This window comes from Achromobacter sp. HZ34 (genome assembly GCF_002209485.1).
In the GTDB taxonomy this organism is placed as follows: Bacteria; Pseudomonadota; Gammaproteobacteria; order Burkholderiales; family Burkholderiaceae_B; genus Bordetella_C.
Map to the genome: position 1 here is coordinate 402050 of NZ_NJIX01000001.1, position 230686 is coordinate 632735.

Consider the following 230686-nt stretch of genomic DNA (forward strand, 5'->3'; position numbering starts at 1 on the left):
GGGTGGCGCGGGCGCCACCCAGCGGACCGACGCCGACTACACCAGCACGGGCATCATCTCCGGCGCCGGCGGCCTGACCAAGACCGGCGCGGCCACGCTGACGCTCAGCGGCGCCAACACCTACACCGGCGGCACCACCATCACGGCCGGCACGGTGGCGATCAGCGCCAACGAGAACCTGGGCGCCGCGCAAAGCAGCGTCGTCCTGAATGGCGGCACCTTGCAGACCACGGCGGCCATGTCCATCAGCCGCGATATCGTGCTGGGCGCCGCCGGCGGCACGCTGCGCACCGATGCGGACTTGAGCAATGGCGGTGAAATCTCCGGCGTGGGCGGCCTGACCAAGACCGGTGCCGGCACCTTGACCCTGACCGGTCCCATCACTTACCTGGGGACCACCACCATCCAGGAAGGCACGCTGCTGTCGCCCGCTGTCAATCTGGGCAGCAACGACATCGCCAACAACGGCACGCTGGCCGTGCAGCAAGATAACGCGGGCCAGCTGGATGGCGCCATCGACGGCACGGGCAACCTGGTCAAGCTGGGCGCGGGGCGCCTGAACCTGACCGGCGGCGGCGACATGTCGGGCACCACCTACGTCCAGGCCGGCACCTTGTCCATCAACAGCAGCCTGGCCAATTCCACGGTGGAAGTCGACACCGGCGCCACGCTGGGCGGCAACGGCACGGTGGGCGCGACCACGGTACGCGGCGGCGGCACTATCGCGCCGGGTAATTCCATTGGCACGCTGCACGTGAACGGCAACTTCGTCCAGGAAGCAGGGTCGACCTACGTCGTCGAACTCGATGGCGCGTCGTCCGACCAGGTCGTGGTCAATGGCACGGCTACCGTACAGACGGGCGCCGGTCTCACGGCCGTGAAGCATGGTGGCAACGACGGCGGCGGCTCCCTGTTCAAGGCCGGCACCCGATACACGGTGCTGAGCACCACGGGTGGCCTGGCCGGCACCTACACTTTGAACCAGACGCCGCTGACGGCTTTCCTGGGCGTGACCGACAGCTACGACGCCAACAACGCCTACCTGACCGTGGTGCGGACGCGCGATCCCGCCGATGCCGCCACGACGCCGAACCAGAGCGCCACCGCGGGCGGCTCCGCGGGCAGCGTGGTGTCGGATGTCCTGCTGAACTCACCTAACGACGCTGATGCGCGCGCCGTGCTGGACCAGCTGTCCGGCGCGGCGCTGGCCTCGGCCAAGGGCGCCATGGTGTATGACAGCCGCTATTCGCGCGACCTGGCCATCGACCGCCTGCGCAATGCGTTCTGCACGGTGGGCGCGGAGGAGGCGCGCAGCGACGGCACGCGCGCCGCTGCCGGCAACAGGGCAGCCAACGGAGCGAACAGCGGGGCAAGCCAGCCCGGCAGCCGCGGCGGCGGCTGCGGCAACGGCGACGCCGCGGGCCGCGTTGCCTGGGGCCAGGCCTGGGGCGGCTGGGGCCACACCAACGGTAATGGCAACGCCAGCGGCATCGAGCGCGATTCGGCCGGCTTTGTCGTGGGCATGGACGTGCCGGTGGGATCGTGGCGCGTGGGCGGCCTGACCGGCTACAGCCATGGCCGCTACAAGGTGGACGAGCAGAACGCGCGGACCCAGAGCGACGACTTCCATCTGGGTGTCTACGGCGGCACGCAGTGGGGCGCATTGGTCTTGCGGCTGGGCGGCGTCTACACGTTCCACGATGTCAATTCGGGCCGCGATGTCGACGTGGCCGGCGTCGGTGGCCGCATGGATGCTGACTACCAGGGCAACACCACCCAGGCTTTTGGGGAGCTGGGCTACCAGTTTAAGGCGGGGCCGGTGGCGCTGGAGCCTTTCGTCAATCTTGCCTACGTCAATCTGCACACGAATGCGTTCAATGAACGTGGCGGCGACGCGGCCTTGAGCAGCCGTTCCAGCGATACGTCGACGTCGTTCTCCACGCTGGGGTTGCGCGCCTCGTCCGACCTGCAACTGGGCAAGGTCGATGCGACCGTGCGGGGCCTGGTGGGCTGGCGCCGTGCCTATGGCGACGTCACGCCCAAGTCCAGGGTGTCGTTCAATGGCGGCGACACGTTCACGGTGAGCGGCGTACCCATCGGCAAGGATGCCGCGGTGATCGGCGCCGGCCTGGACCTGCACATCACGCCACGCGTCACCGCCGGCGTGGCCTTCGATGGCCAGTTCGGCAGCGGCGCCAGCGACCGCACGGTGAGCGGCACGCTGAGAGTAGTGTTCTAGAGCGCTGCGTGCGCAGGCCCCGCAGGCAATCCTGCGCCTGCGGGGCCTGTCCGTTCGGGCGAGCTTTACAGCACGGCGATGCGCTTGCGTTCGATCAGCTCGAAGTCGATATTCGCGCCCAGCCCGGGCGCATCCGGCGCGCGGACATAGCCGTCGGCATCGGGCTCGATGTCTTCCACCATCCCGTACTTCTGCGCGCCGCCCGGCAACAGCACCTCGAAGTACTCGGTGTTCTTCAAGGCCATGGCGACGTGCAACTGCGCCAGGTTGTTGAGCGAATTGCCACCATGGTGAATTTCGTAGTTCATGCGGAATGCTTCGGCCAGATGCGCGGTCTTCAGCATATTGGTGATGCCGCCCTTGTTCGGCACATCGCCGCGCAGAAAGTCGGTGGCGCTTTGCTGGATCCACGGCACGTAGGAATCCAGGCCGGCCGCCGGCGCTTCCGTGGCCATGATGGGAATATGCAGCTGCTGCTTGAGCTTGACGTAGTTGTACAGATCCGAATCGTGCAAGGGATCTTCGTACCAGTAGTAGTCGAGCTCCTCGATGGCGCGGCCCACGCGCACCGCTTCCGGATATTGATAGGCCCAGGCCGCGTCCAGCATCAGCGGGTAGTCGTCGCCGACGGCACGGCGCACGGCCTGGCACACGCGGATGTCTTCCTGCCAGGGATGCGGGGGATGGATCTTGTACGCCGCCCAGTTGCGCGACTGGTACAGCAGGGCTTCCTCCGCGTATTCCTCGGCCGAGTCCAGGATCATCGAGCTGGCGTAGGCCTTGATCTTGTCGCGGAACCCGCCGATCAGGCGGTGGACAGGCAGGCCGGCCGCCTTGCCGGCGATGTCCCACAGGGCGACATCGCAAGCGCCGATGGTGCGCACATTGGACGTGCGCACGCGGCGCCACATGGCCTGGAACAGACGTTCGCGATCGAGCGGGTCCTGGCCCATGAGGATGGGCTTCAGGTACTTGATGACGTTGGCGCCGTCCATGTCGGCGGGCCAGTAGGCCGAGCCCAGGAAGGCGTGGCCGGTGATGCCGTCGTCGGTCTGGATCGCCAGCAGGCCCAGCTTGCTGGAGCCGGCGAACTTGCCGGTATGCGCGGCGTAGCTGGTGGGCGGGATGTCATCCCAGGAGAACAGGGTGAGCGAGACGTTATCGATTTTCATGGTCGGCATTCGGCATGGTTCGGACCTAGGTGCAGCCTGTGTTCGAGGCTGTTTGCGTGGCGTTTGGCAGCCTGCTTTCCGGCTATCTCTCGGTGTAGAGACGCATGCCTTCCTGCACGCCGGCACGGGCGGCCATGCGGTCGCCCCAGGCGGCGAGGGCAGGGAAGTCGCTGGCCGGCAGGGCGTTGCGGCGCAGGGCGTAATTGGGATACAGCATGAAATCGGCGAAGCTGGCCGATCCCGCCAGATAATCACGGCCTTGCAACTGCTTTTCGGCGATGCCGAAGTAGCGCAGGAAGCGCTTGTGGAACAGTTCGATGGTGCTCGGCACTTTTTCGGGCGCGACGTTTTCCACCTGGTTCATGGCGGCGCCGGTGCCGGCAATGTCGCTGGCGGCCTGCATGCACCATTGCATGGCGCAAAAGTAGTCGGCGGAGTCGGACGGGATATGGCGGCCTGATTTCTGGCAGGCATACAGCACGATGGCGCCGGATTGCGCCAGCACCAGGGGCTGGCCGCCGGGGCCGTCGGGGTCGACGATGGCGGGGATCTGGGCCGAGGGATTCACGCGCAGGTAATCCGCGGCTCTATTCGCGCCGGCGCCCACGTCTATCGGGATCACGCGATGCGGCAGGCCGCATTCGGCCATGGCGATGGTGGCGCGCAAGCCGTTGGTGGTGCGCCAGGCGTAGACATCTATCATCGATCGAAACTCCTTTCTTGCAGCGACTGCCGAGGTAATTCGCCCTGGCCTGGCGGCCAGGGCGCGTGTTGCTTGGGGAGCGCTGAGGGCTTGCGGGGAATGCCGCCAGCTTCACGCCCCGGATGGCCGGGTTGCGGATCAAGGACCGGGACGCGCCATCCCACCTTTTATTCCACATGCACCTTTGCGGTCTTGATGAGGGCGGCCCAGTCCGTGGACTCCTTGTCCAGCCACTGTTTGTAGGCATCGGCCGATTGATCCACCGGCGCGACCATCATCTTGCGCAGGGTGGCCTGGGTGTCCGGCTGGCGCATGAAGGCAACGACGGCGGCGTTGATGGCGGCGACGGTCTTGGGCGGCGTGTTGGGCGGCGCGAACAGGCCTTGCGAGATCATCGACGTAAAGCCAGGCACACCCGATTCGCTGATGGTGGGAACGTCAGGCGCATCGGGCGACCGTTCGGGCGTGGCGATGGCCAGGGCACGCAGCTTGCCCGCATGCAACAACTCCAGCACCGAAGGCAGCCCCGTGAACACCATGTCCAGGTGTCCGCCCGCGGTATCGGTGATCGCCGGGCCGCTGCCCTTGTAGGGCACGTGCACCAGCTTGATCTTGGCGTCCTCCATCAGCTTTTCGGCGGTCAGGTGGGTGATGCTGCCCGTCCCGGCCGAACCGATGGTCAAGGTGCCGGGCGACTTGCGCGCGGCCGTGAGCACGTCCTGGAAAGTCTTGAAACGCGAATTGGCCGCCACCACCAGCACGTTGCCGAACATCGCCAGATTGGCCACGGGCACCAGGTCGCTGCGCTTGTATTGCAGATTGGGGTAGAGCGCCGGCACGATGGTGTAGACGGCGGAGTCGGCCACCAGCAGCATTTTGTCCTCGGGCCGCGAACGGATCACCGTTTCCGTGCCGATGATGCCGCCCGCGCCCGCGCGGTTTTCCACGATGACGTTTTCGTTGAGCGCCTTGCCCAGGCCGGGCGCCATCAGGCGCGCGAACAGATCCGAGCCGCCGCCGGGATTGAAAGGGACGACCACTCGAATGGGATTGCCAACCTGGGCCTGGGCTTGCGTGGCGGGCAGGGCGAGGGCGGAAATACCCAGCGCCGCGCAAAAGGTTGCTCGCGTCAATTTATTCAACATCGCTTGTCTCCGTGGTTTTTATAGGCACTGCGAAATGTCACTGCTTGAAGCGAGCTGCCTGGCACAAGGCCGCCGTACGTACAGCTACCGTTGGTAACTGGCGGCGGGACCGACCCGTTTGCAACGGTCGGTTTTTGTCTCCATAGGCATCGTTTTTTGGCTAAATTACATCATTGTTAAGTTGTAAGGCAACTAGTGTTTTCGCCGTCCCGTGCAGCGCACGGCAGGCGATATACTGGCCCCCAAAAAATCACGCCCATGAAGAAAGCTCGCAACGAAATCCCCCGGCCAAGCACCGAACGCGGCACGCCCGCGGCGGCGGATGCCACGCGGCCCGCCGATCCGCCCCGTAACGCCGACGGCTTCCGCATTCCTGAACGGCCGCCGCGCCTGGCCGACCAGCTATACGATCAACTGCTGCAGCAGATCATCCAGGGCAAGTACCCGGAGGAAAGCCGGCTGCCGTCGGAGTTCGATCTATGCGCGGCCTTCGGCGTATCCCGGCCCGTGGTACGGGAAGCGCTATTCCGTTTGCAGACCGACGGCGTCGTCGTGTCGCAGCGGGGCGCCGGTTCCTACGTAAGGCGCCGTCCCAGCCCGGAACTGGTGCGCCTGGCGCCCATCGGCGGCCTGGCAGAGCTGGTGCGATGCATGGAACTGCGCCGTGCCATCGAAGGCGATGCCGCCTATATGGCTGCCTTGCGCCGCAATGATGACGACCTGGCCGCGATGGAAGCGGCGCTCAACGACATGCAGCGCGCGCTGGACAATCGCCAGGTGGGCAACGAAGCGGACTTCCGCTTCCACCAGGCCATTGCCCTGGCATGCCGCAACGATCTGTTCGTGACCGCGCTGCAGTCGCTGGCCACGCAGATCTTCGACTACATGCGCGTGATGCGCAGCCTGGCCCTGGCCAGCGCGGCAAGCCGGGGCCGCCAGGTGCAGCGCGAGCATGAACGGATCTTCCTGGCGATCAAGAATGAAAAGCCGGACGAGGCGCGCGATGCCATGCGCGAACACATCAACAATTCGCGCATGCGCACGCTGGACGAGACATTCGCGCCCTGAACGGGATAATGGGGCGCGTTTTCATTACTGAAAATCGTTCTGAATAAGCGGTCCTATTTATTGGCTTAATACACGCCGAATAGGGCCGTTTGTATTTTCCAAAAAACAAACGGGTGCGCGAGGCGCGCGGAGACCAGTTCTTTCTCTCTCAGGGGAACCAAACTCGTAAAATTTCCACGAGCAATTACGCATCGTTACTCAGCTAAAAGTCAGCGAAACTTTTGTGTAGGAATTTTCCAGTTTCATTAGAAAAGGGTTAACATTCGGTCGCGATCGATTAATGAATTGCCGATTGCTTCGTAGTGCTTTACTCGTTTTGCTGTATAGCGACCAACCCTGTTGGGTCGCTCACTGAGCTGTCATCTGTGCAGTTTTTAGCAAGGCATGGCCGCGGTGCAGGGTGGGGACATGGACTTCGTCCATGTGCAATTCCGGAAGCGATCTCGCGTTTTTTCTCAAATCATCAGGGTACTGATGCGAGGCGATACCGAGTGCGACTCGCGTCAGTGTCCTGGACACTAGCGAAGACATCCATGTCCAATGACGATCAAGAGCCGCGGCGCAAGTTTTTGCGCCAGGTGATATCCATCGTTCCAGCGTCGACGCTGGCAACGGGCGCGGCGCTCACGCAGACGGCCTGTAGCAGCGGCACGTCGACCCCGACGGCCGCCACCGGCAGCACCACTCCCTACGACCCTCGCTATTTCACCGCGGACGAATGGAAATTCCTCCAGGCCGCGGTCGATCGTCTGATCCCCGCGGACGAACTGGGTCCGGGCGCGGTGGCCGCGCAGGTTCCGGTCTTCCTCGACAAGCAGATGGAACTGCCTTACGGCCACGGCAAGCTGTGGTACATGCAAGGGCCTTTCCACACCGACCAGACGCCCGAAATGGGCTACCAGCTGAGCCTGGCGCCGCGCGACATCTATCGCCTGGGCATCGCCGCCTGTGACGCGTATTGCAAGAAGCAATACAACAACAAGATCTTCGCCGAGCTGGATCACGCCACGCAGGAAACGGTGCTGAGCGATATGGAGCACAACAAGGTCAAGTTCGACCAGGTGCCCGCCAACACTTTCTTCGGCTATCTGTTGAAGAACACCAAGGAAGGCTTCCTGTCCGATCCCATCCACGGCGGTAACGCCGACATGGTGGGTTGGAAGCTGATGGGCTTCCCTGGTGCCCGTGCCGACTTCGCCGACTGGGCCGACCGCCCCGGTGAAAAGTACCCGTACGGGCCTGTTTCGATCTCCGGACGCCGAGGATAATTCATGGCAATCAAGAAAGACAAAGTCGACGTCGTCATCATCGGCCTCGGCTGGACCGGGTCCATCCTGGCGCAGGAGCTGACCAGCGAAGGCCTGAACGTGGTGGCGCTGGAACGTGGCGCGATGCGCGACACGCCCACCGACGCGCAATACCCCAAGGTCATCGACGAACTGGACTATGCCGTGCGCGGCAAGCTGTTCCAGGAACTGAGCAAGGAAACCGTCACCATCCGCCACAACCCGAACGACCTGGCGGTGCCTTATCGCCAGAACGGTTCGTTCCTGCTGGGTAATGGCGTGGGCGGCGCGGGTTTCCACTGGAACGGTATGCACTACCGCATGCTGCCGGAAGAACTGCAACTGCGTTCGCACTATGAAGAGCGCTACGGCAAGAAGTTCATCCCCGAGAACATGACCATCCAGGACTTCGGCGTCACGTACGACGAACTGGAAGAGCATTTCGACAAGGGCGAATACCTGATGGGTACGTCCGGCAAGGCCGGCAACCTGAACGGCAAGATCGTCGAGGGCGGCAATCCCCTGGAAGGCGCGCGCAAACGCGAATTCCCCAACCCGCCGCTGGTCAACACGCTGGGCGCGCAGATCTTCGAGAAGGCTGCCAAGGAAGTGGGTTTCCACCCGTATCCGGCCCCCGCGGCCAATGCGTCCAAGCCGTACACCAACATCTACGGCGTGCGTCTCGGCCCCTGTAATTTCTGCGGTTTCTGCGAAGACTTCGGCTGCTATATGTACTCGAAGGCCTCGCCGCAGACGACCATCCTGCCGGTGCTGCTGAAGAAGGAAAACTTCGAAGTGCGCCCGTTGTCGTATGTGACGCGCATCAACCTGGATTCCGACAAGAAGAAGGCCACCGGCGTGACCTATGTCGACGCCCAGGGCCGCGAAACGGAACAGCCCGCGGATCTGGTGATCTCGGCCGCATACCAGATGCACAACGTGCGCCTGCTGCTGCTGTCAGGTATCGGCAAGCCTTACGATCCCAAGACCGGTGACGGCGTGGTCGGCAAGAACTACGCCTACCAGATGAACGGTTCGATCAGCGCGCTGCTGCCCAAGGGCACGCAGCTGAACCCCTTCATCGGCACGGGCGCCGGCGGCGTCGGCATGGACGACCTGAACGGCGGCCAGTTTGACCACGGCAAGCTCGGCTTCCTGGGCGGCGCCAGCATCCGCCACATACGTTACGGCGGCCGTCCCATCAGCCAGACGCCGACGCCTCCGGGCACGCCGTCGTGGGGCAGCAAGTGGAAGGCCGGCGTGGCCGATGCCTACCAGCGCCATATGTCGATCGGTATTTCCGGTTCTGTGATGTCGTATCGCGACGCCTACCTGGACCTGGATCCCACGTACAAGGACTCGCATGGCCTGCCGCTGTTGCGCATGACCTTCGACTGGCATGACAACGAATACGACATGCTGGGCTACCTGGGCGATCGCATGGAAGAAGTGGGCAAGGCGATGAAGCCGGAGAAGGTGATACGCGCCATTCGCAAGAAGGGCCAGCATTACGACACCCGGGTGTATCAATCCACCCACACGACCGGCGGCGCCATCATGGGCACGAATCCGACCAATAGCGTGGTCAACAAGTACCTGCAAAGCTGGGATGTCTCCAACCTGTTCGTGCTGGGCGCTTCGGCCTTCCCGCAGAACATGGGCTACAACCCCACGGGCGCGGTGGTCGCGCTGGCTTACCATGCGGTGAAAGCGATCAAGGAGCAATACCTGAAATCGCCCGGTCCGCTGGTGCAGGCTTGAGGGGGGAATCGACATGCTGAATCGTTACGCTATCGCGACCCTCATCCTGGCAAGCGCCACGGCCTCCAGCATTGCCTGGAGCCAGTCGTCGACGCAGTCCGACGCCTCGACCACGCCGGCCACGGCGCCCAAGGCCTCCACCGCTCCGGCGGCGGGCCAGGCGCAGGCCCCGGCCGGTTCGGAAGATCAACAACTCATCGCCCGCGGCGGCTATCTGGCCAAGCTGGGTGATTGCGTTGCCTGCCACACGGCGGAGAAGGGCAAGCCCTTCGCCGGCGGCCTGGGTTTCGACACCCCGGTGGGCAAGATCTATTCGACCAACATCACGCCGGACAAGGACACCGGCATCGGCAACTTCACGCTGGAAGACTTCGACAATGCCGTGCGTCATGGCATAGGCAAGGATGGCTCCACGCTGTATCCCGCCATGCCGTACCCGAACTACGCCAAGATCCGCCCGTCGGACATCAAGGCGTTGTACGCGTACTTCATGCACGGCGTGCAGCCGGTGGCGCAAGCCAACAAGGACTCCGACATCACGTGGCCGCTGTCCATGCGTTGGCCGCTGTCGATCTGGCGCCATGTGTATGCGCCTGACGTGGTGACCGACGATGCGGCGGCCGACAAGGATGCCGTATTGCGCGGCAAGTACCTGGTCGACGGCCTGGGCCATTGCTCGGCGTGCCATACGCCGCGCGGCATGGGTTATCAGGAAAAGACGCTGTCGGATGGCGACACCGAGTTCCTGTCGGGTGGGGTCATCGACAACTACCTTGCCAAGAACCTGCGCGGTGACATCACCGACGGCCTGGGCAAGTGGACGGAAGCCGATATCGTCGCGTTCCTCAAGAGCGGCCGCAACGACCATACCGCTGCCTTCGGCGGCATGGCCGACGTGGTCGAGAACAGCTTGCAGCACGCGAGCGACGAGGACCTGACGGCCATCGCCAAGTACCTGAAGACGCTCAAGCCCGTCGATTCCAACGCCAAGGCCCTGGCTTACGACGACACGGCGTACAAGGCACTGATCTCCGGTGCGGACCGCAGCAACGGCGCGCTGACCTTCGTGGACAACTGCATGGCCTGCCACCGCGCGTCGGGCAAGGGCTACGAGCAGACCTTCCCGGTGCTGGCGCAGAATTCGGCGGTCAACTCGGCCGATCCGACCTCGCTGATCTCCATCGTGTTGCGCGGTGGCGAGATGCCCTGGACCAAGGCGGGTCCGACGCACTATGGCATGCCGGCTTTCGACGATCGCCTGACCAATCAGGACATCGCCGACGTGCTGACCTTCGTGCGCACGAGCTGGGGCAACAAGGCATCGGCGGTCACCGCCGACCAGGTCGCCAAGATCCGCAAGGATTCGGGCGCCGTGGCGGAGCCGAAGCGTTAAGTCTGCCGCTGTCGCGACAAAAGGAACGGCCATCTTCGGATGGCCGTTTTTTTGTTTTAGCGCTGTGGCTGGCAGGTATTTTTCAGATTCTATTCAGCGGGAAGTTGTTAGATTTTGTCTCATCTTAGAATAATGAGATGAAATTGTGGTGGATGTGGAGGTGCGCGTCCGAGCATGAGGACGGTGCCCTTGCGCCTGCCACCAGGGGACAAGGTGGACATGAGCTGGTGGAGAGAACTACTTGGGTTGAAAGGGCGGCGCCGGCGCGGCGCGGTTGACGCGTCCGCGGTAGCCAGGGGCGCGGATCACGGCGTGACGCCGGCTCCGGTGCGCAGGGTCGCGGATCACGGCGTAGCGCCGACGCCGACGCCAACATCAACATCGTTACCGACGTTGCCGCTACGAGAAATGGCGGCTGAGCCCGCGCGTTTGGACTGCGATACCTTGGCGGATTTCGAAGCCGCCGCGGCGGCGCGCGACGCGTGCTACGCCTTGCTGGGCGAGGTAGAACCGGACGTGCTGGCGCCGCTGGTCAACCCCGCCCTTGTCGGCGGACCGGCCTGGCCGGCGATGCGCCAAGCGTGGAATGTGATTCACCGGCCCGACTCGACCTTGCTCGTCAGCAATGGCCTGAGCGACCCTTTCGAACCGGCGCGTGCCGATCCGCAAGCGGACCGGCTGGGGTTCGGTGTCGAAGTCTATGCGGAGATGCGTGGACAGCGGCTGCAGGACCTGGCCCGGTCCTGGTTCTTCGATCTGGTTTACCAGGTCAGCCAGAACGTGGCCCATCATGGCCAGTTCCAGCGCCTGATCGAGCGGCATGGGGTGCTGTCGATGTTGCTGGAGGTGAAGGGACTGCCGCAACACTGGGTGTCGCCCGAAGGCATGGCCGGCATGCTGATTGGCCTGGACGCGGGATCGGTACCGGCCAGCTTCGATACGGCCAAGGGACCCGTGCGCCTGCTGGCGGTGACGCTGCTGCATCCGCGCGAGGTGGCCTTCATGGAGCGCAGCGCGGACATCCTGGGCAATCGGCGCACCCTGGCCGAACGGCTGTCGGCCTTGCCGGGCGGCCACATCAACGACCTGGCACGCGAGCCGGTCGTCGATTGACTGAAGTAATCGAAGCACTGCGCCGCAGCGCTGCGTCGAAGTATTGCGTGCAAGCCTGCGCCCGCGGGGCAGGGCCGGCGTGGTGCGGCCCGCCGAGCGCCGTTCAAGCTGTCTTGATCAAAGCCTGGTACGTGTTCTTCACCATGGCATCCAGGGTCGGCAGCAGCTTCGCCGCCAGGTCTTCCCGATACCCGTAGGGTTCGGTCTCGTCCATGTAGACGCATTGGGCCATTTCCAGCTGCACGGCGTGCACACCGTCTTGCGGGCGGCCGTAATGGCGGGTGATGTGGCCCCCCTTGAAACGATCGTCGATCACCCACGTGTACGGGCCGGTGGCAGCCGCTGCCATGGCGGCTTCGCGCAAGGCCGGGGCACACGCCGCGCCGCTGAACGTGCCGATGTTCAGATCGGGCAGGCGGCCATCGAACAGATAGGGCAGTTCGCTGGCGATCGAATGCGCTTCCCACATCAGCACGTGGCCATGCTGCTGGCGCACGCGCTGCAGCTCGGCGTTCAAGGTGTCGTGATAAGGCTGCCAGTAGTCGCGCACCCGTTGCGCGGTCTCGGCCGTGTCAGGCACGTCAGCGGCGTCCAGGTACACGGGCTCGCCATGAAAGGTCGCCACCGGGCACAGGGTAGTGGTGGTCTGGCCGGGATACAGCGCGGCGCCGTCGCTGGGCCGGTTGACGTCGATCACGTAGCGCGAGTAGTTGGCGCGCACCATCGATGCGCCCATCTTCCGCGCGAAGTCATAGAGGCGCGACAGATGCCAGTCGGTATCGGCCAGCTTGCGCGCGGCCGGGGTCATGCGACGGGCATAGTCCTCGGGCAAGTATTCGCCGCCGTGCGGAATGGAGATCAGCAGCGGAATGCTGCCTTGTTCAAGACTGACGATGGGCAGGGTCATGATGGTCGCTCAGTGATATCGATGTTCAACGAAGGGGCCGGCACGGGTTTCAGCCGGAAACCTGGCCAGGAAGCTGGACCAGGGCCTGACGCGGGTGGCGGCGTCGCTCCCAGACTTCGGGCCGCACCATATGCGCTGGCCGCCGGCCGGACAGCACGGCGATGATCTGGTCGGCGCACTGACTGGCCGTGGCCTGCAGCGCCTCCTGGGCGGAGCCCGCCACATGCGGCGTCAACACGACATTGGGCAGGCCGGCCACGATGGCGCCGGCGGGCAAGGGTTCGGTCTCGAAGACGTCCAGGCCCGCGCCGAACAGATGGCCCTCGCGCAAGGCATCGGCCAGCGCGGTTTCGTCGATGAGGCCACCGCGCGACGTGTTGATGACGATGGCGCTGCGCTTCATGCGGCGCAGCGCGGCGGCGTCCAGCGTGTGGCGCGTGTCCGGACGCAGCGGACGATGCAGCGACACCACGTCCGCCACGGCCAGCAGCTCGTCCAGGCTGGCGGCGCGGCGCGCGCCCGGCGGCAGTGCTTCGTCGGCGGGCAGGCTGGGCGACCACACCACCACCTGCATGCCCAGCGCTTGTGTCACCATGCCGCACAGCAGGCGGCCGGTGCGGCCCAAGCCGATGATGCCCAGTGTCTTGCCGCACAGCGACACCATCGGCTGCTCATACTTGAAACGCCAGTGGCCCTTGCGGGTCGCGGCGTCCGCCTGCACGGCCTGGCGCGCGGTGGCCAGCATCAGCATCAGCGCGTGCTCCGCCACCGCCTGCACATTGGCCGACGGGGTGTACACCACGGGAATGCCTAGGTCGGTGGCATGGGCCACGGCGATCTTGTCGGTGCCGGTGCCGTGATTGGCGATTACGCACAGATGCGCCGCCATGTCGATCAGATCGGCGGGCAGGCTGTCGCGCACCAGCACGGCATCCGCTTGCGCGATGACCTGGCGCAAGGCATCCAGCGTGGTGCCGGGCGGCTCGATGACTTCCATGCCGGCGTCCCGCATGCGTTGCGGGCCGCTGGGATGGACGGGTTGGGCGATGACGCAGGTGGGCATCGAAAATTTCCTTTCTTGCTTTGCTGAAATACTGGGTTTTGCTGTCGTGCTTTGCTTTAGTTCGATGCTTTGCGGGGGTAGGGCCTCGTTGTGGATCGCGCAGTTCGGTCCGCGCATCTGGTCCGTGCATTCTGGTCCGCCCAATTCGGCCTGCTCACTCCGGCCCGCTCAGTCCGGCCCTTTGTCCCAGCACCTGTCCCAGCGTACGTACGCCCGCCGCGAAATCCGCCATCGCCATGGCTTCGTCCGGGTTATGGCTGCCGTTGGCATTGCGCACGAACAGCATCGCGCTGGGCACGCCCTGGTTGGCGAACGTGGCGCTATCGTGGCCCGCGCCGCTGGGCATGTCGCGCACGCTGGCGTCGGCAGCGGCTGCCGCGTCGTGCAAGGCCTGGCGCAGCGCGTCATCCATGAGCGCCGGCTGGCTGCCCGACACCGGCCCCCACTCGAAGCTTACGCCTTGCGCAACGGCGATGGCGTTGGCGGTTTCGTGCAGCCGCTCATCCATCAGGCGCAGGGTATCGGTATCGCGTGAACGGATGTCGACCGTGAAGGACGCCAGGCCGGGAACCTTGCTGAAGTCCGCCTGCTTGGGATCCGTGTAGACCTGGCCAAAGGTCAGCGTCAATTCGTGGCCGTCCGCTTCCAGTTCGGCCCACGCGTCCTGCAGCCGGTCGATCAAGGCCGCCAGGGCCACCACGGCGTCGGCGCGATGGCCGCGTGGCGTGGCGCCCGAATGCGCATAGCGTCCGCGCACGCGGGCGTCGCGGTAGCGGTGGCTGCCGCAGATGCCGCTCACCACCCCCAGGGCCTGGCCGCCGCCGATCAGCACGGGCCCTTGCTCGATGTGCAATTCGACGAAGCAATCCAGCTCGGCGGCGCGCAGCGTGGGCACGCCGGCGGCCACCAGTTCCGGTTGGCCGCCGCAGTCGCGCATGTGATCGCCCAGGGAGCGTCGGGTATCGGCGCGCGCGCTTTGCAAGGCCGCTGCATCGAGCAGGCCGAAGGCGGCTTTGCTGCCGACGTAGGACACGGGAAACCAGGCGCTTTCCTCGGCGCGTATGCCCATGACGACGACGTCGCGTTGGGGCGTCAGGCCGGCGCGTACCCAACCGGCCAGGACCGCCAGACCCGCCACCACGCCTGCCGCGCCATCGAAGTTGCCGCCGCGCGGCACGGAGTCCAGATGCGAGCCGGTCACCACGGCGGGCAGGTCACGTTGCCGCCCGGGCAGGGTCAGGTAAAGATTCAGCGCGGCGTCCTTGCGCACTTCCAGGCCCAGTTGGCGCGCGCAGGCCTCCATGATGTCGTGGCCCGCCTGTTCCCCTGGGCCGTAGGTGTCGCGCGTGATGCCCACGCCGTCGTGGCTCCGCGCGCGCAGCTGGTCGAAGAGGCGTTCGGCGAGGGCGATGTCGGGTTCAGTCATGGTTGAAAACGTCGTCGGCATCAAGTCGCCGGATGATTGAATGGCAGGCCGGCCGCTGCCGCCATGCCCGCCAGGGCCGGCGTGGCGGATGCGGTGGCGATGGTCGCCGCCGCGTTCACATCGGTGGTAATGGCCGCCGTCGGATCCCAGTCGCGTCCCGGCATGGCCGCGATGAGTTGGCGCGTATAGGGATCTTGCGGGTTGTCGAAGATCTGCGCGGGCGGCCCTTGTTCCACCACGCGGCCGCGATGCATCACCAGCAGGTGATCGCAGATCTGCGCCGCCACGCGCAGGTCGTGCGTGATGAAGATCAAGGCCAGCTGCAGGCGCTGCTGCACGTCCTGCAACAGCTTCAGCACCTGGGCCTGCACGGATACGTCCAGTGCCGACACGGATTCATCGGCCACGATCAATTGCGGCTCCATGGCCAGGGCGCGCGCGATGCCGATGCGCTGGCGCTGGCCGCCGGAGAACTCCACCGGATAACGGTCGAAGGCGGAGGGATCCAGTTCCACCAGCTTGAGCAGCTCGCGCGCACGTTCCTCCGCGTGCTGGCGCGACACGCCGTTGGCCAGCGGCCCGTCGCAGAGTATGCGGCCCACGGTCTGGCGCGGGTTCAAGGACGCGAACGGGTCCTGGAAGATCATCTGGATCTTGCAACGCTGCGCGCGGAACTGGGCCTCCGGCAGCGGCGCGATGTCCTGGCCGTCGAACAGCATCTGGCCGCCGTCGATGTCCAGCAGCTTGAGCAGGCACTTGCCTATGGTCGACTTGCCCGAGCCGGACTCGCCGACGATGCCCAGGGTCTGGCCACGGCCGACGCTGAAGCTGACGTCGTTGACGGCATGCACCACGCGCTTCTTGTGGAACAGGCCGCCGCCGGTGGCGTAGACCTTGTTCAGGTTCTTCACCTGCAGCACGGGACGCGGGCCGGCCGCGCGGCGCTCGCCGGCGCTGGCCTGCTGGCTGGGGACGGCGGCGATCAGGCGGCGGGTGTACGGGTGGCGCGGACGGTTCAGCACTTGTTCGGCCGGACCTTCCTCCACCAGGATGCCTTTCTCCATCACCGCCACGCGGTCGGCGATTTCCGCGACCACGCCGAAGTCGTGCGTGACGAACATCACACCCATGCCTTTTTCCCGCTGGATGCGGGCGATGAGCGCAAGAATCTGGGCCTGCGTCGTCACGTCCAGCGCGGTAGTGGGCTCGTCGGCGATCAGCAGGCGCGGTTCCAGCGCCAGCGCCATGGCGATCATCACGCGCTGGCGCTGGCCGCCGGACAGACGGAAAGGCCAGGCTTGGCGTAGGGTGGCCGGTTCCGGCAGGCCGACGAATTCCAGCAGGTCGAGGACGCGCTTTTCGCGCGACTCGGCGTTGCCGACGTTGTGCACGCGCATGACTTCGTCGATCTGGTCGCCGACCGTCTGCAGCGGGTTGAGCGCCGACAGGGGTTCCTGGAAGATCATGGCCATCTCGCGGCCACGCATGCCGCGCAGGGTGTCTTCGTCCAGCTGCAGCAGGTCGCGGCCGTCGAACATGATCTGGCCGCCCTGCGGGCGCAGATAGTCGGGCAACAGGCCCATGATGGCATTGGCGCTCATCGACTTGCCCGAGCCGGACTCGCCGACGATGCACAGGATTTCGCCGGCGCGGATGTCGAAGCTGATGTCCTTGACGGCATGCGGGCGATCGCCGCCGCGCGGCAGGGCGATGGTGAGGTCGCGGATGGACAGCAGCGGCGCCGCGGGTATGTTGTGGGTGGAGTCTGTCATGGCATCACGCTCCACGTTTGCGCAGTTGCGGATTGAGGGCGTCGTTCAAGCCTTCGCCGATCAGGTTGATGGCCAGCACGGTCAGCATGATGGCCAGGCCCGGCCACAGGCTCATCATCGGTGCTTCGCGCAACATGGTGCGGGCCGCGCCTATCATGAAACCCCAGCTCATCAGGTTGCGGTCGCCCAGGCCCATGAAGGACAGCGCCGATTCGGTAAGGATGGACGTGGCCGTCATCAGCGAAGCCGTGACGATGATGGGCGACGCGGCATTGGGCAGGATCTGCGTCATGATGATGCGCAGCGGGCGCTGCCCGATCACCACCGCCGCCTGCACGAATTCACGCGTGCGCAGGGTCATGAATTCCGATCGCACCAGGCGCGCCACCGGTGGCCACGACACGATGGCGATGGCGCCGACGATGGATACCAGATTGGGCTTGAAGATCGCCACCAGCACCATGGCCATGGCCAACTGCGGAATGGTCTGGAAGAACTCGGTCAGGCGCATCAGGAAATCGTCCAGCCGGCCGCCGAAGTAGCCGGCCAGCGCGCCCACCAGGATGCCGATCAATACGGCGACGGCGGTGGAAATGACGCCGATCAGCAATGACACGCGGGCGCCGTAGGCCAAGCCCGAGGCGATGTCGCGGCCCAGCATGTCGGTACCCAGGGGATAGGACGGGTCGCTGAAGGGCGCCAGCAGCGGCGACGCCACCATCATCCACGGCGATTCATCGAACCAGAGGGGAGCCAGCAGGCCGACCAGGATCACGGCCAGCAGGATGACGACACCCGCGGTGGCGCCGCGATGGGCGCAGAAACGTTTGACAAAGGCTTTCATGAATCAGCTTCCCTGGATGCGGGGATCGACGAAGCGGTAGATCAGGTCGGTGATCAGGTTGAAGACCACCACCATGGTCGAGGTGACCAGGAACACGCCCAGCAGCAACTGATAGTCGCGCGCGACCAGGGCGTCGAACATCAGGCGGCCGATGCCGGGCCAGCCGAACACGGTCTCGGTCAGCACCGCGCCGCCGGCCATCTGGCCCAGCTGGATGCCGGCGAAGGTGATCACCGGCAGCAGGGCGTTGCGCAGGGCGTGGCGGCGGATGATCTGCTGCACGGGCACGCCCTTGGCGCGGGCGGTCTTGATGAAGTCCATGCCCAGCACTTCCAGCATGGAGGCGCGGGTCAGGCGGGCGTAGATGGCCATGAAGAAGCAGCCCAGCGAGACGGTGGGCAGCACCAGGTGTTGCGCGATATCGCCGACGCGGGCCCAGCCTGTCAGGGTCGATGCCACGGTCTCCATGCCGAAGGGCGGCAGCCAGCCCAGGGTCAGGGAAAAGAAAATCACGGCCAGCAGCGCCAGCCAGAATTGCGGCGTGGCGTAGATCAGCAGGGCGCCGCTCATGATGGTGCTGTCCAGCCAGCGCCGGCGCCCTTCGTAGCGGGCGCGCGCGGCGATGACGCCCGCCAGCATGCCCAGCGCGACCGAGAATATGAAAGCGCAGCCCATCAGCAGGAGCGTGGCGGGCAGGCGGTCCATGATCAGGTTCAGCACCGGCACCCGTTCACGGTAGGAATAGCCCAGGTCGAGACGGACGATGCCTTTGAGATAGGTGCCCAGCTGCACATAGACCGGCTGGTCCAGGCCGAACTCCTTGCGCAGCTGCTGCACATAGGCGGGGTCGGAAGCACCGGCCTCGCCGGCCAGCACCGCGGCGGGGTCGCCGGGTGCCATGCGGATCAACAGGAAATTCAGGATCACCACGCCGAGTACGACGATGACGGCTTTCCCAAGCCGGGAGGCGAAATACGACAGGGTCTTCAAGGCGTGGGCTCCCGGCTTACTTGTCGATGTAGACGTCGGCGAAGGTGTCGTTCAGGCCGATGGCCGTCTTCACCAGGTTATGCACCTTGGCGCGGTACAGCGTGGGGTTCTCGATCTCGAACAGGTAGCCGTTGGCGACGTCGTCGACGAGCATCTTCTGCACCTGCTGGTAGGCCTGCGCGCGGTCGGCGTCCGAGGTGGCCGTTGCGGCCTTGTCCCACAAGGCGTCCGCTTCGGCGTTCTTGTAGCCCACGTTGTTGACGAAGGCCGAACCCTTGACGATGTTGCGCGTGAGGAACAGGCGCGACACGCCCAGGGCGGGATCGCCGTACTGCGAGGTGAAGCTGAAGGTCAAGTCGAAGTCGAAATCGGCGACGCGCTTGGACCAGGTGCCGGCGTCGGCCGCTTCCATGTCCACGTTGAAACCGATCTGCTGCAGGGCCTGGCGGGTGTATTCGCCCAGGCGGTCCCAGGCCGCGCCGTAGGGATACGACAGGATCTTGATGGGCTTGGACACGTCCACGCCCGATTCCTTGACCAGGGCGCGCGCCTTCTTGATGTCGTACGGATACTGCGTCACGTCGGCGCTGTAGAAAGGCGTCTTCGACGAGATCGGGCCGGTGGACACCTTGCCCAGGCCGAAGAAGATGTTGTCGACGATGAACTTGCGGTTCAGCGCGTACATCACCGCCTGGCGCACCTTGACGTTGTCGAAGGGCGGCTTGCGCTGGTTCATCTGGATGTAGGCCTGCTGCGCGAACATTTCCCAGCCATTGGTGGTGTAGTCCACGCCGGGCAGGGCCTTCAGCCGCTTGATGTCGACGTTGTCGACGTCGCCGCTGCGCAGCACGTCCACGTCGCCCCGTTCGAACGCCACGGCGCGCGAAGCGGAATCCGGGATCACGCTGAACACGATGCCGTCCAGGTAGGGCTTGCCCTTTTGCCAGTAATACGGGTTACGTGCCAGCTCGATGACCGAACCCTTGTTCCAGTTCTTGAACATGAAGGGGCCGGTGCCGATGGGGTGCTGGTTGTTGGGATTGTTCAGGTAGTCGGTGCCGTCGTACAGATGCTTGGGGACGATAGGCATGTTGTCGCTGACGAAGGCCTTGAGGAAAGGCGCGAAGGGCGTCTTCAGCTTTATCTCGACCTTGTCCGGCGCCAGCGCGGTGACCGAGTCGACGAACTGGTTGATGATGACGCGGGCGCGCGGATGCACGGCGCGCAGGAATTTGTCGATGCTGAAGACCACGTCGTCGGCGCTGAAGGGCTTGCCGTCGTGCCAGGTCACGCCCTGCTGCAGGTCGAAGGTGTAGGTCTTGCCGTCGTCCGAGATGTGCCAGGCGCGCGCCAGGCCGGGTTGCGGCTTCAGGTCCGGCGACCAGGTCAGCAGGCTTTCATAGATCTTGCCGGCCACGTATTGCGTGGGAATCTGCTGGTTCAGGCCCAGCATCAGCATGGGCGGCTCCGGCTGCACGATGGCGCGCAGCGTGCCGCCCTGGGTCTGGGCCTGGGCGCCCGTGGTGCTGGCGAGGGCGAGCACGGCGGCGAAGGCGGCCGACAGAAGGGGGCCTTTCAGCAGCGGGCTGTTGATGCGGCGCAAGGCCGCGGGTTTGTTGTGTGAGGTGGAAGACATGCAGGTCACTCCTGGGCTGGGCGGTGGCGGTGTGGCGACACTGAGGGCGGCTGTTACGGTGTCGGCACCGGATCGGAAAAAAGCTCCCCTCCGACCACGTGGCTACGTGGTCTTGGCGGGGTGGTCTTGCTACGTGTGGACGGCGGCCGGGTCTCCCCTTGAGTACGCGGCCGCTATCCGCATGAACGGCTTGCTATACCGTCCGTACTTCGATTCCTTCGGCTTGCAGCGCGGCGCGGATGTCGCGGGCGAACACCGCGGCGCCGGGCTGGTCGCCGTGTATGCACAAGGTGTCGGCCTTGATCGGCACGTCCTTGCCGGACAAGGCGCGCACCACGCCTTCCTTGACCATGCGTTTGACCTGGGCGATGGCCTGGGCTACATCCTCGATCATGGCGTGCGGCTGCGAGCGCGGCGTCAGCGTGCCGTCGTCCTGGTACGTGCGGTCGGCATAGACTTCGTAGATGGCGGTCAGGCCGCGGTCCAGCGTGGCCTTGGCGATGGGCGCGTTGGCGACGTAGATGGGCAGGGCGGGATCGACATCGGCCACCGCGCGGGCGACGGCATCGGCCAGGGCGGGATCGCGCGCGGTCATGTTGTAGAGCGCGCCGTGGGTCTTCACGTGATGCAGCCGGCCGCCTTGCGAACGGGCCATGGCCTGCAGGGCGCCTACCTGGTACACCACGAGGGCATAGACTTCGTCGGCCGTCATCGCCATGACGCGGCGGCCGAAGCCCTGCAGGTCGGGCAAACCGGGGTGGGCGCCGATGGCAACGTTGTGCTCGATGGCAGCGCGCACGGTCGCCAGCATGACGTCCGGATCGCCGGCATGAAAGCCGCAGGCGATGTTGGCGGCGGTGATGTGGGGCATCAGCTCGCTGTCCTGGCCCATGACCCAGGCGCCGAAGCTCTCGCCCATGTCACAGTTGATGTCGATGGAAGGCATGGGGATTACTCCTGTAGTTGAGCGTGTGCTTGCACTTGCTCTGTCTGTTGTCCGCGGTCCTCGGCTATGTGCTTCGGGGATGCGGCGAAGGCCGGTCGCAGTACCCGGGCGGCGGCCTGCCGGATGCCGCACAGGCGATCTTCATTGTCGCGCCAGGCCAGTTCGGCCTGCGCTTGCGTCACCACGGTGAAGCGCAAGGCATCGCCCGGCATGGCCTGTGCCAGCAGCGGCAGGTCGGCACTGGCGACGTAGGCGATCTTGGGATAGCCGCCGGCGCTCTGGCGGTCAGCCATCAGGACGATGGGCTGGCCGTCGGGCGGCACCTGGATGGTGCCGAAGGCGGTGGCTTCGGAGATCAATTCCAGCGGGGCCTGCAGTTCCAGCGCTGCGCCCTGCAGACGCGCGCCCATGCGGTCGGACTGCTGGGTGACCGTATAGGAAAGAGTGGCCAGCCGTTCGTGGGCGGCGTTTTTGAAGGCGGCCCAATGGGGGCCGGGGATGACACGGATGGCCGGTATCGCGCGGCTGGCGTCGGCATCGGCGTCCGCGCTGGCGCTGGCGTCGCTGCCCGCGCTGGCGTTGTCGTTTTCGCTTGGCGCGTCCTGGCCGCGCTCGCGGCCAGGCGCGGCCACATCCACATGCTCCGCGCTGAGGACGGGCATCCCGCTCTGTACCATCAGCTTCTCGATGGGCAGGACAGGCTGGTCGCGCGCCGCGCGCCCGACCAGCACGCGATCGCCGCGCTTCAATGCCCGGCCTTCATGGCCGCCGAAACCCGCGCGTATATTGGTGCTGCGGCTGCCCAGCACCGGCTCGGGCGCGAAGCCGCCGCGCACGGCCAGGTAAAGCCGCACGCCTTGCAGGCGCTCACCCACATCCAGCACGGTGCCCCGGCGCAGCAGCACCGCGGTGTCTTGCGGCACAGGCTGGCCGTTGGCGGTGATGCGCATGCGGGCACCGCACAGCGCCACCAGCGTGTTTTCCGCGAAGGCCACGCGCGGCCCGGTCAGGGTGCATTCGAGTACGGCCGCGTCTTCATCGTTGCCCACCAGGGCATTGGCCAGGCGATGCGACCATTCATCCATCGGGCCGTTCACGGACACGCCATATTGCTGATGGCCGAAGCGGCCGGTGTCCTGCAGCGTGCTGAGCATGCCGGGGCGTTCGACGGTCATCACGTTCATGGCCGCGGCTCCAGCAAGTCGCGGAACTCATCCGGCGAAATCGGCTTGAAGCGCAGCTGGTCGCCCAGGCGCAGGCGGGTGGGCGGCTGCTGGTCCACGCGAAACAGATTCCAGGGCGTGCGGGCGATGACGTTCCAGCCGCCCGGCGACGCGCTTTGGTAGATGGAGGAAATGCCGTTGGCGATGGCCACCGATCCCGCTTCCACCCGGGTGCGCGGCGACGCGCGCCGCTTCACGTTCAGGCGAGGATCGAGCGGGCCGGCGAAGGGATTGCCCGGCGAGAAAAAGAATGCGTAGAGCGTCAAGGGCGCACCGCTATGCAGGGCGATCACTTCTTCCGGTTCCAGGCCGCATCGCCGCGCCACGTCCTCCAGATCCGGGCCATAGTCGCCGCCATAACAGGCGGGGATTTCGATCGTACGGCCAGCGTCGGCCAGCGCTGGCAGATCCTGGCGCAGCAAGGCTTCGATCCGGCGCGTCATATGGACGCTGGGCAGGTCGCCGTCGCGTGGGCAACGCGATGGCTGGTAGTGCACGGCGACGGTGGTGAAGGCCGGCACCACTTCGACGATGGGCCCGTCGGCGTCGATATGGGCATTGATGAGTGCCGTCACCGCATGCACCGTGCGGTTGGTGGCCAAGTCCACGGTATCGCCCAGGCGTATCAGCAGGCAGCGGTCGCCCACCGCTTCGATGCGCGCGTGGGCCAGGCTGGCGCCGCGTTCCGCGACGGATGGGGCGCCGGGGTCCAGCGTGGCGGCATTATCGACATCAACCTCGGCAGGGTGGTTCAAGATACGGCTCGTTCAGCGGGTCAGCTTGGCGCAGGCGGCGACGATCCGTTCGCAAGCGAGCTGCAGGCGCTCGTCGGCGATGCAGAAGGTCAGGCGCAGATACGGCGCCAGGCCGAAAGCGCTGCCGGGTACCACCGCCACGCCGGCTTCCTCGATCAGGTAGCGGGCCAGGTCGGCGTCGGTGGCGATGGTTTCGCCCTTGGGGGTGCGCATGCCGATGGCCTGCCGGCAGTCCGCGAACAAATAGAAAGCGGCGGGCGGACGGCGCACGGTCAGCACGGGCGCGGCCTTGTGCAGGATGCCCAGCGCCATGTCGCGGCGCGTGCGCAGGCGCTCGCGCCAGCCATCCAGGAACGCGTGCGACCCGTTGAGCGCGGCCACGGCGGCGGCCTGGCTGACCGAACTGGGGTTGCTGGTGCTTTGCGACTGCAGCAGGTTCATGGCCTTGATCAGCCAGGCGGGGCCGCCGGCGTAGCCCAGGCGCCAGCCCGTCATGGCGTGCGACTTGGACACGCCGTTGATGGTCAGCGTGCGGGCGTGCATGTCGGGCGCGGCCTCGGCGAAGGACACGAACTCACCTTCGTAGACCAGCTTTTCGTAGATATCGTCCGACATCACCAGCAGGCGCGGGTGCTTGCGGATCACGGCGGCGAGGGCGGCGAATTCTTCCCGCGAGTACAGGGCGCCCGACGGGTTGCACGGCGCGTTGAGGATCAGCCAGCGGGTGTTCGGCGTCAGGTGCTGTTCCAGCAGGGCGGGCGTCAGCTTGAAATCGTTGCCCGCGTCCGGGGTGATGACCACGGCCGTGCCGCCGGCGAGGCGCGCCATTTCCGTATAGGACACCCAGTAGGGCGCCACCACGATGGCTTCGTCGCCGGGATTCAGCGTGGCAAGCAGGGCGTTGAAGAGGATCTGCTTGGCGCCGGTGGCGGCGATGATCTCCGCCGGCGTATAGGTCAGGTGGTTGTCGCGCGCGAACTTGGCGGCCACCGCCGCTTTCAGGGCGGGGGTGCCGCCGACGTCGGTATAGCGGGTCTGGCCCTCGGCGATGCCCTGGATCGCGGCCTCGCGCACGTGTTCAGGCGTGTCGAAATCCAGTTCGCCCTCGCTCAGGCTGATGACGGACCGGCCTTCGGCGCCCAGGCGGCGGGCCAGTTCGCTGATGGCACCCGTCGCGGACGGGCGGGCGGCCGCGACGCGGTCGGACAGGCGTGTGTCGAGCGTAGGGACGGCGGATTCGGCTGGGGACATGGCTTCGATTCTGGGCGTTGGCTCTGGGTTCTGGCCTGGGGTCGCGGCGCTGGAGGACCTTGGGTATGGACGCATTCTGGCCCTGGTCCGGATTTGAGTACATTAGGTATACCACTTATATACAATGTATGGACCAGAGCGCGAGGATGCGCCTGTTCGAGTGATAAGTGGCCCTCGGGGATGCCCTGATGAGCACTGAACAGGCCGTGACCTGTGCCACACTCGCTATCTTTGGCCTATCTCACAAACAGAATTCAATGAATCCGGGACAAGAGGAATTGGCGGAAAGCCAGGATCTGGACGTCAACACCAGAGGGTTGGCGAACCACGCCTATGACGCCTTGGTGGACCTGATCCTTTCGCGCGAGCTGAAGCAGGGCGAGCAGGTCCAGGAACGGGCGCTGGCAGCGCGGCTGGGGGTGTCGCGCACGCCCCTGCGGGAAGCCATGCACAGGCTGGAAGGCGAGCAGATGCTGGAACGCAAGTCCAACAATCGGCTGTTCGTGCGCCAGGTCACCCTGCAGGACTTGATGGAGACCTTGCACATCCGCCGCCTGCTGGAGGGGGATGCGGCGGGGCGTGCGGCCGGCAAGGTGCCGCCGGAGGTGCTGGCGGACCTGCGCGAGCGCGTCCAGGCCCTGATGGAAGAAGGGCAGCCGGGCGATCCTTTGCATCAGCAACTGGACGCCGAGCTGCATGGGCTGATCTCCGAATACTGCGGCAACGAGCTGATGGCCGGCATGATCGCCAAGCTGCGCCAGAAAACCCGCATGTTCTCGCTCAAGCGGCTGGAGAATCGCATGGTGCCGGTCTGTGGCGAGCACCTGGCGATGCTCGATGCGCTGGCGCGCGGCGACGGCCAGGCGGCGGCGTCCGAGACCATGCGCCATATCGAGAACATCCGGCAATCGATCATCGACAAGTTGTCCGGAACGTATTGACCTCCAGCCGCGCGATCAGCCGGCCCAGTTCTTCGTGGTCGGTGGCATCCAGCGCGGGGCCGGGCTTGCGGACATAGGCGCTGCGGATGGCGCCGCGGCGGCGCAGCGTTTCCTTGCGCAGGGCCAGGCCCAGGCCGCCATTGCCCACCATGATGCTGATGCGGCGGCGGCCGTCGGTTTCGCTTTGCTTGCGGATCTGGCTGAGCTTGCGCATCCCGGGGAAGTCTTCGTGCTTGAGCATGACGATCTGCGGGTAGGCATCGACCAGGCGATGGATCACGGCCACGGAGGTATGCACGCCGGTGGATTGGGGGAAGTCTTGCAGGCAGATGGGCGTAGCGTCGCCCAGCAGTTCGGCGACGTTGGCGTAGTAGTTATGGACCTGCTCGTCGGTCTTCAGGTTGGGGGCGGGCGCCACCATGACGCCGGCGGCGCCCAGGCCCATGGCTTCCCGGGACAGGCGTTGCAGATGCTGGTTCGAAGGGCTGCTCACGCCCACCACGACCGGGACACGGCTGTCCACGCGTTGCAGGATGCGCCGCATCACGGTTGTCGTTTCGGCTTCGGTCAGCTTGCTGGCCTCGCCCATTCGGGCAGGCCTGCCTGCCGGTTGCCAAGGATTTCCTGCGATTCCAGGAACGGACGTTCGACACGCTGCTCAGGTTGGTCAACAACGAATTCGGTTCGATCACCTTGGCATGCGTTCCCACCGCCGCGACCCATCTGATCCCCGAGGTCCTGCCCCAGTTCATCGACATTTATCCCGGCGTCGACCTGAGGTTGCTGGACGATAATTCGCGCAGTATCGAACGGATGGTCCTGGCGGAGGAGGCGGACTTCGGCATTTGCAGCCACTTCGTCGAGGACGGCAGATTGACTGCCGATCTGATCATGGAAGATGAATACGGCCTGGTGGTGAATGCCACCCACCCGCTTGCGCGGCGGCGCAGCCTGCGTTGGAACGAGGTGATGACGCTGCCGCTGCTTGGGTCCGCGGCGCATCAGCAGTTGGCGTATTACGCCGACGCCCCGTCGCTGCCGACACCGCATGTGTTCATCTCGAACATGATCAGCCTGCTGTCCTTGCTGGAGCGTGGCATGGGCGCGGCGGTCTTGGCCAGGCTGGCGATTCCACCGCATTACGAAGGCCAGCTCCGTTTCGTGCCTATCGTGGCGCCGAGGATCCAACGCAAGCTGGTGCTTTTGAAGCTGGCGAAACGATCCTTATCGGTGCCGGCGCGACACCTTGTCGACCTGATCAGGGCGCGCGCCAACAGCTTGCGTTCCAAGTGAATTCATTCGGGCTGGATATTGTTGGCCTTGATCAGCCGTTGCCACTTTGCCGCGTCGGCAGCCGCGATGCCGGCCATCTCCTTGCCGTTATTGGCCTGGGGCTCGACACCCAGTTCGCGCAGCTTGGCATCGATCTGGGGGTCGGCCAGGGTTTCCCGTAGCGCCCGGTTCAACTCGGCGATTTTCTCCGGGGATACTTTCGCGGAAACATAGACGGCGCTCCAGTTGTTCACGTCCAGGCCCGGGATACCCTGTTCCGCGAACGTGGGGATATTGGGGAAAATCGTGCTGCGCCGGCCCGCTGCCACGGCCAGTCCTTTGAGCGTGCCCGAACGGACTTGGGCCGCTATGCCTGGAATGTCCGCCAGAAATGCGTCCACGTGGCCGCCCATCAAATCGGATATCGCCGGCGCCGCGCCTTTCTCGGGCACGTGCAGGAACGAGACCTTGGTGGCCTCCGTCAGCAGGGCAATGGCCATATGGGGCATGCTGCCGATGCCGGAGGAGGCGAAGTTCACCTGGGTTTTTTTCGCGTTCTCAATGAAGCTCTTGGCATCGCTTGCCTGGTTCTTCGGATTGACGACCAGCATTTCGGGCGTGTTCACCACCAGTGACACCGGCGCGAAATCCTTCACGTCATAGGCGAGTTTGGGATACAGGGAGGGATTGATGGTGATGGCGCCCGACGTCGTCAGCCATAATGTCTTGCCGTCGGCTGGCTGCTGCAAGACATGCTGCGCGGCGATCGCGCCGTTACCGCCGGGCCGGTTCTCGACCACAACGTTGTCATGGAGCGCTTTACCGAGCCGTTCGCTGATGACGCGCGCCATGATGTCGGACGGGCCGCCTGGCGGGAATGCCACGACGAGACGAATATAGCTGCCCTGTGCGAGGGCCACGGCGGGCAAGGCCAGGCCCAAGGTAATCAGCAGGGGGGCGATGGCTTTCTTAGAGAGTATGCCTGTGGCGGTTTTCATTGTTGTCTCCTGGTTTTATTTTGCGTTGTGCGTTGTGCGTTGTGCGTTTTGCGTGTTGCGATGGCCTTGCCGTCAGTCGATGCGAAAGCGCGCGAGCAAGTCCGGATCGGGGTCGCGGCCCAGCCCGGGGCCGTCGGGTAAGGCGATTTCGCCATGCCTGGCAAGAACGGCGTCGCCCAGGGGGTGATCGGCGATGGTGCAATAGCAATATTCCAGCGCGATGTCCTCGGGCAGGGCCGCCAGGATCTGCATGGTGGCCAGCAAACCCGGTCCCACATAAGGTGAATGCGGCGCCAGGTTGACGTTACGCGCGCGCGCCAGCGCCGCGATGCGCATCACTTCCGAAATGCCGCCGACCTTGGTCACGCTGGGCTGGGCGTAGTCCACTGCCTGCGCATCGAACATCGCCTTGAACTCCAGGTAGGTGCCGGTATTCTCGCCGGCGGCGATCGGTAATCCGCCCGCTTTTCGTACTTGTGCCAGGTTCGCATAGTCCTCTGGCGGATAGACAGGTTCTTCGAACCAGTGCAGCGAGTAGGGCGCAAGGCGGTGGGCCATGGCCGTGGCTTCCTCGGCGGACCAGGGACAATTCGTATCCACGGTCAGGAGCACGTCGGGCCCTATGGCTTCGCGCGCGCGCCGAACCGGCTCTTCTTCGATTTCATGGAGCTTGATCATGCGATATCCCTCGGCTACCGCAAGCGCGGCATTGCGGGCAACCAGATCGGGATTGGTATAGCGCAACAGGCTGGCGTAGGCCTTCAATCGATTGCGCTGCTTGCCGCCGAGCAGATCCGCGATGGATTTTCCCGCTGCCTTTCCGGCCAGGTCCCAGAGGGCGATATCCAGGCCGGAGAGGGCATACATGACGGGACCGGAGCGGCCCAACAGGTGAAACTTGCGCATCAGGTCGGTCATCAGCGCTGGAATGTCTGATTCGTCCCGTCCTGTCGCGATGGGCGCGACGATCCGCTCGATAGCGGCAAGGGTCGCTGGCCACACGGCGAAGCCGAACGCTTCTCCCCAGCCCACCAAGCCCTGATCGGTTTCAACGCGGATCAGGAGCATCTCCATCTCCCGAGGTTTCCCCGCAAGCATGGGCTTGGGCCCGCCCATCTCGAAGGGCATGGAAAGCGGGATTGCGGATATGGAGCGTATGGTCATAATCGGCGGATGAGGTTCAGATCACCCAAAGTCTAGATTTCCGACCAAGATAAGGAAAATTTATTGTTTTTATTGATGCATTTGTTGGATAAATGGCCCGTTGATCGAGGAGAAACGGGAGTCGAGCGTGTTCCCACTGACATTTGAAGGAGTAAGAATGCTTCGAGGAAGCTGCCTATGCCAGGGCGTGGCGTTCGAAATTGCAGGGGCCGTGACGGATCTGTTGTACTGTCACTGCGCCATGTGCCGCAAGGCGCACGGATCGGCCTTCCGGGCGCGCGGACGTGTCAATGCGGCGGAATTCCGCTGGACCCGGGGGGAAGACCTGGTCCGCTTCTATGAATCATCACCTGGGCAGCACCGCGGCTTCTGCTCTGTTTGTGGCTCCAACTTGTTGACCAAGTTCGACGCCGATTCAACATCGCTCGGCCTGGCCTTGGGTGCGCTCGACGACGACCCCGTGGCACGCCCGCAGCGGCATGTCCACGTTGAGTCCAAGGCCCCATGGCATCAAATCACGGATGATCTGCCGCAGCTTGGCACGAGCTAGGCGTATTCGGCTTGCCTGAGTCCCAAGGTATCGGTATCTTCTTTGCATGAGTGAACCGACGCCCCTCCCAGAGCCTTCAGCACCCGCCCCATTGTCCGGCCAGGAACCGCTGTTCATCGTCTTCAATGGCGGTTCCGGTAATGACGATTCCTCCCGCACCTTGCAGAAAATCCAGGAGCTGCTGGACGGTGCCGGCCGGACGTTTACGGTGCTGGCGGTCGAGGACCCATCGACCTTGCCGCAAGTGGCCGAGCGCGCAGTCAAGTTGGCCAGCGACGCGGGCGGGGTGGTGGTCGCCGCCGGCGGCGATGGCACATTGAATGCCGTGGCCGCGGCGGTGCTGCCCAGTGGCCTGCCATTCGGCATCCTGCCGCGCGGTACCTTCAATTATTTTGGCCGCACCTACGGTATCTCCCGCGAAACGGAGGAATCCGTCGCCAGCCTGCTGGACGCGCGCATCGAGCCGGTGCAGGTCGGCTTGCTGGACGGCCGCCCCTTTCTCGTCAACGCCAGCCTGGGACTCTATCCCCAACTGCTCGAAGACCGCGAAGCATACAAACAGAAACTGGGACGCCGGCGCTGGGTGGCGCTGATTTCGGCTGTCGCGACGCTGATGCGTGCCCCCGCGCAACTGAACCTTGAATTGTCATCGCACGGCCAGCGGCAACTGCTGCGCACGCCAACGCTGGTGGTCGGCAATAACGCACTTCAATTGGAACAACTGGGCCTGCCCGACGTCGCGCATCTGGACGAGAACCGTCTGGTCGCCATGGCCGCGAAGCCGGTGGGAACGCTGGCGCTTTACTGGTTGATGGTCATGGGCGCGCTGAGCCGCCTGGGCGAGGCCGCCAATGTCATCAGCTTCGGCTTCGATACCTTGACTGTTCGCGTGCGCGGCGGCCGGCGCCGCATCAAGGTGGCAATGGACGGCGAGATATCCTGGACGCGCGCGCCCCTGGTGTTTGCGGTATCGCCACGGCGCCTGCAATTACTGGTGCCGCGCGACAACAGCAAGCTGGATCGCGCATGACCCGCGTGCTGCATATTTCCGATACGCATTTCGGCACCGAGCAAGCGCCTGTCGTCCAGGCGCTGCTGGACCTGGCACCGCGCCTGGCGCCCGACCTCGTGGTGTTGTCCGGCGACATCACGCAGCGTGCCAGGGCGCGCCAGTTCGCCGCCGCGCGCCAATTCGTGGCGGATCTCGGTTTTCCGGTACTGGCGATACCCGGCAATCACGACATCCCGCTATTCAATATCGCCGCGCGCATGTTCAATCCTTATGGCGGCTACAAGCGTGCGATGGGCGTGACCCTGGAGCCCGTGTTCAGCAGCGACGGCTTATTGGTGGTCGGCGTCAACACCACGCGTCCTTCCCGTCACAAGAATGGCGTAGTGTCGCGCGCCCAGGTCGAACGGGTAGGCGCCCGGCTGCGGCAGGCGCGCCCCGGCCAGCTGCGCGTGGTCGTGGTGCATCAACCCCTGCGCGCCATCGTCGAGGAAGACGTGTCCAATCTGTTGATCGGGCGGCAGTTGGCGATACCCGCGTGGGTGGAGGCGGGCGCGGACCTGGTGCTGGGCGGGCATATTCATCTTCCCTATGTCGTCCCCTTGGGCGAAACTGCGGGCCGCCAGGCCTGGGTGGTCCAGGCAGGCACCGCCACTTCGCATCGCGTACGCGGAGGCATCCCCAATTCCGTGAACGTGATCGAACATCACGCCGCCCCGACGGCCGGCGATGTGGCCAGCTGCGTGGTGGAGCGCTGGGATTTCGATGCCAGCCTGGGCGCTTTCGCTGCCGTGGACCGCAAGACCCTGCTTCTCGCGCGCGCCGGTTAGTGTTGCGGCATGCCCAGGAGTTGCGATCCGCCGCTCCTGTGCTGCCCATGCGACAGCCGTCTCGCCATTCCCCCGCTCCCGGCCCACCTGGGTTATAAAGCCCCTAAATAGTTTCAAAATGTATAGGCGGAGCGACAGTTTCCGCTACACAAGGGGTGGGCGTCCTCGGTCGTCCGCATTACGCAGCATGAAACGTAACGTCTTCTTCCAGTTGCTGGCGCGATTGCGCGTCGGCCGCAAGCTGTTGCTGATTTACCTGCTGGATCTGAGCGCCGTGGTGTTCATCAGCGGGATCCTCATCCATGAAAAGTATCTGTCCATTGACTTTTCCGATAAGGAAATCCTCGGCAACGCTTATATAACGACCGTCCGCGACGCCCTGGTGGATGTCTCGCTGGCGGCCGCTGGCAAGGACATGCCGGCAGACCACTGGGCAAGGGCGTCCGACGCCCTGCGCGAGTCCGAGTCGCGCTACGGCGCCAAGATGCAGAGCGGCGCCGTGAACGTGCATCTCATCGTTGCCCTGCAGCGCCTGGCGCACGCAACCGAGCCCACGCCCGCCCAGGTCGACGAGGCGCTGGACGCCAGCCGTGCGCTGATTACCCGCGTCGGCAACCAGTCCAACCTGATCCTGGATCCGGACCTGGACAGCTATTACGCCATGTCCTTGTCCATCCTGCGCTATCCCGCGTTACTGGACTCGGTACATGGCATCGGGAATCTGCTGCGCGGCGTCGATGCCGCGCCACGCTCGAAAAATGAGATGCGAGCACGCTATCTCGTTCTGGAAGGGCAGATGGACGCCGTGTTGCAAGGCATGCGCTCCGATTTTTCCGAAGCGCGCGCCGCCAACGCCGCCTTGGGAGAATCCCTGCAGGAAGGCGTCGAAGCGTTCCTGCAGTCGGTCGAACGTTACCGGGATGCCGCGCACGGCGTGCTGGATGGTGAAGGCGGGGCCGGCAGCGGCGCGCTGGCAGCCGTCGATGCGACGCAGCAGGATCTGGTGCTGGCCGTGCGCAACGTCTGGTCGACCACGGACGTAGCGCTGGACAAGCTGCTGCATGTGCGCGTGAGCGGCCTGTACTCGCGCATGTGGCTGCATCTGGGTACGGCCTTGTTCCTGCTGTTTTGCATCCTTTTCATGGTCTATTTCGTCGCGCAGCAGATCTCGCGGCCGCTGCGCCATCTGGCGCAGGTGATGGACAAGGTCCGCCGTACCGGCGATCACAGCCAGCGCGCCAGTTGGGACAGCCAGGACGAGATCGGACAGCTGGTGCATGGCTTCAACGAGATGCTGGAGCAACTGGACCATGAACGCGACAAGCAGAAAGAGCTGGCCGCGCGCGCCCGTGCCGCCGCGGCGCAGCAGTCGCTGGTCGAAGCCACGCCGGTGCCCATGATGGTCACCGCCGTCCCGGGCCACGAGGTGCTGCATGCCAACCAGCCGGCCCTGGCCTGGCTGGGCGGGCGTAACACGGACCCCTGGATCTCCGGCCTGGATTCTTCGGTGCGCGCGCGCTTCTTCCAGCAGTTGTCGGATCACGACGCGGTGGATGAGTTCGAGGTGCTCTGGAAGGCGGGTGGCGAGCCGACCTGGGCCATGCTGTCCGCCCGCCGCCTGGACTTCCAGGGCCGCGACGCCATTCTGACGGCGTTCACACCCATCAACCAGATCAAGCTGATGGAGCAAAGGCTGGAGCTGTGGGCCAAGGTGTTCGAGGCTTCCTCCGAAGCCATCCTGATACTCGACCAGGAATGCCGGCTCCTGAGCGCCAACGCGGCCTTCTACCGGGCCACCGGCTACGCCCCCGGGGACGCGGCCGGCCAGCCGCCGTCGTTCATCACCATGGATGCCGGCGCGAATACGCAGCTGTCCTCGATGGCGGCCATCACCGCGCACGTCGAGCGCCGCGGTACATGGAGCGGAGAAGGATCGGTGCGGCGCCGCCGTGGCGGCGAGTTTCCTGCCTGGTTGATGGTCAACGCGGTGCGCAACAAGCAGGGCAATGTTTCCCACTTCATCTGCACGGTCATCGATATCACGGACCGCAAGAAGAGCGAGGCACGCATACGCTTCCTGGCCGAACATGACGTCCTGACCGAGCTGCCCAATCGCGCGCTGTTCACCAAGCAGTTGCACACCGCGCTGAGTACAGGACCACAGGTGGCGAAGCGCTGCGCTGTACTCTTCATCGACCTGGATCGCTTCAAGGACATCAACGATTCCTTGGGCCATCATGTGGGCGACGGCTTGCTCAAGTCGATCTCGCGGCGCCTGCTTCAAGCCGTGCGCGGGGACGATACCGTCAGCCGACTGGGTGGCGATGAGTTCACCATCATCCTTACGGACGTAAGCGGCCGGGCCGACGTCGAACATCTGATCGCGGAACGGCTGCTGCCGCTGGTGCGACAGCCGCACGAGATTGCCGGCGTGACCTTGCAAGTGTCGTGCAGCGTGGGCGTCGCGATGTACCCGGAGGATGGGGCGGACATCGATACGCTGATGCAGAACGCCGATGCGGCGATGTACCAGGCCAAGGCTGCCGGTCGCAATCTGGTCAGGTTCTTTTCGCTGGAAATGGCGGAGCGCGCGCGCCAGCGGCTGGCGATCGAGGCAGGGCTGCGGGAAGCCATCGAGCGCAATGAGCTGTCGCTGGTTTTCCAGCCCTGCATCGATGCGCTGACGGGCCGGCTGGTGTCGACCGAGGCCTTGCTGCGTTGGACCAGCCCGCTGCTGGGCAAGGTGGAGCCGTCGCGCTTCATCCCCATCGCGGAAGAAACGCGGCAGATCATCCCCATCGGCGCCTGGGTCATCGAACAGGCATGCGGGCAGCTGAATGCGTGGCGGCGTGAAGGCCTGGTGGGCTTGCACATGTCGATCAATCTGTCCGCGATACAACTGCGCGAACCGGATTTGATCGATACCTTGAAGGTGAGCTTGGCCAGGCATGGGATTGCGCCTGAAGCGCTGGAGCTGGAAATCACCGAGACTGTCCTGATGGGGGATGTCGAGGATTATCTGGAGCGGATCCGGGCGATACGCGCCTTGGGCGTCAAACTTTCGCTGGATGATTTCGGGACGGGGTATTCGAGCCTCAGCTACCTGAACCGGTTTCCGCTGGACCGCCTGAAGATCGATCGCGCATTTGTGCGTGACATGATCGATGCGCCGGCTGACCTGGCCGTGGTCAAGGCCATCGTCGAGTTGGGGCATGAACTGGGATTGCGGGTGGTGGCAGAGGGCGTGGAGATCGAGCCCGAGGCGCAGCTTCTGAGAGAGATAGGCTGCGATGAGCTGCAGGGTTATCTGTATGGAGAACCGATGCCCGGGGCGCGGCTGCAGGAATGGGCACGCGGCCGCGCCTTGGCCGATGCCGCGTAGGCGCGGGTTTGGGGGTGCTGGGTCAAGCCAGCCGCCAGCCAAACCAGGGCTAAGCCGGGGCTAAGCCGGGGCTAAACCAGCGCCAAACCAGGGCTAAACCGCGCGCGAAACCGCAGGCTAAACCACGGGCGGCCGGGCCTGCCCTCAGCGTACGGCTAAGGGAAGCTGGTCGAGGAGGGGACGCGCCAGGTGCAGCACTTCATACGTCACCGCGTCCTTGGCGGCGCGTTCGTTGGCTTCGCGCACGACGACGCGGGTGATACGCCAGGCAGCGGTGTCCACGCCCACGGTGGCGGCGATGACGCCGTTCTCGGCCGCCACGGCCCGGTTGCGCGCGACTTCCAGGGCGTAGGCCGCGCCCAGGTCCTGGTCAAGCGGGATGTCCACTTCCTCTTTTTGCACATAGCGCGCTTGCTGGCCGGTGCCGCGCCGCGCGTCCAGGACGATGCGGGTGTCGATGTTGGCGCGGCCGAAGCTGTCGGTGACGGTCTTGTAGCGATTCTCCAGCAGGAAATCGCGCAGGCCCTGGTCGTCCTGCCACAGATATAGCGAGGAGTAGCTGTGGCTGATGGCGCCCAGTTGGCCTGCCTCGCGCAGCAGGAAACCCTTGAAGTACAGCCTTGGCGTGGCGTCCCACAATGTGCCGCGCTCCGCGGCCCGGCGGCGGATGATGCCCAGGTCGTAGTCGGCGGGCAGGCGGTGGGTGTAGTGAGCGATAAGCATGGTCGAACTCCAGGAAATGGGATTTGTCCTGTGCCTGAATGGGACGCTGCCCACTTGTGAAGAGAAAACGGGAGGGCACAGAACACGGTTGCCACAGGTATGGACGACAGCGTATCGCCAGGACTATGATTTAAAAATACGATCTACACGTATTTCAATGATTTAAAAATTAAATCATTGGGAGCGAGGCGCGGCCTCTGCTGGAGATGAACGATGAAAACCCTGGATATCGAAGCCGTCCGAGCGTTCGTCCTGACCGCCGACATGAAAAGCTTCACCCGCGCCGCGGAGGTGATGGACACGACCCAGTCCACCATCAGCCTGAAGATCCGTCGCCTGGAATCCATGCTGGGTCGCCGCCTGCTGGACCGCACGCCGCGCCTGGTGCGGCTGTCGGCCGACGGCGGGGCATTCCTGCCGGCGGCGCGCACCCTGGTAGCGGCGCACCAGGGCGCGTTCAATGCTTTCTCGGATGCCCAGCCGCGCCGTCTGGTGGTGGGCGTGAGCCACCATGTGGTCGGCGCTGAATTGCCTCGCATGCTGCAAGGGCTGAACCGCGCCGATCCCACGCTGATCCTGGAAATGCGCATCGCGTCATCGCGCGACGTGCTGGATGAATTTGACGCGGGCCGCCTCGATGCCGGCGTAGTACTACGCCACGACAGCCGACGCCTGGATGGTGAGTTGCTGCTGGAGGAGGGCTTCGGCTGGATGGGCGCGCCGGATTTCGAATGGACACCTGGCCAGCCGCTGCGGCTGGCGACCCAGGCCGAACCTTGCAGCGTGCGCGCGATGGCACTGGACGCGCTGGCGCAGGCCGCAGTGCCCTGGATGGAAGTGTTCGTCGGCGGCGGTGTTTCGACCATCGGGGCCGCGGTGTCCGCGGGGCTTGCGGTGGCCGCCCTGGGCCGCCGAGTGGCGCCAGCAGGGACGATGGATCTGGGGCCACGCCTGGGGCTGCCCCCGCTACCGACGCGTGATGTAGTCCTGCACACCGGCCCGACGGACGCCCAGGCCCGCGGCGCACTACGCGCGCTGGGCGCGGCGATCCGTGCTACGGCGGTAGGGGGATAAGAGCCAGCCTTCGATTCAAGCAGCCAACAGATAACGCTGCAGCAGATCGCCGAAGCGGTCATAAGCCGCATTGGCACCGGCCAGCACGGCGTCGTGTTCCTCGGCGGAGATGGCGTCGCTGTCCAGGGCGGCCACGAAGCGGCGCCACACGAGGGCGCGGCCTTCAGGATACGCGGCAAGATTGCGCGCTCCGAAATTGGCGTCCAGGCCCAGGGTCTGTTGCACCTGCTTGAGCAGGAAGGCGGCGCCCAACGTCGAGCCTTCCGACACATACAGCCAGCCCAGTGCTTGTGGCATGGCGACGCGGCCGGTGGCCAGGGGCTCCTGCGGAATGTCCTTGTCCAGGTCTTGCATGTCCGCAACGGCGGCTTCGACGCGCCCACGCACGGCCAGGTCGGGAACGGCTGCCTGGATGCGGGCATCGTCGAACAGGTGCTCGACATCGCGCTGGAAGATGTACTGCGCGGCGACGAAACCGGCATAGCGCTCACGTGACTCGAAGGGCTTGCCTTGCTCCATCAGGGCGTGCATGCGTTCGTGCTGGTCGTTGGTCCCGTGCTTGAGCCGGAACGAAAGCGTGGCGGGCAGGTCGAGGACGGTGTTCATGGCTGGGAGGATCCGAAGCGGATGTGGGCGATGAAGAATCAGGGGCGGCAGAACCAAGCCAACAGGGTAGCAGTTTTGGTCTGGGCGCACCGGCCGCGCTATTTCCCCGCAGCGCGGCGCGGCGCTGCCCGGTCTCAGGGCGCTGAGCGTGCGGCGTCGTCGTAAAGCGAAGCGTCGTGTTCCAGCCACCAGGTCGGGAAGAAGGGCACGCGGGTGTCGACCATGCTGGTCCATGAGCCCGACATCCGGCGATCGAGCATGGCGATATGGGCATGCGCGCGTGACAGCACGAAATGCTTGTGGCCGGGGAACAGGACATCCACCTTCAGTGCAGCCAGGCGGCGCACGGACGCGCGGTAGGCGCGGAAGTCCGTATCCGCGTTGACGGTGCCGTGGCCACCCTCGGCGAAGCAGGTGTCGCCGCCGAACAGCACGCTGCGGCCGTCCAGTGTGGCCAGTAGCGAGATGGAGTCGTCGCTATGGCCCGGCGTGTGTATCACCTGCAGGGTAATGGCACCTACCTCGATCGCATCGCCATCCTCCAGCGGACGATCCACCCGCGCGCGGCGCGATCCCACGCCATGCCGTTCGACGTGCGAGGCCGGCCACAATTGCTCCTCAAGCGTGCGCACGCCCAGGCGATGCACGGCCAGGCGGGCGCCCGTCGCCGCTACCCACCAGACGGCACCGCGTCCATGGTCCCAGTGGGCGTGCGTAAGGATGATGTTCTTAATGGCGGCCATCTCGATGCCGTCTTCGATCATTCGGTCGCGGATCTCTTCGGGCGCGATGCCGCTGCCGGCATCGATCATCGCGGCTACGCCCTGGTTCTCGATGACGTAGACATGGGAATCGCAGGGATGAGAAAGGCCCACGCCACCGCCGCCCACCATGTGGACGGAAGTCTGGCCCGATTGGAAAATCTTCATGTGTTTGCTCCTGCTGGAAGGTTGCTCGCGCTGTCGTGCCGGGCGGGTGCGGGCCCGAGCCCCTGCGCACGGGCTATCTATTGCGCCTGGGCCAGGCGCAGGACTTCCTGCATCAATTGGTAGATCGCCTGATTCGCCGCGCGCGAAGTGCCGTCCACGGTGTCCAGCGCCAGTCCGCTATAGCCGTCGAAGGCGCCTTCGGCCAGCGGCGCGCTGATGCTGGCGGCGACTTCCGGCCAGTCGGGCAACAGGCCGGGGCGTTCATGCACCAGGGCCAGGGCGGCCGCGATGGCATAGGCGCCCCAATTGGACACGGCCGCGGGCAGCAGCAGGCCGACTTCGGTGGCGTCCAGCAGCCCGCCATCGCAAGGGCATGCGCAAGCGCCGCCGCCGCGCAGTTGCGGCGCCAGTCTGGCGCGTATGCGGCCGAAGCCGATCTCATTACCGCCGTCGCCCACGGCCACGGTCGGCAACCCGCGCGCGTGCAAGGCGGGCACGAGCAAGTGCGCGTGCGCCACCCATTCACTGTCCTTGGGCTTGCCGCTGCTGTTGTGAAACACGCCCAGTGCGTTCGGTCCGGGCTTTTCAATAAAGAAGCCGGCGGCAAGGCTGGGCAGGCGCTCCATCAGGCCGTCGATGAACGGTCCTGCCGCCGCCGCCCCGGTGGGAAAGGGCAACACGAGGGCGGCGTTGTCGCGGCGACGCCAGGCAGCTTCGTCCAGTAGCGGCGTGCCGCCGGCCCGCACGGACGCCGCGATGCCGGGCAGGAAACGCGCTTCGGACAGGATGCAGCTGCGCACGCCCAACGCGCCGAAGACCCGCGCCAGGATCGCCACACCGGATGGGCCATCGGTCTCGCCGCGCGGCAGCCATTCGGGATTGCCGGTCCCGGTGGCCAGGATGACCGTTGCGCCGGCTTGCACGGATTGCAGAACGTGGGCGACCTGTGTGCAGATGGGGCCGCCGCCCTGGGCGGCTCGGGCCTCCCGATAGCGGATCGCCGTACCGCCTTGCTGCGCCGGCTTGTTCTTCAGTTCCAGGTTGGCGATCTGGTCCAGGTACTCGAAGTACCAAGGATTGGATGCGCTCGAAGCAAGGCTGGCATGGCTTGCCGCTGCGGAGGCGTCATTGCTCATGGACGCGCTCTCCGAATGCGACATCGGTCCACTGTTCCCACAATTTGGAGATGGAGGCGTAGTCCAGGCGATCCAGTCCCGCGCCATGGGCAATTTCGTAGACCGTGTGTGAGGCCTGCATCGTGAACAGCGGCACGCCCAGTTCGCGCGCCAGTTCCAGCGCCAGGGCCGAATCCTTGCGGGCGTTGGCGGTCGGCATGCCACCTTCGAAATCCTGCTGGCGGATGCGTTCGCCGAAGCGATGGGTCAGCGGGCGCGACAAGCCCGAGTCGCGGCGCATCAGAGTATAGAACACATCCGGCGGCACGCCTGCCCTGGCGGCCAGGGCGGCGCCCTCCAGCAGCATCACCATGGTGGTATGGGCCACCGCGTTGTTCACCAGCTTGGCCCGCATGCCGCTGCCCGTCTCGCCCAGGTGGAAGATTTCCTCGGCGGCGGCATCCAGGATGGGTTTGGCCCGGGCGTAGTCCTCGGCGGACGCGCCAACCAGGAACGTCGTCTTGCCTTCAGCCAGTTTGTGTACGCCGCCGATGATGGCGGCGTCCATGACCCGTGCGCCATGAGGCGCCACGCGGGCTTGCAGTGCCGCCACATCCTGCGGGCTGACGGTGCTGGTCTCGATGACCAGGCGGTCGCGCAGGTTACCCTGCGCCAGCGCGTCGGCGGCGGCCAGGGATGCCGCGGGCGTGGGTAGCGACAAAAGAATGATGTCGCATTCCCCTGCCACCTGGGCGGCGTCCGCGGCGGCGCGCACGCCAATGCCACGCGCCACCGCGCTGCGCCCGGCGTCCCGGTCATGGCCCAGGACGTCGAAGTGGCGCAGCAGGGGAGTGGCCAAAGCCATGCCGGCGTTACCCAGCCCGATGACGCCGACGGTCGGCTTTCGTTCGTTCATGATTGATGTGTCCATAAGAGAAAAAAGTGAAATGCTGGCGACCCGACCCGACCCGACCCGACCCGACCCGACCAGACCCGACCAGACCAGACCCGACTCGGCTCGGCTAAGCCTGGGCTCAGCCGGGCCGATTCACCGGCCGGTTAATCCACACGGGCGCCGGATTCCTGTACGACAGGCCGCCACTTCTTGATCTCACCGGCGATGTGCGTGGCGAACTCCGCGGGCGTGCTGCCCACGGCGGTCGCGCCCTGGGCCTGCAGCTTCTGCTTGATATCAGGCCGGCGCACCAATTCCGCCACCAGCTTGCTGACCTTGTCGACGATCTCGGGCGGGGTGCCCGCCGGCGCCAGCAGGCCGTACCAGGATCCGACTTCGTAGCCGGGCAGGCCCGCTTCGGCCAGCGTGGGCAGGTCGGGCAGGGCGGGGTCGCGCTGTGCGCTGGTGACGGCCAGGGCACGTAGTTGTCCCGACTTCACGAACGGCATGGCCGAGGGCAGGGTGTCGAAGATCACCTGCACTTGTCCACCCATCGTGTCGGTAACCGCCGCCGCCGTGCCGCGATAGGGCACATGCGTCATCTTCACCCCTGCCATCGAATCGAACAATTCACCAGCCAGATGGTGGGAACTGCCATTGCCCGCCGAGCCGAAATACAGCTTGCCGGGATGCGCCTTGGCATAGGCGATGAGTTCGGCCACGGACTTGACCGGCAGCGCGGGGTTCACCTCCAGCACGCTGGGGGTCGAGGCCACCAGGCTGACGGGAGCGAAGTCCTTGACCGGATCGAAGGGCATGCTTTTGTACAGGCTGGCATTGATGCCATGGGTCGCCACCGTTCCCATCAGCAGCGTGTAGCCATCCGGCGCTGCGCGCGCCACCAGCTCGGAACCGATGTTGCCGCCCGCGCCGGGACGGTTGTCGACAATGACGGCCACTTTCAATTCGGTGCCCATGGCCTGCGCCAGGATGCGGGTCACAAGATCGCTGGTGCCGCCCGCGGCGAATGGCACGATGATGCGGATGGGGTTGTTCGGGTAGCCGGCGGCAGTGGCGGCGGTCGCCGTCAAGGTCAGGCCCAGTGTGCCGGCCGTGATCAGCGCCGCGCGGGCGTGGCGGGCGTAGTGGGCAATGCAGTTTGCAATGCAGCGGGCAATGCCTGCAATAGGGGTGACGCAGGCGACGCGGGAAGCCAAAGTGGCTCGGACGCTCCGATTCATGGTGTGGTCTCCTTGATTCTTGTGTGGGCTCCAGCCCTGTTTTTCGATCTCACGCTTCATATCCTGGATGCCTCTGTCTGTGATTTCATAATCACATTGTGATCGACATCGTTTTGTGATCTCATCCTCAGCGGAACCCAAAAATAGCGAAGCCGCGGCGCAAAGTTATCGGAATATCGCCTGGCGGCATAGATGCCTGCTTCATCTTGCGATCACAATATGACCGACTTTCCCCAGTCTCTATCCACTGTTGCCGGCGCCACCGCCGCCACCGCCGCCACCGCCGGCGGCACGCAAAGCATCCGCCGCACGGTCAGTCTGCTGCGCACCCTCGTCGCCGCTCAGCGGCGCGGCGCCACCGCCGCGGAGCTGGCGGCGCGCACCGGCCTCGATCGCAGCACTGCCCGGCGCATGCTGCAGTGTCTGGTCGAGGAAGACGTCCTGGTATTCGACAACAGCACCCGGCGCTATCACTTCGGCCACCTGGCCTACGACATGGGGCTGGCCGCCTCCGAGCGCCTGGACCTGCCGCAACTGTGCAAGCCGGCCTTGGCCCGCATCGCCGACGACACCGGCGACACCGTGTTCCTGATGATCCGTAGCGGCGACGATGCCGTGTGCGCGGATCGCGCGGTGGGGTCCTATCCGATCAAGACCTTCATTGTCGATGTCGGCACGCGGCGGCCGTTGGGCATAGGTGCCGGCAGCCTGGCCATGCTCAGTGCCTTGCCGCAGGAGGTGGCCGAACTGGTCCTGGCCAATAACGTGCCCCGTCTCGGCGCCTACACGGGCATGAACGAAAAGCGCCTGCGCGCGATGATGCGGGAGGCCCGCAAGCAGGGCCATGTGGCGATGGACGTCGTGGACGTGCCAGGCGCGCGCACCGTGTCCGTGCCCATCGTGACGGGAACCGGGCGGCCGGTAGCCGCGCTCAGCGTGGCGGCCATCGCGATGCGCATGACGCCTGAACGCGAGGCAATGGTGCTGGCCGTCCTGCGGCGGGAAGCGGCAGGCATAGGCCGGGCGCTGACCGCGCGGTCGCAGCGCGATGGGCAGGACGCTTGAGACGGCGTCCAGGCGATGCGCGTGAAGCTGAGTCGGATGAGGTCGCTTCAAATGAAGCAGCATCTTGTCGACGGCGCCTGAAGTTACGTCAAATCAGCGGCACCGGCACATGACGTAGTCCCATAGCCAGCGCTGCGGCGATCCAGTACAGTCAGCGGTCGGCGTGCCGTCTTTATCGCGTATCGGCAGGTGAGGAATGATACGTTCGGCTTCATTTTTCAAAAGGGGGGCCTCGCATGCAGGCATCCACCACGGACCCGGCCCTGGCCCTTGCCAGCACCGTCGTCGACGCAGCGATCCAGGACGTATCGCGGCGTCCTGAGATCCATTCCTTCTTCGACGAGAGCACGTTCACGGTCAGCCATATCGTCGTCGACCCGGGCACCAGCACCTGCGCCGTCATCGACAGCGTGCTGGATTACGACGCGGCCAGCGGCCGCACGGCTACCCGCAGCGTGCAACGATTGATCGACTTCATCCAGGAGCGCGCGTTGCGTGTGGAGTGGGTGCTGGAAACGCATGTCCACGCCGATCATCTTTCCGCCGCGCCCTTGCTGAACCAGCGATTGGGCGGCCGCCTGGCGATCGGGGCCCACATCGACATCGTGCAGGACGTATTCGGCAAGGTGTTCAATGCGGGCACAGACTTCGCGCGCGATGGCAGCCAGTTCGATCATCTGTTCACCGATGGCGAAGCGTTTTCACTGGGCCACCTGCACGCGGTGGCCTTGCACGTGCCGGGGCATACGCCCGCGTGCATGGCATACGTGATCGGTAATGCGGTTTTCGTCGGCGACACGCTGTTCATGCCGGATTACGGCACCGCGCGCTGCGACTTTCCAGGCGGCGATGCCGCGGCGCTCTATCGCTCCATCCGACGCCTGATGGGCTTGCCCGATGCCACGCGAGTGTTCCTGTGCCATGACTACAAGGCGCCCGGACGCGGTCGCTATGTGTGGGAAACCACCATCGCGGCGCAGCGCCAAGACAATCTGCACGTGCATGACGGCGTGTCCGAACAGGACTTCGTGGCCTTGCGCGAACAGCGCGATGCTGGCCTGGCCATGCCGCGCCTGATCCTGCCGTCGGTGCAGGTCAATATGCGCGCCGGCAAGCTGCCGGAGCCGGAAAGCAATGGCGTGCGCTATCTGAAGATTCCCTTGGACAGTATGTGAGGTGGTCGGATTCCTGCTCGGGTTTGCTGGCCGGGTCGGGCCAGGCCTCGGCCCGGATGAGCAGACCGGGCGCGATAGTTGCGAACAAAACCGCGACTATCGGGAGATCATCATGAGCAAGAGCAAGGACGCCAAGAAAGCGGGCAAGAAGAAAGATCAGCACAAGCAGGCCGAGCAGCAAGTCGAGGCCACCGCCGACAAGCAGCGCGCCATCCAGCAGGAGCAGGATCAGCGCGACCAGGCCAGCGCGGCGCAGTCTTCGCCGAAGGAAAAGCACGCGATGCAGGCAGGGCAGCGCAAGTACGCCGAACCGCCATTACCGGACCAGCGCATCGGCAAGCCCGGGCTGGAAGCCGACATGGAAGTGCGCCCGGCGTTCTCCGCGCCAGGCTATCGCGGCAGCGGCAAGCTGGACGGCTTTGGCACCATCGTCACCGGCGGTGATTCGGGTATCGGGCGTGCCGTGGCCATACTCTTCGCGCGGGAAGGGGCCGACGTGGCCATCGTGTATCTCAACGAACATGAAGATGCCGAGGAAACCAAGCGCTGCGTGGAAGCCGAGGGCAAGCGCTGCGTACTGATCTCCGGTGACGTGAAGGATCCGGCGTTCTGCCGCAACGCGGTCGATACCACCTTGCGCGAGTTCGGCAAGCTGGACGTCCTGGTGAACAACGCCGCGTTCCAGGAGCATGCGTCGTCCATCGTCGATCTCAGCGAGGAACGCTTCGACGAGACGATGCGCACCAATGTCTATGGCTACTTCCACATGGCCAAGGCAGCCGTGCCGCATCTGAAGGAGGGCGGCAGCATCGTCAACAGCGGGTCGGTGACGGGCCTGCGCGGCAGTGGCGACCTGATCGACTATTCCACGACCAAGGGCGCGATCCACGCATTCACGATGTCCCTGGCAAGCAATCTGGCGCCCAAGGGAGTCCGCGTCAACGCGGTGGCGCCCGGCCCTGTGTGGACGCCGTTCAATCCGGGCGACAAGCCGCCCGAGGCGCTGAAGGAATTCGGCGCCAAGACGCTGATGGGCCGTCCCGCGCAGCCGGAAGAACTGGCGCCGGCCTATGTGTTCCTGGCCGCGCCCGCCTGCGCCAGCTACATCACCGGCATGATTTTGCCCGTGACCGGCAGCCCGGGGTGAGGGCGCGCGCGCGGGACACGTCGCAACGAATGGCACAGGTCTTCGACCAAGCCGCGCTCAGCGCGTCTTTCACTTCGAGCGCGAGACCTGATCGGCGAGCGTGAGTTCGCCGTCGTGATACAGCACCTGCCGTCCCATCCAGGCCGGATCGACCGCCGGCAGCACGGCGGATGGTTTGCGTAGTTCGCGCAGCAGCGTCGCCCCGTGCGAAAGGCGGCCGCCCATGCGGGCGATGACGGCGCGCGCGGCCTGGTAGTGCGCGTACAGGCCGGGTTCCAGTGTATCCACCAGCAGGATGTCCACGCCCAGCGTACCTTCGACCCGGCCCGGGTAGATCATGAAGCCATCGGCTTGCTCGCTGCTGTCGCGGCCGTCCTGCCAGAAGCTGCCATGGCGGTCGCGGCTGTCCTCGTGCGGTGTGAACCAGTACTCACGGTCCGTCGATGGCATGGCATGGTGCAGACGAAAGTTCATCCGCATCAGGTTGTCGCGATACCACTCGCGTACTTGCAGGTAATAGCCCCGCATGCCGGGCAAGCCCAGGGCATGGGCCCATCTTATCGGCGCCGGCCAGCGGGGGAAGGGCTGCAGGGGCAATTCCTCGAACACCGGGCGCGGCGATGCGGGATCGGCTTCGTAAGGCACCCGATGCGGACTATGCGCAAGATCGCCATAGGCCGTACCGGGACGCCCCAGCAGGTCGCCGCCGCTGCTGGCCAGTGCCGTGGCGATGCACAGGTTTCCCTGCACCACGAAGACATAGAAGCGTGTGAACCAGTCGGCCAGTTGCTGGCCGTCCGCGCCTTGCGCGATCAGCGCGCGCAGCGCGGCGTCGTGGCGGTGCAGGCCCGCTTCCAGGGTGAACAGGTGCGCGCGGGCGCGGCGCTGCATGCGCGCGAACAGCGGCAGGGAACGCAGCAACCGCAGCGGGCGCCAGGGCAGGCGGGGCGCCGAACCGCCAATTTCCGCCACATAGCCGCGCGAGGAAGTGCCCCAATCGGCCATGCGTGCCAGGAACAGATCGCTGTTGATGTAGGACGCGCCGCCGAAGGTCGCCGTGAAGGGTTCGTTGTCCATCAGCACGCGGGTGTCCCACCTTGCCATGATGGCCGGAATGCTGGCCGCCGCGCGCCGTTGCGCGTACTCGGTCAGGCGACTGGGCCGCGCCGGCAGGATCTCGCCGATATTGGCCGAGGTCAGGTTGCGGCGCCAGGGGTAGGCGGTGATGGGTCGGTATTGCAGCAGCCACAGCTGCTTGCCGTCCCAGGCCCATTCGACATCGCCGTGGACGTAGTGGAAGGTGCGGAGCACGGACTGCAGGAAGCGCCACAGGGCGTCCGCCGTCAGGCCGTGAGAGGTCGCATGGCCCCGGACCTGGCCTTGACCTTGACCCTCGCCCTGGGCCTGGACCCTACCTTGACCAAGACCTGGGCCCTGATGTTGTTCCTGGCCGTACGCCGGGAATGTTCCCACGCGCCAGGCTTCGCCCAGTGGCGATAGCACCGCGCGGTGGGGGGCAGTCGTGCCGTCGGCGAGGCCTTCCAGATGACCTTCCACCCATTCCAGTTCGATGGCCACGTGGCGCACGAAGGCAATGCCGGACAAGACCGGGGCCACGTAGCGCTGTACCACCGCTTCCTGTACACCGCTGGCGTGCAGGTCGGTGATGCGTGCGTGCACGTCGGCGGCGGCCACGCGTAGGTAGGTGGTATGCAGGCCGGCATTGGCGGCATCGGCCTGGTCTTCGGTATAGCTGGACGAACGGACGGCCCAGGTGGCGTCGGGGTGGTCCGCAAACAGGCGCGGCAGGCGGTCATCCGCCGCATCCGTGACGGTGAGCGCCGGCGGCACCGGTTGTCCGGCCAACGTCGCCAGCCGCAGCCGTCCGCCCTTGGTGTGGGCGACAAAACCGCGTGATTGTTCTGCCGATGCGGACTGGGCTGAGATCGGTGCCGGCCGTGCCGGGACCGGGACCGGGCCCGAGGCCAATGCCGGTGCCGGTGCCGATGCCGGCCGTGCCGAGCACGATACCGATGTTCGGGATGCCGCGGATCCCGCAGCGTCCTCCTGTGCTGCACCCGCTTCCAGCCACGTGGCGAAGGCGGCGGGAGTGTCGATCCAGGGATAGTGCCCCCAGCCGGGCTGCAGGCTGATGTTCAGGTCCGCACGCGCCAGGATGGCGGACCAGGCGGCCGCCTGCGAGATTCCCAGCATCCGGTCCTGGTCACCCCATACGAGTTCTATGGGATCGCGCACCCATTCGAGCAAGGTCAACGCGGTGTCCGCGCGCACCAGGTCCCAGTGCGGGATGAAGGCACGGCAGCGGGCATAGCCTCGTCCCATCCGCCGATATTGCGCGGCGGTCCAGCGCTGCCCCGAAAACTTGCGTGCGAACAGTGTCGGCCGGTGCGACAACAGCCAGTGGATGGTCTTGCGCAATATCAACGGCGCCATCAAGGCCGGCAGGCGCCGTTGCCACAGGAATGCGCCTACGGGGGCCAGCAGCACGGTCCTGGAAAAGTGCCCGGGTCGCAGCTGCAAGGCGTGCAGCACCAGCAAGGCATTGACGCCGATCGCCACGATGGCGTGCCCGCGTTCGGTCATGCCCAGCAAGGCATGGGCATAGGCGGCGAGGTCGACGCAGGGCGGCAGCGGGTTGTCGCCGAAACCCGGCAACTCCAGCGGGCGTACGTCGTAGTGCCGGAAGCAGGGCAGCACGTCGTCCCACCAGTCGGCGGCGCTGCCGTTACCGGCCAGCAGGTACAGCACGGGCTTGCTCATGCCCTGGTCCCCGGTGTAGTTGCCGGAGCCCGGCTCCGATCATGGCGATAGAGCCAAACGACGGGCACCAGCAGGACCAGCAGGGCGGCGGCGTCGATCCAGGCATTCACCGTCATCCCGGAGGACAAGGAGAAATACATGTCCTGGGGCGCCCACAGCAGCACCCCGGCCATCATGCCCAGCCATGCCCCGGGCGCCCGCAGCGTGTTGCCCAGGTGCACCAGGACCAGCATGAACACGGAATAGCTTTGCAAGGTGGCGCCGAACAGGGACATCCACCACTGCTGCAATTCGCGCGTGTGCGCGGGCACGGCGCCGGGCCAGAAGACCGCTTCGATGCGCGCCAGGTACGCAGCCGCCGGGGCGGTGTGCCCGCCCCAGGTCAGAAAAAGACTGACGACCAGATGGCCCAGCGCGACGGCATACAGCCAACAGATCATGGCGCGCCGGAGGCGGGACGAGGATTGCAACATGGACGGCGTGATCGGCATCTTCAGTGAGGAAGATCTGAAGTTTACCTTTCAGGGATCCGCTGCCATTCGATTGAAGTTGGTCCAGTCAACGACGCGGTGCGCTGGGCGACCTCAAGCGGCGAACCCACCGTCTATGGTCAGGTGCGCGCCCGTGACGAAGCCGGCATCGGGGCCCGCCAGGTAGGCCACCATGCCCGCGATCTCGCTCGGCTGGGCGTGGCGTTGCAAAGCCATCAGGCCATGCAGCATCTTGGCGAAGTCGCCGGACTCGGGGTTCATGTCCGTGTCGGTAGGACCGGGCTGCACGTTGTTCACGGTGATGCCGCGGGGACCCAGGTCCCGCGCCATGCCTTGCACGAGACCCTTCAGGGCAGACTTGCTCATGGCATAAGCCGCGCCGCCGGGGAAGGGCATGCGGTCGGCGTTCACGCTGCCGATATTGATGATGCGGCCACCGTCATTCATTCGCGCCAGGGCTGCCTGCGACGCGATGAACACCGCGCGCACGTTCAGGTCCAGCGTCCGGTCGAACTCTTCCAGGGTCAGGGTTTCGATGGAGCCCAGCACCAGCACGCCGGCGTTGTTGACCAGGATGTCCAGCGCACCGAAGGCGTCGGTCGTCTGCGCGATGGCGCGGACCACGGCGGCGGAGTCGGCGGCATCGGCCTGCAGTGCCAGCGCGCGGCCGCCCGCGGCCTTGATTTCCTCGACCAGCGCCTTGGCCTGGTCGGCCGAGCCGCGGTAGGTGAACGCTACGGCAGCGCCGTCGCGGGCCAGGCGCTTGACGATGGCGGCGCCGATGCCGCGCGCGCCGCCGGTGACGAAGGCCGTCTTGCCGGCCAGGGGCTTGGTGGTGCCAACGGACGCGGCGGAGGTAGTGGCGGAAGTAGTGGTAGCGGTAGTCATGATGTGGACCTTTGGATATGAGAATCGGTGTCAGGGGAGATGCTGATTGGTATTTGGAACTCGGAATCAACCTTCAGGACTGCGGTGACTTCAGGACTGCGGTGACGACGGATGAAGTATTCCTCGTCCTGGGTATTCCAGATAGTCCTCAATCGGTTGTATGATCTTCAACTATTGGTTGAAAATATCCCGCTCTGAACGACCCGAACGTGGAATCCCTGAATCTCCTGGATGCCTTTATCCGCGCCGCCCAACTGGGCAGCTTCTCGGCGGCCGCCCGCAGCCTGGGACTGACGCCCGCGGCGGTGAGCAAGAACGTGGCGCGGCTGGAATCGGACCTGGGCCTGCGGTTGTTCCACCGCAGCACCCGCAAGCTGGCGCTGACAGAAGAGGGTGAGCAGTTTCTGGAAAATGCCGCCGGCCCCTACGCCAGCCTGCAGGACGCCTTCGCCCATGCGGCGCAACGCGAAGGCAAGCCGTCAGGCGTGTTGCGGGTGAGCGTGGGGCTGGGTTTCGGCAACGAGTACATCGTGCCTTTGCTGGGCGATTTCCTGGCGCGTTATCCGGCCATCATCCCTGACTGGCATTTCGAGAATCGCGCGGTCGACCTGGTCGGCGAAGGCTACGACGCGGCGATAGCCGGCGGCATCGAACTGACCGAAGGGGTGATCGCGCGCAAGCTGGCGACCGCCTACATCATCGCGGTGGCGTCGCCGGCCTATATGGCCGATCGGCCCATGCCCACACATCCGTCCGAGTTATCCGGACTGGACGGCATCGTGCGCCGGTCCGGTCCCACCGGCCGCCTGCGCGCCTGGACCATGCGCAATGGCGCGGGGCAGGAGGCGCCGGCGGAGTCCAGCGTGCGCATGATCTTCGACGATCCGGAAGCCATGGCGCGCGCTGCCGTGCTGGGGTACGGCGTGGCCCTGCTGCCCACGCCGCATGCAGCCCGCTGGATCGCCAGCGGCGCGTTGGTCCGCCTGCTGCCGGACTGGTCCGCCGAACTGGGAGCCCTGTCGATCTACTACCCGAACAAGAAGCTGGTGCCTTTGAAAACGCGCGCCTTCATCGATTTCGTGGTGGAGGCCTTCCGGAAAAAACGCCTGGCCGCCTTGTTCGATCCTCGTTGAGGTCAGCAGGCCCTGGCCTGCTTGCGCAGCGTGATCGGAATTGATTTGGCGGCGGGCACCTTGCTCTCCTTGGCGTGATGCCACAGGGGAATCAGCGGATTGCACTCCGGGTAGTACCCCCAGGCGCAACCGGCCGGAATGTCGAACGCGCGGATCTCCAGGCCCGCAACCTCGCGCGCATAGCCGTCATGCGCCACCGTGCAGGCGGTCACCACATCCTTTTCCGCCAGGCCCAGCCGCAGCATGTCGTCAGCATTGAGCATGATCACCTTGCGGGTGCCCTTGATGCCGCGGAAGCGGTCGTCCAGGGAATAGATCGTGGTATTGAACTGGCTGTCGCCCCTCGTGGTCATCAAACGCAGGACATCGCCGCCGTGTTCCGGCATGTCGGCGTCTTCGTCGTAGGTCTCCGGCACGATGAAGTTGGCCTTGCCCGTCTCCGTTTTCCACTTGCGCTCGCTGGCGGCCAGGGGGCGGTGGAAACCACCCGGGTTCCACATGCGCGCATTGAAATCCTTGAAGATGTCCGGATAGGTCGCCTCGATGGCGTCGCGCACCCGTGCGTAGTCGGCGATCCATCCATCCCAATCGACACCCCCCCGTTCGCCCACGGTGGCCTTGGCCAATCCGGCCACGATCGCCGGCTCCGACAGCAGCCGATCGCTGGTGGGTTCGCTGCGGCCCCTGGAGCCGTGGAAACAGCCGGTGCTGTCTTCCACCGATACGGCCTGCTCGCCGCCCGCTTGCCTGTCGATCTCGATACGGCTGAGGCAGGGCAGCAGGTAGGAAACCCGGCCGTGCAGCAGGTGGCTGCGATTGAGCTTGGTCGCCACCGACACGGTCAGGTCCAGCGTCGACCAGGCCGGCTCCATGCGTGCATGATCCGGGGTGGCGCGGGCGAAATTGCCGCCCAGGCCGATGAACGCCTTCACCCGTCCATCCAGGATGCCTTCGCAGGCCTCCACGGTGTTCATACCCTTCTTGGTGGGGGAATCGAAGTGGTACAGCGCTTTCAGCTTGTCGGCGGGCACCTGCTGCGGTTTCTCCGTGATGCCGACGGTGCGTTGCCCCTGCACATTGGAATGGCCGCGGATCGGGCAGACCCCTGCGCCCGGCTTGCCGATATTGCCTTTCAGCAGCAACAGGTTGGAAACCATCTGCACGTTGAGCACGCCGTTGCGATGCTGGGTCAGGCCCATGCCATACAGCACCATCGCGGCCTTGGCCTGCGCGTACACACGGCCCGCCGACTCCAGCGCGGCGCGGGTCAGGCCGGCGTGGCGCTCGATCTGGTCCCATGAAGCGCTGCGCATGGCATCGGCAAAGTCTTCGTAGCCATGGGTGTGCTCCGCGATGAAGGCATGATCCAGCACGGCCGCGTTGCCTTGCGCCTGCGCCCGGTCATCTTCCTCGATCAGGTATTTGCAAAGGCCCACCAGCGCCGCCGTGTCGCCGCCCACCTTGATCTGGTGGTACTGCGTGCTGATCTGCGTCTTCTTGCCGGTCACCATCTCCATCGGCGCCTGCGGATTACGGAAGGCAACGAGGCCCGGCTCGCGCAGGGGATTGAAGGTAACGATGGGCACGTCGCGCTGCTCGCGCGCATCCTGCAACTGATGCAGCATGCGCGGCGCGTTGGTGCCCGTGTTGTGGCCGAAGAAGAACATGCAGTCGGTATGCTCGAAGTCCTCCAGCGTGACGGTGCCCACGGGCACGCCTATGGTCTTGGGCAGGCCGACGGAGGTGCTCTCATGGCACATATTGGAGCTGTCGGGCAGATTGTTGGTGCCGTACAGCCGCGCGAACAGCGCGTACATGTAGGAAGTCTCCAAGGATGCACGTCCGGAGGCATAGAACACCACCGAGTCGGGCTCCAATGACCGCAGGCGCCCGCCGATGTCATCGAAGGCCGCTTGCCAGGCGATCTCCTCGTATTTGTCGGTGCCGGCGTTCCAGCGCATGGGCGCGGTCAGGCGGCCGATCTTTTCGAGGTCGTGATCGCTCCATTGCAGGAGATCGGCACAGGTGTGCTCGGCGAAGAATTCCGGCGTGACGGTCTTGGTGGTGATGTCCCATGCCGTGGCCTTCGCGCCGTTCTCGCAGAACTCCAGCGGGTGCGGGTGCCCCGGCTTGGCCCACGAGCAGCTGACGCACATGAAGCCGTCCGGCTTGTTCTGATGAGTAAGCAGGGCGGAGCCATGCAAGAGCACATGCTCCCGGACCAGGATGCCGGCCACGGCCCTGGCTGAACCCCAGCCGCCGGCGGTGGCGCTGGGGGACTTCTCGATTGGTGCGCTCATTGTGACTCGCTTTCTTGTAAGGCCGCTTTAGCGCGGCTGTAATAGCGAGTCGGCAAAGCGCAAAACCTATGCCTGCGGCATGCCGTCGATGCCCCCGGCGCGAAGTCATGCCCGCACAGCTTCCCCCGCACGCGCCGCCAGGGCCTGCTTCAGGCGCTGGAAGGCGGTCAAGCCGAGCTGGACCGGCGCACAGCCCTGCGTGAACTCGACCTGGCGGTGATCGCCGCTGCTCACGCGGGCGACGTGATCCAGGTTGATGATGAGCGAGCGCGACGCCTGGAAGAAGGGCGGCATGGGCAACCGTGGCAGCAGGCCGGACATCGTGGCCAGCATCATCTCGCTGCTGCCGTCCGTGCAGCACAGCTGCACGTAATCGCCCTGGGCCAGCACCACGCTGAGGTCCTGCAGCCGGATGGGCCGCGTCGCCTGGCGCCCGCGCACCACCAGGTAAGCCGGTGCCGGCCGCGCGGCGGCCTGCTTGCGCAACCGCGATAGCGCCTGCTCCAGCCGCGGCGCGCCCACCGGCTTGAGCAGATAATCCAGTGCCTCGACATCGAAGGCGCGCGGTGCATGGTCGGTATGGGCGGTGACGAAGACCACCCCGATCTGCGGATCCAGTCCCTGCAGCAGATCGAACCCCGTGCCCTGGGTCAGTTCGACGTCGAGGAACAGGCCATGGGGCGACTCCTGCTCGATCAGCGCACGCGCTTGTTCAAGGTTCGCGGCTTCGCCGACGATCTGCACGTCCGCATAGGCTTCCAGCAGGCGCCGCAAATAGCGCCGCGCCGGCGTCTCGTCGTCGATGATGGCTACGCGAAGCACGATGTTCCTTGTATGTATAACGTTGCGACAGTGCGCTCGGCGCGCTGTTCCAGCGAGAAACGATGGCGGCCGGGGTAATGCAGCGCCAGCCGCTGGCTGAGGTTGCTCAAGCCGACGCCGCTATGCGGCGGATCGAAAGGCCGGTCCAGCTGGCCGGGGTTGTCCAGTTCTATGGTCAGGGCGTCGGCTTCGCGCCGGGCGCGGATATGGATGCGAAATGGCGTGTCCTCGTCCAACTTGCCATGCTTGATGGCGTTCTCCGCAAGCCCTTGCAGGGTCATGTGCGGGATCCCCATATCCAGCGCCGCGGGATCGATATCGAGGTGATATTTGAAGCGGTCATCGAAGCGCAGGGCCTGGATGCCCAGGTACGTCTCCACCGCGCCCAACTCGTCGCGCAGGGCGCAGATCGCGTTGTTGCGCTGGCTCAGCGAATAGCGCAGATAGGCGGCCAGGCGCCGGGTCATTTCCTCCGCGATAACGGGACGGTCATGGATTTCCGCGACGATGGTGTTGAGCGAATTGAACAGGAAATGCGGCTCGATCTGCAGATGCAGATGTTCCAGCTCCAGCTGCAGGGCGCGGGTCTGCGCCCGCAAGGCCCGCAGGCGCTCGGCGCGCGCTTTCATCTCCGCGCGAGCGGCGAAATAAACCAGGGTCCAGATGCAGAACACGCCCAGGAAATAGATGAAAGCCATCGGCACGCGGTTGCGCAGCGCGTAGGGCGCGTAATCGGGTACCAGGGCGTTCTGGGTCTCGACGCCCAGTTTCGCCATCAGGGCCGAGGCGCCCACGCACAGCAAGGCCGCGCAGACGGCGGTCTGCACGCGATTGGCGCCGGGGTGACGCGCATGCAGCAGGGCGGCCGTGCTTGTCAGCCCGAACCCCAGCGTATCCATCAGCAGGGTCAGCACCCAGGCCACCATGGCGCTGCCATAGGCGACATACCGGATGCAAAAGCCGAGCGCCGCCAGCATGAGCCACGCGGCGATCTGCACGCGCCAGAAGAGGATGGGGCCCTCGGCATCTTGCAGCGGAGTCGTTCCGCGGGGCGTGGTTCCCCTCATGTCCTTACAGCCAAAGCACGCTCCACCAAAGATCCTGCTCATCAGCAGGAAGATATAACTGCTTTTTTTTCAGATCGTAATACTCTGCGTCGGTTTCCTGATGATACAGTTTTCTCCCCGACCAGCCCCTGGCTGGCCAAGGCTGCCCATTACCTGCCGACGCATGCCAAGGATTGTGTATTAGATGGATCGAATCACGCCGCCGACCGCCGAGTCCCTGACCGATGCACCCTTTTTCCTGGCCGGTGGCGGCGAGATGGGCGCCTTGATACGTTCCCACGACTGGTCCTCCACTCGGCTAGGGCCGCCGGCCCAGTGGCCGCAGAGCCTGAAGACCGCCATCCGCATCATGCTGACCTCGCGCCAGCCCATCTGGATAGGCTGGGGCGCAGACCTGATCTTCTTCTACAACGATCCCTACAAGAGCATCATCGGCGGCAAGCATCCGGCGGCCCTGGGCCAGCCGACCATCGAGGTCTGGCAGGAAATCTGGGAGGACATCGGCCCGCTGCTGGACACGGCGATGTCCGGGACCGAAGGGACCTACGTCGAGAAGAAATTCCTGCTGATGGAGCGCAACGGCTATCCGGAGGAGACGTACTACACCTTTTCCTACAGCCCCATCCCGGCCGACGATTACGGCGCGGGCGGCATCATCTGTGCCAACAGCGACGATACGGCGGCCGTGGTGGGCGATCGGCAGGTCAGGCTGCTGCGCGAACTGGCCTCCGTGGCGACCCAGGCGCTGAGCTGGGACGAGGCGTGCCGGCTCAGCATGCGCGCCCTGTCCTTGAATCCGCACGACCTGCCGTTCGCCTTGCTCTACGTGGCCGCGCCGGAAAGCGGCAACGCGTCCCTGGTGGGCGGCTGCGGTTTCGAACGAGAGGGCCATCCCGCGGCGCCGCCGGTCCTGGGTGCCGATGAGACTGGCGTGTGGCCCATTGCCGACGTGCTGCGGCGCCAGGACGCCATCGTGCTGGAAAACCTGCCCGAGCGCTTTGCGACGGCAGCCGGCTCCGCGGAACTTCCGCGCGGCCCCTGGCGCCACACACCGACACGCGCCATCCTGATGCCGATCGCGCCGTCTGGCGACACGGGCCCGGCTGGCGTGCTCATCGTCGGCTTGAATCCCTATCGCCTGCTCGATGAAGGCTACCGCGGCTTCCTGAACCTGGCCGCCGGCCAGATCAGCGCCGCCATTGCCCACGCGCATGCGTACGAGGAAGAACGCCGCCGGGCGGAAGCGCTGGCCGAAATCGACCGCGCCAAGACGACGTTCTTCTCCAACATCAGCCACGAATTCCGCACGCCGTTGACCCTGATGCTGGGGCCGCTGGAAGAAATGCTGCAGCGCGCGGCCGACAACGACGGCCAGCGCCAACTGCTGGAGCTGACGTATCGCAACGGCCTGCGCCTGCTCAAGCTGGTCAACAGCCTGTTGGATTTTTCCCGCATAGAAGCAGGCCGGGTGCAGGCCCGCTACGAGCCCACCGACCTGGCGGCGCTGACCACGGAGTTGGCCTCGCTGTTCCGGTCCGCCACCGACAGGGCCGGCCTGGCGCTGATTGTCGATTGTCCATCCCTGCAGGAACCGGTCTACGTGGACCGGGAAATGTGGGAAAAGATCGTCCTGAACCTGCTGTCCAATGCGTTCAAGTTCACCTTCGAAGGCCAGATCCGCATCGCGCTGGAGCGGTCGGCGGACGGCCGTTCGGCGCGCATGTCCGTCACCGATACCGGCATCGGCATCGCCGAACACGAGTTGCCACACGTCTTCACCCGCTTTCGCCGCGTCAGCGGGGCGGTTGGCCGCAGCATCGAGGGCAGCGGCATCGGCCTGGCCCTGGTGCAGGAACTGGTACGCCTGCTGGGCGGCACCATCGCTGCCGAGAGCACTTTGGGCCTGGGCACGGCTTTCGTCGTCACGCTACCGCTGGGCAACGCGCATCTATCCTCTGATACGGTGATCAGCAGCCCCCCGCGCGCCGGTGCCAGTGTCGCTGCCCAGGCTTTCATCGCCGATGCCATGCGGTGGGTGCCCGGCCACGAGCAGGCCGGCGGCGCCGTTCCCGAGTTGTCTTCGGTGCTGGATACAGGCGCCGCCGGCAAAACCGTGCTGGCGGAAGAAGTGCTGGTGGTCGACGACAACGCCGATTTGCGCGAGTACGTCGGCCGCATCCTGACCAGCGCGGGCTATGGCGTCACGGTGGCCATGGACGGCTACGAGGCGCTGGCGGCCGCGCGCATGCACCCGCCGGGGCTAATCCTGTCGGACATCATGATGCCCGGCCTGGATGGCTTCGGCTTGCTCAACGCCGTACGCGCCGACGAGGGGCTGCGCGAGGTTCCGGTACTGCTGATGTCCGCCCGCGCCGGCGAAGAATCGCGGGTGGAGGGCTTGAGCGCAGGCGCCGACGACTACCTGACCAAGCCTTTTTCGGCGCGTGAGTTGCTGGCGCGGGTGGCCAGCAACCTGCAGATGTACCGCTTGCGCCAGGAAGCCGCGCGCAAGATCAGGGAAGATGCCCGGGTCCTGGAGACCCTGAACAAGGTCGGCATCACCATCGCGGCGGAACTTGATCTGAGCCGGGCCGTGCAGGTGATCACCGATGCGGCGACGGAGCTGACGGGCGCCGCCTTCGGGGCTTTCTTCTACAACGTTCTCGACAAGGAAGGCGGGCGCTACACGCTCTACACCCTGTCGGGCGCGCCACGCAGCGCCTTCGAAAAATTCCCCATGCCGCGCAACACGGCCGTGTTCGGTCCCACCTTCGCGGGTGAAGGCGTCGTGCGTTCGGATGACATCACCAAGGATCCGCGCTACGGCCTGAACGCGCCGCGGCGCGGCATGCCGGAAGGGCATCTGCCGGTCTGCAGCTATCTGGCGGTGCCGGTGGTGTCGCGCAGCGGCGAGGTGCTGGGCGGCCTGTTCCTGGGCCATCCCCAGCCAGCGGTCTTCACCGATGCCGCCGAACGCCTGGCGGTGGGTATCGCCGCGCAAGCCTCGATCGCCATCGACAACGCTCACCTGTATCAGGCAGCGCAGTCCGAGATCGCGCAGCGTACCGCGGCGCAGTCAGCCCTGCACGAACTGAACGAGAACCTGGAGCTGCGGGTGACCGAAGCCATGGCCGAACGGGACCGCTTGTGGGAACTGAGCGAAGACCTGTTGGCCGTGGGAGATTTCGACGGCAAGCTTCTGCGAGTCAGCCCATCATGGACCCGGGTCCTGGGCCATCCGCGCGGCGAGCTGATGGCCGGCCATTACGCGGCCTTGATCCACCCGGACGACCGCGCGGCGGCCTGGCGTGCGGTCCATGCCTTGCGCGAACATGGCCGCCCGGTGTCTTACGAAGGCCGCATGCTGACCGCGGCGGGCGCCTGGCGCTGGATCGCCTGGACCTTGTCCGCCGATCCCGAACGCAAGGGTGTGCATGGCGTGGGCCGCGACGTCACCGCGGACAAGGAAGCCGCCGAGGCGCTGCGCCAGGCGGAAGAGGCGCTGCGCATGGCGCAGAAAATGGAAGCGGTCGGCAAGCTGACGGGCGGCGTGGCGCATGACTTCAACAACCTGCTGCAGGTGGTGGGCGGCAATCTGCAATTGCTGGCGCGCGAGGTGCAGGGCAGCGAGCGGGCCGAGAAGCGGGTGCGCAATGCCCTCGATGGGGTTGCGCGGGGCGCCAAGCTGGCGTCCCAGTTGCTGGCATTCGGACGGCGCCAGCCGTTGGCGCCCAAGGTCGTCAACCTGGGCCGCTTCGTGCGCGGGCTGGACGACATGCTGCGGCGGGCGCTGGGCGATGCCATCGAAATCGAGACCATCGTGTCGGGTGGGTTGTGGAATACGCTGGTCGATCCTTTCCAGGTCGAAAACGCCTTGCTGAATCTGTCCATCAATGCGCGCGATGCCATGCTGGGGCATGGCAAGCTGACCATCGAGCTGGGCAATGCGGTGCTGGACGACGACTACGTCGCCCGCCACGGCGACGTCAAGGCGGGCCAGTACGTGATGGTGGCGGTGACCGACACAGGGGCCGGCATGAGCACCGAGATCCTGCAGCAGGTGTTCGAACCGTTCTTCACCACCAAGCCGGAAGGCCGGGGTACCGGCCTGGGGCTGAGCATGGTCTACGGCTTCGTCAAGCAGTCCAACGGCCATATCAAGATCTATAGCGAACCAGGGCACGGCACCACGGTGCGGCTGTATCTGCCGCGCGAGAAACAGGACGAGGATATCGTCGCCGAGGTGGACGCGGGGCCGATTGCAGGCGGCACCGAGACCATACTGGCGGTCGAGGACGACGAGGACGTGCGGGCCACGGTAGTCGACCTGCTGTCCGAACTGGGCTATCGCGTGTTGCGGGCCAAGGATGCGCAAAGCGCGCTGGCCATCGTCGAGAGCGGCATGGCCATCGACCTATTGTTCACCGACGTGGTCATGCCGGGCCCCTTGCGCAGCCCGGAGCTGGCGCGCAAGACGCGCGAGCGCCTGCCCGGTGTGGCGGTGCTGTTCACCTCGGGTTATACCGAGAACGCCATCATTCACGACGGCCGTCTGGACGACGGCATCGATCTTCTGAGCAAGCCCTACACGCGCGAGGCCATGGCGCGCAAGATCCGCCACGTGCTGCGCAACCAGCAGCAGCGCAATGCCGCGCAGGAAGCCCGGCAGGGGCGCCTGCCGTTGGCGGCGGGCGGGTTGGAGGGTTCTTCGGTGGACGGCCTGGGGGCCGGCTCGGCGGCTGGGCCAGAGCGCGGTTCCACGGCTGGGCCAGAACGCAGTTCAGCAGTCGGCGCAGGGCGCAGCGCAGCGCCCGGTTCAGCGGCCGGGCTGGCTGCCGGCCGTGCCACAGCGCAGCAGGCGGCGCGGTCATGGCGCATCCTGCTGGTGGAAGATGACGGCTTGATACTCATGACCACCACTGAAATGCTGGAGGCGCTGGGGCACCAGGTGGTTCCGGCCGCGGACGCGTCGGCTGCGCTAGCGGCGCTGGAAGCCAATCCTGTCGATGTGCTGATGACCGATATCGGTTTGCCGGAGGTGTCGGGCATCGAGCTGGCGGCCAGCGCGCGGACGCGCCAACCGGACTTGAAGGTGATTTTCGCGTCGGGGCATGACGCCGGCGCGGTGCCGGGCGAGGCGGCGGTAACCGGCGCCGTGCATCTGCTCAAGCCGTATAGCGCGGAAGACCTGGAGCGCGTGTTCGAGGCAATAGGCGAGGATCCCGCGCCGCCACAATGATGTGGTTTCCCACCACCTTGCCGGTCCTCGTTGCCGCGATGCTGCCAAATGCTACACCGGACGATTCCTGGGCATGACGCCGCGTCCGGCCTCCTGGCCGTTTCTTATTGGCCAGATTGCTGCCCGATCGCGTCGGCCCAGGGCGAGGTGATCTCGGTCGCGCCGAAATGCCGGCCCTGGCTGGCCATGACGGCCGAGGGGAAGGCATAGGCGTAGGGATAAAGGGTGGCCTGGGTCTGCACGGTGGGGAAGGCCGCAAGCAGCGCGTCGATCACGGCCGCCGGCAGCTTGCTGTTGGCGATCACCGTGCCGCTCCCGCTCATGTCGATGCGCGGCTGGCGGAAAGCATCTTCCAGCGTCATGCCGTATTCGCTGAGGAAGACGGACAACTGCATTACCGATCCCATGATCTTGCGGCCGCCCGACGCGCCCACGGCGAACCTGTTGCCCGCTGCGGTTTCGCCCACCACGGGGCAGACGTTCATCAGGCATTTCTTGCCGGGCGCCAGCGAGTTGGGGCGGCCCGGTTCCGGATCGAACCACATGATGCCGTTGTTCATCAGCAGCCCCGTCGACGGCGACACCACCTTCGAACCGAACGCGGACAGCAGCGTCTGCGTCACCGCGCACATATTGCCGTGGCGGTCGATCACGCAGAAATGGCTGGTGCAGGCGGGGGCCGTGGGCGAATCCAGGTCGCCCATCTGCGTCAGCCTTTGCTTGAACGCGTGATCCAGCGCGCGCGCCATCGCGACATAGGCTTCGGCGCCCGGCAGTGCGCCCCCGGTTGCCGGCTCCCGCAGGGCGGCCTGTAAATCGTCCAATGCCACTTTCAGGCTGGGACCCGCGGTGTATCCCGGCGGTGCGTGCAGACGGGCGCCGCGATAGGGAATGGTCAGGGGGTCTTCGATTCGGGTGCCCTGGGTGTGCAGATAGTTGCCCAGATCCTGTGCCGACAGGTAGCCGCCTTTGTCCTGGATATCGCGCGCCAAGGCCTGGGCGATATCGCCGGTATAGAACTCCGCCGCGCCCTTGTCGGCCAGCTGGGCCAGCGTCTGCGCCAGCTTGCCCTGGTCCAGCCGGCGCTCGGCCAAGGCCGTCCAGCCGCCCATGATGGGCCATTTGCCGTCATCGAGAAACAGCCCGGCCGCATGCGGATCCATGGCCAGTTCTCGCGTGCAGGACGCGATCAGCAAGCCCGCGTACCAGTCCACCAGCAGGCCCTGCCTGGCCATGCCTACGGCAGGCGCCAGCACGTCGCGCCACGGCAGGCGGCCGTAGCGGCTGTGCGCGAGGCCCATGCCGGCGACGGTACCCGGTACGGCGATGGCCTTGGGGCCGCGCACGTTGCGATCGTCCAGCACCGCCGGCCAGCCGAAGAACTCGCTGCGCGGGGCATCGGGCGCCAGGGGATAGGCGGCCGGGTCCAGCTCGGCGGGTGCATGCATGCCGAAGTTGATGGCGTAGGCGCGCTGTTCGTCCGCCCGCCAGATGACCATGGCGCCGCCACCGCCCGCGCCGCTCATCCAGGGTTCGGCCACCCCCAGGGCGAAGGAGGTTGCCACCGCGGCATCGACGGCGTCGCCGCCCGCGTCCAGCACCGCCACGCCAGCCAGTGCCGCGCGCCGGCTCTGCGACGCCACGATACCGCCGCGGCTCTCGACCATGGGCTTGTCGACCACCTGGGTGCGCGAAAGATTCTCCGTGCTGGCGGCGATGGAAGGGGCTTGTGGTTTATCCATGGTCTTCGCTCCGATTATCGGGCCGGCGCCGGCCCGCAGGATCCCCGCAGTGTGATGGCTTGCCGCGGCAATGCTTGTACCACTGCGGATTGCCTGCCGTGTTCAATCATATCCAACAAATAGGCCGCGGCGGCACGGCCCAGATCGATGAAAGGATAGCTGACCGCGGTCACGGGCGGTGTCAGCATGTCGGCGACAAAGGTGTCCAGCAGCGCCAGCACGGACATCTGCCGGGGCACGGCAATGCCGGCACGCGCCAATACTGAAAGTATGCCCGCCGCCACACTGACGTTGGCCGCGCACACCGCCGTCGGAATGGCTTGCTCCGGGCTCCTGGTGTTCAGCAGATGGGCCATGGCCGACTCGGCCTGGGCACGGCCGTAGTCGCATTCCACCACCAGCGACGGATCGAAGGGCAGGCCGGCTTGCGCCAGCCCCGCCTTGTAGCCTGCCAGCCGGGTGCGGCCCGTATAGTGTTCCAGGGGCCCGCTGACGTAGGCAATGCTGCGGTGGCCCAGGCCGGCGAGATGGCGCACCGCGTCCTGCGTGCCATGCTGGTAATCGACCATCACCTTGGGATCGTCGGCGCCGCGGTCGCGGTTGACCAGCACATAAGGGATGTTCCAGCGTCCCGGATCGAAGGCCGGTGCGGTTTGCAGGGTGGTGACCAGCAGGCCGTCGACCTGGTTGTCCTCCACCAGGCGGGCGTACAGATCCTGGTCCGGGAAGTCCTTGTCCGCGTAAGCGATCAGCAGGGAGTAGCCGCGTTCCAGCGCCACGCGCTGGGCGCCGCGTATGATGGCGCCGAACACCGGGTTGTCGATCTCCGGTATCACCAGCCCGACGGAAAAGGACTTGCGCGCCTGCAGGCTGCGGGCACGGGTATTGGGCCGGTAGGACAGCTCGCGCGCCAGTTCCAGCACGCGTTCGCGGGTCTCCGGCCGGATGGAAAGGGTTTTCTCGCCTATCAGGATGCGCGATACCGTCGACGTCGCCACGCCGGCGCGCGCGGCGATGTCGGCGAGCGTGGCGCGCCGCTGCGACGCATCCTGGTTCCGCTTCATGGGGCTTTTCCTGCGAGCTTGTCCACCGAGGGGACGGAGGACAGGAGTTTCTGTGTATAGGGGTGGCGCGGATTATCGATCACGCTGTCCGCGCTGCCTTCCTCCACGATCTTGCCCTTATACATGACGCAGATGCGATCCGCGATATGCGAGACGACGGCCAGGTCATGCGAGATGAAAAGATAGGCGACGCCCAACTGATCGCGCAGGTCGCACAGCAGATTGAGGATCGATGCCTGCACCGACACATCCAGCGCGGACACCGCCTCGTCGCACACGATGAAGCGCGGCCTGGTCGCCAGGGCACGGGCGATGCCGATGCGCTGCTTTTCGCCGCCGCTCATCTGGTGCGGGTATCGGTCCGCGTAGTGCGGGCCCAGGCGCACCAGGTCCAGCAGGGCCATGACCTGGCGTTGCGTCTCGGCCGTCGTCGTCGTCAGGCCGAACAGCTGCATGGGGCGCGCGAGTATCTCACGCACGGTCTTGCGTGGGTTGAGCGATGAGTCCGGGTTCTGGAACACCATCTGCGCGTCCTTCAGGATGGATCGCCGCATCCTGGCATCCGCGGTCACCAGGTTCCTGCCGTCGATGCGGATCTGGCCGGCCGTGGGATGGATCAGGTCGATCAGACAGCGGCCCAGGGTGGTCTTGCCGCAGCCGCTTTCGCCCACCAGGCCGACCACTTCGCCTGCGCCGACGCTTAGCGATACCCCATCGACTGCCTTGAACACCTTGGCCTCATCGGATGCGCCGCCAGAGCGGCCGCCCAACAGGCGTGGCAAGCGCAGGCGCCAGCCGCCCGTTTGGAACGCGCGTTCCAGGCCCTGCACCGTGACCATGGGCCTGGCTTGCGACCTGGTGCCCGTTGCATTCGCGTTTGCGTTCGCGACGGTGTTCGCGGCAGGGGCAGGAGCACGGGCAGTGCCATCGGCATGGTTTTCACCGGTGACTTCCGGCTGTGCGGCAGGCCACGACCGTCCGGCCAGGTCTTGCGCACGCCAGCAGCGGGCGGCATGCCCAGGTCCCTGTGTTTCCATGATCTGCAACGTCGCGCAATGCTCACCCTGCACGAACGCGCAGCGGTCGGCAAAAACGCAGCCTTGCGGACGCGCCGTCGGATGCGGCAGGCGGCCAGGGATCGGCACCAGCCGCTTACGCCGCTCGCCTAGATGGGGCAGGGCGGCCAGCAGCCCCTTCGTATAAGGGTGGCGCGGATCCGCCAGCACCTGGGCAGTGGCGCCATGCTCCAGGACTTCCCCCGCGTACAGCACGCAGACCTCATCGCATATCCTGGCGATGACGCCCAGGTTGTGGCTGATGAACAGCATGGACAGCTTGCGGGTGACCCGCAATTGCGCCAGCAGGTCCAGGATCTGCGACTCGACGGTGACGTCCAGGGCGGTGGTCGGTTCGTCCAGGATCAACAGTTCCGGGTCGCACGCCAGCGCCGCCGCGATCAGGGCGCGTTGCTTCATGCCCCCGGACAGCTGGTGCGGATAGCTGCGCATCATCTTGTCGGGATCGGCGATGCCGACCTCGCGCAGCAGGCGCAGGCATTCGGCATCCGCATCCGCCGTGCTGAAGCCGCGATGCACCACCAGCGCCTCGCGAATCTGGTGCCCCACCAGCAAGGAAGGATTGAGGCTGGTGAAGGGATCCTGGAAGACGATGCTGATCACGCTGGCGCGCAGCTTGCGTCTTTCCTCTTCCGACATCGCGTAGATGTCCCGGCCCTTGAACAGGATGGCGCCATCGCGGATGCGTGCTTCCTTGTCGGGCAGCCCCAAGGCAGCCAGGGCCACGGTGCTTTTGCCGGAACCCGATTCGCCCACCAGGCCTACCGCGCGGCCGGGCGCGATATCCACACTGACGTTGCGCAGCGCCTGGATGGGCGTCGCCCCACCCACGAAGTCGATGCAGAGATTGCGTATCGACAGCAAGGGATCGCTCATGCCCGGCTCCGGTGCAGGCGAGGATCCAGCCGCTCGCGCAAGCCGTCGCCGATCAGGTTGATGGCCATCACCGTGATGCACAGGGCGATGCCCGGGGCACAGGCGATCCACGGCGCGGAGCCGATGAAGGGGCGGGCCTCGGCGATCATCAAGCCCCAGTCCGACGCGGGCGGTTGCACGCCCAGGCCCAGGAAACTGAGCGCGGCGCCAAGCAGGATGGCGAAGGTCACGCGCAACGATGACTCGACGATGATGGCGGGCCAGGCATTGGGCAGGATCTCTGAAAACAGGATGTAGGAATTGCGCTCGGCGCGCGCCCGCGCCGACTGCACGTATTCCTCGCCACAGACTTCCAGCGTCACGCTGCGGGTCAGCCGCACCATGATGGGCACATAGACCAGGCCGACGGCGAGCGTGGTCTTCCACAGGCTGGGGCTGGTGATGGACAGGATCAGCAAGCCCAGGATGACCGGCGGCACGGAGATCATCACGTCCACGGCGCGCATGATGACGTCGTCCACACGGCCTTTGAAATAGCCCGCCGACAGCCCCAGCGGTACGCCCACCAGGATGCTGAACAGCGTTGCCCCAAAACCCATGGCCAGCGAAGAGCGCGCACCGTTGAGCACGCGGCTCAGCACGTCGCGGCCGAACTCGTCGGTGCCCAGCCAATGGACGGCGTTGGGCGCGGCCAGGCGTTGTTCCAGGGAGGTGGCGTCCATGGGGAAGGGCGACAGGCTGGGGCCGATCACAGCCACCAGGATGACCAGCAGCAGCAGTCCCAGGCCGAAATTCAGTCCGAAACCCAGGCCGCTGATCTTGCGGGTTCCGCGCGGCTTACGCATGGCTGGCGCCGCCGTAGCGGATCTTGGGATTGAGGAAGGCATAGAGCAGGTCCGCCGCCACATTGGCCAGGGCATAGACAAAGGTCACCACCATCATGGACGCCTGCAGCAGGGGCAGGTCCATATGCTGGATGGCGTACATCAGGGTGCGGCCCAGGCCGGGATACGAGAAGATGGTCTCCGCCACGACGACGCCGCCCATCAGGACACCGACGTCGATCGCCAGCACCGTGATGGCCGGCAGCAGGGCGTTGCGCAAGGCATGATGCCGTACCACCCGCCGCTCGGAAAACCCGCGCGCCCGCGCCACGCGGATGTACTGGCTGTTCATCACGTCGATCACGCTGGAGCGGGTAAGGCGGGACACGTGCGCGATCAAGCCGGCCACCAGGGTGAAGACGGGCAGGATGAGATGGCGCAGCCAGTTCCAGACGCCGTCGTCCAGGCTGGCATAGCCGGTAGCGGGCAGGATGCGCAGATAGCCGGCGAACAGCATGATCACCACGATGGCCCAGAAGAACTCGGGTATCGCGATGTTCACGTAGGTGACCATGGAAATCGCCTGGTCCGACCGGGAGCCCCGGCGGATGCCGGTATACACGCCCAGGCCGATGCCGATGATGGCCACCAGCACGATTGAGATACCGGCCAGCAGCGCCGACCGGCCCACGGCACCCCGGATCACTTCGGCCACCGGCTGGTTCATGGACAGGGAATTACCCATGTCTCCGTGCAGCATGGCCGATGCCCACCGCAGATACTGCACGTACCAGGGGTCGTTCAGGCCCATCTGGTTTTCCAGCGTGGCGATGTCCTCCGGCGAGGCAAAGTCGCCCAGGATCAGGTGGGCGATATTGCCCGGCATGATCTGGGTGATGAGGAATATCAGCAGCGACATGACTGCCACGATGGCGACCACATGCAGCAGCCGCTTGATGACGTATTCCAGCATCGGCGTTCCCTTGTTCGGCTTGCCGCGTCACTCGAAGTGGGCGGAGCGCAAATCCATCCAGGAGTAGGGATGGGTATGGTAGCCCTTCAAGGAAGACGGATAGGCCGTGACGAAGTTGATCGTGTACATCACCACGCCCGGCACGTCCTCGACGGCATACTGCTGGAAGGTCTTGTACAGCGCGTCCTGCTTCCCGGGGTCGGTTTCCATGCGCGCCTTGTCCAGCACATCATCGATGCGCTGGCTCTTGAAGTGCCACATCTGCCGGTTCCACGAACCCGAGCTGTGATACCAGGGATAGGTTGCGGTATCCAGAGTGGGGCGGGCCAGGTAGCCATCCATGTAGAACGGCGACTTGCCGGCGATGGTGGCGCCCCAGCGGCTGTAGGGCACCCGTTCCAGCTTCACGTTGACGCCAATTTCCTTCAGCATCTGCTGCAGCGCCACCGCGGCGCGTTCGCGCGTGGGCCGGCCGACGGGCACGTTGAGGGTGATGGAGAAGCCCTTGGGATAGCCGGCTTCGGCCAGCAGCTTGCGGGCGCCATCGAGGTCGGGCTTGAAGGAAATGTCCTTGTTGAAGGCGGCGCTGTTGGGCGGCACGGGCGTATGGGTGGGCGCCCCCGAGCCGAACAGGGCGAACTGCACCAGCTGCGGCTTGTCGACGGCCAGTTCGAAAGCGCGCCGTACCCGCACGTCGCTGAAGGGCTTGACCTCATTGTTCAAGACGAAGCCATCCCAAGTGGAGGTCGCGGCCTCGTCCACCACGATATTGGACAGGCCCTTCAATTCCTTGATGGACTCCAGCGGCACGTTCCACAGGATATCGACATCGCCCGCGGACAAGGCAGCCACCTTGGCGGCGTCCTCGGGAATGATGCGCAAGGTGACCTTGTCGAGCTTCGGCAGCCCCGGTTCCCAATAGTTCGGGTTCTTCTTCACCACCAGGCGGTCGCCCGGCGTGTAGCTATCCAGCATGAAGGGGCCCGTGCCCACCGGCTTTTTCATCAGGTCCTCGGCGCTATGGCCGTCGGGCACGATTTTCAGCTGCCGTTCGATCAGCATATTGGGCCAGGCCCCGTAGGGTTCCTTCAGCACGAACTTGACCGTATGGTCGTCGGGCGTCTCGATGTGGTCCACCATCTCCGCGGTGGAGCGGGCGCGCGATGCCAGCGCCGGGTCGGCCAGCAGGGCGAAGGTGTGGGTGACATCGGCGGCGACGAAAGGCTTGCCGTCGGAGAACTTCACGCCGGGGCGCAGCTTGAAGGTCCATTGCTTCGCGCTGGCGTCCGAACTCCAGCTTTCCGCCAGTTCGGGCACCAGCTGCAGCTTCTCGTCGATGCCGACCAGGCCGTTGTAGACCAGCATCCCGAAGTTGTAGTCCTCCGCCGCGACGCCGCGGCCGGGATAGAGGAAGTTGACGTTCGAATTGATCGTGGCGACCAGTTCGGTCTTGGGCGCGGCATGCGCCGTCAGTGCAACGGCGAAGGGCAGGCACACGGCCGCGCACACGCTCGCGATACGAAGAACGACTTTCATGGTGGCGGTTCCTCTTATCCCTTTATTGAGCCTTGGTTCGTTCCGTGGCGAAGCGCGCGATGACCTTGGCCAGCTCGCCCAGGTGCTGCCTGACCGTGCCGAAGTCCTTGCTGCGCTCGAAGGTGTCTTCGTTCATGTACAGCCCGCGCTTGATTTCGATCTGCACGCTGTGGATGCCGGCCGCGGGCTGGGCATGCTTGCGCACGGACTCGGCGCCGGCATAGTGGAAGTTCTTGGTGACCCGGTAGCCGAAGCCGCCCAGCGTGGCCACGATCAGTTCGCTCAGGGCCGGGTCGCAGGTGCTGCCGTTGCGATCGCCGATATCGAAATCGGAACGGGGCTTGCCGCGGTCCAGCGTGGACGGGCCGCCGACGGAGGCCATGCTGTGGCAGCTGATGTGGTAAGCACCGCCGAACAGCTTCTTGCGTTCGGCCAGCATGGCGGCCAGTTCGTTGTGGTACGGCCAGTAGTACTGGTCCAGCCGCCGTTGGACGTCCGCCACGCTAAGGGGTTTGTCGTAGATCGGCACGCCGCGCTTGCCGCACTTGGAGTGGATCAGGCCGATGCCCAGGCGCGATTTCTCGGTGGTTTCCAGCGTGCCCGGCCAGGGGCCGTCCAGCAGGTCGGGATCGATGTCGCCCTCGTGGCGGTTGGCATCGATATACATATTGGGGAAGGTGGCCGCCAGCCAGCCGGCGCCGCTATCCACGACATCCGTGTAGAGATCGGGCACGTGCATGGACACGGATTGGTGCAGGTCCAGGAAAGGCGCGGCGGGCGCGAATTCGCAGGGGTACCAGGTGCCGCTGCGTGGGATGTCGAAAACCACGGGGACGCCGGCGCCGTTCGGGTCGCGTCGCAAGAATACGCCAGGGTTGACTTTCATGGCTGCTGAAACTCCGTAGGGCAAGTGTCCAGGAAAACGTTTTCCTGCCGCAGATTCTGCGCGCAGTGCCCGCCAGGGTCAATACATTGGCCAGTTCGGATAAACCCTAGTCGCTGCGGCGCTTCAGCGCTGCCGCGCGTCACGGAAGCCCACTAGAATGGCAGTGGATGTTTGACGAGGATGATCCGTGTACGCCACGACGATGGGCAGTGTTCGCCACGTATTCGACGGACTGAAGGAAGTGATGGCCAGGGCCACGCCGCTGCGCAGCGGCGACGTCCTGGCGGGGGTTGCGGCCCGTTCCAGCGAGGAACGCGTGGCCGCGCAGTATGTATTGGCGGATCTGCCGCTGAGCGAGTTCCTGAATGTGGCCCTGGTGCCGTATGAAACGGATGAAGTCACCCGGCTGATCGTCGATACGCACGATGCGCGGGCTTTCGCCCCCGTGTCGCACATGACGGTCGGTGAGTTTCGCAACTGGCTGCTGGCAGACACCACGGACACCGCGGCGCTGACCCAGGTTGGGCCCGGCCTGACGCCGGAGATGGTGGCGGCCGTCAGCAAGCTGATGCGCTTGCAGGACCTGATGCTGGTCACGGCGAAGTGCAGCGTGGTCACCCGCTTTCGTAATACGGTAGGCCTGCCGGGCCGGCTGTCGGTGCGCCTGCAGCCCAACCATCCCACCGACAGCGCGGCGGGCATCGCGGCGAGCATCCTGGACGGCTTGTTGCTGGGGGCGGGAGACGCGGTCATCGGCATCAATCCCGCCACGGACAGTCCGGCCATGGCCAGGGACCTGCTTTGCCGGCTGGACGAGGTGCGCGAACGCCTGGAGATACCCACCCAGAGTTGCGTGCTGACCCACGTGACGACGGGCATCGCCCTGATCGAACGGGGCACGCCCGTGGACCTGGTGTTCCAGTCTGTCGCCGGCACCGAAGGCGCCAATCGGGGCTTCGGCATCGACCTGGCGCTGCTGGCCGAAGCCCGCGACGCCGCCTTGTCGCTGGCGCGCGGCACGGTGGGATCCAACGTGATGTATTTCGAGACGGGGCAGGGCAGCGCGCTGTCGGCCGGCCAGCATCACGGGGTCGACCAGCAGACGCTGGAGGCGCGCGCCTATGCGGTGGCGCGAGCGTATGCGCCGTTCCTGGTCAATAGCGTGGTGGGCTTCATCGGGCCGGAGTATCTGTACGACGGCAAGCAGATCATGCGGGCCGCGCTGGAAGACCAGTTCTGCGGCAAGCTGCTGGGCGTGCCCATGGGCTGCGACGTCTGCTATACGAATCACGCGGAAGCGGACCAGGACGATATGGACGCCTTGCTGACGCTGCTGGTGGCGTCAGGGGTGAACTTCGTCATGGGCGTGCCGGGTGCGGATGACATCATGCTGGGCTACCAGAGCACGTCGTTCCACGACGCCCTGGCCATGCGCGAGCTGTTGGGCAAGCGGCCCGCGCCGGAGTTCGAGGCGTGGCTGGTCAAGCAGGGCCTGTGCGATGGCAACGGCCGGATAAGGCCGGTGACCTTGCCACCGGCGTTCGCCACCTTGCTCCCGGCAGCGTGAAGGGAGGCTTGCGATGAAAACCGAAGACAGGGTTCAGCACCTTGCTCCCGGCAGCATGAAGGGAGACCTGCGATGAAGATCGAAGATAGGGATGGCGCGGGAGAAGACGGCCAAAAGGGCAATGCCGCCGAGCTGCCCGACACCGCCACCACGGCGCCCTTGTGGCGGCGGCTGCGCCAATTGACGGCAGCGCGCATCGGCTTGCCGCGTTCTGGCGCGTCCCTGGCTACGGAGTCGCTGCTCGACTTCCGGCTGTCGCATGCGCGGGCGCGCGACGCCGTGCATGCCGCGCTGGACGTCGATGCCTTGCGCGCCGACCTGCTGCCGCTTGGGCTGCCGGTGCTGCAGTGCCGTAGCGAGGCCGCCGAGCGGCAACGCTATCTGCTGCGTCCCGACCTGGGCCGGCGGCTGGATGCCGATTCGCGCGAGCGATTGCTGTCTTGCGGACAACGGGGTCTTGATCTTTGCATCACCGTGGCCGATGGCTTGTCCGCCACGGCGGGACAGCAGCATGCCACGGCCTTGCTGGGCCATCTGGTACCGTTGTTGCGGGAGCAGGGGTGGTTGCTGGCGCCGCTGGTCCTGCTGGAACAAGGCCGCGTTGCCGCGGGCGACGACATCGGCGAGGCGCTGGACGTGAAGTGCATGGTCATCCTGGTGGGCGAACGCCCAGGGCTGTCATCGCCCGATTCGCTGGGTGCCTACATGACATGGATGCCCAAGGTGGGCCGCACGGACGCCGAGCGCAATTGCGTTTCCAACATCCGCCCGGAAGGCTTCCCCTTGGCCGAAGCCGCCCGCAAGATCGCCTGGCTGGCCGACCGCATGCGCACGGAAGGAGCCTCAGGCGTTCGCCTCAAGGACGAAGGCAGCTAAGGGGGCCCGATGGGGGTTCCCCCCATCATCAAAAAACTCTCTTCACAAGATCGCGATTAGGGTTTCTACGTATTTGCATACGTATGCAAGAATCCAAAACTGCCTCCCATTGCATGTCCACATAATCACTGTTGCAGGGCAGGAGACCCCCCATGATCCGCTACTTGAAGCGCGGCCGTACCGCCGCCGTGAAAACCGAAGACGATGCCAAGGTGCGCGCCACCGTCGAAGGCATCATCCGCGACATCGAAACCCGAGGCGATGACGCCGTCCGCGAATACAGCCGCAAGTTCGACCAGTGGGATCCCGCCGATTTCCGCCTGTCCCGCGCCGAAATCGAACAAGCCCGCAAGGCATTGTCGGCACGCGAAATCGAGGACATCGCCTTTGCCCAGGCCCAGATCCGCAACTTCGCCACCATCCAGCGCGAATCGATGCGCGACGTCGAAGTGGAAACCTACCCCGGCGTCGTTCTGGGCCATAAGCACGTGCCCGTGAACGCGGTGGGCTGCTATATCCCCGGCGGCAAATATCCCATGATCGCGTCAGCGCACATGAGCGTGCTGACGGCCAAGGTGGCGGGCGTCAACCGCGTCGTGTCCACGGCCCCGCCTTATCAAGGCAAGCCGCATCCCGCCATCGTCACGGCCATGGACATGGCCGGCGCTGACGAAATCCTGGTCCTGGGCGGCGTGCAGGCCGTGGTGGCAATGGCCGTGGGCACGCCCAGCGTGGCGCCCGTCGACATGCTGGTGGGGCCCGGCAATATGTTCGTGGCCGAAGCCAAGCGCCAGTTGTACGGCCGGGTGGGCATAGACCTGTTCGCCGGCCCGACGGAAACGCTGGTCATCGCCGACGACAGCGTGGATGGCGAATTGTGCGCCGTCGATCTGCTCGGGCAGGCCGAACACGGCCCCACTTCGCCGGCGATACTGCTGACCAATAGCGAAAAGCTGGCCTACGACACCATGGGCCAGATCGACCGCCAACTGGCGAAGTTGCCCACCGCCGCCATCGCTTCCAAGAGCTGGGCGGACTGTGGCGAAGTCATCGTCTGCGACACGCAGGAAGAAATGCTGAAGGTGGCCGATGAGCTGGCTTACGAGCACGTGCAGGTCATGACGCGCGACCCCGATTACTTCCTGAAGAACATGACCAACTACGGCGCGCTGTTCCTGGGCCCGCGCACCAACGTCAGCTTCGGCGACAAGGTGATCGGCACCAATCACACGCTGCCGACCAATCGCAATGCGCGCTACACGGGCGGGCTGTGGGTGGGCAAGTTCCTCAAGACCTGCACGTACCAGCGCGTGCTGACCGACAGTGCCAGTGCCGCCATCGGCGAATACTGCTCGCGCCTGTGCCATATGGAAAACTTCGCCGGCCATGGCGAGCAGGCCAATATCCGCGTGCGCCGCTATGGCAATCGGCCCGATCTGCCGTGGTACGAGCCGGTGGCCGCGGGAGCCAAGGCATGATCGCGCTGCCGCAGGGGCCGGACTTCGGCCTGCGGGGCCGCCGCGCCTTGGTGACGGGCGGCAGTGGCGGCATCGGCCTGGCCGCGGCTGCCGCGCTGGGCCGCGCGGGCGCGCATGTGACGGTGGCGGCGCGCCGGGGCGCCGAGCTGGAACAAGTGTGCGCGGCACTGCGGGCGGAGGATATCGCCTGTGCCGCGCAAGTGCTGGACGTCACTGATGCGGCCGCGGTCGACCGCGTCATCATGCAAGGCGAGGCCTACGACATCCTGGTCAACAATGCCGGCATGAACCGTCCCAAGCCGCTGGTGGAACTGGCCGACGAGGACATCGACGCGGTGTTCGACCTGAATGTGAAGGCGACGTTCTACACCAGCCGCGCGGTGGCGCGCCGTCTTCTGGCGGACGGGCGCCGCGGCTCCATCATCAACGTGTCCTCGCAGATGGGGCATGTGGGCAGTCCGCGCCGCACCGTGTATTGCGCCAGCAAGCATGCCCTGGAAGGCATGACACGGGCGCTGGCCTGGGAGGTGGGCGCGGCGGGTATCCGCGTCAATACCATTTGCCCCACCTTCATCGAGACCCCGATGACCGAACCCATGCTGGCGCAGCCGGGGTTTCGCGACTGGATCTGCGCGCGCAACGCGCTGGGCCGCGTGGGCCGGCTCGACGAGGTCATGGGCGCCATCGTGTTTCTTGCCAGCGACGCGTCCAGCCTGATGACGGGCAGCGCCTTGATGCTGGACGCGGGGTGGACGGCCGCATGAGAACCTCCCCGCGCGCCCAGGATGTGGCGGATCTGGCGGAGGTGTCGCAATCCGCCGTCAGCCGCACCTTCACACCTGGCGCCAGCGTGTCCGAGGAAACGCGGCGCAAGGTGCTGGCCGCCGCGCAGAAGCTGGGCTACCGGCCCAACGCGCTGGCACGCAGCCTGATCACGCGCCGCAGCCGCATCGTCGCCCTCGTGATGAGCTATCTGGAAAACCAGTTCTATCCGCTGGTCATCGAGAAGCTGTCGCAGAAGCTGCAGAAAGAGGGCTACCACGTGCTGATGTTCATCGCCGAGGTGGACGAGGCGGCCGATGGCGTGCTGGCGGAAATCCTGCAATACCAGGTGGACGGCATCGTCATGGCCTCGGCCATGTTGTCGCCGAACATCGCGCGCAGCTGTGCCGAGGTGGGCGTACCGGTGGTGCAGTTCAACCGGATCTCCATGCTGGGCGGCCTGGCGCGCCACGCCAGCAGCTCCGTCACGTCGGACAACCATGCCGGCGGGGCGTTGGCGGCGCAACTGCTGGTGCAGCGGGGCTACCGCCGCTTCGGCTTCCTGGCGGGGCTGCGGGATTCGTCCACCAGTATCGAGCGCGAGCGCGGCTTCCGTGATGCCCTGCGCCAGCTTGGCCACGAGGTACATCGCAGGGAGGCCGGCGATTACAACTTCGACCAGGCGCAGGCTGCCACCCGGCGCCTGTTCCAGCAGGACGCGGTAGATGCCTTGTTCGTCGCCAACGACCATATGGCCATCGCCGCGCTGGATGTATTGCGCCTGGAACTGAAGCTGCGCGTGCCGGAGGACGTGGGCGTGGTCGGCTTCGATGACGTACCACAGGCCGCGTGGGGGGCGTACCGGTTGACGACGGTGCGGCAGCCCCTCGAACTCATGGTCGATGCCACCGTCGGGCTGCTGCGCGAACAGATGCAGGCCGAGTTGCGGCCGCGTGACATCGTCGTGCCTTGCGTGATGGTCGAACGCGCCACGGTGAGGCCCGGGCAGGATCTTTCATAACCATAGCAGGGCGCCATATCCGCCCGCATTCAATCAAGCAGGAGACATATCCATGTATAGCAAGTTTCTACGCGCCCTGGCCATGACGGCCAAGGGCGGATTCAACTCGGCCGCGGTCGTCGTGTCTGCCGTCGCCATGTCCGCTGTCGTCATGTCTGCCGCGGTTACCCCCGCCCACGCCGCCGACGCGTTCCCGACTCGCACCATCCGCTACATCGTGCCGTTCTCGCCTGGCGGCGTGTCCGACGGCGTGGCGCGGCTGATGGCCGAACAGTTGACCCAGCGGCTGGGACAGTCCGTCATCGTGGAGAACAAGCCGGGCGTGTCTGGCATCGTCGGCACCCAGCTGGTGGCGCGGGCCGACGCGGATGGCTACACCATCGTCGGCGGCACCATCACCACGCATGCGGTCAATCCCTTCTTCGTCAAGAAGCTGGGCTATGACCCCGTCAAGGATTTCACGCCCGTGGCGCTGGTGGGCATGGTCAGCAATGCCCTGGTGGTGCGCGCCGACAGCCCTTACAAGTCGGTGCAGGACGTCATCGACGCCGCCCGCGCCAAGCCGGATACCCTGACCTACGGCACCGCGGGGCCAGGCACGTCCCAGCATCTGTCGGGGCAGTTGTTCCAGTCCATCTCCGGCACGCGGCTGCGCCAGATCGTCTACAAGGGCGGCTCGCAGTCCATGATCGACCTGATCGGCGGCCAGATCGACATGGTATTCGACACGGTGGCGGCGGCGCGCCCCATGATCGACTCGGGCAAGGTCAGGGTGCTGGGCGTGACGTCGGCCAAGCCGCTGGCGGATCTGCCGCAGGCAAAACCTTTGGCCGAGTTGGGTTTGCCGGGCTTTGAAATGCAGTCGTGGCAGGGTATCTTCGCCCCGGCCGGGACGCCGGCGCCGGTGGTGGATCGCCTTGCCAAGGCCATTGCCGATGCGGTCGCCGCGCCCGAGGTGCGCGCCAAATTGCTGATGTTGGGCGTGGCGCCGGACGGCCGGGGTTCGGCGCAATTCACCGCGTTCCAGGCCAGTGAAATCGAAAAATGGGGCAAGGTGATCAAGGACGCCGGCATCCAGGCGGATTGATACGCGATCCGCGCCGTTCGATGCCACCCCGCCCATCCAGGAGACAAACATGACCGATCCCCGCTATCCCATCGATGGCCGCTTGCCGGCAATGTTCCGCAGCGGCCAGCCTTTGCGCGGGCTGTTCAATGGCCTGCCCAGTCCGGCCATCATCGAAATGTGCGCCTATGCCGGCTTCGACTTCGTCATCATCGACAACGAGCACGGCAGCGCCGACCTTGGCGTGACCGAGCACATGTTGCGCGCGGCGCGGGCGTCAGGCATCGCACCGGTGGTGCGTTGCTTCGAGCACGATCTTCCGCGCATTCTGGACATGGGCGCCAGTGCCGTGCAGGTGCCCATGGTGCAGACCGTGGAGCAGGCACGGCGCCTGGCGGGCATGACGCGCTATCCGCCCCTGGGCAACCGCGGCAGCGCCTTCAGCACGCGCGCGGCGGGCTACGGCGCCTATGGCGGCGCGGGCCACACGCAACGCAGCAATGACGGCATCGCCTTCATCGCCATGATCGAGACGCCGGAGGCCGTGGACGTGGCGGCCGGCATTGCCGGAGTGGAGGGCGTGGATGCCGTCTTCATCGGGCCCAATGACCTGGCGCATGCCATGGGCCATGGCAGCGACTGGAACGCCGAGCCCGTGCAGCGCGCCATCGAACGTGGCCTCAAGGCCATCGCCGATGCCGGCAAATGCCCGGGCATCATCACCCTGACGCCCGCCGACGAAGAAAAATACGGCGCATGGGGCGCGCGCTATTTCTGCAATGTCTCGACCAGCATCATCACCCGCGCCCTGGCGCAGGCAGCGTCGGCTGGCAAGGATGCGAAATTACGTTATTGATACGCGGTATACCCATATACTGGATCGTTTGTTTGACTGCTCACGTGTATCGATAGAATCCTTCGCACGGCGGCGCCCAGCCTCCATGCGACGATTTGGAACCCCATGAGCGAACATCTGGATTATTGGCATTGCTTTGGCGAGGACTACGCGTCCTCGCGCGCGCTTTTCCTCGACGCTGCCGCCCGCGCCGGTGCCGCGGTGACGAGCTATCCGCATCCCGAGTGGCGCGGCCCCGCCGGCGAACCGCTGGCGATCGACGTGGCCACCGTGGGTTCGCGCGATGCGCCGCGCCAGCTGCTGGTCATCAGCGGAACGCACGGTCTGGAGGGCAGGGCAGGATCGGCCATGCAGGTCGCCTGGCTGATAGCGGGCGACGCCAGGAAGCTGCCCGCTGATGTCGGCGTGGTGCTGGTGCATGCACTGAATCCCTATGGCTTCGCCTACGCGTCCCGGACCACGGAAAACAATGTCGACCTGAATCGCAACTTCGTCGACCATCGAGCGGCCTACCCGGCCAATCCCGGCTATGCCGAACTGCACGACGCGCTGATACCCGCGGCGTGGTCCGAGGCGACGCTGGCGGCGACCGAAGCCGCGACCGCGCGCTTCCGCGAACGGCATGGCGCGGATGCCTTGTTCGATGTCACCGCCCGTGGGCAGTACACGCACCCCGACGGCGTCATGTACGGCGGTTCGCAGCGGGAATGGTCCAACGTGACGCTGGAACGCATCGTCCAGGCACATCTGCCCGGTGCGCGGCAGGTCGGCCTGATCGACTGGCACACCGGCATCGGTGATTACGGCCAGCCGTTCTTCCTGTGCTTCAATCCGGACGGCAGCGACCTGCAGGCCGAGGCAGCCCGTTGGTGGGGCCAGGACCTGGTCGTGGGACAACGCCCCAACGGGCTGGCGCGACCGGATTATCAAGGGCTGGTCTTCAACGGCGTGCGGCAGTTCCTGGGCGACCGGCCCATGGTGGGCGCGGTGATCGAGTACGGCACCGCCGCCGGGCCCGCGCGCGCGGCCTCGCGGCTGGACCAGTGGTTGCGCTTCAAGGCGCCGGCCCAGCCGGACGCGCGCCGCGATGCCGTCTTGCGCGCCGACGTCATCGATGCCATGGTGCCCACTTCCAGCCTGTGGCGCCGAGCGGTGATCAAGCATGGCTTGCGTATCACCCGGCAGGCGGTAGACGGCATGGCTACGTGGCATCTGGCTGGCGCGAAGCATGGCGTTGAATGAGTGAGAGACGAGCATGGCCATCGACAACAGCCAGGAAGCCCTCGTGCGCGCGCTGACGTATGCCAGCCTGCGCGAACAGGCGCAGGCGCTCGCGCAAGGCCGCGTGCGAGCGATTGAACTGCTGGAACAAAGCCTGGCGCGCATCGACCGTTATGACGGCGCCATCAATGCGGTGGCGGTGCGCGATGACACGCGGGCGCGTCAGGCCGCGCTGGCCGCCGACAAGCTGCTTGCCGACGGTGTGCGCAAGCCGCTGTTGGGCGTGCCGATCACGGTCAAGGAATCCTTCGACGTCCAGGGGCTGTACACCACCAGTGGCAATCCCGCCTTCGCGGACAATCTGGCCGAGCGCGATGCGCACGCCGTGGCTGCCTTGCGCGCGGCGGGGGCCGTCATCCTGGGCAAGACCAATGTGCCCCTGGCCCTGGCCGATTTGCAGAGCTACAACGCGCTGCACGGTATCTGCCGCAATCCCTGGGACCTGGCGCGCACGCCGGGAGGCTCGTCGGGCGGTTCGGCCGCGGCGCTGGCTGCTGGCTATACCGCACTGGAACTGGGCTCCGACATCGGCGGCTCCATCCGTATCCCCGCGCATTTCACCGGGGTGTTCGGCCACAAGAGCAGCTATGGCCTGATCTCCATGCGCGGGACCAGCGTTCCCCCGGGCCGGGTCGCGGATCGCGACCTGGGCGTCGCCGGGCCACTTGCTCGCAGCGCGGCGGATCTGGATCTGGCGCTGGACCTGCTGTTGAACCTGGACCCGCTGGCCCGCAAGGCCTGGCGCGTCAGCCTGCCCCCCAGCCGGCAGCGGGACCTGGCGGGGCTTCGCGTGTTGTTGCTGGACCAATGGCCGGGGGCGCCGCGCAGCCTGTCTGAACGGCTGGTGGTGGCGCGCGTGGCGCAGCGGCTGCATGCCGGCGGCGCCAAGGTGTTGTGGGCCGCCGACCTGCAGGCCGGCGTATTGCCCGACCTGCAATTGGCGCACCGGGTCTATCGCAGCCTCATCGGTTCGTCGCTGGCGACGCCGCCGCGGCTGAGCGAGGCCGCCCAGCGCATGCTGGAGGCGCTGGCGCCCAGCGACGAGAGCGCGGACGCCGCGTGGTTGCGCGCGCCGACGCTGTCGCACAGGGACTGGCTGGCCAACAATGAATTGCGCCACCGCATGCGCGAACAGTGGGAGCGCTTGTTTGAATCCGTCGATATCGTCGTTACGCCCGTGGCGCCGACGCCGGCGTTCCAGCACAACCACACCGAACCCAAGGACCAGCGTACCTATCCGGTGGCGTTCGAGGATGGCATCCGCCCGGTGCGCTTCATGGACCTGTTCCACTGGGCCGGTTTGCCGGTGATGCCGGGATTGCCGGCCACGTCCTTCCCGGTCGGCCTGGATGACGATGGCTTGCCGGTCAGTGCGCAGGCCATGGGGGCGTACCTGGAAGACCGTGGCACCATCGCTTTCGCGGGCTTGATGGAAGCGGCATTCGGCGGTTTCCAGGTGCCGCCGGGCTACGAACCCTGAGGGGCACGTACCGCTACCGCAGCTTCTGGTCCAGCGCGTCGCGCAGGCCATCGCCCAGCACATTGAAGGCCAATGACGTCACGAAGATGGCGAGGCCCGGGAAAAACGCCACGTGGTCGGCCATCCCCAGATAGGAGCGGCCGTCGGCCAGCATCGCGCCCCACTCGGGCGAAGGCGGCTGGGCGCCCAGGCCCAGGAAGCTGAGGCCGGCCGCCACCAGGATGGCGGTGCCCATGCGCATCGACGTCGTCACGATGATGGCCGGCAGCGCGCCGGGAAAAATGTGGCGCATGATGATGACGCCAGGCCGCACGCCGATGCTGCGCGCGGCCTGCACATACAGCGATCGGCGCAGGCCGAGGGTGGCGCTGCGCACCACGCGTGCGTACACCGGGATGCTGAAGACGCCCACCGCGTAGATCACATTCGATACCCCGGGCCCCAGCAAGGCGACCACCGCGATGGCCAGCAGGATGCCGGGGAAGGCCAGCATCACATCGCAGGCGCGCATCAGCAAGGTGTCCGTGCGGCCGCCCGCGTAGCCGCTGACCAGGCCGATGGCGATCCCTATCACGCCGCCCAGTAACACCGACAGGGCGCTGACGGCCAGCGAGATGCGGCCGCCCCAGATGATGCGGCTGAAGATGTCGCGGCCATAGGAGTCGGTGCCGGCCCAGTGTGCGGGCGATGGTCCCGCCAACACGTTCTGGTAGTCGGGCGCGGTGGGATCGTAAGGCGCCACCCAGGGTGCGGCGACGGCGCCCAGCACCAGCAGCAGGACCATGGCCAAGGCGACCTGGGTCGTGCGTTGCCGCAGCAGGCGCCTGGCGTGAACGCGCCAGGGCGAAGACCTGACGCTGTCGCCGCCGTTGCCATTGCTGCCGCTGTCAGCGGGCAACGGCTTGGTGTCCTCAAGGGATTGCGTCATGACAGGCGCACCTCCGGATTGGCGAAGCCGTACAGCAAGTCGACGACGAAGCTGATCAGCGAAAACTCCAGCGCGAACAGCAGGATCAGCGCCTGGATGACGGGGTAGTCCCGATAGGCCACGCTGTCGACCAGCAGGCGTCCCAGCCCCGGCCAGGCGAACACGGTTTCCGTGATGATCGCGCCGCCCAGCAGGGCGCCGAACTCCAGTCCGGCCATGGTGATGATGGGCAGCAGGGCGTTGCGCAAGGCGTGACGCCAGACGATGCGCCATTCCGGCAGGCCTTTCATGCGGGCGGTGCGCACGTAGTCCTCGCTGGCGGCTTCGATATAGCCGGAGCGCGTGAAGCGGGCAAGGATGGCGGCCACCGCCGCCCCCAGGGTCAGCGACGGCATGATAAGCGAGCGCCAGTCATCGAAACCGCCCGTTGGCAGCCAGCCCAGGCGCACGGAGAACAGGTTGATCAGCAGCAGCCCCATCCAGAACGTCGGGAAGGAAATACCCGATACCGCCAGGACCATGCCGGTCTTGTCCTGCCACCGGTTGTGGCGGATGCCGGCCAATACGCCCAGGCCTACGCCGACCACGGTGGCCCAGGCCATGGAGACCGCTGCCAGCAGCAGGCTGGGCCAGAAACGCTGTGCGATTTCGCTGGCAACGGGCTGATTGGTGGTGATCGAGCGCCCCAGATCACCCTGCAGGATACGGCGCATGTAGCGGGCATATTGCGTCCAGATGGGCTGGTCCAAGCCCAGTTGCGTGCGGACCACGACCACTTCAGGCTCGGTCGCCTCGGGTCCGGCGATCAGGCGGGCAGGGTCACCGGGCAACAGTCGCACGAACGCGAATACCAGGATGGAGACGGCAATCAGGACAGGGATGGCGCCCAGCAGGCGGCGGACGGCGAACTGGAGCATGGCCTTATCCCGCCTCCGCCGCAACGTAATGATCAGGTCCCACCTGGACCAGCTGCTTGCGCACGGGGTGTTGCCCGGGTGGCAGCCAGGCGCTGGGGATTTCGCTGTCGTCCAGGCCCCGCGCATGGTCGCGGCGGGTCGGGTCGGGCACGGGCACCGCGGCAAGCAGGCGGCGGGTGTAGGCATGCCGCGGCGCGCTGAAGACCGCCTGGCGCGGACCGATCTCGACGATCTGGCCCAGGTACATGACGGCCACGCGATGGCTGATGCGTTCGACGATGGCCATGTCATGGGAAATGAACAGGCACGCCAGGCCGTTTTCGCGCTGCAGCCGCATCATCAGGTTGACGATGCGGGCGCGGGTGCGCACATCCAGGGCGGCGACGGCTTCGTCGGCGATGAGCAGGTCCGGGCAGCTGGCCAAGGCGCGCGCCAGGCAGACTCTTTGCCGTTGGCCGCCGGAGAGGGCGTGGGGATAGCGGTCGACGTAGGCGGCCGGCAGGCCCACCTGGTCCAGCAGGGCCAGCACGCGCTGGCGTATCGCGCCGCCGCTGGCCAGCTTGTGGGTGACGATGGGCTCGGCAATCGAAGCCGCTATGGTCAGCCGCGGATTCAGGGAGGCCTGCGGATCCTGGAACACATACTGGATGCCACGGTGCAGCAGCGCTGCGCTGGCCGTGTCACGGTGATGGATATCCTGGCCCTTGAAACGCAAGACGCCCGCGGCGGGCTGTTCGAGCCGGATGATGGAGCGCCCGGTGGTGGATTTTCCGCAGCCTGACTCGCCGACCAGCGCCAGGGTCTCGCCGGGACGGATATCGAAACTGATGTGCTCGACCGCGTGGATGCGGCCGCGCGAGCGGCCCAGCAACCCTCGGGCAAGGTCGAAGCCGGTACTGAGTCCGCGCACTTCCAGCAGCGGCGCTGCCGTCGTATCGACGCGGTCCTCGGGCAACGGTTCGGTTTCGTCCGCCAGCGCAATAGGCTGCGGCGTCGAAGTGTGCGCCAGGCTGCCCAGGACAGGTAGCGCGGCCAGCAATTGCTGCGTATAAGCATGCGCCGGTGCCGCGAAAATCTGCTCGACCTCGCCCTGTTCGACGATGCGGCCGTCCTGCATCACCGCCACCCGATCCGCGACTTCCGCGACCACGCCCATGTCGTGCGTGACGAAGAGAATGGCCAGGTCCTGTTCGCGCTGCAACTCGCGGATCAAGCGCAGGACCTGTGCCTGCACGGTCACGTCCAGGGCCGTGGTGGGTTCGTCGGCGATCAGCAGGCGTGGGTGGCAGCTCAAGGCCATGGCGATCATGACGCGCTGGCGCATGCCGCCGGACAGCTGGAAGGGATAGCGGTCCAGTTGCTGCGCGGCATTCGGCAGGCGTACCAGATCCAGCAGGCGGCGCGCTTCGGCACGCGCCGCGCTGCGCGCGCTGCCCTGGTGCAACATGATGGCGTCGGTGATCTGGTCGCCGACGCGCAGCACCGGGTTCAGGCTGCTCATGGGCTCCTGGAAGATCATCGCAATCTCCGGGCCGCGCAGCGCGCGCATGCGGTCCGCGGATGCCTGGGCCAGGTCTATCGTGCTGCCGTCGCGGGAATGGTAGTGCAGGCTGCCGGCGCGGATGCGTCCACCGGCATGATCCAGCAAGCGTGTGATGGCCAGGCAACTGACTGATTTGCCGGAGCCACTCTCGCCGATCAGGGCAACGATCTTGCCGGGAGCGATGTCCAGGTCCAGCCCGCGCACGGCCGGGAAGCCGCCAATCTCGACGTCCAGGCCGCTTATCCGCAACAACGGTGCAGCGCTTGCGGCGGGGCGTGCGCCGCCCGGTTCCATCATTGAAGATCCGCGCTTTCGTAGCTCAGCGACGTGTCTGCCTGCTGGCGCAGTCCAACCAGGTTCTTGCTGCGGCCGGCCAGCAGTGTGTCGACCGACAGGAAGATCCAGGGCGCGTTGTCCCAGACGGTCTTCTGCACTTCGTCATAGGAGCGCTTGCGCACGGCGGGGTCGGCCGTGGACAGGCCTTGGGTCAGGGCGCGCTCGACCGCTTCATTGTGGAAGTACGAGATGTTGAACATCGCCGGCGGATAGCTCTTGACCGACAGCAGGGGCCGCAGGGCCCAGTCGGCATCGCCGGTGGAGGGCGCCCAACTGCCATAGAACATGCGCACCTGAGCTTCCTCCGGCGTCTTGGCGCCCCACAGTTTGTCGGTCGCGACGCCAGCCTCGATGGGCTTGACGGCAAGGCGCACGCCGACGGCGGCCAGTTGCTGCTGCAGAAACTGCACCGCGCGCGAATTCAGCGTGTTGCTGAAGGTCCAGATCTCGGATTCGAAACCGTTCGGATAGCCCGCTTCAGCCAACAGTTGCTTGGCCTTGGCGGGGTCATAGGGCCAGACGTTCTGCTTCGTGTAGTAGGCGATGCCGGGCGCGACGGGGGCATCCATCGGCGTCGCATAGCCGTTGTAGACGATACGGATGAAGGCGTTCTTGTCGATCGCGTAGTTCAAGGCCTGACGCACGCGCACATCGTCGAACGGCTTCTTCAAGGTGTTGAGCGCCGCGTAGTGAATGACGATGGAAGGCGTCTTCACGGTGGCCAGCTTGGGATCCTTGGCCACCAGTTCCGCCGCTTCCGGTGGCAGGGGGAAGATGAACTGGGCCTCGCCGGCGCGCAGCATGGCGATGCGGCTGCCATTTTCCGGGGTGCTGCGGATGGTGACGCTATCGAGCTTGGGCAGGCCCGGCTTCCAGTAATGCGGGTTGCGGCTCGCCTTCAGGCGATCGGCCTGCTTGTCGACGAACACGAACGGTCCGGTGCCATCCGCATGGCGGCCGATGTCCTTGCCATATTGTTCCAGCGCCTTGGGGCTGATGATGGAGGCGCCCGTGTGGGCCAGGTAATTAGGCAGCACCGCGGAAGGGTACTTGGTGGTGATACGCACGGTGGCGTCGTCCACGACGTCGACCTTGTCGACCGCTTCGAGCAGGCTCTGGCGCTTCAAGTGCAGGGCAGGGTCGCGCAGGCGGTCGTAGTTGATTTTCACTGCCGCGGCGTTGAATGGCGTGCCGTCATGAAACAGCACATTCTTGCGCAGATGCACCGTGTAGACCGTGGCGTTGTCATTGACGTCGTAGCTTTCCGCCAGGACGGGGACGACCTTGAAGTTCTCGTCGAAGCCGAAGAGCCCCTGGTAGAACAAACGGGTGGCCGACAGGGAGACCGAGTCGTTCAGGTCGGTGGGATCCAGGCCCAGGATATTGTCCGAGACGCCTACCGTAAGATCCTTGGCACTATGAGCGGGAAAGGCATAGGCTAGCGTCGAGGCGAGCGTGGCGCCGAGGACGAGGGAGCGAATCGGGCGTGGCATGGTCTCAGGTGTCCGGTAGATTCAGAGATCCGCAGCATAAAGAGGGACTGGATGCGACAGAAATAACTTTTATGTCGATCCATATAGCGATGCAAGCCCTATTCGTGCCGATGTCGTGTGTTTTCCCTTGGGGGAATCCCGTAGAATCCGCTGCACACGAACCTCTCGGAGCGAACCATGGGCAAGGCGCTTTATCGGAACAGGTTGTCCCAGTACAAGTTTGCCGGCGCCTTGCTGGCGTCCGTGACGGGGTTGGTTGGCGTATCTGGCGTGGCACACGCACAGGATGACCTGAAGATTTTGACGGCGGGTGCGATCAAGTCCGTCGTCACCGGGATGGCCGGCACTTATCAGAAAGACGCCGGCCGTAAGGTCGCCGTCGAAAACGATACGGCGGGTGCATTGGTGCAGCGCATAGAGGCGGGCGACGCCTGCGATGTCACGCTTCTGCCGGGCGGCGCGCTCGAGGCCCTGGCCGGCAAGGGCCTGGTGGAGAAGGGCTCCATCAAGCCTGTCGCGCGCGTAGGCATCGGCGTCGTCGTGGCGGCCGGCGCCGCGCGTCCGGATATCTCGACTGTGGATGCGTTCAAGGCCGCGGTGTTGGCGGCACCTTCGGTTGCTTACCTGGATCCGGCGGCCGGCGGTTCGAGCGGGGTTTACCTGACGGGCTTGTTCAAGAAACTGGGAATAGAGCAGCAAGTGGCGGCAAAGGCGGTGCTGGTGCCTGGCGGATTGGTCGCCCAAAAAATCGTCGACGGGCAGGCCGCCCTTGGCATCCACCAGATCAGCGAAATACTGGCCGTGTCCGGCGCCACCTTGGTCGGCCCCTTGCCGGCCGACATCCAGAACTACACCAACTACGCCGCCGCGGTATGCACAAAGTCCACCGCCAAGCCCGCCGCGCAAGCATTCATCGAGCAACTCCATAGTGCTGCCGCACGGGAGTTGCTGAAGTCCAAGGGAATGGAGGCGGCGCAATAGCCGCGTCAGTTGGCTGGATAGAACTGCCCGAACCACGACCTGAACTGCATGACGGGTCCGTCGGCGTCGCAGAGTAGCGGATGCTCGCGATGGACTTTATTTTCCCAGATGGGAATATCGGCATACACGCCGCTTGCGTCCGCCGGCTTGCCGATTTTCTCGTTGATGAATTGCTCGATCAGCAAATCGATACACGGGTCGCTATCCACCTCGCCGTAGTAGAAAACGAAGCGCAATACGCTTCTGGTGCTTGAAATGGGTGTCGCGAGAAAAAGCATCGCGATCTCCACCATCCGCCGGTAATACACCAAGCCCTGTCCTGGCCCGGTCTGCGAAACGGTGATCAGATAAGGAAAGGCTATTTTCTTGCCGTCGTCGTCCAGATAGCTCACCGTGTCGGCCATTTCGCTTTTGCGGTGCAAGCCATTGAACTCATTCTTTATGGCGAACCTGGCCTCGTTCCCGTGCACACAGAACAGGTGGGGATAATCGACTGCATTTTCGAGTATCTCCTGTATATGGCAGTTGATCTCGAAAGCAAAGGCCTGCCTGGGTGTCGTGCCTTGCCATTTCGGTGGCAACTGGCTGTTTATGGGCCACGCAGGTTCGGTATTCCCGGGGTGAAACCATGCCCAGATGATCCCATCTAATTCCTTGACCGGAAGACGGCCGACATGGGCCCGTTTCTTCAGCGTTTCGCCATTCTTTATGGCATAGGGGATGTCGGTGCAGCGGCCGTCGGTGTCGAAGGCCCAGTCATGAAAAGGACAGCGTATCGAGTTTCCATCGACGGTTCCACCCATGCCGAGGTGCGCACCCAGATGCGGGCAGTGGGCTTCGATAAGGCCAAGGGTGCCCTCCTGATTGCGGAACAGCACCCACTCCTGCTCGAACATTTTCACCGTCGAAACAGTCCCTGCCGTGACTTGCGATGATTGCGCGACAAAAAACCATCCAAATGGCAGCGGTAAACCAGCTTTCGTGATTTTCATTGAGTTTCCTGCGTTCGTGACTCGTCGGACCCGTCGACCGCCTTGTAAGCGGTACGACATCGTCTGAGTGTCCGAGGCATACCGATTGTTCCCGCAGAGCAAGGCCGGGCCGCTTGCGAAAATGAAAGGAAACTGAAGGGAGTGTCTCCGGAATTAATGAGGGACGCGTGAAAGTGGCATGAATAGGGCCCTTAGTTCCCCGATTTCTGCAAAAAACTTCCAATACGCTTACTATTCGCTCCGCAGCCCCTACGCAGCTAACACGACTGATGACGACGAACGTGCGGGCGTTCTCGTCGGACGAAAAAGAGTGGAAATCAAAAGGGGGCGATACATCAATTAATAGGTATCTGGAGAAAAGCCTTGAACATTACCCGTCGCCGTTTCAATACGGCAGCCTTCGGCCTGGCGTCGATCGGCATCGCCCCGAAAATCGCTTTCGCGGACGACAAGTGGCCGTCCAAGCCCATCCGCATCGTGGTTCCCTTTGCCCCCGGCGGCGCCAATGACCTGCTGGGCCGCGCGGCCGCGGAAGGCATCTCGAAAGCGCTGGGTGTCAGCGTCATCGTCGAAAACAAGCCCGGTGCCGGCGCCGTCATCGGTACCGACTACGTCGCGCGTGCCGAGCCCGATGGCTACACGTTCCTGATCAGCGCCGCCGGCGTGATCTCGAACAGCATGATCCGCAAGGTCCACTACAAGGACAGCGACCTGGTGCCGGTGGCCATGGTTGGCTTGGCCCCGTCCGTCGTGGTCGCCCCGGCGAACTCGCCGTACAACACCCTGAAGGAATTCGTCGAAGGGTCGAAGAAGGGCCACGGCCTGCACTTCTCGACCGCCGGCACGGGCAGCACGCCGCACTTCGTCGAAGGCATCCTGACCACCAACTACGGCGCCAAACTGGATCTGGTGCCTTACAAGAGCGGCGGCGAATCGGTGTCTGCCGTCATCGGTGGCCAAGTCGACGCAACGTCGGAAGCCAGCATCGTGGTGCTGCCGATGGTCAAGGGTGGCAAGCTGAAGGCGCTGGCCTGCACGTGGTCGGAACGCATCAAGGCCTATCCGGAACTGTCGACCGCGGCCGAGCAGGGCTTCCCCGAGATCAAGATCGCCCACTGGGCCGGCCTGCATGCGCCCAAGGGTGTGCCGGACGCCATCCTGGACCGCGTCGCCGCCGGCGTTGACGCGGCCATGAAGGATCCCGCCAACGTCAAGCGCTTCACCGACCAGGGCATCGAGCCCGTCGGTGGCACGCGTGCCGACTTCATCAAGTTCTGCGATGAAGAACGCGCGCGCCTGGGCGCCGTGGTGAAAGCCACCGGCATGCATCAGGACGACTGAAGCGCGCCAGGGTTGCAGTCCGGACGACAGCAAGGTGCCGGGCTGTAGCCACGGTCCTCGTCCAGGGGTAAGTACCAATGTAGATACATTTAATGTATCCGTACCATGCGTACATTCGCTGGATACTGAATACGGGCCTCCAAGGGGAAGTCGCCAAGTATTCATTGGACCGTCATAAAAGCAGAGGGGCCGCTTATCGCGGCCCCTTTGTCATTTTCCCGAACCGGGTCCGGAGGAGGGAGGCTGACCAGATAGCCCCCCACATAGAGCGATGATGCTCCCTCCGGTTTCTTGCTTTTACTTCCAGGCGTCCCGCGTACGGCCGCCTCGCGTGGCGGCGAAGGTCGAAGAGAAGGCGCCGATCAGCATCGAGATGAAGGCCCACAGGGCAAAGCCCGCAGCCGCCTTACGCGCCGCATCCGCGGCTTCCAGCGCCTTCTGCTTGGCCTGGTCCGCCGCCTGCTTGGCCTTGTTGATGGTGTCATCGATGCGCTTTTCAGCAGTGGCCTGGTCCACGCCCGTCTGGTTCGAGATCACGCGGGCAACGTAGGTCTTGTCTTCCGGCGTGACATTGCCCCGCGCGATGCTGGTCGCGACGATGCGGCCCACTTCAGCCTTGGCGGCATCGCCTTGCGAGGCATCGGGACGATCCGAGCGGAACAGCGTGTCGGTGAAGTATTGGGTCGAAGGCAGCATGCCGCTACCGCCACCGGCGTTGCCGTTGCCCGCGGCGCTGGCCGCACCGGCGGTCGCCGCCGACGTCGCCGCCGTACCGGCCCCCGACGCGGCACTGGCGCCGACGTTGGCCACGCCGCTGATGGCGGACGACACGCCAGCCGTCATCAGGAACGCGCTGACGGTGGCGCCAAGGGCCCACACCAGGAAACCGTGGGCGGTATCGCGGAAGTACACCTCATCGGAATGGACGTCGACCCACTTGGTGCGCAGACGGCCGGCGATATAGCCACCCAGTCCCGCCGAGATGATCTGAATCACCACCAGCCAGACGATGGCGCCGACGCCGATGGCCTTGGCCGATGCGCCATCGCCGCTCCAGGGCGAGGAGGAAGCGAGTCCCAGGCCAGCGCCCGCGACCAGCAACATCAGATAGGTGGCTGTCGCCACGAAAGCGCCGGCAAGAACGGCGCCCCAGGATACCGCCGACCCGAAGGATTCGCGATTGCCCAGGGAGGCAGGCGATCCTGCAGGATATGCACGACTCGTTTCCATTTTGATTACCTCGGTTCTAGTGTTTGGTGATGCAGGCTTTAGCAACCGGCGTACCCGCCCACGAACAGGCCTTGCACGAGGTGCCGTACGGAACATCGAGGCGCGCCTGAATGAAAGCGCCAGGGTGAGGACAGGGGCGGCTTTGCCATGCCCCTCTGCTGTTGCCGCTGTGGCTGGCTTCTATTGCGCCGGCTTCTCGGCGTTGGCTGGCGCGTTGCGGTCCTGCGGCTGGGTCTGCGGCGGGGTATACAGCCGCTGCACGTCCTTGTTGGTCACCGCATCGTTGTCAGTGCCTTTCTGGGTATCGGGCGACGTACCGGACTTGGTGGCGGGATCCGTGCCGGCGGGGGCATGCGAGTCTCCCTGTGCGCCGCTGCCTTGCGGCCCGCTGCCGGAGGCGCCCACGCCGCCACCGCCTTGACCCGTCTGGTTGTGCTGGCCTTCGCCTTCCTTGCCGGAACCCAGGCCCTGGGACTGGGCGGGCGCCGCAAGCATCAGTCCGGCCGCGCCGACCCCGGCGGCAGGCAAGGAAATGCTGCCCAGCCAGGGCGCGGCGGCGGTCGCCACCGCGGCGATGGTGACGGCAATACTGCTACGGCGTGTCTTCCTGTTCATGGCGGTCTCCTGGTGTAAGCCCGCTGTTGCAAGCCCGCTGTTGCAAGCCTGTTGTTGCAAGCCCACTGTTGCAAGCCCGTTGTTGCAAGCTGTCTGTCAGCAAGCCGCAGGTTCCATGCCCGGCGCGCGCTACGCGTTCGTCACCGCCCCGTGCCAGGCCGGCACCGACCGAATCACCAGCTTCTCCGCCTCCACCACCAGGAAGAACAGCACCGCGCCGGCGAACAGCTTGGCCCACACCACCAACGGCAGGCTTTCCGACGAGAAGATCGCCTGAAAGGGCGGGGCGTAGGTAAACAGCAACTGCAGCACCACCACGGCCCCGATGCCGTACCACAGCAAGGGATTGCCTCGATGCGCCCGCAAGGTCAGCGACGAGTGGATCAAATGCCGGCTGTTGAGCAGATAGAAGACCTGGCCCAGCGTGATGGCGTTGACCGCGGCAGTGCGGGCCATCGCCTCGGACGCGCCCTGTGCCTGCATCACGAAGAACGTCATCAGCGTGTAGGCCACCAAGGCTGCCCCGACGAACAGCACCCGCCAGACACCGAAACGGCTGAGGATGGGCCGCTCCACTGCACGGGGCGGCTGCTGCATCACATCGGGTTCATGCGGTTCGAAGGAGATCACCAGGCCCAAGGCGACCGAGGTGATCATGTTCACCCACAACACCTGCGGCGCGGTGATGGGCAGGGCGAAGCCGAAAATGATCGCCGCCGCGATCACGGCGCCCTGGGCGACATTGGTCGGCAGCATGAAGAGCATGGCCTTCTCGATATTGTTGTAGACGGTGCGGCCTTCCTTCACCGCCGCCGAGATCGAGGCGAAGTTGTCGTCGGCCAGGATCATGCCGGCCGCTTCCTTGGTGACTTCCGTGCCCTTGATGCCCATCGCTACACCGATGTCCGCCTTCTTCAGCGCGGGCGCATCGTTGACCCCATCGCCCGTCATGGCCACCACCTGGCCATTGGCCTGGATGGCCTTGACCAGGCGCAGCTTGTGTTCCGGGCTGGCACGGGCGAATACATCGACGTCGCGCACGCATTCCTGCAGCGCCGCGTCGTTCATGGCCTCGATCTCCACGCCGGCGACGGCGGTGCGGCCGTCGCCTATTCCCAGCATGCGGGCAATGGCCGCGGCGGTGATCTTGTGGTCCCCGGTGATCATCGTCACGCGTATGCCGCCCTCATGGCATTCGCGCACGGCCTCGATGGCCTCCTTGCGGGGCGGGTCCATCAGGCCCACCAGCCCCAGCAGCACCAGGTTATGCGGCAGGTCCTGGGGCAGGAGGCCGCCGCCATGTTCACCATCGCGTCCGCCCAGGCCCGGATTCGGCAGCCAGGCCAGGCCCAGCACCCGTTCTCCCTGTGCTGCCAGCCGTTCGCCCTCGCTGTCGAAATACGCCCGGTCCATGCGCCCGACGCCTTGCGTTGTCTGCTGCCGATCGCTGTGCGCCATGATGACTTCGGGCGCGCCCTTGACCAGCAGCATCTCGCCGTCGCTCGACCGGTGCAGGGTCGCCATGAACTTGTGTTCGGATTCGAAGGGAATGGCGTCGATGCGCGGCGCGGCGGCGGCAACCGCGGCGCGGTCCATGCCCAGCTTGGCGGCAAAGGGGTACAAGGCGCCCTCGGTGGGGTCGCCTTCGACTTTCCACTTGCCCTCGGCCTGGAACAGTTCGGCGTCATTACAAAGACAAGACACCAATCCCATCATCTGCAAGGCGTCGGGCACGGCGCCGGTCACCGGGCGCCCATCCGCGCTGACCTCGCCTGCGGAGGCGTAGCCGTCGCCGGTAACGCCATAGGCGCGGTCGGCGGTGACGACGGAGGTCACCATCATTTCCATCAGGGTCAGCGTGCCGGTCTTGTCGGAACAGATGCGCGAAACGGATCCCAGCGTTTCCACCGCGGGCAAGCGGCGGATGATGGCATTGCGTTGCGCCATGCGCTGCACGCCGATCGCCAGCGTGATGGTGATCAGCGCCGGCAGGCCTTCCGGGATCACCGATACCGCGATGCCGACGATGGCCTGGAACAGCTGCACGAAAGTCATGTGGCCCAGCCAGTGGCCCCAGGCGAACAGCAGCACGCTGACGGCGCCGATGACGGCGGTGATGGTGTAGCCGAATTTCTTGATCTGGCGCAGCAGCGGGGTCTCCAGGACACTGACTTCGGCCAGCATCTGGTTGATGCGGCCCAGTTCCGTCGCGCTGCCGGTGGCCACGACGACGCCCGTGGCGCGACCCGAGACCACCAGGGTGCCGGAGAAGGCCATATTGGCGCGGTCGCCCACGGTGGCCTTGGCGGAAACAGGGGCGGCGGTTTTTTCGGCGGGGACCGATTCGCCCGTGAGCGCGGCCTCTTCGGTACGCAGGTTCTTGACGTCGACCAGGCGCAGGTCCGCCGGAATCTTGTCGCCGGACTCCAGCAGCACGATGTCTCCGGGCACCAGGTCTTCCGCCGCCACCAGGCGGGTCGCGCCCCCGCGCAGCACGCGCGCCTCCGCCGATAACATGTTGCGGATGGAGTCGAGCGCCTTTTCCGCACGGCCTTCCTGCACGAAGCCCAGCAGCGAGTTCAGGATGACCACCGCGAAGATGATGGACGCGTCCAGCCACAGGCTCAGCATCAGCTTGATGAAGCCGGAGACCAGCAGGACGTAGATAAGGATGTTGTTGAACTGGGCGAGGAAGCGGGCGAAAGGGCCTTTCTTCTTGCCCTGTGGCAGGCGGTTGGGCCCGTGGGTGGCGAGCAGGCTGGCGGCTTGCGCGCTATCGAGTCCCACGGCGGGGTCGACGTTCAGTTGGCGTGCCACGTCGCTGGCGGGCAGTGCATGACTGGGTAGTGCGTCGGCCTCACGCCCATGGCCGGTGCCTCCCGTCCCCTCGGTGCCACCCCTCTCGTCCGAGCCTACGGCAACTTGCTGAGCTGAGTTCATACCCGTCTCTCCCGGTTGCGGCGCATTCAGGGGCATGGGTACCGGAACTCGCGCGTGGTGGCCTATCCCCGGGTACTAGTCGTTGGATCATAGCGGCGCGGCGCAAGCGCGACAAGACGGGCCATTACAACGCCAGATGCAGGGGCACATCGTGCGCCGCCGGCACCGCGCAGCAGATCAGGGCTTCATCCGCGCCCACGGCTGCCTGTGGCGCTTTGGTGTAAGCGACGGCGCCTTGCAGGATGCGCGTGCGGCAGCTGCCGCAGTTGCCTTCGCGGCAGCCGTATTCCGGGCTCAGGCCCCGCTGTTCGGCCAGTTCAAGCAGCGAACCATCGCCCGGGTTCCAGCGGGCTTCCTTGACGGAGTCCATGAACATCACCGGCACCGACTTGGTGGCGGGTGCAGCGGCGGGGGCGGCCGCGCCGGGCGTTGCCTTCCCGGCTGTCGCACCGGCGCCAGCGTCCGCATTCCCCTGGCGGGTAAGCGAAGACGCCCCGAAGGCCTCTGCGTGGATCCGATCGTCCGCGACGTTCAGTGCCCGCAAGCCGTCGTAGATCGCCTGCATGAAGGGGCCGGGGCCACATAGATAGAAGTCGTAGTCGTCGAAGGGCAGGCGGGCGCGCAGGACGTCCATGTCGATGCGGCCGCTTTCGTCATAATCCCGGGACCGCTGCGCATCCGTGAGGTCGCTGAGCAAGCGTACGACGTGCACCGCCCCCTGGCCTTGCTCCTGCAACAAGGCCAATTCGTCCGCGAAAGCCCGTTCCTGCAGCGAGCGCGCCGAATGGAAGAACCACACGGGCCGCGTGCGCTGCCTGCGCTTGCCTTCGTAGACCACGTGGCGCAGCATCGCCAGCATCGGTGTCACGCCTATGCCGGCGGCCAGCAGCACGGCAGGGCGCTTCTCCGTCGCATCGATGGTGAATGCTCCGCCCGGCGCCCGGGTATCCAGAAGATCGCCAACCTTCACGTGGTCGTGCAGATACCGGGACACCGCGCCGTCGCGCTTCACGCTGATGCGGTAATTGGCGTCGGACGGCGCGACCGACAAGGTGTAGGTACGGATCGCAGGCTTGTCCTGGCCGGGCAGCGTCACCCGGATCGGCAGGAATTGCCCCGCCTGGTGCACGAGACGGCCGGCGCCGTCGGCGGGTTCCAGGTGGAAGGACCGCACCACGCTGCTCTCATCGACGATGCGCGTCACCTTGAAAGGACGCCACTTGGTGGCGAGTTCCGCGGCACGCAGCCGATTGGCGGCGTCGTCCCAGCTGCCGGTGAGCAGAGCGGCGGGAGACGCGCCCTGGTCGTCGCGCGCCCATTGCAAGGGCAAGGCCTGGCGCCGGCGCACGATGCGTTGCGGAAAGAAACGCCACAGCCGCTCCGCGCCCTGGAAGGCGGCGATCTCCGGCGAGTCGACGATGACCTCCGCGCGTCCGGTCATTTGCAGCAGCTCGCCGGTCTCGAAGTCGGCGAAGGTGACGCCAGCCTTCGGGTTCACCAGGAAGTTGCCCAATGTGTTGAAGAACAGGTTGCCATTGAAGTCGGGGATGGTCATGCCGCCATCGTCGTCCAGGCGCACGAAGCCTGGCTTGCCGCCGCGGTGAGACACGTCGACCTGGCGGTCCTGGTCCGGCAGATCCACATAGGACGCCACGAAGAACGCATCGGACCTGCCGATCAAGGCCTTGGCTTCGTCATCCAGCGCATCCAGCGTCTGGGCGGGGATGGCCGTCTGCACCGCCGGGTCGCGGGTATAGGTGACGGCGCGCTGGTGGATATAGCGCGGGCAGTTGCCGTAGCTATGCACCACATCGATATGGGACAGCGAGCCGCCCGTGTGGCGCAGCACGCCGTTCATGCGATTGCGCCGGCGGGTGGCCAGGTCGATGCCCAGCATGCCCACGGCGTCGCCATCCGCCAGGCCCTCATCGGCGGGATCGGCGCTTTCCCGGGCGATGGCCACGTCCAGGCGCCGCGCATCGGGAGACGCCAGGAAGCCAGGCAGACCCGCCCGCAAGGTAGCCCAGGCCGTCCCGTCACGCGCTACCGTCCCCAGCACGACGAACGGCAACTGCTCGAAAAACTCCCGATGCTGGTCGGGCATGTAATCGCGTACGAAGCGCCGGCCGACGTCGTCCATCTTGGCCAGTACGCCCACGCGGGTCTGCATCGCCAGTTCACCGGCGTGCCAGGGAAGGGAAGTGGACATGGTGGTTCCTTGGAAGAGAGTGGACGGTCGCGGCCGACGATGCCGGTGTTGAGTGGTACGGGCCGTTCAGGCGGTCAAGCCGACCGGCGTGCGCTGGAATTCGACGAAACCGGGCAGTGCTTCCACCCGTGCCAGCCAGGCCCGCACGTTGGGGTAGTCCTTCAGGTCCACGAAGCCTTCGGGCGCACGGGCCGTATAGCTGTACAAGGCCACGTCGGCGATGGTCGGTTGCGACCCCGCGATCCACGCGCTGTCCGCCAGCGTGTCGTCTATCCGCTTGAGCAGGACATGGGCACGAGCGATCGCCGCTTCGCCGTCGATGGGGGCAGCGAATACCGTGACCAGGCGCGCGGCGGCCGGACCGAAGGCGAGGTCGCCGGCGGCAACCGACAGCCAGCGCTGTACGGCGGCCGCTTCCTTGGGCGTCTCCGGCAGCCAATCGGTCTTGCCGTACTTCTTGCTCAGGTAGACCAGGATGGCGTTGGAGTCGGCGATGACGGTGTCGCCATCGACCAGCACCGGCACCTGGCCGAAGGGATTGAGCTTGAGGAATTCGGGCTGCTTGTGGGCGCGGGCAGCCAGGTCGACGTCGATCAGTTCGAAGGGTTGCCCGATCAGGGACAGGAACAGGTGGGCGCGGTGGGAGTGGCCGGAGAGGGCGTGGCGATAGAGTTTCATGGCAGCAGTCCTTATAGTTTCGGTTTCCGCACGTAATGTCGTGCTGGAATGAATCTTAGGAGGACTGCTCGCCCAGAAAAACGGGGTACAGGAGAAGGTATTCTTCTTGGAAGAAGAATAATCCCTGCGGACTACCTAGCCATTCAAGGACTTGTCGGCCCGTAGCGTATCGATGGCCAGGTCCAGGAACGCGCGCACCTTCTGCATGGCATGCCGGCCTTCGCGATGGATCACGTGTATGGGCGCGGGGGCCGGCTCGTAATCCGCCAGCACGACACGCAACTTGTCGTCCCACAGCTCGCCCGCGATCTGGTACGACAGCACGCGCGTCAGGCCTAGCCCGGCCACGGCCGCGGCGATGGCTGAATCGTTGGTGGTGGTGGCAAGCCGGGGCGTCAGGCGGTACGTGATGGCCGCGCCTTCATGCATGAAGCGCCATTCGGCCAGCGAGTTGATGCTGGTGGTCTGGATCAGGGTGTGGCGCGCCAGGTCCTCCGGCGTGCGGGGCAGGCCATGTTCCTTCAGATAGGAGGGCGAGGCGCACACCACCCGGCGCACGCGGCCGACCGGAATGGCCTGCAGGCTGGAGCTGGGCAGCTCGCCGATACGCACGCCGACATCGACCCCTTCTTCGATCAGGTTGACGTTGCGGTCCAGCAGCAGGCAGTTCACTGCCACTTCGGGATAACGGCGCAGGTAGTCCACCACGATAGGCGTGACGTGCAGGGCGCCGAACAACACCGGGGCTGTCACCACCAGATGGCCGCGCGGCGAAGCATGGGTGCCGGCGGCAGCCAGTTCGGCTTCCTCGATATCGCCCAGGATGCGCTTGCAGTTGTCGAAATAAGCGGCGCCGGTGTCCGTCGGCCGTACCACGCGGGTGGTACGGGTGAGCAGGCGCACGCCCAGATGGGCTTCGAGTTCGGTGACGACCCGGCTGACGACCGACAGCGAGATGTCGAGCTTGCGGGCTGCCGCGGTAAAACCGCCGCTTTCGACCACGGTGACGTAGGTCTTCATGGCCTGCATCAGGTCCACGGCGCTGCTCCGGTAATGAGGTGCCAGGAGTATAGCCAGCCAGACCGCCGGCGGGCGGCGCGCGGCCGGCGGGACGAGAAGGGCGCCCATGAATGGAGCGCCCATGAAAAAGCGCCCGACCGAAGTGGGCGCCCTAAAAAAAAGCCCTCTGACGAGGGCTTTTTCTAGCGATCGATGCGATCAGTCCGAAGACTTACAGCGGAACGATCTTGGTGGCTTGCGGGCCTTTTTGACCCATGGCCGACACGTAGCTGACGCGTTGGTTTTCTTGCAGCGACTTGTAGCCTTCACCTTGGATTTCGGAGAAGTGGGCGAACAGATCGTTGCCGCCTTTTTCCGGGGTGATGAAGCCAAAACCCTTTTCCGAATTAAACCACTTGACGATTCCGGTTTCCATGAATTGAGATACCTTGATAAGTTGTGGACGCTAGTCCAGGATGGAGATGATCAAGGCAAGAACATGGACAGAAGTGTGTACAACTTGCTTGTACACGGAAGAACATTATCGGCGCACTTGAAAATCTGTGCTAACTATGCGGGCGCGTCAGCACAGAGTCAAGTTTTATTCGCAAATTGTTTTGCTGTCCGTGAAAAAACAGTCAAAAAATTCAGTGAAACCGCTCAAAAGGCTTCTCATCAATCCAAAGAAGGGATTTGCGCAATTTTGTAACGAGGTCTTGGACCTGCTCATGACTCAGCAGGAATACCTCGCTGGACTCGTCGATGGCTTCCATGCCAGGCTCGGACCGGCTGATGCGCAAGAGGACCGTGTCGCTGGGTCCGGCAAGGGCGCCGACCTCGATAGTAGTGACGTGGGTAGGGCCTTCAAGTTCGATCGTCTCCATGGATGAGTTGCCTTCTGTTACGCGTCCCGGCATCCGCTTCTGTTCACACCTGATGGAGCAGGGTCGCTGGCTAAGGGGAGGCTCATCAGAGCCCATGAGGGTCGAGGGGTAGCGCTATTTGCCGTCTGTGAAACCGTCTCCGAAAAACCACACAGTGCCTTAAGCCTATCACGGCAGAGCGCCTCCGGGGAGCAACCCTCCCAAACGGCCGGCGATCCTCCACAATCTGACGCTTCCCTTATCGGGATGCCCGTATTCCGCTGCCCCGATCAGGCTTCCTGGATCAGGCTTCCATGACCAGCGTGCGGCGCACCTCGACAAAAGCCGCGGCGGCGGTCTCGGCCAAGGCATGCCGGCCGTTCTGCACACGGGGCTGGCCCGCCACCCAGGCATTGGCAATGGCCGATGTGCGGTGGCTGCCAAACACATGGGCAGACAGCATGTCGCGGGCGGGCAACCCGGCCAGGGCCACGTGGGCGGGATCCAGCTCAAGGAAATCGGCCTGGGCGCCCGGCACCAATCCGTCCACCGGCCGGCCACTGGCCTGGGCGCCACCGGCCACGGCCGCCAGGGTCAGGGCGGTGGCGACGTGAGGCTGGCCCGGATCGGCCATGACATTGCGCTGGCGCGTGGTCAGGCGCAAGCCGTATTCCAGCCACTGCAGTTCCTCGGCCGCATTGACGGTGGCATGGCTATCGGACCCCACCCCCCAGCGGCCGCCGCCTTCGCGCCAGTGCGCCATATCGAAGAATCCATCGCCCAGATTGGCCTCCGTCGTGGGGCAGAGACCCGCAACCGCGCCGCTGCGGGCGGCGTCAAAGGTTTCGGCGGGTGTCATGTGGGTGGCGTGGACCAGGCACCAGCGCGGTCCCACGGGCGCGTGTTCCAGCAGCCAGCGCACGGGCGGCAGGCCACTCCAGGCGATGCAGTCCTCGACTTCCTTGGTCTGTTCCGCGATGTGGATATGGATGGGGGCGGTGGGGTCCAGGGCGTCCAGGCCGGCCAGGGCTTCTTTCAGCGTGTCGGGCGGCACGGCGCGCAGGGAGTGCGGCGCCAGGCCCAGGCGGGCGCCCTGCGCATCGCACAGCGGTTTCAGCGTGCCGAGCAAGCGCAGCATGGCGTCGGTGCCGTGCAGGAAGCGGCGCTGGCCCGCATGCGGCGCGGCGCCGCCGAAGCCGCCGGTCTGGTACAGCACGGGCAATAACGTCAAGCCCATGCCGGTGCGCTGGGCGGCGCGCAGGATGGCCATGGCCATGTCGGGCTGGGGCGCGTAGGGCTGGCCCTGGGGATCGTGATGCAGGTAATGGAATTCGCAGACGCTGGTGTAGCCGGCTTCCAGCATTTCGACATAGAGCCAGGTGGCGATCGCCTCCACCTGGGCGGGATCGATGCGGCTGGCGCAGCGGTACATCAGGTCGCGCCAGCTCCAGAAGCTGTCCGCCGCCTGCGCGCGATATTCGGTCAGGCCGCAGAAGCCGCGCTGGAATGCGTGGGAGTGCAGATTCGGCATGCCGGGGATCAGCGGGCCGGCGGCGCGGGCTTGCCCCGTAGCGGGGGCGACACCGGCGCTGACATCGGTGAGGCGGCCTTGCGGGTCCCAGGTCAGGGCGACATCGCGCGCCCAGCCGGTGGGCAGCAGGGCATCGGCGGCCCAGATCGAGGACGATGCCGCTGATGCGGTGTCGGCGGAAGGCAGGGAGCTTGCAGGCTTCATAGTGCTTCTCGGGCTTCAGGCGGATTTCGGTTGGGGCGCATGGCCGTCGCCGCCTGTCGGGTGGGGCACGGCGGAGATATCGAAGGAAACGGCGATCAGTCCCGAGCCGTTGTCAGCGGCAGGCTTCACGCGCCACGCCTGCGAGGTTTGGGCCCACCACAGGCCTGCATCCGGGGCCAGGGAGTGGCAGGCGCCATCGCCGCCCGGGTCGGCGTGTATTCCAGACGCTTGCGTGGCGGCATGTATTCCGGCGACTTGCGTGCCGGCGTCGTGCACTTCCCAGCCTCCGCCCACGGCCAGCAACAAGCCGTGGGACGCGGCGGGCAACTCGCCGGCCTGCCAGATGACGGTCACGCGTGCACGGACGGCGCCGCGCCGGCTCATCACATTGAAATCTTCCGACGCGCCGCCCTGCAGGACGCAGTCGACGTCCACGTCGCCGGGGAATGCGAAGGGCAGCAACGTTTCGGTCAGCGCGTGCGTTTGCGCCGGGAAGCCCCCGCGCAGCATCACGCCGGCTCCGCTCAGCAAGGTGATGACGCGGTCCACATCGGCGAAGCGGGAAAACGGCCCGGCGGCGTCGATACGGGCGACGCTGATGCGCCACAGGAAATCCTGCACGCTCGCGCCGGGCGGCCAGCAGGCGATTTCGCGCGTGGTGCCGCCGCCGTTCTTCCAGGGCTGGGCGGGAACGTCGGCCAGGCGGAAGGGCGTGACGGCGCCGGTCATGGCTGCCTGGCTGCCAGCCTTGTTGCTCGAAGGGAGATCAGCCACGTTCAGCACCGCCTAATGCTTGAAATTGAATCGCTTGAAGATGAATCAGCCACGTTTCAGCACCGCCTGCAGGAATTCGCGCGTCCTGGCCTGGGTCGGCGCGGTGAAGATCCGCGACGGCGGACCGGCTTCGATGATGCCCCCATGGTCCATCACCACCACCACGTCCGCCACTTCCTGCGCGAACGCCATTTCGTGGGTCACCACCATCATGGTCATGCCTTCCGCGGCCAGCAGCTTCATGACCTTCAGTACTTCGCCGACCAATTCGGGATCCAGCGCCGACGTGGGCTCGTCGAACAGCATGACACGCGGCTGCATGGCCAGGGCGCGAGCAATGGCGACGCGCTGCTTCTGGCCCCCCGACAGGCTGGCGGGCATGGCGTCGGCCTTGTGGGCCAGGCCCACTTTCTCCAGCAGCGCGCGGGCCTCGTGCTCCGCCTGCTTGCGCGAGATGCCGCGCAGCTTGCGCGGGCCCAGCGTGACGTTGTGCAGCACGTTCAGGTGGGCGAACAGGTTGAAGGACTGGAACACCATGCCCACTTCTTCGCGCAGCTTGTTGAGCTGGCTGTCGGGCAGCATGACGCCGTCGGTCAACAGCGGCCGGCCGCAGATGTCGATGTCACCTTCCTGGGCCAATTCCAGCCCGTTGCAGCAACGCAGCAGCGTGCTCTTGCCCGAACCGCTGGGCCCGATCACCACGACGACCTGCGAAGGCATGATATCGAGATCGATGCCCTGCAGCACGACGTTGTCGCCGTAGGCCTTGACCAATTGGCGGATGCTGATCATGGGTTGCATGGCGTGGTCTACCTGGCCTGCTTGATCGTGCATGGTCATTGCACCATCCCTCCGGCGCGCAGGCGCAATTCGATACGCCGCAACGCAAACGTGGTCACGCCCGTCAAGACGAAATAGATCACCGCGATGGCCAGATACACCTCCAGCGAACGGTAGGACACGGAAATGATCTTCTGTCCTTCGTGCATCACGTCGTGGATGGTCAGCAGGGACACCAGCGCGGAATTCTTGATCAGGGCGATGAACTCGTTGCCCAGCGGCGGAATCATGCGCACGAATGCTTGCGGCAGTACCACGCTGGTCATGGCCATATGCCCCGGCATGCCCAGCGACCGGGCCGCCTCGACCTGGCCGCGGTCGATGGACTGGATGGATCCCCGGACGATCTCCGAGACATAAGCGCCGCTGTAGATGGCCAGCCCGATCATGCCGCAGACGAAGGCCGGCAGCGTGATGCCGAACTGCGGCAAGCCAAAGAACAGGATGAACAGCTGCACCAGCAGGGGCGTGCCGCGGATCGCCGCCACATACGTGGAGCACAGGCCGTAGATCACCCAGCGGCGCGGATCCAGGCGGCCGATGCCCACCAGCAGACCGATCAGACTGCCAAGCAGCAGCGACACGGAGACGATTTCTATCGTCACCGCGGCGCCTCGGAGCAGGTCGGGCCAACCGGCCCAGACCGGGGAGAAATCAAGATCCATTCAGTACCTCAGGACTAACACGGTTGCGAGCGCAGGGGGCGCGGTGGTCGACCCCTGCGTTGCGGAACCTTCAATTGCTGAACCACTTCTTGACGATCGCGTCGTAGGTGCCATCCGCCTTCAACTGCACCAGCGCCTTGTTCAACGCGGCGGTCAGTTCAGGCATGTCCTTGCGCACCGCCATGCCGTAGGCTTCGGTGGTCAGTTGTTCAGGCAGGACCTTCAGGCCACCGCGGGTGCGCACGTATTGATAGGCGGCGGGCAGGCCCGTGACCGCGGCGTCGGCGCGGCCGATGGCGACCAGGTTGAACATCTGGTCGTTCTTCTCCACTTCCACCAGCTTGACGCCGGGGTAGGCTTCCTTCACGAAGCTCACCGACTTCGTACCGACCTGCACGCTGACCTGCTTGCCGTCCAGGTCCTTGGGCGACTTGATGCTGCTGTTGTCAGCCTTGACCATGGCGACCAGGCCGCCGGCATAGTAGGAATCGCCGAAGTCGACGACCTTGCGGCGTTCGTCGGTGATGTAGATGGCCGAGACCGCCATGTCGAAGCGCTTGGACACCAGGCCCGGGATCAGGCCTTTGAAGTCGATCTGGGTCCATTCGACTTTCTTGCCCATGGCCTTGGCCAGGGCTTCAGTCAGTTCCACGTCGAAGCCGGTCATCTTGCCGTTCTCGACGAATTCCATGGGCGGGAAGGTGGCATCGGTGACCACGCGAATCACGTCCTGATCGGCCAGGGCGGACGCGGGCGTGACGGCCCAGGCCAGGGGACACAAGGCAAGCGCGGCCTGCAGGACACGGCGACGGAGGGTTTTCATGAGAGGCTCCTGGGAAGTTGAAAGGACATCGATCGGCAACGCGGGCCGGGTTAATGCAAAAAGGACATCGGCCTCCGGCCTGAGCCGGGGAAAGCAGAATCACGTGCTAGGGCAATGCACGTCAGGCAGAATCAGGTGATGCTCAACAAACGGGATACGCGGGCGGCGGCGACCACCACCATCTGTGTCAGTTCTTCCGCGCGCGGCAGGCCACGCGAAGTCGGCGCCATCAGAGTCATGCAGCCGGCCAGGCGCTGGCCCGGGCCGAACAGGGGCGCACTGGCTCCCCATACCCCGTCATCGATTTCGTTCTGGCTGCGGGCGTAACCGGCCTCGCGAATGGCGGCCAGCGCCGCGCGGTCGGGCAAGGCCGGATCGGCGGGCTCGTCCTGCCAGGCATCCAGCACGGCATCGCGGCGCGCGGGCGGCAGATGGGCGAGCAGGCACTTGGCGGTGGCGCCTTTGCGCAACGGCACGCTGCGGCCTTTGATGAAGGAGCAGCGCAGGGCTTGCGGGCTTTCCAGCATGTCCAGGCAGATGGCGCGGTCGTTCACCGCCACGATCAAACCCACGCTTTCGTGGGACTGATGCACCAGGCGTTGCATATCCATGCGGGCCATATGCACCAGGCTGGAACTGGCGTCGAAGCCTTGCGCCAGCTGCAACCCCATGGGGCCGGGCGCGTAATTGCCATCTTCCTCCTGCACGAAGCCCCAGTGCTTGAGCCGGGCCAGTTGCCGGTAGAGCGAGCTGCGCGGCATGCCGGTGGCATCGGCCAGCTGTTGCGCGGTCACCGGCCCATTCCATTGGGCGAGCGTAGCCAGCACCAGCAGGACGCGGTCTTGGGCAGCGGGGGCAAGGTTGGTTGACGACATGATGTCCGCAGTATGGGACGAAAGCCCATCCGAGGCCAAGGCTCTATTCCCATGAGATGGGAATGGAAGGCGGCTTTTGGTCGGCCCGAACTAGTCGCAAAACTTGGACTAAGTCCATGATATGAGGGCTTATTCCAAGATTTAAGGGAAAACCCTAGGCGAACATAAATTGTGAGATGTCCCATCAAATGGGAATAGTGGCACATCCTGCCCCGATGCAGGGCGGGATGTGCTTCAACTTGGTGCAAATTGCAGGGCGTACGTGTCAGGCGGCGATTCCATTCAGAGGCCACGCGACCGGCGTGGGTGTGTCGCGCCGGCGATACGGTTCCCTTATTAGACTGCAGATAAGAATAATTCTTGGTATCATCGCCGTCTGATTCTTGACCGGCTTTGCTGATTCGCGCGCGCTGCCTTCTTCCTTGTCAGCCGCAAGCCGCCGGATCGCTGCCATCATGTCCATCGCCTTCCTGGAAAACCTGTACGTAGAGAACCACGCCTGGCTCTGCCTATGGCTGCGGCGCCGGCTCGACTGCGGCGAGGAGGCGGCCGATCTGGCGCACGATACGTTTCTACGAGTCCTGCGCAAGCCCGATGACCTGCCCGCCGTGCGCGAGCCGCGCGCCTACCTGACCACCATCGCGCGCGGCCTGGTCAATGACCACTGGCGGCGCCGTTCGCTGGAAAAGGCCTGGCTGGAAACCCTGGCCGCGCTGCCGGAGGACTTCGACGCAGCGCCGGAACGGCTGCTGGTGATGCAGCAGACGCTGCAGCAACTGGACCTCATGCTGGCCGGACTGGCTGCCAAGGCGCGCGAGGTGTTCGTGCTGTCGCAGCTGGAAGGATTGACCTATGCGGAGATCGCGGCGCGCCTGAAGCTGAGCGACCGCACGGTCAAGCGCTATATGGCCCAGGGCTTCGAGCTTTGCCTGGCCTTGATCGACTGAAGCAATGTCCGCCACCAGCAACGCGCCCTCGGGCACCAGCGCCGCAGCCGCCCTCGACCACGCTGTCATCCGTGAAGCGGCGCGCTGGCTGGTGCGCCTGCATTCCGGCGAGGCGGGCCCGGAAGACCACGCCGCCTTGCAGCGCTGGCGCCAGGAGCGAGCCGAGCACGAACTGGCCTGGCAGCGCGCGGAACGGCTGAGCGAACGTTTCGGCGCCTTGCCGCCGATGCTGGGCGTGCCGGTGCTCACGCGCGCCACGGGCCTGAACCGCCGCGCCCTGATGAAGACCCTGGCTGCCCTTGGCGTGACAGTGCCGGTGGCTTGGCTGGCCTATCGATACGGCCCCGTGCTGGCGGCAGGGGCGGGGGACTATCGCAGCGCCGTGGGGGAACATCGGGAAGTCATCCTCGCGGATGGCAGCCAGGTGCAGCTCAATACCGCCACCACGCTGGATGTGCGCTACAGCGACGACAGCAGGCTGATGCGCCTGCGTGACGGCGAAATCTATGTAAGCACGGCGCCGGACACGGCCACGCGCGCGCGGCCGTTCCTGATCGATACCGCGGCGGGACGCATGCGCGCCTTGGGCACGCGCTTCGTCGTCAGGCAGTTCGATGACAGCGAAGGCACCACGTCCCTGGACGTGCTGGAGCACAGGGTCGAAGTGACCTTGCGATCCGGTGGCGCCCGCCGCATCGTCGACGCGGGGCAGTCCATCCGGTTCAGCGCCGACGGGTTCAAGGCCACGCCGGCGGGCCAGCGCACGGCGGGTGCGGTGGTTGGACCTCCTGCCTGGACGCATGGGGCGCTGGAAGCCGACAACATGCGGCTGGACGCATTCCTGGCGGAGTTGTCGCGCTACCGGCCTGGCATCGTGCGTTGCGACCCGGCGGTGGCGGGCCTGCGCGTGTCGGGTGTGTTCCAGCTGGCGGATACCGACCATGTGCTGGCGGTGGTGGGGCAGACGCTGCCGGTGCGTATCGTGCGGCGGACCGGGTATTGGGTGACGGTCACCGCGGCGGCTTCTTGAGAGATCCGGTGGCCTGTTGATCCGTTGGTCTAATGGACTGGCGGTCCGTCGGTACGGCGTGCCGGCAGCGCAGCCCTGGTTCATACCATTGTTTCATTTGCTTTCAATTCAAACTGTCCTGGCGTGTCCTTTTCCGGATCGCTCGTCCGGCATAGGTCGCATCAACGAAGCACATGCGACAGGAGAGTGGAAAGTGGGATCGCTGGAACACCCGGCGCGCCAGGCCAATGCGCGCGCCGCAGGGAAGGGGAACAGGAAGGGCCAGGGCAGGGCGCACATCGCCATCACCGCGCTGACGGCACTGTCGGCGGCGTTGGCCGGTGGCGCCGTGTACGCGCCCGCAGCCATGGCACAGAGCGCGCCGCAGGCCGCTGTTCGCGCGTTCGACATCCCCGGCGGATCCCTGGCACAGGTACTCAGCGCGTATGGCAAGGCCGGCGGCATCACGGTGTCGTTCAGGCCGGAAGATGTGGCCGGCTTGAATAGCGCGGGCCTGCACGGCAGCTATACCGTCGCGGAAGGACTGGAACGCCTGCTGGCCGGGACGTCCCTGCGGGCGCTGCCACAGCCCGGCGAAGGCTACGTAGTCCGTGGGCCTGAATCTACGGGCGGCGCGCCGGGTGCGGCAGGCGGAGGCATCACGGGTGCTTCGGCGGCTGGTGGCGTAGCAGGCGCAGGCCCGGCAAATGGGTCGACGAGCAGCGCGTCAGCGGGTTCGGCCACGGCGGCCGAAGGCGGCACCGGTTCGACCATGGAAGCGATCCAGGTCAGCGGCAGCTGGCTGGGCACCGGCTTGCAGAACAGCGTGCAAAGCTTCGGCGGCGCCCGCACCTTGTTGCGCCGCGAGGATATCGCCGACAGCGGCGCGGCCAGCGTCGGTGACGTGTTGCGCCGGGTGCCGGGCGTGCAAATCAGCGGCAGCACCAGCGCGACGGGCAGCGCGGTGGGCCTGCACGTGGGGATACGCGGCCTGAACCCGCGCAATTCCTTCCGTACCACCATGCTGATCGACGGCATCCCCATGGCCATGGCGCCGTATGGACAGCCCAATCTGGTGATGTCGCCCGTCAGCCTGGGCAATATCGAATCGATCGACGTGGTGCGCGGTGGCGGCGCCGTGCGTTACGGGCCGCAGAACGTGGGCGGCATCATCAACTTCAAGACGCGCGCCATTCCGACGGAAAGCGGCCTGACCGCGGACGCCTCCGCCCGCTACAACGTCTTCAGCAAGGGCGGCACCAACACGCAGTACACCACCTTCCTGGGCACGCAGATGGACAACGGCCTGGGCGTGGCGCTGTTGTACTCCGGCATGGACGGCCAGGAGTGGCGCGACGGCAGCCACGACCGCTACAACGACGTGGCATTGAAGTGGCGCTATGAGATCACGCCGTCCTCGGAGATCTACGGCAAATTCGCCCATTACGACGTGAAATCCGTGACGCCGGGCGGCCTGACGCCGGCGCAGTACCGCGACGACCCGTTCCAGAACACGCGTCCGACGGACTATTGGAAGGGCCAGCGCGACCAGGTCGACGTGGGCTACCTGAACACCATCTCGGACACCCAGGAGTTCGAAGTGAGGGTGTATCACTACGACAGTTCGCGCGAAAGCCGGCTGATCAACGTGGCGCAGAAGCGCAATGATTTCCAGCCGCGCAACAACCAGGTGCTGGGTATCGAACCGCGCTACACGCAGCGGATCGAGTGGGGCCCGACCACCCATGACGTCACCGTGGGCTACCGCTACATCCACGAGACGGGCCAGGACAAGCGCTATAGCGAATCGCTGGCGACGGGCGCGCAGACGGGCCGGACGGTGTTCGACAACAGCACCAGCGCGAATTCCGTCTATATCGACGACCGCATTGCGTATGGCAACTGGCGCGTCACCCCCGGCGTGCGCTACGAGAAAATCGACACCGACCGCGAGCCCAGCGGCACCACCGACAGCACGGCCTTCAAGGTGAAGAACAGCAAGGGCCTGCCTTCGCTGAACATCGCCTATCTGGTCAGTCCGGACCTGACGCTGTACACCAACTACAGCACGTCGTTCGGCGCGGTGCAGTACACACAGCTGAACTCGATGTCGGATTCCAATCCGCTGAAGCCGGAGATCGCCAAGACGGTCGAAGCGGGCATGCGCTATAGCGGCGAGCAGGTGCACAGCGAGTTGACGGTGTTCAACCTGCGTTTCGACAACCAGATCCTGTCGATTCCCGGCACCAATCCCGCGGTGTTCCGCAACCTGGGCGCGACGACGCACAACGGCGTGGAATTCGCGGCGGATTATGACTTCGACCGCGCCGGGCCGCTGGCGGGTTTGAACCTGTATGCCAATTACACCTATGTGCGCGCCATCCAGAAATCCGGCGACGACAGCGGCAAGGACGTGCCGTTCTATTCGCGCCAGACGGGCACGCTGGGCGGCCGGTACAGCGTGAAGCAGTGGGCCTTCAACGTGTTCACCACGGCGCAGAGCAGCCAGTATTCCGACACGGCCAATACGGTGCAGGAGTCGGCGGACGGCATCAACGGCCGGGTGCCGGGTTTCAGCGTGTGGAATGCACAGGTCAGCTACAAGCTGCAGAGCCGTCCTGGCAGCGAGATCCAGGTGGGGGTGAACAATCTGTTCGACCGGCGCTACTACACGCGCAATACCGACAGCGATGGCGGCCGCATGGTGGGCGCGCCGCGCATGGTGTACGTGCAGGCCCGCATCGCGTATTGATGGCTTATGCATCGACGGCTGATGTAGTGGATTGATGGCGGATCGAGACATGCGCAAGCTTTGGCTGCAGGCTCACCGGTGGATGGCCTTGAGCCTGGGCTGGGTATTGATCCTGTCCGGGCTGACCGGCGCGACGCTGGTGGTGTTGCGGCCGCTGGATCAGTGGCTGCATCCGGAACTATTCGTTGCAACAGGATCTGGTGTAGCGGATGGCGCCGGCGACGCAGCCGGAAATGCCGCGCGAAGTCCGGTAACGGGGCGCAGCCTGGCTGGGGGCGGAACGCCAGGCACGGGCGTCACGCTTGAATCGCTGCGTGCGACGCTGGCGCGGGAGTTTGGCGGCCAAGGCAATTTCTCGTTCCGCCCGCCGCGCGAGCCTGGCGAGACTCTGCAGGTGCTGGTGCGGGCAGGCTGGCGCGGCACCGTGTACATCGATCCCGTATCAGGCAGGGAGCAGGGCAGGCGCGGCGAGAACGAGGGGATGGTGGCGCTGCTGTATGGCCTGCATAGCGCTTTGTGGCTGCAGCAGACCGGCAAGGCCATCCTTGCCTGCGTCGCCGGCATCTATGTCCTGCTCATGATCACGGGACTCGTGCTGTGGTGGCCACGCAAATGGCCGCCGACGCTGCGGATCGAGTTACGCAAGGGCTTGTTGCGCGGTTTGTTCGACGTCCACCGGACTGTCGGCGCCTTGCTGGCCCTGGCACTTTGCGTGTCCATTGCCACGGGCGCGTACCTGGCGTGGCGGCCGATCGGCGGCTGGATCACGGCGGCCAGCGGCGCCAGCAAAGTGCTTGCGCCGAAGCTGCCCAAGTTGCCGATGCCGATGCCTTTGCCGATGCCCAGTCAGTCGGCAGGCGCGCCGGCATCTCCAGAGCAATCCAGTGCGGCTGACCGGGGCGCGTCGCCGCGCCAGCCGCTGGATGCGCTGGCCGCCAGTGCCCAGGCTGCCTTCCCGGATGGCCGGATCGACCTGTTCCTTTACACGCCGCATCTCGATCGGCCGCTGGTGGTGCGCATGCACGTACCGGACGATCCGCACCCCAACGGGCGTTCCACCGTCTGGCTCGACCCCCGCACTGGCGCGGTCCTGGGCAAGGTGCGCTGGAACGACCTTGACCCCGGCACCCGCATCAATTCGATCGTCTATCCGCTGCACACGGGCGAACTGGGCGGCGTGCCGCTGCAGGCGGCCATCGCCACCCTGGGCCTGGCCCTGGCCACGCTGGGCATCAGCGGCCTCTGGTTATGGCTACGCCGCCGCAGCGCGCGGCGGCGTAGCGTCGTGTAGTGGGGGCGCGGCGCGGCATGGCGTGGCGCCGTGTAGCGCGAGGCGTCGCGCCAAAAACTCTTTCTCGAAAAAACGTGGGGATCGCGCGAAGCCGCGCGATCCCTAGGCTGCTTTCAGGCGAAAATCCACTTTTACCGCGCGGCGACGACCGGGAACTTCACGCCGATCAACGCTTCGCTGACGATCCACAGCCGCGTGGCTGCCACCGGGTCGACGGCGTGTTCGGCGACGCCGCGGCCGCCGCCGCCGACATCGGTGGCGCTCAATTCGGCGTCCGCCAGGCCGGCCACATCGACATCCTCGCAATACAGCCCGCCCAGTCCGTCCAGGCGAGGATGAACCGCGCACCACACCTGCGTGGCCGCGCCTTGCGCGACAGACTTCTTGCCCCGGTACGGATCGATCACCGGTTGTCCCGCCGCATCCAGGGCGCCGAAGGTCTGCAATTCCTCGGCGCTCAGGTGCTGCGCCAGATTGGTGACGATGCCGCCCGGATGCACCGAGAACGCCCGTACGCCCGCTTCGCGGCCACGGCGATCCAGTTCCAGGGCGAACAGCGCATTGGCCGTCTTGGACTGTCCATACGCGGCCCACCGGTCATAGGCGCAGCGCGCGAACGCCAGATCATCGAAGCGCACCGGCGAAAACCGGTGCCCGCGTGAAGACAGCGCCACCACCCGCGCATTGCCGGCGGCGGACAGGGCCGGCCACAGCCGCCCGGTCAAGGCGAAATGGCCGATGTGATTGACGGCGAACTGCAGCTCCAGGCCGCGTTCGTCGCGTTGCAGTTCGGGCAGGGCCATGATGCCCGCGCTTAGCATCAGGATGTCCAGCGCCCGGCGTTCGGCCAGGAAGCGTTCGGCGAAGCGGTCGATGGTGCGCTTGTCGCCAAGATCCATCGCCCAGACTTCAACGTTAGGGATGGCGGCCAGCCGCTCGCGCGCCCTGGCTTCGTCGCGGGCCGGCACGATCACCCGTGCGCCGGCTTGCGCCATGACACGCACGGCTTCCTGCCCCAGGCCGGAATAGCCGCCGGTGACGATGGCCGTGCGGCCGGTCAGGTCGATGCCCGCCATGACTTCAGCGGCTGTGGTGGCGGCATCGAAGCCGGAAAGCAGGGGAGTTTGAATAGGGGTCACTTGCTGCAGCATGGTTGGACTCCTGAGAGGGAATTGCTGGAATGCCACGAGAGTTTGCGCTAAAGTCCTCGAACGATTAATGCTGTCCAGTTCGATATTCATGCTCGATCGTTCAGAAATACCCGGTGATCCGCTATCCGACCTGATTCGCCTCGCCGCCGCGCGCCCGACCTACTCGGGCGAAATGCGGGGCGGCGGCAGCTGGGCCATCCGCATGCCGCGACCGGAAGGTCTCAAGTTCTTCGCCATCCTGCGCGGCCGCGTGTGGCTGCAACTGCGCCGCGACGAGCCCGCCGTGGAGTTGAATGCGGGCGACGTGGCGATCATGTATCTGCAGCACGACTTCCTGCTGGCCAGCGACCTGGCCGCGCCGGAACGTGACGCGCACGAGATCTACGTGCCGCCCAAGCCGCGGCATTCCAGCGTGACGCTGGGCGATGGATCGGAATTCCATATGCTGGGCGGCCATGCCTTGCTCGACGCGGAATGCGGCCAGCTGCTGGCCGCCGCGCTGCCGCCGCTGATCCACGTGGGCCAGGATTGCAGCGAGGCGCGCATGTTGCGCTGGCTGGTGGAACGCCTGATCGAAGAACGCGCCACTTGTGCCAGCGGCCATGCCCTGATGACGCAGCAGCTGACGCAGATGCTTTTCCTGCAAGCGCTGCGTCTGCATCTGTCCCGTGCCAGCAGCCTGCTGCCCGGCTGGCTGCGCGCGATGACGGACGAACGCCTGCAGCCGGCCCTGCGCTGCATCCACGACGAACCCGGCCGGCCCTGGGCGCTGGAGGAGCTGGCGCGGGCCTCCGCCATGTCGCGCACCACCTTCGCGGTGCGCTTCAAGGCCGTGGCCGGCGTCTCGCCCATGGCCTACCTGACCAACTGGCGCATGCAACTGGCGCGGCACGCCTTGAAGAACGACCCACGGCCCTTCAGCAGCTGGATGGAAGAACTGGGCTACGCCAGCGAAAGCGCGTTCAGCCATGCGTTCAAACGGACCACCGGACTTTCTCCGGCGCAGTACCGGCGCGGCGGCGTGTAAGCCGGCCGCCGCAGCACAGGATTCAGGACACTACATGACCGTATCACCCCGCGAGCTGTTGCATCGTTTGTTCGTGTACATCGAAGAGCAGCTCAAGACCGTGGACCCGCGCGGGTTCCAGATCACCAAATCCTCGACACCCAACAACGGCCGGCTGTTCTTCCCCACGGACCTGGCCAACCTGCCTGGTGTGCATTTCGACGTGCAGGAGCCGGGCGACCACGTCTGGCTCAAGGTCGACCGGCTGGAGGAAATCGGCCCGCCCCCGGTCGGCACCGGCCCCTTCGCGCAAACGCTGCGCCTGGATGTCGATCCCAACGGCAAACCGCCGCGGCTGGACGACGTCGCGCTGCTTGCCATGCTGCAGGACGTACCTGAGCCGCGGCGCGCCGCCGCCGTTGCGGAGCTGCGCGAACAGGCCCAGGCCGCCCTGGCGGGGTACACCGCGCAATGGCTGGCCTGGGCCGCGGCCGAGAAGCCGCGCCGCAAGTCGATTTCCTTGTATGGCGATCTGTTTGCGCTGCGCCACCAGCTGCTGGCCGAGCAGACCGCCAATCCCGTGGAGTTCGTCTGGGGCATAGGCATCGCGGCGTGGAAGCTGCGCTTCGACGCCGAGGACTTCGATTTCCAATACCCCTTGCTGACCCAGCCGCTGGAGATCGCGCTGGACGTGGACTCGATGGCGCTGGAAGTGAGAGCCCGCGCGACGGATCCCAATTGCGAGATGGACGCGCTGGTGACCTGCGGCGTCATGGGCGCGGCCGAGTGCGAGAAAACCGTGCTGGCCCAGCTGACGGAGTGCAAGGATGCCGCGCTGACGCCATTCGCGCCATCCAGCTACGCCGACATCCTGAAGCTGGCCGCGCGCAGCCTGGACAGCCGCGGCAGCTACGTGGAAGTGCTGGCACAAGGCGGTGAACCGCCGGTCGCCGGTGAGCATCTGGTGGTCAGTGACGCCTGGGTGCTGTTCACCCGGCCGAAGTCGAACAACTTCCTGGTGGCGGACCTGAAGAATATCCGCGCGCGCCTGGAAGCCGGCTGCGAGATCCCCGCCGGTCCGCTGGCCCTGGTGACACCGCCATCGGACCAGCCCATAGGCTATGACGCCGTCAACTTTCGTGGCTTGTCGGGCCGTGGCGCCGGCGGCCAGGGCGATACGCAGGAGTTGTATTTCCCGCTGCCCTATAACCAGGAGCAGGTCACCATCATCCAGCGCCTGGAGCGCGCGGCCGGGGTGACCGTGCAAGGCCCGCCGGGTACCGGCAAGACGCATACCATCGCCAACATCATCTGCCATTACCTGGCCAGCGGCCGGCGCGTGCTGGTGACCTCGCGCGGCGAACCGGCGCTGAAGGTGTTGCAGTCCAAGATTCCGGAATCGGTGCGCCCGCTCACCGTCGCCTTGCTGGCCGGCGACCGCGATGGCGTGCGGCAGTTCCAGGCCTCCATCGAAGCCATCCAGCACCAGGTATCGCAGCTGAATCCCGAAGCGGTGCGCGACGACATCGCCGGCCTGCACCAGGCCATCGATCGCGCGCATGCGGAGCTGGTCGTCATCGATCGCCGCATCGACGAAATCGCGCTGCAGCAGCTGGGCGAAATCCAGATCGAGGGCAGCGCTCATCGTGCCGAGCAGTTGGCCGAGATGGTGGTGCAGGGCGCGACGCGCTTCGCCTGGTTCGATGACACGCTGACGCTGGATGAAGAACACGCCCCTCCGCTGTCGGACGAAGAGGCGGCCGAACTGCGCGCAGCGAGGCGCCAATTGGGACCGGACCTCGTCTACGCCAGCGCGACCATTCCCCAGCCGGACGAATTGCCGCAGGCGGCGGACATCGGCCAACTGCATCAGAGCCTTTGCAAGTTGCGGTCCCTCGACGAGGCAACGTCGGCGGGGGAGCTGCTGGCGCTGCGCGCCATCACGCCGGAGGTGCTGGAGGCGGCGCGCGCGCTGCTGGCCCAGGTCGAGGGCGCGCGCGACCTTCTACAGGCGCTGCGGGACGTCGAAGGCGACTGGCCCGAGGTACTGCGCCGTAAATGCGCGCAGGCATCCTATGCCACGGAGATCGATGCCCTGGCTGCATTGTTCGATGACGCCCATACCCTGGGCCTGGCACGCGCGGCATTCATGAAGCGTCCCGTCGATTTCCCCCCGGAGGGCTTGGGCGATGCCCGGACCAGGGAGGCGGTGGAACGCGCCGCGGCCACGGGCAAGCCTTTCGGCCTGTTCGCACTGGGCGCCGGCGAAGCCAAGGCGCATATCGCCAAGGTCAGGGTAAGCGGCCTGGAACCCGCCAACGCGGACGACTGGTCGCACGTGCACGCTTACCTGCGTCTGCACGAACAAGTGTTGTCTTTCGAAAGCCGCTGGAATCCCGTGGCCGGCGAACTCGGCCTGCCCAGGATGGAGGGCGGCGTGGCCAGGCTGCGTGCGCTGGAACTGGTCACCATCGGCGCCCGCAAGACGGTGGAACTGGCCCGCGACTACGACCGGGTCTTGCCTAAGGCCGCGCAGTCCGTGTTCGCCGAACCTCCGTCCGGACTGGACTGCGCCGACGCAACCGAGCTTGAACGCTTGCGCACCCATCTGCTCAAGCACCTGACGCGCGCGGAACTGGCGCAGGCATCGCTGGCCCTGAGCCAGTTGCAGGAACGGGTCGCGGGCAAGTCCGGGCCGGCCGCCCAGGTCTTGCGTGATTTCATCGACCAGCAGCTGGGCAACGACGAGGAAGACAGCGCCCGCGTGGCGGGGCGCTACACCGATATCGTCGCCGAGTTGCGGCGCGTTGCCGGTCTGGCGGCCGTGTTGAACCGCGTCAAGGAATATGCCGACAGGCTGGCGCAAGCAGGCGCCGTCAAGCTGGCCCGGCGGCTGCGTTCGGTGCCGGTCGAACAGAGTGGCGACGATGCCACGTTCCCGCTGGCCTGGCGCGACGCCTGGGCCTGGGCGCGCGTGCGCACGCATCTGGAACGGATCGAGGCGCGAGGCGAACTGTTGGACCTGAACGCGCGCCGGGCCACGTTGGAAGGCGGCCTGGCCCATATGTACCGGGACGTCGTGGGCAAGGCCGCGTGGCTGGCCACCAAGCGCAACGCCAGCCCCAAGGTGTTGCAGGCCCTGGCCGGCTATTCCACCGCCATACGCCGCATCGGCCAGGGCACCGGCCCCAACGCGATGCGCTATCGCCGTGACGCCCAGGCGGCCATGCAGGATGCCGCCGATGCGGTGCCGTGCTGGATCATGTCGCATGCGCGCATTTCGGAAAGCATGCCGGCCGACATCGGCGCCTTCGACCTGGTCATCGTCGACGAAGCATCGCAAAGCGATCTCTGGGCACTGCCGGCCATCGTCCGGGCCAGGAAGATCCTGGTGGTGGGCGATGACAAGCAGGTGTCGCCGGATGGCGGTTTCCGCGCCAGCGCGCGTATCGATGAGTTGCGCACACGCTTTCTGGGCGAACAGCCTTATGGCGCGGACATGACGCCGGAGAAATCGCTGTATGACCTGGCCGCGCGGGTATTCGCCGCCGAGCAGGTGATGCTGCGCGAGCATTTCCGCTGCGTGCCGCCCATCGTGGCCTATTCCAATCGCTTCTTCTACAAGGGCGCCATCCAGCCCCTGCGCATTCCGCGCCCCTCCGAACGCCTGGATCCGCCCCTGGTCGATATCCATGTGCCCCACGGCGTGCGCGACAGCAAGGACTGCAACCAGGCCGAGGCGCAGGCCATCGTCGCCGAGATCGAAGCCATCCTGGCTGATGAGCGCTACGCCGACCGCAGCATAGGCGTGGTGTCGCTGCTGGGCATGGAGCAGGCCAAGTATATCGACACCCTGGTGCGCGAACGCCTGCCCGCCGCCGAACTGCTGCGCCGCGAATTCGATTGCGGCGATGCGCGCACCTTCCAGGGCAGCGAACGCGACATCATCTTCCTGTCCATGGTGGCCGACCCGGAACGCAGCCATGCCTTGTCCGGCAACGCCTATGACCAACGTTTCAACGTCGCGGCCAGCCGCGCGCGGGACCGCATGTACCTGGTGCGCTCCGTGACGGCGGAGCAGTTGTCCGAGCGCGATATCCGGCGTTCGTTGCTGGAGCATTTCGACAAGCCGCGCGTCGCGGACGGCGCGGAGGAAACGCCGGACGCGGAGCGCCTGGCGGCTTTGTGCGAATCGGGTTTCGAGCGCGAAGTGTTCGGCATGCTGGTGCAGCAGGGGTATCGCGTCACGCCCCAGGTGAGGAGCGGCGCCTATCGGCTGGACATGGTGGTGGAGGGCGCCAACGACGCGCGCCTGGCCATCGAGTGCGACGGCGACGCCTTCCATGGCCCGGACCGTTGGGCCGACGACATGAGCCGGCAACGCATCCTCGAACGGGCAGGGTGGACGTTCTGGCGCTGCTTCGCGTCAACGTGGCGCCTGCGCAAGGACGAAGTGTTCGCGGAACTGGTGGAGCGGCTGACCGCCATGGGTATTGCGCCGCAAGGGGCGCTCGCGCGGCTGCCGGCGCTGGTCGAGTCCCGCGTCTGGCAAGCCGCCCCGGCCGTGTAACCGTAACTTCTTGCCGGCACCAGCGTAACGCCGCGGCGGTGGACATGCCTTGTCGCATTCCGCCGCCCCATCACAAGGCCTAGGGCCTACGCCCGTACTTCTACGCACGATCTAGACCGTACGCCCTGACGACGGTCTGAAGCCCGCCACGAGTGCACCGCAGCACACGGGCGCGGCTTGCTCTCGCGTTTTTTTCGATACGCCTTCTCTCCACCGCCACGCCTGGCCCGCGCCTCAGCCGCCTGGACGACGCCTGTTCGTCTTAGGCCGAGTTGTCAATTGGTCCAGTCGCCGTTCAGACGAATCATGGAGCCCTCCTCCTGGCGTGGATTGCTTACGACCAAGGGGGACCCTGAGACCGCTTGAAACCGTAGGCCAGCTTATGAACAAGTTTCACAAGATTGTCTGGAGTGTTTCCCGGCAGCAATACATCGTTGCCTCCGAACTTGCGCAAGGTAAGACAAAATCAAAATCTGCCTCGCCGCGATCACGCTCACGCACGAGATCCGATGCTGCCGCATTGCAGCGTGGTGCGATCGCTGCCACCTTGCTGGCAGGCATCGTCGGCATTGCATGGCCCGGCCTGGCCACGGCGTCGAGCTGCAAGACAGGTACCGCCAGCCAGTCGGGGCCAGCGGGCGGGCAGTGCGCCGTCGCTGACTACAACCCGCCCGTCAGCCAGGACGGTGCCGGCGGCGCGGTAGTGAACCATGGGCAGACGGTCACGCTGCACGGCACGTCGGTGGTCGGCACCGGCTATAGCGGCAACACCACCGTGCCGGCCGACTCCGTCAATGTCATTGCGGGCACGTTCAATTCCAGCGGGTTGGTGACCGGCGCGCAGAACGTCGCGGTCAGCGCGATCAATCCCGCTACGGGCACCAATATGGTGTACCGCACCTACGATTCCGCGGCGTTCACGGACCAGTCCAACCTGGCCACGCCGGTGAACCAGTTCGAAGACGTCAGCGGCGACATGTACTACAAGGCGTCGCTGGGCCGTGTGGACGCTACCGGCGGCACCTTGAACGTGAAGCTGGGGGCGACGCCAACGGGCGCGCCGTCGTCCAACAGCATCTTCATGGTGTCCAAGCAGACCTATCTGACTTCCGCCGATGGCAGCGGCAATGCCGCCAGCCGGGTCGTCTGGCAATCACGCAATGCCATCGACATGGGGATAGATCCGGGCCTGCCCACGCCGGACGTCAATACCGGCCAGCTGACCGTGCAGGTACCGGTCACCACCTATGCCGGCACGGTCAACTTCAATGGCGTCGCGTACACGGTCACCAATGCCACGCAACTGGCAGCCTATAACGACGTGCTGGTGGCGGCGCTGAGGGATGGCACGTTGAGCTCGCAGCAGGCCTACGACGCGGCTTTCGCCCAGGCCTATACCACCGTCGATACGCCCGTGACGTACACGACCAACACGACGGCGGGGGATCTGGCGCGTGCACCGAATGGCGACCGCTACGCCATCCTGGCCACGGGCCGCAATGGGTCCGCGGTGATCGCCGCCGGCGGCCAGATCGACATCACGCGCGCGTCCGGCGCGGTGAAGGTGAGCGATGGCGCGACCGCGACCAACCACGGCACGCTGTCCGGCAATGTGATCGAGCAGGTCGTGCGCGTGGACAGCGGGGGGCATTTCATCAACGCGGCCAATGGGGTGGTTGCCAGCGGCTATTTGGCAGGCGACAAGCTGGACACCGCCACGGCCGACACCTTCTACTACACCGGTTCCGGCGTCATCGCCACGGGTCGCGGCACCACGGTACAGAACGATGGCGTGATCAACGTCTCGGGCTTCGACTACACGGGCAACACGTCGACAGGCATAGGGCTGGGCCGCGGCGCCAGCGGCACCAACGCCGGCACCATCAACGTCGGCGTCAATCCCGGCTACGTGACCACGGTGGTGGGCGTGAACGTCAGCGGCGGCAGCAGCTTCACCAATGGCGCCGACGGCACCATCTATATCGGCCGCGCCGCGCAATACGGGCTGACCGATGCGGTGGCCGACGTCGCCATTGCCGGGCCGACCTATGGCGTGCGCATCATGGACACCGGCGACAGCGCCACCAATGATGGCCGCATCGTCATCGGCAGCCAGGCCCAGGGCGCGGTGGCCATGTACTCCACCGCACCGGTGCGTTCGCTGCTGCTGAACAATGGTGTCATCGACGTCACCGGTCGGGCCGACGGTATGCCCCTGGCCAATATCGGCATGATGGCGGACGACAACGGCGCCGCCGGCTCCAATGCCATCGTGCGTAATGCCGGCACCATCAACCTGACCGGCGTCAACGGTGTGGGCCTGGTGGTCAATGCGGATCCGGGCATCGCCGCCAATGCGGAATCGACCGGGACCATCAATGTCGACGGCGGCACCGACATCGCATCCGGCACGCGCAACTTCGGTGTCTGGGTGAACGGGGCCCAGGGCGTGGCGCAGATCAGCGGCGCCATCAACCTGACAGGCACGGGCGCCATCGGCGTCTTCGCGCAGAACGGCGGCACCATCAACATCGATGCCGGGGCCGTGCCCGCCTTCCTGGCGGGTACCGACCAGATCGGCTTCTATGCGGCTGGCGCGGGATCCAGCATCAACGTCAATGCCAGCGTCCTGTCGGTGGCCACGGATGGCTCCACGCTGTTCCGTGTCGCCGATGGCGCGGCCTTTACCGGCGCGTCGGCCGCCGGCGCACTGGATATCACCGTGGCCGGCAAGGACGCCCGCGGTGTCGTCGCCACCGGCATGGGTACGACCCTGTCCACCGGTTCCTCGACCTACCGTGTCACCGGCGCGGCGGGTGCAGCCGGCGGGGCGGCAGCCGTGGTGACCGAGGGGGGCGCGGTCGGCAGCATCGACGCCGGCACCACCATCATCCTGTCGAACGTGGGCGCCACGGCCGGCATCGTCGACGGCCAGGCCTATGACCTGAGCGGGGCGGCGATCGGCTGGCCGGTGAATACCGTGCTGACCAATAATGCGGCGATCCAGTCGGACACCGCCGGTGCCGTGGGCTTTGTCGCGCGCAATCTGGGCACCCTGGTCAACAACGCCGACATTACGCTGACCGGCGCCGGTTCCACCGGCGTGATCGTGGGCCCCCAGGGCACGGTCAACAACACCGCCACCATACGGGTGGCAAACGGCAACGGCGCCGTGGTGCAGGGCGCCCAGGCCAGCCTGGTCAACAACGGCACGATACGCGCGGACGACGGCGTGGCCGCCGTGCATCTGACGGGCGCGGGCGCGTCGGTGGTGCTGTCCGGCACCGGGCTGATCCAGGCCGGGGGCACGGCCGACGGCATACTCATCGACGGCAGTGCCGTAAATGGCAGTGTCACGGGCATGGCAGGCAGCATCGTCATCGAAGGCAGCGGTATCGCCCTGAACAATATGGCGGCGGGCGGCCGCATCGCCTTGACCAACACGTCCATCACTACCAGCGGCGCTGGAGCCGCGGGCATCGGTTCGTCCGGCGCCAACGGCGACATCGTGCTGTCCGGCGGCAACGTGAGCACGAGCGGCGCCAATGCGGTGGGCATCGCCGTCAGCAGCGCGGGACGGCTGCAGATGATGGACGCCACGGTCACCACGCAAGGCGATGGGGCGCATGGCATCACGCTGAACAGCGGCGCCACGGCGGTATTGTCGGGCAGCAGCGTGTCGACCCAAGGCGCGGGTGCGGCGGCGCTCTACGTGGGCAGCAGCCAGCCATCCACCATCACGGTGGCCGGTGGATCGCTGAGCGCCCTGGGGGGCAATGCCATCGAGATCAACGGCGCCAACGCCACCATCGTGCTGAGCGATGCGGTCAATGTCACCGCGGGGTCCGGCATCCTGATGAACGTGCGCAATGGCAGTGCCGTCAACCTGTCCGCGCAAGGCGTGCGGCTCGATGGCGACCTGATTGCCGATGCCAGTAGCAGTGGCGTCGTCAACCTGGCGCAGGGTTCCGTCCTGACAGGGCGCATCGATCCCTTGAACGTCAATATCGACGCCACCAGCACCTGGAACGTCACGGGCAATTCGGTGGTCGATACCTTGTCGAACGCCGGCACGGTCGCCTTCGTCGCCCCGGTGGGGGATCCCCGCCAGGCGGGCAGCTACAAGACGCTGACGGCATCCAATTACGTGGGCGCCAATGGCACCGTGGCCTTGAACACCTGGCTTGGCGGCGATGGCTCGCCGTCGGACCGGCTGGTCATCAACGGCGGCACGGCTTCCGGCACCACCGCGCTGCGCATCGTCAATACCGGTGGCGCCGGGGCACTGACCACCGCCGACGGCATCAATGTGGTGGCGGTGAGCGGCGGCGGCACTACCGCGCCCGGCGCTTTCCGGCTGGCCGGGCCCGTGCAGTCGGGTGCCTATGAATATCTGCTGTATCGCGGCGGCAGCGCCGATCCGAATGACTACTTCCTGCGCTCCACGCTGGTGGATCCCGCCACCGGCGGCGGTGGCCCCGGCGGCAGCGGCGGCGGCACGGCGCCGGTAGCCTATCGCCCCGGCGTGGTCGGCTACACCCTGACGCCGGCCCTGAACCTGGACTATGGCTTCACCAATCTGGGCCGGCTGCACGAGCGGGTAGGGGACGTCTACAGCACCGAACAGAACCAGAAAAGCAATCAAAGCGGCGTATGGGGCCGCATGGGCGGCTATGGCGTGCAGGCCGATTCCGGCGACCGCTTCTCGGCCAAGCAGCAGACCTTCTTCATGCAGTTCGGCAAGGACTGGACGCTGCAGCGGGAGCCCGAGGGCGGCAGCACGCACGCCGGCGTCACGGCCAGCCTGGGCGTCACGGATGCCAAGTTCAAGGACAGTGCGCGCGACCTCAGCGACATGCTGTCGGACCGCACCGGCAAGACCACCACGCAGGCCCAGAGCGTGGGGGGCTACTACACCAAGTACCTGGGCGATGGTTCGTACTGGGATTCGGTGGCGCAGGTCTCGCACTACCGCAACAAGTACGACGACGTGTACGGCACTGGCGGCAACCAGAACGGCTTCGGCATCGCTTTGTCGCAGGAAGTGGGCAAGCCCTTCATGCTGATGCCGAAACTGGCCATCGAACCGCAGGCGCAGCTGGTCTACCAGTACTTGAAGCTGAATCGCTTCGACGATGGGATATCCAGCGTGTCAGGTGTCAGCGACAACGCAGTGCGGGGGCGCATCGGCGTGCGCATCTTTGCGCCGAACATCGGCACGGAGGACGGCAGCGGCGCCGGCACGCCTTATATGACGGTGGATGTCTTGCACGACTTCGTGCCGGCCAAGGCGGTGTCGGTGGACGGCACGTCGCTACGGCCGAACATGAGCCGCACCTGGGGTGAATTGGGCTTCGGCCTGAGCCAGAGCATAGGCAAGGGCAGCCAGCTGTACGCGGCGATCAAGTTCACCAAGAGTCTCGACGGGGAGGATAAGAAAGGCGTGTTCGGACAGGTGGGGTACCGCTACAGCTGGTAAGGCGCAACCGATAGGGGCAGCTGCGACGGCCCGACCGCCAGGGTGAAGGGCACGCCAATGACAAAGGGGCCCGGCATTGCAAGCCGGGCCCCTTTGCATCCAGGCGCCTGATCGTGGGTCTGGTCAGGCCTGTTCTTCGTAATGCACCACCGAGCGGATCGACTTGCCTTCATGCATCAGGTCGAAGGCTTCGTTGATGCCCGTGAGCGGCATGGTGTGCGTGACGAAAGGTTCAAGCTGGATGCGGCCGGACATGGCGTCTTCGACCATGCCGGGCAACTGGCTGCGGCCCTTGACGCCACCGAAGGCCGTGCCCAGCCAACGACGGCCCGTGACCAGCTGGAACGGACGGGTGGAGATTTCCTGGCCGGCGCCGGCCACGCCGATGATCACCGACTGGCCCCAGCCGCGGTGCGCCGCTTCCAGGGCCGCGCGCATCACGTTGACATTGCCGATGCACTCGAAGCTGTGGTCCACGCCCCAGCCCGTCATCTCCACGATCACCTGCTGGATGGGCTTGTCGAAATCCTTGGGGTTGATGCAGTCGGTCGCGCCGAAGGTCTTGGCCAGCTCGAATTTGGCGGGGTTGGTATCGACGGCGATGATGCGGCCGGCGTTGGCCAGCTTGGCGCCCTGGATCACGGCCAGGCCGATGCCGCCCAGGCCGAATACCGCGACGCTGTCGCCTTCCTGCACCTTGGCCGTGTTCTTCACCGCGCCCAGGCCGGTGGTGACGCCGCAGCCCAGCAGGCAGACGTGTTCCGGATTGGCTTGCGGGTTGATCTTGGCCAGCGAGACCTCGGCCACGACCGTGTATTCGCTGAAGGTGGAGCAGCCCATGTAGTGATAGATGGGTTGGCCGTTGTAGCTGAAGCGCGTGGTGCCGTCGGGCATCACACCCTTGCCCTGGGTGGCGCGCACCGACACGCACAAATTGGTCTTGCCGCTCTTGCAGAACAGGCATTCGCCGCATTCGGCGGTATAGAGCGGAATGACGTGATCGCCGGGCCGCACGCTGGTCACGCCTTCACCCACTTCGACCACCACGCCGGCGCCTTCATGGCCCAGCACGGCAGGGAACAGGCCTTCGGGATCGTCGCCCGACAGGGTGAACGCATCGGTGTGGCAGACGCCCGTATGGGTGATCTTCACCAGCACTTCGCCTTTCTTCGGCGGGGCGACGTCGATTTCGACGATCTGCAGGGGTTTACCGGCTTCGAAGGCAACGGCGGCACGGGATTTCATGGAGGTGCTCCAGCAAATGGATGGAAGGCGGCGGCCAAGGGGCCCACCGTATTTAAGCGCAAAGGAAAGCCAGGACCAAGGCGCCTAGCGCAGGTAGGCGCGCACCAGCGTGGTCATGTCGCGCACACGCTGGGCATGGCGCGGGTCCTTGTCGGAGTACTCATCGAACTCTTCGCGGATATGCGACTCCAGCACCTCTGACATCAGGGAATTGGCCGCTCCGCGTATCGCGGCGATCTGTTGCAGGACGAGCGCGCACTCGGCGCCGGATTCGAGCGCGCGTTCCAGCGCCTCGGTCTGGCCGCGTATGCTGCGTACGCGTCGAAGCGCTTTTTTCTTCTCGTCAGGGGTATGTGGCATGGGCCGAATACTACACCCCCGGGGGGTGTCATGTAAATGCCGCGCTTGACAGTGGACGTTTTCCGGCAGTAGAACGGCATATCCCGCATGTACCTTCCAACCGCATGACGGCCGCATCGAGCAAGACGGCCGCGCAGTAGGTAGCAGGCAGTAACGCATCCAAGTGTCGTTGCAGCAGGGAGCCGGAAATGAGCCCGCCATACAAGGTCAAGCGATTTGCCGGCCGCGCCTGGAGCGTCGTCGCAGTGTTGGCGGCGCCGATGCTGACGACGCTTTCGCTGACGGGATGCGACAACAAAGGCAATGCCGTCTCCGCCGGCCTGCCTCCCGCGGTTGCCGTCACGGTGCAGACCGTGTCCACGCAGGCGGCCGATGCGGAGATCGATCTCTCCGGACGCGTCGAACCCATACGAACCGCCGAAGTCCGCGCGCGCGTGGACGGCATCGTGCAGAAACTGCTGTACACCGAAGGCACCGACGTCGAGGCGGGTGCCGCGCTGTTCGCCATCGATGACAGCGACTACCGGGCCCAGCTGGAGCAGGCCAATGCCATGCTGCAACGCGCACTGGCGATACAGAAGAACGCCCAGGCTGTCGTCGCCCGCTTCCGGCCCCTGGTACAGCGCCAGGCCGTCAGCGCCCAGGAATACGAGGCCGCCATCTCGGCCCAGGGCCAGGCGCAGGCCAGCGTCTCCGACGCGCGTGCCGCCGTCACACTGGCCAAGCTGAGGCTGGAACGCTGCACGGTACGGGCGCCCATCGGCGGGCGCGTGGGCCGCGCGCTGGTTACCGAAGGCGCCCTGGTCAGCGCCGCATCGGCGACCCTGCTGGCGCAGATCAACCAGCTGTCGCCCATCTTCGCGACGTTTCCCAAGTCCAATACCGCCATCCTGGACCTGATGGACGAAGCCCGCAAAGGTGGCCTGCAGCTGAACCAGGACACCCGCTTTCCGGTGCAGCTGACCCTGGCCAACGGTCGGCCCTACGACGAAGTGGGGCAGGTGGATTTCGCCGACCTGAGCATCGATCCCACGTCAGGCGCGCAAAGCGTGCGGGCCCGTTTCCAGAACGCGGACCGGACGCTGTTGCCGGGCCAGTTCGTCACCGGGCGCTTTCGCATCGGCGTGCGCAAGGATACCGTCATGGTGCCGGCGCGGGCGATCGCGCTGAACGCGGAGAACGCCACGCTCTACGTGGTGGATGCCGACGATATCGCGCATCTACGCCGTGTCGTCATCGGCGACCAGCAGCAGGGCTTGTGGGAAATCCGTTCCGGCCTGGCCAATGGCGAGCGCATCATCGTCGATGGCTGGCAGAAGATCGCGCCGGAGCAGCGCGTGAAACCCATGGAGGAACAACCCGCGATGGGATCCACCCGATGAACGCCTTCTTCGTGAATCGGCCCGTGGCGGCCTGGGTGGTGGCGCTGTTCTTCCTGCTGTTCGGGGTGATCGCGCTGTTGCTGTTGCCCATCGAGCAGTACCCGAATATCGCGCCGCCGTCGATCACCGTGAACGCCAGCTATCGCGGGGCCGATACGGGAACGATAGATCGCACCGTGACGTCGGTCATCGATGCGGAAATGAACGGCGTCGACAACTTCCTGTACATGGCGTCGGTCAGCCGCGCCAACGGCACGGCGCAGATCACCGTCACATTCACGCCCGGCACGGACCTGGATGTGGCGCGCGGGCAGGTGCAGGACAGGCTTAGCCGGGTGGAACCCCGGTTGCCAGCCGAAGTGCGGCAGCTGGGCATCACCGTCACCAAGGCGTCCAGCGGCTTCCTGATGCTGCTGGCCTTGCAGTCGGGCAGCCCCGACGTCACCGCCGTGCAGATGGGCAACTTCGCGTCGAACAATATCCTGGATGAACTGCGCCGTATTCCCGGAGTGGGCGACGTGCAGCTGTTCGGCTCGCCGTATGCCATGCGGGTGTGGCTGGATCAACGCAAGCTGGAAAGCTTCCAGATGTCGGCGGCGGACGTGATGCGCGCCGTGCAGGAGCAGAATGCACAGACCGCGGGCGGCGCGCTGGGCGACCAGCCGCTGGGTGAAGGGGCCGAGTTCAACGTGCCCATCGTCACGCAGGGCCGCCTGTCCACGCCTGAACAGTTTCGCCAGATCATCCTGCGGGTGGGGCAGGACGGGTCCACCGTGACGTTGGGGGACGTGGCGCGGGTGGAATTGGGCAATGAAAACTATGGCTTCCGCATCCGCGTGAACGGCAAGGAGTCCGCCGGTATCGCCATCCAGCTGGCCAACGATGCCAATGCCCTGGCCGTGGCGCGGGGCATACGCGAACGCATGACGCAACTGCAGGCCATCTTCCCGGCCAACGTCACCTGGAGCGTGCCCTTCGATTCCACGCCATTCATCACGACGTCGATCCGCTCGGTGTTGGGCACCATGATAGAGGCGCTATTGCTGGTCACCGTCATGGTGTACGTGTTCCTGCAAAGCTGGCGCACGACGCTGGTTCCCACCTTGATCGTTCCGATTGCATTGATCGGCACATGCGTGGGCCTGTTGCTGTTCGGCGCGTCCTTGAACCTGTTGTCGCTATTCGGCATGGTGGTCGCCATCGGCATCCTGAACGACGATGCCATCGTCGTGTCGGAAAACGTCGCGCGCATCATGAAGGACGAGCAGATCGATGCGCGCCAGGCGACCGCCAAAGCGGTGGGCCAGGTGTGGGGGCCTATCGTGGCCAGTACGCTGGTGCTGGTGGCGGTCTTCGTGCCCATGGCCATGTTTCCCGGCTCCAGCGGCGCCATCTATCGGCAGTTTTCCATCACGCTGTCGGTGTCCATCGTCATCTCCACGGTGCTGGCGCTGTCCCTGGGGCCGGCGCTGTGCGCGGCCCTGTTCCTGCCAGAGAAGCAGGATCCTGGCGCCGGGCGCGTCACCCGGCTGAAACTGCGGGCGTTCAACGGCTTCAACAGGATGTTCGACGGCTTGACCGCCCGCTATGCCGGCGCGGTCGGCCAGATGTTGAAGCAGCCCAAGCGCTGGCTGCTGTTCTTCGTGGTTCTTACCGGGTCGACCCTCTTCCTGCTCTCGCGCATACCCGGCGGTTATCTGCCCTCGGAGGACCAGGGCTATTTCTTCGTGTCCTACACCGGTGCGCCGGGTGGCACGGCGGAGCGGACGCAAGTCGCCGTGGACCAGGCGGAAAGCATCCTGCGCAAGTTTCCCGGGGTGCGCAACGTCACCTCCGTGACGGGCTTCAGTTTCTTCGGCCAGGGCCAGACGGCGGCATTATCCTTCGTCGACCTGTATGACTGGTCGGACCGCAAGGACGGCGTCGACGCCCTGGTGGCGCGCGGCAACGGGGCGTTCAGGGATATTCCGCAGGCCATCATCTTTGCCTTGAACCCGCCGCCGATTCCGTCGCTGGGCAATGCGGCGGGATTTTCGATGAAGGTGCAGGATCGTACGGGGCAGGGCGGTGCCGGCCTGACCGCGGCGGCGATGGCGGTGCTCGGCGCCGCCAACCGCGATCCCGCCATTGCAGGCGCGCGCCTGGACGGCATGCCGCCGGCCCCGCAGTTGTACGTGGAGATAGACCGTGTCCACGCGCGCGCGCTCGGCCTGCAGGTCGGACAGGTGAACCAGGCGTTGTCCCTGGCCTTCGGATCCAACTACGCCAACGATTTTCTCCACGACGGCAACGTCCTGCGGGTGTTCCTGCAGGGCGATGCCGACCAGCGCATGAGCGCGGGCGACATCCTCGGCCTGCAGTTACCGAACAACCGCGGGCAACTGGTGCCGTTTTCGGCGTTCACGCGCACCCGCTGGATCAATGGACCGCAGCAACTGGAGCGCTATAACGGCTTTCCCGCCGTCACGATATCCGGGCAGGCCGCCGCCGGGCAGTCCAGTGGCGCGGCGCTGGTGGCGATGGAGAACATCGCGCACGCCAACCTGCCGCCGGGCATGACCTTCGAGTGGACGGGCACCGCCTACGAGGAACGCCAGGCGGGCAACCAGGTGGCCTTGCTGCTGCTGATTTCCCTGATCGTGGTGTTCCTGCTGCTGTCGGCATTGTACGAAAGCTGGTCGGTGCCCATCTCGGTGTTGCTGATCCTGCCCTTCGGCATCCTGGGGGCGGCTGCGTTCACGCTGCTGCGGGGCATGGCGGCGGACATTTATTTCAATATCGGGCTGGTGACCATCATCGGGCTGGCCGCCAAGAACGGCATACTCATCGTCGAATTCGCCCTGAAGGAAGAAGAGGCCGGCCGCGATCGGGCAGAAGCCGTGCTGGATGCCGCGCGCCAGCGGCTGCGGCCCATCATCATGACCAGCCTGACTTTCGTGCTGGGCATGATGCCCCTGGTGTTGGCGACCGGCGCGGGGGCGGCCAGCCGCCAGGCCGTGGGCACCAGCGTGATGGGCAGCATGCTCACGGCGACATTGTTCGGGGTGTTCTTCACTCCCTTGTTCTACGTCGTGGTGCGTAACTGGCTGGGGCGTTCCAAGCCCTTGGCGCGGTCGAGCGAGGATGCGCGATGATGCCGCGGTCACCTTGCCTTCTGTTGTTCGGAATCCTGGCCGCATGCAATTTTGCGCCACAGCAGCCGCCGCCCACGGTGGATCTGCCGGCGCGCTTCACCGGCAGCGCGGATCGTGACACGGCGACGGCCGAACAGGTGTCGTGGCAGCAGTTCTTTGGCGATCCGCAGTTACGCCTGTTGATCGGCTACGCCTTGCAGCACAACCAGGACCTGGCCGCGGCCTTCGCGCGCATAGACCAGGCGCGCGCCTTCTACCGTATCGAGCAGGCCAACCAGTTGCCGCGCGTGGACGTGGGCGCGGGCGCCAGCCGCAACCAGGCGCCATTGGCCGTGGTCGATCCCGCTTTCGGCAACAGCACCCGTACCATCGAGTTCAACCAATTCAATGCACAGGTGGCGGTCACCAGTTTCGAACTGGACTTCTGGGGGCGGGTACGCAACCTCAACCAGGCGGCCATGCATCAGTACCTGGCTTCGGTGGAGGGCCAGCGCATGTTCCACCTGTCCTTGATCGCGAATGTGGCGGCGACGTATTACGACGCTCGTGCCAGCGAGGAGGGCGTCGACCTGGCGCAACGCACGGTGGCAGCGCGCCAGTATGCGTTAGGTGTGGCACGCGACCGGCTGGATGCAGGCGTGACGTCCACGGTGGACTTCGAGCAGGCCTCGATTCTCTTGACCCAGGCCCGGTCGCAACTGGCTGAAATGCAAAGGGGCGTGGCCGAGGCCTGGAACCGGATGTGGGTGCTGGTGGGCGGACACTTGGACTTGCATGCCGTGCAGCCCAATCCCATCAGCGCGGCAGGTCAATTCGAGAACCTCAGCCCCGGCCTGCCGTCGGCGTTGTTGCTGGCGCGGCCGGATATAAGGCAAGCGGAGCAGCGACTGGCGGGCGCCGACGCGAATATCGGCGCCGCGCGGGCCGCGCTGTTTCCCAGTATCTCGCTGACGGGGTCCCTGGGCTATGCGTCCACGGAGTTGTCGCGCCTGATATCGGGGCCCAACCAGAGTTGGTCCATGGGCGCCGGCATCGGCATGCCCATCTTCGACTATGGCCAGCGCCGCGCCGCCGTGGACCTGGCCGTGGCCCAGCATGCCGAGCTGGTGGCCAACTACACCAAGACCGTGCAGTCCGCCTTCAGCGAAGTGGCCACGGCGTTGGCGCGAGCCCAGCGGCTGGGCGAACAGGTCAAGGTGCAGGCAGAGGCCATCGAGGCGCAGCAACGGCTGGCTGAGACGGCGGAGCTGCGCTACATGAATGGCATCTCCATCTACCTGGAGGTGATGGATGCACGCCGCAATCTGTTCAGCGCGGAGTTGCAGATGCTGACCTTGCGCGCGGCCGCATTGCAGAATGGCGTGCAGCTTTATGTCGCGCTGGGTGGCGGGGCGGGGCTGTAGGCCGCATGTGGGCCATGCACGATTGCCGGGCGCACGACGGCGGGCTGAGTTCAAGGGTGGCGCCCTCGGCTACGCGGCGCCCTCGGCCACGTGGCTCCCTTGACTACATCGCCCGCTTGATGAAGGGCGCGGTGACGCTGTCCTTGCAGGCCGCCACGACGTCCGGCGGCCCGGCGACGACGATCTTGCCGCCGTGGGCGCCCGCGCCCGGGCCTACGTCGATGACCCAGTCCGCTTGCGCCACCACGCGCATCTCGTGTTCGACGGTGACCACCGTATTGCCCAGGTCGACCAGGCGCTGCAGTTGCACCATCAGCAGATCGACGTCGAAGGCGTGCAGGCCCGTGGTGGGCTCGTCCAGGACGTACAGGCTGTGGCCACGCTGGCTGCGTTGCAGTTCGGTAGCCAGTTTGATGCGCTGGGCCTCGCCGCCAGACAACTCCGTGGCAGGCTGGCCCAGGCGCAGATAGCCCAGGCCGATCTCGCGCAGCAGCCGCAGCGAACGCATGACCGGCTCTTCGCCGGCGAAGAATTCGCAGGCCTCCTCCACCGTCATCCGCAGCACTTCGGCGATATTGCGCTCGTTCCAGCGCACCTTGAGCGTCGCCTCGTTGTAGCGGGCGCCGTGGCAGGTGGGGCAGGGCGCGTAGACGCTGGGCATGAACAGCAACTCCACGCTGACGAAGCCTTCGCCTTCGCACGTCTCGCAACGCCCCTTGGCCACGTTGAAGGAGAATCGACCTGCGTCATAGCGCCGGCGGCGGGCGTCGGGCGTGGCGGCGAACAGCTTGCGCACGTGGTCGAACAGGCCGGTATAGGTGGCCAGGTTGGAACGGGGCGTGCGTCCGATCGGCTTCTGGTCTACCTGCACCAGCCGCTGGATGACATCGACATCGCCGGCCAGGTGGCCTTGAGTGGATTCGATGACGGTAGGCTCGTCGGACGGGCCCTCGGCGGCATCGTCTTCCGGTTCATGACCCAGGTGCGACAGCACCAGCTCCGGCAGGGCTTGCGCGACCAGGCTGGACTTGCCGGAACCGGAGATACCGGTGACCGCGGTCAGCACGCCCAGCGGGATCCTGGCGTTCACGCCATGCAGGTTGTGGCGATGGATGTCCTTGAGCTCCAGCCAGCCGGCGGGTGCGCGGCCAGCGCCGGGCCGCGCGGGAATCTCGTCGAACAGGTAGCGGGCGGTGCGCGATTCGGCGACCTCGCGCAGTCCCGCCGGGGTGCCGCTGTAGAGCACGCGGCCGCCCCGTTCACCCGCTTCCGGCCCGACGTCCACCAGCCACTGCGCGCGCCGCATCAGGCCCAGGTCGTGCTCCACGACGAACACCGAGTTGCCGGCGTCGCGCAGCTGGTCGAGCGCGTCGTACAGGGCCTGGCTATCGGATGGATGCAAGCCCGCCGAGGGTTCGTCCAGCACGTAGATCACGCCGAACAGCATGGAGCTCAGCTGGGTCGCCAGCCGCAGCCTTTGCAGCTCGCCACTGGACAAGGTGGGCGTGGGACGATCCAGCGTCAGGTAGCCAAGCCCCAATTGCTGCAATGAACGCAGCCGGCCCACCACGTTCTCGGCCAGGCGCTGGGCGGCCAGGCGCTTTTCCTCGGACAAGGCGGAAGTGCGGCGGACATCGGGCGCAGCCGCATGGGTGGCGCGTCCGGACGCGGCCCGGGCGGCCCGGTCGCGGCGCGTGGCGGTTTTGTTGGCTGCTCCGTCCCTCGCGGCCCTGGTTTCAGCGCTGGCCGCGGCGTTCGAGCTCGCATGGCTCCCGGCGCCGGCTCCATGTGCGCCGAAGTCCCCTCGCGCGATGGGATCCAGGAGAGCCACCGCATGGTCCAGCGGCATCCGCATGAAATCGCCGATATCGATGCCGGCGAAGGTCACGGACAACGCCTCGGGCTTGAGCCGCTTGCCGTGGCAGGCGGCGCAGGGCTTGCCTTCCATATATCGGGACACCCGCTTTTTCATCAACGCGCTCTGCGTGTTGGCGAAGGTGTGCAGGATGTAGCGGCGTGCGCCGGTGAAAGTGCCCATGTAGCTGGGATCCAGCTTGCGCTTGAGCGCGGCGCGGGTTTCGGCAGGGGTGAAGCCGGCGTACACCGGCACGGTGGGGGCTTCCTCGGTGAACAGGATCCAGTCGCGATCCTTCTTCGGCAGGTCCTTCCAGGGCTTGTCCACGTCGTAGCCCATCGTCACCAGGATGTCGCGCAGGTTCTGCCCGTGCCAGGCCGGCGGCCATGCCGCGATGGCCCGTTCGCGGATGGTCAAGGTGGGATCCGGCACCATGCTGGCCTCGGTCACCTCGAATACATGGCCCAGGCCGTGGCAGGCGGGGCAGGCACCTTGTGGCGTATTCGGGGAGAAGTCTTCGGCGTACAGCATGGGCTGGTCCGCCGGGTAGGTGCCGGCACGCGAGTACATCATCCGCACCAGGCTCGACAGCGTGGTCAGGCTGCCCACCGATGAGCGTGCGTTACTGGCGCCCCGTTGCTGCTGCAAGGCCACGGCGGGTGGCAGGCCGTCGATGGCATCGACATCGGGCACGCCCACCTGGTCGATCAGGCGGCGCGCATAGGGCGCCACCGATTCGAAGTAGCGGCGTTGCGCCTCGGCGTAGATGGTGCTGAACGCCAGGGATGACTTGCCCGAACCCGACACCCCGGCGAACACCACCAAGGCATTGCGCGGAATCTCGACATCCACGTCCTTGAGATTGTGTTCCCGCGCACCGCGTACCTGGACGAAGCCGGCGGGCTGGGCGGTGGCGGGGCTGGCAGGCGAGGGGGCTTTGGGCATTCGATTTCCTGTGCGCAAGCCCCGGACATGAGCGTCCGTTCGCTCATGAGCCGGGGGGCGTGTCCTGGTGAAAGCGTGCTTGCAGCACGCGGTGCCGCATGGATAGCAAGTTGCGTGCGCTGGAACAGGCGCCGCGGCGGTGGGTCGACCGCTGGAGGTTCTGCTTACCTGTCCTCGGGATCCAGCGCGTCGGCCCAGTTCTTCTTCATGGCGGCGATCCGCGCCACATAGGCTGACTTCAGGCAGGCGGCGTCCTGGCAGCGGTCGCGTACGGTTTCGCGCCAATGCGTCTGTTCCTTGGCCATGGGGTCGCGCCATTCGCCGGTTTCGCCATCACGGCCGGCGGTCTCGCCCTGGATCTTGTCGTATAGCACCTTCACCTGATCGTCCAGCCTGGACAGCTCCGGCTGCGCGCAGATCAGGTGCTCGACCTGGGTTTTCGCATACTTGCAGTCGAAGCCCGCGGCATGGCTGGGCTGTACGGGCAAGATGGCGCCCACGGCGATTGCCGCGCAGGCGATGGCAGGCAGTAGCGCGAGCCTCCCTTCACGATCCCGCGTGGTAGCTTCGGATCCATCCTGGGATCCAATCGTGATTCCAGCAGATATGGCGGTAGGGCCTTCGTCACGCACGTCCTCGACTCCTGAAAGGTTAAGGCCCCGGGGGGCGGGCTTAGCCGTCGATTGTCCCGTTTGATCGAGCGAAACACAACCGGGCAGGGCCGAACCGGCTTGCTTATTCACGCCTGTCGCCCTGGGGCACTATCCGCTTTCTCAGCGCATCGTGCATGCACCAATGAGTGCCCTTCGAAACGACGGTGTTCACAAAGGATGGCTGTGAGCCGGAATGGGTGCATATAGCGGCTTTTCCAGATGCCCACAAGAATAAGCACATGCTCACGTGCTCAATTGAAGCCGTGCTCGCAACAGGTTAGTTTTGCGGCTATCGGGATCATCCCCACTTCATTCGAGGCCGTCATGGGCACGCGCGAACTGCACCTCAACCTGTTCATCTTCGACACCGGCCATCACGAAGCGGCGTGGCGCTTGCCCGAGGCCGATCCCAACACGAATATCGATATCACCGCCTATCAGCGCCTGGCCCGCAAGGCCGAAGACGCCAAGTTCGATTCCGTGTTCCTGGCAGACAGCCCCGCGATCATGGGCGACCCGGGACGGCGGCCGACGGCGCGGCTGGATCCGACCATGATCCTTACCGCCGTGGCCGCGGTCACCAGCAAGATAGGCTTGATCGCCACCGCATCGACCACCTACAACGATCCCTTCAACCTGGCCCGCCGCTTCAGTTCCCTGGATCACATCTCGGCCGGTCGCGCGGGTTGGAATATCGTCACCACATCCAGTCCCGACGCGGCCCGCAATTTCGGCCTGGACGCACACCCCGCCCACGCGGACCGCTACGCCAGGGCGGAAGAGTTCGTGCAGGTGACGGGAAAGCTGTGGGATTCCTGGCAGGACGACGCCGTGATCGCCGACAAGGCGCAAGGCATACACGCGCTGCCCGCCAAGGTGCGGCCCATCGCGCACGAGGGCAAATACTTTCGCGTCGAAGGCCCCTTGAACGTCTCGCGCAGTCCGCAAGGACGGCCCGTACTCGTGCAGGCCGGTTCCAGCGAAGACGGCAAGGATTTCGCGGCACGGTGGGCGGAAGCGGTGTTCACCGCGCAGACCAGCCTGCGCGATGCCCAGGACTTCTATGCGGACCTGAAGGAACGTGCGCGCAGCTTCGGCCGCGATCCGGACAGCATCAAGATCCTGCCGGGCATCGTGCCCATCATCGCCGATACCGAGGCCGAGGCGATCCAGCTGGAGCGCACCCTCAACGGACTCATCAATCCGGAATACGCCCTGGGCCAGCTGGCCAAGACGCTGCAGATCGACCCCAGCCGCCTGACGCTGGACGGTCCGCTGCCGGACGACCTGCCCAGCGAGGCGGAAATCAACGGCGCCAAGAGCCGGCGCACGCTCATCGTCGAACTGGCGCGGCGCGAACGCCTGACCGTACGAGCGCTGATCGGCCAACTAGGCGGCGGCCGCGGCCACTGGACCCTGGTGGGGACGCCGCTGCAAGTGGCCGATGCCTTGCAGCACTATTTCGAGAACGGCGCCGCGGACGGCTTCAATATCATGCCCCCGGTGTTTCCGTCCGGGCTTACGGCCTTCGTGGACAAGGTGCTGCCCATCCTGCGCGAGCGGGGCCTGTTTCGGACGGAATACACAGGCCAGACCTTGCGCGACCACTACGGCCTGGCTCGGCCCGCCGTCGCGGTACCTGCAGAGCGCTCCAAATCGAATCCGGGCGCGCCGGTGCTCTCTTAATGCAGCTGGGACAGCTTGTCTTCCCTGGCCAGATCGACTGCGCGTTTCGCGTCCTCCGGTAATAGCAGTCGTTCCGCGACCAGCCGATCGGCCTCGGTTTGCACGGCCCCGACGTAATCCGCATCGCTGGGATAGCGTTCCTGCAGGGAAAGGCGCGGGTCGTGATTATCATCGCGTTGCGCCCGCGTGGCTGCGAAAGGCACGGCGGCGCCGTACAAGGGATATAAGGCGCTAGGCCCATATCCTTCGGCGCGCGGATTCCAGCCGGTGTACGTTGCGCGTGGGACCGCAACCGCCAACTGGCGGATGCCCGCGATGGAGATACCGTCGGCGTCCGCCAGGGGCACGAAGACGGGATAGTGCCCCAGCTCGCGCGGCGGCACGGTCGCGGAATCGATATAGCTGGCCAGGCCGTGTATGCCTGCATAGGGCAGCCCGGGAATGTTGGTCGGCACGGCTCGGCTGGCGTCGACCAGCGTTCCCTGCCCGCGCATGGGAACGCGGCTCGACGGCGGCTGTTTGCCTGTGGTGATCCAGGTCTGCATGTCAGTAAGCAATGCCCGCATGACTGCGCCGTTGTGCATAGGGTTGACGGGCAGGGCCATGGTGTCGCGGTGGCGCATCGATTCGCCGGGCTCGGAGAAATGCGGCGTGCCCGTCAGCATGTACATACGTACATCGGGCGGCAGGTCCAGCTGATTGCCCGCGAGATCCGTGACGACCAGGGACGCGCGCGACGACCACCATTCTATTTCGCTGTCCGTCTGCATGATGACAGGGCAGGTGGCGTTCAAGCGGCAGCGCAACAGCAAGCCGTCGCGTCGGCCGCTGAGTGGATCTGTCAGCGTTGCATAGGTGAAGGGAAAGGCGTCGACCTGCCAGCCGGGATCCTGTGGATGCCTGGCATTACGGTTGGGCAGGCCGAAGCGCACATTGACGGCCGTGCGTCGTCCGCCCGCGACATGCGGCATCAGGCCGTCGAACACCATGCGGCCTTCCAAGTCTTCGTTGAAACCCAGATGCAGGAAGTCGCGCAGAAAGCGGCCGGATTGCGAGATGCCGAAGCCGATGGCATGTTGGACGGAAGGTTTCCCGTTCAGGGCCAATGGGTTTTCCGCGCTGCCGTCGCGGCGCAGGAATGCAGCGATATCGCGGGTGGCGGCGAAGGCCAGGCCCAGGACAGTCGGGTCCTTGGCCGTGTAGGTCACTTCATAGAGCGCGCCCGCATCGTAGCCCTTGGCGGGGCGCTGTATCTCTATGGTTTGCGCCCCCGTTGCGCGCACCGACATGTCAGGGGGTGTCTGACGGTCATCATTCCAGCGCTGCCGCACCGTGACGGCAAGCTTCAAGGGGTCGGCCAGTGGCCATTGCAGCGTAGCCTTGCCGGGATTCTTGTCGTCATCGAAGATCAATTCTTCACGGACTGGGCCAGTAATGCCCGCAAGCACGGGTGATTTCAGTCCCAATTCGCCCGGCTTGGTGGGCAGATCGGCCTGCCAGCCTATCCATGCGACCGTATAGCCTTGTCGCTCCAGGAAGCCATTACCCGCGTCGCCCGTGTCCAGGCTATTGGGCTTGGCGGCATCGTCGAACAGCTGCTGGCCGATTTTTCGGCCACGGTTGGGCACGTCCACCAGCAGTGTGCCATTGCCGCGCGTGGGGTCGGATGGACGTAATAACACCACGTCCGCCGTGGCCTGGACGCGCCCCTCGGCGTCACGCGGCGCTTTGTCCAGGTCGGCAATCACGGCATTGCGTGGGTCGGTGGGATCGAGCACGAAAGTGGCGCGGGCGGTGACTTTCTCATAGGTACCCACATCGCCGAATTGACGGCCATCGTAGGCCGGGGACTTCTGCAGCACTTCAAAGCGTATGACCTCCGCATGCGCGCTGGCGCCTAACGTCGCCAGCAGCAGAGCGCCTGCCATCCTCGTGCGTATGCTCATCTCGTCTCCAGTAGTTGTTATCACTTGGCCATCGACGGCCATGCGGGGCATGATCGACAAGAACCAATTGGCTTCGTTGCACTGCCTGGCTGCCAGGAGCAGTCAGCGTGGCGAGCGCTGAAACAGTAACTGAAAATCCGGTGTGTTGGTTGATGGCGGGGGCGCGCTACAAGCCAGCATGGACTGCTGCTGATGCTAACGGCTACCGCGTTGCGGCTGATTCATTTGGGAGGCTGGCCCACCCTGTGACTGGTTTGGCGGGCCGGACGGACGGCGCGTTGCACGCCATATCCGAGCGACCCACATGCCGCGGCACTCAGCGCGGAGCCGACCATGTCCAGGGGCCAATGAATGCCCACGAAAATACGGGCCCATGCGACTACGAGACCCAGGAGCGCCACGATGCCGGCATAGCGCCACTCGCGCTTCCACAGGAATATCACGGCCAGCGTCCAGGCGAAGGTGGCATGGCTGCTGGGCATGGAGTTGTTGGCGGCGTGATATACCAAGGCCGGGCCGAATCCTGCCGCGAAGGGACGCGCGTGGAAGGCGTGGGCGTTGACATAGGCTTCAATGAGCTTGGAAGCGCCGATGGCAATGGCCGTCCCGAGCGCCATCGCGTAATCCCGTCGCGACACGAGATACCACAGCAGTACCGCGCCAGCGATGATGGCCGGCACCTCCGCCAGTTGGCGGGCGACGCCGATAAGGATCTTGGCGTCGCCGGGCGACCCGCGCAGAAACTCGAACACTGCGATGTTGAACGCTTCCAATCCACTCGCTTCGTACATGATCCGTGCCGGGCACACCCCGGCGGCATGGAAAAGGCATCAAGGGTGCACGTTGCAGCGTCGAATTCTTGTCAAAGGGTTGTGGAAACCCGGACAACGAAAGGCATAAGGCGAAACGTCGTCGGGTAGTCTTCACGGACCTGGCAGAGCACCAATCCCACGCGCACGAGGTCACGCAGCGCGCGGTTCATGCGGGGCAGGCTGGTGTCATAGCCAAGCCGGCCGAGCAGAAGCAGCAGGTCGTCGCGGGTGATGACTTTTTTCTTGACGCGATGCAGAGCGTCGAGCACCTCCAGTCGCGCCAACGTCACTCGAAGGCGGTGCGCCTTCAGTTGACGTTGTATTTCGGAGAAATCCGGAACTTGCAGGCGTCCGTGCATGAGTTGTGGGGGCACCCTGGGAATCGCCTGTCAAAAGACAGGCAGGGTGCCCGATGTCCCGTCGAATTTCCGTCAATCCGCGGGATTCGATCTGCGCGGACAGCGGCAGCGTGCGCGGCGCGGCTGCGGTAGCGACCGTGAGCAGCGCCGCCGCTCAGCCAATAGCCATGCCGTCTCACGCTTTTCGCTTGCCACCCAGAACGCCAGCTGGGATAGCATGCCGGCCCCCAGCAAGGTGCATCCCGCTGCGACAGCGGGGTTGCTGCCGATGTCGGCGAAGGCCGTGCATGCGGCACCGATCGACATCTGCGCGAATCCATACAGCCCCGACGATGAACCGCTGACCCTTGGATTGACGTTCAAGGCTTGCGCCATGGCGGTGGGTGAGGCAATGCCGGCGCCGTAGGTGAGGACCAGCATCGGTGCGACCGTAAGCGCCATGGTCAGGTGGCCCGACAGACGAGGATGTCATCGGCTACGGCATCCTGCAAAGGGAATGACTCCCCTTCGCATGGGAACCGCTCAGGGCGGCTCAACCGGGCAACAAACCACTCGACTGGCAACTCGCAACAATAGTGTCGTAAAGCGAGATATCCGCTCTTCCCCGAGCGACGATCTGGGCCCCCGATATTGCCGCGAAGATGGCGTAAGCGCGGCGTTTGCTTTCCTCGGGGCTCACCGTGCCCGTGTCCACCAGACGCTCGCTCAGCCACGCGACATTGACGTCCGTGAAGACCTGGACTTCTTTCTGGACCTCGGCCGGCAGGTCGTCATATTCAGAGGCCATGAAACTGCACAGGCACATGCGATTGCCCGTCTCCAGCGCCACGCGGAAAGTCGCCGGATACTTGCGCAGGCAGTCGACCGGATCCGCGCCGTTCGCGGACATCGATTCCAATGCCGCGGCCGCATCTTCCCAATAACGTCGGGCGACCGCCACGCCCAAGTCGGATTTGCTAGGGAAATGGTGGTAGATGCTGGCGGCCTTGATGCCCACGGTGGCGGCGATATCCCGGAAATTCAGGCCGTTGTAGCCATGCGCCTGTGCGGCGCTCCTCGCCGCGGCCAAAATCGCTTCGCGAGAATTGATGTTCGTCTTCGATTCCATAAGCATGATTCTATCAAGTTTGCCTACCAACTGACAGATAGGGCTTGACGTAGCATGATGAGCCTCATACCATTTCCCTACCGATCACTTGGTAGGCAGCAATAAGGTAGCACCGCCAAGTGCCCAGTCACCTCCTTTCCGAAGCTCCCTACATGAATTCCGAAATCACCAACTTTGATGCCACCGAACTGGCCAGCCTGATTCGCAATCGCGAACTATCCTCGGTGGAAGTGGTGCAGGCGCACCTCGACCGTATCGAAGCCGTCAACCCCAAGATAAACGCCATTGTTACGCTGAACGCGGATCAGGCACTGGAAGCCGCCGGCAACGCGGACAAGGCATTCGTGAAGGGGGCGCAGCTTGCTCCACTGCACGGCGTGCCTTTCACGGTCAAGGACGCGCTCGACACCGCCGGCATTCCGACCCAGCGCGGATCGCTATTGTTTGCTGGCAACGTGCCGACAAGAGATGCAAGCAGCGTTGCCCGGCTCAAGGCGGCCGGCGGCATCATCCTGGCGAAGACCAATCTGCCCGAATTCTCGACGTGGACCGAGTCAGACAACCTGCTTACCGGCCGGACCAATAACCCCTGGAATCTGGATCGCACGCCGGGCGGATCTTCCGGGGGGGAGTCCGCTGCGATCGCGGCTGGCATGTCGCCGTTGGGCATCGGTAGCGACGTTGCGATTTCCGTGCGCGGGCCCGCGGCCTTCACCGGCATCGCCGCCCTCAAGGCCACGCACGGGCGCATTCCCTACACTGGGCACTACCCAACGGTCACTTCGCAATGGTGGCACGTGGGTCCGATGGCCCGGACCGTGCGCGACGTGGCGTTGGCGTATTCGCTGCTAAGAGGCGCGGACGGTGCCGATGGCTATGCCGTCCATGCCAGGAATGCGGTGTCCGACAACCGTCGCGTCGCTGGCCAGACCATACGTGTCGGTTGGGTATCGGACGCGGCATTCGGGCCGGTAGATCCGGAAATTACGGCGGCAGTGGCCGCCGCGGCAGCGCAGCTGGCGGATCTCGGGTGCGACGTGGAGGAAGTCGCGTTGCCGTTCCTTGATGATCCACTGTCGCCTTTGATGCTGTTGGTCTACGGTGAGTTGGTACCTGAAATCCAGAAGCTGGCCAAGGGCAGGGAAGACCGATTACATGCTGTCGGCAAGAGCATCTATGAGTCGCCGGACCCGTCATACGCGGACTTCAACGCGGCGCTGAGAAAAGCCGAAGCGCTCAGGTCATCGTTCGCGGCCTGGTTCGAAAAATACGATGTGCTGCTTTGTCCGGTCACGCCGATGACCGCCACGCCGCATGGCGCCCAGGAACTGCTTGTCAATGGAGAAACCGTGTCCTGGCTCCACGTCATGCGGGCGACGTCCGCATTCAACCTGACGGGCCTGCCTGCACTATCCGTACCGTATGCATTGAGTTCGGAGCGCTTGCCGATCGGCATCCAACTGGTCTCCCGTTGGCTCAACGAAGACCTCATCCTGCAACTGGGAGGCCTGCTTGAGCGGCGCGGGGGGCTGGGGGATCAGCGTCCCGTCGTCTGATCGATAAACCCGGATCGTCCACTCACAACCTGGAACGCCGTGATGCCCACGTCACGGCGTTTCCTCACCCGAGCGCTAAAACGAATATGTCTGATCCAGTGAACCTGTCACGCCGTCACTTGTTGAGCGGCGTGTCCACCCTTGGCGGCCTGACCTTGCTTGACCTGGCCGGGTTTTCTCCAGCCAGCGCCGCGCCAATGCCAAGAGCTTCGTACGGCAACGCTTCATCCGTTTCTCTTGGCCCCATCCGGCAGGTCGACGCCGGATCCCTGAACATCGGCTATGCGGAGTCCGGTCCGGCCAACGGCCCGGTTGTCATTCTGCTGCACGGCTGGCCACACGATATACACAGCTTTGTCGAAGTAGCCCCCCACCTGGCAGGCAAGGGCTATCGCGTAATCGTGCCGTATCTACGGGGCTACGGCAGCACGCGCATCGTTACCGCGGACACGCCACGCAACGGCCAGCAGGCCGTATTCGCGGCAGACGTGATTGCGCTGATGGATGCATTGAAGATCAAGAAGGCCGTACTGGCCGGTTTTGACTGGGGCGGCCGTGCAGCCAATATCGTCGCGGCTATCTGGCCCGAGCGTTGCCGCGCGCTGGTGTCGGCCAGTGGTTATCTGATCGGCAGCCAGCAAGCCAACCGCAAACCGTTGCCGCCGCAGGCGGAACTGCAGGCCTGGTTCCAGTATTACTTCGCCACGGAGCGCGGCGCCGAGGGCTACGCGGCCTACCGCGATGACTTCAACCGCATGGTCTGGCAGAACGCTTCACCGCGCTTCAACTTCGACGATGCCACATACCGGCGCACGGCCCAGGCCTTCGACAATCCGGACCATGTGGCGATCGTCATCCACAACTACCGCTGGCGTCTGAGCCTGGCCCAGGGCGAATCGCAGTACGACGGTCTGGAGAAACGGTTGGCGCAGGCGCCGCGCATCTCCGTACCGACCATTACCTTGGAAGGAGACGCCAACGGCGCGCCGCATCAGCCACCGGCGGCTTACGCGAGGCAATTCACCGGCAAATACCAGCACCGCGACATAACCGGCGGGATCGGCCATAACCTGCCGCAGGAAGCACCCAAGGCATTTGCCGATGCGGTGCTCCAGGTCGGGAACCTGTAGATGAGATAGTCCCGAGGCAGGCCGCTACTCCATCGCCGGTGCGATCTCGGCGGCCTTGCCTCCTTTCACCGGCGCCGTTTCGGCTGCGCGAACGAAAACAAATGCCAGCAGGCCGGTGATCGCGGCCACGATCGCGGCGATCAGGCTGGTGTCGCCAAAGCCGCCCGCAAAGGCCGCCGCCGCCGCTGCATGAATGGCGTCCTGAGCCGAGTGCCCCAACATGCCGATGACCCCGCTCAAATCGCCCGAAGCAACGCGTTTTGCCGCGCTGGCCACCAGATCCGGAGCCAGTTCCTTGACGCTCTCCGAGGCCACGAAGCGTTTGGTCACGCCGGTCGACAGCACCGCGCCGAGCGCGGCCACGCCGACCAGCAACCCGACAAAACGCGTGGTGGCTGAAATTCCGGATGCCATGCCGGCACGTTGCGCGGGCACCGCGCCCTGCATGACCTTGGCGGTTTCGCTGTTCAGCAGGCCGGCGCCGATACCCGCTATCAACATGCCCACCGCGAATATCGGATAAGCAGCGTGCGCGGTCGAGAACGCGTACATGAGCAGATTGCCGGCCGTCGTGATTGCCAGGCCCAGGGTCAGCAGTACGCGGCCGGAATAGTGCGCGCCAAGTCCCGCGCCAAAGCGCGGCGTCAGGAACATGGGCAGGGCGAATGGCAACATCGCCACGCCGGCGGTAGCGGGCGCGAAGCCGTAGGCATTCTGCAGGAGCAGGGGCAGGAAAAAGATGAGGACCTGGGCGCCTCCCGCATAACCAAGCATGGCGAACGCCGAACCCAGGAACGTAGGCTGGCGAAACAGCGAGAAATCGACCATGGGGCGCAGCTGCCGCGCTTCGATGAAATAGAAACTGACCAGCAGTACGGCGGAGACCAGCAGGCGCGTCAGGATATCCTTGCCGAGCCAGCCAAGATTGTTCCCGTCGATCAGGGCCCATATCAGGAAGAATAGTCCCGTGCTGAAGGTGACGATTCCCGCGTAGTCGAGGCGTTTGGCCTCGTGGTCGGACGATTCCTCGACCACCATGCATGCCGCGATGAACAGCACCGTACAGATCGGCAGATTCATCAGGAATGCCCAGCGCCAGCCGAACAGCGCGGTAATCACGCCGCCGATGATGGGACCGCAGGTGATGGCGATGCCCAGGCAGGCGCCCCAGAATGCGTAGGCCTTGGCACGTTCAGCGCCCGCGAACGTGTGATTGATTACGGCCAGGGAGGCCGTCAGGAGCAGGGCGGCGCCTATGCCCTGCAAAGCCCTGGCCAGATTGAGCATCAGTGCCGATGTCGCCATGCCGCAAAGCCCGGAAGCCACCGTGAATATGGCGATGCCTATCAGCATGGCCAATTTGCGGCCGTGCCGGTCGGCATAGGCGCCGGCCGCGAGCAGAAGGGCCGCGAAGGTGAGGATATAGGCGCTAACGACCCATTCGATTTCAGTAAAGGCAGCGCCGAGTGATCTGGCAATCGAGGGCAGGGCGACCGCGACGATGTTTGAATCGAGCATGATCAATGACGAGATCAAGCCCATCGTGACGAGGACCAGGAATTTTCTTTTCGTCTCTGGCATGCGGGCGGACCACTTTGCAGGCTTACTCATGCCGGCCCCCTGGACGCCGCCCCGCCTGGTTGTTCTTCTGCGTTGCAGCGGACAGGTCGCCGTTGGCGATCGCCAGAAGCTGCGACCGGAGTAGGCGCGCCTGCGTCGATCCGAACGCCTGCTCGAAGCTGTCCTGCGCCTGCTGCCACAGGACGCTGGCCTGTGCGAGCTTTCGCTTACCCGCGGTGGTGAGCGAGACCAGTTTGCTTCTTCGATCCCTGTCGGAGGTCAGAACGGTAAGGAAGCCGTCTCGTTCGAGGGGACGCAGATTGCGCCCGATGGTGGTCCGGTCCAGGACGAGGGCGTCGGCAAGCTCCAATAATGTCGGCGGCCGGTCCGCCCAACGCGCAAGTTCCGCCAGGATGGCGTGCTGACTGGCGCCGAGGCCGACAGGCGCCAGGGCCTCGTCATAGATCCGCGACATGCGCCGAGCCGCCTTGCGCAGCGCGCCACAGTTGCAGCGCGATTCCTGCCTTTCCCTGATTTCTTCAGCCATTCGATATATCCAATACATGCATATGCAACTAATTGGATAAGTGTATATGCATGTATTGGGACGGTCAACGGGCGCAAAGCGGGGCAGGCGCAGCCCGCCCCGCCCGCGCCGCCCTGTCACCCGTCCAGCGTGATATGCCCGGCTTCGACGATCGCACGCCATTTGACGATTTCCGATGCGATCAGCTTGGAGAACGCTGCCGGGCCGTCGGACACATTGTCGGAGCCGAAGGAGGCGATCACGTCACGGACCTTGGGCTTGCTGGCTGCCTTGATGGTGGCGGCGCTCAGGCGCGCGGCGATGTCAGGGGGGATACCGGCCGGGGCCAGCAGGCCATACCAGCCGCGCGCCTCGAAGCCCGGCAAGCCGCTTTCGGCCACGGTGGGTACGTCGGGCAGCAAGGCCGTGCGGGTGGGACTCGAAACGGCCAGGGCCCGCATGCGGCCGGCCTGGATGTGCGGCTGCACCAGCGCCAGATTCTCGAAGGCGTACAGGACTTCGCCAGCGATCACCGCCACCACCGCCGGCGCACCGCCCTTGTAGGGAACGTGGGTCGCGCGGACATTGGCTTTCTGCTTCAGCATTTCACCGGCCAGATGCTGCGGCGTGCCGGTGCCCGCGGACCCGTAGAAAGGCGGCTTGCTTTCGCTGGCCTTCAGATGGGCGAGCAGATCCTTGAAGCTGTGGATCCCGGACTTGCTGCTGGTGACGACCACCAGGGGCGTGGCAGCCAGCAACGATATCGGTGTGAAGTCCCGCGTGGGATCGTAGGTCAGGTTCTTGTAGAGCGAGACGTTGATCGCCAGGGGGCCGCTGGCACCGAGCAGCAGGGTGTAGGGATCCTTGGCGGCCCTGGCCACATAAGCGGTGCCGATATTCCCACCCGCGCCGGGCCTGTCTTCCACGATGGCGGGTTGGCCCAGGTCCTGGGACAACTCCGCGCCGACCAGCCGGGCAAGGATGTCGACGATGCCACCCGGCGGATAGGCGTTGACGATGCGCAGCGGCTGGGTAGGCCAGGCGCTACTGGCGCGCGCCTCGGACAGCCCCAGTCCAGGCGTGAGCGTACAGGTGGCCAGCGCGGCGGCGGAGGCCCCGGTGCCGAGAAAATCACTAAGGAACTGGCGTCGATTCATGTTTGTCTCCTCCCTTCTTTTGAGGGATATCGGGCTTTGTCTCGGGTCCCGCCATGGGCCCGGGTCAAAGCCTCTGCTTCAGGTCTTTGCGACAGCCCGGGTTACGGGCCCGTCTCAGGCCGTCGCCAGGGAAAAATTGAGTTTGGTGCCCTGGACGATGATGCCGCCGCGTTCACCGGGCGTAAGCGAACCATAGCGGGCCGCGAACGATGGCGGCAGCCTGCGCGCCTCCTTGGGAGCGAGCCACAGGCGCAGCAGGTGACGCTTGCGCTCCGGCTCAGGCCAATCCTCGAAATCCGTGCGCGAGTGCAGGATCTGATGGTTATGCAGGAACTGCATGTCGCCCGGGCGGAACTCCATCTGCAGGCAGAACATGGGATCGTTGGCCAGCGTATCCAGCAGCGCCAGCGCCTCCTGCTCCTTGTCGGTCAAACGGCGCGCTTGGGCGAAATGTTGCTGGGCACTGCGTATGTACTGGCCGACGTAGATGGTGGTGAGCTGGTCGTCCAGCCAATTGAACACGGGCACGTCGAACCAGGGCAGGGCGCCTTCAGGCACCTCGCCCCGGCGGTCTGTCGGAAAGGCATGAAAGAGCTGCTCGGCCAGGTCGGGCCGGCGCTCCATCATGGCGTTGTACAGGGAAACGGAACTGACGATGCGGCTCTCGCCGCCGGAGCGCGACGTCTTCAGGCACAGCAGGCCGACGATGTCACAGGAATCCGTGTGGTACTCCAGCTGGCGATTGGTCTGGTAGTAGCGGGTCGCGGGCTTGTTGATGTCGGCCCCGGTGTCGCGGACATGGCCCAGCAAATGCCCGGCCGCATTCTGCGAACGAAAACTGCCGAACCAGGCGCCCATGCCCAGGTAGGCGATGGCCGCTTCTTCCACCGAATACCGCTCGACGGGGAAGCCGCGGATCAGTACGAATCCTCTGCCATTGAGCACTTCCTCGCGCATGGCCGACAAGCGCGGGCCCAGCGACGGCAGCTGGAAACTTGGACGAGAGATATCCTCGAAGGGGCGTCCGGATGCATGATGCTGCTGGATGGCGGCATCGATCTCGCCGATCTCGGCGGTGGACAGCTGTTCGATCCAGCGGGTATCGCGGGCCATGTCGGCCCCCAGCCACGCGCCCGGTCCGTCGATGCGGCTGGGCAAGGCAGGGGTGTGATTCATCGCAGCGGTCGGCATGGCCGGTCTCCTTTTGATAATTGCGCTTGTGCTCGCGTTGGAACGTCGATATAAGTCTAGTGAGCGGACGAAATCGCAGCCAGCGAAGAATATTGATCAATTTATCGCTTCGATGAATAAATGAATTTCGCCAACATCACCTTGAAGCAGTTGCGAGCCTTCGCGGCGGTGGCCCGCGAGGGCAGCTTCACCAGGGCGTCGGAGAAGCTCCATGTCACGCAGTCGACCCTGACGACCTCGGTCAAGATCCTGGAGGATGAGATAGGCATGCGGCTGTTCGACCGCTCGACCCGGGCCGTGACGCTGACCCTGCAGGGGGAACGCTTCCTTCCCGCGGCGGAACGCATGCTGCGCGATCTGTCGGAGTCCCTGGACGAATTGCGCCTGGCCGCCACGCGGCAGCGGGGCTCGGCGGTGGTTGCCGCGGCAGCGTCATTCATCAACTACGTGATGTCGCCCGCCGTCATCCATCTGGCTGAGCGCTACCCCGGCATTACCGTGCGCATGCGCGAGGAAACTACCGAGGGCGTCTGCCGGCAGGTCCTGTCCGGTGAAGCGGATTTCGGGGTGACCACCTTGTTCCAACCGGTGCCGTCCCTGGACACGGCGCTGATCCTGCGCGATGCCTATGGCGCCGTCTTCCGCGAAGGGCATGACTTGATGGCGACCGCCGAGCCGATTCCCTGGAGCCGGCTGTCGGCGCATACGATGGTGGCCTTGCATCCTTCGAACGGGATACGCGCGCTGGTCGACCTGCATCCCAAGATTCCCGCGCGCCACAAGCATCCGGACTACGAGGTTGGATCCATGTCGTCGCTGTTTCCGCTGCTGGCGCGCGGCCTGGGCTTCGCTGCCTTGCCCGCGCTTGCGGCGCAGCCACTGGTTGCCGGAGGGCTGCGATTCAAGCCCCTGGCCAAGCCGGTGCTGCGCCGCAGCCTGTATGTGGTCAAGAAGCGCGGGCGGGGGCTGTCGCCCTCGGCGACGGCGCTGCTTGAGGCCATGACCGAAGCGGTACAGCGCATCGAACGCCATCCGCAGATGGAGGTCGTGTTCAACGAGGAGAAAATGCGGGCCTTTTGTGGTTGAAACCCGTGCTTGAAACCGTGGTTGAAACCCGTGACTGAAACCCGCGGTCAAACCCTGCCGCTGGTTCGCCCCGCAGGTCTGCCCGCCTCGTTGGCAGCGATCGATGCAGAAATCAATCCAGCCCCAGCAAACGCTCGGTCTCACGCGCCAGGCTGACCAGGCGCGGCCCGATATCGGCGGCGCGCTCACGGTAGGGCCCATCGCAAGCCGGTACACCGCAGTTGAATACATAGAGCAGCGACTGATAGGGCCTGGCCAAGGGCGCGGCGAAACCGAGCGCATCCGGCCGCCACTGCATGTTGTTGCCGCAATAGCCCTTGCTCTCCAAATCCCGTCGGGCGGCAGGCAAGGTGTCTATATGGGCGGCGTAGTGCGCCGGATCGGCCACGCGCAGCTGGTTCAGGACGCTGCTGCGTTCCTCAACCGTCGCGCGCGATAACCACGCCTTGCCGGCGGCGCTGGACAATAGCGGCAAGGCCGCACCGATGTCGGGCCTGGTTTGCAACGCTTCATTGGAGCGAGCGGACTCCACATAGACCATCTGCAAGCGATCCCGCACGACCAGCGACACGGCGCCGCGGACATGGTCGGCCAGCTGTTTCATCAACGGCCGTGCCAGTTGCCGTATCTGCATGCTGGCAAGCAAGGGATAGCTGAGCGCCAGGACCGATGCGCCAAGACGATAGCGAGGCGGCGTACCGCTGCGGCGCAGATAGCCGAGTTCCACCAGGGTATGCGTCAGGCGCGCCACGGCGCTCCTGGACATGCCGGTCTGCAGCGCGAAGTCCTTGTTGGCGAGCACGGGTGAATCGGCGCTGAAGCAGGCCAGGATATCCAGCCCATGGGCCAGCGTGGTCGCGAAGTCAGCATCCTTAGCCACGCAGCGTCCCAACGGCCGTGGCGGCCCCAGCGATTGCGTTCGCCCCAGCGGTTGCGTCCGCTCCAGTCGCTTCGTCCACTACGGCAGGAATGGCCTTGTCCATCTTCGCCGCCAGCGCGATGAGCTTGGGCGCGATGCGGGCGCGTAGTTCATTGCCACGCAGCCGGCGCACGGGAATGCCGCAATTAAAGACCAGGATTTCGCCATCCACCGGTTTGCCCGCAGGCACCGCGACGGCGTGCACGTCGGCATGCCATTCTCCCTCGGCAACGCAGTAGCCGAATTCCGCATAGTCCTGCCGGGCCTGCTCCCAGGCGGGTTGATAGCGCTTCCAGGCGGCCGCGTCGCTGGCGCGCAAGGCATCCAGCGCCGTCCGGCCCTGCGGATCTCCCCGCGCGTCGGCCTGCGCCAGCCACGCCCGGCCCATGGCGGAGGACAATAGCGGCAGCAATGCACCGATATCCGGTCGAAACGCAACGGCATCGTGTCCCCGGCAGGTTTCCAGATAGACCATATGCAAGCCGTGATGCATGCCCAGCGATGCGGAGCCGCCGGCGGCGTCGGCCAGCCGCTTCATATGGGGCCGTGCGAGTTGGCGCAGCTTGATGCTGGCCAGCAGCGGATAGCTCAAGGAAAGCAGGGCCGGCCCGAGCAGATAGCGGCGCAGGCCGGCGTCGTAACGCAGCAGGCCGCGCTGCATCAAAGTGGTGGTCAACCTTGAAATGGTGGCCTTCGACAGCCCGGTACGGTCGGCCAGTTCGCGATTGCTGAGGGCCGGCTCGCCATGGCGAAAAGTTTGCAGCAAGGCCAGTCCATGCGCCAGGGTCGTGGCGAATCCGGGATCGGCGTGCAAGGGGCTGCGGGGCATGGGCGTTGGACTATTGCGTGATTGCCGTGGCAGATCATAGCGCTACCCAAGCCTGGAAAGGAGGGACGGCGTTCAAAATAACGAAACAGAAGTCTCGGAATTTCCGCGCCTTTGCTAGCCTGCGGCAATAGCCTCCCCGACAGAGGAAAGGCAGGCAATCAGGAGACATGAGTGATACGCGACCCCGAAGGTTTCGAGACTTTCATCGACTCGCTGCGCAAGTTCGTGCGCGAGCGTCTGGCGCCGCGCGAGGCGGAAGTAGCCCGCTTGAACGACGTGCCGGCGGATCTCGTGCAGGCGATGGCGGCGCAGGGGCTGTTTGGCTACTCCATCCCGCAAGCCTACGGCGGCGCGGGCATGACCACCGAAGAGCTGATCCGGGCCGCCCTGGAGTTGTCGCAATGCTCCGTGGCGTTCCGGGCGCGCGTCGGCACCAATACGGGTATCGGCTCGGAGGCCCTGGTCGCCGACGGCACGGAAGCGCAAAAGGCAGCGTACCTGCCCAGGTTGGCCAGCGGCGAAGTGACCGGCTGCTTTGCGCTGACCGAGCCGAGCGCTGGTTCCGATGCCACGGCGCTACGCACGTCGGCGGTACGAGACGGCGACCATTACGTGCTCAACGGTGAGAAGTGCTTCATCACCAATGCGCCACTGGCGGATTTCTTCACGGTCATGGCGCGCACCGATCCCGACCAGCCCGGCGCGAAGGGGATTACCGCCTTCCTCGTGGAGCGGGGCACGCCGGGCCTGTCGACGGGTGAGCCGTACGACAAGATGGGGCAGGCTGGCTCGCCGGTGTCCGCGGTCTACTTGAACGATTGCCGGGTGCCCGCAAGCAACATCATCGGGGGCCGTGAAGGGCAGGGCTTCAAGACGGCCATGAAGGTCTTGAACAAGCAGCGCATACACCTGGCGGCCTTGTGCGTGGGGCCCGCCATACGGATGCTGGACGACACCATGCGTTTCGTGGCTGAAAGAGAGCAATTCGGTCGGCCATTGATGGATTTCCAGCTGGTGCAGGCCATGCTGGCCGATTGCCAGACGGAAATACAAGCCGCGCGCGCGCTGATCCTGCAGACCGCCCGTGAACGTGACGCCGGGCAGGACGTGACGCTGAATGCGTCGATCTGCAAATACTTCGCTTCAGAAATGTGCGGCCGTGTCGCCGATCGTTGCGTGCAGATGCACGGCGGCTACGGCTACATCAGCGATTACGGCATCGAAAGGTTCTATCGAGACGTCAGGTTGTTCCGCCTGTACGAGGGAACCAGCCAGATCCATCAGCTGACCATCGCCAGGAACACCTTGACCCAGGCAGGCTACACGCCCGGAAGATAAGTAGTACCTAAAGGGACCGCGGTCTGCAGAAACCGCCGGCCCATCAATCCAAAGGAGACTTCGATGCTACTGAAGCATTTGCGTAAATGGCTGTGCGTTGCCGCCACCGTGTTTGCCTGCGCGGCAACGCCTGCCCATGCTGCTTATCCGGACCGCCCCATCCGGCTGGTCATACCCTTCGCGCCGGGCGGATCCACCGATGTCCTGGGCCGGATCCTGGCGGAAGCGCTGCATCCGCTGCTGGGACAAACGGTCATCGTGGAGAACCGGCCGGGCGCCGGCGGCAACATCGGCGGCGATTTCGTCGCACGCTCGGCACCCGATGGCTACACCTTGCTGTTGGCGGCGGCCGGGCCCACGGTCATCAATCCCAGCCTGTACAGCCATATGCCGTTCAACCCCGCCAAGGACCTGGCGCCCATCAGCTGCCTGGAGCGCGAGCACAACCTGATGGTGGTGAACAAGTCCCTGCCGGTACACAACCTGCAGGACTTCCTGGAGTACGCCAAACAGCACCCCGGCAAGCTGTCCTTCGGATCGCCGGGTAATGGCTCGCCGGCGCAGTTGGCAGGCGAACTGCTCAAGCAGAAAGCCGGCATCCAGGCGCAGCATGTGCCCTACAAGGGCACGGGTCCCGCGGTCACCGACCTGGTGGCGGGGCATATCGACTTCATCATCGACAACATGCCGGCGCTGCTGCCGCAGGTCAAGGCCGGCAATCTGCGGGCGCTCGCCGTGCCCAGCGACCAGCGCGCCACCGCCGCGCCGGATATCCCGACTTTCGACGAGGCGGGCGAGAAAGGCTTCGTGGTCATGGCCTGGAAAGGGCTGATGGCGCCGGCCGGCACGGATCCCGCCGTGATCGAGCGTCTGCACGCCGCGGTGGTCAAGGCGCTGCAGGATCCCCAGTTGCGCCAGCGTTTCCAGGATCTCGGCGCCGAGCCCCTGGGCAGTTCGCCCACCGAGTTCGCCAGGCAGATCGCCGATGAAACCGTCTGGTGGGGCAAGCTGGTCAAGTCGACCGGAACGAAGATCGAGTAGTCGCGCAGCGTAACGCGCCGTGCCGCCCGCCGGCGCCAGCAGCCGCGCGCAGCGCGGGAAAGTGGGGCCTGGGCGTAGCCGTGGCGGCACGCCCGTCCATACCGATGAAGATCGAGGAGCAGCCATGCAAGAGGGCAGGCAAAAGGAAGGGGATGGGGATTTAGAAGTGAGTGCCCTGTGCGAACGGGTGCGCCGCTTTGTCGACGAGGTGGCCATTCCCGCCGAATCACCCGCCATCGCCCGCGACGTGCTGGCGCTGGACCAGCGTGTGCAAACGCTGCGCGAACAGGCGCGCCAGGCCGGCATCTACGCGCCGCAGCTGCCGCGGGCCCTGGGCGGCCTGGACCTGGGCTGGCAGGCGCTGGCCCGTGTCCTCGAAGAGGCGGGCCGCGGTTTCCTGGGACCCGCCGCGCTGAACTGCGCGGCGCCCGACCAACCCAATATGCTCACCTTGCTGCAACTTGGCACGCCGGCACAACAGGCGCGCTATTTTGAGCCCCTGGCGCGCGGCACGCAGCGCGCCTGTTTCGCCATGACCGAGCCTGCCCCCGGCGCCGGGTCCGATCCGTCCATGTTGCAGACGCGCGCCACGCGCCGTGACGGGCATTGGGTGCTGCATGGGCACAAGAAGTTCATCAGCGGTGGCGTCGGTGCCGACTTTGCCCTGATCCTGGCCCGCGCGGACGAGGGCGTGACCTTGTTCCTGGTGCCCGCCGACACGCCAGGCTATCGCGTCGTGCGCGACATCGGCATGGTGACCGGCTATCAGATCGGCGGCCATGCGGAAATCTTCCTGGACGGCTGCGCAGTCCCGGATGACGCGGTGCTGGGTGTACCGGGCCAGGGCCTGGCGCACGCCCAGTTGCGACTCGAACCGGCGCGCCTGCTGCATTGCATGCGCTACATCGGCCGCGCCCGTCGGGCGCTCGATTGCGCCAGCGTCTATGTGAATCAACGTGATTCCTTCGGTTCGCGCCTGGCGGATCTGCAGCAGATACAAGCCATGGTGGCGGACTCGCAGATCGAGCTTCACGCCAGCCGTCTCATGACGATGGAATGCGCCGCGCGCCTGGATGCCGGGCTGTCCGTCAAGCAGCACAGCGCCATGGCGAAGGTGTTCGTCTCCGAGACGGTGAATCGCGTGGCGGACCGCGCGGTACAGATGATGGGGGCGCTTGGACTGTCGGAGGACAGCCCCGTGTCCATGATCTGGCAGGAGCTGCGTGCCTTCCGGGTCTATGACGGGGCCAACGAGTTGCATCGCGCATCGATCGCACGTCGCTGCTTATCGCAGCATTCACGTCTGTAAGGAGACACGCATGTTCAATGACGAGTTTCTTGCCTACCGCCTGCATGCCGGCGCATCGGACAAGGCGCCGCCCGAGGGCCGCTTCGATACCTTGCGCACGGACATGCTGTCGCCCGGCGACACCCTGATCGAGGTCGCGTACGCGGGACTGAACTACAAGGATGCCCTGGCCCAGGCCGGTCGCGGCAACATCGTGCGGGCCTACCCGCGTATCGGGGGTATCGACCTGTCCGGTACGGTGGTCGAGTCGGCCGATCCCGCCCTGACCCCCGGCATGCCTGTCGTGGTGCATGGCTTCGGTATCGGGGTCGATGCGGATGGTGGCTATGCGCAGTATGCAAGGGTGCCCCATGATTGGGTGCTGCCCCTGCCGTCGCCGCTGACCCTGCTCGATGCAGCGGTGCTGGGCGCGGCGGGCTATACCGCGGCCTTGTCGCTGCACTGGATGGAGCACTGCGGGCTGAACCGTGGCGACATCCTGGTGACAGGCGCCACGGGCGGTGTCGCCAGTATCGCCATCGACATGCTGAGCAAGCGTGGCTTCCGGGTGTGGGCGATGTCCGGCAAGCCGCAAGCCGAAGCGTATCTGCGCGCGTTGGGCGCCGCGGAGGTCATTCCTCCGCTGGATCTGTCCGCACCCGCGCGTCCTTTGATGTCAGCCAGATGGGATGGCGTGGTGGATTCGGTGGGTGGCCATCTGCTCGCGCACGTCATTGCCTGCTTGCGGCCGGACGGCGTGGCGGCGGCTTTCGGCAACGCCGGTGGCGCGGAGCTGCCGACGACGGTGATTCCTTTCATCCTGCGGGGGGTGAAGCTGCTCGGCATCAATGCCAACAGCCCCATGCCTTTGCGTCGCCAGATCTGGCAAAAGCTGGCCGATGAATATCGGCCCACGCGGCTGGCTGCCGCCACGCGGGTGATCGAGCCCGGCGAATTGCCGCAAGCCCTGGCCGCCATGCTGGCACGCGACAGCATCGGCCGCTGCGTCGTGAAATTTTCCTGAGTTGCCGTACCGAACATGATCCAGACTATGCATTCCTCCCTGTCCCATCTGTTTTCCCCGCGCAGTATTGCCGTCGTCGGCGCCTCGGCCACCCCTGGAAAGATCGGGGCCATGCCGATTTCCCTGCTGCGGAAGTACGACTACGACGGCCTGGTCCTGCCGGTCAATCCGCGCGCCGCCGAGGTACAGGGGTTGACGGCGATTGCCGGACTGGACGCCGTGGATACGCCGATAGACCTGGCAATACTGGCGGTACCCGCCGTGCACGCGGCGGCGGCCCTGGAACGCGCACGCCCCGGCCAGATCGGCGGCGCCGTGGTGTTTACCTCTGGCTTCTCCGAGATCGGCGCGCAAGGCCAGACCCTGCAGGAACAGCTATGCGCCGTCGCACAGGCACGCGGCATCCGGCTGCTGGGACCGAACTGCCTGGGCTTCATGAATATCCGCCGCCGGGTCTACGCCACGTTCACGCCGGCAGCGGCCGGCGGCACGGTTGCGGCAGGCGGCATCGGCATGGTGACGCAAAGCGGTGCCTTCGGCGCCTATGCCTTCTGCATGGCGCGAGACCGTGGCCTGGGGCTCTCGCACTGGATCAGCACGGGTAACGAGGCGGATATCGACGTCGCCGACTGCATCGCGTGGCTGGCCGAGGATGACGACACCCGCGTCATCATGGCGTATATGGAAGGTTGCCGCGATGGCGAGAAATTGCGCCACGCCCTGGCCGCGGCCCGCGCTGCCGGCAAGCCGGTGGTCGTGACCAAGATAGGCCGGACCCAGGCCGGGGCACAGGCCGCGGCGTCGCATACCGCCGCGCTCGCGGGCGACGACGCGGTCTATGACGCGCTGTTTCGCCAGTACGGCGCCGTGCGTGCCCGCACCATAGAAGAATTCTTCAACCTTGGTTATGCCCTGGATACGTGGAAGCAGCCGCCGCAAGGCCGGCGCCTGGGCATCCTGACGATCTCCGGCGGCGTGGGCGCGTTGATGGCGGACGAAGCCAGCGATGCCGGGCTCACCTTGCCTTCGCCCGCGCCCGACGTGCAGGCGCGGCTGCTGGAACGCATGCCTTTCGGCAGCCCGCGCAATCCCATCGATGTCACGGGGCAGGCGGTCTCAGAGCCGGGGTTGCTGCTCAGCGCCGCGGAGGATGTACTGGCAGGTGGCACCTACGATGCGATGGCGGTGTTTCTTGCCGCGGCCGGCTCGTCGGAAGCCTTGTGGCCCACCTTCGAGACCTTCGCTCGCACCATGCAGGCGCGTCATCCGGACGTACCCCTGGCCATCAGCGCACTGTTTCCCCCCGCTCGCCGCCGCGAACTGGAGGCACTGGGATGCCTGGTATTCGCCGATCCCAGCGCCGCGGTGAAGACCCTGGCCGCGGTGGTCAGGCCGCGGGCTGACGGCGCGCCGGTGGCGGCGATGCCCGTCGCAGGGCAAGCGTGCCTGCGCGGCACCTATAACGAGGTGCAGGCCATGGAGACCTTGGCACTAGCGGGCATTCCGGTTTCGTGCAGTGTCGTGGTCCAGGATGCCGAGGCCGCCGTGGCGGTCGCGCGCTCGTGTGCCGGACCGGTAGTGCTGAAAATAGTTTCCCCCGATATCCTGCACAAGAGCGACGTGGGGGGCGTCAAGCTGAACGTGCTTGGCGACGAGCAGGTGAGGGCGGCCTACGCCGCGATCGTGGATGCCAGCAGCCGGCATTGCCCGCAAGCCCGCCGGGACGGCGTGTTGGTGGCGCCCATGGCGCCTGCCGGCGTGGAATGCATCATCGGCGTGCATCGCGATCCGATATTCGGGCCCATCGTGATGTTCGGCCTGGGGGGCATCTTCGTCGAAGTGCTGAAGGACGTCAGCTTCCGCCTGGCGCCTTTCGGGCGCGCCGAGGCGCTGGCCATGATCGCGGAGACCAAGGGCTACGCTGTCCTGGCCGGCGCGCGTGGCGCGGCGCCCGCCGACATCGATGCCTTGGCGGACGCCCTGGTGTCGCTCTCCACGTTTGCCAGCCAGCATCGCGGCGAGCTGGCCTCCGTGGAGGTCAATCCGCTGGTGGTGCTCGGTCAAGGACAAGGCGTGGTCGCGCTCGATGCCGTGATAACGACCGTCAGCGCCGCAGCGACGGGACAGGCGCGCGCATAGGATCTGGTGGATAACCGCCGTGTTCGCGGCGTATACCCGCCCCGGCGCTATACCCCGGGGTGTCCCAGCAACGCCGATATCGCGTGCGCACAAGCCTGGACTTCAGGCACCCACTGCTTGATCTTGGTGGCCGTGAAACGTTCGATGGGACCGGAAATGCCCACGGCCGCGATCGGATCGTCCAGGGCATTGAATATCGTCACCGCGACGCCGCCTACCGTAGCCCGCCATTCCCCGCGGTTGACGGCATACCCCGCGCGTACCGCCTTGCGCAGTTCGGTCTTCAGTGCCACCAGGGAGGTCAGTGTGGCGGGCGTATGCCCGGTCAGGTTCTGCGCGTGCGTGTCCAGATAGCCTTCCGCCTGGTAAGCCAGCAAAGCCTTGCCGGTCGCCACGGCATAGGCGGGCGCTCGGCCGCCGACCATCGAATACGCGCGGATGGGCTGCGGGCTGTCGATCTTGTCGATGTAGACCACATCCATGCCATCGAGTATGGACAGGTGGACGGTTTCCCCCGTCTTCGTCGCCAGTTCACGCATGAAGGGCGTAGCCAGGCGCCGCACATCCATCTTGGCCAACTGCCGGGCCGCCAGTTCGAACAGCCTGATACCGCCGCGGTAGCCGCCGCCATCTTCACTCTTCACCACATAGCCCGCATGCATCAGCGTCTGCAGGGTACGGTGCGTGTTGCTGCGCGTCAGGCCCACGCGTTCTGCGAGGGCCTCGATGGTCAACGGCGGCGCGTCGACATCCGTCACGGCCTCCAGGACCATCAAGCCCTTCAGCAGCGTCTTGTCCATATCAATTTCCCGAATGTTGGGATTGGGACGTTAACACATGATCGGCACATGACGTCACATGGCTTTGCCAGGCCGCTGCCGCATCATTTGCCCAGATACGCGCGTATTCTGTCCTTCAGGCCGGGCGCCGCGGCGGAACGGACCAGGCTGGCAAGATCGGCATCCCCGGTGCTGGGCGCCAGCGCCTGGTGCAACTGGCTGCGGGCGGAATGGGACAGCGCGCGGGCGCTTTCCAGGGCGTGCTCGATGCTGGCCTCGGTATCCTGCGCGGCGGCCAGGCCGGTGACGAAGCCGTGCTGCAGCGCATCTTCCGCCGTGAAAGTCCGCGTCTGCGTCAGGATGTCCCGGGCCACCTGGGTGCCGACCAAGGCCGCATAGCGGCGGGTTCCCAGCACCAGGCCGAATTTCAAGCCCGGCATGCGGAATGTCGCGTCCGGCGCCGCGATACGCTGCGCGCAGGCGCCAAACAGGTCGACACCGGCGCCGAAATTCTTGCCATGCGCAATGGCCAGCGTGACCGCGGGCGATGTGGCCACTTTCTGCAATAGCTGTTCGATGCGGACGAAGCGCAGCAGCAGGTCGCCTTCGCTTTGTTCTTCGTAGCCGCCGAAGTCGAAGCCGGCACTGAAGTTCCTGCCTTCGCCCTGGAACACGATCAGATCGGCCTGTACGGCATGGGCATGATCCACGGCCTCGATGAGCGCTTCGACCAGATCGGCGGACAGCGCATTCATTTTCTCCGGACGGTTCAAGCGGATGAACGCCACCCCATTCCTGATCTCGGTGTCGACGGTGCTCACTGCGCCTCCCTTTCCGCGCGCGCGGCGAGTTGGTCCAAAACCTCGGCGTTATGTTCGCCCAGCGCGGGCGGCGCGCTGCGGATGGGCAGAGTCTGGCCGCCGATCCTGACGGGCGCGCCGAACGTACGCGTCTGCACGCCGTTGGGCAACTCGATGGGCTGGACCCATCCCATGTGCTCGACCTGGGGATCGACCAGCACCTGGGAATAGGTATTGATCGGTGCGCAGGGGACGCCAGCCGCGCGGAAGCGTGTCAGCCAGGTATCGACGTCGCCATTGGCGAAGATCGCTTCCAGCAGGTCGCGCAATTCCACCTGGTTGCGTGCCCGCCGGCCCGTGTCGAGGAAGCGTTCGTCCTGCACCAGGTCTTCGCGACCCACCACATTGCACACGCCTTTCCACAGGGCATTGTTGCCGGCCGCCATGCCGAAATAGCCGTCGCGGCAACGGAAGGCCTGATAGGGCGCGTTGCGCGGGTGCGCCGATCCCAGCTTCTGCGGATCCTTGCCGCTGCCGAAGTACTCCGACGTCTGCAGCGCCGCGATGCCCATGGTGACGCCGAGCATGGGGACGTCCAGATGAGTACCCTGGCCGGTCGCCGCGGCCACACGCAAGGCCGCGGTGATGGAGAACGCGCCATACAGGCCGGCCGTGAAGTCGGCTACCGGAACGCCGCATTTGACGGGAGCGCCGTCGGCTTCACCGGTGACGCTCATGATGCCGCTCATGGCCTGGATGGTCAGGTCGAAGCCGCCTTCCTGCGCGCGCGGACCCGTCTGGCCGTAGGCGGAAATGGAGCAATAGACCAGGCGCGGGTTCAATGCGGCCAGGTCTTCGTAGCCCAGGCCCAGGCGGGTCATGACACCGGGACGGTTGTTTTCCAGCAGCACATCGGCGCCCAGGGCCAGTTCGCGCGCACGCGCGACGTCGGCCGGGTCCTTCAAATTCAGGGTGACCGAGCGCTTGTTGCGATTGAGCGACGCGAAATTCTCGCTATAGCCATCGGACAAGGGGGGCCAGGCACGCAGGGTGTCGCCGCCCTCGGGGTGTTCGATCTTGATGACATCGGCACCCATGTCCGCGAGCAGCATGCCGCAGTAGGGACCGGCGGCCACATTGCAGATCTCGATGACTTTTACGCCGGATAAGGCCGCTGTGTGTTTCATGGCGAGATGATCCTTTGAAAAAATTAGTGTAATGCGCGCGCTGGCTGGTCCTGGACCCAAAGGGCGAGGGCCTTGCGGTCGACCTTGCCGACCGAGTTTTCCGGTGATGCCGTTGCCTGGATGACGGCATCTGGAACATAAATACGCCCCAGATGCGCCTTCACCATGCGGCGCAGGGCGTCGGCGGACGCTGCGTCGAAGCCGGAACGGGGCACGACGACCAGCACCGGTACCTCGCCCAGGCCTGCGACGCCTAGACGGCGATCCGGCGCCAACCCGCTATTGCGCGCAAGTTCGGCGTTCTCGGCATCATGCAGCATCCAGCGCAACCCCACCGCCTGCACTCTGCGCTGCATTTCCTCGATGGCCAGGCGGGGCTCCAGCGGGCAGGGGCAGGCGCCCGCTGCAATGCAGGCCAGAAGGCCCAGCACCTGGTCGGGTCCGCGCTCCAGGGCCAGGGCGACGTAGTCGCCGTGGCCCACGCCGGCGCGTTGCAGCGCGCCGCCCCAGCACCGGACGTCCAGGTCCAGGTCGCCGTAGGTCCATGTCTTCTGCTCGGTGACCAGGGCCTTGTGCGCGCGGCGCGCGGGATCCTGCCAGACGCCGCGCCACAATGCCAGAAGGCTGGAGATCTCCTGCATCTGCACGTTCCTCAGCGCAGCTTGACGGCCGCATCGCGTTCGAAGGCGCCGTCGGCATCGAGCGCCTTCAGCGCGGCAAGTTCGCCGGCGGTCGGCAGGGGAGTGGGCTGCGCACCCTCGGCATTGAATTCGAAGCCGGTGCGCTCGCGCACCTCATCGAGACTGGAGTTCGGATGCCAGGATTGCAAGGCCAGGCGGCCATCGCGCTTGATGAATATGGCAATCGGCGTGGCGATGCCGTGAAAGCCGCCCCAGGAGGTGCGGAAATCCAGTTTGGGCACGAACGTCCGGCGAGAGTGTTCGGTACGCCAGGTGCATGCGCGTTTGGCGGTAGGCAGCATCACCGCGCCCCCGCCGCCGCCCGGCAGGCGCACCTTGGGCTGGTGCCAATGGCCGATGCACGAGTTATTGGCGGAACCCTCGCCGTCGATCTGGGCCGCGCCCAGGAACGTCAGGTCCATGCGGCCGCGGGTGCACAGGTCGTAGAAATCCTCATTGGCGAAAATCGAGGCCGTGCGCCGCGCCAGCTGGGGGTCGGAGCTCGATATGGGGATGTGCGCCGGCCGCGGATCCACGCCGCCGGCGACATTGATGTAGATATAGTCGAAATCGTAGGCTCGCTTGGCGACCAGGCAGGCCAGCATCGGCAGGGTGGAGTTCACGCCGCTGAAGGTGATCTCGTTGGGGCGGATGAAGCGCGACAGTCCGAACACGATGTGGGCGAACGGCGAGAACTCAGGCATTGCGCGCCTCCTTGATTTCCGGCGCTTCGGCCATGTGGGCGTCCAGGGAACGGCTGGTATCCATGTAGCGTTCGACGGCGGGATAGTCGATGTCGTAGAAAGGCGTGCAAGATCCCGGCCACGCGCTGCCGGCGAGTACGGTAAATCCCTCGACCATGAAGTAGGGCAGCAGTGTGGCTTCAGGCTGCGCCTCGAACACTTCGGTATCGACCAGCCGCTCCGCCACGACCAGCACGCTGCCCGCCGCGCGCGACATGATGCGGTCCCAATGCGAGGTGCCGTAGACGCGCGCATTGCCCAGCCGATCGACCTCCGACACCTGCAGGACGGCGAAATCCGGCTTGACGGCGGGGATCAGGTAGGGCGTCTGCTCGCTGCCATAGGGATCCTTCACGCTGGTCCAGCCGTTGAGGGCCGGCAGGTCGCTGCCCTGCAGGCCGCCGCAAGGCATGAAAGGCACGCCGAACGCCGCGGCGCGCAGGCCCGCCGTCAGGGTGGCGCATGCATGTTCTTCCAGCACCACTTCGCCTTTTTCGATGGCCTTGCGGTACCAGGGCGCCAGGCCGAAGTTGCCCTCCATGGCGACGATGCCCGCGCGCGTCTTGCGTATGGTGCCGGCCCGGCACAGGATATCGATGTCGTAGCCGGGCGACTGCTTGATAACCTCCAGATCGCGCCGTTGCTGACGGATCAGTTCACGCACGAAAGCGAAAGGCCCACGGTGCAGGAAGCTGCCCCCCAGGGCGACGGATGCACCGTCCGGCACCAATGCGGCAAGTTGCGCCAGGGACTGCTGCTTTTCCTGGCTGTTGTATCCCGATGTCATTTCCGCCATCTCCTGTAGGCATCGCATCGACGCAACGCACCTTGGCGCTTGCGCTGTTTGTCCCAATACTTGTTTTCCCTGTCTCAATTTTGAGCCGCCGCCTTGTGCCGCCAGACGGCACGGCGCCAAGCCTACGCGTGGCAATATATTTGTTGACGAGAATAGCATCCTATAGCGCGCTTGTTAAGCCAATCTTGGGAGTTCAATCCCAATTAATAGGAAATCTGAAGAAACACGCTGGTTCGAATGACCACTACTTGGCGAGGGGGTTTCGAATTCTTCGAAGCCCCCTTTGCCAACTGGCTATTCCGCGACCAGGCTGCAGTCCTTAGGATTGCAGCCTTTCACATTACCCAAGGTCGCGTCATGGCCCTTCCGCTCGACGGCATCACGGTCGTTTCCCTCGAACACGCCATCGCCGCGCCGTTTTGTACCCGGCAACTGGCCGATCTGGGCGCGCGTGTCATCAAGGTGGAGCGCCCGGGTAGCGGTGACTTTGCCCGTGCCTACGACCAGCGGGTGCTGGGCCAGTCCTCGCATTTCGTCTGGGTCAACCGCTCGAAGGAAAGCCTGGCGCTGGACCTGAAGCACCCGGCCGCCGCGGAGGTGATCGATCGCCTGATCGGCAAGGCCGATGTGCTTGTGCAGAACCTGGCGCCTGGCGCCGCTGCGCGCATGGGCCTGGGCGCGGCGCAATTGATGGAGAAGTATCCCAGGCTCATCGTCTGCGACATCTCCGGCTACGGGGATGATGGTCCATACCGGGACAAGAAGGCCTACGACCTTCTCATCCAGAGCGAGGCGGGCTTCCTGTCCGTCACCGGCACCCAGGACGAGCCGGCCAAATCCGGCAATTCCATCGCCGATATCGCCGCCGGCATGTACGCCTACTCGAACATCCTTGCCGCGTTGATGCAGAGGGAACGCACCGGCAAAGGGTCGCACATCGATGTCTCCATGCTGGAGTCACTGGCGGAGTGGATGGGTTTTCCCATGTACTACGCCTACGACGGCGCCGTCCCACCGCAACGCAACGGCGCGTCCCACTCCACCATCTACCCCTATGGCCCGTTCGCGGTGGGCGATGGCGGCAAGGTCATGCTGGGCGTCCAGAACGAACGTGAATGGCAGGCATTCTGCGAAATCGTGCTGCGGTCGCCCGCCATCCATGAGGATGCGCGCTACCAGGGCAATGCCAACCGGCATGCCAACCGGACCGTGCTGCAAGGCAGCATAGACAGCATCTTCGCCACGCTGACCACGGATGAACTGGTCGGCCGGCTGGATGAGGCACGCATCGCCAACGCGCGGGTCAACGACATGGCGGGGCTGTGGGCACATCCGCAACTGCGGGCGCGCGACCGCTGGCGCGATATCGACACGCCGGCCGGCGCCATCCCGGCCCTGCTGCCGCCGGGCAGGCAAAGCGCGTTCTCGCCACGCATGGACCCCATCCCTTCGGTGGGGCAGCACACGAAGGCAATCCTGGCGGAACTGGGCATCGATGAAGCTGCGCTGAAGTAACAAAGCAAAAATCCAGACCAATCAACGGAGACAACCTCATGACAATTAAAAAATTCGCGGCTGCGCTTATCGCCACGCTCGCCCTGGGCGCCAACGCGGCACACGCCGACTGGCCCGATCGCCCCGTGACCATCGTCGTACCGTTCGCGGCCGGACAGACGGGCGACATGATCGCGCGCCTGGTCGGCAAGGAACTGGAGGGCAAGTTCGGCAAGGCATTCATCGTGGAGAACCGGCCCGGCAGCGGCGGGCGTATCGGCACATCCTATGCCGCAAGGGCCAAGCCGGACGGCTACACCTTGCTGATGACCAGTACCGGTCCCTTTGCGATCACGCCCGCGCTTTATCCCAATGACACCAAGTACAACCCGCTGACCGATTTCGTTGGCATCGCGGAGACCGCCTCCACGCCGCAGGTCATTGCCGTATCGAACGGCTCCGGCATCACCGATTTCGCCGACCTGGTCAAACGGGCCAAGGCCAAGGACCTGTCCTACGGCTCCGCCGGCAATGGGTCGCTGCAGCACCTGACCATGGAACTGCTGAAGAAGGAGATCGGCTTCTCCATGGTGCACGTGCCGTTCAAGGGCAGTTCGGAATCGAAGACGGCGCTGATCGCCAACACCCTTGAAGCGACTTCCGATTCCCTGCCGCCGCTGCTCACCAGCATCAAGGCCAACCAGATCAAGGCTGTCGCCGTGATCGACGACAAGCGCTCCGCCTATATCCCGGATGTCCCGACCCTGGGCGAACTGGGCTACCCCAAGCTGAGCGCGGTCGCATTCTTCGGCCTGGTGGCGCCCACGGGCACGCCGAAGGACGTCGTGCAGGCGATCAACCGCGAGGTCATTGCCATGTTCAAGACGCCCGCATTCCAGGAACAGATGCGGGCGCAGGCGCTGACGCCGCCGACGGAGCGCACGCCGGAACAATTCTCGGCCTATCTGGCGCAGGAAGTGGGGCGTTGGAAAAAGGTAGTCGAACAAGCTAACGTCTCGGTTGATTAAAGGAGCACCCCATGGTTAGAGAAGTCGCGGCAAGTCAAATCACCGACACCATCGCAAAGCTATGCATAGACGCCTGTCATCTGCTTCCTGACAACCTGGTGCAGGGCTTTCATGATGCCGCCGCCAAGGAAGCATCGCCGCTGGGCAAATCCGTCTTGCTCAAGCTGATCGACAACGACAAGATCGCCCGTGAGAACCAGGTTTCCTACTGCCACGACACCGGGCTGACCATCGTCTTCATCGAGCTGGGCCAGGACGTGCACGTCAGCGGCGGCGGCTTCGAGGAGGCTGTCCAGGCCGGCGTGCGCAAGGGTTACGCCGAAGGCTTCATGCGCAAGTCCGTGGTGTCCGATCCGCTGCTGCGCGTCAACAGCAATGACAACACGCCGGCGGTGGTGCACACGGAGATCGTGCCGGGCAGCGACATACACATTACGGTCGTACCCAAGGGCGGTGGCAGCGAGAACTGGAGCACCATGAAGTTCCTGCTGCCCGGCGAAGGCGCCGAGGGCGTGAAGAAGTTCGTACTGGCCGCCATCGAGGCTGCCGGCGGCGCGGCCTGTCCGCCGCTGACGGTGGGCGTGGGCTTGGGCGGCAGCTTCGACAAGGTCACGGCCATCGCCAAGAAGGCCATCCTGCGCGATATCGGCGACCACCATCCTGAACCCCATATCGCCCAGCTCGAAAGCGAGTTGCTCGAGCTCATCAACAAGACCGGCATCGGCCCCCAGGGGTATGGCGGCTCGACCACGGCGCTGTGGGTCGCGGTGGAGACCTATGCCTGCCACATCACCGCATTGCCCGTCGCGGTGAACATCCAGTGCCACGCCAGCCGGCGTGCCACCGCCACCATCTGAGTCCGAGGTATTGCCATGGCAGTTCATCATCTGGAAACCTTGCTCGACGACGAATCGGTGCTGCGGCTCCACGTGGGCGACGAGGTCTATCTGTCCGGCGTCATCCTGATGGCGCGCGACGCCGCGCATAAACGTTTCGTCGACACCCTGGCCGCCGGCAAGCCCCTGCCGGTGGACATCGAGGGCCAAACGCTGTTCTATGGCGGGCCCGGACCGACCAAGCCGGGCCATGCGATCGGGGTGGTCGCACCCACCTCCGCGTACCGCATGGATCCCTATGCGACCGTCCTGTTCGACCATGGCGCCCGTGGCGCCATCGGCAAGGGACCGCGCGGCACCGCGATCCGGGCCTCGTGCGAGAAGAACCGCGCCGTCTGCTTTTCCGCCATCGGCGGTATCTCGGCCACGTTGTTCGCCTGCATCCGCTCGGCCGAGGTCATCGCCTACGAAGATCTGAAGACCGAGGCCGTACAAAGGCTGGTGATCGAGAAATTCCCCTTGCTCGTCACGAACGACGCCTACGGCCGCGATATGTACGCCGAAGAAGTGGAGAAGTACCGGGCCCAGTTGCGGGAGGCCTGAGCGTGAATTTCCTCGTGCGCCACCCTTCATCCTATCTGTTCGTGCCGGGGAATCGCCCGGAGCGCTTCGACAAGGCGCTGGCCGCGGGCGCGGGCGCCGTCATCATCGACCTGGAAGACGCCGTGCCGCCCGACGCCAAGACAGCCGCGCGGGCGGAACTCTCGCAGTGGCTGCAGCGCACGGATGCCCAGGTGGTCGTGCGCGTGAATGCGGCGGATACCGCCTGGTTCGCGGACGACCTGCAGGCTTGCGCCAGCCCCAACGTGGCAGCCATCATGCTGCCCAAGGCGGATAAGCCCGACGACCTGGCGGCTTGCACGCGCGCGGCGCCGAACGCGCGCCTGCTGCCCCTGGTGGAGACGGCGGCGGGCTTCGATGCCCTGCGCGCGCTGGTGAGGGTGGCCGGGGTCGAGCGTATCGTCTTCGGTTCCATCGATTTCCAGCTCGATCTGGGCATCCCGGGCGAGGACGAGGCCTTGCTGTTCTTCCGCTCGCAACTGGTGTTGGCATCGCGCCTGGGGGAATTGGCCGCGCCAGTGGATGGCGTCACCACGGAAATCCACGATGCCGCCATCGTGCAGGCCGAAGCGGTGAAGTCGCTGCGCCTGGGTTTCGGGGCCAAGCTGTGCATACACCCCGCACAAGTGGCGCCGGTGAATGCGGCTTTCCAGCCGACGGCGCAGGAAGTGCAATGGGCCAGGCGCGTGCTGGATGCGTCGGCCAAGGCGGGCGGGGCGGCGGCGGTGGTGGATGGAAAAATGATAGACCGGCCGGTGGTCCTGCGTGCGCATGCAATACTGGCGCGGGAGACATGACATCCGCATGATCCCCAGCTTGCCAGAGCCTTCATGCTGCCAGACCTCGATTCCATCGCACTCTTCGTAAAAGCAGCCGAGCTGCGCAGCTTGACGCGCGCGGCCGCGGCGTCGTCGATGGGCCTCGCCGCCGCGAGCCGGCGCATTTCCTTGCTCGAACATTGCCTGAAGTGCTCGCTGTTCGACCGCTCGCACAAGGGCGTCGAACTGACGCCGGCCGGCTTGACGCTGCTGCATCATGCCAAGCAGTTGCTCATCCAGTTGAACCAGATGCAGGCGGACCTGGATGAACATGGCTCGGGGCGGCGCAGCGCATTGAGAGTGCAGGCCAACACGTCCGCCATGGCGCAATACGTTCCGGCGGACCTGGCGATTTTCAACACCCAGCACCCGGACGTGACCCTGACCGTCAAGGAGCGCTGGAGCGATCAGATCGTGCAGGCCTTGCTGCTGGGGGAGGCCGATGTCGGCATCATCAATCCAGGCGGGTCGCTCGAAGGCCTGGAGTGCCAGCCTTATCGCAAGGATCACCTGTGCGTGGTCATGCCGCGCGATCATGCGCTGACCCGGCATAAGGAGGTCTGGTTCGAGCAGGTGCTCGACTATCCCCTGGTGGGGCTGGAGTACGGTGCCTCCCTGATGGACCTGTTGGCCGCGCAAGCCGGCCTGGCGCAGAAGTCATTGAAGCTGCGTGTGCAGATGCAGGGCTTCGAAGCCGTGTGCCGGATGATAGAAGCGGGGATGGGCATAGGCGTGCTGCCCCAGCTTGCCGCCGAGGCCTACCTTCCCGCCATGCACCTGGAGATCCGCCTGTTGAACGACAAGTGGGCGAGCCGGCAGATGCTGGTATGCACCGCGCGCGGCAGGGAGAAGTCCGATTCCTTGATCAAGCTGGTGCGCGCGTTGTCGCATGCGGTTCCGCCTGGTGAGTGAAGAGGCCAGGGACCAAGGACCAAGGGCCGCGTAAGGGACTGGGAGACGACGGCGTTGCGTTGGCGTCTTGCAGTTGCCCGGGCAAATACGGGAACCGGGCGCGCGGCGGTGCTGGGTAGCGATTCGCCCGCCGCCGTTCACATCGGCTGCAGTCCCACGTCCTTGGCGATCTTGCCGAAGACCTGCAGGTCTTCACGAACGCGGGCAGTCGTTTCCGCCGGCGTGGTGATGCGGGGAATCATGCCCAGGTCCAGCAGGCGCTGCTGCATTTCCGGCTTGCTGAACTGGCGGGCCAGGGCCTGCTGGATCTTGTCCACCACGGCATCGGGTGTGTCCTTGGGCGCGGCCAGGCCGAACCAGGCCACCGCGGAGAAGTCCTTCAGGCCGGCTTCGCGCGCGGTCGGCACGTCGGGCAGTACTTTCAGCCGCTCCGCGCTGGTGACGAACAGTGCGTGCACCTTGCCCGAATGGATGAAAGGCGTCTGCACGCCGGTGTTGTCAACACGGCGTTGATGTGGCCGCCCAGCAGGTCGTTCATGGCCGGTGTGCTGCCCTTGTAGGGCACCAGGTTCACCTGGATGCCGGCGGCCTTGGCGAACATCAGTTGCGTCAAGTGTTGCTGCGTACCCAGCCCGGCATTGCCGAAGGTGACGCCATTGGGATGCGCATGCGCGTAGTCGGTGAACGCCTTCAGGTCCCTGGCGGGGAATTCGTTGTTGGTGACGACCACGAAGGGCAGGTCGACCAGGACGGTGATCTGCTTGAAATCCTTGAGCGGGTCGTAGCGCAGCTTGTAGACGTAAGGGTTGACGCCCATGGTGCCGCTTGCGGTGAGCGCCAGTGTGTAGCCATCGCCCGCGGCGCGAGCCACGAATTCCGTGCCCAGGACGCCGCCCGCGCCGGGCTTGGCCTCGACGATGGCCGTCTGGCCAAGTTCCGTGGTCAGTGCCTGGGCGGCAAAGCGCGCCAGCATGTCGGACGTGCCGCCGGTGGCGTAGGGCAGCACGATGGTGATTGGCTTGCTGGGGAAGGCGTCGGCGGCCCGGGCGGGTGGGGTGGCCAGCAGCGCGCTGCCTGCCGCGGCCAGTGTGGCTGAATAGATGGCAGCGGCGATGAATTGCCGGCGGCACGGATTTGGCTTCAACCCGCCGGGCCTGGACCCATGCGGCTTTGATGCGTGCAGCGGTAACGCTTCCGATTGCACTGCACTCTGCTTGATGACCATGGTTGTATTTCCCCGTGTTCTCAGGATTTGGGAAAAAGAGTAAGCGCTGGGGGTTTATGTGCCAAATCAATATTTAAAATGGCAGGTCATCAACTTCGGTGATGGCCGCGTTATAGTGCCGCATGCTTCCCGCCATCGACCTGAATCTGCTGCGCATCTTCGACGCCGTCATGACGGAGCGCAACGTCACGCGCGCCGCCCTGGTTTTGCACATGACCCAGCCCGCGGTCAGCAACGCGATCAATCGCCTGCGCTTGACCCTGAAGGATCCGCTGTTCATCAAGATCCAGGGCGGAGTGCTGCCCACGCAGCGGGCCGAGCTGCTGTGGCCGCCCATCCGCGACGCGCTGGCGCGCATCCACGAGACGCTGGCGACGAATGAGTTCGATCCGGCCCGTTCGGAAGCGGTGTTCCGGCTGGCGATGTCGGATTACGTCGCGGACCAGGTGATACGGCCGTTGTTCGTGGAACAGCAGGCGGTAGCGCCCAATGTGCGCATCCATCTGCATCCTTATTCGCTGGACAATGCAGCGGTGTTGCTGGAGAAGGGCGAAGTGGAGATGGCGGCGGGGGTGTATTCCAACGTGGCGTCGTCGTTGCGGATGCTGCCGCTGGAGACATTGACGTATGTCTGCGCCATGCGCAAGGGGCATCCGCTGTTGGCGCAGGCGCGGCTGCGTCTGGAGGATTTCCTGCGCGCGCGCCATCTGATGGTCAGTCTGCTGGGCACGCCGTCGCTGATCGACCATGAGCTGGCGGCGCATGGCTTGAAGCGCAACGTGGTGCTGACCATCAACCAGTTCGCCTTGGCGCCGCGCCTGCTGGCCGAGACCGATCTGATCTGCGTGGTGCCGGTGAACACGGTGCGCAATAGTCCGCACAGTCACCAGCTGGAGGCCATCGAAGCGCCATTTCCTTTCGTGCCGCGCACGGTGAACCTGATCTGGCACGAACGCTCCGACAACGAGCCCGCGCATCGCTGGCTGCGGGAAGAAATACTCAAGGTCTGCCAGGCTCAGGGCATGATCTTCGATCAAGCGCCCCGCGCGGAATCGCACGCGTATTGACCCAAGCGCCGCGACCCCACGCTCCGGCCGTGGGCCATAGGGAAGGGCGGTGGCGGGTAGCCGCACCTTCTTGCAGCCTTAGGGCCGGGGCGGCGGGGCCTTTCGCCGTTCTGCCAAAGAAAGATCAAGACGGGGCGGTGGGGGGCTTGCCCCCACCCAAAAAGTCCAGGGGCGGCCACGCCCCCTGGCTCGCCGCAGGTAGCTCCAGCGTTAATCATTCATAGAACTGATAATCCACGATATAAATCCTTGATTGGAGGAAATGACCGCACATCGCTACCATCGGGTCGACACTCAGCTCCCGCCTGATTTCTGGAGACCCCGTTGACCCAGACCCCATCGCCCACCGGCGCCCGCCGCTACCGCGTCGGCTTCGACGTAGGTGGCACCTTCACCGACTTCACCCTGCTGGCCGAACACACCGGCGCACTCCACTACTTCAAGGTCCCGTCGACCCCACACGATCCCTCCGAGGCGATCCAGGCCGGTGTCGCCCACCTGATGCGCGAACTCGATATCGCGGGCCATGAACTCGTGCACGTCGGCCACGGCACCACGGTCGCCACCAATATGGTCATCGAGCGCCGCGGCTCCCGCTGCGCCCTGGTCACCACCCGCGGCTTTCGCGACGTCCTGGAAATCGGCCGCCAGGTCCGCCCCCACCTGTACGACTACAACGTCACCAAGCCGGAACCGCTGGCCCCGCGCGAATGGCGCTTCGAGGTCACCGAACGCATCGCCGCCGACGGCAGCGTACTGCAGGAACTGGACGAAGAAGACGTGGTCCGCATCGCCAGCGAAATGAAGGCGGCGGACATCGAAGCCGTGGCCATCTGCTTCATGCACAGCTACCGCAACGACGCCCACGAGCGCCGCACCCGCGACATCCTGGCGGCCGCCTTGCCGGACATCTACCTGAGCGTCTCCAGTGAAATCCTGCCGGAGTTCCGCGAGTACGAGCGCATGTCGACCACCGTACTCAACGCCTACGTGGGCCCGCGCATGGCCGGCTACATGCGCAACCTGGTGCGCTCCGTGCGCGCCATGGAAATCGCCACGCAACCCGCGACGGTGCACTCGAACGGCGGCCTGATGTCGGTGGACTCGGTGCTCACCGCGCCGGTGCGCACCTGCGTCTCCGGCCCCGCCGCCGGCGTCATCGGCGCCGTGGAACTGGGCCGCGCGGCGGGCTTCGCCAACCTCATCACCTTCGACGTGGGCGGCACCAGCACGGACGTCTCGCTGATTGCCGACCTGCAGCCCCTGTTTACCTCCAGCCGCCTGGTCGCCGACTATCCGGTCAAGACCCAGATGGTCGACGTGCACGTCATCGGCGCGGGCGGCGGCAGCATCGCCCGCATCGACGACGCCGGTGCGCTGAAGGTCGGTCCGCAAAGCGCCGGCGCCGTCCCCGGTCCCGTCGCCTACAACCGCGGCGGTACGGCAGTGACCATCACCGACGCCCACATCGTCCTGGGCCGGCTGAATCCGGTCGCCCTGCTGGAAGGCCGCATGGCCGTGGACGCTGCGCGCGCCCGCGCAGCCATCGAAGAACAGATCGCCGGTCCCCTGGGCCTGACCGTGGAAGAGGCCGCCTACGGCATCCTGCGCATCGCCAATTCCAATATGGCGCGCGCGGTGCGTGCCGTTTCCACCGAGCGTGGCCATGACATCCGCAAGTTCGCCCTGTGTTCCTTCGGCGGCGCCGGCGGCCTGCATGCGGCGGAACTGGCGCGCGACTGCGGCATCGGCACGCTGTTGATTCCGCAAGAGCCGGGCACCATGTGCGCGCGTGGCATCCTGCTGTCCGACATCTCCATGGATTTCGTGCAGACCCTGATGGCGCACGCCACCGACGCCGGTTGGGACACGCTGCGCCAGGCGCTGGATACCCTGGCGGCCAAGGCGCGGGACTGGTTGGAGGGCGAGGGCGTGGCGCCGTCGGCCCGGCGCCTGTCCAGCGTCATCGATGCACGCTACCAGGGCCAGAACTTCGAAATTCCGGTGCCGCTGGAAGGCATGCAGCTGATGCCCACGGCGGATTTCGTGGCGGCCTTCAGCGCCGCGCACGTGCGCGAGTATGGCTACGATGCGGCGGGCCGCGGTATCGAGATCGTCAACTGCCGGGTACGCGCCGTGGGCCTCGTGCCACGCGCACCGCTGGCCCGCGTGGCGGGCGGTGGTGCGATCGCGGATGCCGTCAAGGAAACGCGCCAGGTCTACTTCGATACGGCCGGCTGGGTGGCCACGCCCGTGTACCGGCGCGCCGGGCTGCCGGTGGACACGGCCGTGGCAGGTCCCGCGGTGATCGAGGAAATGAGTTCGACCACGGTGGTCCTGCCGGGCCAGCGCGCCCATGCCGATGCGTACGGCAACCTCGTCGTCAACCTTCGTCCCTGATCGCACCCTCGGCGTGCACCCAAGCATCCCCATGCCTGCGCACGCCACGCAACCCACGCCCATTGGAACAGCCACCATGTCGCAGACACCGACGCCTTCCGACGACGCCTTCGATCCCATCGAGATGGAAGTCTTCAGCAACCGCTTGCTCAGCATCACCGAGGAAATGGGCAATACGCTGATCCGCTCGTCGTTCTCCAGCAATATCAAGGAGCGCAAGGACTGCTCCGTCGCCCTGTTCGATGCGGCGGGGCGCCTCATCGCGCAGGCCGCGCACGTGCCGGTGCACCTTGGCTCCCTGTCGGGTGGCATCGATGCAGTGCTGCGCCGTTACGGCGTCGCGGGCATCCGGCCAGGCGATGCTTTCCTGTGCAACGACTCCTACCTGGCCGGCGGCACCCACGCCCCCGATATCACGGTGGTCACCCCGGTGTTCTGCGCGGGCATCTTGCGTTTCTTCGCCGCCAACATCGGCCACCACACGGACGTGGGCGGCGCGGTGCCGGGGTCGACGTCGCATAACCTGAAGACGGTATGGGAGGAGGGCATCCGCCTGCCCGCCATGCGTATCGTGCGGCAGGGCGAACTGGACCTCGATCTGCTGGAGATGATCGCGCACAACACCCGCGAATACGACTACCGCATGCACGACATCCGTGCACAGATCGCCACCAACGACAAGGGCGCGCGGCTGCTGCTGGAGCTGGTGGAACAGTCGGGCCTGGACACGGTGCTGGCCGCGGTCGACGGCATCTTGCGCTATACCGAACGGCGCTTGCGCAACCGTATCGCCATGCTGCCGGCGGGCACCGTGTCCTTCACCGAACGCATGGACGATGACGGCCTGGGCGGCGATCCCGTCGTCATCCAGGCCAACGTGCATGCGCGCGACGGCCAGTTGTTCGTGGATTTCACCGGCACGGGCGCGCAGGCGCGCGGCGCCTTCAACCTGCCTGCCAGCGCGCTCAACGCCAGCGTGTACTTCGCGGTGAAGGCCATGCTGGATCCGGAACTGATGCCCAACAACGGTCTGTTCCAGCCCATCACCGTCACCGCGCCCGAAGGCACCATCACCAACCCGCGCTTTCCGGCCGCGGTCGGCGCGCGGGTCACCACCGCGCAACGGGTGGCAGGCACGGTCATCGGTGCGTTGGGACAGTTGCTGCCGGCCGACCGGGGCATGGCGTCCTGCAACGACGTCATGCCATCGATGCTGTTCTCGGGGCCCAAGCCGGACGGCAAAGGGTCTTTCGTCTATCTGGAAACCCTGGGTGGCGGCGCCGGTGGCCGCGCGCGAGGCGACGGCATGGACGGCATCCAGGTGCACGTGACCAATACGTCGAACCTGCCGGCGGAGGCGCTGGAGATCGAATATCCGCTGCTGGTGGAAGCGTACGCGCTGGTGGACGATACCGGCGGGGCGGGGCGCTATCGTGGCGGCATGGGCATCGCCCGCCAGATCCGTTCCCTGCACGACCAGATGATCTGCACGGTTCGTTGCGACGCCGCGCTGTTCGGCGCGGCCGGTTTGAACGGTGGCGGCGTGGGCGCGACGTCGAAGCTGGTACAGAACGCCGGCCGTCCCGACGAAAAGCGCCTGCCCAATAAAATCTCCGGGCACGCCTTGCCAGCGGGCCAATCGGTACGGCTGGAAACCCCGGGCGGAGGTGGCTATGGCGCGCCGGCCGAACGCGATGCGGCGGCGATACGCAAGGATGTCCGCAGCGGCAAGACCAGCCGCGCCGCCGCCGAACGCGACTATGGCGTGGAGCGGGTGGCCGAAGCGCTAAGCATCGAAAGACCTTGACTCAGAAGACCTTGACTCAAAAGACCTTGATGTCGCCGTCCTTCACCACCTTGCCCCAGCGCGCGGTCTCTTCGCGCAGCCATTTGGCGATGTCGGCCGGCGTCTGGTCCACCGGCTCCGAGCCCAACTCGACAAAGCGTTGCTTCGTGTCGGGCTGGGCAGTGATCTCGGCGATGGCGGCATGGATCTTCTCCACCACGGCCGGCGGCGTGCCCGCGGGGGCCAGCAAGGCTTGCCAGGAGCCCGTCACGAAATCCGGCACACGCTCCGCGATTGCCGGGGTGTCGGGAATGGCGGCATATCGCTGCGGGCTGGCCACCGCGATCAGGCGGATCGCGCCGCCCTTCACCAGCGGATAGGTGGCCAGGAAGCTGTTCATCGTGACGTCGATCTGGCCGCCCGTCAGGTCGGTCAGCACTTGCGATCCGCCCTTGTAGCCGATGTAGTTCCAGTCTATGCCTTCCTTCTGGGCGAGCAGCACGCCGGCCAGATGCGTGATCGAGCCCGCGGTCTCGCCGTAGTTCAGCTTGCCCTTGTGCGCCTTCGCGTAGTCGATCAGCTCCTGCAGGTTGTGCACGGGCAGCTTGTTGCTGACAACCAGGATGTGCGGCGAATAGGCGACGATGGAAATGGGCGCCAGGTCCTCGGTCGGACTGTAGTTGAGCTTCATGATGCTCGGCGAAATCGTCAGGCTTCCCGAGTCCATCAGCAGCAGGGTATAGCCGTCGGCGTCGGATTTCGCCACGAAGTTGGCACCGATGCTGCCATTGGCACCAGCCTTGTTCTCGACGACCACGGACTGGCCCCACTTCTCGGTCAGCTTCTTGCCCAGCAACCGTGCCAGCACGTCGGACGCGCCCCCCGGCGGATTGGGAACGATGATGCGGATGACCTTGCTCGGATAGCTGGCTGCCGGCTCGGCCGCGCTTGCAGGAGTGGCTTGCGTGAACAGCAGCGCGCCAGCGGTTGTCAGAGCCAGGCAGGCGAGGGCGCGGCGCTTGCCCTGCGCCAGCCTGTGGGCCAGCGCCAGGGAATGGCGAAAAAACATGATGTCTCCTTCTCATTGTTCGAATGGCCCGGGCGCGGCGCCCGAGCGGAGACATCTTCGCCCGTATCTGTAAAAGCTGTCAATAGCTGATATCGTCCTAAGCCTTCAGCCGGCGGATTGTCTCCGGCTGGGGATTCCCAGCCTGCCATGTTCGGCCGGCCAGGTTTCCTGACTAAGTCTGGCCACCGAACAGGCGTGCGATGCCGCCCTGCAGGTGGGCCGACATGGCGGCCCGCGCCGCCACCGGATCGGCGGCCGCGATCGCCGCGACGATGGCGCGATGCTCGGCGATCACCTGCTGGCGCCGCTGCGCCTGCATCGGACCGGCGAGCTTGCGCACCAGGTCGATGCTGAAACGCGTCTGCGCGATCAAGGCCGTCATCGTCATTTCGAAGAAGCGGTTGCCGCAGGCGGCGGCGATGGCCGCATGGAAGGCGATGTCCTCATCGATGCCCGAAGCGCCAGCCTGCAGCGCCTGTTCGAAGGCTTCCTGCCGCCGGGCGATCTCCTGCACGGCCGCCGGGGCCGCGTCCTGCGCGCTGCGCGCCACGATTTCGCCTTCCAGCGCACAGCGGAAATCGAGGAAGGTCTTGATGTCGGGAATGCTGGTCAACGGCCCGAACTCGACGATATCGGCCTGCGGCTGCAGCGCTTCGACATAATTGCCCGAACCCTTGCGCGCGGAGATCCGGCCTTCGGCGCGCAGCCGCGCCAGGGCCTGGCGCAATACCGGCCTGGACACGGCAAAGCGCCGCGCCAGTTCGATTTCGCCGGGCAGGCGTGCATGGGTCTCGAAACCCTCGCTACCCAGCAGCGAGAGAAGTTGTTCGTAGACCTTGTCGCCAAGGCGACGGTCGGGAGTAACGGCAGTCATGGAGCGGGAGTGTGAGGCAAGGCAGGGCAGGCGGCAAGAGGCAGCGGCCCGCCTCGGAATTGACAGATTTTACAGCTTTGCGCAAACTAGCCACCTTGTAAAGCTGCATCAACCTACCAGGCGCCATTTCCATGTCCATCATCACCGCCTTGCGCACCTACCGCCTGCCCGACCGGCCAAGCCTGATCTGGCTTGAAATCGATACCGACGAGGGCCTGACCGGATTGGGCGAGACGTTCCGCGGCGCCGCCGCCGTGGAGACCGTCATCCATACCGAGATCGCGCCGCAATTGCTGGGGCGCGACGCTTCCGCCATCGAGGGCATCAACAGCCTGCTGACCTTGCCCTATGTCGGCTATAACGCCTCGGGCGCCGAAGTCCGCGCCGCCAGCGCGGTGGACATCGCCTTGTGGGACCTGGCCGGGCAGCGCCAGCGCGTGCCGCTGTACCAGGCGCTTGGCGGCGCCGCGCGGCCCACCATTCCTGTCTACAACACCTGCGCCGGTTACGCCTACAACTCCACCGGCAAGCGTCGCGACATCGGCGGCAACGATGTCGCGGCCGGTCCCTACGACGACCAGGTCGCGTTCATGCGCGATGCCGGTGCGCTGGCGGTAAGCTTGCGCGACGAAGGCTATGGCGCCATGAAGATCTGGCCTTTCGACATCTACGCACCGAAAACCCAGGGCCAGGTCATCAGCCTGCCCGACTTGAAGCGGGGCCTGGAACCCTTCAAGCGCGTGCGCGAAGCGGTGGGCGACGACATCGAGGTCATGTGCGAGATGCACGGGCTTTGGGGCAACCACGCCGCGCTGCGCATCTGCCAGGCGCTGGAGGACTACGGCGTATTCTGGGCCGAGGATCCGATCTCGAAGATGGATGACGTGCATACATTGGCCGACCTGCGCAGCCGCACGCGCACGCCTATCTGCGGCAGCGAATCCCTGGCCGGTTTGCCGGTGTTCCGCGACCTGCTGGCCGCCGACGCGCTGGACGTGGTCATGCTGGACCTGTGCTGGTGCGGCGGCCTGACCACGGCGCGCAAGATCGCCGCGCTGGCGCAGGCTTATGCGAAACCTTTGGCACCGCACGACTGCACCGGCCCGGTGGCCCTGATGGCCGGCCTGCATCTGGCGCTGCACGCATCCACCGCGATCTACCAGGAAGTGGTGCGCGCCACGCTCGCCACGTGGTACCGGGACCTGGTCACCGATCTGCCCGACATCCAGGCCGGTATCGCACAGCCGCCGCGTGGGCATGGCCTGGGCACCCGCCTCACCGATGCCTTCAAGGCGCGTACCGACCTGACCGTACGCCTCAGCAACCTGAATTAAGGAACGCACTTCATGAAAATCCTGGTCGCGGGGCTGCATGCCCCCAATGCGCCGCGGCTCGCCGCATTGCTGGGCGCCGGCTTCGATGTACAGGCCGCCAAGACGCTGCCGGCGCAAGGCCCCATCGACGCCGATGTGCTGGTTAGCAATCGCCTGACGGCGGACGAGGCGGCACGCTTCAGCGGCCGCCTGGTGCAGGTGCCCGGCGCCGGCGTGGATGCCATCGCGCTGGATGCCGTGTCCGCCGCCTGCCAGGTGTGCAACGTCCACGGACACGAGATCCCCATCGCCGAATATGTCGTGCATGCCTTGCTGGAACATTTCCTGGAGCCCTGGCGCCTGCCGGCGACGCTGGACGAAAAAGCCTGGCCCGCCGTCTACGCGGATCGGCCTTATCACCGCGAAGCCTGCGGCAATACCGTCGCCATCCTCGGTTATGGACACATCGGTGAAGAGATCGCCCTGCGTGTCCAGGCGCTGGGCATGGGCGTCATCGCGGTCACCCGCAGCGGCCAGGTGAAGTCGGCAGTGGCGCCGAATGAGGTGGTGCAGACGCCGCAACTGGAAACGGTACTAAGCCGCTGCGCCGCCTTGGTGCTGTGCTGCCCGTTGACGGACGACACGCGGGGCAGGGTGGGGGATGCGGCGCTGCGGGCGCTGGGGCCGCAAGGCCTGCTGGTGAACGTGGCGCGCGCCGAAGTGGTGGACGAAGCCGCGCTGTACGACACGCTCAGCACCGGCAAGCTGGGGCGGGCGGTGCTCGACGTCTGGTATCGCTATCCCGCCGCCGGCGAAACGTCGGTGACGCCGGCACGCCTGCCTTTGCACGCCTTGCCCAATGTGCGCGGCACGCCGCATCTGTCCGCCTTGACGCCGGGACTGCTGGAACGCCGCTACGGCGTCATCGCCGCCAACATCCGCGCCTTGCAGGCGGGCACGCCATTGGTGCATGTGCTGAAGGCGGCTGGGTGACGCTGCCAAGCTTTAATAAGGCCATCCTTATTAAAGCTTAGGTGCCTTATCCTTTAATAAGACTCTCCTTATTAAAGGTTACGACGTGCCTTCGTGCCACGTGCTCATCCCAGGGGGATGAAGCCAGCGTCATCGCAGACCTGGACGCGGACATCACCCTGGATTCCATGCGGGCATTCAGCCATGGGGCGCTGAGAGTGGAGGAGAGGGGCCAGGCGGCACTGAACCAGGTCCTGATCCGCGAACTCCATGCCATCCTCTGGACGAGATCGAACGTCCCATGCGCGAAATCGGCGATAGTTTTCCCCGCAAGCTTGAGCGTTGACGGGCACTCTATAGCACCTTGCAATCGAAGGTTGGGTCGCCGTAGGGGTAGTAGTCCGCCAACTTCAAGTGCCGATAGTCCAGCCCCTCCAGTTTGACGGTGCCCAGGAAGGCTTCGGATGGCTCGACGATGAGTATGGTGGGTGAATATCCGCTGTCGTCGAAGCCGCGCCGGAAGTGGACACGCGACTTGATGGCAACGACGTCGAAATCCTCCGGTGACAGGGCCAGCGCCCAGAGATCGGTCGGCTCCTGAATCTGCACCAGGTACGGACTGAGGATCAGCACATTGCCTTCGCCGAAGGAGATCAGGTACCAGTTCTGGGCGCGGAAGCGCCCGGCGGTGGCCGGGCGTACGCCCAGGATCTTGCCTTTGATACGAACCGCTGGGCCCGCCGACTCGTCGACCAGGCCGCCTACCTCCATGTCGAAATCGTCGCCCGCCTTGGCACCGGACTGGTCCAGTGCCTGTACTTCCTTGGACGAAGCGAGCGTCGCGATCAGCGTACGCTTGAGCTTTTGCTCGATAATCGCGCTCAGCAGCCAGGTCGCGTAGCCGGAGCGGTCACTGGAGTCCGCCAGGGTGACCGGCCCCTTGCCTGCGGCCACCGCCTCGGCCGCGAGCCGCGCACCAGCAGCCATGTCATGGATCTTCGTGGTGTTCAGCAGGTCTTCGCGCTTGCGCCACGCCCAGTTCGCCATGTCCTCGGCGATCGATTTGGCCAGCGCCGGGTTGCCGTTGGTCAATACCTGTATGGTCATGCCCGCGTCGGGCACGTCGGCCCATGGAAAACCGAAGAACACGTTGACGAACACGTCCGGCTCGCGTGCTTCCCATGTCAAGGCGCGCTGGACCAGGTTGGACCAAGGCGATGCACCGGTCCACATCAACACGGTGGGCGCGATGATGGGGACGCGAATGATGGCATTGGTCGGCACGAAATCCTTGCGGATGGCGCGCACCAGCATGCGTGCGGCACGCTCGCCTTGCAGGTGCATGTCGTAGTGAGGGAAATACTTGACGCAGAAGGCCATGTTGGCGCTTTTGAGGAACTGCTCGTCTTCATTGCCGTGCGGGTCGAAGGTGGCGCTGATGAAGGCCGACGCTCCAATGACGCCGCGGACGCGACGCGCCAGCTCCGCTTCGGGACGCGCCACGCCACGCACGGCGGCGGCGCCATGCAAGGCCAGGAAGGCGCCGTCGAACGGGCCCTGCTCGGCCAGTTCCTTCAGCATGATGGCGGAGAAGTGCTCGAAGGCTTCCTCCGTGATCCAGCCCGAGCCGGTGCCCGTCTTGGGAAACAGCGGCGAGGTAATGCCGACGAGTACGACGTCGGCGTACTCCCGGGCGACCTGGACGAAACCGCCCATATAGCCCTTGGGATCCGTCTTCAGCAGGGCTTCGCCGCCCACCGGCGAGCCGGCATAAGTGAAATCGTCGAGGGTCGTGTCATTGGGCAAAAAGGTGACCGTTTCATGGGTGAACTGCAGTACTGCGATACGCATGCTCGTTGCTCCAGCGGTCTTTGTTGCGGGTCGGCGATCAGTTCCGCGCTGCCTGGTTCATCTGTGGCAGGACCGAAGCCTTTTGCGTGAACCGGCGCCCCTCATCTGGGAAAAATTCTAGAGACGAGGGAGGTCAACAGCAATTAGAGATTCATCAAGCGAGCGTTGCTTTAATTAGAACGGAGCTCGGGCAGCGCCATGCCAGGGCGCGAGCACCCTGTTTTTGTCTGTGGTAGGGTCGCAACATGAAAGTGTTCATAGAAAATGTATTATCAGTGTTAAAACTTTATCTATGAATGCCGGGAAATGCCAAAAAAGATCGTCGTCGATCCCTTCTTGAGCGCCGGAGCGGTCTCCAGGCTTGCCCAGTGGGGCAGGATCGTTCGCACACAGCGAGTGCGAACGAAAGTGACCGCCGGCAATTTTTGTGAGCGGATCGGAATCTCATTGAGTACGCTGCGGCGCATCGAGGCAGGGGACCCAGCCGTGAGCGTTGGAAGCTATCTGTCGGCACTGAGCGCGCTCGGCGTACTCGATATGGCCATCCCGCATCCTGGCGAACAGCTGGGCTCGGAAAGCCCGCGATCAAGAGCGCCGAAAACCACCAAAGACGATGACTACTTCTAAGCCGATTTTCATCTATCTTCAAAGGCCCGACAACGGCTCCTGGGTGACGATCGGACGCTATCGCCGCGGCGACACTGGTATTGGTCTATTCCAGTACGCGCCGAGTTATCTGGATGCGGGCTTGTCATGGAGTCTAGACCCCGTCAACCTTCCTCTCGCGGCCAACCTGGAGTACCCAGCGACTCGATATGGTGGCCTTCATGATGTCTTGCGCGATGCCTGTCCGGACGCGTGGGGAAGGGCGTTGATTCAACGCGAATACGGTATCAGTGATTCCGCGCCTCAACTCGACTACCTGATGCTCGCTGGGAATTCGGATCGGTGGGGCGCGATTGCGGTCGGCACAGCGAAAAAGGCCCCCGTCGCGCAATTCTCTACGCCGCCAATTTCGCTCATCCAGGATCTGGCAACGGAACTTCAGGCGATGCAAATGCACCGGCCTGCGGTTCGTCCGGAGCTACGGCGTAAATTGCTTGCAACGCCAAGTATGGGCGGCGCACGCCCCAAAGCTGTAGTCAGGGAAGCTGCAAAGGACGGCGGGGCCTTTTGGTTGGTCAAACCCATTCTGGCGTCCGACACCCAAGATCTTCCTCGTCTGGAACACGCCATGCAGGTTTGGGGCACTCTCGCTGGCCTGAATTTCGCGGAGAGCCGCCTGATCCCGCAAGGCGAAACATCGCCACTGAGCCTGTTTCTCTCAAGACGATTCGACCGCCAGGATGGGCGCCGTCTGCTGACCCTCAGTGCAGCGTCGCTCCTGCAGACCGAGTATCCAGCACAGGGCGGGGGGACTGATCAACCTGCCTGGACATATCCTGACCTTGCCCACACGCTGATCCAGATTGGTGCGCATCGCGACGATGCACTCGAACTTTTCGATCGGATGTTATTCAACGCCTTGATCGGCAACGATGACGACCATCCTCGGAACCATGCCGTTGTATTCGAGGCGTCCAGGCAACGATGGCGGATCGCGCCGGCCTATGACGTCGTGCCGAACGTGGATTTCACACCTGATCGGCTGGCCATGCGGATGTCGCGCGGAAAGAGGGAAATCAGCCGCAGCGCAGCGCTCGCGGACTGGAAGGCATTCGGATTTTCGTCCGAGGCTCAGGCCAAGGAGCGGATCGACGGTCTCGTTGCCAGGTTCGTCGATACCTACCAGGAGATCGAACCTATGCTCGATGACTCGCTGCGCGCCCTGATGTCCGAGCGTATTGCGCAGACTCGAAAGCTCCTGGCGCCATGACCGATACCTATCTGCGCTAAATGCAGGCCGCAGGCTATAAGCAGCGCTTATAGGGCAACTAGAACCGCCTGCTTGTTCGCAGCACCGGCGCAGTCAAGAATATCCCCGGATAACAAAGATGTTTGCTCAAACATTCGACTCAAGGGGAGTCATGCCATGCCTGGATGGAAGAAATTCGCGCGGGCTTTGCTGCTTGCGCCTGCCGTTGCCTCCGTATTTTCGTCCGCCCTTGCGCTGCCGTCCGCTGCGCATGCCGCCGACACTTCGCTCGACGCGCTACTCAAACAAGGCTCCGTGCGCGTCGCCAATACCCAGACCAGTCCGCCATGGAGCTTTCTGGACGCTAACAATAAGCCCGACGGCTATGACGTCGCCGTCGCGCAGGAAATGTTCAGGCGCATCGGCATTCCCAAGGTGGAATTCATCGCCGACAAGTTCAAGAACTTCATCGAAGGCATCAACACGAAAAAGTACGACGTGGTCGTCAACAGCCTGGCCAGGACCCCCGATCGCGAGAAGATCGTCGACTTCACCGTTCCCTACGCCGTACAGGATTTCCGCATATGGGTAGGCCAGAAGAACCAGGATATCCATGACGCCGCCACCCTGAAGGGCCGCAGCGTGGGCGTCAGCGCCGGCACCTCCAACGAATTGTGGGCCCGTCGCAACCTGCCCGATTCCGAAATACGAACCTACGAGGGTGGCGGCTTTCTCTATAACGATCTGATCAGCGGCCGCCTGGACTCCGTGATCGATTCCTACGTACATGGAAACAGCGTGCGTACCGTCAACAAACTGCCCATCAAGCCGGTTGGCGAGCCCCTGGTTTATTCGCTTGGCGCGGCGATCGTGCCCAAAGGGGCGGACGCATTGCGCAAAGCCATGGACAAGGCATTGGAAGAAATGGCTGCCGATGGGACGCTACAGAAACTGGGCCACAAATACGTGGGCGCGGATTACGACATGGTCGGAAATATGAAGAAGGCAACCAAGGCATGGTGAAGCAGGAAACCCCCACGACAGCCAAGAATCTGGCCAAACCGGTGGCCGTCTCGACGCCCATCAAGTCCGAAATCGACTTCGATGCGGATGGCAAGCATCTGGGCTATCTGCGCCTGCCGCATTCCGTGCATCGGTCCGCCTATGGCTGGATACCCATACCGATCGCGTCCATACGCAATGGCGAGGGCCCCACGGTCATCATCAGCGCGGGCACGCATGGCGATGAATATGAAGGGCAGATCATCGTGTCGCGCCTGATCCGCGAGATCGAACCGGATATGTTGAAGGGCCAGCTGATTTTGCTGCCCATGGCGAACGCGCCGGCCGGGGAAGCGGGCACACGAACGTCGCCGATCGACGATGGCAACCTGAACCGGCTATATCCTGGCGATGCCGCCGGCACGCCGTCCCAGGTGATTGCCCATTACATCGAACACGTCTTGCTGGCCCGCTCACAATACATGGTGGACCTGCACTCGGGCGGCTCGTCCTTGCGTTACGACGGTGCCAACATGATGGGCCTGGAGCCGCGCGATGCCCAGGAAGAGACGGTCGTGACGGGACTGCTGAAGGCCTTCGGCCTGCCCAAGGCTTTTCTCTACCAGCCGAATTCCGTCAACGTAACGGCGGCGGCCCGCCGGCAGGGCGCCATCTGCTTCCTGACCGAACTGGGCGGCGGGGGCGGCGTCGATCCGGCGTTGGTGGAGCAGGGCATGCACGGCTTGTTGCATCTGCTGGGCTATATCGGCGTACTGCATGGCGCCATGGTCCCGCCAGCGCCGCCCTGCCAGGCGCGTTTGATGGCGATAGACCGCAACGCCCATTACGTCTACGCGTACGACAATGGCGTGCACCAGCCGCTGGTCGAACTTGGCGCTAAGGTGCGCAAAGGAGATCCGGCGGCATTGATCCATTTTCCTGATACGCCAGGCAAACCTCCGCAGACCGTCCATTTTCCCGGCGACGGCGAGGTCGTCTGCAAGCGGGTGCTGGCGCAGGTCAGGCGCGGCGACTGCATATTCCAGCTTGCCAGCGAACGCAGACCCTTGGGGTAAAGCCATTCTGGTAGCTGCGCGCCGCGTGGACCTGAATCGGGTGCTCAGTGATGAGGTCAGCTTCCGCCTGAACGCCTGGGGCGAAAGCAACTCGACGTTCAGGGACAATGCGTCGTATGGCTCAAGGTCCATCGCACCTGCGCTTACTTGGGACAAGCACCAGGGTACGTCGCTGACGCTGCTGACCGAGTACAACCACCTGAACCGGAATGGCATCGACTTCGGCGTTCTTGCGGTGGCCAATTACCGGGAACTGTCGCGTACTCGCGAAGGGCTTGGCGCGCAGGGGGAATCGCAGTTCATCGACCGTTATGGCATCCCCTCCTTGGAACCTCCTTAAGACGCATAATGTATATTATGTAAAGTCTTGAATGGAGCGAATGAAGGCTATCCGGCCTTCTGCACCATCCGTTATCAGGAACCAGTCGTTCGGGCCTTTGCGCCTTTGCCGCCACATCGCCCACTCTTGTGCCGAACCCTGGCATTTAGCGAACGGCATCCACTCGGCCCTCATGGAGCCGCTCTGCCGGGATCCTGAGCATCGCCAGCGCCAGGAAACTGCAAAGCCCCAGCGCTACGGTCACCCACAGCGCGCCGGCGCCCCAACGGTCGATGCACACGCCGAATAGCCACGGTGCGGATGCTTGAGCCAGCCTGGCCGGAACCATCAGCACGCCCTGCCGCAAGCCATAACCGCGTGTCCCGAAGATGGCCAGCGGCAGCGTGCCTTTCGCAATCGTCAGGATGCCGTTACCGGCGCCATGCAGAAGTACGAAAGCCGAGGCAGCCGGAGCACCCAGGGCAAGCAGTACCGCGGCCCCTATCGGATGGCCAAGGCTGGCCAGTTTGGCCGACAACAAAGGATGCGTCTTGCGCAGCAGCGTGAATTCAGCGATCCGTGCGGCCACCTGCGCGGGACCGACCAAGGCGCCAGCAGCCACTGCAGCCGCCAGGCTGGCCCCCGTTGCCATCAAGACCGACGGCAAATGCGCGGCCATGGCCGTGCTTGTGAACCAGGTTACGGCAAAGACCACCGCAAGCAGGGTCGACGGCCATATGGTTCCGGGCGCTTCTACTGGCGCCGATGCGCTGGTCGTTGCGGCCTTGGATCCCGCTGGCACTGGCCGCATGCCTCCCTGTGCTGGCGTAGGCAACATGGCGTTGAGCGGTAGCGCCAAAATCAGATGCAAGCCAGCCCACGCCAGGCACGCCCCGTGCCATCCCCAGTGCAGTTCCATATATGTAGACAAGGGCCAACCCACTGTACTGGCAAATCCCGCCAGCAGCGTGATACCGGAGATCGCACTACGTGAGTCTTGTCCGTAAAGCCGTACCAAGGCGGCGAACGCCGCTTCATAGAGACCACTACCCATGCCTATGCCGAGCAAGGCCCAAGCCAAAAAGAGCGTCAATGGCCCTTGCGCCGCCGCCAGGCTGGCAAGCCCCGCGGCAAAAATGAGGTTCGTGACCATCAACACCGGCCGTCCGCCCCAGCGATCGATCGCATGTCCTGCAGATGGGCCTACCAGTGCTGAAACCAGGAGTGCGAACGAAAAAGCGGCGAAAATCGTCGGCGTGGTGACCCCGAGGTCGTTCGCCATCGAAGCCGCAAGCATGGCGGGCAAGTAATAGCTAGATGCCCAGGCCAGCGTCTGCGTGGTTCCCAGCGCCAGGATAATGCTGCGGCGATTACTGAGACGCATCAGATCGACCGTTGGTCGACGCGCCTGGACAGCGCTTCGGCGGATTCCTTGCGCTCGCTATAGCGATCCACCAGGTACGGGGCGACATCACGCGTAAGCAAGGTGAACTTCACCAGTTCCTCCATGACATCGACGATACGGTCATAGTAGGCAGAGGGTTTCATGCGACCGTCGTCGTCAAACTCTTGCCATGCCTTGGCAACCGACGATTGGTTCGGGATGGTGAACATCCGCATCCAGCGGCCCAGCACGCGCATCTGGTTGACCGCATTGAACGACTGCGAGCCGCCGCTGACCTGCATGACCGCGAGCGTCTTGCCCTGCGTGGGCCGCAATGCGCCCATGCTCAACGGAATCCAGTCGATCTGCGTCTTCATCAGGCCAGTCATTGCGCCGTGGCGCTCTGGCGAACACCACACCATACCCTCCGCCCACAGCACCAGCTCGCGCAACTCGGCCACTTTCGGATGGTCCTCTGGCGCACCGTCAGCCAACGGCAACCCTGCAGGATCGAAGATACGCGTTTCGGCGCCGAATGCACGCAGCAGGCGCGCGCCCTCTTCCGTCGCATAACGACTGAAGGAACGTTCGCGTAAGGAACCGTAAAGCAACAGTATCTTTGGCGCACGGCCGTCGGCCTGGGACAATCGGCCAAGCATGTCCAGGTCGGCCAGATCGCCGTCGAGATTGGGCAAGTCAGGGATGGTGGGGTTCACGGCGTCGGTCATGGGGAAATCTGGCGGATACTGCATCCGGTTTACTGTTGCGTCTGACCGATCTGGCGCAGCGCGGTCTGCAGCGATATTGCGTCCAGCCGCTCGATGGGTAACGACAGGAACATCTCGATGCGGCGTTTGAGCGCTCGCGCCGCGTCATGAAATGCCTGACGTTTTTCCTCCGGCGTGCCTTCCTGCGCGGCCGGATCGGGGACGCCCCAATGGGCCGTCATGGGGTGGCCTGGCCAGATCGGGCACACCTCACTGGCCGCGTTGTCGCAGACCGTGATGATGACATCCATATGGGGTGCGCCTGCGCCGGCAAATTCGTCCCAACGCTTGCTGCGGTAGCCATCGGTCGGCAAGGAAAGTTCTCCCAGCGTCGTCAGGGCGATCGGATGCACCTCACCTTTTGGCTGGCTACCTGCCGAATAGGCATGGAAGCGCCCGTTGGCCAGGCCATTGAGCAAACCTTCAGCCAGGATCGAACGGGCGGAGTTCCCTGTGCAGAGGAAGAGGACGTTGCAGGACACGGATGCGGCGGTGGTTGACATGGGATTCCTGGCTTCTAGCAATCGACGCATGCGCCGGCGGTGGACGCCTCGCACGCCGCGCCTTCGCAGCAGTGCTCCGTCAGATAGCCCAGCAGACCATTCATGCAGGTGTAGTTGGCGCGGTAGATCATGTTGCGCCCCTGCTGTTCAACGGTCACCAACTGGGCGTGCGCCAGTTCTTTCAGGTGAAAAGACAGCGCGCTGCGAGCAATGCCCAGTTGCTCCGCGATGACGCTCGGATTGAGTCCCGGCTCACCGGCCACCACCAGCGCGCGAAAGACGCGAAGCCGTTGGGGGTGAGCAAGGGCACCGAGGGCTGAGACGGCCTGATGTTCATTCATGATTCGATAATACAAGAATCATTGAATCATAGGCAAGCCTTACAAGAAAGCAAAGTCCCTGGTGGCCGGGATCAGCGCGCCCCGCCTATCTGCATCCAGAAAGAATTAGGGGACATAGCGTAATTGCCGGGGCGATATTACCTTGCCGCTAGATGAACGATTTCAGCTCTCAAGGTAATTTCACGAGCTGAACGAGTATCCTGGCGGCGATGATTGAATGAAAATTTGACGGCTCGAAGGTGATATTCCATCCCTTTCGCACAAGTCGCTGCTTTTTGGATGAATTGAGTGCCCGCCAGAGATCAGGCCAACCTTAACCCGCCACCGCCGGCCACCTCCGCCTCTGCCTCCGCTAATGGCGAAAGCGCCGCCGCATGCGCCCGGGCAATGGCAATGCTGATCGAGGCCGGCGCCGCTGGAAGCATTCCCTGGGTCATGCTGCGCCCCCGGACCTTGGACCCGGCCACCGTGTTCGACGGCGACTTCGATTTCCTGGTAGACGGGGCCAGGTTTGACGAGATCGTGCACGCCCTGTTCACCATCTGCCGCGATGCCGGCGTGAGTTTCGCCTTGCGCCAGACCTCGCCGTTCAAGCGGCAAGCCGAATTGCTCGGCGACGCCGGCCGCCGCGTCATCGTGGAAATGTGGACGCACGCGGAATTGCGGACGCAAGAGCGCGGCGGCCATCTGACCCGAGCAGGAGTTGCCTATGCCGAGTATGAAAAGCTGAATGCGCAGGGGCGCGAGGCTTTGCTCGCGGCCCTGTTCCTGCTGCATCTGCACCATAAGAAGAAAGCGCTCGATCGGCCCATGGTGGCGGAGCGCCTGGCTTATTTCTCGGCACACAATGGCGCAGTCCCGGAGTTGTCCGATGTGCTGGAAGGTCTTCGTTCAGGCGCCCTCACCCTGGCCGATGCCCGGCGGACGGCAGACCATTATTTACGCGCGCACGGCATCGTGGTGTCCTCTCCCGCGGCGATCGCATTGAAGCGGCTGGCCTGGCGTGCCAGGACTGCCCTGCACTGGCCGTCCTGGCGTACCACTGCCGTCGTCGGGCCCGACGGCAGTGGCAAGGGCGCGCTGATCGAGAGCATCAAGCAAGGATCTCAGGGCAAGCAGTTTCGACATCAGCGGTTCAAGCGCATTTTCCGCCGCCCTTTGCACCATCTGGTGCAGCGCGATCCCCGCAACGTCCGCGATGAAAAGATGCTGTGGCTCGTCCTTCCGACTGCCTGGACTTGTTTTACCCTGTCTCGCCTGCTGACGGGCTGGGGCAAGCCGCTGCTGCTCGATCGCTACTTTTACGACTATTTCGTCCGCAATGTCCGGCTCAGTACACCGGAACCTTTTCGCCGTATCGCCGCCTATCGTCTATGCAGCGCACTGGCACCGCGGCCGGAGCGCCTGATCGTGGCGGTTTGCACGCCCGAGATCATCCATGAGCGCAAGCTGGAAATGGCGCGGGACGTCATCGAGGCGATGTATGGCGTCTATATCGAGCAGGTCGTCGGCGGGCGGCTGCCGCTAACGTTGTTCTGTCATACAGGCGGCACCCTCGCTGCGTCCGAGCGGGATGTGGAGGCTTTTCTTCGAATGCCAAAGCTTGCTTGAACGATCGTTTATCAGACTCAATGTCTTATCACGGAAGGCGTGGGCCTTCTGACGGGCGGTCCAACGCTCCAGCGCTGTGAAGGTGCAGCGAGCCCAATACTTGAAATCGAGATGCCGGGTGCCCAATCCGTCGATGAACACGAGATGGGGACGTTCGGAGTCGGACGGAAACCTGACCAGGAAATTGTGCACGCCATAGTCGGCGAGCATGACGCCGCTTCGTTCCAGCCACCCGCACGCCTCGTGGACCAATCCTATCGCTTCAAGCTCGCTGACCAATCCCCTGCGCAGGGCTTGTGCGAGGCTGGGACAGGTGGTCCCGTCGGGCTGCAGCACAAGGTCGATGACCAGTCCGGTGCCCCGATCGGTTTCAACTAAACCATGTGCGCGCGGCAAGTGGTGGCTGACGATGCCAAGATGCTCCAGGTGCATGCTGTAGTGCAGATCGATCGCGTTTTGCTCACGGCCATGCTGGGGCTTGGCGACTTTGACGCCCCAGGTGTGACGGTAAGGATGGCGCCAGACCTCGCGGTCGTTGCCGACGCCGATCTTTTCTATGAGGGAGAGCTTGGCTTCACCCGACGTTAAATCCCGGCGCTGCTCCAGAGTTCCCATCTGCATGACTGAATTATGACGAAATAGTGAATTTTCCTTTTACGGTATCCGCTGATATGTGACAACCCTGCTGCAAAATTTGTGTGTGCAACGAGCAACTGTCGATGAGTGATGAGCAATAGGGACGAGTGATTCGACGAATATTTCACGAGAACTATGAAGCAGGATCGCCCTCACCGTCCCCATCACCCGTCCGCCTCAACGGCTCCGTGCTCCCGTCAGCCTTCCATCGTCATCAAGCTGGCATTCCCGCCCGCCGCGGCCGTGTTCACGCTCAGCGACCGCTCCGTCACCAGGCGTTCCAGCGGAACGGCGCAATCGCCGGATGGCAGGCTGATCAGATTGACGATCATCCCGTCGCGTCGGGCCAGCCGCGCCTGCAACTCCCGCAGGGACGCTTCATCGCCATGATGCAGGACGGCATCGAAGACTTCCCCGTTGGCATCGTTGGACAGGATCACGCTGCCGCGCACGGTTTGCGGCAGCCGTGCGTGTAGCGCCTTGGCGGCCTGGTCGCGCGCATCCCAGACCATGCGCCCGCCCGTCGCCAGCACGGCCGTCAGCTGGATGATGCGGTCGTTGTCATCGTCAGCCGCGCTCAATACGGCGGTGCGCGGCACCACGCTGTACACGTTGCGCTCTCCGGTCGGGCCCGCCAACACGAAGCTGCTGCCGCCGAAGAAAGGCATGACCGCACGGGCCGGTGCCAAACGCGGATTCTGGCGCACCCATTCCGCCAGATCCTTGGCCGCCTGCGAAGCCTGCAGCAACGCTTCCGGCACGTCCATGCCGAAAGGACGCGCCAGCGCCGCATCGGGACGCGTGGCCAGCAGCCGGTAAAGATACAGCGGACCGCCCGCCTTGGGCCCCGTCCCGGACAAGCCTTCGCCACCGAAGGGCTGCACGCCGACCACCGCACCCACCGTATTGCGGTTCACGTAGAAATTGCCTACATGCGACGAAGACACGACGTGGTCCACGGTCTCGTCTATCCGCGTGTGCAAGCCCATGGTCAGGCCATAGCCCGTATTGCGGATCTGCGCCAGCACGTCATCCAGTTGTTCGCGGCGATAACGCACCACGTGCAGTACGGGTCCGAAGACCTCCCGCTTCAGTTCGGCGAGATCGGGCAGCTCGATGAGCGTGGGCGCAATGTACGTCCCCAGCGCCTCGGCATCCAGCTTCGCGGCAAGGCCACCGAAGCACAGCTGATGTACCTGGCATCCCTTGGCGCGCAGCGTTTCGATATGGCCATTGATGCTGTCACGGGCCTCCGCATCGATGACGGGCCCTACGTCGTTGGCGATCTCCACCGGGTTGCCGAGCTTCAGTTCAGCCATGGCGCCCTTGAGCATGGTGATCAAGCGGTCGGCGCCGTCTTCCTGCACGAAGAGCACGCGCAAGGCCGAACAACGCTGGCCCGCGCTGTCGAAAGCCGAGATCAGGACGTCCTGTACAACCTGTTCGGTCAGCGCCGACGAATCGACCACCATGGCGTTCTGCCCGCCGGTCTCGGCGATCAGGGGGATGGGCGTGCCACGCGGACTCACGCGGCGGGCCAGGGTACGTTGCAGGATACGGGCGACCTCCGTCGAACCGGTGAACATGACGCCCTGCACCCGGTCGTCGTCGGTCAACTGCGCGCCAACCACACTGCCCGCGCCCGTCAGCAACTGGACGGCCTCGCGCGGCACGCCGGCGTCCCACAGTATCTTCACGGCTTGCGCCGCCACCAGGGGCGTCTGCTCCGCGGGCTTGGCCAGCACGGTGTTGCCGGCGGCGAGCGCGGCCACCACCTGGCCGCTGAAGATGGCCAGGGGAAAGTTCCAGGGGCTGATGCACACGACCGGACCCAGCGGACGATGGCTGTCATTCTGGAAACCCGCCCTCACCTGCGCTGCGTAGAAACGCAGGAAATCCACCGCTTCACGCACTTCGGCAACCGCATTGGCGTAGGTCTTGCCCGCTTCGCGCACCAGGGTGTTGATCAGGAACTGCATCAGCGACTGCATGTCGTCGGCCGCGCGCTCCAGCATGGCGGCACGCTCGGCGGCCGGCACCGCGGCCCAGGTGGGCGCATAGTCGTGCGCCACGCGGATTGCCGCGTCCACCGTGGCCTTGTCGGCCTGGTGGACCGTGCCGACAAGGTCATCGTGCCGGGCGGGGTTGATCACATCCTGCGCAGGCATGGCCGCGGCATCGACCGCCTGCATCGCGGCGTCGGCCACCATGGGCCCCGCCACGATCTTGCTGTCCGCGACATCGCGCAGGGTCTGCACCAGATCGCCCAGCACCTGGTCATTGGCCAGGTCCAGCCCTTGCGAATTGGGACGCCCGGCGCCATACAGCCCGGCAGGCGCGGGGATGCCCGCGTGGCGCAAGCCCAGCTGCCCGTCCTTGCGCGCCATGGCTTCGATCAGCGTGATCGGGTCGCTGACCAGTTCTTCCAGCGCAATCGCCTGGTCCGCCACGCGGTTCACGAAGGAAGTATTCGCGCCGTTTTCCAGCAGGCGGCGCACCAGATACGCCAGCAGCGTTTCGTGCGTGCCCACCGGGGCATAGATGCGGCAAGGCCGTCCCAGCTTGCCTTCCTTGACCTGCCCCACGACCTGCTCATACAGGGGCTCGCCCATGCCATGCAGGCATTGGAATTCGAACTGGCCCGAGCGATAGGAGTCCGGACCGGCAAGCTCGTAGATGGTCGCCAAAGACTGCGCATTATGTGTCGCGAACTGCGGATAGATCTGTTCCGGCGCGGCCAGCAGCTTCTTCGCGCAGGCAATGTAGGACAAGTCCGTGTACGGCTTGCGCGTGTAGACGGGATATTCGTCCATGCCGTCGATCTGTGCGCGCTTGATCTCGCTGTCCCAGTAAGCGCCCTTCACCAGCCTGATCATCAAGCGCTTGCCGCTGCGCTTGGCCAGGTCGATGACGTAGTCAATCACGTAGGGGCAACGCTTCTGATACGCCTGGATGACGAAACCGATGCCCTTCCAGCCTTTCAGATCCGGCTCGAAGCACAGGCGCTCCAGCAGATCGAGCGACAACTCCAGGCGATCCGCTTCCTCCGCGTCGATGTTCAAGCCGATGTCATAGCTTCGCGCCATGCGGGCCAGATGCAGCACGACGGGATAAAGCTCGGCCTGCACGCGGTCGACCTGGGCCCGGCTGTAACGCGGGTGCAGCGCGGACAGCTTGATGGAAATGCCGGGGCCTTCGTAGACGCCGCGGCCGTTGGACGCCCGGCCGATCGCCTCGATCGCCTGCTCGTAATCGGCCAGGTAGCGCTGCGCGTCAGCCGCGGTCAGGGCGGCCTCGCCCAGCATGTCGTAGGAATACCGGAAGCCCTTGTCTTCCAGGGGCTTGGCGTGCTGCAGGGCCTCGGCGATGGTTTCGCCGGTGACGAACTGCTGGCCCATCATGCGCATCGCCACATCGACGCCCTTGCGGATCAAGGGTTCACCGCCTTTGGCCACCAGCCGGCGCAAGGCCGCGCCAAGGCCTTTCTCGTTATGGGCGGACACGAGCTTGCCCGTGACCAGCAGGCCCCAGGCCGCGGCGTTCACAAAAGTGGAACCGCCGCGTCCGACGTGGTCTTTCCAGTTGCCGTTGCTGACCTTGTCGCGGATCAGCGCATCGCGGGTTGCCGTATCGGGGATGCGCAACAGCGCCTCGGCCAGGCACATCAAGGCGATGCCTTCCTGCGAGGACAGGGAAAACTCCTGCAGCAGGCCTTGCACCAGTCCGGTCTTGCCCCCTGCCCCCTTGCGCTCGCGCAAGGCGCGCACGACACGCATCGCCAGCTCGCGGGCCCGCTCCGACATGTCTTGCGGCAGGCGCGCGCGTTCCAGCAGCCAGGGCACCGCCTCGGTCTCCGGCCGGCGCCAAGCCGTGGTGATGGCGTCGCGCAAGGCGTCGCGCGCCTCCAGCGGGGTCACATGGGCATAAGGGTTGTCGGCGCGCGGCAGGTCCGCGGCGGAAGGAATGACAGTGTCGAGCATTTCGAGGATAGTCCAATCGTCAATAAATCGGCCCTTAGACCGACGTTTCCGCGATTATCGGTTGGAATATCTCGAATTTCTGACCATAATTAAGCCACTATTTAGTGAAAGACTCATTCCATGAGGAAGCCATGGCCAGCGCCGACACTCCGCTCGATCGAATCGACGTAAAAATCCTCGACCTTCTGCAGAAAGACGGGCGTATTCCCAACACCCGGCTGGCCGAGGAGGTATCCCTGTCGCCGACCGCCGTACTGGCCCGCGTGCAAAGGCTGACGCGCGACGGATACATCCTGGGCTACGAGGCGCGCCTCAATCCCGACAAGCTGAAGGCGGGATTCCTGGTGTTCGTCGAGGTGCTGCTGGACCGCACCACGCCCAACGTGTTCGAGGAATTCAAACTGGCCGTGCAGGATCGCCAGGAGATCATGGAGTGCCACATGATGGCCGGCGGCTTCGACTACCTGCTGAAGACCCGCCATGAAGACATGGCCGGTTACCGGGCTTTCGCCGGCCGCGTACTCTGGCAACTCCCCGGAATCAGGGAGACGCGCACCTATGCCGTGATGGAAGAGGTCAAGAGTTCGATGTGGCTGGACCTGACCTACGCGGTGTAGATCGATTCGGCCTGCCGCCGCAGCATTCCGATGAAGGCCTGCGTCGCAGCCCGGCTATCGTCTTCCCTGTACACCACCCCGACGGGGCCGAATCCCGTCGACAAGGGCAGCACACGTACCAGGCCAAGTTCCTGCAGATGCTTCGCCAGCGATGCCGAACATACGGCGACGTATTGGGTCTGCCGCAACAGCGTCTCGATCGTGACCACGGACGCCGTCTCGATGCGCGGCCGCACGCCCGCCCCGCCATTCTCGAGCAAGGCGGTGTCCAGGCGAGTCCGCATCAGCGTGTTCTTCTCCGGCATGATCCACGGATACACGACCAGATCCGCCCAGACCGGTTTTTCAACCTGCGCCAAGGGATGCGCAGCGCCTACGATGACGACGATCCTGTCCTCGAACAGCACCTCGTGCGCCAGCCCCGGCGCATAGGCTCGGCCATCCATCGAGCCGACGACGATATCCAGGTCGCGCGTGGCAAGCCTGTCCAGCAACGGCGAAAACGGCGCTTCCGTCACGTGGATGGACACGTCCGGTTGATCTTCCTGGAAGCGGCAGATCGCGCCCGGCAGCAGGTAGGCGATTCCCGCCGTGACGCTGCCGATGTTCAAGCTCGCGGGCGCGCCTTCCGCCAGGGACAGTAGTTCCTCGTGCGTGCGTACGACGTCGCCCAGCATGCGCGTAGCCAGGCGTTGCAAGGCCTCGCCCTCGCCGGTGAGCCGTATGCGCCGGCCTCGCACGACCAGCCGCGCACCCAGCAGATCTTCCAGTTCCGTCAGCCAATGGGACATGGCCGATTGCGTCATGTGCAGCCGGCGGGCGGCCTCGGACAAGGTGCCCGCGTTCTTCAATACCAGGAAATATTCGAGATGGCGGATCTTCAGCCGGCGCGCCCAGCTCACGGCATCAGTCTTCAAAGTATGAGTAATCACTCAACTCTCTTCATTGAAATTTCATGTACTTTGCGTGCGCACCCAGGGCACAGCGCTATATAGAATTTCGCTCCATATCTCTTTTCATATGGAACTCCCATGAAATTTTATGCCAGCTTGCGCACCGCCCTGCCCCTGATGATCATGGTCGCGGGCCCGGCCAGCGCGTATGCGGCTGACTACCCTGCCCGCGCCATCCGCCTGATCGTGTCGCAGCAGGCAGGCGGCGGAACGGACAATCTGGCGCGTATGTGGGCCGAGAACGTCGGCAAGACGCTGAACGTGCCAGTCGTGGTGGAGAACCGTCCCGGCGCGGGCGGTTCCATTGCGGTTTCAGCGACGCTGGCCCAGCCCGCTGACGGCTATACGCTGTTCATGGCGGGCGTGTCGCAGATGGTGCTGAACAAATTCGTGTACAAGCCGCTGGCCTACTCTCCCGAGAAGGATTTCGACGGTGTCGCCATGCTTACGACCGTGCCTTTCGTGCTGGTGGCATCGCCGAAGTCGAGCCTCGACAGCTATGAAGCGCTGAAGCAGGCCGCTGCCGCCAACCCGGAAAAAGTGACGTTCGCCTCCTCCGGCAATGGCAACTCCACCCATCTCGTCATCGAGATGCTGATGAAGCAGGCCGGCTTCAAGATGCTGCACATTCCCTTCCGGGGCGAGCCCGATGGCGTCATGGCCACCGTTGGCGGGACCACGGAAATCATGGCGCCCGTGCTCAGCACCGCCCTGCCCTTGATCAAGGAAGGTAAGCTGAAGCCCTTGCTGGTGTTCAATTCCTCGCGCGTCGCGGAACTGCCTGACGTCCGTACCGCCGCCGAAGTCGGGGTAAGCGGCCTGGAGAACATCGGCTGGAGCGGCATCGCGGCGAAGAAAGGGACTCCCCCGGAGGCCATCGCCAAGCTGAATGCCGCCACGCAGAAATTCCTGCAAGACCCGGCCGTCAAGGAAAAGCTGGCTGCCACCCAGGCCATTCCGATGCCCAGCGTACCGGCCGACCTGATGAAGTACACCGCGCAGGACACCGCCAAGTGGCAGCAGGCCATCGGCGACCTGAAGCTGACCGTGAACTGAGGGATGACGATGAACAAGAATGGCATGGTGGTATGCCCCCAACCCGAAGCGGCTGAATCCGGCATCGAAATCCTGCGCGCCGGCGGCAATGCCGTGGACGCCGCGGTGGCGTGCGCGCTGGCGCAGACGGTGGTCGATCCGCTGATGTGCGGTATCGCCGGCTTCGGCACCGGCACGGTCTACAGCCCGCGGACTGGCAGGCATGAATACGTGGACTTCCATGCGCCCGCCCCCGGCGCAGCGCGTCCCGACATGTGGGAACACCTGCTCGAAGGCGAGGCCCGCGACGGCTTCGGCTTCGTGCTGAAGGGCCGCGTCAATGACATCGGACCGCAGTCCATCGCGGTGCCCGGCACCCTGATGGGCTTGAAGCGCATGCACGAACGCCATGGGTGCCTGCCCTGGGCCGAGGTGGTGGCGCCGGCGATCCAATGGGCCCGCGACGGCTACTTCGTGCGGCCCGCCATGTACACCTTCTGGATCGATGAGCCGCTGGCCGGGCGCGCCGGCAACCTGGAACGCCTGGCCTATTCGGAAGATGGCCGCAAGCTGTATTGCCGCGCGGACGGCCGGCCGAAGACGATAGGCACGCCCATCCAGAATCCCGACTATGCGGATACGCTGGAACTGATCGCTCGCGACGGCATCGATTCCTTCTACCGCGGCGATCTCGCGCGCCGCATGGTCGATGACATCCGCGCGCAAGGCGGCATACTCAGCCTGGAGGACCTGGCCAACTACGCCCCGACTTTCACGCAGCCGCTGATGGGTACGTACCGGGATCGCAAGATCACGACGAACCAGCCGCCGGGCGGCGGCGCCATGCTGATCGAGATGCTGAACATCCTCGAAAACTTCGACTTGCGCAGCCTGGAGCACAACGGCCCCGCCTATATCAAGACGGTCTGCGAAGCGATGAAACGGGCGACGGCGGACAAGGATACCCACATCGGCGATCCGGCGTTCGTCGACGTCCCCCTGGACCGGATCCTGGCCAAGGAATACGCCAAGGCTTGTGCCGAGCGCATCCGCGCGGGCGAGAAGGCTAGCGTGCCGCGCCTGAATCCCGGCGGCGCCCAGCCCAAGGACACGACGCACCTGTCCGTCGTCGACAAAGACGGCAATTGCGTGGCGCTGACCCATTCCCTCGCCATGCCTTCGGGGGTGATCACGCCGGGACTGGGTTTCCTCTACAACGGCTGCATGGGGGTCTTCGATCCCCGCCCCGGCCGCGCCGGCAGCATCGCGCCGGGCAAGGCCCGTTTCACGTCCTCCTGCCCGACCATCGTGTTCAAGGATGGCAAGCCGGAGATCGTGTTGGGCGCACCGGGTGGGACGCAGATCGCGATGGGGGTCGTGCAGACGATACTGAACGTCATCGACTTCGACATGCCCATCCTCGACGCAGTCGCCGCGCCGCGTTTCTCGTCGACCAGCGATCTGATCGACGTGTGCAACCGCATCCCGCGCTACGTGACGCGGGAACTGGAAGCCGACGGCTATGGCATCGCCCGCAATCCCTTCGGCTACACCATCGGCTGGGTCCACGCCGTGCATATCGACAGCCAGGGCCGGCTCGACGGCGCCGCCGACCCGGGCCGCGACGGCGCCGCTCTGTACGCCTGAGGGGACTCCCGCACACGGTGGGCGGCCAGCTCTAGTCCGTGCCGGCTGGCGGCGCGCGGAATCTTCTGTGCGCCGCCAGGCAGGACACGACACTGCCGACGACCATCGCGAACGCCAGCGCTTCGCTCCACAGGGGCCAGCGTCTTTCCCACGCCAGGCCGTAGATCAGCGCGAAGAGCGTCTCGAACAGGATCATCTGCCCGACCAGCGTCAGCGGCAGCAGCCGGCTCATCCGGTTCCAGCAGGCGTTGCCGAAGATGGAAGCAAATAGCGCGACGACCAAGGCAACGGCTGCCAGCCGGCCCCAGGCATGCGCCGTATGGGGACCGTGGTCCACGGCGACCGCCACCGGCACCAGGCATAGCGCAAGCAGCCCGGTCACGAGGCCGGTCACCAGGTTCCAGTCGTGCGCCGACACGTGGGGCAGCTTCACCAGCCAGCGGCTGTTGGTGACGGCAAACCAGGTCCAGGAAGCGAGGGCCCCGATCCCGCAAAGCAGGCCCAGCAGGGTCTGCCCCACGCTGCCGACGCTGGGCGTGGCGACCGCCTGCCAACCGATGCAAATCGCCCCACCCGCGCAAAGACCCAGCGAGCGTTTCAAATCGCGCAAGGGGACGGCGTGCCGGTCCCGGCTGCCTATGATGGTCACGGCCACCGGCAGGAAACCGATGATCAAGGATGTCATCGCAATGCCGGACAGTTTCACGGCAAACGCCACGAACACGTAGTAGAGGATATTGCCGACGAACGACAGCCGGGTAATGACCCACAGGTCACCGCGGCAAAACGTGCCGCGGACCTTGTGCCATCGGCGCAGCAGCAGGAGCGCGCCGATCAGGCCGAAGTCCAGATAGCGCCCTGCCGTTAGATAAAGCGCATTGAAATCGCGCACGAGTTCCGGCGCCAGGAAGACGAATCCCCACAATGCGCCGGCTGCTGCGCCATACATGACTCCAATCGCGGTTTTCGACCCACTCACATCAACGCTCCCAACGGCCCGCAAGAATATCCGGCCGGCACCGTCAGTGTTTGACGAGGACTACTGCTTCCTTGACAGAAGCTCGCGTTGAAGCCTGCGATATTCGGCTGGCGTGTTGCCGGTGGCCAGCCTGAAGGCGCGCGTCAGCGCCGTCTGGTCGGAGTAACCGGCGCGGCCGGCGATCTCCGCGATCGACATGGTACCGGTGCCCAGCCTGTGCCTGGCTTCCTGCAGCCTTTGATCGGCCAGCCAGGCGCGCGGCGTGGTGCCGTACGCTTGTCGAAACAGCACATGCAGGCGACTGGCGCTGACACCGGCCATTGCCGCCATTTCCGCCACCGTCCACGATCGCCCGAGGCGCGTCCTCACGGCTCTCAATAGCCGTTCCATGCGGCCAGCCGACTCGCCGGTTTCATCGGTGTCATCGCCGAGTGACTGCAGCAGCAGCGAGAGCCAGGCGTCGGAGCGCACGTCGGCAGCGCCGTCGTTCAACGACAGCGCCATGAAGTCGACCAGGTGCCCGGCGGCTGGCGACAAGGTAAGGAAACGGCGGCTGGACAATCGATCCGTAGCTTCAGCGGCCAGCGTCCCGGTGGGAATGTCGACGACCAGGAACCGGTTTTCCACCCGGCTGCACTGCGCATGCGGCATGTCTTGGCGGACAAACGCCGCGCATCCCTGTGCCAGCCGCGCGCCGCGGCCCCCGACTTCGATTTCCATCGAGCCATGGAGGGGCAGCACCAACTGCTGAAAATCATGGGAGTGGGCGTGCGCCGCCTCGCCATAGCTTCGTACGGCAAGGGAGAGTCGCGACGGGGACACAGGCAGGTTCATATCCACCGGGCGATTCTACTTCGCCTTTTCCCCCTGGAAAGCCGCAACTTCCCCCAGGCGCACATGTTCGGGGACGGCGATGCGGTGACGGCGATGCTTGCCATTGCCGATGCGCTGGGCGTGATAGATGCCCGTATGGCCCGAGAACAGGAAAGCCGTCGCGCAGCCGATGGCCGCCAGAGGGCCTATCTGCGCGCCGAACAACTCCATGGCCATCAAGGTGGTGGCGATGGGAACGTTGGCCGCGCCGGCGAAGACCGCCACGAAGCCGATGGCGGCCATCAGCGACAAAGGCATATGCAACAAGGGTGCCAGGGCATTGCCCAGCGTGGCGCCGATGTAGAACAAGGGAGTCACTTCGCCGCCCTTGAAGCCCGTACCCAGGGAAGCCACGGTGAAGACGAGCTTGCCGAAGAAATCCCACGGGTGAACAGGCGCCTGGAAGGCATGCACGATTTCGGGTATCCCCAGCCCGATATAGCGATACCCGTCCATGGCCCATACGGCGGTCGCGATCACGATGCCGCCCACCACGGGACGGGCCGGAGCGTAGCTGATCCGACGCTTCACGAAAGCGCCCAGCCTGTGTGTGACGCTGGCGAACAGCATGCCCACCAAGCCAAAGAGAATGCCGGCGGCCACTACGGCCAACACGCTCCATGCCCCTACGGCAACGAATTCCGTGACGGCGTAAGGCGTGTGATGAACGCCCCACGCAAGACACACCTGGTCGGCCACGATGGCCGCCACCACGCAGGGGAATAGCGCGTCATAGCGCATGCGGCCGATCGCCAGTACCTCCAGGCCGAAGACCGCCCCCGCCAGCGGCGTGCCGAAAACCGACGCGAATCCCGCACTCATGCCCGCCATCAGCAGGACGCGGCGATCCTCGTGCCGCAGCCGGAAAAGATGCGTCAACTGGTCCGCCAGCGCACCGCCCATCTGCACCGCCGTCCCTTCCCGGCCGACCGACGCGCCGAATAGATGGGACACGATGGTGCCGCCCAGCACCAGAGGCGCCATGCGCAGCGGAACGACCTTCTTCGGATCGTGGATCTCGTCGATGAGCAGGTTATTGCCGGCATCGACCGGCTTGCCCAACAAATGGTAGGCCAGCCCCACGGCGAAGCCCGCGACAGGCAACAGCCAGATCGCCCACCGGTGCGATACGCGCCAGGCGGTAACGTGATCGAGGGAAATAAGAAAAAAAGCCGAGGCGCAGCCGGCCAGCGCGGCGGCGGCACTGGCGATGACCAGCCACTTGCCCAGGTAAGGCAAAAGCTGAAGCGGTTCGAAGCGGAAGAGTCTGTTCATTGGTCGAAGCTCGGTGATTACGGGCTGACCAACGGCAAGGATGTAAACGCAGCACAAACGCGAACGCCTACAGCCCTGACGTAAGCCAGGCATCTGTAGGCGTCATCAACCGCGGCGAAAGCGCGGTGGTTAAAGGAGGAACACCATCTCCCGTGGCCGAAATATAACGGCACTCGATCGCCGGTGTCACGCCCTTTTTTTCCCGAATTCGTCATTTCGCGACACTCGGCGTTGCGCCGTGCGCCGACCCATTCCGACCGCTGATGCGTGGCAATCGCAGTTCATCTTCTTGGGAGTCCGCCCTTTCCCTTTGTAAATAATGCCTCTGCGTACGTAGCGCTCCGATATAGTTTTGCAAAAATCATGGAGGCTGGGTGGGGAAGGCCCATGTCCCGATCATGCACGGCCGTGCCTGTGTTCACAGGACGTCCAATCGGAGGGGTCATGTCGTCATTTCGACTTCGGGCGGTGGATACGCTCGGGATTTGCGCATTCGTCTTCAGTACTTCGGGTACCGCTGCATGTGTGAGCAGCGCAAGCGATCCCAGCCTTCCTTCATCGAACCAGACGGTAACTTGCACGGAGGCCGCGCCCAATCCCTACCCGACCGGCATCGTGACCGGCGCCGGCGATGACAGTGTGACCATCCAGGGTGGCACGATAAACGGCTCCGTCAACCAAGGCGCCGGCGCGGACCGTTTCTCCATCGGCGCCGGCACGGTGGCAGGTGCCGTGCAGCAAGGCAACGGCATCGACGATTTCCGCATGACGGGCGGCACGATAGCCTCGCTACAACAAGGCGATAACCGGGACACGTTTTTCATGTCGGGAGGCACCATCACCGGCGCCTTTGAAGACGGCGACGTGGCCACCATGACCGGTGGCACCATCGGCCGCGTGGATATGAAACTCGACAACAACGTGTTCGTCATGTCTGGCGGCACCATACGCGGCAACCTCGTAACGGGCTTCGGCAACGATACGATCACGCTGAGCGATGGCACCATAGGCGGCAATATCAGCGTAAGCGGGGGCACCGATGCCGTGACGGTTACCGGCGGCCACGTGTTCGGCGAAATCCGGATGAGTACCGGAACCGACACCTTCACCTGGTCGGATGGCGGCCAGATCGATGGCCTGATCGATCTGGGCCCGGATGACGATACGGCCTTGTTGCGCAACCTGGGCGCCGCACAACTCACGTCGAATGCAGGATTGGCCGGAGGTACTGGAACAGACACCCTGACCCTGCAGAACGTCCAGACCGAAAGGGTCGCGCGCTATACCCAATGGGAGCGCATCCAGCTGCAGGGCTCGCGTCTTTCGCTCGACGGCAATCTGGTACTGGGTGATGCGGGGACCGGTACCGGCACGTTGTCCATCGACGCCGCCAGTACGGTGCTGGCGGTCGCCGGCACCGTGAGCACGGTCTCGCCCGCTGCCGCCGGCGCCAATGTGACGGTGAACAATGCGGGGACCCTCGACCTCACCGGCGGGCAGGCCAGCAATCGGATGACCATTGTTGGCAACTACAACGGGCTGGGCGGGCAGGTCAAGGTGGAAAGCGTGCTCGGCGCCGATGACGCGCCTTCGGACCGCCTCATCGTTTCCCAGGGCGCCATAGGCGGCGCCAGTACGCTGGCAGTGGCCAATCTGGGCGGTGCGGGAGCCCCGACCGCGCTCAACGGCATCATGGTCGTGCAAGCCAGCAACGGCGCAACCAGCAGCAATACCGCCTTTGCCTTGCCGGGTACGCTCAAGGCCGGTGCTTATGAATACTTCCTGTACAAAGGCGGTGAGACGGCGGGTTCGGAAAACAATTGGTACCTGCGCTCGACGGTCCCTGCCGTGCCCACGGCGGCGAGCGTCCCCGAAGGGGCCGCCCCGGCCGCGACCGCGCCCGTGGCGGCGCCTGTCATGGCAGCGTCGGAGATCCCGGGCGCAACGCTCACCATGGCCCCGGCGCCACTGCCCGCGCCAAGCGCGCAGGCCGTGCCTATCTATCGGGACGAAGTCCCCCTCTATGGCGCGCTGCCTGCCACCGCACGCCAATTGGCGTTCACCACGTTGGGGACCTTCCATGACCGCCAGGGCTCGCAGTCATTATTGCGCGAGCAGGGCCGGCTACCGGCGGGATGGGCGCGCGCCTTCGGCGAAAACTCGGAGCGCCATTATGGCGGCGACACACAAGCCGAGTTCGATGGATCCATCGGCGGCATGCAGCTGGGCCAGGATCTTTACAGCAAGCGTTACGACGGTGGCGCGCAGGACCGTATCGGCGTCTTCCTGGGCTATGCGCATGCCGATGGCAACATCAAGGGCCTGGCGCTGGCCACGCCCCACGCCGGCGTCGGCAATATGGACATCGACGGCTACAGCGCCGGCACGTACTGGACCCATGTGGGCGACCGCCAGTGGTACACGGATGCCGTCGCGATGGTCACGCATCTGGACGCCAGGCTTCGGTCGCATGGCGGCATGCGCGAGACCACCAATGGCACAGCCACTACGTTGTCCCTCGAAGCCGGCTACCCGCTTGCCGTGACGGATAACTGGTCCCTGGAACCGCAGGCGCAATTCGTCGCGCAGTTCCTGTCCGTCGATTCCCTGGACGACGACATATCGCATGTCGCTTTCAAGGACGCCGATACCTACACGGGACGCATCGGCGCCCGCCTGGCTGGGCATTATGGCGCTGAAGGGCATCAATGGGAGCCCTACTTCCGCGTCAACCTGTTGAAGGAGTTCTCCGGTACGGACAAGACGGTCTATGGCGGCGCCGATTCCGTCACGACCCAGTACGGCAGCACCTCGGTACAGTTCGGCGCCGGCGTCGCTGCCCAGATCAACCGCCACGCCAGCCTCTACGCCGCGCTGGACTACGTAAAGGATGTGGACGGCGACTATCGCCGTGGACTGGCGGGCAGCGTGGGGGTGCGCGTGCGCTGGTGAACCGTGGAATGGCGGCGCCGTTCCGCGGTCCTACGCCGCCCACGGCGGATGTGCCAATCTGTCGGCGATCCAGTCGGAAAAGGCGCGCGTCTTGGCGGGCAGGCCTGTGACGGCTGGCGTGACGATGTAGACGGCGCCCTTGTCGGCCAGCGGGTGCCGCGGCAATACTTCCACCAGTTCGCCTGATGCAAGGTACCGCCCCACATACCAGTCGGATGTCTGCATGATGCCCAGTCCTGCAAGGGCTGCCTTGACCAGCAATTCCGAATCGCCCGATGCCATCAGCCGGTTCACGGCGACGGTCTGGACGCGGCCGTCCACGGCCTGGAAACGCCACTGGTCCGAAGGCACCCTTTCGCTGTTGCAAAGGCAGGCATGCTGGTCCAGGTCCTGCGGCGTCGCGATGGGCGGACGGCTGGCGAGATAGGCGGGGCTGGCGCACAGGACGCGGCGCCGGCTGGCCACCCGGCGCGCAACCAGGCGCGAATCCGGCAGATCGCCCAGCCGTATGGCCAGGTCGTATCCCTCGGCAATCAGGTCGACAAAACGGTTCTCGGCGTTCGCCTCGATGGTGACGGCGGGATGGGCCTTCAAGAAATCGATGAGTATGGGCGCGATCCACATGCGGCCGAAGCTGCCAGGCAAGGTGATGCGCAAATGTCCGCGCGCCTGCCCTCCCCCCATCCCAGCTACATCGTTCTCGGCACTTTCCAGTTCATCGAGGATGGGCCCGATGCGCGCCAGATAGGTCTGCCCCGCTTCGGTCAAAGCCACTTTGCGTGTCGTGCGTTCGACCAGGCGGACACCCAGCCTTTGTTCAAGCTGACGCAAGCGCCGTGTGACGACGGCCGGGTCGCGATCGATCAGCCGACCGGCCGCGACGAAGGAACCCGCCCGCGCCAGCGCCAGGAATGCCCGGATTTCGTCGAGATCGCTATCCATGGATTATTGAGATTTCCGCTTTTATCTAATGCCGATACGCCTATTTTCCTGAGCTTATACCAACTTTAGGATTGCATGCCTTGGCTTCGCCCTTTCAACCAGGGTCAGGCCAGATCTCTCACAAGGAATCGAATCCATGCTCACGAGTCGCCTTTCGCCCAAGAAATCCAGCGCCACGCAAGTCGCGGCGAGACTTCTTTTCGGATTCTCCTTAGCGGGTGCGACCGCGATCGGCACAAGCGCGCAAGCCGCCGCGCCGATCCAGAAAACACAGGCCAGCTTCTATCGCTTCATGGTGGGTGATTACGAAATCACCGCCCTGTCAGACGGCACGCTCGACATCCCTGCGGAAAAGCTGCTCAACGGCATCAGCAAGGAAGACCTGCGGACGCGGCTGGCCGCATCATTCCTCACGGATCCCGTCGTAACGTCGGTCAACGCGTATCTGGTCAATACCGGCAAGAAACTGGTACTGATAGATACCGGCGCCGGCGACACCATGGGCAAGTCCTCGGGACATCTGATCGCCAGCCTGGTGGCAGCCGGCTACACGCCGAGCCAGGTGGACGAGGTCTACCTCACCCATCTCCATCTGGATCATGCAGGCGGACTGACGCGCGCCGGCAAGCGCGTGTTTCCTAACGCCATCGTGCGCGCGGATCGCAAGGAATCCGACTACTGGCTTAGCGCCCGTAACGCGGCCACCATCCAGACGGGCAAACGCTCTTTCGAAGTGGCGCCAGCGGCATTACGCCCCTACATCGCCGCGCACAAATTCCTGCCGTTCGACGGTAATACCGAACTGAGCCCGGGCATCAGCAGCGTCGCCAGCTACGGACACACGCCCGGCCATAACGCCTATCGGGTCTCGAGCAAAGACCAACAACTGCTGGTCTTTGGCGATCTGGTCCACGTGGGCGCAGTCCAGTTCGCCCAGCCCGAGGTCACCATCAGCTTCGACGCCGATGAAAAAGAAGCGGAAGGTGCGCGCCGCAAGGTCTTCGAAACGCTCGCGGTCAGCCGCGAGCTGGTCGCTGGCGCGCACATCCCCTTTCCCGGCATCGGCCATTTGGCCAAGGACGGCGGCGTGCTTGAATACGCCGCCGGTTTCGCCGTCTTCATGATCGCTGCTTCCGGCCGGTTGACGCCCGCGCGGCAGGACGAGGCTTTGCCGATCAGGTGATCGAAGCGCGGTAGATGCCTTCGATGGCGGCATCCAGCGCAGTATTGAACTCCTGGTCGGACTGCTTTGCGCTCAGGCCTTCCGTCAGCGCGCGGCTGAAGCTGGCGATGACGCCCGGATTGCTCGACAGGCGGCGATTGGCTTCGTCCCGGTCGTAGCCGCCGGAGAGCGCCACCACGCGCACCACGCGGGGATGGTCGACCAATTCCTTGTAGTAACCGGCCACATTGGGCAGCGTCAGCTTGAGCATGACTTGCACATCGCTGGGCAGTGCGTCCAGGCGCTTCAGGAAACCCTGCTTGAGCAGCTCTTCGGCTTTTTCCTTGTCCGGTGCCTTGATGGAGACTTCCGGTTCAAGGATGGGCACCAGGCCCGCCGCGAAGATCTGGCGGCCGATCTCGAATTGCTGGTCGAGTACCGCCTCGATGCCCTGCGGGTTGGCGCTGTTCACGACCGAACGCATCTTCGTGCCGAAGATGTTCTTGGCCACCGCGCGCTTGAGCAGCGCGTCCAGGCCGGTGATCGGCTTCATCAACTGCACACCGTTGGTTTCGTCAGCCAGACCCTTGTCCACTTTCAGGAAAGGCACCACCTGCTTGCGCTGCCATAGATAATCGGCGGCATCTTGGCCGTCGAACTGGCGGTCCATCGTCTGTTCGAACAGGATGGCGCCCAAGACGCGGCGGCCATCGAAGGCCGGGCTGGTTACGATGCGCGTACGCATGGCGTGCACCAGGTCGAACATCTGGGCTTCGCCGCTGTATTCCGATTCATCGACGCCATAGAGCTTGAGCGCCTTGGGGGTACTGCCGCCGCTCTGGTCCAAGGCGGCGATGAATCCTTTGCCACCAGCGATCTTCGTAAGTTGTTCTTGATTCATCAGGGCCTCTCGACTAAGTAACGTTGAACGATTCAGAAAGCGGACGTCTGCTGCCGTCCTCCCGGGGACAGGCAATGTACCGCGCCGCCGCCATGTCCGGCTCGGCGTCCTGCAATGCCCTACACCATATAGGAAAATCGCCCTGTCCGGGCGGCGGCCCTGCCCCCGTCGATCTAGCCTGTGCGACCGACGCGGCGGCGATCTTCAGGCAAAATGGACCATCGCCCGTCACGGAGCCATCGTGCCGATGTACGAAATGAAGGTTGAACCTGGCGCATCATCGGCCTTCGATGCGTTCTCGAAGGGAAAAATGCCTTGAGTATCCAATTGACCCTGCTCGCCTGGACCCTGGTCCTGGCACTCGTCCAGATCCTGGCGGCGGCACAGGCACGTACGCGCGAGACCGGCCTGGCCTGGAACGCCGGTCCACGCGACGCCGCCTCGGTGCCTGTAGGCAAGCTGGCCGGCCGCTTGAAGCGCGCGCAGGGCAATCTGCTCGAAACCTTGCCGGTGTTCGCCGCGGCCATCCTCATCGCGCATGTCGCGGGGCGCGAAAGCGCGCTCTCCGCTGCCGGCGCCTGGACCTACCTGATCGCGCGCGTGGTGTACGTGCCCCTCTATGCCGCGGGCATCCCCTACGTGCGCTCGCTCGCATGGGTCGTCTCGATCATCGGAATCCTGCTCGTTCTGGTGCCGTTGCTGTGACCACCATGAAAAAATTGCTGACAAATTTCGTGGCTTTCCCTGGCAATCCTGCCCTTGGCTGCCGCGCAGGCCGCTGAAGCTGCCGCCGGGATACAGGCGCGATTGACGGCGATATCTCCGGGCTCGCAGATGCATTGCCAAGCCGACAAATACGGCTATCCCTCCTGCCAGGTGGACGAGTATTCCAACGGCTAGTAGCCGGCGTGCACGGTCAAAAAAAAACGTGTAAAACGTCAGCACTCAACCTGGAAGCTGCCTCTCATGTTCACCCCCGTGGTTCGTTGTGGATTGACCGCATTCGCGTTGCTGTTGCCGATATACGCTACGAGCGCGCCGGCACCGTCCAAGGTTGCCTCGGACGTGCAGCCCTTCGAGTTGACCTGCAAATACGACCCCTCGGCACCCGCCACGGAAAGCAAGGGTAATGGCATTCCGCCAGCCCCCGGCGCCGGCGATGGCACCTTCGACGGCAGCCTGAAGTGGGATGGCAAGAACCTGGCGCTATCCGGGTCCATGATCATGAATCCGCTCGACTCCTTGGTGTTCAGGAACGGCCACGGGCCCTTCGTGGTCCAGAATCCAAAGGTCAAGGCGCTGAACAAGCGGGAATTCGGCGACCAAAGCGGGACAGCGGTGTCCATCGGGTTTTCCGCCCCGCGCACGTCCAGGAATGGCGACGGCAAGGACAAGACCGACGAGTTCTACTCGGTCTTGCTGCAGTTCGAAAAAGGCAAGCTGGCGTATATGGAAGTCACCAGCGCGTCTTTCGAACAAGGCGTGCTCACGGACGCGGGCAAGGCCAGCAGCAAACACTGCTCCACGACCTTCAAGCCGGCTGCTTAGCGATACCTGTTGCCAAACACGGTATGGATCGCGCCACGCCTCGCCCCGGGGGCAGCATTGCCGCGCCCGCGCGGCGTGCTTCCCGCGCCTCAGATCGCCGTCGCGGCCGCGCCCTTCAAGCCCAGCATGGCGCGCGCTTCGTCCGGGGTGGCGATCTCCAGGGACAGCGCTTCCAGGATGCCGCGGATCTTCGTCACCTGCTCCGCGCATGAAGTCGCCAGCTTGCCCTTGGCAATGTAAAGGCTGTCTTCCAGCCCTACCCGCACATTGCCGCCCATGATGGCTGCCATGGTGACCAGCGGCAACTGGTGCCGGCCCGCTCCCAACACGGAAAAACGGTAGCCGTTGCGGCCGAACAGGCGGTCGGCCGTGGTGCGCATCGTGACCAGGTTCTCCGGATCCGGTCCCAGGCCGCCCAGGATGCCGAAGATGCTCTGGATGAAGAGCGGCCCTTGCACCAGGCCCTCATCGACGAAATGCGCAAGGTTGTACAGATGGCCCACGTCGTAGCACTCGAATTCGAAACGCGTGCCACAATCTTCTCCCAATACTTTAAGAATATTCCGTATATCCTTGAAAGTATTCCGAAAAATAAGATCCTCCATGCCTTCGATATAAGGCTTTTCCCAGTCATGCTGCCAGTGGGAAATCCGCCGCGCAGCGGGATGGATGGAGAAATTCATCGACCCCATGTTCAGCGAACACATCTCCGGCCTAGCGCGCAAGGGATAGGCCAGTCTTTCCTCCAGGGTCATGCGGGTGCTGCCACCCGTCGAAATATTGATGATGGCGTCGGTGGCGTCGCGGATGCGCGGCACGAAGGCCTCGAACACCGCCGGGTCGGGCGTGGGCCGGCCGTCGCGCGGATCGCGTGCGTGCAGATGCAGGATCGCGGCGCCGGCTTGAGCCGCATCGATAGCCTGCTCGGCAATCTGGTCGGGGGTCAGGGCCAGGTACGGCGACATGGTTGGCGTATGGACCGACCCGGTGACCGCGCAGGAGATGATGACCTTGTCCTGGCTGGGCCTTCTGCCGAGGGCCGCGTCGCTGCCCGGGTTACCGCCTTCGCCGCGGGCTTGCGCAATGGTTTGCATGGTAGTCATGTCAATTTTTCGCCGTTGAGATTGGACGTGCTGGCCGGTGCCCTTGCCGGGCGCTATACGGCCAGCCATTGGGAAACCAGGGCTTCGTTCGAACCCAGTTCCTCGGGATGGCCCTCGAAAACGATGCGCCCGTGCCCCATCACGCATACGCGGGTGGATACTTTCAGGGCAATGGTCAGCTTCTGCTCCACCAGCAGCACCGACACGCCCTTGCGATGCATATCCTGGATGCACTCCCCCACCTGCGTCACGATCTTGGGCGCCAGGCCTTCGGTGGGCTCATCGATAAGGATCACCAGCGGATTGCCCAGCAACGAGCGGCACATGGTCAGCATCTGCTGTTCACCGCCGGACAAGCTGCCGGCCTTGGTATTGCGGCGTTCCTTCAAGCGGGGGAAGTAGTCGAACATCTGCGCCATCGTCCAGCGGTGGGCGCCCTGCACGGGAGGCTGCTCGCCCATGCGCAGATTCTCGTCCACCGTCAGGTTGGCGAAGACTTCTCGTTCTTCAGGCACGTAGGCCAGACCGGCGCGGCAGATGGCATAAGGCCTTGCTCCAGCCAGCTCGCGTCCGCGCAGGCGAATCCGGCCCGACGTTGGCGTCACCAGGCCCATGATGGTCTTCATGGTGGTGGAACGGCCCGAGCCGTTGCGTCCCACCAGGCTGACCACCTCGCCGGCGCCGACGCGCAGGTCGACGCCGTGCAGCACATGGCTCTTGCCGTAATGGGCGTGCAGATGCTCCACGGCCAGCAGGTTCGTATCCCCGGTGCTCATGCGCTCACCTCATCGCCCAGATAGGCCTCGCGCACGTTGGCGTCGGCACGGATCGCCTGCGGCGTGCCGGTGGCGATCACCTGGCCATAGACCAGCACGCTGATGCGGTCGCTCAAGGCGAACACCACGTCCATATCGTGCTCGACGATCATCAAGGTACGGCCGGCCGTGGTCTCGCGGATCAGCTGCGCGGTGTAGGCCGTTTCTTCGTGCGACATGCCGGCCATGGGCTCGTCCAGCAGGATCAGGCGCGGGTCGGAGGCCAGCGTCATGGCAATCTCCAGGGAGCGTTGTTCGGAATACGCCATCTCGCCGGCAAGCGTGCCAGCCTTGGGGCCCAGCCGCACCAGATCCAGCAGGCGCCCGGTTTCCGCGTGGATGCGCTTGTCGCGGTCAATGAATTTCCAGAACGTGTATTGCATGCCACGGGCCCGCATTACCGCCAATCGCACGTTCTCGAAGGTGGTGAGCTTGGGGAAGATGTTGGTGATCTGGAATGAACGGGTCAGGCCCATGCGATTGATCGCCTGCGGCGACCGGCCGCCGATGTCGCGGTCCTCGAAGCGGATGGCGCCCGCCGATGGTGCAAGCTGGCCGGAGATCAGGTGAAAGAGCGTGGATTTACCGGCGCCATTGGGGCCAATCACCGCGTGCCGTTCGCCCGCGTGTATCTCCAGGTCTACGCCACGGATGATCTCCGTCGCGCCGAAGGATTTGCGCAGGCCGGACAGGGTGAGCATGGCAGCCGTCTTGCCTGACGTCTGACCTGACGTCGTGCCTGAGTTCTCGCCTGAAGTCATACCCGACGTCATACCGCTTTCTCCTTGGCAGCCGCAGCGTGCGCAAGCGCGGACGGCTGTCCTTTTCCACCGGTATCCAGCCGTTCCAGGCGTTTGCGCGCCGCCCACAAGGACAGGGCCCCGCCCGCCAGCAGCAGCATCGGCACCAGCCACGTCAACACCGTGTGCGGATGCCAGGCACGGTCGAAAAGGGAAATATCGGGCCAGGGCTTGCCGGGGTTGAGCTGTACCAGCGCACGATAGTCCTGCGAAAACAGGCGCTGCAGCAGTTCCACCAGGAACACGGCACCGGCCGCGAGCAGCACGGCGGCCACGATGGACAGCGCGAACAGGCCCGCCACCTGGCCCAGGCCATGGCGTTCGCGCAGCCGCCGGGCCAGGCCGAACAGGCCGCTCAAGCCGCCAGGCATGAACATCATGACCAGCACGAAGAGGATGCCCTGGTAAAGCAGCCACGAGCGCGTGAGGTCGGAAACCGCGTAACCGAAAAAAGTCATCAGGGCCGCGCCCAGCGCCGGACCCAGGAATACCTGGACGCCGCCGATATAGGTGTTCAACACGGCCGCCGCGGACAGCGAAGGATCGAACAGCACGTAATTGGCCGACTCGTTGGAGATCACCTGCAGCCCGCCCGCCATGCCGGAGAACATGGCCGAGATGGCGAACACGGCCGTGCCCAGGCCATGCACGTTGTAGCCGAGGAAGCGCAGCCGATGGCTGTTCTCGCGCAACCCGACCGTGAGCCGGCCAAGTGGCGTGCGGGTATAGAGAAACAGCAGCACCATGGCCAGGACCACCCACGCCAGCGTCAGGTAGTACACCTGCGTGGTGGAACCGAAATCGAAGCCCCAGGCCGGCATGCGCATGGTGGAGACGCCCACCTCGCCACCGAACACGCCTTTCAGGTGCGGCGCCAAGGAGTGGACCAGTTCCGCGATGGCCAGGGTGATCATCGCGAAATACGTGCCGCTGCGCTTGGTGGCGAACCATCCTGCGATACCGCCGAAGACCAGGCCGCCCACCGCGCCGGCCAGCGGCATCAGCGGCGTGGGCACCAGGCCTTCGCCACCCAGCGCGTTCATGGCGTGCACGGTGGCGAAGGCGCCGACGCCGAAGTACGCCGCGTGGCCGAAGGACAGCATGCCCGCCTGGCCGCACAGCAGGTTGTAGGCAGAGGCGAACAGCGCCGCGATCAGCATCTGGATGGCCGCGTTCAACAGCCCTTGCGTCAGCAGATAAGGCAGGGCCGCCAGCAGCAGCACGCCCGCCAGGCAGCCGGCCAGCCAGTGGGCGGACCATTGCGCCCGCGGAACCGGCTGCTGCGCGGGTCGTTGCGAAGATCCCTGCGTAAGTCCCTGTGTAAGTTCCTGCGCGGGTCGTTGCATCGGTCCCTCGGTTCGGGAGTTTTCCATCGTTGTCATTCCTTTTCTCCCATCAGCCCGCCCGGACGCAGCAGCAGCACCAGCAGCATCAGGGCAAAGGGCAAGGTGCCGGCCAGGCTGCTGACCTTGAGCGTCAGCAGGCCGCCGACGCCGCGCGCCCACTCGCCCGCGCCGACCAGGTCGAACAGATCCGCCAGGCTGCGGTCCACCCCTACCGCCAGGGACGTGACGATGCCGATCAGCAGCGAGGCCAGCATTGCCCCCGGCAGGGATCCCAGCCCGCCGACCACGACCACCACGAAGACCATCACCCCCAGTTCCAGCGCCATATTGGGATTGGTCGTGTAGAAAGCCCCGGCCACAGCCCCGGCCAGCCCCGCCAGCGCGGCGCCGGCGCCGAATACGCCCATGAAGACCAGGGGCACGTTATGTCCCAGCGCTTCGGCCATATTGGGACGATGGATGGCGGAACGTACGACGATGCCGACACGGGTGCGGGTAAGCGCCAGGTAAATGGCGATGAACATGGCGATGGCGATGCCGCCCATGATCAGGCGGTAGGCCGCGTACTGCGTGCCGCCGATGCTGAAGGCCGGGAAATCCAGCGAAGCCGGCAGGTGGTAGTCGACGGGGTAGTTGCCGTAGAACAGCTTGATCGCTTCGGCGATGATGAAGGACAGCCCGAAGGTGAGCAGCAGTTCATGCGCATGGCCGTGACGATGCACGCGGCGCAGGAAATACCGTTCCACCACCACGCCTACCAGGCCCACCAGCACCGGCGCTGCGACCACGGCCGGCCAGAAGCCGATCGCCCCCTGCAGCGTGTAGGCGAAGTAGGCGCCCAGCATGTAGAAGGACGCATGGGCGAAGTTCAGCACGCCCATCATGCCGAAGATCAGGGTCAGGCCGGCGGAGACCATGAACAGCAACAATCCGTAGATGATGCCGTTCAACAGGGAGAAGATGAGTTGTTCCATTGCAGGCGCCATGAATCGTGTAGGGTGCAGCCCCTGGGGGCCAGCCCCTGGCCCCTTGCGTTCAACCCGGGCGTTTCATCTTGCAGGTGGCCTGCACCGGCGTGGACGCCTGTTCCGCCGACAGCAGCAGCACCGGCTTGAAGCCCATGTCCGTGCCATCCACCTTGAACTTCGCATCGCGCGTGACGGTGGACACCACGATAGGCAGTTGCGCCTGGTGGTCAGCCCCCCGCATGCTCATCTCGCCCATGGGCGTGGGAATGCGCGTGGTCTCCAGCACCTTGGCAAACTCGTTGACGTTCAGCGCGCCATTCTTTGCCGGCGTGTGCTTCAGCGCTTCCGCCACCATCTTCATGCCGTAGACGGTCTGCGGCTCGATGAACACCGGAATATGGCCGGTCTTGGCCTTGTAGTCGTCGATGAACTGCTCACCCTCCGCTCCATTGGCTTCGGCATTGAAGGTGTGCGCCACGAAATTGCCCAGTGCCAGGTCGCCGGCGTTGGCGATGTTGCCGGGCTGGTCCAGATACACCGTGCCGTAGTGCGCCTTCAGGCCCGCGGCCTTGGACGCCTTCATCAGCAGCAACAGATCGTTGGACCAGTTGCCGGTAATCACCGTATCCGCGCCGGATGCCGCGATCTTGGCGACGTAGGGCGCGAAATCCTGGATCTTGTTGACGTCATGCAGCGTCTTTTCCACCACGGTGTAGCCGCCCTGCTTCTGGAAATCGACGGTGGCCTGCTCCATGTCCTGGCCCCAGGAATAATTCTGGTTGATGGCATAGACCTTGGCGCCCAGGGCATTGGCCTTCTTCATGCCTTCGATGAGGGCCTTGGTGCGTACCTGCGCATTACCGGCGAAGCGGAAATGGTAGAAGCTGCACTTGTCGCCGGTCAGCTCCAGCGCCTCGGCACCCATGTTGATGTAGACCATCTCCTTGCCGGGATTGCGCAGGTTGTACTTGCGCACGTCCTCGGTGATCTGCCCGCCGATGGCGGAGGACGCGCCCTGCACGACGATGCTGACGCCATCGGCGGCCGCTGCCTTCAACTTGTCCGCGGCGCCGGCCGGGCCGCCCTGGTTGTCGTACTCCAGCAGCTGCACCGGCTCGCCATTCCAGCCGCCGGCCGCGTTGATCTGGTCGATGGTGTAGCGCACGGCCGCACGATAGGCCTGGCCCGTGGAGGCCTGCGGGCCGGACAGCGTCTCCACCAGGCCAATCTTCACCGGCGCGGCGGCGGCGGGCAAGGCGCCCAGCACCGTCGTGGCAGTAATGGCGGCCGTGGCCGCAACGGCCGACAAGTGGCGTTTTTTCATGGTTGTCTCCTCGTGTTTTTCTAGTGAGAGGTCGGGCGGATCTACCTGCCCGGGCAATCGGCGCTGCGATTTTGCTTCTTGTGCTTCAAACGGGCATGACAGGTCGGCATGTCATGCCGCCTTCATAGATATTCGATATTGCCGTCCACGCTGATGGCCTGCCCCGTGATGTTGCGCGCCGCCGGCGAGCACAGGAACAGCGCCATGGCCGCGATGTCGTCCGTGGTGACCATGCGGCGCAGGGAAATCTTGCGTAGATATTCCTCGCGCATGGCGGCCGCCGGCACGCCCGAGGCGGCGGCACGCGCGCCGATGACGCCGTTCATGCGCTCGCCCTCCACCGTGCCTGGCAGGATGGCGTTGACGCGCACTCCCTGCGGCCCCAGTTCGATGGCAAGCGACTTCATCATGCCGATCAGCGCCCACTTGGTGGACGCGTACGGGGTGCGCAAGGCATAGCCCAGGCGACCGGCCACCGAGCTCATGGCGATCAGGCAAGGATCCTGGCTGGACGCTTTCAACAGGGGCACCGCCCGGTTGGCGAAATAGAAATGGCTGTTCAGGTTGACGGCGATGGTCCGTTCCCAGTCCGCCCGGGCAATGTCCTGCACCGCACCGGTGGGACCGGCGATGCCGACGTTGTTCACCAGCACATCCAGGCCGCCCAAGGCGCCACGGACGTCGTCGAACACCGTGTCGACGTCGCGGGCGACGGCGGCATCGGCCACGCTGGTGGTGATTTCGGGGGATTCGGCCGCCAGGCGATCCAGGGCCGACCTGTCGATGTCGCACACATGTACCCGTGCGCCGGCTTCGCGGAAGCCCCGGGCTACCGCCGCGCCGATGCCGGAAGCGCCTGCGCTGACCAGCACGCGCAGCCCTCGCACCGGCCGCATTCTGTCGATGATGCTCATGTCCACCTGCCTGTCTCCTTGATCTTGTAGCTGCAGTGTCGGGCGAATACGGCGCAGGATCTATGTGCAAGATGCACATAGGAATCCAGTAGTTGATATGATGTTTGCACTTCAGGGGCGGAACACTCGGCGCCGTTCATGCCCTGGTCCATGCCGTATTCCTTCCCTGCGCTGCCCCTTCCCCCTCGCACTCTTCTCTGCCCATGCATGCGGAATCGCTGACCGCCGACCTGCTCGCCCTGCTCAATGGCAATGCGCCTGCACAGGAATTCGCCACGCGGCTGGCGGCACTGGAGGCCCTGCCGGACGGCATGCATGGCAAGCCCGGCCTGATCGAACTGGCGCGCATGGCGATGGCCCTGCGTAACCGGCTCGACCAGCACGAACAGCGCGAACGGGGCATGCTGGCGGTCATCGAGTCCGCCCAGGATCTATCGGCCCGGCTGGACCTGCCGGAGCTGCTCAAGGCCATCGTCACCCGCGCGCGCGACCTGCTGCGCGCCCACCTCTGCTGGCTGACCATCTACGATGCCGACCTGGGCGAATTCAAGGTGGTGGTGGCCGATGGCGCCATCGCTGCCCGCACCGGCAAGATGACGGCCAAGCGCAGCCTGGGCGTGGCGGGCATCGTCATGTCCACCCGCATGCCCTTCTCCACCCCGGACTATCTGCACGACAACCGCTTCGCCCATGACGCCGACCTGGACGACATCTTCCGCGACGAGGGCGTGGGCGCGCTGGTGGGGGCGCCTTTGATCTGGAACGATGTGGTCATCGGCCTGCTGTTCGTGGCCGACCGCTATCACCGCACCCACACCGCGCTGAACGTTTCCATCCTGTGCACCCTGGCCACCCATGCGGCGGTCGCCATCAACAACGCCAAGGCCTTCGCCGATGCCCAGGCCGCCGTCGAACGCGCCGACCATGCGCGTGCCGAACTGGAACGGCAGGCGCAAGACGTGCAGGCGGCGGTGGAGGCCCATGAACGGCTGACTTCCCTGCTTGCGCGGGGCGCTTCGTTGGGAGAGTTGAGCCAGTCGGTGGCGCAACTGCTGCAGGGCAGCGTGCTGGTGCTGGACGAGGCGCAACAGGTGCTCAGCCGGGCCGACGCGCCGGATTACGCCAGCCCGGCTGCCGGCCACTACCAACCTTATGGCGCGCACAGCGCGGCCCTGACCCAGGCCCTGCGGGAGAGCCGCCGCGCCGGCCGCTCGATGATCGCCTATGAAAGCCAGGGCGAACTGTGCCGCGCGATCGCCGTCATCGGCGGCGACGGCGTGCTGGGGGCTGTGCTGTTGTTCCGGCGGGAAGACCTGCGCGACAGTTCCGTGCGGACCTTCGAGCGCAGCAGCAGCGTGATTGGCACGGTGCTGCTGTCGCAGGAGCGCATGGAGGCCAGCAAGAGTCGCGCGGTGTCGGAACTGCTGCAGTCCCTGGTCTCGCCGCGGCAAGGCGAACCGGCGCTGGCGCGCGACCGGGCCGAACGGTTCGGGCTGGATCTGACGCAACCGCTGGTATTGATGCTGGTCGACCTTGAACGCGCCGAAGCCGGTTTCATGGCGCGCCGGCTGCGGGCGACGTTGACGCTGCCCACGGAGGGGCTGCCTGCTGGGGGCATGCCTGCTACGGCGCGGCCCGGCGCGCTGCGGTCCGCGGGTATGCAGCCCGGCTTTGTGCTGGACGAGCTCGACGGTGTGCTTACGGTCGTCTGCGGTGCCGCGCAGGCACAGGCACTGCGTAGCGCCGTGGAAGACCAGGCACGGCGTGCCGCTGGCGGCGCCTATTGCGGCGTGCTGTCGCGGCCCGCGCACAGTCCCGCCGAGTTGCCCGGGCTGTATACGGCCCTGCGGCGCGCGCTGGCGGTGGTTAGCCGCCTGGGCATGCGCGGCCGCATCGTGGCGCAGAACGAGATGGCGGTGTATTCGATCCTGTTTGAAACGCAGGACGGCGCCAGCCTGGCGCAGTTCCTGGATGCCGCCATAGGCCCGCTGGTCGAGCACGACCGCAAGCGCGGCACTGAACTGGCGACCACCCTGCTCGCTTACCTGGATAATCGGCAGAATGCGTCGGTCACCGCCACGCACCTGGGCATACACGTCAACACCATGCGCCAGCGGCTGGCCAGCGTGGGACTGTTGATCGGCGCGGCCTGGAACGATACGCACCGGGCGCTGGAGATCCATCTGGCCTTGCGGCTGTGGAGCCTGGGCGTGCCGGGGAGCCAGGATGGCCTTGAACCCGAACGTGATTTTCGACCGTAATCCTTGATGACGATGCTGACGATGATGATGCGTATTCGGAAGTTGATACGAGCGCTCGCCTGGCCCGCTACCGCCGCCGCCGGGATTTCGGCCTTTGCTCCATCCGCTGTCATGGCGCTCCTTACGGCGCTGGTTGCGGCAGGCCTGCCAGCCGCATCGGCGGCGCTGGCGGCCGAGCCGGGCCCGGCCGCCAGCGTGCAAGAGACGCTGAACACCGCCATGAACCAGATCGTCGAACAGTACGTCGACCAGTTGGACTCCCGCACGCTTGCCGTGTCCGGTTTGCGCGGACTGGCCAAGTTGCCAGCGGGCGGTGACGCAGCCGGGTCCGGGTCTGGATTCAGGTCCGTACCTGTCCGTGCCGATCGCAAAGCCTTCATCGACCGGGCTATTGCAGCCGAAGCAAGCGCGGACGGCATTGCCGCCCAAAACCGCATCCTGGCCGACGAGATCATGCGCTTCCCGCAGGGCGCCCAGCGCGACGCGGCATTGGCGGCGGCGCTGCCCGAGGGCCTGGGCGCCATGGTCGTGACCACGGCGCGCGTGTACCGGGCCAATGGCGCCCGGCTGGACACAGCTGGCGTCACGCCTGACATGTCGCTCGATCCCCAGACCCGCCAGTTCACCGTCCGTGCCGAGATCGCCGCGGATTTCAATGCCGATCTGCAGCAGCGGATTGCCGCCGAGGCCGCGGCGGCGCCCCCTGGCACCGATCTGGCGCAACTGGCGGCATTGGCCGCGATTCGTGAAAGCGGCCGCAAGACGCCACAAGGGCCGGGGACGCCGGCACGCCGTGACGACATCGGCATGAAAACGCCGTAAGGGCCGGGAATCCCTGCGCGCGGCGGCGGCACGCACGGGCCGCGCCCGCCGCGCCCTCTGCGTTATGATCCCCCGCCTGCCTGCGGACAGGAGGGGCGTTGCCGCCCTGGCCGGCCGGCCAATGAATCCAGGAGCAATACTGTAGTGAGTGACATCGAGATCACGGACGCGGATACCCCCGAAGACCGCAAGATCCAGGAACCCCGCTTGTGGCGGGACGACGGCTGGACCGCGCGCGTCATCAAGAACGAGGACGACGACGGCTGGGCCGTTGAAATGACCCAGGATGGGCAGTCCGAACCGGCCTTGGTCGGGCCGTGGACCATGGGCCGCGACAAGAAGAACCCCAAGCCGCTCGACCCGCCGGCCTTCCATACCCTGGTCAAGACCGCCAACGAAGTCTTGCGCCGCCACGAGCAGCAATTGCACGCCACGCTGCACAAGAGCGTGAAGATCGATGCCGCCGAGGGACGGCTGACAGTCAAGCTGGACATCGTGCCCGAGGAAGACGAGCCCTACGCCGTGTTGAGCGCCTACGATGAACTGGGCGAGAAGCTGGCCGAGACGCGCGTACCACCCAATTACAAGCTGAGCGTGCAGCGAGCCTCCGACTGGGCCGCCGGCGGTTTCGGCAACAACGGCTGATACGCTTCAGGAAGTCCGCTGCGCCAGGCCGTCAGCTGCGCGCCTGTCTTGCGGACCACTGCGCAGGGCGGTCAATCGCGCTCTGTCTTGCGGACCACTGCGCCAGACCGTCAACCGCACTTCTGTTCCGCGGCCCATTGCGCCAGACCGTCGATCGGCACGTCCGCGGGCGGGACCAGGACACAGATGACGTGCGCGTCGTCGACCAGGCCGAGTACCGCCCGCTGCCCCTGGGCCAAGCCCTTGGGCAGCGCTGCCGCTGGCGCGATCGCCGTCGCAACCGCGATCGTCGCATCCAGTACCCGGCCCTCGACCCTGCGTGCGTCGGGGTAGGCGCCTTCCATCGAAGCGCTCTGGCCTATGCCGAAGGTGCCGCCCTTCTCCGGCTTCACGCTGCTCACTTCGATGGGCACGAAGCGCGCCGCCTTGCGGCCCGCGGCGCCTTGCCACAGCAAAGGCTTGGAACTGGCAAATGAAGACATGGGGGATCGCTCCAGACTGGATTGCGTGGATTGGCTGCCCGCGGCGGCTTGTCTCGACTGAGTGGACTGACTGCCCGCGGCGGCTTGGCTACCTTGGCTACCTTGGCCGCCTTGGCTGACCGGCGTGGCGCGCGCGGGCGCAAGCGACTTCTCCCACGTCACCAGCGCGTCCACGACCGCGGCCGGCTCCTCCGGCACCAAGGCATGTCCGGCGCCGGGGATGACCACAAGCGTTACGCGATCGCCGAACTCGTCCTTGACCTCGTTGCGCGTGGCCTCCGGCTTGAAAGGATCCTTGCCCGCCTGCAGATCCAGCATGGGCGCCTTGCCGCCCGACCACCAATCGGACTGTTTCGTCGCCTTCCCCGCCAGCCGCTGGCTTTCGTTGACCGCCGGATACCAGCCCTTGAGCCAGACGCTGGCATCATGCCCCGGCGCGAAGAAGGCAAACTGCAGCGACTTCAGCCGCTCGGTGTCGGACAAGGACAGATCCGAGCTGCGATCGACGTGTTCGCTCAACCCGGGCGGATAGGCCTTCGCGGCGGCGGCGACGATCACCACGCCCCGTACCAGCTCCGGATGATCCACGCTGGTCATGCGGGCCACCCAGTTGCCGAAAGCATGGCCGACGATCACCACAGGCTGCCCGGCCTGGTCACGAATCACCGCCGCGACGTCATTGCCCAGGTCGTGCAGGGTGATGTCCCTCATGGGCCCGGTACTTTGACCGATGCCGCGCGGCTGCGGCCGGATCACCCGGTAGCCCTGTGCCGCCAACCGCTGCGCGACATCATCGAAATCTTCCGCGCCACGCCCCCTCGATGGCAGCAATACCAGCGGCGTTCCCGCGCCCTCTTCGATGACGTCGATACGGACGCCAGGCGCGGTCTGGACCAGCACGTGATGGCGCGTCGCGTCGGCGGATGCAGTCGCCGCCACTGCGACGCAATCCCCCAGAAAAATCGTGGCTGCGCCCAATGCCATCGTCAAAGCGGTCAGTGCGTTTTTCATGCCTCTCCTCGATCTGGATGCGGGGCAAAACCGCGTATAGTGGCGCCTCGCTTCGCGGCTGATTATGCCGCGATGTCTCATATGCTGCCAGTTGAAGTCCGGAGACCGGGCGCCGCCGCCGCAATCCTTCGTGGAACGCATTGTGGAGCGACGATCGCCTGTCATCGCGCTGTGTTCCACCCAACGCGGACCGCTTGTGTGGGCGCCCTCTTCATCGCGGGTAGCGGCATGTATATCGCCCTGCGGGAGCGTCGCAACGGCCGCCGACGGCATACGGCAAGCTGAACGAACCGTAGGATAAGGGGTCTGAAAACGGCGCTTCGGGCTACAAGACACAAAGATTTCACCGAAAAGCGTCGAAATTTTTTGCGACAAGTCTTCACAAAGCGATTTAAATTGGGTTCAATCGCAGGCTGCGCGCTGCGGCGCCAACTCTTCGAGGACGACTTGCTGTGCAAACCCCTGCCTTTTTGCTCGAAACCTCCTACCGCCGCGTCGACCGCGCCATGTTGCCACTGCTGTGGGCACTGTTGGCGGTGACGCTGTGCCTGGCGCCGCAATACGGCCGCTGGACTTCAGCCCTGGCCGTCGGCATACCGGCCGCCCTGCTGCCCTCCCTGCTGATCGTCTGGCTGCCCGCCCAGTTGATCACCCGCCTGGCGGTAGCCACGGCGCTGATGGTGTTCGCCGCCCTGCAGATCCATCTGACCAGCGGCATGGCCGAAATGCACTTCGGTGTCTTCGTCCTGCTGTCGCTGCTGCTGGCCTACCGCGACTGGCGGCCGATCCTGTGCGCGGCCCTCGTCATCGCCCTGCACCACGTGTCTTTCACCTATCTGCAGCAATGGGGCTACGACGTCGCCTGTTTCACCGCCCCTGGCCTGGGCATCCTGGCCTTGCATGCGACCTATGTGGTGGTGCAGGCCTCGGCCCTGGGCTGGCTGGCCTGGCGCATGGAACGGGACGCGCTGACGGCTGAGGAACTGGCCCGCCTGAGCGCCCATCTGGGCCATGAATCCGGCCGCTTCGACCTGCGTTTCGGCGGCCTGGCGATGAACAGTCCGCTGGCCGGATCCTTCAAGTCCACCATGGACGCCGTGCACCGCACCATGCGCCACGTCAGGGACAGCGCCGTGGTGATCTCGTCGGCCTCGCGTGAACTGCAGCAGGGCTACGGCCAACTGGCGGAACGCACCGTGGCCCAGCAAGCCTCGCTGGAACGCACGGTGACCTCCATGGGCGCCCTGGCCGACAACGTGCACAACAACGCCTCCAATGCGAACAAGGCCGCCGATCTGGCGGTGGCGGCGCGGGACGTGGCCGGCACGGGCAGCCAGGCCGTGACCGAGGTCGCCGGCGTGATGGGCGAGATCCGCCAGGAAGCGCAGAAGATATCGGAGATCACGGGCCTGATCGACAGCATCGCGTTCCAGACCAATATCCTGGCGCTGAACGCCGCGGTGGAAGCGGCGCGCGCCGGCGAAAGCGGCCGCGGCTTCGCCGTGGTCGCGTCCGAAGTGCGTGCCCTGGCCCAGCGCAGCGCGACAGCCGCCAAGGACATCCGCGGCCTGATCACTGCGTCGCTGGACAAGACCGATAACGGCGCGCGCAAGGCCAACGATGCGGCCGCCGTCATGGGCGACATCGTCAGCAGCGTGGAGCGTGTCTCCGTGATTGTCGCGGAGATCGGCGATGCCACCCAGGCGCAGCGCGGCGGCATCGAAGATGTCAACGCGGCGGTTGCCGAGATCGACGAACTGACCCGCCACAACGCCACCCTGGTCACCGCGGCCTCCGGCGCGTCGGCCACGCTGGAAGGCGAAGCCGGCACGCTGATGCAGGCGGTGGGCTTGTTCAGGCTGTACGAAGGGGCCCAGGCCGTGGGCAGCGAGCAGGATCTCTATGACGAATACGAGGACGAGGACGACGGGGCGGACGATTACGCCGCCGCCCGCCCGCTGTTGACCGCCTGACCTGCTGAAGGGTTCTTTACAGAAGGGTCCTTTACAGCAGGGTCCTTTTGCAGAGGGTCTTTACAGGACGGTCGTGTAAAGGCCTATCCTTCATCGGACAGCCCTTCACCGGCTGTCCTTTATTCGACCGTCACTTATTCGACGATGCTATTCGTCAACTCGCCGATGCCGTCCACCCGCGCCGTCACCACGTCGCCCACGTTCAGGCAGCGCGGCGGAATGGCGGCGTAGCCGACGCCCTTGGGCGTACCCGTCGAAATGATGTCGCCGGGCAGCAGCGTCAAGCCTGCCGACAACTGCGCGATGACGGCCTGGACGTTGAAAATCATTTCATCGGTATTGGCGGACTGGCGCAGTTCGCCATTGACCTCCAGTTCCAGCCGCTTGGCATTGGGATCGCCGAATGCCGACTTGTGCACGATCACCGGTCCCATGGGGCACGTCGTGTCCAGGCCCTTGCCCTTGAACCACTGGCCGTGGCGACGCTGCAGGTCGCGCGCGGTCACGTCGTTGACGACGGTGTAGCCGAAGACGTAGTCCAGCGCGTCGGCCTCGGAGATGTTGACGCCGCGCTTGCCGATGACGATGGCCAGTTCCACCTCGTAGTCCAGGCTGTTGGTCAGCGCGGCATGCCGGCTGACGTCCCAGCCATGGCCGACCACCGCCGTGGACGGCTTGGTGAAGAACTCGATCGCTTCCGGGAAGGTATTGGGCGCAATGCCCTTGGCGATATTGCCTTCGATGATGTGCTCGCGATAGTTCCTGCCCACGCAAAACACATTGCGGCGTGGCTGCAGCGGCGGCAGGAAACGGATCTGCTCCTGTTCCACCACATGCACCGCGTTGGCGGGGTCGCGCGCCAGTTCGGCCAAGGCCTGCAGGGGCGTGTCGTCCGCGTCGATCAAGGCTTCCAGCGTCAGCGGCAGGTTCGCCGCGGGGCTGGAGGGATGGGCATGAACGGCCGCCGTGACGTTGAAGATCGTGCCGTTGTCCAGGGCGATGCCCAGTTGCGCACCTTGGCCTTGCTGGCGTTTGTCGGTAAAGGACAGGAATTTCATGGGGATGGCTCAGGATGAGAGGTGGGAAGGATCGAGGGACTGCTTGACCGCGTCGAGGATGGCGCGCACATGCGCGCGCGCCAGCCTTTCCGCGGCATCGGGATCGCGCTGGTGTATCGCTTCAATGATGGCGAGGTGATCGCTCAAGGACTGCTCGCGCCGCTGCAGGCGGGCGATGACCTGGCGCCGCGCGCTGGTCTGCCGATGTCCGAACGATTCCCAGATACGCACCAGCAGGCCGTTGCCCGACAGACGCATGATGTCTTTGTGGAAGGCGACGTTGGCCAGTGCGTAGGCCTCGTCGTCATCAGCCGCGCCCGATGGCGACAGGAACGGCGCGAAGATGGCGCGCAGCTGTTCTACATCCCGTCCTGACGCATTGAGCGCCGCCTCGCGCGTGGCCAGTCCTTCCAGATGCTCGCGGATCTGCAGCCACTCCAGGTATTCCGCGTCGGTGACCGGCATGAGCAGCGCTCCCCGGCCCGGCCGCAGATGCACCATGCCCATGCCTTCGAGCCGGATCAGCGCTTCGCGCACGGGCGTGCGGCTGACGCCCAGCTGCTCCGCCAGCGCTTCCTCGCCGATACGCACCGGTTCCTTCAGGCCTTCACGCAATGATTTCAGGTGCTCGTTGACCGCGTCGAAAACGCGCGCGCGCCCGGCATCGGGGGTTGTCTCTCTCACCATCGTATGTGTGCAAGAATCATTGATTTCGCACAAGTATATGGATTTGTATACAGAATGACAAGACTGAGCACACAGGATGCTCCAGGCGTGCCAGCCCCCACCTGCAGCATCGCAGCCTTTTGGCAAAGGCGCGCGACGGCACCCGAGCCGGTGTCTAAGCCAGAGATCGAGCCCGGACACGCTCCAGGCAAGCCCGGATACTCTCCGACAGGGTATCTGCCGCCAATTTGACGACGGGCGACAATGGTTTGCGGGCATCGATGGCCACGCGGATGGCTTGCGGTTCCGCGCCCTGGTCCCGCACCGGCACGAAACACAGGCTGCCATCGAGCAGTTCGGCCGCGGCGTCCAGTTCCGATGTCACCGATACGTGGCGCCCCGACTGCGCCAGCTTCTTCATCAAGGGCAGTGAATTGGTCTCGATGCGGTTCCGGTTGTCGCCGAAGAGCCAGCTGTAATGGGATTCCAGGTAACGGCGGATGAAAAGGCTCTTGCTTTGCAGCGCGACCGGGTAGCTGCAGACTTCCTGCAGGCTGACGGACGGCCGCTGCGCCAGCGGATGATCCGGCGCCACGATGCAGCCCAGCGGCAGTTCGCTTTCCCACAGCACATGCAGATGGCGGCCGGGCGACAGGTTGAACGCGGCGGCCAGGTCGGCCGTGCCATCGAGCAGCGCGGCGCTGGCCTCGTCGGTGTTGCAGATCTCGATCGACAGGGAAACATTCGGATGCTGCACCGCCAGGTCGGCCACCCATGGCGACAGGAAACTGTCGACGTGGCTGCCCATTGCGACCAGGCGTACGTGGCCTCGGTGCACGCCCTGCAATTTCTGGATGTCCTCGGCGGCCCTGCGTTCGTCGTTGCGCCAGCGCCGCGCCATCGCAACGATGGCATCGCCCGACGACGTCAGCCGCATGCCGCGCGGCATGCGCTCGAAAAGCGGTACGCCCAACTCTTCTTCCAGGCGCAGCAACTGGCGGTTGATGGCCGATGCGGCCACGTTCAGTTCTCGGGCGGCCTGCTGTATCGAGCCCGAACGGGCGACCTGGTCGACGTAGCGCAGGGCGGTGGGAATCAAGGATCGCGGCATGGTCCATTCCATTCTAATTTTGCGTATGGATTGTTGCTTAATCGCTGATAGACGGCAATGCAACGGCTTCTTAAGATTCGCGCAATCCCCTCTCTCATCGTCGCCATGCCTTCTGCCCTCACCCTCGATGCCCTGAATCATTGTTCCGAGGAGCAATTCGTCGCCTGCCTGGGCGCGGTGTTCGAGCATGCCGACTGGGTGGCCCGCGCGGCCGCCAGCCAGCGGCCATTCGCCGACGTGGACACCCTGCACGCCGCAATGATGGCGCTCGTGCGCCGCTTGCCCGAGGCCGAATGCCGGGATTTCCTTGCCGCCCACCCTGAGCTGGCGGGTGTCGAGGCCCGCATGGGGGTGATGGGTGCGGACTCCACCGTCGAACAGGGCAGCCTGGCGCTTGCTGCCCTTGCGCCGGCTGCCACGGCCCGTTGGGATGAACTCAACCACGCCTATCGGCACAAGTTCGACTTCCCCTTCATCCTTTGCGTGCGGCGCCACACGCGGGCTTCCGCCCTGCACAGTTGCGAGCGCCGCCTTGCCAATGACCGTGCCACCGAACTGGCCACGGCCCTGGACGAAATCGGCCGGATCACGCGGCTACGCCTGGCCGCCCGTATCGAGGGGCATGGCCTGGCCAACATCGCCGGACGCCTGACGACGCATGTGCTCGACACCGCCAGCGGGCGTCCGGCGCACGATTTACGCATTCAACTGTTCGAAATGGGCGACGGCGAACGCCTGCTGGCCGACGTCCGCACGCGACGGGACGGCCGCTCCGAGCGCCCGCTGATGGATGGCAGCCCGCTACCTATCGGGCAATACGAATTGCGCTTTCATCTGGGCGACTATTTCCGCGCGAACGGCCTGACGTCGGAAGAACCCCCTTTCCTGGACGTGGTGCGGGTGGCCTTCGGCATCGCCGAGCCCGAATCGCACTATCACGTGCCCCTCACGGCCACCCCGTGGTCGTATTCCACCTACCGGGGAAGCTGAATGGAAAAGCGTACGGGACACGCTTTGCGGCTGGAGCATATCGGCCATCGCTTCCAGAACTTCGAAGCGCTGCGGGATGTCGACCTGGAGATCCGCGCCGGCGAACTGGTGGCCTTGCTTGGACCATCCGGTTGCGGCAAGTCGACCCTGCTGAGGATACTTTCGGGTTTCCTGCGCCAGACATCCGGCCGCGTGCTGTTCGACGGCGTGCCGGTCGACCACCTGGCCGCCGACAAGCGCGGCGTGGGCATCGTGTTCCAGAACTATGCGCTGTTCCCGCATATGACGGTCAGGCAGAACATTGCCTACGGCCTGGAGGCCCAGGGCTGGCCGCGTGCCCGCATCGGCGGCCGTGTCGACGAGATGCTCGATATGGTGCACATGCAGGCGCATGGCACGCGGTTGCCAAGACAGTTGTCGGGCGGGCAGCAACAGCGCATCGCCCTGGCGCGCTGCCTGGCCGTGGATCCCAAGATCCTGCTTCTGGACGAGCCCTTCGGCGCGCTGGACAAGAACCTGCGACTGGACATGCAGATGGAAGTGAAGCGCCTGCAGCGCGAGTACGGCATCACGACCATCCTGGTTACCCACGATCAGGAGGAAGCCCTGTCGATGGCGGATCGGATCGCGGTGATGAACCTCGGCGCCATCGAGCAGATCGCCACGCCGGCGGCGATCTACGATCAGCCGGCCACGGCTTTCGTCAACGCTTTCGTCGGTGCGACGAACCTGCTGGACGGGCGGATCGTCGAGGGTGGTCCGCAGCGCTGCGTGGTGGAACTGGCCGACGGCGTGGCCTGGCGGCTGACACCCGGCCGCGCCATCGCGTCCGGTACCGCCGTGCGCGTGTCAGTGCGTCCGGAGCATTGGCGTATCGATGCCGAAAGCGGCGATGGCTCCGAAAAGGCCCATGCACAGGCCCATGGCGATGGCGACCCCGCCGGCTTGATGGGCCACATCGACGCCGTATTGACCCTGGGACCGCAATTCGTCTACGGCGTGCGCCTGGACGGCGGCGCGTCGATCAAGGTGGCTCAGTCGCGCCCCTTGGCACAACGAGAGTCTCTTGCAGCAGGCGCGCGCGTGCGCGTGACGCCCGTCCTGCCCGATGCCTGCCAGGTTTTTCCCGTACAAGGCCAGCCGGCGTAAGCCGCCTTTCCTGATCCGGATGTCGCCCCAAGTTTCGCCCCGAATTTCCTCCCGAGTATCGATCCCAGCCTGATCCAAGGAACCCTCATGGAACTGAATCGCAACCGCCGCAGCATGCTATCCGGCGCCATGGCGCTTGGCGCCGGTGCCCTCCTTCCCGGCCGCGTGCTGGCACAAAGCCGCTCGCTGGTCGCCGCCACCTTCCCCGGCACGTGGAGCGAAGCGCATCGCGCCATCCTGGCGCCTGCCTTCAGGCAGCGCACCGGCGCCACCGTGACGCAGTCCATCCTGCTCGCGCAGGACCAGGTGGCGCGCCTGACCGCTGCCAAGGGGGGCAAGCCGCCCTTCGACGTCGCCATCTTCGACGCGCCTCAGGTGCCCGATGCCATCAAGGCCGGCATCCTGGCGCATTACCCATCCGACAAGTCCCCCAACTACGGCGATCTGCTTCCTGCATTTCAGGACCCCTGGGGCCCGACGATCTCCATGCAGGTGATCGGCATCGGCTACAACCCCAAACGCATCAAGGTGCCGCCCACCAGCTGGGACGAGCTCTGGGATCCGAAGTACAAGGGCCGCGTGGGCCTGACCGCGCTGAACAGCCAGTTGGGCATCGCCTTCCTGGCGGAGCTGAACCGGGTGCGTGGCGGCTCCCCCGACAATTTCGATCCGGCCTTCAAGGCGCTGAAAGAACTGATGCCCAACGTGGGCGCGGTGGCCGCCGACCTGGGCGCGTTCGCCACGCTATGGCAGCAGGAACAGATCGACATCGCCCCCTATAACTTCAATTTCGTGCAAACGCTGAAAAGCAAGGACGTTCCGGTGGAACTGGCGATCCCTTCGACCGGCGCCGCGGGCTGGAAAACCAGCATGCACCTGGTGGCGGGCGCGGTGGAACCCGACCTGGCGGTGCAGTACATCGACACGCACCTGGATCCCGTCGTCCAGGCCGCCATGCTGAAGTCGCCTTACGACGTCATTCCCACCAATCGCAAAGTGGCGTTGGCGGGACCCGTGACCCTGGCCATCGCCAAGACCCAGGACGACCTGGGCAAGATCCGCGGTTTCGACTGGGCCGCCATCAACCCGCAGCGCAGCGAGCTGATTGCCCGCTTCAATCGCGAAATCCAGCAGCACTGAGGCGCACCAGGACTTCGCCCATGCGCATTCCGCAAAGCCGCCTGGCCCTGCCGCTGGCCGCCCTCTTCGCCGTCTGCTTCGTCGCGCCGCTGGTCGTCCTTCTGGCCCTGTCCTTGCAGGGCGGGACGGACGCGCAGGGCTTCTCCCTGGCGCGCCTGTCCTTCGCGCACTATCGCGACTTCTTCGCTGACGGGTTCAACGACCGTATCCTCGCCAGCACGCTGCTGCTGGGGGTCAAGGCGACGGTGGTGTGCCTGCTGTTCGGCTTTCCCCTGGCCTGGATATGCGCGCAGGCGCGCAGCCCCTGGCAAAGCGTGCTGATGTTTCTTGTCGTGCTGCCCATCCTGACCAGCGTGGTGGTTCGCACCTTCGCGTGGATCGTCATCCTGGGCCGACTAGGCATCGTCAATCACACGCTGCAATGGCTGGGCGTGGTCGATGATCCAGTCAATCTATTGTTCACGGAGACCGGCGTCGTGATCGTACTGGCGCAAGTCCAGATGCCGCTCATGGTGCTACCCATCATGACCGTGCTGTCCAAGCTCGATCCCAACCTGCTGGATGCATCGCAGGCCCTGGGTGCAGGACCCTGGCGCACCTTGCGGCGGGTGATCCTGCCACTGGCGGCGCCCGGCATCGTCGCGGGCTGCATCCTTACCTACGCCGCATCCGTCACCGCCTTCGTGACGCAAACGCTGATAGGCGGCGCGCGCCTGGTCTACATGCCGCTGCGCATCTACCAGGAAGCCACCGGCGCCAACAACTGGCCGTACGCCGCCGCCATCGCCATTGTGTTCATGGTGGCGGTGCTGGCCGTCATCTACGGCGCCGGCTGGGTCGGTAAACAACTGGGAGGACCCGTTCATGCGTAGCCCCGCGCCGGTCTTCAGCCACCGAATCGATTCGGTACGCCTCGTGTTCGGCGTGATGAGCGCCATTGCCCTGCTTGTCCTGGTCATGCCCACGGTGGTGATCCTGGTGACGTCGTTCACGTCCTCGGAATCACTCCGCTTCCCGCCAGCGGGCTATTCGCTGCGCTGGTACCAGGCGCTGCTGGATGCCGACCAGATGCAGCAGGCCGCGTGGACCAGCCTGGTGCTGGCCTTCTGGACCACCGTGCTGTCCGCCGTACTGGGCACCGCGGCCGCGCTGGCGCTGGCGGGCGGCCGGTCGCGCTGGACCCGGGCAGCCGACACGCTGTTCATGTCGCCCTTGCTGCTACCCGCGTTGGCCTTCGGTTTCGCGGCCCTGGTATTCATCTATGGGATCGGTTTGCGGCCCGGCATGGCGCTGCTGGTGCTGGGACACACGGTGGTGTGCGTACCTTTCATCATCCGCACCACCCTGGCCGCGCTGTCGCAACTGGACCCCGCCTTGCGCGACGCCTCGCGCAGCCTGGGCGCCGGCCAGTGGCGTACGTTCCGCAAGATCGTGCTGCCGCTCATCGCCAAGGGCGTGGGGGCCGGCGCCTTCCTGGCGTTCATGTCTTCATTCGACAACGTGCCGGTGTCGCTGTTCCTGGCTGACGAACGCACGGAGGTGTTGCCCATCCACCTCTGGCAGCAGATTTCGTCCAATCTGGACGTGCGCGTGGCCTCGGCGTCCGGCGTCATCGTGCTGGGCACGCTGGTGCTGATGATCCTGGCGGAGCGATTCCTGGGTTTATCGCGGCAACTGCGCCAGTAGACAGGAGGCGGCGGTCGGCAACACGCTGCGGTATCAACGTCCCTTTACTCCCTCCAGGACCAGGTCGACCAGGTTGCTCACCACCGGCGGCGCCTCGCCTTTGCGATAGGCCAAGCCCAGGCTGGCCACCATGTCGGAACCGCGCAGAGGGATGTAGCGCACATCGTCCGACCGGCTGCGGCGCATGCATGACGGCACGATGGATATGCCCAGGCCGCTGGCAACCAGATTGATCGTCGATGAAACCTGCGGGGTGTGCTGCACTACCTTGGGCGTGAAGCCGCGCGCTTCGCAGGCGGACTTGACCATCTCCGGCAAGCCGGTGCCGCTGGCCCTGGGATACAGGATGAAGGGCTCGTCACGCAGCTCTTCCAGCCGCAAGGAGCGCCGGCTATCCAGGGCATGGCCCTTGGGCACCACCACGACCATGGGCTCGGTGGCGATCAGGGTGAAATGGATGTCCGTGTCGTTGCCGATCGGCAGCCGCACGAACGCGGCATCCAGATTGCCCTGGCGCAAGGACTCCATCAGGACACCCGTGCGGTTCTCCTCCAGGGTGATCTCCACGCGCGGATACAGGCCGCGGTAGCGTTGCAGCGCGTCCGTCACCTCGTTCCTGAATGACGCCGACTCCGTGAAGCCGACACTCAGGCGGCCGATCACCCCTTGGGCGCTCACCTGGCATTTGATCGCGGCGCGTTGCACATGCTCCAGGATGGCGCGCGCTTCCTCCAGGTAGACCTGGCCCGGACGCGTCAGGGTCACCCGCCCAGGTTGGCGGTCGAACAGCTGTACACCCAGCTCCTGCTCCAGCGCCTTGATCTGCGCGGTCAAGGGCGGCTGGGCGATGCCGATACGCTGGGCGGCCCGCGTGAAGTGCAGTTCTTCGGCGACGGCGATGAAGTATCTGAGGTGGCGCAGGTCCATACGTTTAAAGTATCGCGAGTGCAATCTCAATATATTAGACGCGCGTGATGACGGCGCCTAGACTTGCATTCCTGTCTCGCCTACCCCGAGGATGCTCATGAAATTCCGTGCCGCGGACGCCCTGCGTCCCCTGTCCATAGCCGGTCAGCCCGCCGCCCGCTACTACGCCTTGGGCGCCCTGGAGGAAATGGGTTTCGGTGCCATTTCCCGCCTGCCCCATTCCATACGCATCATCCTGGAGTCGGTGCTACGCAATCTCGATGGCGTCAGCGTGCAGGAAAGCCATTTGCGCGAACTGGCCGCCTGGCAACCCAAGGCCGAGCGCAATAGCGAGATCCCGTTTGTCGTGTCCCGCATCGTGGCGCCGGATTCGTCCGGCGTGCCCCTGCTGGCAGACCTGGCCGCCATGCGCGAAGCCGCCGCCGAAGCGGGCATGGACCCGGCTGCCATCGAACCCCTGGTACCCGTGGACCTGATCGTCGATCACTCCATCTCCGTCGAACATGCGGGTTCCGGCAACGCGCTGGCGCGAAACATGGCGGTCGAGTACGAACGTAACGGCGAGCGCTATTCCTTTCTCAAGTGGGCGGCGAACGCATTCAGTGCCTTTCGCATCTTTCCGCCCGGCACCGGCATCATTCACCAGATCAATCTGGAACTGCTCGCGCGCGGCGTCCATCAGAAGGATGGCATTGCCTATTTCGACTCCCTGGTGGGCACGGACAGCCACACGCCCATGATCAATGGCATCGGCGTGGTGGGATGGGGCGTAGGCGGCATCGAGGCCGAAGCGGCCATGCTGGGCCAGCCTATCTATGTCGTGGCGCCGGACGTCGTCGGCGTGGAACTGGTCGGCACGCCGCGCCCCGGCATCCTGGCCACCGACATCGTGTTGACGGTGGTACAAGCCTTGCGGGCCAAGAAGGTCGTCGGCAAGTTCGTCGAATTCTTCGGTGCGGGCGTGAGCGCCCTGGCGGCGGTCGACCGCGCCACCATCGCCAATATGGCGCCGGAATACGGCGCGACGCTGGTCCTGTTCCCGGTGGATGAACGCACCCTGGACTATTTGCATTCCGTCGGCCGCAAGGAAAGCGAGCTGGCCGCGCTGGCCGCGTATTTCAAGGCGCAGGACATGTTCGGGGTGCCCGCTGCCGGCGCCATCGACTACAGCGACACGCTGCGTATCGACCTGGGCGCGGTGGAGCCCAGCGTCGCCGGGCCGTCGCGCCCGCAGGACCGTATCGCCCTGGCTGACCTGAAGCATTCGGTGCGCCAGCTGCTGGAAGCGAAAGGCGGGACTGGCAGTCCCGCAACGCCGGCCACGGCGCTACGCGATGG

189 protein-coding genes, 1 pseudogene and 1 riboswitch (2 of these 191 cut by a window edge) are annotated in these 230686 nt (G+C 65.2%); of the genes and pseudogenes, 83 read left to right on the forward strand and 107 right to left on the reverse strand.

The window, feature by feature from the left end; genetic code table 11:
- On the forward strand, positions 1-2239 hold the 3' portion of the coding sequence (locus CEY05_RS01685) for an autotransporter domain-containing protein (protein ID WP_088595658.1). It extends 1526 nt beyond the left edge of the window; only the last 2239 of its 3765 coding nucleotides appear in the window; the start codon falls outside the window, past its left edge; the stop codon is at positions 2237-2239.
- Positions 2240-2304: 65 nt separating this feature from the next.
- Here CEY05_RS01685 and CEY05_RS01690 read toward each other — a convergent pair whose 3' ends face one another.
- The 3 genes from CEY05_RS01690 to CEY05_RS01700 all read right to left on the reverse strand — a co-directional run bounded on the left by CEY05_RS01690 (position 2305) and on the right by CEY05_RS01700 (position 5259).
- Entirely contained in the window at positions 2305-3411 is a 1107-nt protein-coding gene (locus tag CEY05_RS01690) for an enolase C-terminal domain-like protein (protein WP_088595659.1), read from the reverse strand.
- Between the two features lie 82 nt (positions 3412-3493).
- On the reverse strand, positions 3494-4114 hold the full coding sequence (locus tag CEY05_RS01695; RefSeq protein WP_088595660.1) for a glutathione S-transferase family protein: 621 nt from the start codon (positions 4112-4114) through the stop codon (positions 3494-3496).
- A gap of 167 nt (positions 4115-4281) precedes the next feature.
- Complete coding sequence (locus CEY05_RS01700; RefSeq protein WP_088595661.1) at positions 4282-5259, reverse strand: tripartite tricarboxylate transporter substrate binding protein; 978 nt, start codon at positions 5257-5259, stop codon at positions 4282-4284.
- A 258-nt stretch (positions 5260-5517) separates the two neighbouring features.
- Here CEY05_RS01700 and CEY05_RS01705 point away from each other — a divergent pair, with 258 nt between their 5' ends.
- The 5 genes from CEY05_RS01705 (at position 5518) to CEY05_RS01725 (ending at position 11880) form a co-directional block, all read left to right on the forward strand.
- Positions 5518-6327: a FadR/GntR family transcriptional regulator gene (locus CEY05_RS01705; RefSeq protein WP_088595662.1), complete on the forward strand. Its 810-nt coding sequence runs from the start codon at positions 5518-5520 to the stop codon at positions 6325-6327.
- Positions 6328-6860: 533 nt separating this feature from the next.
- On the forward strand, positions 6861-7595 hold the full coding sequence (locus tag CEY05_RS01710) for a gluconate 2-dehydrogenase subunit 3 family protein (RefSeq protein WP_088595663.1): 735 nt from the start codon (positions 6861-6863) through the stop codon (positions 7593-7595).
- 3 nt (positions 7596-7598) lie between these two features.
- The gene (locus tag CEY05_RS01715) at positions 7599-9374 is read left to right on the forward strand and encodes a GMC family oxidoreductase (protein ID WP_088595664.1); all 1776 of its coding nucleotides are present in this window, start codon (positions 7599-7601) and stop codon (positions 9372-9374) included.
- A gap of 13 nt (positions 9375-9387) precedes the next feature.
- Entirely contained in the window at positions 9388-10767 is a 1380-nt protein-coding gene (locus CEY05_RS01720; RefSeq protein ID WP_088595665.1) for a cytochrome c, read from the forward strand.
- Between the two features lie 444 nt (positions 10768-11211).
- Complete coding sequence (locus CEY05_RS01725; RefSeq protein ID WP_158219231.1) at positions 11212-11880, forward strand: hypothetical protein; 669 nt, start codon at positions 11212-11214, stop codon at positions 11878-11880.
- Positions 11881-11983: 103 nt separating this feature from the next.
- Here CEY05_RS01725 and hutG read toward each other — a convergent pair whose 3' ends face one another.
- The 11 genes from hutG to CEY05_RS01780 form a co-directional block, all read right to left on the reverse strand.
- A complete protein-coding gene (hutG, locus tag CEY05_RS01730) occupies positions 11984-12787 on the reverse strand; it encodes an N-formylglutamate deformylase (RefSeq protein ID WP_088595667.1) in 804 nt (267 codons plus the stop codon).
- 49 nt (positions 12788-12836) lie between these two features.
- A complete protein-coding gene (locus tag CEY05_RS01735) occupies positions 12837-13850 on the reverse strand; it encodes a hydroxyacid dehydrogenase (RefSeq protein WP_088595668.1) in 1014 nt (337 codons plus the stop codon).
- Positions 13851-14004: 154 nt separating this feature from the next.
- On the reverse strand, positions 14005-15276 hold the full coding sequence (locus CEY05_RS01740) for a Zn-dependent hydrolase (protein WP_088596184.1): 1272 nt from the start codon (positions 15274-15276) through the stop codon (positions 14005-14007).
- A 20-nt stretch (positions 15277-15296) separates the two neighbouring features.
- Complete coding sequence (locus tag CEY05_RS01745; RefSeq protein WP_088595669.1) at positions 15297-17048, reverse strand: ABC transporter ATP-binding protein; 1752 nt, start codon at positions 17046-17048, stop codon at positions 15297-15299.
- 4 nt (positions 17049-17052) lie between these two features.
- Positions 17053-17892 carry an ABC transporter permease gene (locus CEY05_RS01750; protein ID WP_088595670.1) on the reverse strand — a complete coding sequence of 280 codons (840 nt, stop codon included), beginning with the start codon at positions 17890-17892 and terminating at the stop codon, positions 17053-17055.
- A gap of 3 nt (positions 17893-17895) precedes the next feature.
- A complete protein-coding gene (locus CEY05_RS01755; protein WP_088595671.1) occupies positions 17896-18882 on the reverse strand; it encodes an ABC transporter permease in 987 nt (328 codons plus the stop codon).
- 16 nt (positions 18883-18898) lie between these two features.
- Positions 18899-20518, reverse strand: a complete 1620-nt coding sequence (locus CEY05_RS01760) for an ABC transporter substrate-binding protein (RefSeq protein ID WP_088595672.1) — start codon at positions 20516-20518, stop codon at positions 18899-18901.
- A 193-nt stretch (positions 20519-20711) separates the two neighbouring features.
- Positions 20712-21464, reverse strand: coding sequence for a LamB/YcsF family protein (locus CEY05_RS01765; RefSeq protein WP_088595673.1), 753 nt, complete (start codon positions 21462-21464; stop codon positions 20712-20714).
- A gap of 5 nt (positions 21465-21469) precedes the next feature.
- Positions 21470-22648, reverse strand: a complete 1179-nt coding sequence (locus CEY05_RS01770) for a biotin-dependent carboxyltransferase family protein (protein ID WP_088595674.1) — start codon at positions 22646-22648, stop codon at positions 21470-21472.
- Positions 22645-23442: a 5-oxoprolinase subunit PxpB gene (gene pxpB, locus CEY05_RS01775; protein WP_233161307.1), complete on the reverse strand. Its 798-nt coding sequence runs from the start codon at positions 23440-23442 to the stop codon at positions 22645-22647. Before pxpB ends, CEY05_RS01770 begins: the two co-directional genes overlap by 4 nt.
- Before the next feature lie 12 nt (positions 23443-23454).
- Positions 23455-24693 carry a pyridoxal phosphate-dependent aminotransferase gene (locus tag CEY05_RS01780; protein WP_088595675.1) on the reverse strand — a complete coding sequence of 413 codons (1239 nt, stop codon included), beginning with the start codon at positions 24691-24693 and terminating at the stop codon, positions 23455-23457.
- Positions 24694-24950: 257 nt separating this feature from the next.
- Between CEY05_RS01780 and CEY05_RS01785 the strand changes: the two genes are divergently transcribed.
- A complete protein-coding gene (locus tag CEY05_RS01785) occupies positions 24951-25634 on the forward strand; it encodes a GntR family transcriptional regulator (RefSeq protein ID WP_088595676.1) in 684 nt (227 codons plus the stop codon).
- Here CEY05_RS01785 and CEY05_RS01790 read toward each other — a convergent pair.
- Entirely contained in the window at positions 25606-26223 is a 618-nt protein-coding gene (locus CEY05_RS01790; protein ID WP_088595677.1) for a dihydrodipicolinate synthase family protein, read from the reverse strand. The two genes, CEY05_RS01785 and CEY05_RS01790, sit on opposite strands and share 29 nt — an antisense overlap.
- Before the next feature lie 74 nt (positions 26224-26297).
- On the opposite strand from CEY05_RS01790, the gene CEY05_RS01795 reads away from it, so the two are divergent.
- The gene (locus CEY05_RS01795) at positions 26298-26927 is read left to right on the forward strand and encodes a LysR substrate-binding domain-containing protein (RefSeq protein WP_158219232.1); all 630 of its coding nucleotides are present in this window, start codon (positions 26298-26300) and stop codon (positions 26925-26927) included.
- 2 nt (positions 26928-26929) lie between these two features.
- On the opposite strand, the gene CEY05_RS01800 is transcribed toward CEY05_RS01795, so the two are convergent.
- Positions 26930-27904: a tripartite tricarboxylate transporter substrate binding protein gene (locus CEY05_RS01800; protein ID WP_088595679.1), complete on the reverse strand. Its 975-nt coding sequence runs from the start codon at positions 27902-27904 to the stop codon at positions 26930-26932.
- A gap of 72 nt (positions 27905-27976) precedes the next feature.
- Entirely contained in the window at positions 27977-29068 is a 1092-nt protein-coding gene (locus CEY05_RS01805) for a mandelate racemase/muconate lactonizing enzyme family protein (protein ID WP_088595680.1), read from the reverse strand.
- Positions 29069-29225: 157 nt separating this feature from the next.
- Between CEY05_RS01805 and CEY05_RS01810 the strand changes: the two genes are divergently transcribed.
- The 4 genes from CEY05_RS01810 to CEY05_RS01825 all read left to right on the forward strand — a co-directional run bounded on the left by CEY05_RS01810 (position 29226) and on the right by CEY05_RS01825 (position 34839).
- Positions 29226-29618, forward strand: a complete 393-nt coding sequence (locus CEY05_RS01810) for a GFA family protein (RefSeq protein WP_088595681.1) — start codon at positions 29226-29228, stop codon at positions 29616-29618.
- Positions 29619-29664: 46 nt separating this feature from the next.
- Positions 29665-30648, forward strand: coding sequence for a diacylglycerol kinase family protein (locus CEY05_RS01815; RefSeq protein ID WP_088595682.1), 984 nt, complete (start codon positions 29665-29667; stop codon positions 30646-30648).
- Positions 30645-31457, forward strand: a complete 813-nt coding sequence (locus tag CEY05_RS01820) for a metallophosphoesterase (RefSeq protein ID WP_088595683.1) — start codon at positions 30645-30647, stop codon at positions 31455-31457. The genes CEY05_RS01815 and CEY05_RS01820 overlap by 4 nt, the downstream gene beginning before the upstream one ends.
- Positions 31458-31644: 187 nt before the next feature.
- Entirely contained in the window at positions 31645-34839 is a 3195-nt protein-coding gene (locus tag CEY05_RS01825; RefSeq protein ID WP_088595684.1) for an EAL domain-containing protein, read from the forward strand.
- Positions 34840-34983: 144 nt separating this feature from the next.
- Here the strand turns inward: CEY05_RS01825 and CEY05_RS01830 are convergent, their stop codons facing one another.
- Positions 34984-35562, reverse strand: coding sequence for a DUF4865 family protein (locus CEY05_RS01830; RefSeq protein ID WP_088595685.1), 579 nt, complete (start codon positions 35560-35562; stop codon positions 34984-34986).
- Between the two features lie 213 nt (positions 35563-35775).
- Here CEY05_RS01830 and CEY05_RS01835 point away from each other — a divergent pair, with 213 nt between their 5' ends.
- Complete coding sequence (locus CEY05_RS01835) at positions 35776-36636, forward strand: LysR family transcriptional regulator (RefSeq protein ID WP_088595686.1); 861 nt, start codon at positions 35776-35778, stop codon at positions 36634-36636.
- A gap of 15 nt (positions 36637-36651) precedes the next feature.
- Here the strand turns inward: CEY05_RS01835 and CEY05_RS01840 are convergent, their stop codons facing one another.
- The 5 genes from CEY05_RS01840 to CEY05_RS01860 form a co-directional block, all read right to left on the reverse strand.
- The gene (locus tag CEY05_RS01840) at positions 36652-37242 is read right to left on the reverse strand and encodes a biliverdin-producing heme oxygenase (RefSeq protein ID WP_088595687.1); all 591 of its coding nucleotides are present in this window, start codon (positions 37240-37242) and stop codon (positions 36652-36654) included.
- 134 nt (positions 37243-37376) lie between these two features.
- A complete protein-coding gene (locus CEY05_RS01845) occupies positions 37377-38171 on the reverse strand; it encodes an MBL fold metallo-hydrolase (protein WP_088595688.1) in 795 nt (264 codons plus the stop codon).
- Between the two features lie 77 nt (positions 38172-38248).
- Positions 38249-39307: a glutamate cyclase domain-containing protein gene (locus CEY05_RS01850; protein ID WP_158219233.1), complete on the reverse strand. Its 1059-nt coding sequence runs from the start codon at positions 39305-39307 to the stop codon at positions 38249-38251.
- A complete protein-coding gene (locus CEY05_RS01855; protein WP_158219234.1) occupies positions 39297-40202 on the reverse strand; it encodes an NAD(P)-dependent oxidoreductase in 906 nt (301 codons plus the stop codon). Before CEY05_RS01855 ends, CEY05_RS01850 begins: the two co-directional genes overlap by 11 nt.
- A gap of 143 nt (positions 40203-40345) precedes the next feature.
- The gene (locus tag CEY05_RS01860; protein WP_088595691.1) at positions 40346-41422 is read right to left on the reverse strand and encodes a tripartite tricarboxylate transporter substrate binding protein; all 1077 of its coding nucleotides are present in this window, start codon (positions 41420-41422) and stop codon (positions 40346-40348) included.
- A gap of 219 nt (positions 41423-41641) precedes the next feature.
- Here CEY05_RS01860 and CEY05_RS01865 point away from each other — a divergent pair, with 219 nt between their 5' ends.
- The 3 genes from CEY05_RS01865 to CEY05_RS01875 all read left to right on the forward strand — a co-directional run bounded on the left by CEY05_RS01865 (position 41642) and on the right by CEY05_RS01875 (position 44809).
- Positions 41642-42487, forward strand: coding sequence for an IclR family transcriptional regulator (locus CEY05_RS01865; RefSeq protein ID WP_158219235.1), 846 nt, complete (start codon positions 41642-41644; stop codon positions 42485-42487).
- Between the two features lie 236 nt (positions 42488-42723).
- On the forward strand, positions 42724-43662 hold the full coding sequence (locus CEY05_RS01870; RefSeq protein ID WP_088595693.1) for an MBL fold metallo-hydrolase: 939 nt from the start codon (positions 42724-42726) through the stop codon (positions 43660-43662).
- A gap of 112 nt (positions 43663-43774) precedes the next feature.
- Positions 43775-44809, forward strand: coding sequence for an SDR family oxidoreductase (locus CEY05_RS01875; protein WP_088595694.1), 1035 nt, complete (start codon positions 43775-43777; stop codon positions 44807-44809).
- A gap of 69 nt (positions 44810-44878) precedes the next feature.
- Here the strand turns inward: CEY05_RS01875 and CEY05_RS30735 are convergent, their stop codons facing one another.
- The 3 genes from CEY05_RS30735 to CEY05_RS01890 form a co-directional block, all read right to left on the reverse strand.
- Positions 44879-47590: a PEP-utilizing enzyme gene (locus CEY05_RS30735; RefSeq protein WP_143220252.1), complete on the reverse strand. Its 2712-nt coding sequence runs from the start codon at positions 47588-47590 to the stop codon at positions 44879-44881.
- On the reverse strand, positions 47587-48030 hold the full coding sequence (locus tag CEY05_RS01885) for a cell division protein (protein ID WP_198952650.1): 444 nt from the start codon (positions 48028-48030) through the stop codon (positions 47587-47589). The genes CEY05_RS30735 and CEY05_RS01885 overlap by 4 nt, the downstream gene beginning before the upstream one ends.
- A 144-nt stretch (positions 48031-48174) precedes the next feature.
- Positions 48175-48969, reverse strand: coding sequence for an SDR family oxidoreductase (locus tag CEY05_RS01890; RefSeq protein WP_088595695.1), 795 nt, complete (start codon positions 48967-48969; stop codon positions 48175-48177).
- 209 nt (positions 48970-49178) lie between these two features.
- Here CEY05_RS01890 and CEY05_RS01895 point away from each other — a divergent pair, with 209 nt between their 5' ends.
- A complete protein-coding gene (locus tag CEY05_RS01895) occupies positions 49179-50102 on the forward strand; it encodes a LysR family transcriptional regulator (protein ID WP_088595696.1) in 924 nt (307 codons plus the stop codon).
- Positions 50103-50104: 2 nt separating this feature from the next.
- On the opposite strand, the gene CEY05_RS01900 is transcribed toward CEY05_RS01895, so the two are convergent.
- The 3 genes from CEY05_RS01900 to CEY05_RS01910 all read right to left on the reverse strand — a co-directional run bounded on the left by CEY05_RS01900 (position 50105) and on the right by CEY05_RS01910 (position 54291).
- Positions 50105-52402: an FdhF/YdeP family oxidoreductase gene (locus CEY05_RS01900; RefSeq protein ID WP_088595697.1), complete on the reverse strand. Its 2298-nt coding sequence runs from the start codon at positions 52400-52402 to the stop codon at positions 50105-50107.
- Positions 52403-52507: 105 nt separating this feature from the next.
- Positions 52508-53224 carry a LytTR family DNA-binding domain-containing protein gene (locus CEY05_RS01905; RefSeq protein WP_088595698.1) on the reverse strand — a complete coding sequence of 239 codons (717 nt, stop codon included), beginning with the start codon at positions 53222-53224 and terminating at the stop codon, positions 52508-52510.
- Positions 53212-54291 carry a sensor histidine kinase gene (locus CEY05_RS01910; protein WP_088595699.1) on the reverse strand — a complete coding sequence of 360 codons (1080 nt, stop codon included), beginning with the start codon at positions 54289-54291 and terminating at the stop codon, positions 53212-53214. Before CEY05_RS01910 ends, CEY05_RS01905 begins: the two co-directional genes overlap by 13 nt.
- Positions 54292-54475: 184 nt before the next feature.
- Here CEY05_RS01910 and CEY05_RS01915 point away from each other — a divergent pair, with 184 nt between their 5' ends.
- Positions 54476-59530 carry a response regulator gene (locus CEY05_RS01915; protein ID WP_143220253.1) on the forward strand — a complete coding sequence of 1685 codons (5055 nt, stop codon included), beginning with the start codon at positions 54476-54478 and terminating at the stop codon, positions 59528-59530.
- A 104-nt stretch (positions 59531-59634) separates the two neighbouring features.
- Here the strand turns inward: CEY05_RS01915 and CEY05_RS01920 are convergent, their stop codons facing one another.
- From CEY05_RS01920 to CEY05_RS01950, 7 genes are read right to left on the reverse strand one after another with little or no spacing between them, the layout of a single operon-like run.
- Complete coding sequence (locus tag CEY05_RS01920) at positions 59635-61272, reverse strand: gamma-glutamyltransferase (RefSeq protein WP_088595700.1); 1638 nt, start codon at positions 61270-61272, stop codon at positions 59635-59637.
- Positions 61273-61286: 14 nt separating this feature from the next.
- Positions 61287-62336, reverse strand: a complete 1050-nt coding sequence (locus CEY05_RS01925; protein ID WP_088595701.1) for a LacI family DNA-binding transcriptional regulator — start codon at positions 62334-62336, stop codon at positions 61287-61289.
- The gene (locus CEY05_RS01930) at positions 62333-64288 is read right to left on the reverse strand and encodes an ABC transporter ATP-binding protein (protein ID WP_088595702.1); all 1956 of its coding nucleotides are present in this window, start codon (positions 64286-64288) and stop codon (positions 62333-62335) included. Before CEY05_RS01930 ends, CEY05_RS01925 begins: the two co-directional genes overlap by 4 nt.
- On the reverse strand, positions 64285-65133 hold the full coding sequence (locus CEY05_RS01935) for an ABC transporter permease (protein WP_088595703.1): 849 nt from the start codon (positions 65131-65133) through the stop codon (positions 64285-64287). Before CEY05_RS01935 ends, CEY05_RS01930 begins: the two co-directional genes overlap by 4 nt.
- Positions 65126-66085, reverse strand: a complete 960-nt coding sequence (locus CEY05_RS01940) for an ABC transporter permease (RefSeq protein WP_088595704.1) — start codon at positions 66083-66085, stop codon at positions 65126-65128. The genes CEY05_RS01935 and CEY05_RS01940 overlap by 8 nt, the downstream gene beginning before the upstream one ends.
- A 27-nt stretch (positions 66086-66112) precedes the next feature.
- Entirely contained in the window at positions 66113-67621 is a 1509-nt protein-coding gene (locus tag CEY05_RS01945) for an ABC transporter substrate-binding protein (RefSeq protein ID WP_088595705.1), read from the reverse strand.
- Positions 67622-67643: 22 nt separating this feature from the next.
- A complete protein-coding gene (locus CEY05_RS01950; protein ID WP_088595706.1) occupies positions 67644-68507 on the reverse strand; it encodes an N-formylglutamate amidohydrolase in 864 nt (287 codons plus the stop codon).
- A 202-nt stretch (positions 68508-68709) separates the two neighbouring features.
- Between CEY05_RS01950 and CEY05_RS01955 the strand changes: the two genes are divergently transcribed.
- From CEY05_RS01955 to CEY05_RS01995, 9 genes are all read left to right on the forward strand, one after another.
- Positions 68710-70074, forward strand: a complete 1365-nt coding sequence (locus CEY05_RS01955; RefSeq protein WP_088595707.1) for an ethanolamine ammonia-lyase subunit EutB — start codon at positions 68710-68712, stop codon at positions 70072-70074.
- Between the two features lie 72 nt (positions 70075-70146).
- Positions 70147-70950, forward strand: coding sequence for an ethanolamine ammonia-lyase subunit EutC (gene eutC, locus CEY05_RS01960; protein ID WP_088595708.1), 804 nt, complete (start codon positions 70147-70149; stop codon positions 70948-70950).
- Between the two features lie 152 nt (positions 70951-71102).
- Positions 71103-72428 carry a histidinol dehydrogenase gene (hisD, locus tag CEY05_RS01965; RefSeq protein ID WP_088595709.1) on the forward strand — a complete coding sequence of 442 codons (1326 nt, stop codon included), beginning with the start codon at positions 71103-71105 and terminating at the stop codon, positions 72426-72428.
- Positions 72425-73192 (forward strand): SDR family NAD(P)-dependent oxidoreductase, encoded by a 768-nt coding sequence (locus CEY05_RS01970; protein WP_088595710.1) that lies wholly within the window; start codon positions 72425-72427, stop codon positions 73190-73192. The genes hisD and CEY05_RS01970 overlap by 4 nt, the downstream gene beginning before the upstream one ends.
- Complete coding sequence (locus CEY05_RS01975) at positions 73189-74211, forward strand: LacI family DNA-binding transcriptional regulator (protein WP_088595711.1); 1023 nt, start codon at positions 73189-73191, stop codon at positions 74209-74211. The genes CEY05_RS01970 and CEY05_RS01975 overlap by 4 nt, the downstream gene beginning before the upstream one ends.
- A gap of 52 nt (positions 74212-74263) precedes the next feature.
- On the forward strand, positions 74264-75298 hold the full coding sequence (locus CEY05_RS01980; RefSeq protein ID WP_233161309.1) for a tripartite tricarboxylate transporter substrate binding protein: 1035 nt from the start codon (positions 74264-74266) through the stop codon (positions 75296-75298).
- A 49-nt stretch (positions 75299-75347) separates the two neighbouring features.
- Entirely contained in the window at positions 75348-76133 is a 786-nt protein-coding gene (locus CEY05_RS01985) for an HpcH/HpaI aldolase/citrate lyase family protein (protein WP_088595712.1), read from the forward strand.
- 105 nt (positions 76134-76238) lie between these two features.
- Entirely contained in the window at positions 76239-77375 is a 1137-nt protein-coding gene (locus CEY05_RS01990; RefSeq protein WP_088595713.1) for a M14 family metallopeptidase, read from the forward strand.
- Positions 77376-77388: 13 nt separating this feature from the next.
- A complete protein-coding gene (locus tag CEY05_RS01995; protein WP_088595714.1) occupies positions 77389-78894 on the forward strand; it encodes an amidase in 1506 nt (501 codons plus the stop codon).
- 13 nt (positions 78895-78907) lie between these two features.
- Here CEY05_RS01995 and CEY05_RS02000 read toward each other — a convergent pair whose 3' ends face one another.
- From CEY05_RS02000 to CEY05_RS02015, 4 genes are read right to left on the reverse strand one after another with little or no spacing between them, the layout of a single operon-like run.
- Positions 78908-79822, reverse strand: coding sequence for an ABC transporter permease (locus CEY05_RS02000; RefSeq protein WP_088595715.1), 915 nt, complete (start codon positions 79820-79822; stop codon positions 78908-78910).
- Positions 79819-80739: an ABC transporter permease subunit gene (locus CEY05_RS02005; RefSeq protein WP_088595716.1), complete on the reverse strand. Its 921-nt coding sequence runs from the start codon at positions 80737-80739 to the stop codon at positions 79819-79821. Before CEY05_RS02005 ends, CEY05_RS02000 begins: the two co-directional genes overlap by 4 nt.
- 4 nt (positions 80740-80743) lie before the next feature.
- Positions 80744-82576: a dipeptide ABC transporter ATP-binding protein gene (locus CEY05_RS02010; protein WP_369825885.1), complete on the reverse strand. Its 1833-nt coding sequence runs from the start codon at positions 82574-82576 to the stop codon at positions 80744-80746.
- Positions 82576-84111 (reverse strand): glutathione ABC transporter substrate-binding protein, encoded by a 1536-nt coding sequence (locus CEY05_RS02015; protein WP_088595718.1) that lies wholly within the window; start codon positions 84109-84111, stop codon positions 82576-82578. Before CEY05_RS02015 ends, CEY05_RS02010 begins: the two co-directional genes overlap by 1 nt.
- A 177-nt stretch (positions 84112-84288) precedes the next feature.
- On the opposite strand from CEY05_RS02015, the gene CEY05_RS02020 reads away from it, so the two are divergent.
- A complete protein-coding gene (locus CEY05_RS02020) occupies positions 84289-85092 on the forward strand; it encodes a substrate-binding domain-containing protein (protein ID WP_088595719.1) in 804 nt (267 codons plus the stop codon).
- 5 nt (positions 85093-85097) lie between these two features.
- Here CEY05_RS02020 and CEY05_RS02025 read toward each other — a convergent pair whose 3' ends face one another.
- Positions 85098-86084 carry an aromatic ring-hydroxylating dioxygenase subunit alpha gene (locus CEY05_RS02025; RefSeq protein ID WP_158219236.1) on the reverse strand — a complete coding sequence of 329 codons (987 nt, stop codon included), beginning with the start codon at positions 86082-86084 and terminating at the stop codon, positions 85098-85100.
- A 405-nt stretch (positions 86085-86489) separates the two neighbouring features.
- Here CEY05_RS02025 and CEY05_RS02030 point away from each other — a divergent pair, with 405 nt between their 5' ends.
- The gene (locus CEY05_RS02030; RefSeq protein WP_233161394.1) at positions 86490-87425 is read left to right on the forward strand and encodes a tripartite tricarboxylate transporter substrate binding protein; all 936 of its coding nucleotides are present in this window, start codon (positions 86490-86492) and stop codon (positions 87423-87425) included.
- A 297-nt stretch (positions 87426-87722) separates the two neighbouring features.
- Here CEY05_RS02030 and CEY05_RS02035 read toward each other — a convergent pair whose 3' ends face one another.
- From CEY05_RS02035 to CEY05_RS30740, 15 genes are all read right to left on the reverse strand, one after another.
- A complete protein-coding gene (locus CEY05_RS02035; protein WP_198952651.1) occupies positions 87723-88655 on the reverse strand; it encodes a hypothetical protein in 933 nt (310 codons plus the stop codon).
- A gap of 180 nt (positions 88656-88835) precedes the next feature.
- Positions 88836-89270, reverse strand: coding sequence for a hypothetical protein (locus CEY05_RS02040; protein ID WP_088595722.1), 435 nt, complete (start codon positions 89268-89270; stop codon positions 88836-88838).
- Positions 89271-89399: 129 nt separating this feature from the next.
- Positions 89400-92210 carry an HAD-IC family P-type ATPase gene (locus CEY05_RS02045; protein ID WP_088595723.1) on the reverse strand — a complete coding sequence of 937 codons (2811 nt, stop codon included), beginning with the start codon at positions 92208-92210 and terminating at the stop codon, positions 89400-89402.
- Between the two features lie 124 nt (positions 92211-92334).
- On the reverse strand, positions 92335-94419 hold the full coding sequence (locus CEY05_RS02050; protein ID WP_088595724.1) for a pyridoxamine 5'-phosphate oxidase family protein: 2085 nt from the start codon (positions 94417-94419) through the stop codon (positions 92335-92337).
- A 66-nt stretch (positions 94420-94485) separates the two neighbouring features.
- The gene (locus CEY05_RS02055) at positions 94486-95097 is read right to left on the reverse strand and encodes a glutathione S-transferase family protein (protein WP_088595725.1); all 612 of its coding nucleotides are present in this window, start codon (positions 95095-95097) and stop codon (positions 94486-94488) included.
- Positions 95098-95232: 135 nt separating this feature from the next.
- Positions 95233-96135 (reverse strand): LysR family transcriptional regulator, encoded by a 903-nt coding sequence (locus CEY05_RS02060; protein WP_088595726.1) that lies wholly within the window; start codon positions 96133-96135, stop codon positions 95233-95235.
- Between the two features lie 193 nt (positions 96136-96328).
- Positions 96329-96532, reverse strand: a complete 204-nt coding sequence (locus CEY05_RS02065) for a cold-shock protein (RefSeq protein ID WP_088595727.1) — start codon at positions 96530-96532, stop codon at positions 96329-96331.
- A 211-nt stretch (positions 96533-96743) separates the two neighbouring features.
- Entirely contained in the window at positions 96744-96980 is a 237-nt protein-coding gene (locus tag CEY05_RS02070; RefSeq protein ID WP_088595728.1) for a hypothetical protein, read from the reverse strand.
- Positions 96981-97263: 283 nt separating this feature from the next.
- Positions 97264-98694, reverse strand: a complete 1431-nt coding sequence (locus tag CEY05_RS02075) for a formimidoylglutamate deiminase (protein ID WP_088595729.1) — start codon at positions 98692-98694, stop codon at positions 97264-97266.
- A 15-nt stretch (positions 98695-98709) separates the two neighbouring features.
- Positions 98710-99468: a HutD family protein gene (locus CEY05_RS02080; RefSeq protein ID WP_233161310.1), complete on the reverse strand. Its 759-nt coding sequence runs from the start codon at positions 99466-99468 to the stop codon at positions 98710-98712.
- 45 nt (positions 99469-99513) lie between these two features.
- A complete protein-coding gene (locus tag CEY05_RS02085; RefSeq protein ID WP_088595730.1) occupies positions 99514-100308 on the reverse strand; it encodes an amino acid ABC transporter ATP-binding protein in 795 nt (264 codons plus the stop codon).
- Entirely contained in the window at positions 100305-100973 is a 669-nt protein-coding gene (locus CEY05_RS02090) for an amino acid ABC transporter permease (RefSeq protein WP_088595731.1), read from the reverse strand. Before CEY05_RS02090 ends, CEY05_RS02085 begins: the two co-directional genes overlap by 4 nt.
- Positions 100974-101043: 70 nt before the next feature.
- A complete protein-coding gene (locus CEY05_RS02095; RefSeq protein WP_088595732.1) occupies positions 101044-101796 on the reverse strand; it encodes a transporter substrate-binding domain-containing protein in 753 nt (250 codons plus the stop codon).
- Between the two features lie 131 nt (positions 101797-101927).
- On the reverse strand, positions 101928-102671 hold the full coding sequence (locus CEY05_RS02100; protein WP_088596190.1) for an IclR family transcriptional regulator: 744 nt from the start codon (positions 102669-102671) through the stop codon (positions 101928-101930).
- 265 nt (positions 102672-102936) lie between these two features.
- Positions 102937-103128, reverse strand: coding sequence for a hypothetical protein (locus tag CEY05_RS30740; RefSeq protein WP_143220254.1), 192 nt, complete (start codon positions 103126-103128; stop codon positions 102937-102939).
- Between CEY05_RS30740 and CEY05_RS02105 the strand changes: the two genes are divergently transcribed.
- The 4 genes from CEY05_RS02105 (at position 103127) to CEY05_RS02120 (ending at position 108670) form a co-directional block, all read left to right on the forward strand.
- On the forward strand, positions 103127-103618 hold the full coding sequence (locus CEY05_RS02105) for a sigma-70 family RNA polymerase sigma factor (protein ID WP_088596191.1): 492 nt from the start codon (positions 103127-103129) through the stop codon (positions 103616-103618). The two genes, CEY05_RS30740 and CEY05_RS02105, sit on opposite strands and share 2 nt — an antisense overlap.
- A 4-nt stretch (positions 103619-103622) precedes the next feature.
- Complete coding sequence (locus CEY05_RS02110; protein ID WP_088595733.1) at positions 103623-104648, forward strand: FecR domain-containing protein; 1026 nt, start codon at positions 103623-103625, stop codon at positions 104646-104648.
- 193 nt (positions 104649-104841) lie between these two features.
- Positions 104842-107379, forward strand: coding sequence for a TonB-dependent siderophore receptor (locus CEY05_RS02115; protein WP_369825868.1), 2538 nt, complete (start codon positions 104842-104844; stop codon positions 107377-107379).
- A gap of 49 nt (positions 107380-107428) precedes the next feature.
- On the forward strand, positions 107429-108670 hold the full coding sequence (locus tag CEY05_RS02120) for a PepSY domain-containing protein (RefSeq protein WP_088595734.1): 1242 nt from the start codon (positions 107429-107431) through the stop codon (positions 108668-108670).
- A gap of 131 nt (positions 108671-108801) precedes the next feature.
- Here CEY05_RS02120 and CEY05_RS02125 read toward each other — a convergent pair whose 3' ends face one another.
- Positions 108802-109821, reverse strand: coding sequence for an oxidoreductase (locus CEY05_RS02125; protein WP_088595735.1), 1020 nt, complete (start codon positions 109819-109821; stop codon positions 108802-108804).
- Between the two features lie 88 nt (positions 109822-109909).
- On the opposite strand from CEY05_RS02125, the gene CEY05_RS02130 reads away from it, so the two are divergent.
- From CEY05_RS02130 to CEY05_RS02140, 3 genes are all read left to right on the forward strand, one after another.
- On the forward strand, positions 109910-110848 hold the full coding sequence (locus tag CEY05_RS02130; protein WP_158219237.1) for an AraC family transcriptional regulator: 939 nt from the start codon (positions 109910-109912) through the stop codon (positions 110846-110848).
- A gap of 34 nt (positions 110849-110882) precedes the next feature.
- Positions 110883-115397 carry an AAA domain-containing protein gene (locus CEY05_RS02135; protein WP_088595737.1) on the forward strand — a complete coding sequence of 1505 codons (4515 nt, stop codon included), beginning with the start codon at positions 110883-110885 and terminating at the stop codon, positions 115395-115397.
- Positions 115398-115779: 382 nt separating this feature from the next.
- A complete protein-coding gene (locus CEY05_RS02140) occupies positions 115780-120876 on the forward strand; it encodes an autotransporter outer membrane beta-barrel domain-containing protein (protein ID WP_088595738.1) in 5097 nt (1698 codons plus the stop codon).
- Between the two features lie 123 nt (positions 120877-120999).
- Here CEY05_RS02140 and CEY05_RS02145 read toward each other — a convergent pair whose 3' ends face one another.
- Together CEY05_RS02145 and CEY05_RS02150 are read right to left on the reverse strand one after the other, a co-directional pair.
- Positions 121000-122121: an S-(hydroxymethyl)glutathione dehydrogenase/class III alcohol dehydrogenase gene (locus CEY05_RS02145; RefSeq protein WP_088595739.1), complete on the reverse strand. Its 1122-nt coding sequence runs from the start codon at positions 122119-122121 to the stop codon at positions 121000-121002.
- Positions 122122-122205: 84 nt separating this feature from the next.
- Positions 122206-122481, reverse strand: a complete 276-nt coding sequence (locus CEY05_RS02150; RefSeq protein WP_088595740.1) for a metal-sensing transcriptional repressor — start codon at positions 122479-122481, stop codon at positions 122206-122208.
- 188 nt (positions 122482-122669) lie between these two features.
- On the opposite strand from CEY05_RS02150, the gene CEY05_RS02155 reads away from it, so the two are divergent.
- From CEY05_RS02155 to CEY05_RS02165, 3 genes are read left to right on the forward strand one after another with little or no spacing between them, the layout of a single operon-like run.
- Entirely contained in the window at positions 122670-123863 is a 1194-nt protein-coding gene (locus CEY05_RS02155) for an efflux RND transporter periplasmic adaptor subunit (RefSeq protein ID WP_233161311.1), read from the forward strand.
- Positions 123860-126997 (forward strand): multidrug efflux RND transporter permease subunit, encoded by a 3138-nt coding sequence (locus CEY05_RS02160; RefSeq protein ID WP_088595741.1) that lies wholly within the window; start codon positions 123860-123862, stop codon positions 126995-126997. The genes CEY05_RS02155 and CEY05_RS02160 overlap by 4 nt, the downstream gene beginning before the upstream one ends.
- Positions 126997-128400: an efflux transporter outer membrane subunit gene (locus tag CEY05_RS02165; RefSeq protein WP_255407750.1), complete on the forward strand. Its 1404-nt coding sequence runs from the start codon at positions 126997-126999 to the stop codon at positions 128398-128400. Before CEY05_RS02160 ends, CEY05_RS02165 begins: the two co-directional genes overlap by 1 nt.
- Before the next feature lie 103 nt (positions 128401-128503).
- Here CEY05_RS02165 and CEY05_RS02170 read toward each other — a convergent pair whose 3' ends face one another.
- Both CEY05_RS02170 and CEY05_RS02175 read right to left on the reverse strand, forming a co-directional pair.
- A complete protein-coding gene (locus CEY05_RS02170; protein ID WP_088595743.1) occupies positions 128504-131200 on the reverse strand; it encodes an excinuclease ABC subunit UvrA in 2697 nt (898 codons plus the stop codon).
- A 164-nt stretch (positions 131201-131364) separates the two neighbouring features.
- On the reverse strand, positions 131365-131700 hold the full coding sequence (locus tag CEY05_RS02175) for a lysozyme inhibitor LprI family protein (RefSeq protein WP_233161313.1): 336 nt from the start codon (positions 131698-131700) through the stop codon (positions 131365-131367).
- A gap of 477 nt (positions 131701-132177) precedes the next feature.
- Between CEY05_RS02175 and CEY05_RS02180 the strand changes: the two genes are divergently transcribed.
- Positions 132178-133539, forward strand: coding sequence for an LLM class flavin-dependent oxidoreductase (locus CEY05_RS02180; protein WP_088595744.1), 1362 nt, complete (start codon positions 132178-132180; stop codon positions 133537-133539).
- Here the strand turns inward: CEY05_RS02180 and CEY05_RS02185 are convergent.
- From CEY05_RS02185 to CEY05_RS02205, 5 genes are all read right to left on the reverse strand, one after another.
- Entirely contained in the window at positions 133536-135485 is a 1950-nt protein-coding gene (locus tag CEY05_RS02185) for an alpha/beta hydrolase domain-containing protein (RefSeq protein ID WP_198952652.1), read from the reverse strand. The two genes, CEY05_RS02180 and CEY05_RS02185, sit on opposite strands and share 4 nt — an antisense overlap.
- 221 nt (positions 135486-135706) lie before the next feature.
- A complete protein-coding gene (locus CEY05_RS02190) occupies positions 135707-136276 on the reverse strand; it encodes a phosphatase PAP2 family protein (RefSeq protein WP_088595746.1) in 570 nt (189 codons plus the stop codon).
- 71 nt (positions 136277-136347) lie between these two features.
- Positions 136348-136656 (reverse strand): hypothetical protein, encoded by a 309-nt coding sequence (locus CEY05_RS02195; protein ID WP_088595747.1) that lies wholly within the window; start codon positions 136654-136656, stop codon positions 136348-136350.
- A 72-nt stretch (positions 136657-136728) separates the two neighbouring features.
- The gene (locus CEY05_RS30745; RefSeq protein WP_143220255.1) at positions 136729-137097 is read right to left on the reverse strand and encodes a multidrug effflux MFS transporter; all 369 of its coding nucleotides are present in this window, start codon (positions 137095-137097) and stop codon (positions 136729-136731) included.
- 91 nt (positions 137098-137188) lie between these two features.
- Positions 137189-137764, reverse strand: coding sequence for a TetR/AcrR family transcriptional regulator (locus CEY05_RS02205; RefSeq protein ID WP_088595749.1), 576 nt, complete (start codon positions 137762-137764; stop codon positions 137189-137191).
- A 152-nt stretch (positions 137765-137916) separates the two neighbouring features.
- Between CEY05_RS02205 and CEY05_RS02210 the strand changes: the two genes are divergently transcribed.
- Together CEY05_RS02210 and CEY05_RS02215 are read left to right on the forward strand one after the other, a co-directional pair.
- Positions 137917-139320, forward strand: a complete 1404-nt coding sequence (locus tag CEY05_RS02210; RefSeq protein WP_088595750.1) for an amidase — start codon at positions 137917-137919, stop codon at positions 139318-139320.
- A gap of 86 nt (positions 139321-139406) precedes the next feature.
- Complete coding sequence (locus CEY05_RS02215) at positions 139407-140450, forward strand: alpha/beta fold hydrolase (protein ID WP_088595751.1); 1044 nt, start codon at positions 139407-139409, stop codon at positions 140448-140450.
- A gap of 24 nt (positions 140451-140474) precedes the next feature.
- Here CEY05_RS02215 and CEY05_RS02220 read toward each other — a convergent pair whose 3' ends face one another.
- The 4 genes from CEY05_RS02220 to CEY05_RS02235 all read right to left on the reverse strand — a co-directional run bounded on the left by CEY05_RS02220 (position 140475) and on the right by CEY05_RS02235 (position 144884).
- On the reverse strand, positions 140475-142061 hold the full coding sequence (locus CEY05_RS02220; RefSeq protein ID WP_088595752.1) for an MFS transporter: 1587 nt from the start codon (positions 142059-142061) through the stop codon (positions 140475-140477).
- Positions 142054-142557, reverse strand: a complete 504-nt coding sequence (locus CEY05_RS02225) for a MarR family winged helix-turn-helix transcriptional regulator (RefSeq protein WP_088595753.1) — start codon at positions 142555-142557, stop codon at positions 142054-142056. Before CEY05_RS02225 ends, CEY05_RS02220 begins: the two co-directional genes overlap by 8 nt.
- Before the next feature lie 116 nt (positions 142558-142673).
- Entirely contained in the window at positions 142674-143693 is a 1020-nt protein-coding gene (locus CEY05_RS02230) for a tripartite tricarboxylate transporter substrate binding protein (protein ID WP_088595754.1), read from the reverse strand.
- A 114-nt stretch (positions 143694-143807) separates the two neighbouring features.
- Positions 143808-144884 (reverse strand): TauD/TfdA family dioxygenase, encoded by a 1077-nt coding sequence (locus CEY05_RS02235; RefSeq protein WP_088595755.1) that lies wholly within the window; start codon positions 144882-144884, stop codon positions 143808-143810.
- Between the two features lie 120 nt (positions 144885-145004).
- Between CEY05_RS02235 and CEY05_RS02240 the strand changes: the two genes are divergently transcribed.
- Positions 145005-145970, forward strand: a complete 966-nt coding sequence (locus tag CEY05_RS02240; RefSeq protein WP_088595756.1) for a LysR family transcriptional regulator — start codon at positions 145005-145007, stop codon at positions 145968-145970.
- Between the two features lie 112 nt (positions 145971-146082).
- Here the strand turns inward: CEY05_RS02240 and CEY05_RS02245 are convergent, their stop codons facing one another.
- Complete coding sequence (locus CEY05_RS02245; protein WP_088595757.1) at positions 146083-146850, reverse strand: IclR family transcriptional regulator; 768 nt, start codon at positions 146848-146850, stop codon at positions 146083-146085.
- Positions 146843-147718 (reverse strand): IclR family transcriptional regulator, encoded by an 876-nt coding sequence (locus CEY05_RS02250; RefSeq protein ID WP_088595758.1) that lies wholly within the window; start codon positions 147716-147718, stop codon positions 146843-146845. Before CEY05_RS02250 ends, CEY05_RS02245 begins: the two co-directional genes overlap by 8 nt.
- A 171-nt stretch (positions 147719-147889) precedes the next feature.
- Between CEY05_RS02250 and CEY05_RS02255 the strand changes: the two genes are divergently transcribed.
- The 5 genes from CEY05_RS02255 to CEY05_RS02275 all read left to right on the forward strand — a co-directional run bounded on the left by CEY05_RS02255 (position 147890) and on the right by CEY05_RS02275 (position 154548).
- Positions 147890-149056, forward strand: a complete 1167-nt coding sequence (locus CEY05_RS02255) for an acyl-CoA dehydrogenase family protein (RefSeq protein WP_088595759.1) — start codon at positions 147890-147892, stop codon at positions 149054-149056.
- A gap of 63 nt (positions 149057-149119) precedes the next feature.
- Positions 149120-150097, forward strand: coding sequence for a tripartite tricarboxylate transporter substrate binding protein (locus CEY05_RS02260; RefSeq protein WP_088595760.1), 978 nt, complete (start codon positions 149120-149122; stop codon positions 150095-150097).
- A 124-nt stretch (positions 150098-150221) separates the two neighbouring features.
- Positions 150222-151406 (forward strand): acyl-CoA dehydrogenase family protein, encoded by a 1185-nt coding sequence (locus tag CEY05_RS02265; RefSeq protein WP_088595761.1) that lies wholly within the window; start codon positions 150222-150224, stop codon positions 151404-151406.
- A gap of 10 nt (positions 151407-151416) precedes the next feature.
- Positions 151417-152409 carry an acryloyl-CoA reductase gene (locus CEY05_RS02270; RefSeq protein ID WP_088595762.1) on the forward strand — a complete coding sequence of 331 codons (993 nt, stop codon included), beginning with the start codon at positions 151417-151419 and terminating at the stop codon, positions 152407-152409.
- Between the two features lie 27 nt (positions 152410-152436).
- The gene (locus CEY05_RS02275; RefSeq protein WP_233161314.1) at positions 152437-154548 is read left to right on the forward strand and encodes an acetate--CoA ligase family protein; all 2112 of its coding nucleotides are present in this window, start codon (positions 152437-152439) and stop codon (positions 154546-154548) included.
- A 47-nt stretch (positions 154549-154595) separates the two neighbouring features.
- On the opposite strand, the gene CEY05_RS02280 is transcribed toward CEY05_RS02275, so the two are convergent.
- The 6 genes from CEY05_RS02280 to CEY05_RS02305 form a co-directional block, all read right to left on the reverse strand.
- Entirely contained in the window at positions 154596-155348 is a 753-nt protein-coding gene (locus tag CEY05_RS02280) for an IclR family transcriptional regulator (protein ID WP_088595764.1), read from the reverse strand.
- A gap of 83 nt (positions 155349-155431) precedes the next feature.
- Positions 155432-156148: an enoyl-CoA hydratase/isomerase family protein gene (locus CEY05_RS02285; RefSeq protein ID WP_088595765.1), complete on the reverse strand. Its 717-nt coding sequence runs from the start codon at positions 156146-156148 to the stop codon at positions 155432-155434.
- On the reverse strand, positions 156145-157314 hold the full coding sequence (locus CEY05_RS02290) for a CaiB/BaiF CoA-transferase family protein (RefSeq protein WP_088595766.1): 1170 nt from the start codon (positions 157312-157314) through the stop codon (positions 156145-156147). Before CEY05_RS02290 ends, CEY05_RS02285 begins: the two co-directional genes overlap by 4 nt.
- A 23-nt stretch (positions 157315-157337) precedes the next feature.
- Entirely contained in the window at positions 157338-157955 is a 618-nt protein-coding gene (locus CEY05_RS02295; protein WP_088595767.1) for a class I adenylate-forming enzyme family protein, read from the reverse strand.
- A gap of 11 nt (positions 157956-157966) precedes the next feature.
- On the reverse strand, positions 157967-158698 hold the full coding sequence (locus tag CEY05_RS02300; protein WP_088595768.1) for a CoA-transferase subunit beta: 732 nt from the start codon (positions 158696-158698) through the stop codon (positions 157967-157969).
- Complete coding sequence (locus CEY05_RS02305; protein WP_088595769.1) at positions 158691-159524, reverse strand: CoA transferase subunit A; 834 nt, start codon at positions 159522-159524, stop codon at positions 158691-158693. The genes CEY05_RS02300 and CEY05_RS02305 overlap by 8 nt, the downstream gene beginning before the upstream one ends.
- Before the next feature lie 366 nt (positions 159525-159890).
- Here CEY05_RS02305 and CEY05_RS02310 point away from each other — a divergent pair, with 366 nt between their 5' ends.
- From CEY05_RS02310 to CEY05_RS02335, 6 genes are read left to right on the forward strand one after another with little or no spacing between them, the layout of a single operon-like run.
- Entirely contained in the window at positions 159891-161048 is a 1158-nt protein-coding gene (locus CEY05_RS02310) for a CaiB/BaiF CoA-transferase family protein (RefSeq protein WP_088595770.1), read from the forward strand.
- A 38-nt stretch (positions 161049-161086) separates the two neighbouring features.
- Positions 161087-162055, forward strand: a complete 969-nt coding sequence (locus CEY05_RS02315; RefSeq protein WP_088595771.1) for a tripartite tricarboxylate transporter substrate binding protein — start codon at positions 161087-161089, stop codon at positions 162053-162055.
- A gap of 11 nt (positions 162056-162066) precedes the next feature.
- Positions 162067-162912, forward strand: coding sequence for a fumarate hydratase (locus CEY05_RS02320; protein ID WP_088595772.1), 846 nt, complete (start codon positions 162067-162069; stop codon positions 162910-162912).
- Positions 162913-162927: 15 nt separating this feature from the next.
- On the forward strand, positions 162928-163494 hold the full coding sequence (locus tag CEY05_RS02325; protein WP_088595773.1) for a fumarate hydratase C-terminal domain-containing protein: 567 nt from the start codon (positions 162928-162930) through the stop codon (positions 163492-163494).
- Between the two features lie 2 nt (positions 163495-163496).
- A complete protein-coding gene (locus CEY05_RS02330) occupies positions 163497-164309 on the forward strand; it encodes a CoA ester lyase (RefSeq protein ID WP_198952653.1) in 813 nt (270 codons plus the stop codon).
- Between the two features lie 33 nt (positions 164310-164342).
- Positions 164343-165242: a LysR family transcriptional regulator gene (locus CEY05_RS02335; protein ID WP_088595774.1), complete on the forward strand. Its 900-nt coding sequence runs from the start codon at positions 164343-164345 to the stop codon at positions 165240-165242.
- Positions 165243-165379: 137 nt separating this feature from the next.
- Here the strand turns inward: CEY05_RS02335 and CEY05_RS31605 are convergent, their stop codons facing one another.
- Together CEY05_RS31605 and CEY05_RS02340 are read right to left on the reverse strand one after the other, a co-directional pair.
- The gene (locus CEY05_RS31605) at positions 165380-165730 is read right to left on the reverse strand and encodes a tripartite tricarboxylate transporter substrate binding protein (protein ID WP_233161315.1); all 351 of its coding nucleotides are present in this window, start codon (positions 165728-165730) and stop codon (positions 165380-165382) included.
- On the reverse strand, positions 165664-166386 hold the full coding sequence (locus CEY05_RS02340; RefSeq protein ID WP_233161316.1) for a tripartite tricarboxylate transporter substrate binding protein: 723 nt from the start codon (positions 166384-166386) through the stop codon (positions 165664-165666). The genes CEY05_RS31605 and CEY05_RS02340 overlap by 67 nt, the downstream gene beginning before the upstream one ends.
- Before the next feature lie 203 nt (positions 166387-166589).
- Between CEY05_RS02340 and CEY05_RS02345 the strand changes: the two genes are divergently transcribed.
- The 3 genes from CEY05_RS02345 (at position 166590) to CEY05_RS02355 (ending at position 171741) form a co-directional block, all read left to right on the forward strand.
- Positions 166590-167534, forward strand: a complete 945-nt coding sequence (locus CEY05_RS02345; RefSeq protein WP_088595775.1) for a LysR family transcriptional regulator — start codon at positions 166590-166592, stop codon at positions 167532-167534.
- A gap of 324 nt (positions 167535-167858) precedes the next feature.
- Complete coding sequence (locus CEY05_RS02350) at positions 167859-169934, forward strand: hydantoinase/oxoprolinase family protein (protein ID WP_233161317.1); 2076 nt, start codon at positions 167859-167861, stop codon at positions 169932-169934.
- Between the two features lie 76 nt (positions 169935-170010).
- The gene (locus tag CEY05_RS02355) at positions 170011-171741 is read left to right on the forward strand and encodes a hydantoinase B/oxoprolinase family protein (protein WP_088595777.1); all 1731 of its coding nucleotides are present in this window, start codon (positions 170011-170013) and stop codon (positions 171739-171741) included.
- A 16-nt stretch (positions 171742-171757) separates the two neighbouring features.
- Here the strand turns inward: CEY05_RS02355 and CEY05_RS02360 are convergent, their stop codons facing one another.
- Positions 171758-172789: a tripartite tricarboxylate transporter substrate binding protein gene (locus CEY05_RS02360; RefSeq protein ID WP_088595778.1), complete on the reverse strand. Its 1032-nt coding sequence runs from the start codon at positions 172787-172789 to the stop codon at positions 171758-171760.
- Positions 172790-172961: 172 nt separating this feature from the next.
- Positions 172962-173663: a FadR/GntR family transcriptional regulator gene (locus CEY05_RS02365; RefSeq protein ID WP_088595779.1), complete on the reverse strand. Its 702-nt coding sequence runs from the start codon at positions 173661-173663 to the stop codon at positions 172962-172964.
- A gap of 131 nt (positions 173664-173794) precedes the next feature.
- On the opposite strand from CEY05_RS02365, the gene CEY05_RS02370 reads away from it, so the two are divergent.
- Complete coding sequence (locus CEY05_RS02370) at positions 173795-174997, forward strand: mandelate racemase/muconate lactonizing enzyme family protein (protein WP_088595780.1); 1203 nt, start codon at positions 173795-173797, stop codon at positions 174995-174997.
- 12 nt (positions 174998-175009) lie between these two features.
- The gene (locus CEY05_RS02375; protein WP_088595781.1) at positions 175010-175969 is read left to right on the forward strand and encodes an NAD(P)-dependent oxidoreductase; all 960 of its coding nucleotides are present in this window, start codon (positions 175010-175012) and stop codon (positions 175967-175969) included.
- 333 nt (positions 175970-176302) lie between these two features.
- Here the strand turns inward: CEY05_RS02375 and CEY05_RS02380 are convergent, their stop codons facing one another.
- Positions 176303-177799 (reverse strand): M81 family metallopeptidase, encoded by a 1497-nt coding sequence (locus CEY05_RS02380; protein WP_088595782.1) that lies wholly within the window; start codon positions 177797-177799, stop codon positions 176303-176305.
- Between the two features lie 306 nt (positions 177800-178105).
- Here CEY05_RS02380 and CEY05_RS02385 point away from each other — a divergent pair, with 306 nt between their 5' ends.
- The 5 genes from CEY05_RS02385 (at position 178106) to CEY05_RS02405 (ending at position 182072) form a co-directional block, all read left to right on the forward strand.
- Positions 178106-178426 (forward strand): helix-turn-helix transcriptional regulator, encoded by a 321-nt coding sequence (locus tag CEY05_RS02385; RefSeq protein ID WP_088595783.1) that lies wholly within the window; start codon positions 178106-178108, stop codon positions 178424-178426.
- Positions 178413-179675, forward strand: a complete 1263-nt coding sequence (locus tag CEY05_RS02390; protein WP_088595784.1) for a type II toxin-antitoxin system HipA family toxin — start codon at positions 178413-178415, stop codon at positions 179673-179675. Before CEY05_RS02385 ends, CEY05_RS02390 begins: the two co-directional genes overlap by 14 nt.
- A gap of 72 nt (positions 179676-179747) precedes the next feature.
- A complete protein-coding gene (locus CEY05_RS02395) occupies positions 179748-180677 on the forward strand; it encodes a transporter substrate-binding domain-containing protein (RefSeq protein ID WP_233161318.1) in 930 nt (309 codons plus the stop codon).
- Positions 180671-181732 carry a succinylglutamate desuccinylase/aspartoacylase family protein gene (locus CEY05_RS02400; RefSeq protein ID WP_088595786.1) on the forward strand — a complete coding sequence of 354 codons (1062 nt, stop codon included), beginning with the start codon at positions 180671-180673 and terminating at the stop codon, positions 181730-181732. The genes CEY05_RS02395 and CEY05_RS02400 overlap by 7 nt, the downstream gene beginning before the upstream one ends.
- 25 nt (positions 181733-181757) lie before the next feature.
- Entirely contained in the window at positions 181758-182072 is a 315-nt protein-coding gene (locus CEY05_RS02405) for a hypothetical protein (protein ID WP_088595787.1), read from the forward strand.
- 145 nt (positions 182073-182217) lie between these two features.
- Here CEY05_RS02405 and CEY05_RS02410 read toward each other — a convergent pair whose 3' ends face one another.
- From CEY05_RS02410 to CEY05_RS02425, 4 genes are read right to left on the reverse strand one after another with little or no spacing between them, the layout of a single operon-like run.
- Complete coding sequence (locus CEY05_RS02410) at positions 182218-183435, reverse strand: MFS transporter (protein ID WP_088595788.1); 1218 nt, start codon at positions 183433-183435, stop codon at positions 182218-182220.
- On the reverse strand, positions 183435-184163 hold the full coding sequence (arsH, locus tag CEY05_RS02415; RefSeq protein WP_088595789.1) for an arsenical resistance protein ArsH: 729 nt from the start codon (positions 184161-184163) through the stop codon (positions 183435-183437). Before arsH ends, CEY05_RS02410 begins: the two co-directional genes overlap by 1 nt.
- A 29-nt stretch (positions 184164-184192) precedes the next feature.
- Positions 184193-184705: an arsenate reductase ArsC gene (locus CEY05_RS02420; protein ID WP_088595790.1), complete on the reverse strand. Its 513-nt coding sequence runs from the start codon at positions 184703-184705 to the stop codon at positions 184193-184195.
- A gap of 14 nt (positions 184706-184719) precedes the next feature.
- Positions 184720-185046 carry a helix-turn-helix transcriptional regulator gene (locus CEY05_RS02425; RefSeq protein ID WP_088595791.1) on the reverse strand — a complete coding sequence of 109 codons (327 nt, stop codon included), beginning with the start codon at positions 185044-185046 and terminating at the stop codon, positions 184720-184722.
- Positions 185047-185433: 387 nt separating this feature from the next.
- Between CEY05_RS02425 and CEY05_RS02430 the strand changes: the two genes are divergently transcribed.
- Positions 185434-186657: a hypothetical protein gene (locus tag CEY05_RS02430; protein ID WP_143220257.1), complete on the forward strand. Its 1224-nt coding sequence runs from the start codon at positions 185434-185436 to the stop codon at positions 186655-186657.
- Here CEY05_RS02430 and CEY05_RS02435 read toward each other — a convergent pair.
- The gene (locus CEY05_RS02435) at positions 186571-187278 is read right to left on the reverse strand and encodes a YrbL family protein (RefSeq protein WP_088595793.1); all 708 of its coding nucleotides are present in this window, start codon (positions 187276-187278) and stop codon (positions 186571-186573) included. The genes CEY05_RS02430 and CEY05_RS02435 overlap by 87 nt on opposite strands.
- 212 nt (positions 187279-187490) lie before the next feature.
- The gene (gene putA / locus CEY05_RS02440; protein WP_088595794.1) at positions 187491-191273 is read right to left on the reverse strand and encodes a trifunctional transcriptional regulator/proline dehydrogenase/L-glutamate gamma-semialdehyde dehydrogenase; all 3783 of its coding nucleotides are present in this window, start codon (positions 191271-191273) and stop codon (positions 187491-187493) included.
- 131 nt (positions 191274-191404) lie between these two features.
- Here putA and CEY05_RS02445 point away from each other — a divergent pair, with 131 nt between their 5' ends.
- Positions 191405-191890 carry an Lrp/AsnC ligand binding domain-containing protein gene (locus tag CEY05_RS02445; RefSeq protein ID WP_088595795.1) on the forward strand — a complete coding sequence of 162 codons (486 nt, stop codon included), beginning with the start codon at positions 191405-191407 and terminating at the stop codon, positions 191888-191890.
- Here CEY05_RS02445 and CEY05_RS02450 read toward each other — a convergent pair.
- Positions 191878-192822, reverse strand: coding sequence for a LysR family transcriptional regulator (locus CEY05_RS02450; protein WP_233161319.1), 945 nt, complete (start codon positions 192820-192822; stop codon positions 191878-191880). The two genes, CEY05_RS02445 and CEY05_RS02450, sit on opposite strands and share 13 nt — an antisense overlap.
- Before the next feature lie 99 nt (positions 192823-192921).
- Between CEY05_RS02450 and CEY05_RS02455 the strand changes: the two genes are divergently transcribed.
- Together CEY05_RS02455 and ggt are read left to right on the forward strand one after the other, a co-directional pair.
- Positions 192922-193899, forward strand: coding sequence for a tripartite tricarboxylate transporter substrate binding protein (locus tag CEY05_RS02455; RefSeq protein WP_088595796.1), 978 nt, complete (start codon positions 192922-192924; stop codon positions 193897-193899).
- 9 nt (positions 193900-193908) lie between these two features.
- Complete coding sequence (gene ggt, locus CEY05_RS02460) at positions 193909-195525, forward strand: gamma-glutamyltransferase (RefSeq protein ID WP_088596197.1); 1617 nt, start codon at positions 193909-193911, stop codon at positions 195523-195525.
- 31 nt (positions 195526-195556) lie between these two features.
- On the opposite strand, the gene CEY05_RS02465 is transcribed toward ggt, so the two are convergent.
- The 3 genes from CEY05_RS02465 to CEY05_RS02475 form a co-directional block, all read right to left on the reverse strand.
- Positions 195557-196474 (reverse strand): DMT family transporter, encoded by a 918-nt coding sequence (locus CEY05_RS02465; RefSeq protein WP_088595797.1) that lies wholly within the window; start codon positions 196472-196474, stop codon positions 195557-195559.
- Between the two features lie 90 nt (positions 196475-196564).
- Entirely contained in the window at positions 196565-197338 is a 774-nt protein-coding gene (locus tag CEY05_RS02470; protein ID WP_088595798.1) for an AraC family transcriptional regulator, read from the reverse strand.
- Positions 197339-197353: 15 nt separating this feature from the next.
- Positions 197354-198652: a voltage-gated chloride channel family protein gene (locus CEY05_RS02475; RefSeq protein ID WP_088595799.1), complete on the reverse strand. Its 1299-nt coding sequence runs from the start codon at positions 198650-198652 to the stop codon at positions 197354-197356.
- Between the two features lie 89 nt (positions 198653-198741).
- Positions 198742-198812, reverse strand: a riboswitch (Fluoride riboswitch).
- A 365-nt stretch (positions 198813-199177) separates the two neighbouring features.
- Between CEY05_RS02475 and CEY05_RS02480 the strand changes: the two genes are divergently transcribed.
- The gene (locus tag CEY05_RS02480; RefSeq protein WP_158219238.1) at positions 199178-201604 is read left to right on the forward strand and encodes an autotransporter outer membrane beta-barrel domain-containing protein; all 2427 of its coding nucleotides are present in this window, start codon (positions 199178-199180) and stop codon (positions 201602-201604) included.
- A gap of 30 nt (positions 201605-201634) precedes the next feature.
- Here CEY05_RS02480 and CEY05_RS02485 read toward each other — a convergent pair whose 3' ends face one another.
- On the reverse strand, positions 201635-202546 hold the full coding sequence (locus tag CEY05_RS02485) for a LysR family transcriptional regulator (RefSeq protein ID WP_088595801.1): 912 nt from the start codon (positions 202544-202546) through the stop codon (positions 201635-201637).
- 136 nt (positions 202547-202682) lie between these two features.
- On the opposite strand from CEY05_RS02485, the gene CEY05_RS02490 reads away from it, so the two are divergent.
- Positions 202683-203729, forward strand: coding sequence for an MBL fold metallo-hydrolase (locus CEY05_RS02490; protein ID WP_088595802.1), 1047 nt, complete (start codon positions 202683-202685; stop codon positions 203727-203729).
- Here the strand turns inward: CEY05_RS02490 and CEY05_RS02495 are convergent.
- On the reverse strand, positions 203722-204609 hold the full coding sequence (locus CEY05_RS02495; RefSeq protein WP_088595803.1) for a fructose bisphosphate aldolase: 888 nt from the start codon (positions 204607-204609) through the stop codon (positions 203722-203724). The genes CEY05_RS02490 and CEY05_RS02495 overlap by 8 nt on opposite strands.
- A gap of 315 nt (positions 204610-204924) precedes the next feature.
- On the opposite strand from CEY05_RS02495, the gene CEY05_RS02500 reads away from it, so the two are divergent.
- Both CEY05_RS02500 and CEY05_RS02505 read left to right on the forward strand, forming a co-directional pair.
- Positions 204925-205314, forward strand: coding sequence for an MAPEG family protein (locus CEY05_RS02500; RefSeq protein WP_088595804.1), 390 nt, complete (start codon positions 204925-204927; stop codon positions 205312-205314).
- 261 nt (positions 205315-205575) lie between these two features.
- Positions 205576-206157, forward strand: a complete 582-nt coding sequence (locus CEY05_RS02505) for a hypothetical protein (protein WP_088595805.1) — start codon at positions 205576-205578, stop codon at positions 206155-206157.
- An 89-nt stretch (positions 206158-206246) separates the two neighbouring features.
- On the opposite strand, the gene CEY05_RS02510 is transcribed toward CEY05_RS02505, so the two are convergent.
- From CEY05_RS02510 to CEY05_RS02540, 7 genes are all read right to left on the reverse strand, one after another.
- Positions 206247-207260, reverse strand: a complete 1014-nt coding sequence (locus tag CEY05_RS02510) for a 3-keto-5-aminohexanoate cleavage protein (RefSeq protein WP_255407741.1) — start codon at positions 207258-207260, stop codon at positions 206247-206249.
- Positions 207261-207313: 53 nt separating this feature from the next.
- Positions 207314-208036 carry an ABC transporter ATP-binding protein gene (locus CEY05_RS02515; RefSeq protein WP_088595806.1) on the reverse strand — a complete coding sequence of 241 codons (723 nt, stop codon included), beginning with the start codon at positions 208034-208036 and terminating at the stop codon, positions 207314-207316.
- Positions 208033-208836 carry an ABC transporter ATP-binding protein gene (locus CEY05_RS02520; RefSeq protein ID WP_369825886.1) on the reverse strand — a complete coding sequence of 268 codons (804 nt, stop codon included), beginning with the start codon at positions 208834-208836 and terminating at the stop codon, positions 208033-208035. Before CEY05_RS02520 ends, CEY05_RS02515 begins: the two co-directional genes overlap by 4 nt.
- Before the next feature lie 8 nt (positions 208837-208844).
- Positions 208845-210248: a branched-chain amino acid ABC transporter permease gene (locus tag CEY05_RS02525; RefSeq protein ID WP_233161320.1), complete on the reverse strand. Its 1404-nt coding sequence runs from the start codon at positions 210246-210248 to the stop codon at positions 208845-208847.
- Positions 210249-210253: 5 nt separating this feature from the next.
- Complete coding sequence (locus tag CEY05_RS02530; protein ID WP_088595809.1) at positions 210254-211195, reverse strand: branched-chain amino acid ABC transporter permease; 942 nt, start codon at positions 211193-211195, stop codon at positions 210254-210256.
- 61 nt (positions 211196-211256) lie between these two features.
- Positions 211257-212513: a branched-chain amino acid ABC transporter substrate-binding protein gene (locus CEY05_RS02535; protein WP_088595810.1), complete on the reverse strand. Its 1257-nt coding sequence runs from the start codon at positions 212511-212513 to the stop codon at positions 211257-211259.
- Between the two features lie 122 nt (positions 212514-212635).
- Positions 212636-213427: an SDR family oxidoreductase gene (locus tag CEY05_RS02540; protein ID WP_088595811.1), complete on the reverse strand. Its 792-nt coding sequence runs from the start codon at positions 213425-213427 to the stop codon at positions 212636-212638.
- A 203-nt stretch (positions 213428-213630) separates the two neighbouring features.
- On the opposite strand from CEY05_RS02540, the gene CEY05_RS02545 reads away from it, so the two are divergent.
- The 3 genes from CEY05_RS02545 (at position 213631) to CEY05_RS02555 (ending at position 217155) form a co-directional block, all read left to right on the forward strand.
- Positions 213631-215688: a helix-turn-helix domain-containing protein gene (locus CEY05_RS02545; RefSeq protein ID WP_088595812.1), complete on the forward strand. Its 2058-nt coding sequence runs from the start codon at positions 213631-213633 to the stop codon at positions 215686-215688.
- Between the two features lie 111 nt (positions 215689-215799).
- On the forward strand, positions 215800-216510 hold the full coding sequence (locus CEY05_RS02550) for a hypothetical protein (protein WP_088607513.1): 711 nt from the start codon (positions 215800-215802) through the stop codon (positions 216508-216510).
- 144 nt (positions 216511-216654) lie between these two features.
- Positions 216655-217155, forward strand: coding sequence for a hypothetical protein (locus CEY05_RS02555; RefSeq protein WP_088595814.1), 501 nt, complete (start codon positions 216655-216657; stop codon positions 217153-217155).
- A 110-nt stretch (positions 217156-217265) separates the two neighbouring features.
- Here the strand turns inward: CEY05_RS02555 and CEY05_RS31970 are convergent, their stop codons facing one another.
- On the reverse strand, positions 217266-218648 hold the full coding sequence (locus CEY05_RS31970; RefSeq protein WP_369825869.1) for an alpha/beta fold hydrolase: 1383 nt from the start codon (positions 218646-218648) through the stop codon (positions 217266-217268).
- Positions 218649-219100: 452 nt separating this feature from the next.
- Between CEY05_RS31970 and CEY05_RS02565 the strand changes: the two genes are divergently transcribed.
- Positions 219101-220621, forward strand: coding sequence for a methyl-accepting chemotaxis protein (locus CEY05_RS02565; protein ID WP_088595815.1), 1521 nt, complete (start codon positions 219101-219103; stop codon positions 220619-220621).
- A gap of 134 nt (positions 220622-220755) precedes the next feature.
- On the opposite strand, the gene CEY05_RS02570 is transcribed toward CEY05_RS02565, so the two are convergent.
- The 3 genes from CEY05_RS02570 to CEY05_RS02580 all read right to left on the reverse strand — a co-directional run bounded on the left by CEY05_RS02570 (position 220756) and on the right by CEY05_RS02580 (position 223456).
- Positions 220756-221679: a fumarylacetoacetate hydrolase family protein gene (locus CEY05_RS02570; RefSeq protein ID WP_088595816.1), complete on the reverse strand. Its 924-nt coding sequence runs from the start codon at positions 221677-221679 to the stop codon at positions 220756-220758.
- Positions 221680-221688: 9 nt separating this feature from the next.
- Entirely contained in the window at positions 221689-222366 is a 678-nt protein-coding gene (locus tag CEY05_RS02575; protein ID WP_088595817.1) for a GntR family transcriptional regulator, read from the reverse strand.
- A 154-nt stretch (positions 222367-222520) separates the two neighbouring features.
- Complete coding sequence (locus CEY05_RS02580; RefSeq protein ID WP_158219239.1) at positions 222521-223456, reverse strand: LysR family transcriptional regulator; 936 nt, start codon at positions 223454-223456, stop codon at positions 222521-222523.
- Between the two features lie 105 nt (positions 223457-223561).
- Here CEY05_RS02580 and uraD point away from each other — a divergent pair.
- The 6 genes and pseudogenes from uraD to CEY05_RS02605 form a co-directional block, all read left to right on the forward strand.
- Positions 223562-224053, forward strand: a pseudogene (uraD, locus tag CEY05_RS31975) (2-oxo-4-hydroxy-4-carboxy-5-ureidoimidazoline decarboxylase); the annotation flags it as partial.
- Positions 224054-224092: 39 nt separating this feature from the next.
- Positions 224093-224446: a hydroxyisourate hydrolase gene (gene uraH / locus CEY05_RS31980; protein WP_369825887.1), complete on the forward strand. Its 354-nt coding sequence runs from the start codon at positions 224093-224095 to the stop codon at positions 224444-224446.
- Entirely contained in the window at positions 224447-225595 is a 1149-nt protein-coding gene (locus tag CEY05_RS02590; RefSeq protein WP_088595819.1) for an ABC transporter ATP-binding protein, read from the forward strand.
- Positions 225596-225682: 87 nt separating this feature from the next.
- Positions 225683-226735 (forward strand): PotD/PotF family extracellular solute-binding protein, encoded by a 1053-nt coding sequence (locus tag CEY05_RS02595; protein ID WP_088595820.1) that lies wholly within the window; start codon positions 225683-225685, stop codon positions 226733-226735.
- A gap of 20 nt (positions 226736-226755) precedes the next feature.
- Entirely contained in the window at positions 226756-227607 is an 852-nt protein-coding gene (locus CEY05_RS02600) for an ABC transporter permease (RefSeq protein WP_088595821.1), read from the forward strand.
- The gene (locus CEY05_RS02605) at positions 227600-228421 is read left to right on the forward strand and encodes an ABC transporter permease (protein ID WP_088595822.1); all 822 of its coding nucleotides are present in this window, start codon (positions 227600-227602) and stop codon (positions 228419-228421) included. The genes CEY05_RS02600 and CEY05_RS02605 overlap by 8 nt, the downstream gene beginning before the upstream one ends.
- Before the next feature lie 33 nt (positions 228422-228454).
- Here the strand turns inward: CEY05_RS02605 and CEY05_RS02610 are convergent, their stop codons facing one another.
- A complete protein-coding gene (locus tag CEY05_RS02610; protein WP_088595823.1) occupies positions 228455-229348 on the reverse strand; it encodes a LysR family transcriptional regulator in 894 nt (297 codons plus the stop codon).
- A 97-nt stretch (positions 229349-229445) separates the two neighbouring features.
- Here CEY05_RS02610 and acnA point away from each other — a divergent pair, with 97 nt between their 5' ends.
- Positions 229446-230686, forward strand: partial view of an aconitate hydratase AcnA gene (gene acnA / locus CEY05_RS02615; RefSeq protein WP_088595824.1) — the start only. It continues 1417 nt past the right edge of the window; 1241 of the gene's 2658 nt are visible here — the first part of the coding sequence; it begins with the start codon at positions 229446-229448; the stop codon falls past the right edge of the window.

Excerpts from the sequence above, each read along its gene's own strand:
- CEY05_RS01690 (WP_088595659.1), bottom strand. The coding sequence starts at position 3,411 with ATGAAAATCGATAACGTCTCGCTCACCCTGTTCTCCTGGGATGACATC.
- CEY05_RS01695 (WP_088595660.1), bottom strand. The coding sequence starts at position 4,114 with ATGATAGATGTCTACGCCTGGCGCACCACCAACGGCTTGCGCGCCACC.
- CEY05_RS01700 (WP_088595661.1), bottom strand. The coding sequence starts at position 5,259 with ATGTTGAATAAATTGACGCGAGCAACCTTTTGCGCGGCGCTGGGTATT.
- CEY05_RS01705 (WP_088595662.1), top strand. The coding sequence starts at position 5,518 with ATGAAGAAAGCTCGCAACGAAATCCCCCGGCCAAGCACCGAACGCGGC.
- CEY05_RS01710 (WP_088595663.1), top strand. The coding sequence starts at position 6,861 with ATGTCCAATGACGATCAAGAGCCGCGGCGCAAGTTTTTGCGCCAGGTG.
- CEY05_RS01715 (WP_088595664.1), top strand. The coding sequence starts at position 7,599 with ATGGCAATCAAGAAAGACAAAGTCGACGTCGTCATCATCGGCCTCGGC.
- CEY05_RS01720 (WP_088595665.1), top strand. The coding sequence starts at position 9,388 with ATGCTGAATCGTTACGCTATCGCGACCCTCATCCTGGCAAGCGCCACG.
- hutG (WP_088595667.1), bottom strand. The coding sequence starts at position 12,787 with ATGACCCTGCCCATCGTCAGTCTTGAACAAGGCAGCATTCCGCTGCTG.
- CEY05_RS01735 (WP_088595668.1), bottom strand. The coding sequence starts at position 13,850 with ATGCCCACCTGCGTCATCGCCCAACCCGTCCATCCCAGCGGCCCGCAA.
- CEY05_RS01740 (WP_088596184.1), bottom strand. The coding sequence starts at position 15,276 with ATGACTGAACCCGACATCGCCCTCGCCGAACGCCTCTTCGACCAGCTG.
- CEY05_RS01745 (WP_088595669.1), bottom strand. The coding sequence starts at position 17,048 with ATGACAGACTCCACCCACAACATACCCGCGGCGCCGCTGCTGTCCATC.
- CEY05_RS01750 (WP_088595670.1), bottom strand. The coding sequence starts at position 17,892 with ATGAAAGCCTTTGTCAAACGTTTCTGCGCCCATCGCGGCGCCACCGCG.
- CEY05_RS01760 (WP_088595672.1), bottom strand. The coding sequence starts at position 20,518 with ATGTCTTCCACCTCACACAACAAACCCGCGGCCTTGCGCCGCATCAAC.
- CEY05_RS01765 (WP_088595673.1), bottom strand. The coding sequence starts at position 21,464 with ATGCCTTCCATCGACATCAACTGTGACATGGGCGAGAGCTTCGGCGCC.
- CEY05_RS01770 (WP_088595674.1), bottom strand. The coding sequence starts at position 22,648 with ATGAACGTGATGACCGTCGAACGCCCCGGCATGCTCAGCACGCTGCAG.
- CEY05_RS01780 (WP_088595675.1), bottom strand. The coding sequence starts at position 24,693 with ATGTCCCCAGCCGAATCCGCCGTCCCTACGCTCGACACACGCCTGTCC.
- CEY05_RS01785 (WP_088595676.1), top strand. The coding sequence starts at position 24,951 with ATGAATCCGGGACAAGAGGAATTGGCGGAAAGCCAGGATCTGGACGTC.
- CEY05_RS01790 (WP_088595677.1), bottom strand. The coding sequence starts at position 26,223 with ATGGGCGAGGCCAGCAAGCTGACCGAAGCCGAAACGACAACCGTGATG.
- CEY05_RS01800 (WP_088595679.1), bottom strand. The coding sequence starts at position 27,904 with ATGAAAACCGCCACAGGCATACTCTCTAAGAAAGCCATCGCCCCCCTG.
- CEY05_RS01805 (WP_088595680.1), bottom strand. The coding sequence starts at position 29,068 with ATGACCATACGCTCCATATCCGCAATCCCGCTTTCCATGCCCTTCGAG.
- CEY05_RS01810 (WP_088595681.1), top strand. The coding sequence starts at position 29,226 with ATGCTTCGAGGAAGCTGCCTATGCCAGGGCGTGGCGTTCGAAATTGCA.
- CEY05_RS01815 (WP_088595682.1), top strand. The coding sequence starts at position 29,665 with ATGAGTGAACCGACGCCCCTCCCAGAGCCTTCAGCACCCGCCCCATTG.
- CEY05_RS01820 (WP_088595683.1), top strand. The coding sequence starts at position 30,645 with ATGACCCGCGTGCTGCATATTTCCGATACGCATTTCGGCACCGAGCAA.
- CEY05_RS01825 (WP_088595684.1), top strand. The coding sequence starts at position 31,645 with ATGAAACGTAACGTCTTCTTCCAGTTGCTGGCGCGATTGCGCGTCGGC.
- CEY05_RS01830 (WP_088595685.1), bottom strand. The coding sequence starts at position 35,562 with ATGCTTATCGCTCACTACACCCACCGCCTGCCCGCCGACTACGACCTG.
- CEY05_RS01835 (WP_088595686.1), top strand. The coding sequence starts at position 35,776 with ATGAAAACCCTGGATATCGAAGCCGTCCGAGCGTTCGTCCTGACCGCC.
- CEY05_RS01840 (WP_088595687.1), bottom strand. The coding sequence starts at position 37,242 with ATGAACACCGTCCTCGACCTGCCCGCCACGCTTTCGTTCCGGCTCAAG.
- CEY05_RS01845 (WP_088595688.1), bottom strand. The coding sequence starts at position 38,171 with ATGAAGATTTTCCAATCGGGCCAGACTTCCGTCCACATGGTGGGCGGC.
- CEY05_RS01850 (WP_158219233.1), bottom strand. The coding sequence starts at position 39,307 with ATGAGCAATGACGCCTCCGCAGCGGCAAGCCATGCCAGCCTTGCTTCG.
- CEY05_RS01855 (WP_158219234.1), bottom strand. The coding sequence starts at position 40,202 with ATGAACGAACGAAAGCCGACCGTCGGCGTCATCGGGCTGGGTAACGCC.
- CEY05_RS01860 (WP_088595691.1), bottom strand. The coding sequence starts at position 41,422 with ATGAATCGGAGCGTCCGAGCCACTTTGGCTTCCCGCGTCGCCTGCGTC.
- CEY05_RS01865 (WP_158219235.1), top strand. The coding sequence starts at position 41,642 with ATGACCGACTTTCCCCAGTCTCTATCCACTGTTGCCGGCGCCACCGCC.
- CEY05_RS01870 (WP_088595693.1), top strand. The coding sequence starts at position 42,724 with ATGCAGGCATCCACCACGGACCCGGCCCTGGCCCTTGCCAGCACCGTC.
- CEY05_RS01875 (WP_088595694.1), top strand. The coding sequence starts at position 43,775 with ATGAGCAAGAGCAAGGACGCCAAGAAAGCGGGCAAGAAGAAAGATCAG.
- CEY05_RS30735 (WP_143220252.1), bottom strand. The coding sequence starts at position 47,590 with ATGAGCAAGCCCGTGCTGTACCTGCTGGCCGGTAACGGCAGCGCCGCC.
- CEY05_RS01885 (WP_198952650.1), bottom strand. The coding sequence starts at position 48,030 with ATGATCTGTTGGCTGTATGCCGTCGCGCTGGGCCATCTGGTCGTCAGT.
- CEY05_RS01890 (WP_088595695.1), bottom strand. The coding sequence starts at position 48,969 with ATGACTACCGCTACCACTACTTCCGCCACTACCTCCGCCGCGTCCGTT.
- CEY05_RS01900 (WP_088595697.1), bottom strand. The coding sequence starts at position 52,402 with ATGAGCGCACCAATCGAGAAGTCCCCCAGCGCCACCGCCGGCGGCTGG.
- CEY05_RS01910 (WP_088595699.1), bottom strand. The coding sequence starts at position 54,291 with ATGAGGGGAACCACGCCCCGCGGAACGACTCCGCTGCAAGATGCCGAG.
- CEY05_RS01915 (WP_143220253.1), top strand. The coding sequence starts at position 54,476 with ATGGATCGAATCACGCCGCCGACCGCCGAGTCCCTGACCGATGCACCC.
- CEY05_RS01920 (WP_088595700.1), bottom strand. The coding sequence starts at position 61,272 with ATGGATAAACCACAAGCCCCTTCCATCGCCGCCAGCACGGAGAATCTT.
- CEY05_RS01925 (WP_088595701.1), bottom strand. The coding sequence starts at position 62,336 with ATGAAGCGGAACCAGGATGCGTCGCAGCGGCGCGCCACGCTCGCCGAC.
- CEY05_RS01930 (WP_088595702.1), bottom strand. The coding sequence starts at position 64,288 with ATGAGCGATCCCTTGCTGTCGATACGCAATCTCTGCATCGACTTCGTG.
- CEY05_RS01935 (WP_088595703.1), bottom strand. The coding sequence starts at position 65,133 with ATGCGTAAGCCGCGCGGAACCCGCAAGATCAGCGGCCTGGGTTTCGGA.
- CEY05_RS01940 (WP_088595704.1), bottom strand. The coding sequence starts at position 66,085 with ATGCTGGAATACGTCATCAAGCGGCTGCTGCATGTGGTCGCCATCGTG.
- CEY05_RS01945 (WP_088595705.1), bottom strand. The coding sequence starts at position 67,621 with ATGAAAGTCGTTCTTCGTATCGCGAGCGTGTGCGCGGCCGTGTGCCTG.
- CEY05_RS01950 (WP_088595706.1), bottom strand. The coding sequence starts at position 68,507 with ATGAAAGTCAACCCTGGCGTATTCTTGCGACGCGACCCGAACGGCGCC.
- CEY05_RS01955 (WP_088595707.1), top strand. The coding sequence starts at position 68,710 with ATGGGCAGTGTTCGCCACGTATTCGACGGACTGAAGGAAGTGATGGCC.
- eutC (WP_088595708.1), top strand. The coding sequence starts at position 70,147 with ATGAAGATCGAAGATAGGGATGGCGCGGGAGAAGACGGCCAAAAGGGC.
- hisD (WP_088595709.1), top strand. The coding sequence starts at position 71,103 with ATGATCCGCTACTTGAAGCGCGGCCGTACCGCCGCCGTGAAAACCGAA.
- CEY05_RS01970 (WP_088595710.1), top strand. The coding sequence starts at position 72,425 with ATGATCGCGCTGCCGCAGGGGCCGGACTTCGGCCTGCGGGGCCGCCGC.
- CEY05_RS01975 (WP_088595711.1), top strand. The coding sequence starts at position 73,189 with ATGAGAACCTCCCCGCGCGCCCAGGATGTGGCGGATCTGGCGGAGGTG.
- CEY05_RS01980 (WP_233161309.1), top strand. The coding sequence starts at position 74,264 with ATGTATAGCAAGTTTCTACGCGCCCTGGCCATGACGGCCAAGGGCGGA.
- CEY05_RS01985 (WP_088595712.1), top strand. The coding sequence starts at position 75,348 with ATGACCGATCCCCGCTATCCCATCGATGGCCGCTTGCCGGCAATGTTC.
- CEY05_RS01990 (WP_088595713.1), top strand. The coding sequence starts at position 76,239 with ATGAGCGAACATCTGGATTATTGGCATTGCTTTGGCGAGGACTACGCG.
- CEY05_RS01995 (WP_088595714.1), top strand. The coding sequence starts at position 77,389 with ATGGCCATCGACAACAGCCAGGAAGCCCTCGTGCGCGCGCTGACGTAT.
- CEY05_RS02000 (WP_088595715.1), bottom strand. The coding sequence starts at position 79,822 with ATGACGCAATCCCTTGAGGACACCAAGCCGTTGCCCGCTGACAGCGGC.
- CEY05_RS02005 (WP_088595716.1), bottom strand. The coding sequence starts at position 80,739 with ATGCTCCAGTTCGCCGTCCGCCGCCTGCTGGGCGCCATCCCTGTCCTG.
- CEY05_RS02010 (WP_369825885.1), bottom strand. The coding sequence starts at position 82,576 with ATGGAACCGGGCGGCGCACGCCCCGCCGCAAGCGCTGCACCGTTGTTG.
- CEY05_RS02015 (WP_088595718.1), bottom strand. The coding sequence starts at position 84,111 with ATGCCACGCCCGATTCGCTCCCTCGTCCTCGGCGCCACGCTCGCCTCG.
- CEY05_RS02020 (WP_088595719.1), top strand. The coding sequence starts at position 84,289 with ATGGGCAAGGCGCTTTATCGGAACAGGTTGTCCCAGTACAAGTTTGCC.
- CEY05_RS02025 (WP_158219236.1), bottom strand. The coding sequence starts at position 86,084 with ATGAAAATCACGAAAGCTGGTTTACCGCTGCCATTTGGATGGTTTTTT.
- CEY05_RS02035 (WP_198952651.1), bottom strand. The coding sequence starts at position 88,655 with ATGGAAACGAGTCGTGCATATCCTGCAGGATCGCCTGCCTCCCTGGGC.
- CEY05_RS02040 (WP_088595722.1), bottom strand. The coding sequence starts at position 89,270 with ATGAACAGGAAGACACGCCGTAGCAGTATTGCCGTCACCATCGCCGCG.
- CEY05_RS02045 (WP_088595723.1), bottom strand. The coding sequence starts at position 92,210 with ATGAACTCAGCTCAGCAAGTTGCCGTAGGCTCGGACGAGAGGGGTGGC.
- CEY05_RS02050 (WP_088595724.1), bottom strand. The coding sequence starts at position 94,419 with ATGTCCACTTCCCTTCCCTGGCACGCCGGTGAACTGGCGATGCAGACC.
- CEY05_RS02055 (WP_088595725.1), bottom strand. The coding sequence starts at position 95,097 with ATGAAACTCTATCGCCACGCCCTCTCCGGCCACTCCCACCGCGCCCAC.
- CEY05_RS02065 (WP_088595727.1), bottom strand. The coding sequence starts at position 96,532 with ATGGAAACCGGAATCGTCAAGTGGTTTAATTCGGAAAAGGGTTTTGGC.
- CEY05_RS02070 (WP_088595728.1), bottom strand. The coding sequence starts at position 96,980 with ATGGAGACGATCGAACTTGAAGGCCCTACCCACGTCACTACTATCGAG.
- CEY05_RS02075 (WP_088595729.1), bottom strand. The coding sequence starts at position 98,694 with ATGAAGCCTGCAAGCTCCCTGCCTTCCGCCGACACCGCATCAGCGGCA.
- CEY05_RS02085 (WP_088595730.1), bottom strand. The coding sequence starts at position 100,308 with ATGACCATGCACGATCAAGCAGGCCAGGTAGACCACGCCATGCAACCC.
- CEY05_RS02090 (WP_088595731.1), bottom strand. The coding sequence starts at position 100,973 with ATGGATCTTGATTTCTCCCCGGTCTGGGCCGGTTGGCCCGACCTGCTC.
- CEY05_RS02095 (WP_088595732.1), bottom strand. The coding sequence starts at position 101,796 with ATGAAAACCCTCCGTCGCCGTGTCCTGCAGGCCGCGCTTGCCTTGTGT.
- CEY05_RS02100 (WP_088596190.1), bottom strand. The coding sequence starts at position 102,671 with ATGTCGTCAACCAACCTTGCCCCCGCTGCCCAAGACCGCGTCCTGCTG.
- CEY05_RS02105 (WP_088596191.1), top strand. The coding sequence starts at position 103,127 with ATGTCCATCGCCTTCCTGGAAAACCTGTACGTAGAGAACCACGCCTGG.
- CEY05_RS30740 (WP_143220254.1), bottom strand. The coding sequence starts at position 103,128 with ATGATGGCAGCGATCCGGCGGCTTGCGGCTGACAAGGAAGAAGGCAGC.
- CEY05_RS02110 (WP_088595733.1), top strand. The coding sequence starts at position 103,623 with ATGTCCGCCACCAGCAACGCGCCCTCGGGCACCAGCGCCGCAGCCGCC.
- CEY05_RS02120 (WP_088595734.1), top strand. The coding sequence starts at position 107,429 with ATGCGCAAGCTTTGGCTGCAGGCTCACCGGTGGATGGCCTTGAGCCTG.
- CEY05_RS02125 (WP_088595735.1), bottom strand. The coding sequence starts at position 109,821 with ATGCTGCAGCAAGTGACCCCTATTCAAACTCCCCTGCTTTCCGGCTTC.
- CEY05_RS02130 (WP_158219237.1), top strand. The coding sequence starts at position 109,910 with ATGCTCGATCGTTCAGAAATACCCGGTGATCCGCTATCCGACCTGATT.
- CEY05_RS02135 (WP_088595737.1), top strand. The coding sequence starts at position 110,883 with ATGACCGTATCACCCCGCGAGCTGTTGCATCGTTTGTTCGTGTACATC.
- CEY05_RS02140 (WP_088595738.1), top strand. The coding sequence starts at position 115,780 with ATGAACAAGTTTCACAAGATTGTCTGGAGTGTTTCCCGGCAGCAATAC.
- CEY05_RS02145 (WP_088595739.1), bottom strand. The coding sequence starts at position 122,121 with ATGAAATCCCGTGCCGCCGTTGCCTTCGAAGCCGGTAAACCCCTGCAG.
- CEY05_RS02150 (WP_088595740.1), bottom strand. The coding sequence starts at position 122,481 with ATGCCACATACCCCTGACGAGAAGAAAAAAGCGCTTCGACGCGTACGC.
- CEY05_RS02155 (WP_233161311.1), top strand. The coding sequence starts at position 122,670 with ATGAGCCCGCCATACAAGGTCAAGCGATTTGCCGGCCGCGCCTGGAGC.
- CEY05_RS02160 (WP_088595741.1), top strand. The coding sequence starts at position 123,860 with ATGAACGCCTTCTTCGTGAATCGGCCCGTGGCGGCCTGGGTGGTGGCG.
- CEY05_RS02165 (WP_255407750.1), top strand. The coding sequence starts at position 126,997 with ATGCCGCGGTCACCTTGCCTTCTGTTGTTCGGAATCCTGGCCGCATGC.
- CEY05_RS02170 (WP_088595743.1), bottom strand. The coding sequence starts at position 131,200 with ATGCCCAAAGCCCCCTCGCCTGCCAGCCCCGCCACCGCCCAGCCCGCC.
- CEY05_RS02180 (WP_088595744.1), top strand. The coding sequence starts at position 132,178 with ATGGGCACGCGCGAACTGCACCTCAACCTGTTCATCTTCGACACCGGC.
- CEY05_RS02185 (WP_198952652.1), bottom strand. The coding sequence starts at position 135,485 with ATGAGCATACGCACGAGGATGGCAGGCGCTCTGCTGCTGGCGACGTTA.
- CEY05_RS02190 (WP_088595746.1), bottom strand. The coding sequence starts at position 136,276 with ATGTACGAAGCGAGTGGATTGGAAGCGTTCAACATCGCAGTGTTCGAG.
- CEY05_RS02195 (WP_088595747.1), bottom strand. The coding sequence starts at position 136,656 with ATGCACGGACGCCTGCAAGTTCCGGATTTCTCCGAAATACAACGTCAA.
- CEY05_RS30745 (WP_143220255.1), bottom strand. The coding sequence starts at position 137,097 with ATGGCGCTTACGGTCGCACCGATGCTGGTCCTCACCTACGGCGCCGGC.
- CEY05_RS02205 (WP_088595749.1), bottom strand. The coding sequence starts at position 137,764 with ATGGAATCGAAGACGAACATCAATTCTCGCGAAGCGATTTTGGCCGCG.
- CEY05_RS02210 (WP_088595750.1), top strand. The coding sequence starts at position 137,917 with ATGAATTCCGAAATCACCAACTTTGATGCCACCGAACTGGCCAGCCTG.
- CEY05_RS02215 (WP_088595751.1), top strand. The coding sequence starts at position 139,407 with ATGTCTGATCCAGTGAACCTGTCACGCCGTCACTTGTTGAGCGGCGTG.
- CEY05_RS02220 (WP_088595752.1), bottom strand. The coding sequence starts at position 142,061 with ATGAGTAAGCCTGCAAAGTGGTCCGCCCGCATGCCAGAGACGAAAAGA.
- CEY05_RS02225 (WP_088595753.1), bottom strand. The coding sequence starts at position 142,557 with ATGGCTGAAGAAATCAGGGAAAGGCAGGAATCGCGCTGCAACTGTGGC.
- CEY05_RS02230 (WP_088595754.1), bottom strand. The coding sequence starts at position 143,693 with ATGAATCGACGCCAGTTCCTTAGTGATTTTCTCGGCACCGGGGCCTCC.
- CEY05_RS02235 (WP_088595755.1), bottom strand. The coding sequence starts at position 144,884 with ATGCCGACCGCTGCGATGAATCACACCCCTGCCTTGCCCAGCCGCATC.
- CEY05_RS02240 (WP_088595756.1), top strand. The coding sequence starts at position 145,005 with ATGAATTTCGCCAACATCACCTTGAAGCAGTTGCGAGCCTTCGCGGCG.
- CEY05_RS02250 (WP_088595758.1), bottom strand. The coding sequence starts at position 147,718 with ATGCCCCGCAGCCCCTTGCACGCCGATCCCGGATTCGCCACGACCCTG.
- CEY05_RS02260 (WP_088595760.1), top strand. The coding sequence starts at position 149,120 with ATGCTACTGAAGCATTTGCGTAAATGGCTGTGCGTTGCCGCCACCGTG.
- CEY05_RS02265 (WP_088595761.1), top strand. The coding sequence starts at position 150,222 with ATGCAAGAGGGCAGGCAAAAGGAAGGGGATGGGGATTTAGAAGTGAGT.
- CEY05_RS02270 (WP_088595762.1), top strand. The coding sequence starts at position 151,417 with ATGTTCAATGACGAGTTTCTTGCCTACCGCCTGCATGCCGGCGCATCG.
- CEY05_RS02275 (WP_233161314.1), top strand. The coding sequence starts at position 152,437 with ATGCATTCCTCCCTGTCCCATCTGTTTTCCCCGCGCAGTATTGCCGTC.
- CEY05_RS02280 (WP_088595764.1), bottom strand. The coding sequence starts at position 155,348 with ATGGACAAGACGCTGCTGAAGGGCTTGATGGTCCTGGAGGCCGTGACG.
- CEY05_RS02290 (WP_088595766.1), bottom strand. The coding sequence starts at position 157,314 with ATGAAACACACAGCGGCCTTATCCGGCGTAAAAGTCATCGAGATCTGC.
- CEY05_RS02295 (WP_088595767.1), bottom strand. The coding sequence starts at position 157,955 with ATGCAGGAGATCTCCAGCCTTCTGGCATTGTGGCGCGGCGTCTGGCAG.
- CEY05_RS02300 (WP_088595768.1), bottom strand. The coding sequence starts at position 158,698 with ATGCCTGAGTTCTCGCCGTTCGCCCACATCGTGTTCGGACTGTCGCGC.
- CEY05_RS02305 (WP_088595769.1), bottom strand. The coding sequence starts at position 159,524 with ATGACATCGGGATACAACAGCCAGGAAAAGCAGCAGTCCCTGGCGCAA.
- CEY05_RS02310 (WP_088595770.1), top strand. The coding sequence starts at position 159,891 with ATGGCCCTTCCGCTCGACGGCATCACGGTCGTTTCCCTCGAACACGCC.
- CEY05_RS02315 (WP_088595771.1), top strand. The coding sequence starts at position 161,087 with ATGACAATTAAAAAATTCGCGGCTGCGCTTATCGCCACGCTCGCCCTG.
- CEY05_RS02320 (WP_088595772.1), top strand. The coding sequence starts at position 162,067 with ATGGTTAGAGAAGTCGCGGCAAGTCAAATCACCGACACCATCGCAAAG.
- CEY05_RS02325 (WP_088595773.1), top strand. The coding sequence starts at position 162,928 with ATGGCAGTTCATCATCTGGAAACCTTGCTCGACGACGAATCGGTGCTG.
- CEY05_RS02335 (WP_088595774.1), top strand. The coding sequence starts at position 164,343 with ATGCTGCCAGACCTCGATTCCATCGCACTCTTCGTAAAAGCAGCCGAG.
- CEY05_RS02345 (WP_088595775.1), top strand. The coding sequence starts at position 166,590 with ATGCTTCCCGCCATCGACCTGAATCTGCTGCGCATCTTCGACGCCGTC.
- CEY05_RS02355 (WP_088595777.1), top strand. The coding sequence starts at position 170,011 with ATGTCGCAGACACCGACGCCTTCCGACGACGCCTTCGATCCCATCGAG.
- CEY05_RS02360 (WP_088595778.1), bottom strand. The coding sequence starts at position 172,789 with ATGTTTTTTCGCCATTCCCTGGCGCTGGCCCACAGGCTGGCGCAGGGC.
- CEY05_RS02365 (WP_088595779.1), bottom strand. The coding sequence starts at position 173,663 with ATGACTGCCGTTACTCCCGACCGTCGCCTTGGCGACAAGGTCTACGAA.
- CEY05_RS02370 (WP_088595780.1), top strand. The coding sequence starts at position 173,795 with ATGTCCATCATCACCGCCTTGCGCACCTACCGCCTGCCCGACCGGCCA.
- CEY05_RS02375 (WP_088595781.1), top strand. The coding sequence starts at position 175,010 with ATGAAAATCCTGGTCGCGGGGCTGCATGCCCCCAATGCGCCGCGGCTC.
- CEY05_RS02380 (WP_088595782.1), bottom strand. The coding sequence starts at position 177,799 with ATGCGTATCGCAGTACTGCAGTTCACCCATGAAACGGTCACCTTTTTG.
- CEY05_RS02385 (WP_088595783.1), top strand. The coding sequence starts at position 178,106 with ATGCCAAAAAAGATCGTCGTCGATCCCTTCTTGAGCGCCGGAGCGGTC.
- CEY05_RS02390 (WP_088595784.1), top strand. The coding sequence starts at position 178,413 with ATGACTACTTCTAAGCCGATTTTCATCTATCTTCAAAGGCCCGACAAC.
- CEY05_RS02400 (WP_088595786.1), top strand. The coding sequence starts at position 180,671 with ATGGTGAAGCAGGAAACCCCCACGACAGCCAAGAATCTGGCCAAACCG.
- CEY05_RS02410 (WP_088595788.1), bottom strand. The coding sequence starts at position 183,435 with ATGCGTCTCAGTAATCGCCGCAGCATTATCCTGGCGCTGGGAACCACG.
- arsH (WP_088595789.1), bottom strand. The coding sequence starts at position 184,163 with ATGACCGACGCCGTGAACCCCACCATCCCTGACTTGCCCAATCTCGAC.
- CEY05_RS02420 (WP_088595790.1), bottom strand. The coding sequence starts at position 184,705 with ATGTCAACCACCGCCGCATCCGTGTCCTGCAACGTCCTCTTCCTCTGC.
- CEY05_RS02425 (WP_088595791.1), bottom strand. The coding sequence starts at position 185,046 with ATGAATGAACATCAGGCCGTCTCAGCCCTCGGTGCCCTTGCTCACCCC.
- CEY05_RS02430 (WP_143220257.1), top strand. The coding sequence starts at position 185,434 with ATGGCAATGCTGATCGAGGCCGGCGCCGCTGGAAGCATTCCCTGGGTC.
- CEY05_RS02435 (WP_088595793.1), bottom strand. The coding sequence starts at position 187,278 with ATGCAGATGGGAACTCTGGAGCAGCGCCGGGATTTAACGTCGGGTGAA.
- putA (WP_088595794.1), bottom strand. The coding sequence starts at position 191,273 with ATGCTCGACACTGTCATTCCTTCCGCCGCGGACCTGCCGCGCGCCGAC.
- CEY05_RS02445 (WP_088595795.1), top strand. The coding sequence starts at position 191,405 with ATGGCCAGCGCCGACACTCCGCTCGATCGAATCGACGTAAAAATCCTC.
- CEY05_RS02455 (WP_088595796.1), top strand. The coding sequence starts at position 192,922 with ATGAAATTTTATGCCAGCTTGCGCACCGCCCTGCCCCTGATGATCATG.
- ggt (WP_088596197.1), top strand. The coding sequence starts at position 193,909 with ATGAACAAGAATGGCATGGTGGTATGCCCCCAACCCGAAGCGGCTGAA.
- CEY05_RS02465 (WP_088595797.1), bottom strand. The coding sequence starts at position 196,474 with ATGTATGGCGCAGCAGCCGGCGCATTGTGGGGATTCGTCTTCCTGGCG.
- CEY05_RS02470 (WP_088595798.1), bottom strand. The coding sequence starts at position 197,338 with ATGAACCTGCCTGTGTCCCCGTCGCGACTCTCCCTTGCCGTACGAAGC.
- CEY05_RS02475 (WP_088595799.1), bottom strand. The coding sequence starts at position 198,652 with ATGAACAGACTCTTCCGCTTCGAACCGCTTCAGCTTTTGCCTTACCTG.
- CEY05_RS02485 (WP_088595801.1), bottom strand. The coding sequence starts at position 202,546 with ATGGATAGCGATCTCGACGAAATCCGGGCATTCCTGGCGCTGGCGCGG.
- CEY05_RS02490 (WP_088595802.1), top strand. The coding sequence starts at position 202,683 with ATGCTCACGAGTCGCCTTTCGCCCAAGAAATCCAGCGCCACGCAAGTC.
- CEY05_RS02495 (WP_088595803.1), bottom strand. The coding sequence starts at position 204,609 with ATGAATCAAGAACAACTTACGAAGATCGCTGGTGGCAAAGGATTCATC.
- CEY05_RS02505 (WP_088595805.1), top strand. The coding sequence starts at position 205,576 with ATGTTCACCCCCGTGGTTCGTTGTGGATTGACCGCATTCGCGTTGCTG.
- CEY05_RS02510 (WP_255407741.1), bottom strand. The coding sequence starts at position 207,260 with ATGACTACCATGCAAACCATTGCGCAAGCCCGCGGCGAAGGCGGTAAC.
- CEY05_RS02515 (WP_088595806.1), bottom strand. The coding sequence starts at position 208,036 with ATGAGCACCGGGGATACGAACCTGCTGGCCGTGGAGCATCTGCACGCC.
- CEY05_RS02520 (WP_369825886.1), bottom strand. The coding sequence starts at position 208,836 with ATGACTTCAGGCGAGAACTCAGGCACGACGTCAGGTCAGACGTCAGGC.
- CEY05_RS02525 (WP_233161320.1), bottom strand. The coding sequence starts at position 210,248 with ATGGAAAACTCCCGAACCGAGGGACCGATGCAACGACCCGCGCAGGAA.
- CEY05_RS02530 (WP_088595809.1), bottom strand. The coding sequence starts at position 211,195 with ATGGAACAACTCATCTTCTCCCTGTTGAACGGCATCATCTACGGATTG.
- CEY05_RS02535 (WP_088595810.1), bottom strand. The coding sequence starts at position 212,513 with ATGAAAAAACGCCACTTGTCGGCCGTTGCGGCCACGGCCGCCATTACT.
- CEY05_RS02540 (WP_088595811.1), bottom strand. The coding sequence starts at position 213,427 with ATGAGCATCATCGACAGAATGCGGCCGGTGCGAGGGCTGCGCGTGCTG.
- CEY05_RS02545 (WP_088595812.1), top strand. The coding sequence starts at position 213,631 with ATGCATGCGGAATCGCTGACCGCCGACCTGCTCGCCCTGCTCAATGGC.
- CEY05_RS02550 (WP_088607513.1), top strand. The coding sequence starts at position 215,800 with ATGGCGCTCCTTACGGCGCTGGTTGCGGCAGGCCTGCCAGCCGCATCG.
- CEY05_RS31970 (WP_369825869.1), bottom strand. The coding sequence starts at position 218,648 with ATGAAAAACGCACTGACCGCTTTGACGATGGCATTGGGCGCAGCCACG.
- CEY05_RS02570 (WP_088595816.1), bottom strand. The coding sequence starts at position 221,679 with ATGAAATTCCTGTCCTTTACCGACAAACGCCAGCAAGGCCAAGGTGCG.
- CEY05_RS02575 (WP_088595817.1), bottom strand. The coding sequence starts at position 222,366 with ATGGTGAGAGAGACAACCCCCGATGCCGGGCGCGCGCGCGTTTTCGAC.
- CEY05_RS02580 (WP_158219239.1), bottom strand. The coding sequence starts at position 223,456 with ATGCCGCGATCCTTGATTCCCACCGCCCTGCGCTACGTCGACCAGGTC.
- CEY05_RS02590 (WP_088595819.1), top strand. The coding sequence starts at position 224,447 with ATGGAAAAGCGTACGGGACACGCTTTGCGGCTGGAGCATATCGGCCAT.
- CEY05_RS02595 (WP_088595820.1), top strand. The coding sequence starts at position 225,683 with ATGGAACTGAATCGCAACCGCCGCAGCATGCTATCCGGCGCCATGGCG.
- CEY05_RS02600 (WP_088595821.1), top strand. The coding sequence starts at position 226,756 with ATGCGCATTCCGCAAAGCCGCCTGGCCCTGCCGCTGGCCGCCCTCTTC.
- CEY05_RS02605 (WP_088595822.1), top strand. The coding sequence starts at position 227,600 with ATGCGTAGCCCCGCGCCGGTCTTCAGCCACCGAATCGATTCGGTACGC.
- CEY05_RS02610 (WP_088595823.1), bottom strand. The coding sequence starts at position 229,348 with ATGGACCTGCGCCACCTCAGATACTTCATCGCCGTCGCCGAAGAACTG.